This is a genomic window from Streptomyces sp. NPDC087215, assembly GCF_044744885.1.
In the GTDB taxonomy this organism is placed as follows: Bacteria; Actinomycetota; Actinomycetes; order Streptomycetales; family Streptomycetaceae; genus Streptomyces.
Genome location: NZ_JBIUZD010000004.1, coordinates 279,993 through 507,256, shown reverse-complemented (window position 1 = coordinate 507,256; position 227,264 = coordinate 279,993). Strand labels below are relative to the sequence as shown.

Below are 227,264 nucleotides of genomic sequence, written 5' to 3'. Positions count from 1 at the left end.
GGGACGGCCCCCGCCGCGGACCTCCCCGGCGGGCTCCAGGTCTCCGACGGCGGCTACACCCTCGCCCTGGAGACCCCCGTCACCCCCGCGGGCAAGAGCGTCCTGAAGTTCTCCGTCAAGGACGCGGGCGGCAAGAAGGTCACCGCCTTCACCACCGAGCACGGCAAGGAGCTCCACTTCATCGTCGCCTCCCGCGACCTGACGACCTTCCGCCACCTGCACCCCGTGAAGGCGGCGGACGGCACCTGGACGACCCCCGTCGACCTGCCCGCCGCGGGCGGCTACAAGGCCTTCGCCGACTTCAAGCCCGCCGCGCCCGGCGCCAAGGGCATCACGCTCGGCGCCGACCTGTCCGTGCCGGGCGGGTACGCCCCGAAGCCGCTGCCCGCCGTCGCCCCGACCGCCACCGTCGACGGCTACCAGGTCCGCCTCGGCGGCACCCTGGACCCCGGCAAGGCGGGTGAGCTGCGGCTCACCGTCACCAAGGGCGGCAAGCCCGTCACCGACCTGGAGCCCTACCTCGGCGCGTACGGGCACCTCGTCGCCCTCCGCGACGGAGACCTCGCCTACCTCCACGTGCACCCGAACGAGGGCGGCCCCGGCCCCGACGTCTCCTTCACCGCGACGCCGCCCAGCGCGGGGACGTACCGCCTGTTCCTCGACTTCCAGCACGAGGGCAAGGTCCGCACGGCAGCCTTCACGGTCACCGCGGGTGCCGCGGGCGCCCCCGCGAAGGCCCCCGCGCCCACCTCGGATGAGGCCACGGACAGTGCGGGAGAGCACGCGCACGGCTAGGCTGGTCATTGGACTAGACCTATAGCCGTCATTCATGGAGGAATGGGCTCGATGAGCAACCGTGCAGTCCTTGAGGTGATCGCCCTCGACGAGGAGGACGCGGTCGCCGCCCAGACCGGTGGGGCCGATCGGCTCGAACTCGTCACCGACATGGCGGCCGACGGACTCACCCCGTCCCGGACCGGTTTCGCCGCGATCCGCGCCGCCGTCGACATCCCGCTGCGCGTGATGCTCCGGCTCACCGACGGGTTCTCGGCGGGCGGACCCGGGGGCATCGACGCCCTCGTGGCCCGCGCGGCCGAACTCCGCGAGGCCGGTGCGGACGAGTTCGTCCTCGGCTTCCTCACTCCGGACGGCGAGCCCGACCTGGTGGCCGTCGAGCGGCTGATCGCCGTCCTCGACGGCTGCCGGTGGACCTTCCACCGGGCGATCGACCGCGCCGCCGACCGCGACGGGCTGCGCAAGGCCCTCGCCGACCTGCCCGGCCTCGACACCTACCTCACGGCGGGTGCGGCGGGCGGGGTCGACGACGGCCTCGCCACCCTCGAGGCCGAAGCCGCCCGCACGGGCGAGCCCGGCTACGGGCCCCAGATCCTCGTCGGCGGCGGTCTGCGCCTCGACCACCTCCCCGGACTCCGCGCGGCGGGCCTGAACGCCTTCCACATCGGCGGCGCGGCCCGCCCCCAGGGCTGGGCGGCCCCGCTCTCGGCGGACGCGGTCCGCACCTGGCGGGCGGCCGTGGACGCGTAACGGCGCCGGGGGCCCCGGGATCCCGGCAGGACCGGGGCCCCGGGGCCCGTCCGGCCCGTACGGGCGTTTCCGTACGGGGCTTCCCCTGCGGGTCGGGGTGGGGGCGTGGCCCTGCAGGGTCCACCGGGGTCCCCTACGGGAGGCTCCGTACGGGAGATCCCGTACGGCCCCGAAAATCCTTCGACCCCGGCGGCGCGCGGTCGTTAGCCTCGGCGCATGACGGACGACGGCGGCACCCCGGCCCGTCCCAGGCCCGACGCGGAGGCCGTCCGGCGGCTCGTCGCCGGGACGTTTCCCGAGTGGGCCGGACTGCCGGTACGGGCCGTACCGTCCGCCGGGACGGACAATCTGATGTTCCGGCTCGGCGACGACCTGGTCGTCCGCCTGCCCCGCGTCCCGTACGCCGCCCACCACGTGGCGAAGGAGCAGCGCTGGCTGCCCCTGCTCGCCCCGCACCTGCCGCTCGACGTCCCCGTCCCCGTCGGCAGGGCCGGACCGGGACCGGACTTCCCGATGCCCTGGTCGGTCTACCGCTGGCTCGACGGCGACGACACCCGCACCGTGCCGCTCACCGACCTCGCCCACGCGGCCGGGGAACTGGGCCGCTTCGGCACGGCCCTGCGCGCCGTCGACACGAGCGGCGGACCCGCCTCCTTCCGGGGCGGCCCCGTCACCGACTGGGAGGACGGGCAACTCCCGGGCGCGGTCCGGGGCCTGGCGGCCGAAGGCGCCGTCGACGCGGACCTCGCCACCGCCGCCTGGGCGGCGGCCCTGCGGGTCCCGCACTGGGACGGCCCGCCCGTCTGGCTCCACGGCGACCTGCTCCCCGGCAACCTCCTGGGCCGCGCGGGACGGCTCAGCGCCGTCATCGACTTCGGCGGCCTCGGCACCGGCGACCCGGCCTGTGACCTGCTGCCCGCCTGGTCGCTGCTCACCGCCGACAGCCGCCCCCTGTTCCGGGAGGCGGCCCGCACCGACGACGCCACCTGGGCGCGCGGCCGGGGCTGGGCCCTGGCCTGGGGCCTGGTCACCGAGCACCACTACCGCGAGACGAACCCGGTCCTCGCGTCCGTGGCCCGCCGCACCCGCGCCGAGGCCCTCACCGAGTACGCGGCGGACGTACCGCTCTGACCTGCGGCGACGGGCTCACCGTACGGCTCCGGACCGTGGCGGCGGGCTCACCGCACGACTCCGCCCCGTGCTGACGGGGGCTCACCGTACGACGTCGAAGACGTTCTTCTGGATGCCGTTGGCGTACGCCTCGTGCTCGACCAGCTTCAGCTTCTGGGCGTCCTTGTCGGCGGCGCTGAACAGGCGCTTGCCCGCGCCGAGGAGCAGCGGGAAGACCAGCAGGTGGTAGCGGTCGATCAGCCCGGCGTCGGACAGCGCCCGGTTCAGGCTCGCGCTGCCGTGCATGATGATCGGACCGCCCTCGGTCTCCTTCAGCGCGGCGACCTCGTCGAGCGACCGCAGGATCGTGGTGTCGCCCCAGTCGTCGACCAGACCGTCTTCGGTGAGCGTCGTCGACACCACGTACTTCGGCATCGCCTTGTAGCCCGCGAAGTCCGCCATGCCCGGCCACACACCGCTGAACGCCTCGTAGCTGGTCCGGCCGAGCAGCATCGCCGTGGCCTGCTCCTGCTCCGCGCCCTTGAGCGCGAACGCCTCGGGGACGAACTCGATGTCCTTGAAGGTCCAGCCCGCGTTCCGGTAGCCCTCCTCGCCACCGGGAGCCTCGACGACGCCGTCGAGCGAGACGAAGGCGGAGCTGATCAGGGTGCGCATCTGGGTTCTCCCGTTTCGGTTCGTTCCTGCCGCTCAGCATGGCCGCCGAACAGCACTTCACCCTGTCAGACCGGGCCGTGTCCGAAAACTCATCGGCCACCCCGAGGATCACCCCGAGGGTCGTTCCGAAGGTCATCCTGGAGGTCGTCGCCGAAGATCTTCGGCGACGAGCTCGACCTCGAAGCCGTCGGCGTTCTCCAGGTAGGCCGCGTAGACGCCCTCGCCGCCCGCGTACGGGTGCCGGTCGGCGAACATCAGGCTCCAGCCGTGCGCCGGTGCCGCCGCCACGAGCGCGTCGACGGCGGTCCGGTCCCCGGCGTGGAAGGCCAGGTGGTTCACGCCGGGCCGCAGCCGGTCGTGCCGGTCCGAGCTGAGCGCCGGGGACCGCTCGACCACCAGATAGGTCGGGCCGAGCGCCCAGCTCCGGCCGCCCTCCCAGCGCTGGAACGGCCGGTACCCGAGGGCGCCGAGCAGCCAGCCGAAGCTCTCCTCGGCGCGCTCCAGGTCCGCCACCCACACCTCGATGTGGTGCAGCGCCCCGACGCGGGCACTCACAGATCTCCCAACTGGTGCGGAACGGGAGCGGAGTGAACGATCGTCAGGCCGGACACCGCACGGGTCAGGGCCACGTAGAGCCGTCGCAGCCCGGTCCGCTCGTCCGGCTCGCCGCCGACGACGGCGGCGGGCTCGTCCAGGACCACGTAGTCGTACTCCAGGCCCTTCGCGAGCGAGGCGGGGACCAGGGTCAGCCGGGACTCGGCGGTCGTCTCCTCGCCGGGGGAGAGGTGCGCGAGCCCGGCGTCCGCCAGGGCCGCCGCGAGCGGCGCGATCCGGGCGTCCGCCGCGATCAGGCCGATCGACCCCTCGTGCGCCAGCGCCTCCCGGCAGGCCGCGACCACGTCCGTATCGAGCGCCTCGCTGGGGCGCACCTCCAGGGAGCCGGGGTTCTCCCGTACGGACTCGACGGGGGCGAGCCCGGGGGACATGTGCGGCAGGAGCCGGGAGGCGTACGCGATGACCTCGCGCGGCACCCGGAAACCGGCGGTCAGCTCCTCCACCAGCGCGTCCGGCTTGCCCAGGTGCGCGAGGGCCTGCGCCCAACTCTCCGTCGCCCACGGGGTGGTGCCCTGCGCGAGGTCGCCGAGGACGGTCGCCGAGCCGGTCGTGCAGCGGCGGCCCACCGCCCGGTACTGCATCGGGGACAGGTCCTGCGCCTCGTCGAGGACGACATGGCCGAGCGAGTGGGTGCGCTCCACCAGGTCCCGCGCCTCGTCGACGAGGACGGCGTCGGCCGCCGACCACTTCGCCGTCCTCACGCCACGGGCGGGCTTCGCCCACAGGAGCAGCTTCTGCTCGTCGCCGGTGAACAGCCCCTCGGCGTGCTCGGCGAGGAACTCCGGGTCGCCGAGGAGCCGCAGCACCAGCTTCGCGGGGTCGACGGCCGGCCAGCACGCGTTCACCAGGGCCTTGACGGCGGGGTTGCGGGCGACGGTGTTCTGCACCCGGTCGTCGGGGGCCTCGCCCGCCTGTTCCATCCGGACCAGGACGGCGTGCGCGACCCGCTGCGGAAGCGCCTCGCGGGCGGCCCCGTACCGGATGTCACGGCCCGTCAGTTCCCTGACGATCTCATCCAGTTCGTACGCGGGCACCCGCCAGCGGCGCGAGCCCCGGATCACCATCAGGGGCTCGGTGGGCAGCGACACGTGGGAGCGCAGGGCCCGCCGCAGCAGTTCCGCCATCCGGGCGTCGCCCTTGACGACGGCCGTCGGCGCCTCGTCGGTGCCCCGCACCTCGACGTGGGCGACGAGGTCGTCGACGGTCGCCTGCTTCACCTCCAGCTCGCCCAGGGCGGGCAGGACCTGCTCGATGTACTGGAGGAAGGACCGGTTCGGGCCGATGACGAGGGCGCCGGTGCGGGCCAGCCGCTCCCGGTGGGCGTACAGCAGGTAGGCGACGCGGTGCAGGCCCACGGCGGTCTTGCCGGTGCCGGGGCCGCCCTGCACGCAGACCGTCCCCGAAAGGCCGGAGCGGACGATCCCGTCCTGCTCGGGCTGGATGGTGGCGACGATGTCCCGCATGGGGCCGACGCGGGGCCGTTCGATCTCCGTCTGGAGCAGTCTGCTGGTGGTCTCCCGCTCCTCCGGGTCGGACAGGTGCTCGTCCTCGTACGCGGTCAGCTCGCCGCCCGTGTAGCCGAAGCGGCGGCGGAGCCCGACGTCCCGGGGGTCCTTCCGGGACGCCTGGTAGTACGGCTGGGAGACCGGCGCGCGCCAGTCGATCACCATCGGGTCGCCGCCCGCGTCGTGGACGTGCCGCCGTCCGATGTAGAAGCGCTGCCCCTCCTGCGTGGTGTGCAGGTAGTCGAGGCGCCCGAAGAACAGCGGGGTGTGCGAGAGGTCGGCCAGCGCCTTGACGCGCTCCTCGATCTGCCGCCCGAGGACGAGGGAGTTGACCCAGTTGGCGGTGACGTCCTTGATGTCGAGCGACTCCACGTCCTCGCGCATCGCGCGCAGGGCGGCGCGCGAGGACGCCAGGTGGGCGCGTTCGCGCGCGAGGGGATCGTCGGATACGGGCACGGTGGAGCCTCCGGGTCGGACACGCGGATGCGTGGATGCGCGGACACGTCGAGGTGGCCGCCGGTTTCCGACCGGGCGGCGGCGCTCCACGGAGGGAGGCGGGGAAGCTGGCGAGTGTAGCTCCGGCGGGACGCGAAGGCGAACGGATACGGGGCCGGGGCCCGGGACCCGTACGGGGCGCCGGGGGCCCGTACGGGGGTGGCCCGGGGGGTCCCTACGGGTGTGACCTGGGGACCCGTACGGGACGGGCCCGACCCCTACGGGTCCCGGGCCCCGGCCCCGGGTCATCCCCGTAGGGGAGGGGGTCCGTCTCACGTCGGACGGCGGTCGGGCCCCGGTTCAGCCCCCAGGCCGATGTGTTCGTAATGTCCGGATTCCATCATGGAGACATGACCGCGACGACGTTCACCCTCGTGACCACCGTGCCCCGCCTCCGGCGCACCGCCTCCGCCCTGCGCGCGATGCGCGCCTTCGGCGGTGCCGTCGCCGGAGTGGTCCTCCTGGGTGACTACGGCCCGCCGGGAGCGGCCGTCAGGAACCCGCACCTCACGCACGCGGGCCGGGTCCGGGCGGGCCACGGCCAGGACCCGGACTGACCCGGAACCCTCACGGGGAGCCCGGAGCCACGCGATCACGGCCACGGAGCTACACGGCCACGGAGCCACACGGCTACGGGGCGAGCAGCTCGTCCGCGTCGACGATCCGGTACGCGTACCCCTGCTCGGCCAGGAACCGCTGCCGGTGCGCGGCGAAGTCCTGGTCGATGGTGTCCCGGGCGACCACCGAGTAGAAGTGCGCCTTGTGCCCGTCCGCCTTCGGCCGCAGCACCCGGCCCAGCCGCTGCGCCTCCTCCTGCCGGGAGCCGAACGTCCCCGACACCTGGATGGCGACCGTGGCCTCGGGCAGGTCGATCGAGAAGTTGGCGACCTTCGACACCACGAGGACGCTGATCTCACCGTTGCGGAAGGCGTCGAAGAGCTTCTCCCGCTGCGCGTTCGGCGTCTCGCCCTTGATGACCGGGGCGTCCAGGTGCTCGCCCAGTTCGTCGAGCTGGTCGATGTACTGCCCGATGACGAGGGTCTGCTGGCCCTCGAACTTCTTCACCAGCGCTTCCGTCACCTTCCGCTTCGTCGCGGTCGTGGCGCAGAAGCGGTACTTCTCCTCGGCCTCGGCGGTCGCGTACGCGAGCCGCTCCGAGTCGGTCAGGTTGACCCGGACCTCGACGCAGTCGGCGGGCGCGATGTAGCCCTGCGCCTCGATCTCCTTCCACGGCGCGTCGAACCGCTTGGGCCCGATCAGCGAGAAGACGTCGGACTCCCGCCCGTCCTCCCGTACGAGGGTCGCCGTCAGACCGAGCCGCCGCCGGGCCTGGAGGTCGGCGGTGAACTTGAAGACGGGCGCGGGCAGCAGGTGCACCTCGTCGTACACGATCAGCCCCCAGTCCCGGGAGTCGAAGAGCTCCAGGTGCGGGTAGACGCCCTTCCGCCGGGTGGTGAGCACCTGGTAGGTGGCGATGGTGACCGGCCGGATCTCCTTGCGGGTCCCGCTGTACTCGCCGATCTCGTCCTCGGTGAGCGAGGTCCGCTTCACCAGCTCGTGCTTCCACTGCCGGGCCGAGACGGTGTTGGTGACGAGGATCAGGGTCGTCGCCTTCGCGCGGGCCATCGCACCGGCCCCGACCAGCGTCTTCCCCGCGCCGCAGGGCAGTACGACCACCCCGGAGCCGCCGTGCCAGAACCCCTCGACGGCCTGCTGCTGGTAGGGGCGCAGGCTCCAGCCGTCCTCCGCGAGGTCGATCCGGTGCGCCTCGCCGTCGACGTACCCGGCGAGGTCCTCGGCGGGCCAGCCCAGCTTCAGCAGGGTCTGCTTGATCTGCCCGCGCTCGGAGGGGTGCACGGCGACGGTGTCGGCGTCGATCCGCTCCCCGACGAGCGGCTGCACCTTCCGGGAGCGCAGCACCTCCTCCAGGACCGGCCGGTCGGTGCTGGTCAGGACGAGCCCGTGGGTGGGGTGCTTGGACAGGGTGAGCCGCCCGTACCGGTCCATGGTCTCGGCGATGTCCACGAGCAGCGCGTGCGGCACCGGATAGCGCGAGTACGCGACGAGCGCGTCGACGACCTGCTCGGCGTCGTGCCCGGCGGCCCGCGCGTTCCACAGCCCGAGCGGCGTCACCCGGTAGGTGTGGATGTGCTCCGGCGCCCGCTCCAGCTCGGCGAACGGCGCGATGGCCCGCCGACAGGCATCGGCCAGCTCGTGATCGACCTCCAGGAGCAGCGTCTTGTCACTCTGGACGATGAGCGGTCCACTCACGTGATCAGGTCCTTCCGGCACCGTGCCGTTCCGGTTAACGGCCAATCCTCCAGTGTGCCGCATACCCGGCACCCCCGGTCAGGACCCGGCCCCGGGTCGGCCCGATCGCGTACGAACGCTCCGGGAAGGGCCCGCCCGCACCGCTCCAGCAGGGCCGCGTCGGCACCAGCACCAGCACCGGTGCCGTGGCCGAGGGCGCGGGCACGAGCGGGGTCGGGACGCTCACACCTGGTCGTCCGCCAGTTCCGCCACGCCCGTGATGCGGTGCAGGGGGTACGTGCGGACCTCGTCGGCCGTGTGGTCGTAGCCCGTCACGAAGCCGCCCTCCACGCGGACCGGGGCGATGACCCGCTGGCTCGCCGCGCCCTCCGCGTTCACGTAGCCGATCCACACCGCCGAGCCCGTCATCGCCGCCGCCTGGACCGTCGCCAGGGTCTCCGCCGCCGAGGTGCGGGGCAGCGCGCCGGGGGCCGTGGGGGAGGCCGCGGGTTCCTTCCGCACCACCGTCGCCGCCCGGTCGCCCGCCCGGATCACCCGGACCGCCGCGCCGAGCAGCGTCGCGTCCGGGGACGGCGGTCCGTCCGGCACCGGCACCGGGGCCGTCCGCGGGCCCGTGCGGTACGTGTCCGCCCGGGTGACCAGGACATCGCCCGCGGCCGACTCCGCCGCGGGCGCGTACCCCATCGACCGCAGCCCGTCGAGCAGCGACGCCGGGTCCGTCTGCGCCGCGAGCACCGTCGGCGCCAGCCTCCGCAGGCCCAGCGCCGCCGACCGCCGGTCCGCCAGGATCTCCCCGAGGACCGCGTCGTCGTCACAGCGGACGTACGCCGAAGCCGCCCCCACCCGCAGGTGCCCGTGCCGCCGCGCCACATCGTCCACCAGGTACGACAGCGGCTGCGGCACCGGCGTACGGGAATGCGCCCGCAGGAACTCGTGCAGGTCGGACGCCGACCGGCCCGCGTCGAGCGCCCGCCGCACCGACCCCGGAGTGAACCGGTAGACCGTCGCGCCACCCTTCGACTCCACGTCCGCGAGCACCGCGAGCGCGTCCGCGAGCGGCCGTCGCAGCGGACCCGGCGCCACCGCCGTCAGGTCCGCCTGCAACAGCACCTCGTCCACCGTCTCGGGCAGCAGCGGCGCCAGGAGTGTCGCCGCCCGCCCCGCCGCCACCGACAGCTCCACCCCGCCGCCGTCCCCGTCCGCCGGAGCCGCCTCCGCCAGCGGCAGGTTCAGCAGCGCCCGCGCCGGGCCCGACAGCGCCCCCCGCCCCGTGAGCCCCAGCAGCTCCGCCTCCGCGAGCGTCCAGCGGGCCAGCCGCGACCGCAGGTCCATGGGCGCCCCGCCGGGCCACTGGGCCTCGTCCGGCCCGGCCACCGCCGCCGCACCCCGCAGCGGACGCTCCCAGCGCAGCCGGGCCAGCAGCGTCCCCTGATCGGCCGCCGCACCCGGCGGCAGCGTCGCCAGGAGGACGAGCACCCGGTGCCGGACCTCCGGCGCGGGCGCCCGGTCCAGGTCCGGGCCCAGCACCGACAGCGTCCGGCCCTTCGCGTCCTGCCCGCCGACCAGCCCCGCCGTACGGGTCGCCGTCAGCCACGGCGCGACGAGCCGCACCCACCGCTCGGCGGGCGGCAGGTCCAGCCACGCGTCGTACGCGGGCGTCGGCGCGTACCGCTCGTCCGCCTCCCCGTCCGACGCGAGCAGCCCGGCACCGAGACACAGTTCCAGCCAGAACGCCGCCGTCTCCTCCGGCACGTCGAGGGCCACCGCGAGCCGCCGCAGGTCCCGCACCGCCATGCCGCCCGCGCGCAGCACCGGCGGCCCGCCCCGGTCCCAGGACTTCAGCAGCTCCTCGGCCGTCGCCACCGCCAGCTGCGCCTGCCCGGCCGCCGCGGCGTCCACAGCCTGGGGACGGTAGTCGCGCTCCACCCCGATCTCCGGCGCGTACGGCTCCGGCGTCCGGTGCGCCCGCCCGCCCCGCAGGTGCAGCGCCACCTCGCGCGGCAGCACCATCGTCCGCGCCGACACCGGAAGCAGCAGTCCCCGGTCCCGCAGCCAGCGCACCGGCGGCGCCGGACTCGCCGTCACCTCCCCGTACGGCGGACCCCACACCAGCCGGTCGAGGACCGTCAGCGCCTCCGGCGGTGCCGTGTCGAGCAGCGCCTCCATCCGCGACCGGTCCGTGAACAGCCCCGTGAGCAGCGCCACCGCCGACACCGGGTCGTGCGTCGTGGGCAGTCCCGCCGCCGCGATGATCTCCTGCACCCGGCCCGGCGACATCCCCGACGTCGCCTCCGCCACCGTCGGCCCGAGACCGGTCGGCGACGGGTGCTGCGGCGAGGGCGCCAGCAGTTCGCGGGCCGTCCGCACCAGCCTCAGCCGGTCGTCGTCCCCCCATACGAGGGCCTGTTCGCGCAGCAGCCCCACCGTGTCCGGCAGCGCCGCCTCGATCCCCGGATCGCCCTCGTCACCGGTGAGCAGACCCAGGAGCAGGGGGTACGGTGCCGGGTCCGGGGCCACCGCCAGGGCTTCCGCCGCCTGGAGGGCGAACCGGTCGAGCCGTTCGAGGGCGCGGACCACCGAGCCCCGCGTCCCGGCGCGCGTCGCCAACTGCGTCAGGTCGTTCGGCACCGGGTTCAGCAGGTCCGGTCTGGTCCGCAGCAGCGCGGCGAGCCCCTCGTCACCGCGTGCGCGCAGCGCCTCCGCGAGCGTGCGCGGCGCGGCGGCGCCAGTTACCTCGGGCACGTGCGCCTCCCGGTCGAGCTCACCGATCCCCATCCGGACCACGTTAGCCGCTGTTCAGGCGCTAACGTCGGGCCGTACCGGGCGAACCGGCCGTGGAGGGGCAGCATGGGGATCGAGAGCGACCAGTTGGTCTACGACTATCTGAGCCGGGTCGGCGATCTGGCCCAGCAGCGGCAGTTCCCCGCGAGCGAGCGGATGCGGCTGGTGTCGGGACTCCGCGACGAGATCGACCGCCGCCGCGCCACGCGCGGCGAGGAGAGCCCGGCGGCGGTCCGGGGCATCCTCGGTTCCCTCGGAACCCCCGACGAGGTGGTGGACCGGGCGGGCGACCGGCCGCGACCCGGACCCGGGGTCCCGGCACCCCGTGAGGGAGAGCGGCGGGAACCCCGTGGCGGAGCGGGCCCGGACGCGGATTCCCCTACGGGACCCCGTACGGGAATCCGTCAGGGGCCGGGTCAGGGGTCCGGCCAGGGACCCGGTGAGGGACCTCCTCGGGAGACCCGTACGGGACCCCGTAAGGGAGGGGACTCGGGGCGGGGACGGGGAGAGGCCCCGGGGGCGCGGGCCGGGCGGGGCACCGGCTGGCTGCCGGGTCGCCGCCGTCCCCGTGACGGCTCCGGGGCCCTCGCGGACGGTGTCGGGACTTCGGTGGACGCCCGGCGGCCCGCCGGGCGTGTCGGCCCGCCCGCCGCACCCGTGTCCGGCGCACCCGGCGGCGGGTCCGCCGCCCCGTCCCCCGGGTCCGGCTCCGGCGGCGCCGGGTCCGACGCCGGAGCCGACTGGTGGCGGGACGCCGAGGCCGTGGACGCCGCCGCCGGGCTGCCCGGCTTCTTCGGCGGGGTCGAACGCCCCGACCTCTTCAAGGAACCCCTCCCCGAGGACGAGGACGGGGACGGGGACGAGGAGGACAGGGAGGACGGGGAGGACGGGGACGAAGAGGGCCGGGCGGGCGCGGGGCACGGCGGTCCCGGGGCCGCCGTGCCCGTGCGCCGCCGTCTCGTCCGCGTCCTGCGTCGCCGCAAGCCCGAGGCGCCCGCCGCACCGGAGCCCGAGGCGGAACCGGAGGTGCCCGCCGCCCGCTTCCGTCTCTCGAACCCGTTCGTGCTGCTCGCCGCGCTGCTGCTGCTCGGCGGCGCCCTCTTCGGCTCGCTCCTCGCCCTGGCGGCGGGCTGGCTCCTCGCGTACGCCTCCCGGCGACTCACCCCCGGCGAGGCGAAGACCGCCGTCCTGGTGATCCCGGGCCTGGCCGCCGCCTCCGGCGTCCTCTGGCTGTGGGGCAGGGTCGACGGCCGCTGGGGCGCCCCCGTCACGGCGGGCGGCGAGGCGATGGGCGCGGCGGTCTCGGAGACCTGGCCGTGGGTCCTGCGGGGCGCGGCGGTCGCCTCGGCGCTGTTCCTGCTGTGGCGGTCGCGCCGCCGCTGAGCCCCGCCGACCCGCCCCCGGGCCGCCGTCGCCGAGCCCGCCGCCCCGGGGCGTCAGCCCCTGGAGACCTCGGGATCCGGCTCGGGCTCGGGCTCGGGCTCGGACCGTGACCCGGCCCCGGCATCGTCACCGGACCGCGACCCGGGCACGGCCCCCGTACCCGTATCCACATCCACATCCACATCCGTACGAGCGCCAGCGCCCGCACCAGCGTCCGTATCCGAGTGGTCAGTGTGGTCAGTGTGATCGGAGTGCCACGGCGCTCCCGGGACGACCAGGGGTGAGCCCGTCACCGGGTCGGGGACGACGACCGAGACGAGGCCGAAGACGTCCCGGACGAGTTCCTCCGTCACGATCTCCGACGGCGGGCCCTCCGCGACGACCCGGCCCTCCTTCATGGCGATCAGATGGTCCGCGTACCGCGCCGCCTGGTTCAGGTCGTGCAGGACGAGCACGACGGTCCGGCCGCGCAGCCGGTTGAGGCGGCGGACCAGGTCGAGGACCTCCACCTGGTGGGAGATGTCCAGATAGGTGGTGGGCTCGTCGAGGAGCAGCAGCTCCGTCTCCTGCGCGAGGGCCATCGCGATCCACACCCGCTGCCGCTGGCCGCCGGAGAGCGCGTCGACGGACCGGTCGGCGAGCGCGGCGACGTCCGTGCGTTCCATGGCGTCGGTGACGGCCCGCTCGTCCTCCTCGGACCACTGCCTCCACCACGCCTGGTGCGGCTGCCGGCCGCGCGAGACGAGGTCGGCGACGGTGATGGCCTCCGGTGCGACCGGGGTCTGCGGGAGCAGTCCGACCGAGCGGGCGACGCTCTTCGTCGGGAGCTTCGCGAGGTCCTCGCCGTCGAGCAGGACGGCGCCGCCCCGGGGCTTGAGGAGCCGCCCGAGCGCCCGGAGGGTGGTGGACTTGCCGCAGGCGTTGGGGCCCACGATCACGGTCACCCGGCCGTCGGGAATCGCGAGGTCCAGTTCGTGGACGACGGTGCGGTCCTCGTAGGCGAGCGTCAGCCCGCGCGCGGTGAGCCTGCTGGTCATGCCTTCCCTCCGGTACGGCTGCGGACGATGAGCCAGATCAGGTACGGGGCGCCGACCGCCGCCGTCAGGACTCCCACCGGCAGTTCGACGGGGGAGAGGAGCCGCCTGCCGAGCAGGTCGGCGAGGACCACGACCAGGGCGCCCGCGAGCGCCGAGCAGAACAGCGGGATCTGCGCGGTCCTGGTCATCCGGCGGGCGATCTGCGGGGCGAGCAGCGCGACGAAGTCGACGGGCCCGGCGACGCCGGTCGCCACCGACGCCAGGACCACGCCGACGGCGACGAGCCCGAGCCGGACCCGCCCGAGCCGGACGCCGAGCCCGGTCGCCGTGTCGTCGTCGAGGGAGACGGTCCGCTGCGCGCGGGCCGCCCACAGCACGGCGGGCAGCAGGAGCAGCAGCGTCCAGCGGACCGGCGCGGACTCGTCCCAGCCGCGCCCGTTGAGGGAGCCCGTCATCCAGATCTGGGCCTGCTGGGCGACCAGGTAGTCGCCCTTGGTCATGAAGAGGGTGGTGAGGGACCGCAGCGCGATGGCGAAGCCGATGCCGATGAGGACGAAGCGGGTGGCGTGCAGTCCGCCGCGCCAGGCGAAGGCGTAGACGAGGGCGGCGGCGAGGACACCGCCCACGACCGACAGGTACGGCAGCACGGTGTACGAGGTGAGGCCGAAGGTCATCGCGGCGACGGTGACGGCCCCGGCACCCTGGCTGATGCCGATGATGTCGGGGCTGGCGAGCGGATTGCGGGCGACGGTCTGGATGAGCCCGCCCGCGATCCCGAAGGCGGCGCCGACGGCGAGGGCGACGACGAGCCGGGGCTCGCGCAGCTCCGCCACGACGAACGCGGACGGCGAGGAGTGCCCGAGCAGGATCCGCAGGACCTCGGAGGGGGCGACGAACTTCTCGCCGACACAGAGGTACGCGACCGAGGACACGGCCAGGAGCAGCAGCAGGGCCCCGGCGACCAGGGCCGAGCGGCGGTGCACGAGGAAGGAGGCGCCCCCGGCGCGGACCAGGCCGTACCCGGCGGGTCGCGGGCGGGTCGCGGTGGGGTGGGTCGCGGTGGGGCGGGGCGCGGTGCGGGTGCTCACGCGGCCACCGCCTTGCGGCGGACGAGGGTCACCAGGAACGGCACGCCGATCAGGGCGGTCATCACCCCGGCGGGGACTTCGCCCGGCGGGAACACGATCCGTCCGGCGACGTCCGCGACGAGCAGCATGACCGGGCCGATGAGCGCGGCCATCGGCAGCACCCAGCGGTGGTCGGAGCCGACGACGGCGCGGGCGATGTGCGGGACGGCGAGGCCGACGAAGGCGACCGGTCCGGCGGCGGCGACGGCCGCGCCGGTGAGGACGGTCGCTCCGGCCCCGCCCACGATCCGTACCGTCGCGACCCGCTGTCCGAGGCCCTTGGCGACGTCCTCGCCGAGCGCGAGCGCGTCGAGGCCGCGCGCCACGGAGACCACGAGGAGCGCGCCGACCAGCAGGAAGGGCCAGACCTGGGCGACGATCTGCGCGTCGCGCCCGTCGAGGGAGCCGGTCTGCCAGAACCGGAACTCGTCGAGCGCGGAGGCGCGGGTGGTGAGGACGCCGGTGGTGACGGAGAGCAGCAGGGCGTTGATCGCGGCGCCGCCGAGGGCCAGTTTCACGGGGGTCGCGCCACCGCGTCCGCCGGAGGCGACGGCGTGCACGGCGACCGCGGCGACGGCGGCTCCGGCGAAGGCGAACCACACGTAGCCGCTGAGTCCGTGCACCCCGAAGAAGGCGATGGCGACGACGACGGCGACGGCGGAGCCCTGGCTGATGCCGAGGATGCCGGGGTCGGCGATCGGGTTGCGGGTGATGCCCTGGAGCGCGGTGCCCGCGAGGGCGAGCGCGGCGCCGACCATGAGGCCGATGAGGGTACGGGGGACGCGGAGGCCCCGTACGACCTCGGCGTCGGCGCCCGTGCCGCCGTGCAGCAGGGCGTCGAACACCGTCGAGGGGGCGATGGCGCGGGCGCCGACCGCGAGGCTGAGGAGGACGGCGAGGAGGAGGGCGACGACAGCCGCCGAGGTCGCGAGGACCCGTCTGGTACGGAGAGCGGCTGGCATCGGGACCCATCGGGGGAGTGCAGGTTCGGTAAGGCTTGGCTCAGTGTAAGCACCACCCACCACCCGGACCCGGGCCGGAGGACCCTTACGGGAGGCCCCTGCGGGAGCTTCTGGGGGTCGGGGAGGCACGGGTGGGTGCCGTGTGGCCGGTCCTCTACGGGCCGGGGCCGCCCGTGGGGTCGCGCGCGGTGGGCGTGGGGCCACGGCCCGTCCCGGGCCGGGAGCCGCTCGCCCGGCAGGCCGGGGCTCGCCCCCGGACCGGCCGCTCCCCGTCCCGGCTCCGGGCCGGGCCGGGACGGGAGGTCCGGAGTCACCCCGGTCCGTCTCAGGGGCGACCCCGGAGAATGGGCCTATGACGACGACTTCCGCCACCCCGTCCCCTGCTCCGTCCCCTGCTCCGGCCACGCCCCCCGCCGGTGGGCCGCTCACCGTCGGGTTCGATCTCGACCTGACGCTGATCGACACCCGGCCCGGCATCAGGGCGACCTGGGAGGCCTTCTGCGCCGAGACCGGCGTCACGGCCGACATCGACCTGGTCGTCAACCGGCTCGGCCCGCCGCTGGAGCACGAGATGGCGCACTGGGTGCCCGAGGAGGAGGTGCCCGGGATGACCGCCCGCTACCGCGCGCTCTACCCGGCGTACGCGATCGGGCCCTCGCACCCCATGCCGGGCGCCCGGGACGCGATCCGGGCGGTCCGCGAGGCGGGCGGCCGGACGATCGTCGTCACCGCGAAGAACGGCCCGCACGCCGAGCTGCACCTGGCACACCTGGGCATCGAGCCGGACGCGGTCGTCGGCGGCCTGTGGGCGGAGGGCAAGGCGGAGGCCCTGCGCGCGCACGGCGCCCAGGTGTACGTCGGGGACCACGTCGGCGACGTCCGGGGCGCGGCGGCGGCCGGTGCCCTCTCGGTGGCGGTCGCCACCGGCCCCTGCGCCGCCGGGGAGCTGACGGCGGCCGGGGCGGACGTGGTCCTGACGGACCTGACGGATTTCCGGGAGTGGTGGGCGGGCTACCTGGCCTGAACCGGTACGGCCCCGCCGTCGCGAGCCTGCCGCCGCTGGGCGGCGATCGCACGGAGCACGCCCGCTCCCGCCACCATGAATCCGACGCCCATCAGCATGGACACGGTGTACGCCACGGTGGGGAACGGGTCGGTGCCCAGGAACAGCGGGGCCACGGTGACCAGCGTCGCCACCGCGCCCACCGCGAAGATGATCACACCGGCCTTGACGAGGCCGTCGCCGGGGGCGCTGTCGTCCGCCGGGGCGGCGGGGGTTTCACTACGCATCCGGCCAGGGTAGTTCCCAGGCCACAGGAACACACCGGCGACGTCTTGTCACCGGTGCCGGGAGCACTAGCCTGGTCCCGGCGGGCCGGTCGGCCCACTGTCCGCCATCCCCATCGACAAGGACGAGGACGAGGAAAGACGTGCCTACCGGCAAGGTCAAATGGTTCAACAGTGAGAAGGGCTTCGGCTTTCTCTCCCGTGACGACGGCGGCGACGTCTTCGTCCACTCGTCGGTGCTCCCTGCCGGAGTCGACGCACTGAAGCCCGGACAGCGGGTCGATTTCGGCGTCGTCGCCGGGCAGCGCGGCGACCAGGCCCTGTCCGTCACGATCCTCGACCCGACCCCGTCCGTCGCGGCGGCCCAGCGCCGCAAGCCCGACGAACTGGCGTCCATCGTCCAGGACCTGACGACGCTCCTGGAGAACATCACGCCGATGCTGGAGCGCGGCCGGTACCCGGAGAAGACCCAGGGCAAGAACATCGCGGGTCTGCTGCGCGCGGTCGCCGACCAACTGGACGTGTGACGGCCGTCCCTCGTGCGGCGCGCCCGGCCGTCCCCCTCGGGGGCACGCGCCGGGCCGCCCGGCGGAAGGCGAGCGGCCGTCCCCGTCAGGGGAAGGCGAGCGCGTCCGGGCCGAGGGGCGGTACGAGTCCCTCGGCCGCGGCGCGGGTGAGCAGCCCGCGGACCGCCGCGTAGCCGTCCTCGCCGAGGTCGGCGGTGAACTCGTTGACGTACAGACCGATGTGCTGGTCGGCCACGCCCGGGTCCATCTCCTGGGCGTGTTCGAGGACGTACGGGCGGGAGGCCGCCGGGTCGTCCCAGGCCATCCGCACCGAGGTGCGGGCCGCGTCGGCGAGCCGCCGCAGGGTCTCCGCGCCCAGCGAGCGGCGGGCCACGATCGCGCCGAGGGGGATCGGGAGCCCGGTCGTGGCCTCCCAGTGCTCTCCCATGTCGGCGAGGCGGCGCAGCCCGTACTCCTGGTAGGTGAAGCGGGCCTCGTGGATGACGAGCCCCGCGTCGACCTTCCCGTCGCGGACGGCGGGCATGATCTCGTGGAACGGCATCACGACGACCTTCCCGACCCCGCCGGGCACCTGGTCGGCCGCCCAGAGCCGGAACAGCAGGTACGCGGTCGAGCGCTCGCTCGGCACCGCGACCGTCCTCCCGGCCAGGTCCGCGCCGGTGGCCGCCTCCCGGGTCAGGACGAGCGGCCCGCAGCCCCGGCCGAGGGCGCCGCCGCAGGGCAGCAGCGCGTACTCGTCGAGGATCCAGGGCAGCACGGCGTACGACACCTTCAGCACGTCGTGGTCGTCGGTGTCGCCCTCCGCCCAGCCGTTGGTGACGTCGATGTCCGCGAACGTCACGTCGAGCCGGGGCGCGCCCGGGACGCGCCCGTGGGCCCAGGCGTCGAAGACGAAGGTGTCGTTCGGGCAGGGCGAGTAGGCGATCTTCAGCTCGGTCACGACGGCTCCACGAGGACGGTGCTGCTGAGCAGCTCGAATGCGCGCCGGAGGGATTCCAGGGCGTCGCCGATGCGCCAGGCGGCACGGTCGCGGGGGCCGACGGCGTTCGACACGGCCCGGATCTCGACGACGGGCAGGCCGTGCGCGGCGGCGGCCTCGGCGACCCCGAAGCCCTCCATGGCCTCGGCCCCGGCCCCGGGGTGGCGCCCGGCGAGCTCGGCGGCGCGGTCGGCGGTGCCGGTGACGGTGGAGACGGTGAGGACGGGTGCGACGGCGTGCGGGAGGTGGCCCGCCGTCAGGGCGGCGGAGATCCGGCCGGTCAGCGCGTCCGGCACCGGGTGGACGGACCGGCCGAAGCCCAGTTCCTCGACGGTCAGATAGGCGTCGGGGGTCCGCGCGCCGAGGTCGGCGGCGACGACGGACGCCGAGACGACGACCGAACCGAGCGGGGCGAGGGGGAGGAAGCCGCCCGCGATCCCGGCGGACACCACGAGCCCGTAGGGGGCGTCGGGGTCGGTGAGCGCGGCCGAGGTCAGGGCCGTACCCGTGGCGGCGGCGACCGCGGCGGGTCCCACCCCGCCGACGAGCACGTCGACCCGTACGGGACCGGCCGTGTGACGGCGCAGCACGAGGCCCCCCGGCAGCGGGAGGAGTACGGGGCCGCCGAGGTGGGGGCCGAGGCCGGCGGAGACGGAGTCCGCCTCAGCCGCCACGGCCGTCACGATCAGGCTCCGGTGGGCCACCGGAGGATCAGGATTCCTTCTTCAGCTGGAAGTGCCAGATGCCGGTCAGCTTCTTGCCGGTGTTCTCGACGATGGTCACCTGGGTGGAGTTGGTGGCCTCGCCGGACTGGGTCGAGAAGAAGGCGCTGGCCGGAATGGTCCGGTACGTCTTCTTGTACGGCTCGGGCTCGGCCTGCTGGCCGCCGAGGAAGATGGTCCAGCCGTTCTCCGCGATGTCGGGGTCGACCCCGAAGCGGATCTTGTCGTCCATCGCTACGGAGATGGACTTCTCGGCCTTCTTGTTGAGGCACTGCTGGATCTGCGACTCCTTGATGGCTTCGCCGTCGTTGTAGCAGGCGGCCTCGGAGTGGATCGAGTCGGTCCCGACCGTCAGGGTCGCGACAGGCGTCGGCTTGTCGCAGGCGGAGAGGACGAGGAGCCCGGCGGAGACGGCCCCGAGGGCGACGGCGGCCCGGCGGCCCGAGCCGGAGAAGAACGCAACGGTCATGAGCCGAAGGCTATCGGGCCGCCGCGTCCACGCCACGAGGGGGTACGGCGTGCCGCCCCGGGGTACCTCCGAGGCACCCGCGCGACGGAGGCCCCGACCGCACCCGGAGAGCCCCCGTCCCCTTCCGGTCGGCGCCCGGAGAGCCCCGGGCCCCCGGGGCGCGACGGCCGGAAGAACCGCGCCTGACGGGTCCGTGAGGGGGGCCGGTGGGCCTGCCGCGCCCGCGCCCGCGCCTGCCCGCGCCGCCCGGTGGCGGCCGGGTCCCGCGCTGCCCGGCCCAGCGCCCGCCGCGCCCGGTGGCCGCCCGGCCCAGCGCCCGCCCCGCCCGGTGGCGGCCCGGCCGCCGGGGGGGCTCGCCAGTCCCGCCCGGGTGGCCCCGTCAGGCCACCCGGGCCTTCGGACGGTTCTGCGGGTCCGGGCGGCGGCGGGCCTCGGCGAGCAGGCCGCGCACCGCGAGCGCCGCGCCCAGCGCGAGGATCGCGGCCGCCACGGACATGCCGAGGGTGCCGTTCAGCGGCAGCGCGATCCCGATGCCGCCGCCCACCACCCACGCCATCTGCAGCGCCGTCTCCGACCGGGCGAACGCCGACGTCCGCACGGACTCCGGCACGTCCCGCTGGATCAGCGCGTCCAGCGACAGCTTCGACAGGGCCTGGGTGAGCCCCGCGACCGCGCCCAGCACCGCGACCATCACCCCGCCGAAGAACACCGCCGTCAGGACCGCCGTACCGCACACCACACTGATCATCGTGGCGATGATCACCTCGGGCCCCTGCCCCCGGTCCCGGAGCAGCGAGCCCACGGCCGTCCCGCACGCGTTGCCCACACCGGCCGCCACGCCCACGATCCCCAGCGACACGGCGGCGCTCTGCCCCGACAGCGGATGCTCCCGCAGCAGGAACGCCAGGAAGAAGATCAGGAAACCCGACAGCATCCGCTGCGCCGCGTTCGCCTCCAGACCGTGGAGCACGGACGGCCCCACGGTCCGCAGGTTCGGCGGCTTCTCACCCTTCCCGCTCCTCCCGCCCTTCTCTCCCTTTCCGTCCTGCTCGCCCTTCTCGCCGTGCGCCAGCAGGTGGGCCCGCCGCTCGCCCTTCGCCGAGTCCACCTTCGGCGGCATCCGCAGCGCCCAGAACGTCCCGAGCAGGAACAGCGCGCACGCCCCGTACAGCGGGTACGGCGAGCCGAGGAGATGGAGCCCCGCCCCCACCGGCGCGGCGACCCCCGTCGCCAGCAGCCCCGCCAGGGTCACCCGTGAGTTCGCCTTCACCAGCGAGAAGCCCGGCGGCAGCAGCCGGGGCACCACCGCGCTGCGCACCACCCCGTACGCCTTCGACGCCACCAGGACCCCGAGCGCCGCCGGGTACAGCTCGATCCCGCCCGTCGCCACCAGACCCGAGAGCAGCACCGCGAGGACCGCCCGGGTCAGCATCGCGCCCGCCATCGCCGCCCGCCGCCCGTGCGGGACGCGGTCCAGGAGCGGACCGATCACCGGGGCGAGGAGCGTGAACGGCGCCATCGTGATGGCCAGATACAGCGCGACGCGCCCACGGGCCTCGTCGGTCGGCACGGAGAAGAACACCGTCGACGCGAGGGCGACGGTGATCATGACGTCCCCGGCGCCGTTCACGGCGTGCAGCTCGATCAGTTTCCCGAGCCCCGACTCGCCCGCGCCGTGCGCGTGCGTCGCCTTCCGGATGCCCCTCGCCGTCCCGGTGAAGGGCAGGTGCAGGACACGACCGACCTTCCGGCCCGCTCGGCGGAGCGGCCCGGCATGATCTTCGGATCGTGCGGGGGACCGTGCGGCTGCCACTCCGTCATAGTGCCCCACCGGCACGCCGGACGAACCGTGGCGCGGCGGTGGACACGCCTCCCACCCGTCCCGCCCGGCCGCTCCCGCCCGTCTCCCACCGCCCTTCCCGGCCGTCCCCCACTCCGCCACCCACCCCTTTTCGGCCGTCCTCCCCACCCTTTCCGTGAGGTGTGATCGGGGCCACTTGGGGCGGGCAGGTGGGCTCTGGCCCGCGAACGGGGTAGCGTGCGTAGCGCGTCACCGGCGGAAGCTTTCGGCCGCGCGCCTCTTCGGCATCCCGCAGAATGGATGGCGATAGGTGTGCCCGAGACACGCGAGACAAGTCGGGTGCGCGGACGTCGATGCGGCCCACAGGTCCGCTCCGCCCGCCGCCCGGGGTCCGCTCCCGCCGCTCGGCCGGCGCACCCGTGAGACGGCGTAGGAGAGAAGCGAGACCTGTGAGTGCTGCGACGACGCGAAGCGGTACCCCGCGTACCCCGCGAGCCACGCGTACCCCCGACCGCCTGTGCGCCGAGGCCGTAGACCTCGCGCGGGAGGCCGCCGAGGAGGCGGCCGCCCCGGGCGTCGTCGGCGCCCATGTCGACGTGGTCGCCGAGGGTGACCGCGTCGTCACCCACTACTTCGAGTCCAAGGAACCGGGCTACCGGGGCTGGCGCTGGGCGGTGACGGTCACCCGAGCCTCCCGCGCGAAGAACGTCACGCTCGACGAGACCGTCCTGCTGCCCGGGACCGACGCCCTCCTCGCCCCCGAGTGGGTGCCGTGGAGCGAGCGGCTGCGCCCCGGCGACATGGGCCCCGGCGACCTCCTGCCCACCGAGGAGGACGATCCGCGCCTGGAGCCCGGCTACACCGGCGAGGACGAGCCGCCGCCGAACTCCGTCGTCTCGGAGGAGCTCGCCGAGCACCTCGACGTCGAGGACGCCGAGATCGTCATCCGTGTGCCCTCGCGCGGTGCGATCGCCTCGGTCGCCGACGAACTGGGCACGCGCCGGGCCCGTGTCCTGTCCCGGTACGGGCTCCACATGGCAGCCGACCGCTGGGACGAGGCGTTCGGCCCCCGGACACCGATGGCCCTCGCCGCGCCCGCGTCCTGCGAATCCTGCGCCTTCCTGGTGCCGCTGGCGGGGTCGCTGAAGCAGGCGTTCGGGATCTGCGCCAACGAGTTCTCCCCGGCGGACGGCCGGGTCGTGTCCCTCGCGTACGGCTGCGGCGGGCACTCCGAGGCCGCCGTCATGCCGAACCCGCCGCGTCCGCCGGCCCCGGTCCTCGACTCGGTCGGCGTGGACGCCTTCCCGCTCCGCCCGGCCGAGGACTCCGGCTCGACGACGGAACCGGACGCGGCGTCGGAGGACCTGGGCCACTCGTAGCCCACCCGCGCCGGGGCGCACCCGGCCCGGCACCGGTGGGTCCACGCGCGACCCACCGGAACCGCCTGCCGTACGCCGGACCGCCGGGCGGCCGTACGCCGGACGGACCGGACGGCCGCACACCGGACCACCGGGCGCCCGGCAGGCCGTGAGCCGGACCCGCCCCGAGCCGTACGTGCTCCATGCCGGACCGGACCGCCGGGCATCCGGCCCCGCCCGGGGCCGGGGCCAGCCGACCGGCCGTTCACCCTTCACCGGATCCGCCGACCCGTCGGCACCCGCCTATCCCGTCCCGGACCGGGACCGGCGCCGTCGGACGCCCGCCCGCCCGCGCAGGGACCCGAGCCGCCCGCCCGCTCGCCGTACGCGGGCTCCGCCTGGCCTGTGGCCGTACGCCGGACGGGCCGGACCCGTCCGACACCGGTCCCGCGCCGAGCTGCGAGCCCCCGCCCGCTCGCCGTACGCGGGCCCCGCCGGACCCGTAGCCGTACGCCTGACTCACCCGCCCCCCGGACCGGCATCGGCCCGCCCGCAGGCCGCCTCCGCCCCACCCCGGCCGTGGCCCCGAGCGGGCCGGGCGGCCGGTCCCGTACCGGAGCCTGGCCGTCCGGCCGCCGGGCTCCCGGCCGTCCCCGCCGCGTGGTCACGCCGCCCGTCCGCCGTACGCCGGGGCCCTCCTCGTACGAGCCGCCCGCCCGTCGTGCGCCGGTCGTACGCCGGGACGTCGGGCGTGCGGTCGTGCACCAGGTCGTCGGGCCGCCGGTCCCGGACCGGACCGCCGCTCCGTCACGGGCGCGCACCGGACCACCCGGCGCCCGGCCCGGACCCGCCGGGGGTCCGGACGTACGGCGGCCTTTCCGGCCGCCCCGGTGCCCTCCGGGCGAGCCCCGTCGCCACGGCCCGGCCCCCGGGGCCGCACCCGCCCCGGCGGTCCGGGGGGCGCGGGGCGCGGTACCTTCGGGCCCCGGGACTTCGGGTCCCGGACGTGCCGCCCGTCCGGGCGGCCACCGCCCCGCAGAGTGGAGTCAGACGTGAACGTCAGCGTCCGGACGACGGCCGACGGAACCGATCCCTTCGGCACCGCACGGCTGCGCCGGGGAGTGCTCGACGCCTGGGGCGCCTCGCCCGCCCGCTTCCGGGAGGACGCCAACGCCGAGGAGGACCTCGCCCTCGGCGGCTACCGCGACCGGCTCGTCGTCGAACTCGCCCAGAACGCCGCCGACGCCGCCCACCGCGCGGGCGTCACCGGCCGTCTGCGGCTCACCCTGCACCCGGCGGACCACGAGGGCCCCGCCGTCCTCGCCGCCGCCAACACCGGCGCCCCGCTGGACGCCGTCGGGGCCGAGTCGCTGTCCACGCTCCGCGCCTCCGCCAAACGGGAACAGGGCGGCGAAGGCGGCCCCGGCGCCGTCGGCCGCTTCGGCGTGGGCTTCGCCGCCGTCCTCGCCGTCACCGACGAACCCGCCGTCCTCGGCCGCCACGGCGGCGTCCGCTGGTCCCTCGCCGAGGCCCGCGAACTCGCCGCCGAGACCGCCCGGAACAGCCCCGGCCTCGGCGACGAACTGCGCCGCCGCGACGGCCACGTCCCCCTGCTGCGGCTCCCGCTGCCCGCCGAGGGCACCGCGCCCGACGGCTACGACACCGTCGTCGTCCTCCCGCTCCGCGACCTCGCCGCCCTCGCCCTCGCCGAACGGCTCCTCGGCGCGATCGACGACGCCCTCCTGCTCACCCTCCCCGGGCTCGCCGAGATCGTCGTCGAGACCGCCGACGGGGTACGGACCCTGAGCCGCGCCGAGGACGACGGGCACGTGCGCGTGGACGACTCCGCCACCGGCAGCCGCCGCTGGCGGACCGTCAGCCACACCGGCCCCCTCGACCCCGGGCTCCTGAAGGACCGCCCGGTCGAGGAGCGGCTGCGCCCCCACTGGTCGGTCACCTGGGCCGTACCCGTGGACGACGCGGGAGCCCCGCGCCACCCGCGCACCACCCCGGTCGTCCACGCCCCCACCCCCACCGACGAACCCCTCGGCATCCCCGCGCTGCTCATCGCCTCGCTGCCGCTCGACACCGCCCGCAGGCACCCGGCGCCCGGCCCGCTCACCGACTTCCTCGTGCAGCGCGCCGCCGACGCCTACGCCGAACTCCTCGCGGACTGGCGGCCGGTGACCAGCGCCGCCCTGGACCTCGTCCCCGGACCGCTCGGCAAGGGCCCCCTCGACGGGGCGCTGCGCGAGGCGATCCTCGACCGGCTGCCGCGCGTCGCGTTCCTCGCGCCCGCCGTCCCCACCGAGGAACTCCCGGCGCTCCGCCCGATCGAGGCGGAGGTCGCCGAGGGCGCGGGCGCGGAGACCGTCGGCGTGCTCGCGGAGGTGTTCCCGACCCTGCTCCCGGCCGGTCTCGAACGGCGCCCCGAGCTGCGGACCCTGGGGGTCGGCCGGGTGCCGCTGACCGAGGCGGTCGACCGGCTCGCGGGCGTGGACCGCACCCCGGGATGGTGGTGGCGGCTCTACGACTCCCTCGCGGGCGTGGACCCCGACCGGCTCTCGGGCCTGCCGGTGCCGCTGGCGGCGCCGGAGGACGGCGGCCCGATCCGTACGACGACCGGCCCCCGCCAGGTGCTGCTGCCGCAGCACGGCACCCCGGTGGAGCTGACCCGGCTGGGCCTGAAGGTCGCCCACCCGGAGGCCGCCCACCCGATCCTGGAGAAGCTGGGCGCCCTGCCCGCCACGCCCCGCGCGGTCCTGACGACCCCGCAGGTGCGGGCGGCGGTCGCGGGCTCCCTCGACGCGGGCGAGATCTGGGACGAGGACGCGCTGGACGCGGAGGAACTCGCGGAGACCGTCCTCGGCCTGGTCAGGGACGCCGATCTGGAGCCGGGCGACGAGCCCTGGCTGGGCGCGCTCGCGCTCCCCGACGAGGACGGCGAGCTGTCGCCCGCGGGCGAGCTGGTGGTGCCGGGGTCGGCGTTCGCCGCCGTGATGCGGGAGGACGAGCTGGCGCTCGTCGACGCGGACCTGGCCGCCCGCTGGGGCGAGCGGCCGCTCGCCGCGTGCGGGGCCCTCACCACGTTCGCGCTGGTCCGGGCGACGGACCTGCTGCTCGACCCGGACGAGGTCGAGCCCCGCGAGGGCGACTATCCGGAGCCCGACGACGCGGGGCTGCTCGACGCGGTCGACGTGTGGTGCGAGGACGTCCTGGACCGGCTGCCGGAGTCCCCGGTGCCGCCGGTGGCGACGGAGATCGTGGCCGTACGGGACCTGGACCTGGTCGACGACGACGCCTGGCCCCGGGCCCTCGCGATGCTCGCCCTGCCGCCCCTGCGGGACGCCCTGACGCAGCCCGTACGGGTTCTGCTGCCCGACGGCACGACGGAGACCGTACGGTCGTACACGGCGTGGTGGCTGCGCGACCACCCCGTCCTGGACGGCCGCCGCCCGGCCGGACTGCGGGCCGAGGGCTCCGACCCGCTCCTGATCGGACTGTACGACTCCGCCGACGCGACCGGCTTCGAGGACGAGCAGGTCCTGCGGGCCCTGGGCGTCCGCACCTCGGTCGGCGCGCTCCTGGACGAGCCGGGCGGCGCGGCGGAGCTCCTCGCCCGGCTCGCGGACCCGTCCCGGGAGGTCACCGGCGCGCAGCTGCACGCCCTGTACTCGGCCCTCGCCGAACTGGACCCGGAGCAGGTGACGCTGCCGGACGAGCTGCGGGCGGTGGTGGACGGCGAGGTGGTCGTGGTCGACGCGGCGGACGCGGTGGTCGCGGACGCCCCGGACCTGCTGCCGCTCGCGGACGGGCTGCCGCTGCTCCCGGTGGCGCCGTCGCGCGCCGCCGACCTGGCGGACCTGCTCCAGGTGCGGCGGCTGAGCGGCACGGTGGACGCGGAGGTCACCACGAAGGGCGAGGAGCACGGGGTCCCGTCCCCGGTCCGCGCGCTCCTGGGGCCGACGACCCCGGCGACGTACGTCGAGCACGAGGAGCTCCTCGTGGCGGGCGCGGAGCTGGACTGGCGCCGCACCCCGGACGGCACGGTCCACGCCGCCACCCTGGAGGGCGTGGCGGCTGCCCTGGCCTGGGCCACCGGCCAGTGGCCCCGCCGCTTCGAGGTCGCCGCCCTCCTGGAGGACCCGACCCGGACGGCGGAACTGGCCAGGGACCGCTGGTTCGACTGAGACCGCCCGGCAGATGGGGGGTGGGAGAAGGCGCGTGCCCAGCCCCGCGACGCCGCCCCCCATTTCGCCGGTCGGTCTGAGCCGGTCCGGCCGAGGGGCGCGCCGGTCAGGCGCTCCAGAGCGCGCCGCGCCGGTGCCGGGCCTCCGGCACGTCGGCGGTCCCGGCGGCGTCGAGGTCGAGACGGCCGCCGGGTCCGTCGACCAGGCGCCGCAGCACGCCGACCCGGTGGCGCAGCCGCTGCCGGGCCCGGCGCTCCTCCACACCGGCCTCCCGGGTGACGGTGCGGTCGCCCTGGTACCGGGGGAACGCGTAAACCTCCACCGTGCGCCGCACCGCGCGGGGCCGCTGCCGGCGGCCCTCCCGTGCGGCCTCGCGGGCGCCGGAGGCGTCGTACCGGAGGCCGTGGAGGACCACGGCGCGCCAGGGCCGCCCCGGCGGCCGGTCTCCGGCGGGGCGGGGGCGGCCGGGTCGGGGGTGGTGGGCGGTGCGGGTCATGGGGCTCCCTGGGCGTCGGACCACCGGACGTCTCCTGGCGGGCTGCCCGGACCCCCGGGACCTCTCGGCCCGATGCTCCGCCTCGTCCGCACGCGGGCACCCTACGGTTCCGTACGCGGCCCCCGCGACCCGGTTGCCGAGGGGGCGGCCCCGTAGGCCCCGGGGCCTACGCCGGGAACCTGCGCCCCACCCAGCGCCAGACGAACTCCAGGACGACGCAGCCCGCCGCCGCGATGGCCACGGCCGTCCACGGCATGGTGACGCCGATCAGTTTCAGGGCGAAGAAGTTCTGGAGCCAGGGGACGGCGAGGACCAGGAGGAAGGCGCCGCCCATGGTGGCGACCAGGGTGAGGCGCCACCACGTGTAGGGGCGGGCGATGATCGCCAGGACCCACATGGAGACCAGGAAGAGGGTCAGGGTGGCGGCGCTGGTCTCGGCGGCCAGGGCGTCCGGGCCGGTGTAGTGGTGGCGGGCCAGCAGATACGTGACGAAGGTGGTCGTCGCCGCGATGACACCGCCGGGGATCGCGTACCGCATGACCCTGCGGACGAAGTGCGGCCTGGCCCGTTCCTTGTTGGGCGCGAGGGCCAGGAAGAAGGCCGGGACGCCGATGGTGAGGGTCGACAGCAGCGTCAGGTGACGGGGCAGGAACGGGTACTCGACCTGGAAGCAGACCACCAGGACGGCCAGGAGGACCGAGTACACCGTCTTGGTGAGGAAGAGCGTCGCGACCCGGGTGATGTTGCCGATGACCCGGCGGCCCTCCGCGACCACCGACGGCAGCGTGGCGAACGAGTTGTTCAGGAGGACGATCTGGGCGACCGCCCGGGTCGCCTCCGAGCCGGAGCCCATCGACACGCCGATGTCGGCGTCCTTCAGGGCAAGGACGTCGTTGACGCCGTCGCCGGTCATGGCGACGGTGTGGCCGCGCGACTGGAGCGCCGCCACCATGTCCCGCTTCTGCTGCGGGGTGACCCGGCCGAAGACCGCGTTCGCGTCGAGGACCTTCGCCATCTCCTCCCGGTCGGTGGGGAGGGTGCGGGCGTCCACGGTGTCCTCGGCGCCCGCCATGCCGAGCTTCCCGGCGACCGCGCCGACGGAGACCGCGTTGTCACCGGAGATGACCTTGGTGACGACGTTCTGCTCGGCGAAGTAGGCGAGGGTGTCGGCGGCGTCGGGCCGCAGCCGCTGTTCGAGGACGACGAGCGCGGTCGGCCGGGCGCCGACGGCCAGGCCGGGCTCGTCGAGGTCGCGGTCCGTACGGGCGAGGAGCAGCACCCGCAGGCCCTGCTCGTCGAGCCGGTCGATGTCGGCGAGCGTGGGGTCCCCGGCGGGCAGCAGGACGTCGGGGGCGCCGAGCAGCCACGTCGAGTTCTCCCCGTCGCCCTCGCTGAAGGACGCCCCACTGTACTTGCGCGCGGAGGAGAACGGCAGCGACGCGGTGCAGCGCCACTCCACGGGGGTCTCCGGGGAGGCGTCGATGACTGCCTGGAGGGAGGCGTTCGGGTGCGGGTCGGACTCGCCGAGGGCCGCGAGCACCTTCCGTACGTACGCCTCGTCGGCGTCGTGCAGCGGGCGCAGCTCGGTGAGGTTCATGCCGCCCTCGGTGAGCGTGCCCGTCTTGTCGAGGCACACGACGTCCACCCGGGCGAGGCCCTCGATGGCGGGCAGCTCCTGCACGAGGCACTGCTTGCGGCCCAGCCGGACGACCCCGATGGCGAAGGCGACGGAGGTCAGCAGGACGAGACCCTCGGGGATCATCGGGACGATGCCGCCGACCGTACGGGCGATGGCGTCCTTGACGTTGTCGCTCTTGGCGAAGAGCTGGCTGAGGATCAGCCCCAGCGCGGTCGGGACCATCATCCACGTCACGTACTTGAGGATCGTGGAGATGCCGGTGCGCAGCTCGGAGTGGACGAGGGTGAAGCGGGACGCCTCCTCGGCGAGCTGCGCCGCGTACGCCTCACGGCCGACCTTGGTGGCGGTGAAGGCGCCGCCGCCCGCGACGACGAAGGAGCCGGACATCATCCGGTCGCCGGGCTTCTTCACGACGGGGTCGGCCTCGCCGGTCAGCAGGGACTCGTCGACCTCCAGGCTGTCGGCCTCGGCGACCTCGCCGTCGACGACGACCTTGTCGCCGGGGCCCAGCTCGATGAGGTCGCCCAGGACGATGGCGGAGGTGGAGATCTCGGTGGGGGCGCCGTCGCGCCGGACGGTCGGTCTCGCCTCGCCGATGACGGCGAGCCCGTCGAGGGTCTTCTTGGCGCGGAGCTCCTGGATGATGCCGATGCCGGTGTTGGCGACGATCACGAAGCCGAAGAGGCTGTCCTGGATCGGCGCGACGAACAGCATGATCGCCCAGAGGACGCCGATGATGGCGTTGAAGCGGGTGAAGACGTTGGCGCGGACGATCTCGGTGGTCGAGCGGGAGCTGCGCACCGGGACGTCGTTGACCTCGCCGCGCGCGACGCGTTCGGCGACCTCGGCGGAGGTGAGTCCGCCGGGCCGGTGCACGACGGGCGGCCCGCTCCCCGCCGTCTCGCCGCCGCCCGTGTCGATCTTCGCCCGCTGAGTCATGTTTTCGACGGTACGGCCGGTTCGGGGCGTTCACCTGCCGAGGGGGGTGAAGATCAGACCGGGGGAGGAGGGGAATCGTCCGCTGGTTCCATGCGCGGGCCGCCGGTCCCGGTCTCGGGTGCGGGGTGCCTTCCGGCGCGGTGCCGGGGTCTCCGTGCGCGGGCCCGCCGGAGGCGTTACGTCTCCGGGTGGTCCTCGGCCGGTCCGGGCGCCGCCGCCACCGCCGCCGCGTGCCGCTTGATCGCCGCGTCCCGCTTCCGTACGTACCAGATGCCGATCAGGCCGAGTCCGCCGCCGGCCAGGCAGGTCCACACCCACCAGGTGAGGTCCCGGTCGTCGAACCAGCCGTAGAAGGGGACCTGGACGAGGAAGAGGACGAACCAGAGGATCGTTCCGCCGGTGATGGTGGCGACGACGGGCCCTTCCAGGGGCTCGGGTGCCTCGTGCTTCGGTGTCCACTTCGCCATGGGCACCAGTCTAGGTGGCGGGAATTCGTACCCACACGTGGTCTACGCGCGGAGATGGACTCCCGATCGTTCATGTGTTCATACTGAAACGGTTTGCCTATGGCGGGTTTCTTTCGTATGAACCGCCAAATGGACTTCTCCCCGATGAGGACCCCCATGAGCACCACGGCCCCCGCCAAGGCCACGCCCCCCGAGCCGTCCGCTCCGACCTCGGGCCTCGACCGCTACTTCAAGATCTCCGAGCGCGGTTCGACCGTCGCCCGCGAGATCCGGGGCGGTTTCGCCACCTTCTTCGCGATGGCCTACATCATCGTGCTGAACCCGATCATCCTCGGCAGCGCCAAGGACATGTACGGGAACCAGCTCGACAGCGGGCAGCTCGTCACCGCGACCGTCCTGACGGCCGCGTTCTCCACGCTCCTCATGGGGGTCATCGGCAACGTCCCGATCGCCCTCGCCGCCGGTCTCGGCGTCAACACGGTCGTCGCCCTCCAGCTCGCGCCCAAGATGTCCTGGCCCGACGCCATGGGCATGGTCGTCCTCGCGGGCGTCGTCGTCATGCTCCTGGTCGCCACCGGACTGCGCGAGCGCGTGATGAACGCGGTCCCGGTCGGCCTGCGCAAGGGCATCGCGATCGGCATCGGCCTGTTCATCATGCTGATCGGCCTCGTCGACTCCGGCTTCGTCTCCCGCATCCCCGACGCCGCCCACACCACCGTCCCGCTCCAGCTCGGCGGCTCCGGCCACCTCCTCGGCTGGCCGGTCCTGGTCTTCGTCCTGGGCACGCTGCTCACCCTCGCGCTGATCATCCGCAAGGTGCCGGGCGCGATCCTCATCTCGATCGTCGTCATGACGATCGTGGCGATGGTCATCAACGCCGTCGCGACCGTGCCCTCCTGGGGCCTCACCACTCCGGAGTGGCCGGGCAACCCGGTCGCCTCCCCGGACTTCGGTCTGGTCGGGCAGGTCAGCCTCTTCGGCGGCTTCTCGAAGGTCGGCGTCCTCACCGGCGTCCTCTTCGTCTTCACCGTGCTGCTGTCCTGCTTCTTCGACGCCATGGGCACGATCCTCGGCGTCGGCGACGAGGCCAAGCTGACGGACAAGGACGGCAACTTCCCCGGCATCAACAAGGTCCTGCTCGTGGACGGTCTGGCCGTCGCCTCCGGCGGCGCCACCTCGTCCTCGGCGACCACCTGCTTCGTGGAGTCCACGGCGGGCGTCGGCGAGGGCGCGCGGACCGGCCTCGCCTCGGTCGTGACCGGCGCGCTGTTCTCCGTGGCGCTGTTCCTCACGCCGCTGGCCACCATGGTGCCCTCGCAGGCGGCCACGCCCGCCCTGCTCGCGGTCGGCTTCCTGATCCTGGCCGGGTCGGTCAAGGACATCGACTGGGGCGACTACACCATCGCGGTGCCCGCGTTCCTGGCGATGGTCATGATGCCGTTCACCTACTCGATCACGAACGGCATCGGCATCGGCTTCATCTCGTTCAGCGTGCTGCGCCTCGCGGCGGGCCGGGGCCGCGAGGTCCCCGTCGCCATGTACGTCGTGTCGGCGGTCTTCGTCTTCTACTACGCGATGCCGGCGCTCGGCCTCACGTGATCCGGGCCCCGGGCCCCCGCGGGCCCGGGTGCCCCGCCCTCCCCGTAGAACTTCTCCGTCTCCTCGACGGCGGTCGTGAACCGCTCGTCGAAGTCCTCCCGAATGAGCGTCCGGACGACATAGTCCTGGACGCTCATTCCTCTTCTGGCGGCGTGACCTCTGAGCCGGTCGAGCAGCTCACTGTCGATGCGCAGGCTGAGCACTGTCGATCCCATGCCGCTCAGGGTCGGGCCACCCGGGACCCCTCCGTGTCACTTTCCGGATTCGACTCACTCGTTCGGGTGATACATCGAGTCCGGAGTGTTCCTTCCCGGCGCCCGGTTCACCTGCGGGGCGGGAGGGCGGGATGTGATCCGCGCTACGTCGGCGTGTTCCCGTTGGTATTTAGGAAGAGTAATGACTTAGGCTAACGAACATGCCTGACCTGTCCCACGGCACCGCCGACGACGTCGCGGCCGTGAACGCGCTGCGCTCCTCCGTCATGCGACTGGGCCGACGCCTCAAGCACCAGCGCGTCGACGAGTCGCTGAGCCCCACCGAGATGTCGGTGCTCGGCACCCTCGCGCTCTGCGGCTCCGCCACCCCCGGCGAACTGGCCCGCAAGGAGCACGTCCAGCCGCCGTCGATGACCCGCATCGTCGCACTGCTCGAAGCCAAGGGACTGGTCCGGCTGGAGCCGCACCCCGACGACCGTCGGCAGAAGGTGGTCAGCCCGACCGAGCAGGCCGAGACCATGCTCGAAGAGTCCCGCCGCAAGCGGAACGCCTGGCTGTCCTCCCTCGCCGAAGGACTGGACGAGGACGAATGGGCCAAGCTGCGCGCCGCCGCCCCGGTCCTGGAGAAGCTCGCCCACCTGTAATCCAGGCGCCAAGGAGGCGACGCACTTTGAGCACGGGACCCGGAGCAGACTCCGCACCCGTCCACCGACCCACCCTCAAGACCCGTCGGCGGGGGGAAACCTTCTCCTCGCTCGGCATACGCAACTACCGGCTGTTCTTCACCGGTGCCATCGTCTCCAACACCGGCACCTGGATGGCCCGCATCACCCAGGACTGGCTGGTCCTCAGCATCACCGGCTCCGCCGCCGCCGTCGGCATCACGACCGCCCTGCAGTTCCTGCCCATGCTGCTCTTCGGGCTCTACGGCGGAGTGATCGCCGACCGCTACCCCAAGCGGAACCTGCTGCTCGTCAGCCAGGCCGCCCTCGGACTCTGCGGCATCGCGCTCGCCGTCCTCACCCTCTCCGGCAACGTCCAGGTCTGGCACGTCTACCTCATCGCCTTCCTCCTCGGCATGGTCACCGTCGTCGACAACCCGGCCCGGCAGTCCTTCGTCTCCGAGATGGTCGGACCCGCCCAGCTCCGCAACGCCGTCTCCCTCAACTCGGCCAACTTCCAGTCCGCCCGCCTCATCGGCCCCGCCGTCGCGGGCGTCCTCATCGCCGGAGTCGGCAGCGGCTGGGCCTTCCTCCTCAACGGCCTCTCCTTCATCGCCCCGCTCATCAGCCTGCTGCTCATGCGGACCGGCGAACTCCACAAGGTCGAGCGCGCCCCGCGCGGCAAGGGCCAGCTCCGGGAAGGCCTGCGGTACGTCGCCGGACGGCCCGACCTCATCTGGCCTATCGTCCTCGTCGGCTTCATCGGCACCTTCGGATTCAACTTCCCCATCTGGCTCACCGCCTTCTCCAGCGACGTCTTCCACGTCGGAGCCGGTACCTACGGCTTCCTCAACACCCTCATGGCCGCCGGATCCCTCGTCGGCGCCCTCGCCGCCGCCCGGCGCGGCTCCACCCGGCTCCGGATGCTGGTGATCGCGGCGGCCGTCTTCGGCGTCCTGGAGATCGCGGCGGCCCTGTCACCCACGTTCTGGCTGTTCGCGCTGCTCCTCGTACCCATCGGCATGATCGGCCTCACGGTCAACATCGCCGCGAACTCCGCCGTCCAGATGGCGACCGATCCGGCCATGCGGGGGCGGGTCATGAGCCTCTACATGATGGTCTTCGCCGGCGGCACGCCGATCGGCGCGCCGCTCCTCGGCTGGGTCACCGACACGTACGGCGCCCGTGCCGGGTTCGCCGCCGGTGGCGCGATCTCGCTGCTGGCGGCCGTCGTCGTCGGGCTCGTCCTCGCCCGGGTCGGGGGGCTCAAGGTCGCCTGGGCCTGGCGGCACGGGCACCCTCGGGTGCGGGTGGTCTCCCGGGAGCGGCTGGTGGTGGTGGCGTAGCCCTCGGGCGGGCGGTGCCCTTGGGCGGGCGGTGCCCTTGGGCGGGCGGCGTGGTCGTCGGGGGGTGCTCGCCGGGGGTGCTCGTCGGCTGTCGGCCTGACCGGGGTGGGGTTCCGTCGGGCCTTGCCCTGACCTCGTCGGGTGGTTCCGGCCGGTGTCCTGACCTCGTCGGGTGGTTCCGGCCGGTCGGTGGGCCGGGGCCGGGACCTCCGCGCGGGAGGGGTGTCCGGACTGCGTCTCACCGCGCTTCGCGCGAGTTCAAGACGCTTTTACGTCCGGACACCCCTCCCGCGCTCCGGTCCCGGCCCCTCCCGCCGTTCTCCGCCGTCCCTTTGGGGGTGGCCGGTGCTGTTCGTCGTTCTCGGCCGTCCCTTTGGGGATGGCCGGTGCTCTTCGTCGTTCTCGGCCGTCCCTTCGGGGGTGGCTGGTGCTGTTCGTCGTTCTCAGGCGTCCCTTTGGGGGTGGCTGGTGCTCTTCGTCGTTCTCGGGTGTTCCTCGGCTTGGGTTCCGGTTGTTTCTGCCCTCTCGGGCGTTTCTCGGCTTCGCCTTCGGGTTGCTCTTCGGTGGGGGAGGGCGGTGTCTTCCGGTGTTCTCGTCCGGCCTCGTGGGTTGATCAGAGTTTTTTCTCCAGGACCTGGCCCGGCCAGTCGCCCACCTCGAAGGGGGTGGTGCGGGTGAAGCCCTGGGATTCGTAGTACTCGATCAGGCGGCCCCCGCTGCCCGCGAAGCAGTCCACGCGGAGGAGCGAGACGCCCTGGCGGCGGGTCTCCGCCACCGCGTGCGCCAGGAGCGCCGCGCCCACTCCCCGGCCGTGGAACCGCGTGTCCGTCGCCAGGAGCCGTACGTACACCTCCGGCTCCTCGGCGGGCGGGACGTACTGGCCCGGGAACGGGGTGAGGGTCATCGTCCCCGCCGGTACGCCGTCGATCTCGGCGATCCACGGGTCGCCCGCCGCCATGGTGTCCTCGACCTGCCGTACGGCCTTCGGGCGGGCGGAGAACGGTTCCGTGCCCCACTGGGCCGTGATGCCCCGGGCGTTGAGCCACGTCACGGCGCTGTCGAGCACACCGAGTATCGCGGGGAGGTCCGCCTCCCCGCCCTTCCTGATGGTGATCTCCATCCGGCCGAGGCTAGCGGGTGACAGACTCGCCCCATGAGGCTCTTCGCCGCCGTCCTCCCGCCCCCCGAGCGGCTGGCCGAGCTCGGACACGTCGTCGGCCTGCTGCACCGGCTGCCCGGGGCCGACGCGCTCCGCTGGACCTCGCCGCCCGGACGGCACCTCACCCTCGCCTTCCTGGGCGAGGTCGACGAGGAGCTGCTGCCCGAGCTGCGCGTCCGGCTGGCCCGCGCCGCGCACCGCACCCCGTCCTTCCCGCTGCGGCTGCGCGGCGGCGGACACTTCGGGCGCCGGGCCCTGTGGACCGGGGTCGCCGGGGACCTGGACGAACTGCGGCTCCTCGCGGAACGGGCCGACGCCGCCGCGCGCAGGTCCGGGATCCCCATGGACGAGCACCGCGGCTACCGGCCGCACCTCACACTGGCCCGCGCCCGTACGGACGCGGTCGACCTGCGGCCCTTCCTCGACGGGCTCGACGGCTTCGAGGGGACCCGCTGGGAGGCCGCCGAGCTGTCCCTGGTCCGTTCGAACCTGCCGGAGGGCGGGGTGCCGGGCGAGCGGCCCCGGTACGAACGGGTCGACGGCTGGCCGCTGGAAGGCGGGCCCGTACGGGCGGGGTGAGGGGCGCGTCCGGCGGCCGGGTAACCTCGAAGGGTGGATCCGAAGACCCGAAACCGAATCATGGCCGGTGTGCTCGTACTGATGTTCGCAATTATCGCGGTGGCCTCCGTGGCCGGTCTCTAGCCCCCGGGGCGCCTCCCACGGCGTGGGAAGCCGCTTGCTTCGAGCGCACTCCAGGCAGTTGGCTTGTCGTCCATGGAGTACACGCAGCTCGGACGCACCGGACTCAAGGTCAGCCGCCTCGTTCTCGGCACGATGAACTTCGGACCGCAGACGGACGAGACCACCAGCCACGCGATCATGGACACGGCTCTCGACGCCGGTCTCAACTACTTCGACACCGCCAATGTGTACGGCTGGGGTGAGAACAAGGGGCGTACGGAGTCGATCGTCGGCTCCTGGTTCGCCCTGGGCGACGGCCGCCGCGACCGTACCGTCCTCGCCACCAAGGTCTACGGCAACATGGGCCCCGACGGCGAGGCCTGGCCCAACCACGACAAGCTCTCGGCGCTGAACATCCGCCGCGCGGTCGAGGGCAGCCTCCGGCGGCTCGGCACCGACTACATCGACGTCTACCAGTTCCATCACGTCGACCGGGCCACCCCCTTCGAGGAGATCTGGCAGGCCGTCGACGTCCTGATCCAGCAGGGCAAGATCCTCTACGCCGGATCCTCCAACTTCCCCGGCTACAAGATCGCCCAGGCCAACGAGACCGCCGCCCGCCGGGGCTCCGTCGGGCTCGTCAGCGAGCAGTGCCTCTACAACCTCTTCGAGCGGCGCGCCGAGATGGAGGTCATCCCCGCCGCCCAGGAGTACGGCCTCGGGGTCATCCCCTGGTCGCCGCTGCACGGCGGTCTGCTCGGCGGCGTCCTCAAGAAGGAGGCCGAGGGCAAGCGCCGTACGGAGGGACGCGCGGCGGCCACCCTCGCCGACCCGGCCTCCCGGGCGAAGCTCCAGGCCTACGAGGACCTGCTCGACAAGCACGGCCTCCAGCCCGGGGAGACCGCCCTCGCCTGGCTCCTCACCCGGCCCGGCGTGACCGGCCCCATCGTCGGTCCCCGCACCCCCGAGCAGCTCTCCGGCGCCCTGCGCGCCCTGGAACTCGACCTGGGCGAGGAGCTCCTGGCCTCCCTCGACGAGATCTTCCCCGGCCCCGGCCCGTCCCCGGAGGCCTTCGCCTGGTGACGTGCCCGCCGGGCGGCGGGGGCGCGTGACGGCGCGCGTCCGGGCGTGTCCCGGGTGGCGGGGGCGTGTGCCCCCGCCGCTCGCGCCGCGCCCGCGCCGAACCCGCCCGCGCCCCGCCGGAGGATGCCCCGATCCGGGCCGTCCGGTCGGCGAAAGGCCCTTCTCCGCAAGGGGATCGAGCCCTAGCCTGGATGTCCGTCACGCGGGGATCCAGGGGGGAACCATGGAGGCCGAGCGCACGCTGCCACGTGAGTACCGGGTCAAACCCGGCCGGATGACCGGCGTCTACATCGCGGTGGGGGTCGCCGTGCCCGCCGGAATCCTGCCGCTCCTGAACGACCGCTCGATCCCCGGCGGGGTCAAGGCCCTCATCGGCGGGCTGCTCCTCGCCTTCGTCGTCTGGATCGTCGTCGCCGCCCGCAACTGCTCCACCACCGCCGACCGCACGGGCCTGCGGGTCCGGGGCATGGTGCGCACCCGGGGGCTCGCCTGGTCCGAGGTCCACGACATCCGCGCCGCGCCCAACCCGAGCACGGGTGGCGGACAGCCCCGGGTCCTCTCCTACGCCTACGGGCGCGACGGACGCAGGGTCCAGCTGATGTACCTGGACGACACCCATGTGGTCGTCGAGCAGGAGATCGCGGTGCTCCGCGCCGCCTGGGAGGAGCTGCGCGGCGCGGACTGGACGCCGGACGCGGCGGCCGAGCGGCTGATCGGCCGACGGCGGGCCCGGGAGGGTTCCCTGTTCAAGGCGATGTACTGGGCCTTCGGCTCGGTCTTCGTGGCCCTCGCCCTCTTCGTCGTCCTGCTGGTCGCGGACGGCGCGGCGATGGCCCCCGAGTGGATCCTCGTCGCCCCGGTCGTGACCTTCTTCGTGGTCTGGGCGGTCGCGGCCGTCCGTGCCCGGCGCCGGTAGGGGTCAGGGCAGCCGGTACGGGCCGCCCAGGCCCCATGCCTGGTGCATCGCGTCGGCGAACGCGGCGGCCAGCTTGTGCTCCCCGGTGGGGCCCGGGTGGGTGCCGTCGTAGGTGTCGGTCCCGAGGTCGTACGACTCCGGGACCGTGGCGAGGAGCAGGGGCGAGGCGGCCGTGTCCAGGTCGGCGACGGCCTTCGCGAGCAGCTCGTTGAACCGGGCGCACTCGGCGGCGAACGCGGGGTCGTACCCGGCGCGCACATTGGGGATGACCGGCAGGACGACGGCCCGGACGCGCGGGTTGGCGGCGCGGGCCGCCGCCGTGAACGCCCGGACGTTCTCCTCGGTCTGCCCGCTGTCGGTGTAGAAGCCGAGGTCGATCAGGCCCAGGGAGACGAGCAGCACGTCGGCGCCGGTCTCCGCCACGGTCCCGCCGATCACGGGCGCCATGTGCAGCCAGCCCTCGCCCCAGCCCGCCAGGTGCCGCCGGGCGGCGGCGGGGAAGGCGGGGTCGGCGTACGCCTGCGACACCGGGGCGTCGGCCGCCGGGTCGTACAGTCCGGTGCGCGGCCCGACGATCTCGTACCCGCCGGGCAGGGTGGACTCCAGGTGCCGCCACATGCGGTGACGCCAGGTCCAGTCGCCGGCGCTGCCGATGGTCATGCTGTCGCCGACGAACAGAAAACGCATGGTCATATCATCGCGGACGCCGTCCGGCGCGGGCGACGTGATGCGGGCCACGGGGCGGGGGCGCGGGGCGGGGCCGCGGTCCAGGTCCCCGTCCCCGTCCCGGCCGGATTCCGTCCGGGGCGTGGTCGGGTGGTGTGCGGCTGCGGGCCCGTGGCACGGGCGTGCCGGGCGGCCCGTCGCCTCCCCTGCGGACCGTGGCAGGCTGGGTCCATGCGATCTGCTCTGTGCGCCCTCGGCGCGGCGGCGGCCCTGGTGCTGCTTCCGGCCGGTCATGCCCGCGCCGAAGGCCAGGAGCCCGACCGGGACTTCACCGTCGAGGACCCCCGGATCACCGAGTCCAGCGGTCTCGCCGCGAGCCGCGCCCACCCCGGGATCTACTGGACCCACAACGACCAGGACGCGCCCCTGATCTACGGTGTCGACTCCCGTACGGGAAAGACCGTGGCGACCCTGACCATGAAGGGGGTCGGAACCCCCAGGGACATGGAGGCCATCGCGGTCGGTCCGGACGGTGACCTCTACGTCGGAGACATCGGCGACAACCTCGACGGCTCCTGGGACCACGTGTGGATCTACCGCTTCCCCGAGCCGGAGGTCCTGAAGGACCAGACGGTGGCGGCGAAGCAGTACGTCGTGAAGTACGCCGACGGGCCCCGCAACGCCGAGGCGCTCATGGTCCATCCGAAGACCGGCCGGGTCTACATCGCCAGCAAGAAGCAGAGCGGCGGCGGCCTGTACGCGGGCCCCGAGCGGCTCTCCTCCTCGGGCACGAACGTCTTCCGCCGGGTCGGAGAGGTGCCCTGGGTGACCGACGGCGCCTTCTCCCCGGACGGCGGCAGTCTCGTCCTGCGCGGCTACTTCAGCGCGAAGGAGTACGTCTGGAAGGCGGGCGGCGCGGGCGGCGGGAGCCTCGGTGACGAGGGCACGCCGGTCGCGGCGCCGTTCCAGGGCCAGGCGGAGTCGGTGACGTACACCAGGGACGGCTCGGCGTTCATGTTCGGCTCGGAGGGGAGCGGCAGCCGGGTCCTGAGGGTGGAGCGGTCCGGGGCTCCGGCCCCTTCGAAGAACCCGTCCGGCGGTCCTTCCGGCGGTTCTTCCGGCGGTCCGGGCGCGTCGGCCCCGTCCTCCGGGGGCTCGGCCGCCGAGGGCGACCGGGGGAGCGTCACGGTCGGCTTCCTGGTCCTCGCGGGCGCCACCGTCCTGGTGCTCGGCGGGAAGCGGCTCGTCAGGAAGAAGTGATCCCGGGGGCCGGACCCGGGCGGGTGCCCCCGGCGGTGCCGGGGTCCGCGCCGGGGTTCTTGTCCGGGGCGGTGTCGGGGTCTGCGCCGGGGCGGGTCCGGGGTGGCGCCGGGGTCTTGTCCAGGTGGGTCAGGGGGCGCTGTCCGGGGTGGGCCCGGCGGCGTCCGGGTGGCCCGCGTCGGTCACCAGGGTCTCGAAGCCGTCCATGAGCCGGGCGAGGCCGAAGGCGAAGTGGTCGGTCTCGCGGGCGAAGGTGTCGTCGGCGAGCGCCGCCATCAGCGGGTAGTCGCCGGAGAGCATCGCCCGTTCCAGGTAGGGCCGCTGGACGCGCCAGAACTCCTCGTCGTCGACGCCGGTCTCCCGCGCCGCCTCGGCCGCCTGGAGTTCCATCCGCGCGGAGCCCGCCGCGAAGCTCTGCACGGCGATGATCACCGAGATGGTGTCGGGGTCGCTCAGCCCCATGCCGTGCGGTCCCTTGAGGCCCGCCAGACAGAGTTCGAGACCGCGCAGCGCGCTGGGGCCGAGGAGGGAACGGGCCTGGTTGACCTTGAGCAGCCAGGGGTGGGACCGGTAGAGGCCGATCGTGGTGCGGGCCAGCGCGGTGACGGTGTCGCGCCAGTCGGCGGGGGCGGGCGGGCCGTCGGGGAGGGACTCGCCCTGGACGCGGTCGAGCATCAGGTCGAGGAGTTCGGTCTTGCCGGGGACGTACCGGTAGAGCGACATCGTGCCGACGCCGAGTTCGGCCGAGACCCGGCGCATCGAGACGGCGTCGAGGCCCTCGGTGTCCGCGAGGCCGATCGCCGTGGTGACGATCCGGTCGAGGGTGAGGCCCGGCTTGGGGCCCCGGCTGGGTCGGTCGCCCGTGCCCCAGAGGAGGTCGAGGCTGCTCTTCGTCATGCCGTCACTCTAAAACCCGGCGTACCGGACGCGGAATTAAAACTGGGTACACCGTACTCTCTTGGGTACGGTGTACCCAGTTGGGGTGCGGCAAGACCGCGCCCCCGACATCCGGAGGCACAGCCATGCCCGAATCCGCCGTGACGCCCGCCCACCGCCCCCTCCCGCCCGGCCGCCGTCCCGCGCCCCACGACCGTCCCGGCGCCCCCGCCGGACACGCCGTCCTCACCGAAGGGCTCCGCAAGCACTACCGGAGCAAGGACGGCGCCGCCCCTCCCGCGCTCGACGGCTTCGACCTCGCCGTCCGCCCCGGCACCGTCCACGGCCTCCTCGGCCCCAACGGCGCGGGCAAGACCACCGCCGTCCGTATCCTCGCCACCCTTCTCAAGGCCGACGGCGGGCGCGCCGAGGTCGCCGGGGCCGACGTCGCCCGGGACCCGGGCACCGTCCGCGCCCGCATCGGCCTCGCCGGGCAGTACGCCGCCGTCGACGAGGGCCTGACCGGCCGCCAGAACCTCGAACTCTTCGGCAGGCTCTTCCACCTCGGGGCCCGCCGCTCCCGCGACCGCGCCGCCGAACTCCTCGACCGCTTCGGGCTGACCGAGGCCGCCGACCGGGGCGCGCAGGAGTACAGCGGCGGGATGCGCCGCCGCCTCGACCTCGCCGCCTCGATGATCCTGGCCCCCGCCGTGCTCTTCCTCGACGAGCCCACCACCGGACTCGACCCCCGGGCCCGGGGCGAGGTCTGGGAAGCGGTCCGGGCACTCGTGGCGGGCGGCACGACCGTCCTGCTCACCACCCAGTACCTCGACGAGGCCGACCGGCTCGCCTCCCGGATCACCGTGATGGACCGGGGCCGGGCCATCGCCGACGACACCCCCGACCGCCTCAAGGACCGGGTCGGCGGCGACCGGGTGGAGGTCGTCGTCGCCGAGCCCGCCGACCTCCCGGCGGCCCGCGCGGTGCTCGCCCGGGTCGCGGGCACGGAGCCCCGTACCGACGAGGCGGGCCGCCGGGTCCACGTCCCCGTCACCGACCGGGTCGCCGCCCTCACCGAGATCGCCCGCTCCCTCCAGGAGGAGCGGATCGCCGTGGAGGACCTGGCCCTGCGCCGCCCCACCCTCGACGACGTCTTCCTCCGGCTGACGGGCCAGGAACCGGGGGGCGGCCGGGAACCGGGGGGCGGCCGGGATCCGGGAGGTGACCGGGAGGCCGGGAGCGGCCGGGACGCCGCCGTCCGCCGCGAGGCCGGAAGCGTCCGGGAGTCCGCCGCCGACGGCCGGGAGGCCGCCGCATGAGCGCCGTCACCCTCGACCGGGCCTACTGGGCGTTCGCCGACTGCCTCACCCTGGTCCGGCGGACCCTGCTCAACTACCGCCGCAAGCCGGTCGCCATCCTCTGGCAGCTCGGCTTCCCCATCCTCTCCGTGCTGCTGTACGGCTTCGTCTTCGGCAGCGCCATGCGGGTCCCCGGCGGCGGGGACTACCGCGAGTTCCTGATGCCCGGCATGTTCACGATGACGATGGCGTTCGGGCTGATGAACACCGCGACGGCCGTGGTCTCCGACAGCGGCAAGGGGGTCGTGGACCGGTTCCGTTCCATGCCGATGGCCCCGTCCGCCGTCACCACCGGCCGGGGGCTGTCCGACCTGCTGGTCGCCTCCGCCGAACTCGCCATCCTCGCCGCCACCGCCCTCGCCATCGGCTGGACCTCGGACAGCGGCCCCGCCGCCACCCTCCTCGGCTTCGGCCTGCTGCTGCTCCTGCGCTTCAGCCTCATCTGGGTGGGCGTGTGGTGCGGGCTCACCGTCCCGAACACGGAGACGGCGGGCGCCCTCTACGCGGTCGTCTTCCCGATCACGATGATCTCCAGCGTGTACGTGGCGCCGTCGCTGATGCCCTCCTGGCTCGGCCCGGTCGCCGCCTGGAACCCGATCTCCTCCACGGTGACCGCCACCCGCGAGCTCTTCGGCAACCCGGGCGCGGACGGCGGCACCTGGGTGGAACAGCACGCCGTCCTGATGGCGTTCGCCTGGCCGCTGGCGATCACGGCCGTCTTCCTGCCGCTGGCCGTACGGAAGTACCAGGCCCTCAGCAGGTGAGACGGGACGCGAAGGGCCCGGCACCGCGCGTGCGGTGCCGGGCCCTTCCGTACGACGGGGCGGGACGCGGTTACAGGTTCTCGATCACGTAGTCGACGCACGCCGTCAGGGCGCGCACGTCCGCCGGGTCGATCGCCGGGAACATCGCGACCCGCAGCTGGTTGCGGCCCAGCTTGCGGTAGGGCTCGGTGTCCACGATGCCGTTGGCGCGCAGCACCTTCGCGACCGCCGCCGCGTCGACCTCGTCCGCGAAGTCGATCGTGCCGATGACCTGCGAGCGCTTCGCCGGGTCCGTCACGAACGGCGTCGCGTGCTTGGACTCCTCGGCCCAGCCGTACAGCGCGTCCGACGACTCCTTCGTCCGGGCCACGGCCCAGTCCAGACCGCCCTGGCCGTTGATCCACTTCAGCTGCTCGTTGAGCAGGAAGAGGGTCGACAGCGCCGGGGTGTTGTACGTCTGGTTCTTCAGCGAGTTGTCGATCGCCGTCGGCAGCGAGAAGAACTCCGGGATGTGCCGGCCCGACTCGTGGATCTTCCGCGCCCGCTCCAGGGCGGCGGGGGAGAAGGCCGCCAGCCACAGACCGCCCTCGGCGGCGAACGACTTCTGCGGGGCGAAGTAGTAGACGTCCGTCTCGGCGATGTCGACCGGCAGACCGCCCGCGCCCGAGGTCGCGTCGACCAGGACGAGCGCGCCCTCGTCGGCGCCCGCGACCCGCTCGATCGGGGCGGCGACACCGGTGGAGGTCTCGTTGTGGGTGTACGCGTAGACGTCGGTGCCCGCCTCGGCCACCGGCTCCGGGTGGGTGCCCGGGTCGGCGGAGATCACGGTCGGCGCGTCCAGCCACGGGGCCAGCTTCGCGGCCTTCGCGAACTTGGAGGAGAACTCACCGAAGGTGAGGTGCTGCGACTTCTGCTCGATGAGCCCGTGCGTCGCCACGTCCCAGAAGGCGGTGGAGCCGCCGTTGCCCAGGATCACCTCGTAGCCCTCGGGCAGCGAGAAGAGGTCACGGATGCCGGTACGCACCTCGCCGACCAGGTTCTTGACCGGAGCCTGGCGGTGGGACGTGCCGAGGAGGGAGGTGCCGGTCGCGGCCAGGGCGTCCAGCGCCTCCCTACGCACCTTGGAGGGGCCCGCGCCGAAACGGCCGTCGGCGGGCTTGATGTCAGCGGGAATCTGGATATCAGCCACGAGGCGGAGGGTATCGGGTCGGGAAGGGGCCGGTCGCCGCATGTCCGCCCGATGAGACGAGGACTGAGACATCCTGGCCTTGTGGGAACACACGAGCAAGGGACCGGGGAAGCGACCGCACTCGCCGCCGCGCTGCGGGCGGCCGTCGCCGGGGACGTCGACTTCTCCGCCGCCGCACGCGCCCTGACCACCATGGACGCCTCCAACTACCGGCGGGTTCCGGTCGGCACGGTCGCGCCCCGGGACGCCGACGACCTGGCGGCCGTCCTGGAGGTGTGCCGGGCGCACGGGACACCGGTCGTCGCACGCGGCGGCGGCACCTCGATCGGCGGCCAGGCCACCGGAACCGGCGTCGTGCTCGACCTCACACGGCACCTGGACGGGCTGGTCTCCCTGGACCCGGAGGCGCGCACGGCGGTCGTACGGCCGGGGCTCGTCCTCGACCGGCTGCGGGAGGCGGCCCGCCCGTACGGGCTGACCTTCGGCCCCGACCCGTCCACCCACGGCCGCTGCACCCTCGGCGGCATGATCGGCAACAACGCCTGCGGGGCGCACTCGGTCGCCTGGGGCACGACGGCGGACAACGTGCGCTCGCTGGAAGTGATGACCTACCGGGGCGAGCGGTTGACGCTGGGGCGGGGCGGTCCGGCGGGACAGGACGGACAGGACGGGCCGGGTGGGCCGGGTGGGCCGGGTGGGCAGGACGGGCAGAGTGGGCCTGGTGGGCCGGTGCCGGGCGGACCGGTGGTCCCGGGGGCCGGTGGCTCCGTGTCGCGGGGCGCGCCCGCCGGGCTGCTCGACCTCGTCGGGCGGAACCTCGCGCCGCTGCGCACCGGCTACCCGCAGGGGCTCCCGCGCCGGATCTCCGGGTACGCCCTCGACGCGCTGCTTCCCGAGCGGGGCACGGACGTGGCCCGCTCCTTCTGCGGCAGCGAGGGCACCCTCGGGATCGTGACGGAGGCGACCCTCCGGCTGGTCCCGCTGCCCGCCGCGCCCGTGCTCGTCGTCCTCGGGTACGCCGACGAGAGCGCGGCGGCCGAGGCGGCGGCCGGGCTCCTCCCGTACGGGCCGCTGACCGTGGAGGGCATGGCCGCCGACCTCGTACGGGACGGCGGCGCGGGGCTGCCCCGGGGCGGGGCCTGGCTGTTCTGCGAGACCGACGGCGAGGGCGCGGCCCGCCGTCTGGTGCGGGCGGCGGACGCGCTCGACGCGGTGCTCGTGACCGACCCGGCCGGACAACGGGCGCTCTGGCGGATCAGGGAGGACGCGGCGGGCACCGCGACCCGGCTCCCGGACGGGACCATGGCCTGGCCGGGCTGGGAGGACTGCGCGGTGCCGCCCGCCCGGCTCGGCGCGTATCTGCGCGACTTCCGCGCCCTCCTCGCCGAGCACGGCCTCAGGGGCGTCCCCTACGGGCACTTCGGCGACGGCTGCGTCCACGTCCGGATCGACTTCGACCTGTGGACCGACCCGGGCGTACGGGACTTCCGGCGGTTCTCCGAGGCGACGGCCGACCTGGTGGTCGCCCACGGCGGCTCGCTCTCCGGGGAGCACGGCGACGGGCAGGCACGGGCCGAACTCCTGCCGAGGATGTACGGGGACGAACTCGTCGCCCTGTTCGGCGCCGTCAAGGACGTGTGGGACCCGGACGGCGGACTCAACCCGGGGATGCTGGTCCGGCCGCGCCCCCTCGACGAGGGCCTGCGGTTCGCCGGACTGCCCGCCACGGGCGCCGGGCGCGCCGCCGCCCGCTGCGTCGGGGTCGCGAAGTGCCGGGTGACGGGACCGGCTCCGGGACCGGACGTGATGTGTCCCTCGTACCGGGTGACCCGCGAGGAGAAGCACTCCACCCGGGGCCGGGCACGGCTGCTGCACGAGATGGCGCTGGGCGAGGTCGTCACCGGCGGATGGCGTTCGGAGGAGGTGCGGGAGGCCCTCGACCTCTGCCTGTCCTGCAAGGGCTGCCGCGCCGACTGCCCGGTGGGCGTCGACATGGCCGCGTACAAGGCCGAGTTCCTCGACCGGCACTACGCGGGCCCGCTCGGCTTCCTGCGCAGGCCCCGCTCCCACTGGACGATGGGACGGCTCCCGCACTGGCTCGACCTGTTCGGGCGGGCGCTGAACCCGGCGTCGCGGCTGCCGTTCGCGGCCCGCTGGGCGGGCGTCACCCCGGAGCGGGGCATCCCGCGCGTGGCCGCCCGGACCTTCACGTCCTGGTTCGCCGAGCGCGCCTCGGCCCGCCCTCCCGTCCTGACGCTCTGGCCCGACACCTTCACCGACCACCTGGCACCCGAGGTCGGTCTGGCGGCGCTCCGGGTCCTGGAGGCGGCCGGGCTCGGCGTGGCGCTGCCGCCGGGCCGGGTGTGCTGCGGTCTGACCTACGTCTCCACCGGTCAACTGGGCGCCGCGCGCAAGGTGATGCGCCGGACCCTGGACACCCTGGACACCCCGGACGGCGACGGGTCCGGACCGGTCGTCGTCCTCGAACCCTCCTGTGCGGCGGCGCTCCGCACCGACCTGCCCGAACTGCTCCCGGACGACCCGAGGGCGGCCCGGCTCGCGGCCTCGGTCCGCACCTTCGCCGAGGCCCTGGAGGAGCTGGCGCCGGGCTGGGAACCGCCCCGCCTGGACCGCCCGGTGACCGGCCAGACCCACTGCCACCAGCACGCGGTCCTCGGTGACGCGGCCGACCGGCGCCTCAGGGAGCGCGCGGGTCTGACCGGTGCACTGGAGGGCGGGTGCTGCGGTCTCGCCGGGAACTTCGGCTTCGAGCCGGGGCACTACGAGGTGTCGGTGGCGTGCGCCGAGGACCGGCTGCTCCCGGCGCTGCGGCGGGCCGCCCCGCACACGGAGGTCCTGGCGGACGGCTTCTCCTGCCGGACGCAGATCGCCGACCTGACCGGCGGCCGGGCCCGGCACCTGGCGGAACTCCTGTCGGAGGCGCTGGACCTGGGGGAGCCGTCGGGGCGGGCGGACGGTCCGGACGGTCCGGGTGATGCGGGTGATGCGGGTGATGCGGGTGGTCCGGGGGCCGGTGGTGGGGTCATTCCCCGCTGACGATCTCCCGGGCCATCGTCACGAGCGCCGCCGTCGCCGGGTGCGGGAAGGCGTCCCGCCAGGCCAGGACCACCGGGAGCGCCGGGGCGTCGGTCAGCGGGCGGTAGGCGACCCCCGGGTGCGGGTGCAGGGCGGCGGTGGAGGCGGAGGAGACGCCGACGCCCCGGCCCGCCGCGATGGCCGTCAGCCAGTCGTCGGTGTTGGCGACCGTGACGGTGGCGGCCGGGCGGGCGGCGGGGGGCCACAGGGCCAGGGTGGTCGTGCCCGAGACGGTGTTGAGGACGACGGTCCGGCCGGTCAGGTCGCCGAGGGCGAGCCGGGCCCGGTCGGCGAGCGGGCCGTCGGCGGGGACGGCGGCGAACCGCTCCTCCGTGGTGAGCTGGACGGTGATCAGGCCCGGCGCGTCGACCGGGCCCCGGAGCAGGGCCGCGTCGACCTCGCCCCGGGTGAGTCCGGCCGTGCGGTCGTCGACCCGGAGGAGTTCGAGGGGGGTCCCGGGGTGTTCGCGCTGCCAGCGCCGCAGCAGGGGAGTGGTGTACGGACCGAAGGCCGACCAGGCGTGCCCGAGGCGCAGGGGCCGGTGCCGGAGCCTGGCGGGGTCGACGGCGTCCTCGAAGGCGGCGAGCGCGGCGGCGGCCCGGTCCTGGAAGGCACGGCCGTCGGCGGTGAGGGCGAGGTGATGGGTGGAGCGGTCCACCAGCCGGGCGCCGAGGTGCTGTTCGAGGGCGGCGAGCGTACGGGAGACGGCGGGCTGGGTGAGATGGAGCCGGGCGGCCGCCCTGGTGAGGCTGGTCTCCTCGGCGATGGCGAGGAAGCAGCGGAGATGGCGTAGCTCGATGCTCATGCGTTCGGAGCATAACCGCAGAACAGTCGGCATTTCCGGTGCCGCGCGGGGGCTCGTAGCGTGAAGGTGGAAGTCGGTGGCGGTCCACCGGTAGTGCATTATTCTGGACTGGAAGTACAGTCTGGTGGACGTGTGAGGAGTCGGTCGGTGGACAGTCCGGTCAAGGGGGCGGCCCCGGCGGGAGCCGTCGTGGTCGGCGGCGGGCCGACGGGTGCCGCACCGGTCGGCGCGGCGGTGGCGGGTGTCGCCGTGGCCGCCGGGGACCCGACGGGAGCCGTCGTGGCGGGCGGCGGGGGTGCCGGGGCGGTGGGTGCCGGGGCGCCGGGCGTCGCCGCCCGGGGGATCGCGGGCCATCGGCTCGGGCCCGTCGCGCTGGTCGTCGCGGGCGGTCTCTCCGTGCAGTTCGGTTCCGCCGTCGCCGTCCTCCTCATGCCCCGCGCCGGTGCGCTCGGCGTGGTGACGCTGCGGCTGGTGCTCGCCGCCGCCGTCCTGCTGCTGATCTGCCGTCCCCGGGTCCGGGGGTACGGGCGGGCCGACTGGGGCACGGTCCTCGCCTTCGGCGCGGCGATGGCCGGGATGAACGTCCTGTTCTATCTCTCCGTCGCCCGGATCCCGCTGGGCGCGGCGGTGACCCTGGAGGTCCTGGGGCCGCTGATCCTGTCGGTGGTCGCCTCCCGGCGGCTGATGAACCTGCTGTGGGCGGGGCTCGCGCTCGGCGGTGTCGTCCTGCTCAGCGGCGGCGGTCTCGACCGGCTCGACCCGCTGGGGGCCGGGTTCGCGCTCGCGGCGGGCGCGATGTGGGCGGCGTACATCGTGTTCAGCGCGCGGACCGGCCGCCGCTTCCCGCAGGCGGACGGGCTGGCGCTCGCCATGGCGTTCGGCGCGGTCCTGACGCTGCCGCTGGGCGTCGTCGACGCGGGCGACAAGCTCCTCGTCCCCTCGACGATCGCCCTGGGCCTCGGGGTCGCCCTGATGTCCTCGGTCCTGCCGTACACCCTGGAACTGCTCGCGCTGCGCCGGCTGCCCGCGCCGACCTTCGCGATCCTGATGAGCCTGGAACCGGCCATCGCCGCGACGGCGGGCTTCCTCGTCCTCCAGCAGTCCCTCGCCGTGACGGACGCCCTGGCCATCGCCCTGGTGATCGGCGCCAGCATGGGCGCGGTCCGCAGCCAGATCGGGCGCGGGCGCCGGAAGTCCCCGGGGGGCGCGCGCCGGGATGCCTGAGGGGGACACCTGAGGGGGACGCCTGAGGGGGACGCCTGAGGGGGACGCCTGAGGGGGATGCCTGAGGGGGACGCACCCGCCCTCCCGGGCTTCGCCTCCCCCGGCTCCTCCGCCCGTGTCACCGGGCGGACCACCGTCCGCCGGACCGTCCCGGCGGACGGTGGTCCGCGTTCCGGGGCCGCGTGGCCTGGCACCCGGCACAACCCCATGTTTCACCGTGCGTGGAACACCGGTGCCTTCACGGACGGCACGGGGGCGGAACCCCCGTATGCCCCTTGGCCCGGCACTCGTCCCGGGAGGGCGCAGGTGTTCCTGGTGGCTGCTGCGTGGTGACGGGCGACGCGCACGAGTAAGGCGACAGCGAGGGCGGGTCCTCCCTCGGGAGGATGACCGATCCGCCGGGGCCTCCTCAGGGGCCAGCCTGGCGGCCATGCGCTGGTATCTGACAGGCGTCGTCGTGTCCGGCTTCGGTACGACGGCGATGTGGCTGGTCTCCGGGATCTGGGTGAAGTCCCTGACGGGGTCCGACGGTCTCGCGGCCCTCGCCGCCGTCGCCCTCTGGGCCCCCGTCCTCCTCGGGCCGCTCCTCGGCACGCTCGCCGACCGGGTGCGGCGGCGACCGCTCCTGGTCGCGCTCGACCTCGGCGCGGCGGCCGTGCTGCCGCTGCTCCTGTGGGTGGACTCGGCCGGGCGGGTGTGGCTGCTCTTCGCGGTGCTCGTGCTCTACGGGGCACAGGGCACCGTCCACGACGCGGCGGAACAGGCCCTCGTCGCCACCGTCCTGGACGAGAAGCGGCGCGGGGCCTTCAACGGGCTGCGGATGACCGCGAACGAGTCGGTGAAACTGCTCGCCCCGCTGGTGGCCGCCGGGCTCTTCGCCCGGTACGGCGGCGGTCCCGTCGTCCTCCTCGACGCGGCGAGCTTCGTCCTGGCGGCGGCCGTGTTCGCGCTGATGCCGGTACGGGAGGCCCGCCCCGCCCGGCCCCCGTCCCGGAACTGGTGGCGGGAGACCGCCGAGGGGACCCGGCTCCTGCGCGCCTCACCGGTGCTGCGGCCCCTGGTGGCGACCGGCGCGTTCACGATGCTGCTCGCCGGGGTGAACGGGGCTTCGGTGTACGCGGTCGTGGACCAGGGCCTCGGGCGACCGCCCGCGTACGCCGGTGTGCTCTACGCCGTCCAGGGCGCGGGCTCCGTCCTCGCGGGGCTGTTCACCGGGCCGCTCCTGCGCCGCCTGCCGGAACGGTCGCTCGCGGCCCTCGGACTGCTCCTGTTCGCGGTGGCGGCGGGCGTACGGGCGCTGCCGTACGAGGCGACGGCCCTCGCGGCGAGCGGGACGATCGGCGTGGGCCTGCCGTGGGTGCTGGTCGCGGTGATCACGGCGGTGCAGCGGGAGGCCCCGCCGGACGCGGTCGGCCGGACGGCGGCCACCACGAACACCCTGCTCTTCGCCCCGAACGCCCTGTCGACGGGCCTCGGTGCGGCCCTCGTCACCCTGACCGACGTCAGGCTCCTGCTCCCGCTGCTCACCCTGGCGGGAACGGCCTGGGCGGCCTGCCTCACCCTCCGGGGGCGCGCCGGGGCGGTCCGGGAGGAGGCGGGCTGACCCCGGGTCCCGCCCGGAGCGCCGGGAAGGCCGGAACTCAGAGGGCGGGCAAGCCGGAGAGCGGGAAGCCGGAACAAGGGGGAATCATCGCTGGAGAGCACGCCGAACAGCGTCATCACCGGGGGTGGCACGACGGCCCGCTTCGACGGGATGTCGCTGACGGTCGAGCGGAGGGACACCGTCTGGACCGTTCCGGCCGAGGCGCTGGCCGGGACGTCCCTCACGGGCGGTCGACCGTACGGGCCGAGATCAGCGGGGTGCCCCGGGAGGACGTCGGCGGGGCGCACGGTCTCGGGCCGGTCGTGGAGCTCCGGGCGCCCAACGCCACGGAGGCGGGGGCCTTCCACGATCTGCTGCGGGCCAGGATCTCGACGGCCCGCCCGGCTCCTCGTCGCGTCCGGACCGCCCGCCCGCCGCCCACCCCCGCCGCCCGGCCACGCCCACCCCCGCCCGCCGGGCCACGCCCGGTCCCGCACGGCTCGCCCGGCGGCCCCGTGCCCGGCGACCGGCCCCTACGATCCCCGCATGATCGCCACCCTGCAGTGCCTCGTCGTCGACTGTCCCGAGCCCGCCCGGCTGGCCGCGTTCTACCACGCCGTTCTCGGGGGTGAGGTGGACCGGCCCGACCCGCGCTGGGGAGTCGGGGAGGACTGGTCCACCCTGCACACGCCCGGTGGGCTCGTCCTCTGCTTCCAGGGCGTCGAGGATCACCGCCCGCCCGCGTGGCCGGACCCGGAGCGGCCCCAGCAGTTCCATCTGGACCTCGACGTCCCCGACGCGGAAACCGCCCGCGAACAGGTCCTCGCCCTCGGCGCGACCCTCCTGGACGAGGGCCCCGCCGACCGGGGCTGGCGCGTCTACGCCGACCCGGCGGGCCACCCGTTCTGCCTGCTCGGACGCTGAGTCCGTCGTCCGCGGAGGCGCCGGAGCCGTACCGCGATCCCTGCTGCTTCCTGAAGGCCGGGGGACGCGGCGACGGTCTTCCCCTCGGGAACCTGAGGGGCCCGGGGGCCCGGGGGCGCGGGAGCCCGGAAGCGCGGGGCGGGCGGACCGGGCCCGCCGCTCTCCACCCTTGCCTCCCTCGCCTCCCTCGCCTCCCTCGGCCCCTCTATACATCGCATGTATAGACGATGCGTATAGTCACGCCCATGGCACCGTCTTCGCCCACCCCGCGCGGCCCCCGTCTCTTCAAGGCGCTGATCGTCTCGACGATCGCCGTCGCCCTGTCGCACGTGATCATGTCGGACGGGCTCTATCTGTCCTTCAGCGGCCAGGCGGCGGCGACGCTGGGGTCCGGGGCGGGGTTCGGCTCGGACCAGGCGTTCACCGCGGCCATGATGAACACCGCCCTGCTCATGCCGATCGTCCTGTGGGCCGGGATGCTCGTCACCGGCGAACGCCGGGTCGGCCCGATGGTCCTCGTCGGCACGATCGGCTGGATCACGGCCGTCGGCAACGGCATCGACACCATCGACGACGCCCCCTACACCCTGCTCCCGTTCGGCTCCCTCGCCCTCGTCGTCGGCGTCACCGCCCTGTCCTCCGCGATCCGGAGGAAGTAGAGGGAGTAGAGGGAGTAGAGGAAGCGGGGGAAGCGGGGGAAGCGGGGGCGAGGGACGCGCGGACGCCCCGGTCCCTGGGGCCGGGGCGTCCGTCGAATCCGGAGGCCGGATCAGCCGCCCTGGCCGATGCCGCCCAGCGGGCCGACGCGCACCGGGGAGCCGCCGCCCTCCGTGACGGGCAGCGTGGCGGCGCCCGGCCAGGCGAGGGTGACCGGCGTGGTCTCGTTCGGCGGGGTCACGACCAGACCCGTGACACGGATGCCGGAGCCGCCGGACTCGTTGAGCGGGTAGTGGACGCCGAACGGGATCGACGCACCGCTCTTGAGGGTGACCGGACCGGCCTTCTCGCCGCTGCGCTTCGCGGACAGCGTGCCCGCGCTGGTCCTGAGGTCGACGCCCGCCCAGCCGGAGACCACACAGGTCCGGCCGCCCCGGTTCGTCAGCTCCACGGCGACGGTGCCTTCGCGGTCACCGTCGATGGTGCTGTCCGAGGCGGTGATCCTCAGGTCGCCGGTGGTGCACTTCGGGGCCGTGGCCTTCGCGTCGGACCCGGACCCCGCACCCGTACCGCCGGAGCTCTTCTTCCCGGAGGACGTGCCGCCGGAGGCCGTCCCCCCGGCGGTGGACCCGCCCGTGCCCGACCCGCCGTCCTGGTCGGTACCGGCCGAACCGGCGCCGTCCGCCTCCGCGCCACCGGCCGGGGCGGTGTCCCCGGACGAGGGCCGCGCGTCGGAGGAGGAAGAGGACGGCGCGGACGACGGGTCGCTCTTCCCCGCGGCGGCGTCGGTGCTCTGACAGGCCGTGAGCGAGAGGCTCGCGGCGACGGCCAGGACGGCGAAGGTGACCTTGTGGACGCGCATCGTTTCTTCCCCAGTTTCGGTCGGCGGTTCCGGGTGCTCCGTACGAGCGGGTGTTCCGTACGAGCGGGTGCTTCTGCTCACCAAGAGGCGCCCGGCCGGGAGAACCGTTCCGGGTGCCCGCCCGCCCATACATTCCTGTGACACGTAACGCCCGCCCGGAGGCCCGCCCGGCGCCGGTGGGGCGCCGCTGACCTGGCAGGACGACGGTTTCCTCGGTGGTTCCCCAACTCCTCGCGCCGCGTGCGCGACTGTCACCCGCAGGGACAGAGCCGTGACGCGGCGGATCTTGACCACGGCCGTCGGCCCCGCGACCGGCCCGTCACTCCGCCCGGACCGGCGCACCACGTCCGCCGTGCCGCCGTCCACGGCCGTCCGCCGCCGTCAGGCGCAGTCGGTCGTACGGTGCCGCCGACGCGGGCGCCGATCCGGTCCGCGCTCTTCCGGCCGAGGGCCGCCCCGCCGGGCCTCTCGGGCGGCCTCCCGCCGAGCGGCCCCGGCAAGCCGCCCGCCCCGCCACCGGCCCGCCCCGTTCCCTCGGTCCGTCCCGCCCATCAAGTAAAGCAAGCACGCTTGATTGTTTATGGTGGCGCTGCCATGCTCCTCGCGAAGGCCCGAGACCGCCCGTCCCCCGAGGGGAGCGCACCGTGTCCGACCCCGTCGTCGTCCTCGACGACCTGCGCGACGAGAGTGACGAACTCGACCGTCTCGTCGCGGACTTGAGCGAGGAACGGTGGGCCGCGCCCACCCCCGCGCCCGGCTGGACCCTCGCCCACCAGATCGCCCACCTCGCCTGGACCGACCGTGCCGCGCTCCTCGCCGCCACCGACGCCGAGGCCTTCGCCGCCGAGACCCGCAAGGCGCTCGCCGCACCCGAACGCTTCGTCGACGAGGGCGCCGAGGAAGGCGCGAAGCTGCCGCCCGCCGAACTGCTCACCCGGTGGCGCACGGGCCGCGAACTGCTCCAGGAAGCCCTGCGGGCGGTGCCGCCCGGCGTACGGTTCCCCTGGTACGGGCCGCCGATGAGCGCCCCCGCCATGGCCACCGCCCGGCTCATGGAGACCTGGGCGCACGGCCGGGACGTCGCCGACGCCCTCGGGGCCGTCCGCCCGCCCACCACCCGGCTCCGGCACGTCGCCTGGATCGGTCACCGCGCCCGTGACTACGCCTTCCTCGTCCGGGGCCTCCCCGTGCCCGCCGGACCGGTCCGGGTCGAGGTCACCGCCCCCGACGGCACCCTGTGGACGTACGGTCCCGAGGACGCCGCCGACCGGGTCACCGGCCCCGCCCTCGACTTCTGTCTCCTCGTCACCCAGCGCGTCCACCGCGCCGACACGGACCTCGTCGCGCACGGCGCCGACGCCGGACGGTGGCTGGACATCGCCCAGGCCTTCGCGGGCCCGGCGGGCCAGGGGCGCGCACGGAGCGGTGACGGTGCCCCGGAGGGGGCCGCGGACCAGAAAGGGACGGCCGCCCCGGAGGGGACCCCCGACCCTTACGGGACCAGCACCCCTTACGGCACCGCCGCCCCCTACGGGGCCCCCGACCCCTACGGGACCAGCACCCCTTACGGGACTCCCGACCCGGAAGGGCCCCCCGACCCGGAAGGGAACACCGGCCGACCCCGAGGGAGCACCGTCCCCCACAGGGCCACCGGCCGTCCCCGCGTGACCCCCCGTCCCGGGGAGGGCTGAGCCGTGGTGCTGCGTGTCGGCAATGCCTCCGGCTTCTACGGCGACCGTTTCGACGCCGTCCGCGAGATGCTCACCGGCGGGGAGCTCGACGTCCTCACCGGCGACTACCTCGCCGAGCTGACCATGCTCATCCTCGGCCGCGACCAGCTGAAGGACCCCTCCGGCGGGTACGCGAAGACGTTTCTGCGGCAGATGGAGGAGGGCCTCGGGCTCGCCCACGAGCGGGGCGTCCGGATCGTCACCAACGCGGGCGGCCTCAACCCCGCCGGGCTCGCCGACGCCCTCCGCGCGCTCGCCGCGAAGCTCGGCCTGCCGACCCGGATCGCCCATGTCGAGGGCGACCGGCTGCCCGCCGAAGGCGGCGCCCTCACCGCCCACGCCTACCTCGGCGGCGCCGGGATCGCCGCCTGCCTCGGCGCGGGCGCCGACGTCGTCGTCACCGGCCGCGTCACCGACGCCGCCCTCGTCACCGGACCGGCCCAGTGGCACTTCGGCTGGGGCCCCGAGGAGTACGACAGACTGGCGGGCGCGGTCGTCGCCGGGCACGTCCTGGAGTGCGGCACCCAGGCCACCGGCGGCAACTACGCCTTCTTCCGCGAACTCGACCCGGCCGTCCTGCGCCGCCCCGGCTTCCCCGTCGCCGAACTCCACGAGGACGGCAGCGCGGTCGTCACCAAACACCCCGGCACCGGCGGTCTCGTCGACCTCGGCACGGTCACCGCCCAGCTCCTCTACGAGACGGCCGGAGCCCGCTACCCGGGCCCCGACACGACCGCCCGCCTCGACACCGTGCGGCTCGTCGCCGAAGGGCCGGACCGGGTCAGGATCGAGGGCGTACGGGGCGAGGCCCCGCCCCCCGGCCTCAAGGTCGGCGTCAGCAGGCTCGGCGGCTTCCGCAACGAGGTCGTGTTCGTCCTCACCGGCCTCGACATCGAGGAGAAGGCCGCCCTGGTCCGCGCCCAGCTGGCCGACGCGCTGGCCGCCGCGCCCCCGGCCGACGTCCGCTGGGAACTGGCCCGTACCGACCACTCCGACGCCGCCACCGAGGAGACCGCGAGCGCCCTGCTGCGGCTGGTCGTCCGGGACCCCGACCCGGAGCGGACCGGCCGGGCCCTGACGGGGGCGGCGATCGAACTGGCCCTCGCCAGCTACCCCGGCTTCCATGTGACCGCCCCGCCCGGCAGGGGCGCCCCCTACGGGGTGTGCGAGAGCGCGTACGTGCCCGCCGCCGACGTCCCGCACACGGCCGTGCTCCCGGACGGGACCCGCCTGCCCGTCCCCGTACCGCCGTCGAACCGGGCGCTGGAGCCCGTACCGGAACCGGAGCTTCCAGAGCCGCTCCCGGCGGGGCCCGTCCGCCGTGTCCCGCTCGGCCGGATCGCCGGAGCCCGCAGCGGCGACAAGGGCGGCGACGCCAACATCGGGGTCTGGGTCCGCACCGAGGCCGAGTGGCGCTGGCTCGCCCACGCGCTCACCGTCGACCGGCTGCGGGAACTCCTGCCGGAGACGGCGGGTCTGGACGTCGTCCGGCACGTCCTGCCGAACCTGCGCGCGCTCAACTTCACCGTCGCGGGGATCCTCGGCGAGGGCGTCGCCTCACAGGCCCGTTTCGACCCCCAGGCCAAGGCGCTCGGCGAGTGGCTCCGCTCCCGCCACCTCGACGTCCCGGAGGACCTCCTGTGACCAACCCCCTACGGGCCCGCCCCAGGGGGAGCCCCGGCGCACCCGCCCGTCCCCGCCACCCCACCGACCTTCCCCACCCCACCGCCCCCACCGACCCCGTCCGCCGCCGCCGTCCCCGTACCCGTACCGGAGGCACTTCCGTGACCGTGCTCCGCACCTCCCTCGACACCGGCGGGGCCGACTACCGGGCCCATCGGGACGCCATGCTCGACAAGCTGGCCGCGCTCGACGCCGAGCACGCCAAGGCCCTCGCGGGCGGCGGCGAGAAGTACACCGAACGGCACCGCCGACGCGGCAAGATGCCGGCCCGCGAGCGCGTCGAACTGCTCGTGGACCCCGACTCCCCCTTCCTGGAGCTGTCGCCGCTCGCCGCCTGGGGCAGCGACTACGCCCTGGGGGCCTCCCTGATCACCGGCATCGGGGTGATCGAGGGCGTCGAGTGCCTGATCACCGCCAACGACCCGACCGTGCGCGGCGGCGCCTCCAACCCGTGGACGCTGAAGAAGGCCCTGCGGGCCAACGAGATCGCGTTCGCCAACCGGCTGCCGGTCGTCTCGCTCGTCGAGTCCGGCGGCGCCGACCTGCCGTCCCAGAAGGAGATCTTCATCCCGGGCGGGGCGCTCTTCCGGGACCTGACCCGGCTCTCGGCGGCGGGCATCCCCACGGTCGCGGTCGTCTTCGGCAACTCGACGGCCGGAGGGGCGTACGTCCCCGGCATGTCCGACCACACCGTGATGATCAAGGAGCGGTCGAAGGTGTTCCTCGGCGGTCCGCCGCTGGTGAGGATGGCGACCGGCGAGGAGAGCGACGACGAGTCCCTCGGCGGCGCCGAGATGCACGCCCGGGTCTCGGGGCTCGCCGACCACTACGCCGTGGACGAGGCGGACGCGCTGCGCCAGGCCCGCCGGATCGTCGCCCGCCTCAACCACCGGAAGCACCACGCCGGTCCGGGCCCGGCGGAGCCGCCGGAGTACGACGGGGAGGAACTCCTCGGGATCGTGCCCGGCGACCTGAAGACCCCGTTCGATCCGCGCGAGGTCGTCGCGCGGATCGTGGACGGTTCCGACTTCGACGAGTTCAAGCCGCTGTACGGGCCGAGCCTGGTGACGGGCTGGGCGCGGCTGCACGGCTATCCGGTCGGGGTGCTCGCCAACGCGCGGGGCGTGCTGTTCGGCCCGGAGTCGCAGAAGGCGGCGCAGTTCATCCAGTTGGCCAACCAGCGGGACGTGCCGTTGCTCTTCCTCCACAACACCACCGGGTACATGGTGGGCAAGGAGTACGAGCAGAGCGGCATCATCAAGCACGGCGCGATGATGATCAACGCGGTGTCGAACTCTAAGGTCCCGCACCTCTCCGTCCTCATGGGCGCGAGCTACGGCGCCGGGCACTACGGCATGTGCGGGCGGGCGTTCGAGCCCCGTTTCCTCTTCGCCTGGCCGAGCGCCAAGTCCGCCGTCATGGGCCCGCAGCAGCTCGCCGGGGTCCTGTCGATCGTGGCGCGGGCGAGCGCCACCGCGAAGGGACAGCCGTACGACGAGGAGGCGGACGCGGGACTGCGGGCGCTCGTCGAGGCGCAGATCGAGTCCGAGTCGCTGCCGATGTTCCTCTCCGGACGGCTCTACGACGACGGGGTCATCGACCCCCGCGACACCCGCACGGTCCTCGGGCTGTGCCTGTCCGCGATCCACACGGCACCGGTCGAGGGCGCGCGCGGCGGCTTCGGCGTCTTCCGGATGTGAGGCCCCAGATGAGTCTTCCCAAGGCGAGCCCCCAGACGGCGGGAAGCCAGCAAAACCCGTCCCGGGAAGGGAAGTTGCCCCCACCCCTGTCCCCGCCCCCGCCCCCGTCTCCCTCCCCGTCCCCGCTTCCCTCCCCGTCCCCCATCGGCTCCGTCCTGGTCGCGAACCGGGGGGAGATCGCCTGCCGGGTCTTCCGCACCTGTCGTGAACTGGGCGTCGCCACCGTCGCGGTGTACTCCGACGCGGACGCCGGAGCCCTGCACGTACGGGAGGCGGACACGGCGGTGCGGCTGCCGGGGGCGGCGCCCTCGGAGACGTATCTGCGCGGGGACCTGGTGGTCGCGGCGGCGCTCGCGGCGGGCGCCGACGCCGTCCACCCCGGCTACGGCTTCCTCTCCGAGAACGCGGACTTCGCGCGGGCGGTGCTCGCCGCCGGGCTGACGTGGATCGGGCCGCCGCCGGAGGCGATCGAGGCGATGGCCTCGAAGACCCGGGCGAAGGAACTCCTCGGGATCGCGCCCCTGGCGGACGTCACCGAGGAGGACCTGCCGGTCCTGGTGAAGGCGGCGGCGGGCGGCGGCGGACGCGGTATGCGGATCGTCCGTGAACTGGCGCTGTTGGAAAGCGAGTTGGTCTCGGCGTCGGCGGAGGCGGCGAGCGCCTTCGGGGACGGGGAGGTCTTCGTCGAGCCGTACGTCGAGGACGGGCGGCACGTCGAGGTGCAGCTCCTCGGCGACGCCCACGGCACGGTGTGGGCGCTCGGCACCCGTGACTGCTCGCTCCAGCGGCGCCACCAGAAGGTGATCGAGGAGGCCCCGGCGCCCGGTCTGCCCGCCGGCCTCGAAGCGTCCCTCCTGGACACGGCGGTCCGCGCGGCGAAGGCGGTCGGATACGTCGGCGCGGGCACGGTCGAGTTCCTGGTCGCCGACGGGCGGGCGCACTTCCTGGAGATGAACACCCGTCTCCAGGTGGAGCATCCGGTGACGGAGGAGGTGTACGGGGTCGATCTCGTCGCCCTCCAGATCGCCGTGGCCGAGGGCCGCGCCCTGCCGCCGGAACCGCCGTCGCCGCGCGGGCACGCGGTCGAGGCACGGCTGTACGCGGAGGACCCGGCCCGGGACTGGGCCCCGCAGACCGGAGTCCTGCACGCCTTCGACGTACCCCGTGAGGGTCGGGTCAGGGTGGACACGGGGTACGTCTCCGGGGACGGGATCGGGGTCCACTACGACCCGATGCTCGCCAAGGTGACCGTCCACGCCGCCACCCGCGCGGAGGCCGTCCGCAAGCTCGCCCACGTACTGGAACGGGCCCGGGTGCACGGCCCGGTCACCAACCGGGACCTCCTGGTGGCCTCGCTGCGGCACCCGGAGTACGCGACGGGGGAGGGGCTCGACACCGGTTTCTACGGCCGGAACCTGACGGCGCTGACCGCCCCCGCCCCCGCCTCAGCCTCCGCCCCCGCCCCCGCCCCCGCCCCCGCCCCCGGCGACGGCGACGGCGACGGCGAGGAGGGCCACGACGAGCGGCTCGCGGCGGTCGCCGCCGCGCTGGCCGCCGCGACCGCCCGGCGCGGCCGGTTCGGCGGGGGCTGGCGCAACCTGCGCTCGCAGGACGAGAGCCGGACGTACGGCGGCCACGAGGTCCGCTACCGGCCCACCAGGGACGGCGGCCACGAGGTCACCGCTCCCGCCGGGATCCGGGTCGCGGCGGCCTCCCCGGACCGGGTGAGCCTCGAAGTCGCCGGAGTCGTGAGGCACTTCGAGGTCGCGGAGTACGGGGACGGCGTCGTCCACGCCGGACGCCACCGGCTCACCGCCCGGCCCCGGTTCACCGACCCCCGCGAGCAGACCGCGCCCGGCTCGCTGCTCGCGCCCATGCCCGGCACCGTCGTCCGGGTCGCGGACGGCCTCGCCGTCGGCGACCGGGTCACCGCCGGGCAGCCGCTGCTCTGGCTGGAGGCGATGAAGATGGAGCACCGCGTCACCGCCCCCGCCTCCGGCACGCTCACCGCGCTCCACGCCGCCCCCGGCCGTCAGGTCGAGGTCGGCGCCCTGCTCGCCGTCGTCTCGGACGACCCCCCGACCGGGGCGACGCGGGACCACCCCCCGGCCGGAGCGGCACAGGACCGCGCGGCGACCGGGGCCGCACCGGAGCACACCCCGACCGAAGCAGCAGCACAGGAGGAGAAGACCGCATGAGCTCCATGATCGAAAGTGAAGAGCTGACCGCGCTCCGCGCCGCCGTCTCCGCGCTCGGCCACCGCCACGGCCCCGGCTTCGACCGGGCGGCGCTGTGGGCGGAGGCGGGCAAGCTCGGCTATCTCGGTGTGAACCTGCCCGAGGAGTACGGCGGCGGGGGCGGCGGCATGACCGAACTGTCGGTGGTCCTGGAGGAGACGGGGGCCGCCGGGGCGCCGCTCCTGATGATGGTGGTGTCGCCCGCGATCTGCGGCACGGTCATCGCCCGCTTCGGCACCGGGGAGCAGAAGCGGGCCTGGCTGCCGGGGCTCGCGGACGGCTCCCTGACGATGGCGTTCGGCATCACCGAGCCGGACGCCGGGTCCAACTCGCACCGCATCACCACCACCGCGACCCGCACCGGGGACGGCTGGGTCCTCAACGGCCGGAAGGTCTTCGTCTCGGGCGTGGACATCGCGGACGCGACCCTGATCGTGGGGCGCGCGTCGGACGCCCGCACGGGGAACCTGAAGCCGTGCCTGTTCATCGTGCCGAGGGACGCTCCGGGCTTCCAGCGGCGGCACATCGAGATGGAACTCGACGCGAACGAGAAGCAGTTCGAGCTGACCCTGGACGAAGTGCGCCTCCCGGCGGACGCGCTCGTCGGCGACGAGGACGCGGGCCTGCTCCAGCTCTTCGCGGGGCTCAACCCGGAGCGGATCATGACGGCCGCGTTCGCGATCGGCATGGGCCGGTTCGCGCTCGCGCGGGCCGTGACGTACGCGAAGGAACGCCAGGTGTGGAAGGCCCCGATCGGCGCCCACCAGGCGGTCGCCCACCCGCTGGCCCAGGCGCACATCGAGCTGGAACTGGCCCGGCTGATGATGGCGAAGGCGGCGCGGCTCTACGACGCCGGGGACGACCTGGGCGCGGGCGAGGCCGCGAACATGGCGAAGTACGCGGCGGCCGAGGCATGTGTGAGGGCGGTGGACCAGGCCGTCCACACCCTGGGCGGCAACGGCCTGACCCGCGAGTTCGGCCTGGCCCGCCTGGTCACGGCGGCCCGGGTGGCCCGGATAGCCCCGGTCAGCAGGGAGATGATCCTCAACTACGTCTCCCACCAGACGCTGGGGCTCCCGAAGTCGTACTAGTCGCACCAGGGGCGCCTTCGAATGATCTTGACTGGTGGATCACGGTGGCGTGGCATCCGACGACAGGGCCTGGGCCGTCCACCTCGCCCGAGAGGGCGAAGGCCTGACCGTCGATGCGGAAGCGCCCTCGCCCGAGCCGGGAAGCGGCGGTGCTGCTCCGGCCTTCCAGCCGCCGGAGGCTCTCCGGTCGCCGCGGAGGCCGGGCGGACGTCGTGACCACCGGTGGTCCGGACCGCCGCTCGCGGCCTCGGGGACCCATGCTGCGCCGATCGGCGGGGCGCACTGTTCGGGGTGTGCCCCGCTCCGGCCGTGGGGGGGTGGTGCGCCGAGCGCGCTCGCCGCCGGTCTCCCCGATGGGACCCCGTGCGGTTGTGGGGATCGTCTGTGCGGGGATGGCGCGACCCGGAGCGCGCTCGGCTCCGCTCACCTCCCCACCACACGTTGTGATGAACCGATTCCCAGGTGAAGCTGATTTGTGCTCGTACATGTGATTCATTCCTTGGCTGTCCATGCGGGGCAGATCATTCGAGTGCAAGGAGTCACCATGTCGCCGAAGAGGGTTTCACCCGACGATGCCAAGGCGCCGCAGCCCGCACCGGCCGCTCAGTCACCCCAGCCCACGAATCTGACGGTCGAGACGACGAAGGGCCACCTCCTGACCGGGCTGCACGCGACCGGCAAGTGCCGGCTGACGAGCAAGGGGAAGCCCGTGCCCTGGCAGGACATCGACTGGTACGCGGGCGCCGCGGGCGAGCACCTGGGCACATCGCAGACCGACGGAAGGGGAATCGCCACCATCGACGGAGGCAGCATCAGCGATATCGGCACCTCCATCACGGGTGAGATCGGTGGCTACTCCGCCAAGTACCTCGGCAGCGACGAGTACCTTCCCTCCGAGGGACACGGGCGTGTCGTCCCGGTGTTCGGCATCAGCTGACAACGAACCGACGTGCGGGTGCCGACCGGGAGGCACCCGTCACCCGTCACCTGCCTCTCGACCGCGCCGCGACCGCGCCTCCGACGGCTCCCACCGTCCCGGTGCCCTCGTCCACCTGATTCGCGAGCGCGCTCCGCACCGGCCCTGCCGGGCGTGAGAGATCGACGCGTCCCGCAAACGGCGGGCCGCCGCGGAGCGGCGCATCCGACCGCGGAGGGCGCCGCGACGCGATCGCCCATGGGCGTCCCGACGCCTCCGACGCCGTTCCCCCGGAAGCCGCCCGGGTGCGCCTGACGCGGCGTCGGCCCGTCCACCGCTCCCGGCCCGTCCACCGCTCCCGGCCCGCGCGGGCGCGTCCCGTGCCGACAGCCGCCCTCGCGCCGACCCGACGGCGGACCCGTCTCCCGGCACACGGCCGCCGCGACGGCGGACCCATCTCCCGACCCACGAAGGAAACGCATGAACAAGCGCACGTCCGTCGGCGCCCTGCTGGGCGCCGCCGTCCTGGCCACCACCGCAGCCCTCACCCCTGCGGCAGCGGCCGGGAACCTCATCGCGAACGGCACCTTCTCCGATCCGAACGCCCCGGCGGGAGGCTACGTCGAGTACGAGGACGGCGAGAACATCGGCGCGTGGCAGGTCGGTGCGTCCACCCCGCGTGGCGGGGTGACGCTGTACAGCCGCGCCCTCACCCAGTACACCTACCAGGCGGTCGACATCGGACCGGGAACCCTCTCCCAGGACTTCGAGGCGGACGGGGGTTCCGTGGTCAGCGTCACCTGGAAGCACGCCCGCAACACCGACCCCGCATGTGCCAAGGACATGGGCGACCAGTCCTACAGCGCCCAGGTGATCCCCCCTCCCACCTCGGACCCCGTCGGCGACTCCTACACGCCCGTCGGCCCCCGCTTCGCCTCGATCAGCAAGAGCCTTCAGTTCGTCGCCGGTGAAGACCACTTCACCCTGGAGTTCGCCGGGCGCGCACCCGGCGGATGCGGCCCGCTGATCACCGACGTCGTCGCCAAGGTGATCGGCCACGTCAACTCCTGACGCCGCCGACACCTCCCGGGCGTGCGCGCCGGGCGGCGGGACGTCTGCGCACGCCTCGGACGGACGGCACCGTACGTACCTGGTGCCGTCCGTCCGGTCCGGCCCCGGTGGGGATCAGCCGCCGTCCGTGTCGCCCGGCGCGGGCCGGGAAGGCGTGGCCGCCCCGGCCCGCGCCGATGCGGGACGCGCGCCCCGAAGGCGCTCCAGAGGCCTCGGTCCGCCGGATCCGGTCCGACGGGCCCCGGTCCGGCGGGCCGGAGGCCCTGTCATGGCCTCGGCCGGTCCCGATTTCCGCACGGAGGGTCCCCCGACATGAACAGCGTGTGTACGATCTCGTCACTTCGCACACAGCTCGTTCACATGTCGCGTTCATGCTTCCGGGAGATCCGTCCGTGTACCCGCCGCCGTCCAGCCATCCGTACCCGCCTCCGCCGCCGCCCCTGCCCCCGCGTCCGCCCGTACGGCGCTGGTGGCGGAATTCGGCACTGATCATCGTGCTGCTGGTGTTCTTCCCGCCGGCGGGCATCGCCCTGGTGTGGACGAGCCTCTGGAAGCAGCGGCAGAAGATCGTGGCGACGGTCCTCTCGGGCCTGTGGTTCCTGCTGGCCCTCCTCACGCCCTCCGAGGAGAAGCCGGAGGCGGACGCGAAGGCGGAGCGCCCGGCGGCCACCGCCGAGGCGACCCCGAGCGCCACGGCGACGCCGACCCCGACGCCGTCGAAGACCCCTGAAGTCCCGGTGATGCCTTCGCTCGTCGGCGGAGACCACGCGTCCGCCGCGAAGCTCCTCGCCGAGAACGAGGGTCGCGTCCACGCCGCCTACAAGGACGTCGAACTCCCCGCCGAGCACAGCACCTGGCTCGTCTGCTTCCAGCGCCCCGACGCCGGTGCGCCGGTCACTTCCATGGTGCCGGTGGTGTATCTGACGGAGCCGGGCGTCCCGTGCCCCGCGTCCCCGAACACGGTGCTCCACAAGCCGAAGCCCAAGCCCAAGCCGACCCCGCCCCCGAAGCCGCGCCCGACCACGGAGCCGCCGACGGTGGCCCCCGAGCCGGAGCCCACCCAGGAGAGCGTTTACTACCGCAACTGCTCGGCAGCCCGTGCCGCCGGAGCCGCTCCGGTACACCGCGGTGACCCCGGCTACGGCAGCCACCTCGACCGCGACGGCGACGGAGTGGCCTGCGAGAGGTGACGAACTACCGGCCCGCCCCGCAGGGAGCGGGCCGGTGACACCTGTCATCCGAACTCCGCCCAGACGACCTTCCCCATCGGCCGGTCGTCGACGCCCCACGCGGTGGCCAGGGCCTCCACGATGCGCAGCCCCCGCCCCCGGTCGCGTTCCTCCGACTCGGGCCGCGGCCGGGGGCGCCGCCGGACCGGGTCGTGCACCTCGACCCGTACGGTTCCGGGCCCGACGACGACCGTCACGAGGAAGGAGTCGCCGGGCTCCGTGCCGTACCGGACGGCGTTGGTGGCCAGCTCGCAGGCGACGAGCCGGATGTCGTTCACCTGGTCGGGGGTGAGGCCGTGAGTACCGGCGTTGACGATGTCGCGGACGTGGTCGCGTGCGGCTCTCACGGACTCCGGAGCCCCGGCGAACCGCTTCTGCGGGGACGGACCCTCCGGCATCGGGTGGTCAAGCGCGGGTAACCGTTCTGGCGGCATGGTGGTCACGCGAATCCCTCCGCTTCCTGCGCTCATCCGCACATGGCTCTGCCATGACCGCATAAGCGCAAACGCAGTTGATGCAGTCATGCTGCTCGCCCAACTCCCCATGCTGCAAGCAAAGTCACTCGATCGTAGAAATTTGCACGCTTCCGTGCGAACGGCGATGGCGAGAGCTTTGACGAATGACAGGGGGTGGCGCCGCACGGCAGACTGACCGAGCGACAGGTGGGCAGGGAGGGGACAGAGTGAGTGCGCCTACGGTGCGTCGACGCAGACTCGGTGCGACGCTGCGCGCTCTGCGCGGCAGCCGGACCATCGAAGAGGTCTCCACGGCTTCCGGCGGTGTCTTCACCGTGTCGAGGATCAGCCGGTTCGAGAACGCCAAGAACGCGGCGAAGGCGAAGGACGTCGAGGCGCTCCTCGACGTGCTCGCGGGACTGGGCGCCGAGGTCGGCGACGAGCTGCGCAAGGCGCTCATCACCCTGACCCGCGAGGGCGCGCAGCGCGGTTGGTGGCACTCGTACCGGGGTGTTCTCGCCCCCGTCTACGAGGACTTGATCAGTCTGGAGGCCGACGCGACCTCCGTGGCCACCTGGCAGATCGGCATCATCCCCGGACTGCTCCAGACCTCGGAGTACGCCCGGGAGATCATCCGGGCCACCGCCATGTCGGACGGGGTCGAGGCCAAGGTGGACGCGCTGGTGGAGGTCCGCCTCGCGCGGCAGTCCATCCTCACGCGGGAGCAGCCGTTGACGCTGTGGGCCATCGTCGCGGAAGGCGCGCTGCGCACCCGGACGGCCGATCCGGCGATCATGCGCGACCAGTTGGGACGCCTGCTGTTCCTCGGGGAGCGGCCGAACGTGAACATCCAGGTGCTCCGTTCCGACGCCCCGCCGAACGTCGGCCTGGTCGGCAGCTTCTCGGTCCTCGGCTTCGGGGACCATCCCGATCTCGACGTCGTCCACGCCGAGTCGCTGACGGCGGCGCTGTACGTGGAGGAGCGCGAGCACGTCGCCATGTACCGGGACGCGATACAGCGGCTCACCTCCGCCGCTGAGTCCGTCGAGCAGTCGGCGGAATTGATCACCGAGATAAGGAACTCCCTATGAATCACATCGCCGACGCCTCCACCCTGCCCACCACCTGGTGGAAGTCGACGTACTCGGACAGCGCCGCGCAGTGCGTCGAGTGCGGCATCGTCGACGGCGCCGGGCGGATCGTCGCCGTCCGCGACAGCAAGGCGCCGACCGGCCCCGCGCTGCTGATGGGCTTCGGCGCCCTCGGCGCCCTGGTCGACGCGGTCCGGGACGGCCGTCTGTAGTTCTCCGGCCGCCCTGGCCGATGAGGAGCGTGTTCCGTACGGCCCCGCACTTCGGTGCGGGGCCGTACCGGTCTGTGCGGGGGCCGCTCGCGGCGGGCGGGCGGGCCGGTGGGTGGGCGGAGACAGGAGAGGGGCCGCGCTGAATCATGCAGGCGTGCTTGATTGTTCTTCGGGGTACTGGAAAGGTCACCCCGCATCGCGGCGGTCACCGCGGTCCCGGTGCTCACCTTCCCCCTCCCAGGAGGCCAGCATGGTGTTCCACAGCGCGTACGGCCCCGTCCCCGCCGTCTCCCCGCCGATCCACGGCGCCGTGCTCGGCGGGGCCGCCGTCACCACCGTCCAACCGCCGACCGCGCCCCGGGAGTCCGCCGGGCGACCGCGGGACTCCGCCGCCCGCTGGACCGTCACCGTCTCCCCGTGCCAGAAGGTCCGCGCCGTGGAGTCCATCGACGGCGTACCCCGCGCCGCGCCGGGGAAGATCCTCCGGAGGGAGCTCCGGGACAGAGAAGCGAGGGACCGCACATGACCCTGGTCGCCATCACCGAGGAACGCGGGATCACCACGCTCGCCCTGGACTCCCCGGCCACGCGCAACGCGCTCTCCGCCGCGCTCGTCACCGAACTCGCCGACGCGCTCACCACCTGCGGCAAGGACCCGGCCGTCCGCGCCGTCGTCCTCACCCACACCGGCACCACCTTCAGCGCGGGCGCCGACCTCAAGGGCCCGCCGAGCCCGTACGCCTTCGTGGACCTGCTCCGGCAGCTCGTCGCCCTGCCCAAACCGGTCGTCGGCCACGTCACCGGGCACGCGCGCGCGGGCGGGCTCGGACTGCTCGGCGCCTGCGACCTCGTGGTGGCGGCGCCGACGGCGGACTTCGCGCTCACCGAGGTCCGGATCGGGGTCGCGCCCACCGTCATCTCCCTCACCCTGCTGCCCCGGCTCGAACCCCGCGCGGCGGCCCGCCTCTTCCTCACGGGCGAACGGTTCGGGCCCGCCGAGGCCCTCGCGGCGGGCCTCGTCACCGCCGGGGACGAGGAACTGCCCGGCATCCTGGACGCCCTGCGCGCCGCCTCCCCGCAGGGGCTGCGCGAGGCGAAGCGGCTGGTCACCGCTAGAGTCCTGGAAACCTTCGAACGTGACGCGGAGGACCTGGTGCGGAGGTCGGCCACGCTCTTCGCCTCCGCCGAGGCGCGCGAGGGGATGACGGCCTTCCTCGAACGACGGGACCCCGCATGGCGGCTGTGACCGCACCCAAGCAGGACCGGAGCCGCGCCACCCGGCAGCGGCTCCTGGAAGCGGCGGTGGCCTGCCTCGCGGAGCACGGCTGGGCGGGCTCCACGGTCGCCGTCGTCGCGGAACGGGCCGGGGTCTCCCGGGGCGCGGCCCAGCACCACTTCCCCACCCGCGAGGACCTGTTCACCGCCGCCGTCGAATACGTCGCGGAGGAACGCTCCCACGCGCTGCGGGCCCTGCCCTCCCGCGACCGGCACGAGGCCGTCGCCGCGCTCGTGGACCTCTTCACCGGGCCGCTCTTCCGGGCCGCGCTCCACCTGTGGGTGGCCGCCTCGGGGGAGGACCAGCTCCGGGCCCGGGTCACGGAACTGGAGGCCCGCGTCGGCCGCGAGTCGCACCGCGTCGCCGTCGACGTCCTCGGCGCGGACGAGTCCCGCCCCGGGGTCCGCGAGACCGTCCAGGGCCTCCTGGACATGGCCCGGGGCCTCGGCCTCGCCACCCTCCTCACCGACGACCGCGCCCGCCGCGAACGCGTGGTGTCCCAGTGGTCCCGGCTGCTGGACGAAGCGCTGCAGGACGGCGGGGGTACGGGCCGGGCCCCGTGAAGCCCTCCGTACGACCCCCGGCCGTGTACGGTCCCGACCCCGACCACGGCCCGCAGACCCCCGGCCGGGCCCAGCCCCGCCCGCCCCCGCCTCTGAGTGACCCGGGCCACAGTCACCCCGGGCGCACCGCAGTACGCTGGTCGCATGTCAACGCTCGTACGCCGTCGCCACGTGGACTTCGTCCGCGTCACGAGCATGAGCTGTCGCCGCTCCGCCTGACCCGCGGGCTCCACCGAGCCGCCCCGGGTCCCCCAGAGCCCCAGCCGACCGGCACCCGCGGCCCCCGCCCCACCCCTGGCGGCAGCCTCGGGCACCCGTACACCCCGCGGACACCGTCATGACGCACAGCCCGTACATCCCGCAGCTCCCGATCGTGGACCTCTCCGCCGCCGACCGCGGCCCCCAGGCCCGCGGACTGCTCCACGCGCAGCTCCACTCCGCCGCCCACGACGTCGGCTTCTTCCAACTGGTGGGACACGGCGTGACCGAGGCCGAGACCCGCGCCCTCACCTCCGCCACGCGCGCCTTCTTCGCGCTGCCCGAGGCGGACCGGCTCGCCCTCGACAACATCAACTCCCCGCACTTCCGCGGCTACACCCGCGTCGGCGACGAACGCACCGGCGGCTCCCGCGACTGGCGCGACCAGCTCGACATCGGCGCCGAACGCCCCGCCCGCGCCCCCGCCCCCCGGGAAGCCCCCTACTGGTGGCTCGAAGGCCCCAACCAGTGGCCCCGGGCCCTGCCCGAGCTGCGCACCGCAGCCCTGCACTGGATCGACCGTCTCGGCGGGGTCGCCGAGCGGCTGCTGCGCGAGCTGCTGACCTCGATCGGCGCGTCCCCCGACTTCTACGACGACGCCTTCGGACCGCGCGCCCACCCGCACCTCAAGCTGGTGCGCTACCCCGGCGGCAGCGGCGAGGGCGACGCCCAGGGCGTCGGCGCCCACAAGGACTACGGCTTCCTCACCCTGCTCCTCCAGGACGAGGTCGGCGGGCTCCAGGTCCAGCGGGAGGACGGGGAGTTCCACGACGTGCCGCCGCTGCCGGGCGCCTTCGTGGTCAACCTCGGCGAACTCCTCGAAGTGGCGACGAACGGCTATCTCCTCGCCACCAACCACCGGGTCGTGTCCCCGCCCGGCACCACGGAGCGCTACTCCGTGCCGTTCTTCTACAACCCGCGGCTCGACGCCCGCGTCGCCCCGCTCGACTTCCCGTACGCGGGGACCGCACCCGGTGCCACGGCCGACCCGGCGAACCCGCTGTTCGCCGAGTACGGCCGCAACGAACTGAAGGGCAAGATGCGGGCCCACCCGCTGGTGGCGGCCCGCCACCACGCGGACCTCATCCTGCACCCCGAGACGCACCCCGAGACGCACCCCGAGACGCACCTCGGGGCGCACCCCGAGGCCGACCCCGGTGCGCGCCCCGCGACGACCTCCCGGGCTCAGCCCGCGATGTCGGCGTAGCCCTCGATCTCGCGCGGGTCGCGCCGGCCGGGGCCCAGGTAGCGGGCCGACGGACGGACCAGGCGGCCGGTGCGCTTCTGCTCCAGGATGTGCGCCGACCAGCCGGCCGTCCGCGCGCACGTGAACATCGAGGTGAACATGTGCGCGGGGACCTGGGCGAAGTCGAGGACGATCGCCGCCCAGAACTCCACGTTCGTCGCCAGGACCCGGTCCGGGCGCCGGTTGTGCAGCTCCTCCAGGGCCGCCTTCTCCAGCGCCTCCGCGACCTCGAAGCGCGGCGCGGACAGCTCGCGGGCGGTGCGCCGCAGCACGCGCGCGCGGGGGTCCTCGGCGCGGTAGACCCGGTGGCCGAAGCCCATCAGCCGCTCGCCCTTGTCGAGGGCCTGCTTCACGTACGCGGTGGCGTCACCGGTCCGCTCGATCTCCTCGATCATGCCGAGGACGCGGGAGGGCGCGCCGCCGTGCAGCGGGCCGGACATCGCGCCGACCGCGCCGGACAGGGAGGCGGCCACGTCGGCGCCGGTGGAGGCGATCACGCGCGCGGTGAAGGTCGACGCGTTCATGCCGTGCTCGGCGGCGGAGGTCCAGTAGGCGTCGACGGCCTTGACGTGCTGGGGGTCGGGCTCGCCGCGCCAGCGGATCATGAACCGTTCGACGACCGACTCGGCCTTGTCGATCTGGCTCTGCGGGACCATCGGGAGGCCCTGGCCGCGCGCGGACTGGGCGACGTACGAGAGCGCCATCACGGCCGCGCGCGCGAGGTCGTCGCGCGCCTGCTCGGCGGAGATGTCGAGGAGCGGCCTGAGGCCCCAGACGGGCGCGAGCATCGCGAGCGCGGACTGCACGTCGACCCGGATGTCCCCGGAGTGCACCGGGATCGGGAACGGCTCGGCGGCGGGCAGCCCGGGGTTGAACGCGCCGTCGACGAGGAGCCCCCAGACGTTGCCGAAGGAGACGTGGCCGACGAGGTCCTCGATGTCGACCCCGCGGTAGCGGAGGGCGCCGCCCTCCTTGTCCGGTTCGGCGATCTCCGTCTCGAACGCGACGACTCCTTCGAGCCCGGGTACGAAGTCGGACATCAGGCGGCTCCTCTAATCGATGATCGATCAACCGAGTACTGGTCGATGGTCGGGTCTCAACAGTCGTCCAGCCCCAGATTCTGTACGGTTCCGATGATGCGGGGAAGCGTGACATCCGGCACACTGCGCCGATCCGGCGACCGAGGATTGACGCCGGGCGGTGCCGGGCAGAATGAGGCGCTGCCGCACAATGAGGCCGTGACCGACCCCGTGACCGATCCCGTGCCCGACGCCCCGGATCCCGCCGACATGCGCGAGCAGTACCGCACCACGGAGCTGTCCGCCGACGACCTGGCGCCCGAGCCGATCGGACAGTTCACCCGCTGGTTCAAGGAGACCGCCGAGAACCCGGCGATCCACGAGCCGAACGCGATGATCGTCTCCACCGCCACCCCCGACGGGCGGCCGTCCTCCCGCACGGTCCTGCTCAAGCACTACGACCGGTCCGGCTTCGTCTTCTTCACCAACTACGGCTCCCGCAAGGGCACCGAGATCGCCGCCAACCCGTACGTCTCGCTGCTCTTCCCCTGGCATCCGCTGGCCCGTCAGGTCGTCGTCACGGGCCGCGCCGAGCACATCGCGCGTGCCGAGACCGCCGCCTACTTCCGCACCCGGCCGTACGGCTCGCAGCTCGGCGCCTGGGCCAGCCGCCAGTCCTCGGTGATCGGCTCCCGCGAGGAACTCCTCACCCGGTACGCGGACCTCGCCGCCCGCCACCCCGAGGGCACCCCGGTGCCCGTCCCGCCGGAGTGGGGAGGCATCCGGGTCGTCCCCGAGGCCGTCGAGTTCTGGCAGGGCCACGAGAACCGCCTCCACGACCGTCTCCGCTACGTCCGCGAGGGCGGCCCCGGGGGCGAGACCTGGCGGGTGGAGCGACTGGCACCCTGAGGGCCCCCGCCCCTCGCTCCCACGGCCGGAGACGCCCCTACGGGTCCCCCTGCGTGTCCCACTCCACCCTTACGGGTTCCCCCGCGCCCTCACGGGCAGACGCACCCTCAGGGGACCGGACGGCCCGCGCGCGGCTCCGACCTGACAGACCCGTCCGGCGCGGGAGACCCGCCCTACCCTGATTCGTTTCTTCGATGCGACGATTTCCCGGAAGGTGATGTGCCCTGCGTCACGTTCCAGTTGAATGGCCGCAGCATGGGGGTGGGGGATGAGCGCATTCACGGGGTCCGCGAGCGACACCGCATCCGTTCCCGGAGCGGGGGCCGACCTGCTGGCGGCCCTGCTCGACGGAATGGACGCGGCACTCTGCGCCTTCGCCGCCGACGGAACGGTCACCCACTGGAACCGCGAGGCCGAACGCATCCTCGGCTGGACCGCCGCCGAGGCGGTCGGCCGCCGGGGCTTCGAGGGCTGGGCCGCGCGCAGCGCCGACGCCGAGGACATCCTCAGGGGACTCATGGGCGTCATGAACGGCCCCGGACGCCAGGTCCTCGAACTCGCGCTGCTCCGCAAGGACGGCGGCCGGGTCCTGGTCCGCAGCCAGGCGGCGGGCGTGCGCGGCGCGGACGGCGCCCCCGCGGGCGTGTACTGCGCGTTCAGCGAGGTCCACGTCCAGCTCGACCTGGAACGCTCGGTGGCCCTCAGCGAGGCCCTCTTCGACGGCGCGCCCTGGGGCGTCGTCCTCGTCGACGCCGACCTGCGCCCCGCCACGGTCAACGCGCACGCGGGCCGCGCCCTCGGCACCGGCCGCACGTCCCTCCTGGGCCGCCCCCTCGGCGATGTCGTCGTGCACGGCGCCGAGGAACTGGAGGCCGCCCTCCAGCACGTCCTCGCCGAGGGCACCCCGTCCGCGCCCGCCGAGGTGTGGGTGACGCTGCGGACCCCTTCGGGGGAGCGGCGCCGGTGCTGGCGCAGCGGCTTCCTGCGGCTGTCGTCGCCGATGGCGGAGGAGCCCGTGCCGCTCGGTGTGGCCTGGCTGTTCCAGGACGTCACCGAGGAGCGGCTGGCCGCCCGCGAGGCGGACCGGCTGCGCTTCCGGTGGAGCCAGCTGCACCGGGCGGGCGCGGCGGCGGCCGAGTGCGAGGACCCGGCGGAGGCGGCGGCGGTCCTGCTGGACTTCGCGCTGGCCGGGTTCGCGGACCACGCCCTCGTGGACCGGCCGGCGGGCGAGCGGCGGCTGACCCGGACCCTCACCACCCCGGTGTCGACCGCCCCCGGCCCGGCGTCCCCGGTGGTGGGCGGCGGCATCCCGCTGCGGTACGGGCCCCGGCACCCGGCGCTCCAGGCCTGGGACCGGGTGGGCACGGTCCGGGCCAGCGCGGGCCGTACCGCCGAGGTGTGGGCGGAGGCGCACCTGTGGCCGGGGGACGCGGCGCACGCGGTGTGCGCGGTGCTGCGCTCCCGGGGCCGGACGCTCGGTGTCGTGACCTTCCTGCGGGCCGCCTCACGCCCGGGGTTCGAGCGCGAGGACGTGGTCTTCGCGGAGGCGGTGGCGTCGCGGGTGGCGGCGGCCCTGGACCTCGGGACGGCCTGAGGGCCCGCGACGGCCTCGACGGCATGGAGGAGCCCGGTGCCGGGGACGGCACCGGGCGGTGGGGACGTACGCGTACGGGTGGCTCCGGGACGCCGGTGCCGCTCAGAAGGAGGCGGCTCCCGGCCCCGTACGGCTCCGATTCCGTACGGCTCCGGTCCCGTACGGCTCCCGGTCAGTGCCGGTAGAAGATCCGGTCGCCGTACTCCGTCATGACCCGGCCGTTCCACTCGTGTCCGCCGTCGACGTTCCCGGAGCGCAGCAGCGGGGGCTCGATGCCGCGCCGGACGAGCTCCTCGGCGGCGGCGGCCAGGGTGGCCTGCATGAGGGCGCTGGTGACGACGGTCGAGGCGGGGGCGAAGGGGGCCTCGATGCCCTCGTGGCTGAGCTCGGCGTCGCCGACGGCGATCTTCGAGTCCAGGACGATGTCGCAGTGGTCCTTGAGGTACGTGCCCGAGACGTGCCGGGACTTCGTCTCCGTCGCGTAGGCCACCGAGGTGACGCCGATGACGGTGAGGCCGAGCGCGCGGGCGTTCATCGCCATCTCCACGGGCAGGGCGTTGCGCCCGGAGAGGGAGATGACGATCAGGACGTCCCCGGACTTGGCGGGGGAGGAGTCCAGGACCGCGCCCGCGAGGCCGTCGACCCGTTCCAGGGCGGAGCCGAGGGTGGCGGGCATGACGTCGACGCCGAGGACGCCGGGGACGACGAGCAGGTTCATCAGGGCGAGGCCGCCGGCCCGGTAGACGACGTCCTGGGCGGCGAGGGAGGAGTGGCCCGCGCCGAAGGCGAAGAGGCGGTTGCCGTTCTCGACGGCCCCGGCGATCGCGGCGCCCGCTGCGGCGATCTCGGCCGAGTCGCCGTCCCTGACCTGCTGGAGCAGGCCGATCGCGGCGTCGAAGAACTGCCCGGCCAGCTTGCTCTCGCCCACGCTGTCGCCCATTCCAGAAGCTCCTTCTCGTCGCCGTGGTGTCGCCGTCGTGTCATGGTCGTGCCCTGGTCGCCGCTCACGGTGCGGTCTGGACCATTGCTCTGTCAATACCGCCGGAGGTCGGTACGGTCCGGTTGTCGGCGTGATGCGTCAGAATTGGTGCAGGGCCAGCGCACGACTCATTGAGGGGCACGTATGTCCGGACTGATCGACACAACGGAGATGTACCTCCGCACCATCCTCGAACTCGAGGAAGAAGGTGTGGTCCCCATGCGCGCCCGGATCGCCGAGCGGCTCGACCAGAGCGGCCCCACGGTGAGTCAGACGGTGGCCCGGATGGAGCGGGACGGCCTGGTGGCCGTGGCCAGCGACCGGCACCTGGAGCTGACCGAGGAGGGCCGCCGCCTCGCCACCCGCGTCATGCGCAAGCACCGCCTCGCGGAGTGCCTGCTGGTCGACGTGATCGGCCTGGAGTGGGAGCAGGTCCACGCGGAGGCGTGCCGCTGGGAGCACGTGATGAGCGAGGCCGTGGAGCGGCGCGTCCTGGAGCTGCTGCGGCACCCGACGGAGTCGCCGTACGGGAACCCGATCCCGGGTCTTGAGGAGCTGGGCGAGAAGGCGGAGGTCGAGGCCTTCCTCGACGACTCGATGGTGTCGCTCGCGGACCTGGACGCGAGCGAGGGCAAGACCGTGGTCGTGCGGCGGATCGGCGAGCCGATCCAGACGGACGCCCAGCTGATGTACACGCTGCGCAGGGCGGGCGTGCAGCCCGGCTCGGTGGTGTCGGTGACGGAGTCGGCCGGTGGTGTCCTGGTGGGCAGCAGCGGTGAGGCGGCGGAGCTGAACGCGGAGGTCGCGGCGCACGTGTTCGTCGCGAAGCGCTGAGGACGCCGTTCTCCCGGGGTGTCCCGCCGGTCGCCGGAAGGCCGACCCGGCGGGACACCCCTTTCGCCGTTCCGGGCCCTTTCGCCGTTCCGGCTGTTCCGGCCGCTCTGGTCGCTCTGGCCGTTCCGGGCCCTCCGGCGGGCATCGGCGGGTGCAGGTGTTCGAACGTTTGAGGTGGGGTGGCGGGTGTGCGCCCCGGTTTACGCCGGAATGGGCCACGCCCGACTCTTCGGCGTGCAACGCTGGGGCGAGAGGTGCGAGACCGGGAGGGGTGGGGCCGTGCGGCGAGCGCTTTCCGTGTGCCCGACCGGGCCCGCCCCGGAGACAGAAGGCCCCGGCGCCTCGCGGCGCCGGGGCCTGCCCTCCCCTTGCCCGACCTGGAGCCCCGAGCTCCCGAGGTCAGTCCCCGCGGACCGTCTTCCCCGAGCGGTCCGCCTCCCGTTCAAGATCTCCCCTCGGCGGTGGCGGCCAATCCCTGAGCCCTGTCACTCGAACGAGGGGTGTTGTGTGGCAGGAGCGCATTTTCGAATGCGAGTTCGATAGTCTGGCGTGGTTCGACGGAAAGAGGGGGTGCCAGGGATGGCGCGACGACTCGACGTCAGCGGAGCCGACGGCGTGCGGCTGGCGGCCTGGGACCTCACACCCGGGGACGGGGCTCCCCGGACCGGCCCCGGGGTCCTACTCCTCCACGGGCTCATGGGTCACGCGGCCCACTGGGCCCCGGCCGTCGCCCGTCTCGCGGCCGGACCCGGGCCCGGCGACGGTCCGCGCCCGTGCCTCCGGACCGTCGCTCTCGACCAGCGCGGCCACGGGCACAGCGACAAGCCCGCCACCGCCCCCTTCACCCGTGAGGCGTACGTGGCGGACGCGGCGGCGGCCGTCGAGCAGCTCGGGCTCGGCCCGGTGACCCTCATCGGGCACTCCATGGGAGCCCTCACCGCCTGGCAGCTCGCCGCCGAGCGCCCCGACCTCGTCCGCGCGCTCGTCATCTGCGACATGCGCGCCTCGGCGCTCGGGGCGGCCTCGCAGCGCGAGTGGCGGGACTGGTTCCCGCGCTGGCCCGTGCCGTTCGCGTCGCTCGACGCCGCCCGCCGCTGGTTCGGCGCGGAGGACCCGTGGGTCGAGCGGCCGAATCCGGCCCGGGGCGCCTTCTTCGCCGAAGTCCTCGTCGAGCACCCGGACGGCTGGCGCCCGGTCTTCGACCCGGAACAGATGCTGGCCTCCCGCGAGACCTGGGTGCACGACGCCCACTGGGACTCGCTCGCCCAGGTCCGCTGCCCCACCCTCGTCGTCCGTGGCCTCGACGGCGAACTGGGCCGTGCCGAGGCCCAGGAGATGGTCCGGGTGCTGCCCCACGGGGCGTACGCGGAGATCCCCGACGCGGGCCACCTCCTCCACTACGAGCACCCGGGGGCCTGGCACGAGGTCGTCGCCCCCTTCCTGCACGGCGTCCTGACCCCCTGACCCCGGACGGCCCACGGCCCGCACAGTGGCGCGATCCACCGCCCGGCAGTCCTGAACTCGCCTTGTGGGAAAGGTGGTTCGGGAGCGTAATGAGTGCCACGCCGCAACGGTTCCAGCTCGGGGGGAAAGATGGGGACGTCCGAAGAGCCGCCGCCGAGACCGACGCACGAGCCCCCGCCCGCGCACGAGCCCCCGCCCGCGCCGCCGCGGGCTCCCGCACCGCGCGCGTCCGGTCCGGCCTCCCCGTCCGGTCCGGCTCCTTCCCAGGATCAGGTCCCGGGGTCCGGTCAGGTCCCGGGGTCCGGTCAGGCCCCCGCCTCCGGTCCTGCCCCCACGCCACCGGCCCCCGCTTCCGCTCCGGCCCCGGCTCCCGAGCCGCCGAGGGCCGCTCCGGCCCCGCCGTCCGCCCGCGCGCAGTCGTCGGTCCCCCGGCCCGGGGTCCCGCCGCGCCAGGGCCTGGTCATCAGCAAGCGGCTGCTCTGGGTGCACGGGGCCGCGTACCCGCTGGAGAACATCGTCCGCGTCTACACCTTCAGGCTGAGACCGCGCAGGGGCGAGGCGTTCGCCCGGTTCCTGAAGCGCGGCGGGTTCACCCTGCTCCTGATCCTGCTCCTGACGTGGATCGGGGACTCCACGGGCGGCTACGGATCGTCCTCCGGGATCGAGGACTTCCTGGGGTTCGCCCTCCTCGTCGCCGGGTGTCTGTTCGTCTACTTCATCGGCGACATGCTCGCGGTGGTCTTCGCGGTGAGCCACCCCGTCCTCGCCGTGGAGACGAACGGCCGGTCCACGGCCCTGGTGACAGGGCGGCGCGACTACCTGAACGGCCTGGTGCTCACCATCGCCGAGGCGATCGACCGGCCGGACGCGGAGCTCCACGCCACGGTGGCGTCGCTGGCGATCACCAACTACGGCAACTACCACTTCGGCGACTCGGTCAACATCTACGGCGGCAACGGGCACACGGGAGTGGCCCGATGACGAGCGGCGACCAGCACTTCGGGGACGTGGTCAACATCCACGGCGGCCGGGGCCACCAGGGCGTCGTCCACCACCATCACGCCCCGGCGCCCACGCTCCAGGAGACGCTGAAGGCCGTCGCCGACCTGGCACGGGCGCTGCGCGGCGAGGTCCCCGAGGAGGACCGGGCCTCCATCGACGCGGCGCTGCCGGTCCTGGCGGCCGAACCGGCCGCCGGGCCGGGCGCCCAGCGCCGGTCTCTGATGGCCCTCGCGGCCGTCGCCGTGGCCGTCGGAACGGTCGGCCAGCCCCTCCTGGACACCGTCCGGGCCGCCCTCGACCTCCTCGGACGCTGAGCGGGCCCCACCCGGGGCCCACGGGCCCCGGACCCCGTCAGCGGTAGCGGGCCGCCCGGCGCAGCCGGGCCGGGGCGGTGACGTCCGGGAGCGTGCCCGCGCCCGCGCCCGGGGTCCCGTCCCAGGCGCGGATCGTGGCCGCGACCCGTTCGAGACGGCTGTCCCCGGGCCGTACGGCCAGGTGGAACAGGCCCTCGTAGGGGCGCCTGCCGTCGCCGCCCCAGCGGACCAGGCCCTGGGTGTCGGCGAGGACGTCCCGGAGGGTCCGTTCCTGCGCGGCGGTGAACGAGCCCCGGACGCCCGGCGGGTAGGAGCCGGGGCGGACGACGACGGCGGTGCCGGACGCCTGGTTCGACTCGGGCCGCCGCCCGTCCCGTACGGACGAGGGCGCGACCCAGCCCACGAGCGCCCCGGGCTCGTCGCGGCCGAGGGCGTCGATCTCGTAGTGGAAGCGCCGGACCACGTGCACCAGGAGGGTCCCGGCGTCACCGGAGCGCAGCGGGACGCTCAGGCCCGTGCCCGGCACGGAGGTGGTGACGATGTCGCCGTCCTCGTCGGTGACCTTCTGCATCTCCCAGCCGTTCGCGGAGGGCCGGTCGGTGTGGATGCGCCTCCGCCGGGCCTCGGCGAGGCGCAGCGCCTCCGCCAGCCGCTCGTCGTGGAGGCCCGGCGGGAGGGCCGGTGCGGCGGCGGCGGGGGAGGAGAGGAGCCCGGTGGCGCCGAGTCCTGCGGCGGCGGTGGCGCCTGCGGTGGCGAGCAGGGTCCGCCTGCGGGTGATGCCGGTGTGGGTCAACGGATCGGCCTTTCTTCCGGATGGACGCCGTGGGCGCCGTGGACGTGCCGGGTGGACGGGCGCTGCTCGCGGTGCAGGAGGACCGCCGGCAGGGCGCTGAGGACGGCGAGCAGCAGCAGGACGGCGAGGGTCGGATTGACGAAGCCGGGGACGACGACGTCGTAGTCGTGCCCGTCGGAGGCTTCGCAGACGAGCCGCAGGGGGAGGAAGTCGCCCCGGCGGCCCACGAGGGCGGGCAGCCCCGGGGGCCGGTGCCGTTCGCACCGCGCGGCCTGCTCCCCTTCCTCCAGGAAGAGGACGTGCAGACAGCCCCAGAGGTAGAGGGCGAGGCCCGCGGCCACCGCGAGGAGGGACGCGTCCCGCCACGCCCGCGCCGGGGTGTACCGGCGGCGGGTGCGCGGGGCGAGCCGGGAGCCCAGGAAGGCGGTGAGGCCCGCGAGGGCCGCCGCCCCGCAGAACAGGACGGTGAGCAGCACGCCGAAGTCGTGCCCCGCCCACGGATCGGACGGGACGGCGGCGGCCACGGCGGAGGCGGCCACGGCGGCTCAGGACTCCCGGATGACGCGGTTGTACTTCTCGAAGATCGCGTAGAGCGGCTGGCGCAGCACGTTGTCCGCGACCGCCTCGTCACCGGAGCCCTGGTAGCGGCGGAGGATCTCGGAGGTCTCCGCGGCGGTGTAGTCGAGCGCGGGACGCCGCATCGGGGTCTCCTCCTTGACGTCCCCGGCCTTTCCGTCGGCTCCCCAGATGTGCATGTACGGGACCATGCCCACGTTGAAGGCGTTGTCCTGGTTGGACTTCTGCCACATGGTCCAGCGGTGGCCCGGGTCGAGGTGCTGCATCAGCTCGCCCTCCAGGAGCCCGGCGTTGATCGCGTTGTTGCGCGCCAGGATGCAGGTGCGGCCCGAGATCTTCGCGACGCCGGTGCTGCTGTCCACGAACATGGAGACACCGGGCAGGTCCTTGGCCCAGTCGGGGACGACACCCGTGTGGTAGTAGTAGACGCCCGCGTCCTCCACCAGGTCCTTGGGACCGTAGTGGCAGAACTCCCAGAACGCCGAGGTCTGGACGAGCGCCTTGCGCATCCGGAACATGCGGGAGGTGGAGCTGATCGTGTTGTCCCGGGCGATCATGACTTCCCGCAGGCACTGCTCCACGGTGTAGATGCGGGGGCCGCCGGGCCGCCCGATCGACGCCATGTACGCCTGGATCTCGGACAGGAGCGCGTCCCAGTACGACAGGTTGAAGCCGATGTCCTGCTTGAGGGAGGGGCGGGGCAGGAAGTCGCCCTGGCCGGTGTCCCAGCCGGTGGCGATGTTGTTGTCGATCTCGATGGCGCCCGCGCCGGTGCCGATCGTCTTGGTGGCGATCTGGTCGAAGGCCCACTTGTCCGGCATCGGGTAGCCGAGGTTCCCGGAGAAGCCGGACGACATGTCGGACACGAAGCAGGAGTCCGCGTGGTTCTTCCCGGTCACCCGGGCGCAGACGTTGCGGGGCCCGTACACGCCGATCTTGTACGGGCTGCCGAGCCGGGTCATCGTGGCCCGGACGTTCTCGAAGTACGGCAGGATCTTCGAGGTCACCTCGTCGTCGACGGCGTCGTAGTCGACGGCGAAGTAGATCCGGGCGCCGTTCTTGAAACCGTGCTCCTGCGCCTTGTAGACGGCCGTCATGACATCGGTGAAGCCCTGGTCGGGGCTGTAGTAGTCGACCGACCGCGCCCACGTCTGGTAGATCGGGAAGCAGCGGAGCCCGTACGCCTTGATGGTGTCCAGCTCGCCCGGCTGGATCTCCTTCTCCGGCAGCGAGGTCCCGGGGTTGTAGAGGTAGCGGCCGATGTACAGGTAGCCCGCGTCCTTGAGGGTCTGCGCACGTGCCGGGGTGATCTTCGTGACGCCGTCGCAGGCCGTGCCGGGCCGGGTCTGGTCGCCGTACGAGACGAGCAGCGAGGCCCAGGTGCGGAAGTCGCCCCGGCCCGTCACGTCCAGCTGCATGAACTCCTGGAAGGCCCGGACGTCGGTGGCGACGGACGAGGTGAAGCCGTCGGTGAAGGACGTGGGGCGCTTGTTCAGCTCCATGGCCGCCGTGAACAGCCGCACCCACACTCCGGTGGAGCCGACGTCCAGGGTGCGGGTCTTCAGACCCGCCTGGGTGCCGGGCCCGAAGGCGCCGTTGGCGACGCCGTCGGCCATGCCCAGCTCGTACTGGATGGCGAACAGCATCGACTTGGCGACGTCCCGCGAGTGGTGGCCGTCGCACGGAATGACGTAGAAGTCCTTGCGCTGCACGTACTGGCCGTTCAGCCAGCGCTGGATCGCCCGGACGGTGTCGGAGCCGTTGCCGACGCTCACGTACGCGTCCATGTTGAACAGGCCCTTGATCACCTTCGGCTGGAGGCCGGTGCCGGGGAAGGCGTGGGCCACGCCCATGTGGTCCTTGAGCTGGGCGACCGCCGCCTTGACGCGCGCGTTGTACTGGCCGTCGATCTCGCCGCCGTCGTAGCCCTTGCAGTAGAGCGCGGACTGGATGATCCGGCAGAAGTTCCCCGACGGGACGGTGTTCTCGTCGACCTGCCCGTACTTGGTCTGGAGCGTGGACAGCGTGGTCGGGCCGAAGCTGTTCGACAGCGGCGAGATGTTCATCTCGTACTGGAGGGCCCGGGTGAGGGCGTACATCACGGTCCAGCCCGTGCGTCCGTTCTCCTCCAGCTTCGGTATCCCGAGCAGGGAGCCGTCCATATAGGTGAGGTTGATGAATCGCTGGGCGCGGAGCACCATTTCGTCAGCCATCGGGTTCCTTCCAAGTCGACGCCGGGCACCACCGACGCTGGAAGACCCTAGGTCCGCGGGCGGCGCGCCCGGCCGTCCCGGCCGTCCCCGGGACGGCCGGGACGCGCCCCGGGAAGGACCCGGCGCGCCCGGACGGTTCAGCCCTTGCTGACCGCCGCGAGGATCTCCGGGAGCCGCCGGGCCGCGCGCGGCGCCGCCGCCTTCAGACCCGCCCAGGCGATCAGCGCGCCGTACGCCGCGCCCACCGGGAACAGCAGCCACAGCAGCGACTCCTGGCCGGAGACGTGCAGGTACACCGTCGCCGCGATGACCGGCGCGCACAGCACCGCCGCCGTCACCATGCCGCCGAGGATCGAGATCCAGGCGAGCGCGCCCTGCCCCGGCGCCACGTTCTTGTAGCCGCTGTCCTGCGGGATCGAGTACGGGAAGCTCGCCGAGGCCACCGCGCCGGTCGCCAGCATCGCGCCGAGCAGCGCGAACGCCAGGCCGAGCGCCTCCGGCAGCTGCGACCAGTCACCGAGGACGCCCGCCGTCACCGCCGTCACGAACACCGTGTACGGCAGGGTGACCACCAGCAGCGCCAGCGCCCGCGCCCGGAGTTCGGCGTACGCGTCGGCCGCCGTCGAGATGGTCTGCGCCACCATCCAGAACGCCGAGGTGTCCTGCCCGAACTGGTTGTACATCTGGATGCCGAGCATCGCCGACGCGAAGCACGCGAAGTAGATGGAGCCCGTCCCCTGGAAGGCGTTGAACAGGGGCACGATCAGACCGACGGCCAGCGAGGTCACCCACGCCGCCTTCGTCTTAGGGTCGCGCCAGATGTACCGCAGGCTGCGCTCCATGACCGCGCCCGTCCGCCCGCCCGGCAGCAGCCGCCCGAGCCGCCCCGTACCGGCGGACCTCTCCCGCCCCGCGTCCGACGCGGCCCCGATGGTGGAACCGTCCGGCTCCACCATCAGCCGCACCAGGCTCCGCCGCCACCAGTGCACGAGCGCCGCCAGGGCACCCGCCGTGAGCAGCAGCCGGGCCGCCGCCACCGCGTACGAGCCCTGGCTCGCCGCGTCCACCGCGCCGATCGCGGCGGCCGGCGGCAGCCAGCCGACGACGGCCGTCGCGGGCTCCAGGGACTCCAGGCCACCGGCCTGACCGAGCCGCTGGGCGCCGAAGTTCACCAGCTGCATCCCGACCGCGATCACCAGACCGCTCAGCAGCGCCAGGTCCCGGCCCTTGCGGGAGGTCAGCAGCCGGATGTTCGCGGCGGCCACCGCCCGGGACAGCGCCACGCACGTCACGGTCACCAGCGGCACCGCGAGCACCGCGAACACCGTCCCCGCCGCCCCTCGGGCGACGGACAGCGCGGCACCGAACACCAGGAACAGGGTGAACAGCGGCCCGACCCCGACCAGCGAGGCCACGAGCAGCGCCCGGACCAGCGGCCGGGGCCGCAGCGGCAGCATCACGAGCCGCGAGGGGTCGAGGGTCTCGTCACCGCTCGGGATGAACAGCGGCATGACCGTCCAGGCCAGCGCGAGGACCCCGGCGAGGAGCACCGCGACGGTGTCGGCGTCGGTACGGCCCCGCAGCAGGACGAAGCCCAGCACGGTGCCCGCCGCGAAGAGCGCGCCGAAGACGATCGTGACGATGTACGCGGCGGTCCGCCCGCCCGACTGCCGCAGCCCGTTGCGCAGCAGCGCCAGCTTCAGCAGGACGAAGACCCGGGTGAGGGACTGCGCCGCGGGGGCGGCCGGGGTCGTGACGGCGCTCATCGCTCGGCCCCGCCGCCCAGCCAGTCCAGCGAGTCCCCGGCCGCGTCGCGCCCGTGCGCGCCGACCAGTTCGAGGAACGCCGCCTGGAGCGAGGGCGCGTCGCCCCGTACGTCGGCGAGCGTGCCCTGCGCCCGGATCCGGCCCGCGGCCATCACGGCGACCCAGTCGCAGAGCGACTCGACCAGCTCCATGACGTGGCTGGAGAAGACGACGGTGGCGCCGGAGGCGGTGTACCGCTCCAGGACACCGCGGATGGTCTGCGCCGAGACGGGGTCCACGCCCTCGAACGGCTCGTCGAGGAAGAGGACCTCCGGGTTGTGCAGGAGCGCCGCCGCGAGCCCGATCTTCTTCCGCATACCGGTCGAGTAGTCGACGACCAGCTTGTTCCGCGAGCCGGTCAGGTCGAGGACGTCCAGGAGCTGCTCGGCCCGCTTGTCGACCTCGACACCGGGCAGCCCCCGCAGCCGCCCGCTGTACGCGAGGAGTTCACGGCCCGAGAGCCGCTCGAAGAGCCGCAGGCCCTCCGGCAGGACGCCGATCCGCGCCTTGACCTGGGCGACGGACTCCGGGTCGGCCCACACGTCGTGCCCGGCGACCAGGATGCGGCCGTGGTCGGGCCGGAGCAGGCCCGTGATCATGGACAGGGTGGTGGTCTTGCCCGCGCCGTTCGGCCCGACGAGACCGATGAACTTGCCCGCGGGCAGCACGAGATCGATCCCGTTGACCGCGATCTGCTGGCCGAAACGCTTCCACAGCCCCTCGACGCGCACGGCGGGCGTCGCACCGTCCCCCGGTGCGGCGCCCGCCGCGTCGAACTTTCCGTCAGTTGCCTGGTCAGGCATGGTGCGTCACCCTTTCGGTGGTCCCCGTTCGTACGGGCACCACCCTACGGGTGAGGCATCACGGCTCCCAGGGTCAGGCCGTCCTGGCCCTGGCCTCCGCGGCTTCCCGGCCACAGGCGTACGCGAGGGCGCTGATCAGCTCCTCCGCGTCCGGCAGCCAGCGGTTCGCCTGGGTGGGGCGCCGGGCCCACTGCACGGCGCCGCTGCCGCCGACGCGGGTGGGCGGGGCGGCGACGTAGTGGCCCTCGCCGAGGGCGGTGAGGTCGAGGGACGCGGGGGTCCAGCCGAGCCTGCGGATCAGGTCCGGCACCTTCGTGGCGGCGCCGGGCAGGACGAAGAAGTACATGCGCCGGTCCGGAGAGCAGGTCACGGGGCCGAGCGTCAGCTCCATCCGCTCCATGCGGGCGAGCGCCAGGAACCCGGCGGACTCGGGCACCTCGATCGCGTCGAAGGTGCGGCCGGTCGGCAGCAGGATCGAGGACTTCGGCTGCTTCGACCACATCCGGCGGGCGCCGACGCCGCTGCCGGTCGCCTGCGTCGACCAGTCGGGCCGGACGGGGTGGGCGCCGGACGGGACGCACTCCTCCGCGCCGCAGGAGCAGCGCTCCCGGCCCTCGACGGCCTCCAGCCAGGTCCCGGGGAACACGTCCCAGTGCCGCTCTTCCGCGTACCGCACGGCGCTGTCCAGCAGCTGCTCGCCCCGCTGCTCGGGGATCTGGGCGGCGTCCGTGATTCCCATGGTCTCTTCCACGCTGAGCACAACTCCGCCCACCACCCGGGGTTACGGGCGGGGCGCGCGGCGGTCCGAGACATCGATCCTGCACGCGGGGCGCATCGGAGCACGTGCGGGGGCGCGTGGAGGGGCCGGGAGCGGGGGTGGGTACGGAGAGGAGGGGGGCGCCGGAGCGTGCGCGACCGGCGTGTCCGGTTTCGCGTGTTCACATCGGCATTGACCGGATATCCGTCGGGCATTGATCACTTCTCCGGTGATCTCCGCACGGCTCAGGGGGTACTCATGGCAGCCAGGCCACTCGTTCCGCGTCAGCTCAACGAACGGCTCCAGTCGCTCATCCAGGAGGCCGCGTGCTCCAACGCCGGTCTCGCCCGCAGGGTGAACATGGTCGGCGCGGAACGCGGCCTCGACCTGCGGTACGACAAGACCTCGGTGGCCCGCTGGCTCCGAGGGCAGCAACCGCGCGGCAGGGCACCCGGCGTCATCGCCGAGGCGCTGGGCCGCAAACTCGGCCGCACGGTCACGATCGACGAGGTCGGCATGGCCAACGGCCGCAACCTCGCGGCGGGCGTGGGGCTCCAGTTCGCGCCGACCGTGCCCGGGGCGATCGAGCAGGTCTGCGAGCTGTGGCGCAGCGACGTGGGGCGGCGCGACTTCCTCTCCGGTTCGGTGGTGGCCGCCTCGGCGCTCGTGGAGCCCAGCCGGGACTGGCTGATCACGGGCCCGGACGCGTACGTGGCCAGGACGGCGGGCGCCCGCGTGGGGGTCGCGGACGTCGCGGCCGTACGGGAGATGACGGACGCGCTCGTCGACCTCGACCGGCGGTTCGGCAGCGGGCACGTGCGTCCGGTGGTGGTGCACTACCTCAACAGCGTGGTGTCGGGGATGCTGTCCGGCTCCTACCGGGAGGCGGTCGGCAGGCAGTTGTTCGCGGCGGTCGCCCGGCTCACCGAACTGGCCGGGTACATGGCGGTGGACACCGGTGAACCGGGCCTGGCGCAGCGGTACTACATCCAGGCGCTGCGGATGGCGCAGGCGGCCGGTGACCGGGGCTACGGCGGATACGTGCTGGCCGCCTCGATGAGCCACCTCGCCGCCCAGCTGGGCAACCCCCGGGAGATCGCGCAGCTCGCGCGGGCGGCGCAGGAGGGCGCGCGGGGCAAGGTGCCGCCGCGCGCGGAGGCGATGTTCTTCGCGGCGGAGGCGCGCGGACACGCGCTGCTCGGTGACGTCCGCGCCTTCGAGACGGCGGCCGGGCGGGCGCTGGAGGCGCTGGAGCGGGCCGGATCCGCGGCGGGCGACGACCCGTCGTGGATCGCGCACTTCGACGGGGCGTACCTCGCGGACGAACTGGCGCACTGCCACCGGGACCTGGGGCAGGCGGAGGCGGCGGCGCGGGCCGCGGAGGAGTCGATCGCCGGTCATCCGCAGACCCGGGCCCGGCGCCGGGCGATCGGCCTGGCCCTGCTGGCCTCGGCGCGGGTGCAGCAGCGGGAGGTGGAGCAGGCGTGCCGGATCGGCACGGAGGCCCTGGAACTCCTGGGCACACTGCGGTCGTCACGGGGCGCGGAGTACCTGGACGACCTGCGCGAACGCCTGTCGCCTTACGCGGGGGAGCCGGTGGTGAGGGAGTTCGGCGCACGGATGGAGATGTACGCGGCGTAGCCCGCCGGAGGACGGGCGCCTCGGCGGGCCACGGCGGACGGGGACGGTCCTTGCCGGGGGCGCCGGGGGCGCCGGTGAGAGTCGGTGGGCGCCCGGCGGTCCCGGTGGGTGCCGGTGGAGCCCGCGTGGTGGCTCCGGGGGAGCGTCGGCCGGTCTCGGCCGGTGTCCGGCCGGTGCCGGAGGTTCAGGCGGGTCCCGGCGGGTCCCGGCGGGCCTCGGCGGGACCCGTCAGGACCGGCCCGTGGGACGGGAAGGAGCCTTTCGGGCGGGCCTGTTCGTGAAGGGGGTGTAACCGGGCTCACACGTGTGTGCGGAGCCCCGGGCCCACCCGGTAGCGTGAGCCGACGATTCCGTTGGTCCATCAGTAGGAGTCCCGGTGACGCAGAACGGACAGGGTCCGGAGCCGCAGTACCCGGCGGTGCCCCCGGCGTACGACGCCCACGGGGGAGCACCGTCGTGGGACGGCGGAGCCTGGGGCCCCGCCACCGGGCAGCAGGGCGGGCAGCCACTGCCGCCCGCGCAGCCGCTGCCTCCCGAGGCGGCCCCCGGCGGCGCCGACGCGCAGTCGACCCAGTACCTGCCGCCGGTCCCGTCGCAGCCGGGGTACGGCTATCCGCCGCCCTTCGCCGGGGACATGCAGGCCACCCAGCACATCGCCCCCGTGCCGGGCTCGATGCCCCCCGCGTACCCGCCGGGGCCGGAGCCGGGGTACGGCTATCCGCCGGCCGCCGGGGACATGGGGGCCACGCAGCACATACCGCCGGTCCCGGGGCGGGGCGCCGCGCCCGCCGGGGCGTCGGACGCCACCCAGTACATCGCTCCCGTACCGGCACGGGAGCCCGGGGAGCGGCAGCCGCCCCCCGAGTTCGACAGCCTCTTCCGCACGGAGGCGCCGAGGGCCCCGCAGCCGCCCCGGGCGCAGGCGTACCAGCAGCCGCACACCCCGCCCCCGTACCAGCAGCCGCACACCCCTCCTCCGTACCAGCAGCCCCCCGCCCCGTACCAGCAGCAGCATCAGGCGCCTCCGCCGCCGCCCCAGCAGTACGCCTACCAGGACGCGTACTACGACGAAGGTGCCGGTGAGCCCGAGCCGCCGCGCCGCAAGTCGCCGGTCGCGCTGATCGCGGCCGTCGTGGCGGGCTGCGCCGTCGTCGGGCTCGGCGCGGGTGCGCTGCTCAGCGGCGGCGAGAAGCCGTCCGACGAGCCCGGCCAGAACGTGGCCGCGAGCTCCGCCGCGCCCTCCGGGGAGGAGAAGCCCGCCGAGAAGCCCGCCGACCCGGCGGAACCGCAGGCGCGGGAGCTGAGCAAGCTCCTCGCGGACAGCAGCAACAGCCGTGACACGGTGATCAGTTCGGTCGAGCTGATCAAGCGGTGCGAGGACCTGGACAAGGCGGCGAACGACCTGCGGGGCGCCGCCGAGCAGCGCCGGGGCCTGGTGACCCGGCTCCAGTCCCTCGACGTCGACAAGATCCCGGACAGCCCCGCGCTGACCGAGGCCCTCACCGAGGCGTGGCGGGCGTCCGCCGAGGCGGACGACCACTACGCGGCCTGGGCCGACCAGATGAAGGCGAAGAAGGCGTGCAAGGGCGGCAAGGCCCGCTCCACGAACCGGACGGCGGCGGCGAACGCGAAGAGCGGCGAGGCCACCACCGCCAAGAAGGAGGCGGCCGGGCTGTGGAACCCGACCGCCGCCAAGTACGGCCTGGAGAAGCGGACGTTCACCCAGCTGTGAGGGCCGTTCCCGGCGGCGGGGACGGCCCGCCACCGGGACCCCTCACCCGCCGGGACCCCTCACCCGCCGGGGGCCCCGGCACCGCCGGGCCTCCGCCCGTTCAGGGCGCGCCGAGGACGGTCTCCCCGACGTCCACGAAGCCGGGGCGCTGTGCCACCAGCCGTCCCTCGCGGACGACTTGGAACGTCACCTCGTGGTTGACGATCCGGGGGAAGCCCGCCGCGCCGAGCAGGTCCTCGTACTTCCAGCGCAGGTCCGGGGTGAGGCCGCCGGTGTCGATCCGCTCGCCCCGGTCGAGGGCCTGGGTGATCCGGGCGGCCGTGACGCGGTCGGTGCCGAGGGACTCGACGACCGTCTTGAGGACCGTGTAGGCGATCCAGGTGGTCTGCACGCCCGCGTCGGTGGGATCGACCCGGTTGTCGACGAAGGCGTGTTCCCGGATGACCTCGCGCATCGGCGCCCAGCTCCGGTCGTCGGCCTCCGGGTACCAGCCGGTGACGAACGCGCCCTCGAAGGGGCTGTGCGCGCCGCCCGTACGGTCGATCAGGGGCTGGCCGACGCTGCCGAGGACCGAGGAGATCCGTACGGTGCTGCGCTCCCCGCCGGTGCCGTCCCGCCCGGTCTCCTCCTCGGGGAGGCGGCGGAAGGAGTCGAAGAAGGTTTGGGTGCGCTCGCCGAGGACGGCGGCGACGCAGCCCTTCTCGGCCCCGGCCCTCTCCCGGGCGCGGGACGCCTGCGCGGTGTACTCGGCGGCGTCCTCCACCGCCGGGATGTCCACGGCGCCGCGGTGGCTGGCCTTGCGGAGCCCGGAGTCGAGCAGCGCGGGCAGCCGGTCCCCCGCGAGGGTGTCGGGGCGGACCAGGGAGACCGTCCGGCAGGACTCGGCGAGCTGCACGCCGTGCCCCGCGATGAGGGAGGCCTGTCCGCCGTTCACGGGGTAGGACAGCGGGCTGCTGAACTCGTCCTCGGTCAGCCCGTAGCCGCCGATGTACGGGATCTCGGCCGCTTCGAGCGGGGCCATGAAGGCACGGCCGTGCTGGCTGTACGAGCCGACGACGGCGACGGCCCCCTCACGGACCGCGCGGCGGGCGCAGGCGGCGGCGCCGGAGGGGGTGTTGTGCTCGTTGCAGGTGAGGACGCGCAGTTCGTGCCCGTCGATGCCGCCCCGGGAGTTGACCCAGCGGGCGTACGCCTGCGCCATCGCGGGCATCCCGGGCATGTTGGTCGCACGGGTCCGGTCGGGGGCCCACGTCATCACCGTGACGGGCTCCCTGGAGCCCCCCGTGGCCCCGGGGAGCACGCCACACCCGGTGAGCAACGAGGCTCCGGTCGCCGCGGTCGTGACGTACGCGAGGAGTGAGGTCAGTCGCCTGCCGGTCATGGACCCGTACGTTTCCGCCCCCGGGGTAACGCGGGAGTGAGCGGGGTTCAACGGTGGGTGACGCGAGGGTGAATTGCGGGGGCGGTGAGGGGGTGCGTCCGGTGACCGGACGGGGGACCGTACGATCGGAAGGTGTCCAGTCCAGCCTCCCCGCCCGCCTCCGGTCCGGCCTCTCCTCCCGTCTCCGGTACGGAGAACCCTTCCCGTCGCGGCCGTCGCTCCTCCACCATGGGGGTCATGCCGCTCAACGACATGCCGTGGTGGCGCTGGCGCAGCAACGTGCGCTCGGCGCTGCACATGCTCTCCGACCCCGTGTTCCACGAGACGACCTGGCTGGCCGGCCACGAGGGGTACGGCGACGTCACCGACGCCGTCTACCGCCTGGTCGAGGACACCTGGCTCGACAACTGGTCCGCCGAGAAGTACGTCGGCTCGATCTTCCGCGACGGCGCGGAGGCGGCGCTCGTCGACGCCGCCGTCCACCGGGTGGTGCGCATCACGCACCAGGTGGGACCCGACGCCCCCGTCTCCGCCTACCTCGCCGACCCCGGCTGGCCCGAGGCCGTCCGGGCCGCCCGCGAGGCCCATGTCCGTCTCGCGCGGGCGGACGGCGACGACCCCGACACGCCCCCCTGCTCGCTCGACACGCTCCGCGTCATGACGCGGTCCGTCTGACGGACGGTGCGCCGCCCGGGACCCCCCGGTGTGGCAGGCTGACGGAATGACCGACCAGTACGTCCTCACGCTCTCGTGCCCGGACAAGCAGGGCATCGTGCACGCCGTGTCGAGCTATCTGTTCATCACCGGCTGCAACATCGAGGACAGCCAGCAGTTCGGGGACCGTGACACCGGGCTCTTCTTCATGCGGGTGCACTTCTCCGCCGAGGCGCCCGTGAACGTGGACAAGCTGCGCGCCAGCTTCACCGCCGTCGGCGACTCGTTCGCCATGGACTGGCGGATCAGCCGCGCGGACGACCGCATGAGGGTCGTCCTCATGGTGTCGAAGTTCGGCCACTGCCTGAACGACCTGCTGTTCCGCTCCCGGATCGGCGCGCTCCCGGTGGACATCGTCGCCGTCGTCTCCAACCACACCGACTTCGAGGAGCTCGTCGGCTCCTACGGGCTGCCGTTCCGGCACATCCCCGTCACCAAGGACACCAAGGCGGAGGCGGAGGCCGAACTGCTGGACCTCGTCCGGGAGGAGGACGTCGAGCTGGTCGTCCTCGCCCGCTACATGCAGGTCCTCTCCGACGACCTGTGCAAGCGGCTCTCCGGCCGGATCATCAACATCCACCACTCCTTCCTCCCCAGCTTCAAGGGCGCCAAGCCGTACCACCAGGCGCACGCGCGCGGGGTGAAGCTGATCGGCGCGACCGCCCACTACGTGACGGCCGACCTCGACGAGGGCCCGATCATCGAGCAGGAGGTCGAGCGGGTCGGCCACGAGGTGACCCCGGACCAGCTCGTCGCCATCGGCCGCGACGTGGAGTGCCAGGCACTGGCCCGCGCGGTCAAGTGGCACGCGGAGCACCGCATCCTCCTCAACGGGCGCCGGACGGTCGTCTTCGCGTAGGGGCACGGTCCCGGTCGGCCTCGCCCCGGCGTAGGGCCGGGGCCTCACCGCGCGGGGACCGGGGCCGTGCGGGGAGCCGAGCGGGCCGCCCAGCGGGCGGCCGGGCCGGTCGCCGTCCCCGCCGCCACGAAGACGCCGCCCAGCAGCAGCCAGCCCGCCGGACCGCCGCCGACCAGCAGGGTGGTGACGACGAGCGGGCCGAGCGTACGGGCCACCGGGACGCCCGCGCCGTAGAAGCCCTGGTACGCGCCGACCCGGTCGGCGGGCGCCAGCCCGAGGCCGAGCTGCCAGGACCCGGCCGAGTGCCGCATCTCGGCGGCCACCAGCAGCACCGAGCCGAGGACGAGGACCGAGGCGGCCGGACCCGCGCCCAGCCCGGGGAGGGCGGTGACCGCGAAGACGGCGCAGGCCGCGCCCATGACCGCGCCCGCTCCCCGCACCGCGCGGGCGGCCGTGTCCGTACCGGTGACGGAACGGGCGGCGCGGACCTGGAAGAGCGTCACGGCCACGGTGTTCAGGACGAACAGGGCGGAGACCGTCCAGCCGGGCGCGGCCGTCCGCTGGACGATCCACAGCGGCAGGGCGAGGCTCAGGACCGGCATCCGCAGCAGCATCACCGCGTTCAGCAGGGTGAGCAGCACGTAGGGCCGGTCGCGCGGCACGTCCGCGCCCCACCCGGACCGCCGCGACTCCGGTACGGGCCCGGCGGCGGGCGCGGGGGCCGGGAGCCGGGCGAGGAGCAGCGCGCAGAGCAGGAATCCGAGGGCGTCGAGCGCGAACACGGTGAGGTAGGCGCCGCGCGTCCCCGCGTGCAGGGCGATCCCGCCGAGCGCCGCGCCGACGGCGAGCCCGGCGTTCAGGACGGCCTGGAGCCGGGCGAGGACGGCGGTGCGGGCGGCGGGGGCGACGAGCCCGGCGAGCAGTGCCTGCCGGGCGGCGGCGAGGCCGGTCTGCGCGGAGGCGTACAGCGTGGCGGCGGCGAGGAAGGCGGGGAACGAGCCGACGAGGAGGAAGGCGCCGACGGCGAGGGCGGTCATGAGCGCGAGGAGCGCGGAGGTGCCGCGCGGGCCGCGCCGGTCGGCGAGGGCCCCCAACGGCACCCCGGCGACCGAGCCGACGGCCCAGGCGACCGCGAGACCGGCGCCGACCTGTGCGGCGGAGAGCCCGACGATCTCGGTGAAGTACAGCGCGGAGGTCACGTAGAAGGCGCCGTCGCCGACGGAGTTGCTCCCCTGGGCGAGGAGCAGCGCGCGGGGCGCGCGGGCGGTCCGGAGGCCGTCGCCGACGCGTTCCGCGGGGAGGGAAGTGTTCGCCATGGACACGACGGTATGGCGAAATGGCCCGCACCCTTTGGTCCATTGACGGGCCCTGGGAATGGGCCACTTGGACCCCTGGGGGAGTCCGGGGCCCCGCCCCCGGTCGGCTCGAAGAGGCCCCGCTCGCGGTCGGTTCGGGGAAGGCCCCGCCCGTAGTCTGCTCGGGAAGGCCCCGGCTTACAGCCTGCTCAGGGACGCCGCCGCCGACAGGACGTCCCGGATGGCCTCCCGGTCGCCGTCCTGGCCCGCCGCCGCGTCCTCCGGGGAGATGTGGCCCGCGACCAGCTGGCAGAACTCCGCCCCGTCCATCGCCACCTGGGCCACCGACAGGTCCGGGGAGCCGATCGCGGCGGGCGAGTCCAGGGCGATGTACCAGTGGCCGCCGCCCGCGCCCTCCACCTCCAGATGGAGCGAGCGGCCCGGTGCGCCCGCCGCGACCAGTTGGCGCGCCGGGGCCGCCCGGCCCGTACGCCGTCGGCCCGCGAGCGCCGCCGGGAGCAGCCGTGCCGCCAGGTCGATCATCCCGTGCAGGTGCGCGCTGCTCGGCGGGGCGTACGGGTACGCCACCGCGTTCGCGATGTCGTCCGCGTGCACCCAGCACTCGAAGGCCCGCTCCAGGAGCGAGTCCCGCAGCGGCAGCGCGAAGTCCTTGTAGGTGACCGTCAGGTCGGCCGTGTCCCGGCCCGCGAAGGAGACCGTGCGGATCAGGGTGTGGGTCTGGTCCCGCCAGGGCCCCCGCAGGGTCCGGCCCGCCGGGTGGTCGAGCCCGGACCAGAACGCCTCGGTGCGCTCGGTCGGCGACAGTTCGGGGGTGCCCGCGCCGAGCGGGTCGTCGAGTCCGAGCGCGGTCGTCACCAGACCGTCGACGGCCATGAGGTGGCCGATGACCCCGGCGACGGTCGCCTTGCGGCGCACCGGCCGGTCCTCCTCGTACCACTTGAGGCGCACCGGCGCGTGCCACTCCGACTCGTCGATGTCCCGGAGGAGGGCGTCGAGCCGCGCGGTCTCCGCGTCGTACGGGGTGACCCAGCCCGGTACGGGGATGCGGGCCGGGCGGCGGCCCAGGCAGTTCTCCAGGACCCGGGACCGCAGCAGCGGGTCGAGGTCCAGATCGCGGTCCTTGTGCAGCAGGGCCACGGCGTCCCGCAGCCGGAGGGCCTCGTCGGCGCAGGGCGCGCAGGTGGTCAGATGCTCCTCGACGGCTCTGGTCTCGCCCGCCGAACACGCCGAGAGCGCCCAGGCCCCCAGCAGGGACTTGAGCACTCCATGGGGCAGGACCGGCACCTCGGGCTCCGGTTCCGCCTCCGTGCCGGACGTCTCGTCGGGTGCCACCCCGGACTTCCCCTCCGTGTCGTCGCCGTGCGCCGGGGCCCGTACGGGGGCCGCCGGGTCTCCCGGCGGGTCTCCGTACGGGTCCGCCGCCGAGCCGGACACGAGGTCCGCGCCGTGCTCCGCGGTCCGGTGCGGACCCGGGGCCCAGGGGGCGCGTGCGACGTCCTCCGCGCCGCCGTTCGCCCCGGTCACCGTGTCCGCCCGAAGCCGGGCGGCGCCCCGCCCTCGAAGGGCCGGATGTCGGCCGAGGAGAGCAGTTGGAGACCGAGCCTGAGCCGCCGCCGGGCCTCGTCCTCGGTGATGCTGAGGTCGGCGGCGGTCTGACGGTAGTCGCGGCGCTGGAAGTACGCCAGTTCGAGGGCGGCTCTCAGCGGGGTCGGCATGGAGGTGACGATGTAGTCCGCGCGGGCGGCGACGGAGGCCCGGCGGACCTTCTGCTCCAGTTCCTCGGCGGAGCCCCGGCCGGTCTCCGCGTACGCCGTCGCCTCGGTCTGCCGGAGCCGCTGGACGGCCTGCCGCTGGGTCAGCCCGGCGACCCAGGAGCGCATGTTGCCCTGCTTGGGGTCGTAGGCGTCGGAGTTCTCCCAGATGTAGCCGAAGACCTCGCGGGTGACCTGGTCGGCCGCGTCGTCGTCGTCGAGGACGCGGTGGGCGAGGCTGTGCACCAGGCAGGCGAACCGGTCGTACAGCTCGCCGAGCGCGGCGGCCTCGCCGCGCGCCAGGCGCTGCTGCATCCTGCGGTCCCAGCGCGGTGGGGTGTCCATCGCCATCCGGTCCTCCAGCCCCTCCCGGCCTCCGTGCGGCTCCGCGGTCTCCCTTCCAAAGTAACGGCCGTGCGGTCGGCGCACGCCTGTTTGCCGCAAGTGCGCCCTTGACGCGGGCGCGGGTGATAAGGAGGGCGGCACGGCCGGTCCGGGGGTTTCGTCCGTTCTCGTCGGGGCAGGCGGGGGGCGTGACGACGATCGAGGTCGACGAGGACGAGTACGGCGCCTGGACGGTGTTCCGGGTGCGCGGGGAGCTGGACCTGATCACCTCCCCCCGGATACGCCGCCGGGTCCACGACGCCGTCGCGGGCGGCCGGCACGATCTGGTGGTCGATCTGTCCGGGGTGCGGTTCTGCGACTCCAGCGGCGTCGGCGTGCTGATCGCGGCCCGCAGACTGCTGCGGTCCTGCGGCGGGCGGCTCCGGCTGATCCTGCCGGAGGACCGCGAGGGACACGTCGGCAAGGTGCTGGCCACCCTGGGCGTCCGCCGCCTCTTCGAGGTGTACGGGAGCGTCGCCGAGGCGGTGGAGACGGGGCCCGGCACCGGGCCCGGCGCCCCCGCGGGCGCCGCCCGGGTGCCTCTCGCGCGCGGGCCCCTCGCCCGGCGCGTCAGCGTGGCGCGCCGAACCGCTCCCTGAGCCGGTACTTGAGGACCTTCCGCAGGGTCTCGTTGCGGGGGAGCGCGTCCACCACCTCCAGTTGTTCGGGCAGCTTGTGCGGGGCGAGACCCGCCCCGCGCAGGAAGGCGGTCACGGCCGGGAGGTCCAGCGGGGCCGCGCCGGGAGGCTGTTCGACGACGGCGCAGACGCGTTCCCCGCGCTCGGGGTCGGGCAGCCCTATGACGGCGGCGTCGCCGACGCCGGGGTGCTCGTGGAGGAGGTCCTCGATCTCCTTGGCGGAGATGTTCTCGCCCTTGCGGATGATGATGTCCTTGAGGCGCCCGGTGAGGACGAGGTGGCCGCTCGGGGTGAGGTGCCCGAGGTCCCCGGTGACGAGGAAGCCGTCCGCGTCGAAGGCGGCGGCCGTCTGCGCCGGGTCGAGATAGCCCGCGCAGACGGCCTCGCCGCGCAGCAGGACCTCGCCCGAGCCGGTGATCCGGATCTCCATCCCGGCGGGCGGGCGGCCCTCGGTGGTGGCGAGGTTCTCCGTGGTGTCGTCCGGGTCGCCCATGGTGATCATGGGGACCTCCGTCATGCCGTAGCCGTGGGTGAGCTGGCAGCCCAGCTCCTTGCGGACGGCGTGGTAGACCTCCGGGGGCTTCGGCGCGCCGCCGCCCGCGAGGAGCCGGAGGGTGGGGATGACCGGCTCGTCGGGCCGCTTGCGCTGCTCGGCGAGGAACATCGTGTAGAAGGCGGTGGAGCCGCCCGCCACGGTGACGCCGTGCCGCCGGTACTCGTCGAGGGCCCCGGGCAGCGCGAACTGCTCGAACATGACGGCGGGGAAGCCGTAGAGCAGCAGCATCACCGTGTAGTCGGGCCCGGCGATGTGCGCGTACGGGAACGCCATCGAGCCGACGTCGGCGTCGGTGAGCCGCAGCGCGTGGGCGAGGCAGGAGCCGCCCGCGAGGAGGGAGCGGTCGGTGTGCAGCACGCCCTTGGGGTCGGAGGTCGTGCCGGAGGTCCAGTAGATCCAGCGGACGTCGGTGCCGGAGGCGGGCGGCGGGGGCAGCACCGCCGGGTCGCCGTCGGGCAGGGTGCCGGGGCCGTACGCCTCGAAGATCCCGCGCGCGCCGAGCCGCCGGGCCATCTCCGTGTGGTCGAAGCCGCGCCAGACGCCGGGCACGGCGAAGAACTCGGCCCGTGAGGCGCGCAGCGCGAAGCCGGTCTCCTTGTCCCGGTAGAAGGGGATGACCGGGCTCTGTACGGCTCCGAGGCGGGCGAGCGCGAAGGACAGCACGGCGGTCTCGATCCGGGTGGGCAGCTGCCAGGCGACGACCGTGCCGGGCCGCACCCCCATGCCGTACAGACCGGCGGCGCACCGCTCGGCCCGGTCGCGCAGCCCGCCGAAGGTGAGGGTCCGGTCGTCCTGGAGGAGGACGGGCCGACCGGGGGTGAGGGCGGCGCGGCGTTCGACGAGTTCCCAGAGCGTGCGGCACCCGCTCAGGGCGTGTGCGGTGGCGTTCATGCCCGTACCCCCTCATGACTGACGGAGTGTCAGATCGTGCGGAGAGCGTAGAGGTCCGGTCCTTGTCGGTCCAGGGGTGCGGGGCTAGCCTGATGTCCAGCCGATATCTGACGGGTCATCAGAAAAGCCTTCGGGAAGAGGACGGGCCATGACGGAACTGCCCCGCATCATCAGCGTCGACGACCATGTGATCGAGCCCGCCCACCTCTTCGACACCTGGCTGCCGAAGAAGTACCGGGACCGGGGCCCCCGCCCGCTCACCGCCGGGATCGGCGAGCTGGCGTACGTCGGCGGGAAGTACCGGATCACCATGGACCCCGCCGGGCCGCCCGCCGACTGGTGGATCTACGAGGACCTCAAGTTCCCGTACAAGCGGAACATCGCCGCCGTCGGCTTCGACCGCGACGACATGACCCTGGAGGGCATCACCCGCGAGGAGATGCGCCGGGGCTGCTGGGACCCGGCCGCCCGGCTGAAGGACATGGACCTCAACCACGTCGAGGCCTCCCTCTGCTTCCCCACCTTCCCCCGCTTCTGCGGACAGACCTTCGCCGAGGCCCACGACAAGGAGGTCGCCCTCGCCTGCGTCCGCGCCTACAACGACTGGATGGTCGAGGAGTGGTGCGGGGACAGCGGCGGACGCCTCGTCCCGCTCTGCATCATCCCCCTCTGGGACATCGGCCTCGCCGTCGCCGAGATCCGGCGCAACGCCGCCCGGGGCGTCAAGGCCGTCACCTTCTCCGAGATCCCCACCCACCTCGGCCTGCCGTCGATCCACTCCGGGTACTGGGACCCCTTCTTCGCCGTCTGCCAGGAGACCGGCACCGTCGTCAACATGCACATCGGCTCCAGCAGCCAGATGCCCGCCGCCTCCCCCGACGCCCCGCCCGCCGTCCAGGCCTCCCTCAGCTTCAACAACGCCATGGCCTCGATGATGGACTTCCTCTTCAGCGGCGTCCTGGTGAAGTTCCCCCGCCTCAAGCTCGCCTACAGCGAGGGCCAGATGGGCTGGATCCCGTACGCCCTCGAACGCGCCGACGACGTGTGGGAGGAGCACCGCGCCTGGGGCGGGGTCCGCGACCTGGTCCCCGAACCCCCCTCCACGTACTACTACCGGCAGATCTTCTGCTGCTTCTTCCGCGACAAGCACGGCATCGCCTCGCTCGACGTCGTCGGCCGCGACAACGCCACCTTCGAGACCGACTACCCGCACGTCGACTCGACCTTCCCGCACACCAAGGAGGTCGCCCTCGACCACGTCCGGGGCCTCGACGACGAGACCGTCTACAAACTCATGCGCGGCAACGCCATCCGTATGCTCGACCTCGGCATCGTCTGATGGACCTCGGCAGCACCCCCGAGGAGGAGGAGTTCCGGGCCCGCCTCAGGGAATGGCTCGCCACCGCCCTGCCCGCCCTCCCCGCCCGCCCCGACCCGCTGGACTGGCCCGCCCGCCGCGCCTACGACTGCGGCTGGCAGCGCAGGCTGTACGACGCGGGCTGGGCCGACGTCCACTGGGACGCCCCGCCGACCCAGCGCCTGATCTTCCTGGAGGAGACCGAACGCGCCGGAGCCCCCTACGTCGGCGCCAACTTCGTCGGACTCCTCCACGCGGGCCCCACCGTCGCCGCCGAGGGCACCCCCGCGCAGCGCGCCCGCTGGCTCCCGCCGGTCCTGCGCGGCGACGAGGTCTGGTGCCAGGGCTTCAGCGAACCCGGCGCGGGCTCCGACCTCGCCGCCCTGCGCACCCGGGCCGTCCGCGACGGCGACGACTACGTCGTCACCGGCCAGAAGATCTGGACCTCCCACGCCGAGGTCGCCGACTGGTGCGAACTCCTCGTCCGCACCGACCCGGCGGCCGGGTCCAAGCACCGGGGCATCAGCTGGCTCGCGATGCCCATGGACGCCCCCGGCGTCACCGTGCGCCCCCTGCGCACCCTCGCGGGCTCCACCGAGTTCGCCGAGGTCTTCCTCGACGAGGTGCGCGTCCCCGTGGAGAACCGCGTCGGCGAGGAGAACGACGGCTGGCGCGTCACCATGGTCACCCTCTCCTTCGAACGCGGCACCGCCTTCGTCGGCGAGGTCGTCGCCTGCCGCCGCCTCCTCGGCGAACTCGCCCGTACGGCCAGGAAGAACGGAACCTGGGACGATCCCGCCCTGCGCCGCCGCCTCGGCAGGCTCTCCGCCGAGTTCCTGGCCCTCTGGCGGCTCACCCAGGCCAACGTCAGCGAGGCCCGTGCGACCGGCGGGGTGCCGGGCACGGGCGGCTCCGTCTTCAAACTGCACTACTCGCACGCCCGCCAGGAGCTGTACGACACCGCCGCCGACGTCCTCGGCCCCGACGCGCTCGACCTCGGCCGCGACTGGACCCTGGACCGGCTGTCCTCGCTCTCGTACACGATCGCCGCGGGCACCTCCCAGATCCAGCGCAACATCGTCGCCGAGCGCGTCCTCGGCCTGCCGAAGGGCCGGTGACCCGCCGTGGACTTCCGACTCACCGACGACCAGCGGGCCCTGTGCCGGGGCGTGCGGGACCTCCTCGAAGGCCGCTTCGGGCGGACCGGACTACGGGCCGCCGTCGACTCCGGCGGCGCCCTGGACCGCGCGCTCTGGCGGGAACTCGGCGAAGCCGGGTTCTTCGCGCTCCGGCTCCCCGAGGCGGACGGCGGCGTGGGCCTCGGCCTCCCCGAGGCGGTCCTCGTCTTCGAGGAGGCGGGCCGGGCCCTGCTGCCCGGCCCGCTGGCCGCCACCCACGCGGCGGCCGGGACCGTGCCGGGCGCGGCGGACGGCTCCGTCGTCGTCACCTCCGTCGGGGAGGGCCTGGTCGCCTGGCTGGACGAGGCCGACGTGGTCGTCGGCGACGCCTCGGGCGCCGTCCCGATCCGCTCCCTCGACCCGCTGACCCCGCTGCACCGGGTGCCCGGCGCGCAGGACGCGGGCGGGCCCGCCGAGATCCTGCTCACCGCCGCCGAACAGGTCGGCGGCGCGGCGGCCACCACCGACATGGCGGTGGCCCACGCCAGGCAACGGGAGCAGTTCGGACAGGTGATCGGCGGGTTCCAGGCCGTCAAGCACCTGTGCGCCGGGATGCTGGTCCGCGCCGAACTGGCCCGCGCCGCCGTCCGCGCCGCCTCGCTCACCGCCGACCCGGTCGAGATCGCCGGGGCGAAACTCCTCGCCGACACGGCCGCCGCCGCCAACGCCCGGGACTGCCTCCAGGTCTTCGGCGGCATGGGCTTCACCTGGGAGGCGGACGTCCATCTGCATCTGAAACGGGCCTGGGTACGGGCCGGGCTGCGGCTGCCCGCCGCACGGGCGGAGGAGGTGCTCGCCGCCGCCCTGTGACCGGGCGGGGCCGCCGTCCTGTGAGGGGCGGTGGCCGGTTCGGCAAGGTGGCCGGTTCCGCAGGGTGACCGGGGGAGTCGCGCTCCGCGTCCACCGGATCACGGAACGTCGATACCGTGTTGTGCCCTCGGACGGGGTCGTCACGGCCCGGAGTCGGCCCCCGCCTCCGGTAACCTCCGTGGGATGCGAGTGCTCGTCGGCCCGGATCGTCCCGGCGCCACCCCCGGGGTGGCCCCGCGGCGGGGGACGCCCGCTTCCCGCGCCCGGCGTTCGACTCCCCGCGACGTGCGTCGCACAGTATGGAGCACGCGTACTCCTTCGCGCTGGAATATGCCCGAAGCGCTTGTTGCGGTGACTGTACGTCAACCATGCTGTCCCACAAGGGAATCACGTTCCGTGAAGGTGTGTCCGCTGGTTCGGATGGTGTGAGCGGTGCAGGTGCTTCAGGTTCAGTTGGAGGTCGGGGCCGACCCGGCCGAGGTGGGGCGGGCCAGGAGGTGGGCCCGCTCGCGGCTCGCGGGCTCGGGCATGGGGGACGACGAGCCGCTGGCGGAGACGCTGGTGCTGCTCATCTCCGAACTCGTCACCAACGCCGTGGTGCACACCGGCTGCCCGGCCGTGCTCCGGATGCTGTTCGGGGCCGAGGGCGGGGTGCGGGTCGAGGTCGCCGACCGCAGCGACCGTCCGCCGAGACCCCGGCACGCGCAGGGCGAGGACACCAACGGGCGTGGCCTGGAGCTGGTGGACGGTCTCGCGGACCGGTGGGGCTGGGAGCCCGAGGGGCGCGGCAAGAACATCTGGTGCGAGGTGGACCGGGCGCCGGCGGCCCCCGGGCACGGGCCGGGCGCGTGGGCCCCCGGACGGGTGCGCTGTTGACGGTTCGTGGCATTTTGCCCACTCTGGGGTGAGCGATTCGTGGCGAGGGGAGCCGAGGGCCGTGCGGTCCGGCGCATGTCCGGACGGCCCTCGACAGGTGCGGGTCGTGACCGGGTGGCGGCGTCCGTGCCGTGCTCGGGGCGCGCGCGAGCGCGCCGCCACCCGCGAGGACCGTGGGGGGTCACAGGACCGCCACCGGCGCCACCGGAGCGCCGGTGCCACCGGTGAAGGGCTCCGGCGTCGCGGAGAGCAGGAAGGAGTGGCGCCGCTCCTGTGCACAGGCTGTGGACAGTTCCTCCAGATTCCAGTTCTGCCCCTGGAGCATCCCCATCTCGACCAGGTCGAGGGCGTGCACCGGCATCCACAGGTCCTCGATCTCCGGCGGGAAGATCTCGAAGGTGAGGGTGTCGTCGGCGACGGCGGCCACGTCCCGCGCGTGGAACCACTCCGGGGTGCGGATCGAGAGCCCGGGGGACGGGAAGGCGTACCCGTGCCGGTCCCCGGCCAGGTACAGCCGCATCTGACCCGTCCGTACGAGCACCACGTCACCGGCGCGTACGGTCACCCCGCCGAAGTCGGCCGCCTCGTCCAGGTCCTCCGGGGTGACGGCGTGGTCGCCGGGCAGCCGGTCCACGCCCTTGGCGGCGGCCACGTCCAGCAGGACCCCGCGCGAGACGAGGTGCCGGGCGGTGTGGATGCCGCTGTACGCGGACCGGCCGTGCGCGGTGACCGAGCCGGCGGGGCGCCCGTTGTAGAGGCGGCCCGAGTGCGAGGCGTGGGTCAGGGCGTCCCAGTGGGTGCCCGCCTGGAGGCCGAGGGTCGCGGTGTCGTCGCTGGTGGCGACCGTGCCGGGGCCGAAGAGCTCCTGGTTGATCTGGACCATGGAGTGGAGCGGGTTCACCCGCCCGGGGATCATCCCGGTCTGCACGCCGTCCTGTTTCAGTTCGACGGCGAGCGGGACCCGCAGTCCGCTCCTGACGGTGGCGGCGGCCTCCCGCACCACCTCGTCGGTGATCAGGTTGAGGGTGCCGATCTCGTCGTCCCGGCCCCAGCGCCCCCAGTTGTTGACGCGCGCGGCGATCTCGTGGAATGCGGCGGGCAGCGACATCGGAGGCCTCCGGGGTCTTGTTATCCGGTATCTGACGGGTCGTAGAATCCGGTTCGACGAATGAATCTAACGGACCGTCAGAAACTGCGGGAAGGGGCCGGGCATGGGGAACTTCTTGGCTGGCAAGGTCGTCGCCGTGACGGGCGCGGGGCGGGGCATCGGCCGTGCCGTCGCCCTCGCGTGCGCGGCGGAGGGCGCGAAGGTCGTCGTCAACGACTACGGGGTGTCCATCGAGGGCGGGGAGCCCGCCTCCGAGGTCGCCCTCGGGGTGGTGAAGGAGATCGAGGCGGCGGGCGGCACGGCCGTCGCGGTCGCCGACGACATCGCGACGATGGCGGGCGGGCAGCGGCTCGTGGACGTGGCCCTCGCCGAGTACGGGCGGGTCGACGGGGTCGTGTGCGTGGCGGGCATCCTGCGCGAGCGGATGCTGTTCAACATGTCCGAGGAGGAGTGGGACCCGGTCGTGGCGACCCACCTCAAGGGCACGTTCACCGTCTTCCGGGCGGCCTCGGCGGTGATGCGCAAGCAGGGCGGCGGCACCCTGATCGGCTTCACCAGCGGCAACCACCAGGGCTCCGTGGCCCAGGCGAACTACTCGGCGGCCAAGGGCGGGATCATCTCGCTCGTACGGTCGGCGGCGCTCGGCCTCCACAAGTACGGAGTCACCGCCAACGCGGTCGCGCCGGTCGCGCGGACCCGGATGTCGGCCAACGTGCCGATGGAGCTGAAGGAGATCGGGGAGCCGGAGGACGTGGCCGCGCTCGTCGTCTACCTCCTCTCCGACCGGGCCAGGGAGGAGAGGATCACCGGGCAGGTGTACACGATCGCGGGTCCCAAGATCGCGGTCTGGGCCCAGCCGCGCGAACTGCGCGCCGGGTACGCGGAGGGCGGCGGCTGGACCCCGGAGCGCATCGCCGACTTCCTGCCGGGCACGGTGGGCGTCGACCCGATGCCGATGCTGGCCCGGCTGGAGGAGATGGCCAGGGCGGCGGCGGAGGGGGCCCGTCCGAACGCGGGGGCCCGTCCGGACGCGGGGGCCCGTCCGGACGCGGGCGGGTCCGGCGCTGCCGGTGTGTCCGGTGCGTCCGGCCCCGCCGAGGGCTCCGGTGCGTCCGGTGAGGCGGGTGCGTCGTCATGAGGGGCGTGGTCTTCGACGGGAAGCGGATCGAGGTCGTCGACGATCTGGAGGTCCGGGACCCGGGGCCCGGTGAGGTGCTGGTCCGGGTGGCCGCCGCCGGACTGTGCCACAGCGACCTCGCGGTGGTCGACGGGACGATCCCGTTCCCGGTGCCGGTGGTGCTCGGGCACGAGGGCGCGGGGGTCGTCGAGGCGGTGGGGCCCGGGGTCGTCCATGTCGGGCCCGGTGACCACGTGGCCCTGTCCACGCTCGCGAACTGCGGTGCCTGCGCCGACTGCGACCGGGGACGGCCCACGATGTGCCGGAAGGCCATCGGGCGGCCGGGGCGCCCGTTCTCGCGGACCGGCGACGGCACCCCGCTGTACCAGTTCGCGTCGAACTCGTCGTTCGCCGAGCGGACCGTCGTCAAGGCGGTCCAGGCGGTGCGCATCCCGGAGGACATCCCGCTGACCTCGGCCGCGCTCATGGGCTGCGGGGTGCTGACCGGGGTCGGGGCGGTGCTGAACCGGGCGAGGGTCGGCCGGGGCGAGACCGTCGTCGTCATCGGCACCGGGGGCATCGGGCTGAACGTCCTCCAGGGGGCCCGGATCGCGGGCGCCCTGACGATCGTGGCCGTGGACACCAACCCGGCGAAGGAGGAGGTGGCGCGGCGGTTCGGCGCGACCCACTTCCTGTCCTCGGCGGACGGTGTGCGGGAGATCCTGCCGACCGGCGCCGACCACGTCTTCGAGTGCGTCGGGCACACCGGGCTGGTCCGCACGGCCGTGGACCTGCTCGACCGGCACGGGCAGGCGGTCCTCCTCGGCATGACCGGCCCGAAGGCGGAGGCGACGTTCCTGCCCGCCGCGATGTTCCTCGACAAGTCGATCCTGGGCTGCCGTTACGGTTCCTCCCGCCCCCAGCGGGACATCGCCCTGTACGCGGAGCTGTACCGCACGGGCACCCTCCTGCTCGACGAACTCGTCACCGCCACCTACCCGGTGGAGGACTTCGCCCGCGCGGTGGAGGACGCGGAGGCGGGGAAGGTGGCCCGGGGCGTCCTGACCTTCTGACCACGGCGGGCGGACCGAGCACCGACCGCTTGCCGGGCGACCGCTTGTCGGGCGGCCCGTCGCGGGCGGTCCGCCGCCGTCCGGCCCGGCCTCGGCCGACCTGCGGGCAGGGCCCGGACGCCCCCGGCCCGTCCTGCTTCCGGCGGGTTGGCCTCCGGGGCCCGCCCGGTCGCCGTCCGGCTCGCAGGGGGGCCGCGCGCTCCGGGCCTGCCGGCCCTGACCGTCGGCCCCGACCGTCCGCCCCGACCGTCCGCCCCGGCCCGTCCGCCCCGCCCCGCCCCGCCCCCAGGGCGAGTCCGGTGGGGGCGGGTCCTCCCGTACGGGCGGCCCGGCGCCCCTGGGCAACAGGGGCGTCAGCCCCTACGGTCCTGGTCATGTCCTACCGTTCGCTCGCCACCCGTCCCGTCCTCCTCTGGTCCGCCGTCACCGTCACCGGGCGGCTGCCCGTCGCCATGGCGCCGCTCGCGCTGGTGTTCCTGGTGCGGGAGCGGCCGGGCGGGTACGCGCTCGGGGCGGTGCTCGCCGCCGCGTACGTCCTCGGGGAGATCATCGCCGCCCCCGTCCTCGGGATGCGGATGAAGGCCGAACGGGCCCGGCCGCAGCTCGCCGCCGGGCTCGCGGCGGGCGCCGCCGGGTTCCTCGGCATCGGGTTCTGGCCCGGCGCCCACCCCGTCGTCCTCGCCGCCTTCGCGCTGCTCGCGGGTGCCGGGCCCGCCGCCGTGCCCGGCGGGATGCGGGCCCTGCTCACCCGCCTGGTCCCGGAGCGGGCCATCACCCAGGCGATGAGCATGGAATCGGTACTGACCTTCGGCATCTGGGCCGCCGCCCCCGCCCTCGCCACCGGGCTCGCGCTCGGCATCGACCCCGCCCTCCCGCTGCTGCTCGCCGGGACGTCCATGGCCCTCTCCACCGCCGGACTCTGGCTGCTCCCGCCCGGCTGGTCCAGCGGGCCGCAGGAGAAGGGCGCGTCCGTACGGCGGGCACTGCTCGCCGCCTGGCCCGTCTACCTCATGGGCGCGGGCGCCATGACCCTGCTCGCGCTCGCCGAGCTGACCCTGCCCGCCCTCCTCGAACAGCGCGGGATCGGGATCGGCTGGACGGGCCCGCTGCTCGCCGGGTTCTCGGTCGCCTCGGCCGTCGGCGCCTTCGTGTACGGCCTCCGGGGCGGCTGGCCCGGCAGACTGCCGGTGCAGTCGCTGGTCCTGATCCTGGGCGTGACCGCCGGGGTCGCGCTGGTCGCCGTCCTGCCCGGAACACCGGCCATCGGACTGGCCCTGGCCTGCGCCGGACTCCTCATGGCCCCCGCCAGCCTCGCCCGCAACCTGACGCTCCGGCAGCTCCTGCCGCCGTCCGCGCTCGCCGCCGGATACTCCGTGATGTACGCGGCCGTCGGCGCGGGCTACGCGGTGAGCGGCGCCCTCGCGGGCGGACTGCTCCACGTGGTGGCCCCCTCGACGGCCATCCTCTGCGGGGTCGGCCTGACCCTGCTGCTCACCCTCGCCGGTGCGCTGGGCGAGCACCGCGCGGACCGCCGGAGCCCCGCCCCCCTGCCGGAGGAGGCTCCGGCCCGGAAGGCGACCCGGTAGGACGGCGGACCCCGGGGCCAGGGGCCCTACGGGGATGCCCTCTGCCCCCGGGATCTCCCCGGCCCGTACGGGAAGGCGATCCCCATCCCCTACGGACTTTCCCGGCCCGTAGGGAGAGCCCCGGGCCGTACGGGATCTCCATGCCCCCTACGGGTGTCTCCCCAGGGCCCGGCCCGTAGGGGAGGACCGGCCGCCCCTCAGACCGTCTCCCTCTCCGCCCCGGCCCCCGCCCGGAACGTGCGCCGGTACGACGTCGGGGTCACCCCGATCGCGCCCATCAGGTGCACCCGCAGCGACTGGGCCGTGCCGAAGCCCGCGTCCCTGGCCACCCGGTCGACGGGCAGCCCGGTGGTCTCCAGGAGGTGCCGGGCCCGCTCCACGCGCTGCTGGGTGAGCCACTGGCCGGGGCTGATGCCGACCTCGTCGCGGAACCGGCGGGTGAACGTCCGTACGCTCATCGCCTCCTTCTCCGCGAGGTCCCGCAGCTGGATCGGCTCGTGCAGCCGGGCCAGGGCCCAGGCCCGCGCGGCGGTCGTGGTGTGGGTGCCCGCCTGCGGCAGCGGGCGCTCGATGTACTGGGCCTGCCCGCCGTCCCGGTGCGGCGGCACGACCGTCCTGCGGGCCACGTCGTTGGCGACCGCCGACCCGTGGTCGCGGCGCACGATGTGCAGGCACAGATCGATCCCGGCGGCCACGCCCGCCGAGGTGAGGACGTCGCCGTCGTCGACGAAGAGGACGTCGGCGTCGACCCGGACCCGGGGGAAGACCCGCTGGAAGTGCGCGGCGGTCGCCCAGTGCGTGGTGGCCGGGCGCCCGTCGAGGTATCCGGCGGCGGCGAGCACGTACCCGCCGGTGCAGATGGAGACCAGCCGGGTGCCGGGCCGGATGTGGGCGAGGGCGGCGGCCAGTTCCCCGGTGAGCCGCCCCTCGTCGAAGACCGGCCCCAGCTCGTAGGAGGCGGGGACCACGACGGTGTCGGCGGTGGCGAGGACCTCCGCACCGTGCTCGACGTGTATGGAGAAGTCGGCGTCGGTGGGGACCGGCCCGGCCGTCGGGGCGCAGGTGACGATCTCGTACAGGGGGTTCCCCGAGGCGTCCCGGGCGCGCCCGAAGATGCGGTGCGGGATGCCCAGTTCGAAGGGGAGGAGGCCGGGCAGGGCGAGGACGGCGACACGGTGCGGTGACGGCACGGGCGGTGCTCCCTCCGAAATTCAGTGGTGGTTCAGACCAGTCACTGATAGCTCTTCGTGTCCGTGACGGACAACACGTACAAGTCTGAGGCCGCCGAACGGATTCCCGTACCGGCCGAGCCGCCCGCACTGTGGAACCGCAACTTCCGGCTCTTCTTCGTCGCCCGCGCGGTCGCCGTCTTCGGCGAGGGCACCGTCCCGGTCGCCTTCGCCGCCGGGCTCCTCGGCGCCGGGCACTCCGGCGCCACCGTCGGTTACGCGCTCGGCGGCTGGACCGCCGCCTTCGCGCTCTTCGTCCTCTTCGGCGGGGTCCTCGCCGACCGGTTCACCGCCCGCCGGATGATGATCCTCGCCGATCTGCTGCGGCTCCCCGGCGCCGCGGTCCTCGCCGTCTCCTTCGCGCTCGGCAGCCCGCCCCTGTGGGCGGTCTACACCCTCTCGGTCCTCATGGGCGTCGGCGCCGCCCTCTTCCAGCCGGGCGTCGCCTCCACGATCCCGCGCATAGCCCCCGACGTGCAGCGCGCCAACGCGGTGCTGCGCGTCGCCGAAGCCCTCATGACCATGGCGGGACCGGCCGCCGCCGGTCTGCTCGTCGCCCTCTGGGGCGCGGGCTCCGCCTTCGCCGTCAACGGCGCCACGTTCGCGGCCAGCGCCCTCTGCCTCGTCCTGCTGCGGATGGCCCCGCTGCCCTCGGACTCGATCCGGCGCGCCTCCCTCGGGGTCGAACTCGTGGGTGGCTGGCGCGAGTTCACCGCCCGGAAGTGGCTCTGGGGGGTCATCTCGATCTGGACGGTGTACGGGCTGACCGTCGCGGGGCCCATGGTGCCGCTCACCGCGAGCCTGGTCACCGAGGACCACGGCGCGGCCACGTACGGCGTGCTCATGGCCGTCAACGGGGCGGGCAGTGCCGTCGGCGGTCTCCTCGCGCTCCGGGTCCGCCCGCGCAAGCCGCTCGCGGCGGGGGCGGTCGCCCTCCTCGGGCTCCCCGTGGGCCTCGTGCTGCTCGGACTCGGCGCGCCGGTGGCGCTGCTCGGCGCGGGCCAGTTCATCGGCGGCGCGGCCTTCGCGTTCTGGCTGGTGATGTGGTCGACGGCGGTGCAGACGCACGTACCGCAGGAGGCGCTGAACCGGATGCACGCGTACGACGTGGCCGGTTCGCTCCTGATGATGGGCGTCGGCCGCACCCTGTCGGGCCCGGTGGCGGGGCTGGTCGGCACGGAGACGGTCCTGCTCACGGGCGCGGGCATCGCGGTACTCGTGGTGTGCGCGCTGCTGGTGGTCCGTCCGATCAGGACGCTGCCACGGGTGTAGGGGCCGGGGGGGCGGGGAGGGCCCGGCGGGAGCCCGCCGTGTCCCCCCGGCGGCCCGGCGGGCTCCCGTCCCGTGTCCCGATCCGTTCGAAAGCTGTCGTTCGGGCCAATGGTCCGGTGCCGGGCGGGCCGCGATGCTCGTGGCATGGCCCAGACGACCGAGACGCCCGCCCGTACGCCTGACGGACGGGCACCCCGCACGCCCCGCACCCCCCGTGTCCACCGCGCCTGGTCCGTCGCGGCGGTCACCTTCGTCACGATCATCGGGGCGGCGGGCTTCGCCTCCCTGCCGGGCCTGCTGATCGAGCCCCTGCACGGCGAGTTCGACTGGTCGCGGGGCACGATCGGCTTCGCCGTCTCGGTGAACCTGGCCCTCTACGGCCTCACCGCCCCCTTCGCCGCCGCCCTCATGGACCGTTTCGGCATCCGCCGGGTGGTCGCCGTCGCCCTGACGGTCATCGCCGTCGGATCGCTGCTCACCGTGTGGATGACGGCCGCCTGGCAGCTCGTCCTCTTCTGGGGCGTCCTCGTCGGGCTCGGCAGCGGCTCCATGGCGCTGGCCTTCGCGGCGACCGTCACCAACCGCTGGTTCACCGCCCGCCGGGGTCTGGTGACCGGCATCCTCACCGCCGCCGGGGCCTCCGGGCAGCTCGTCTTCCTGCCGCTGCTGTCCTGGCTGGTCGAGCACCACGGCTGGCGTCCCGCCGCCGTGACGGTCGCGCTCGCCGCGCTCGCCGTGGTCCCGTTCGTGTGGCTGCTGCTGCGCGACCATCCGGCGGACGTCGGGCTCGCCCCGTACGGCGGGGAGTACGCGGAGAAGCCCGCGCCCGTGACCGGCGCCGCCCGGCGTGCGGTCGGCGTGCTCATCGAGGCGGCCCGCACCGGCCCCTTCTGGCTTCTCGCGGGCACCTTCGCGATCTGCGGGGCGTCCACGAACGGCCTGGTCAAGACGCATTTCGTGCCCGCCGCCCATGACCACGGGATGCCCGTCACCGCGGCGGCGGGACTGCTCGCGGTGATCGGGGTGTTCGATGTGGTCGGGACGATCGCCTCGGGCTGGTTCACCGACCGTTTCGAGGCGCGCAGGCTCCTCGCCGTCTACTACGCGCTGCGCGGGATCTCGCTGCTGTTCCTGCCGATGCTGCTCGCGCCGACGGTCCGGCCGCCGATGGTGTTCTTCATCGTCTTCTACGGTCTGGACTGGGTGGCGACGGTCCCGCCGACGATCGCGCTCTGCCGTGAGCACTACGGAGAGGACTCGGCGATCGTCTTCGGCTGGGTGCTCGCCTCCCACCAGATCGGCGCGGCGGTGGTCGCGTTCGCGGGCGGGCTCGCCCGGGACGTCTTCGGCGGTTACGACGTGGTCTGGTACGCCTCGGGCGCGCTGTGCGCGGCGGCGGCGCTGATGGCGCTGGTGATCAGGAGGCCCCGGACGCGGGCGCCCGTCATGGCGGGAGCATGACGATCCTCGGGGGGTGATCGCGATGAGCGGTCCGGCCGAAGGACGCACGCCCGCCCGCATGGTGAGGGTCTCGGTGCTGGCGCTGTTCCTGCGAGGCGCGCTGTTCATGGTCCTGAAGGTGGTGCTCGGCGATGCCGGGCAGCCGGCGGAGGACGGTTCGCTGCTCGGTCCGCTCCAGCTCTTCGGGCTTCCGTTCGTGACGCTGCTGGGGCTGCTGGCGGCGGTCGTGGTGTCGGCGGTGGTCGTCCTGCCCGCCGTGCCGGGCGGCGAGGGACTCGCGCGGAAGGTCGGCGGGTGCCCGATCGGCGGCGGCTGACACTCGCGGGCGCCCTCCTGGTCCCGTTCGCCGGATGGTGGGCCTGGCCGGTGGGCGCGGCGGTCCTGGTGGTGACGGTCGTGCTGACCCGCCCGGCCCGCCGGGGCTGGTTCGTGCGCCCGCTGTACTGGGGCACGCTCGCGGTCCTGGTCACGCCGGTCCTCGGGGGCGTCGGCCTGAGCACGGGCACGATCGCCACCTGAGCCCCGGATCCCGGCCCGGGGCCGGTGAACACGGAAGCGTCCGGCCCCCGGGACGGGGGCCGGACGCTCGTGGGATCAGGCCGGGACCGTGCGGACCGGGTTCGGCCCGGCGGGTCCGGCGGGCCCGGTCGTGGACCGGGACCGGTTCAGCGGACCGGGGCCGCGTGGGCCGTCTCGAAGGCGGCGAAGGAGGACTCCTGGCGCCATTCGAGGGCGGCCTTGGGGCTGCCCTCGACGAGACGGCGGCAGGCGGCGGAGCGCACCGGGGTGCCGGGCCGCTCGCCCCGGCAGGCGGGGACGGTGCGGTAGCCCTCGGTGGTCGGGTTGCCGCGCCACAGGCTGGCGCCGGGGAGGAACGCGTACTCCAGGGAGGCGCGCGCGAGGTCCTTCAGCTGCGGGTACGACAGGCCGTAGGTGCGGGCCGCGTACTGGTACTCGTGGGTGATGTCGATCCGGGAGACGCCCGGGTCGTCGGTGGCGAGGACGACCGGCACGCCGTAGGCGCGGTACGTCTCGAAGGGGTGCTCGGCGCCCCGGACGCCGAGGATCTGGGCGTTGCTGGTGAACGGCACCTCGACGGCGACCTCGCGGGCGGCCATCGCGCGGGCCGTGGCCTGCCAGTCGTTCTCGTGGACGAGGTCCACGCCGTGGCCGACGCGGTCGGTGCGGGCCGTGCCGACGGCCTCGGCGATGTGGAAGGTGAGGTCCTCGGGCTTGACCAGACCGGGCCACAGCTCGCCCGCGTGCAGGGTCACACGGGCCTGGGGGTAGACGCCGCGCAGATAGGCGATCATCCGCATCTGGAGGCGGTAGTTCTTCAGGGAGCTGTCCCAGTCCTCCGGCTGGACCAGGTTGACGGCGACGTACCGGCCGTCCCGCTCGGAGAGCCGCATCCCGAGGGCGAGCTGGGTGAAGACCCGCTCGGGCGAACTGCCGCGCGAGACCTGGGAGATCCAGCGCACGGTGAGGCCGCAGTCGGGCCGTTCGCGCGCGGTGCCGCACCCGGCGGCCTCCCGGAACTCGGCGTCGCCGTCGTCGGTCTCCTCGACCGCCTCCCTGACGACGGAGTCGAGGCGGCCCCCGGCCGTGAGCTTGCGGTGGAGGGCGGCGAGGTCCGGGTCCCAGCCGACCTCGGCGGCGAGCTTCTTGGCGCTGTCGGAAGCCGGGGTGATCATGGTTTCGAGGTACGACTGGTTCTGTGCGGCGACGCCGTCCGCGAACTCGGCGAGCATCTTGCCCCGGTTGCGCCAGGTCACCTCGCCGAACTTGTCGAACGTGTCGAAGAAGTGGTCGTGGCCGTTGCCGCCGGGCGGGAAGTCCTGCATGGACCAGGCGCGGATCAGGTCCTCGCGGAAGGCGCGGTCGGTGCGCGCGTCGGCGGCGGGCCGGGTGCCGGGGCCGCACGGCGGGACGACCGCCGCCAGGGTGTCGGTCCGCACGCACAGCCCGTCCTCGGCGGCGAGCTGGATCAGGTACTCGGTGGAGACGGCACCCGAGAGGTGGTTGTGCAGCTCGCCGCCCTTGGGCATCGACCGGAAGAACGCCCTGAGCCGGGCGGGCCGTTCGCGCACGGACGCGAGATAGGCGTCCGTACGGGCCTCGGCGGGGGTGGGCACCCGGGAGGCGGCGGGTCCGGCGGCCGGGACGGCGGTCCCGGGGAGGGCGGCGGCGGGGAGGGCGGCGCTCAGGGGCAGCAGGGTGAGCGCGGCCACGGCGGCCGGGAGGAACCGGCGGCGCGTGGAGGGTCGTGGGGGCGTATTCACCCGAGCATGATCGTGACCGGTGGGCGCCCCCCGGGCCGGTTGCGACGGATGGAGGGACACCTTCACCCGGCCGGGTGAAGGGAAGCGCCTCGAACGGGTGATCTTCGCTATCACGTTCGAGTGAATGCCGGGGCGGGTGCCGCGGTCGGACCGGGACCGCCACCGCTCCGGGGCCGGGCCCCCGGCCCGGCGCGCCTATTTCGGGTGCGTCGGCCGGAACGCCGGTGGTGGAATCGGGCGATGAGGACGAGCGAAGAGCCGGAGACGGTGGTGGACCGGGGGCAGTACCCGGACGCGGTGACGCCCTGGGACGACCGGGAGTGGCGGCGGGAGGTCCTCGGCTGGGCCGGGCGGGAACTCGCCGCGCACGGCAGGAGCGGGACCGGGCCGCGCGAGGTGCGGGTGCGCCCGTGGTCGGTCCTGATGCGCCTGCGCACGGGGGAGGGCGAGCGGGACGCGGTCTGGCTGAAGGCGGGCGCGCCGTCCAACTCCTTCGAGGCGGGGCTCTCCGGGGCGCTCGCGGAGTGGGCGCCGCAGGACGTGATGGCGCCGCTCGCGGTGGACGCGGAACGCGGCTGGACGCTGCTGCCGGACGGGGGGCCGCTGTTCCGGAGGGTGCTCGACGCGGGGGCGGCGGGCCCGGCGGAGTGGGCGTCGGCGGTCGGCCGGTACGCGCGGATGCAGCGGCGGCTGCTGCCGTACGCGGACCGGATGGTGGGGCTCGGGGTGCCGGGCGCCCGGACGCGGGACCTGCCGGAGGTCTTCGACGCGCTCGTCGAGGGCAATCCGCTGTTCGGCACGGCCGAGCGGGCCGCGCTGCGGGGGCGGCGGTCCCGGCTCGTCGACCTGTGCGCGGAGCTCGACGCGTACGGCGTGCCCGACTCGCTGGACCACTGCGATCTGCACGACGGCCAGATCCTCACCCCGGCACCGGGCCGGTTCACCTTCTTCGACTGGGGGGACGCCTGTGTGGCGCACCCCTTCGGCAGTCTCCTCGTCCCGGTGCGGGCGGTGGCGGAGCGGTACGGTCCCGGGGCCGTGGCCCCGCTGGTGGACGCGTATCTGGAGCCGTGGGCGGACCTGGGCCCCTCGGCCGGGGAACTGCGCGGGGCGGCGCTCCTCGCGGTGCGGCTGGCGGCGCTGGGCCGCGCGGGCTCCTGGTTCCGTCTCTTCCCCGGCACCCCGCTCGCCGACAGCCGTGAGGCGAGCGCCCATTGGGTGCGGGAACTGTTCGCGGCCGAGGACGCCTGGTGACGGGGCGGGAGGGCGAGGCGGAGGGGGCGGGCCGGTGACGGTGGCGGTGCGGGCCGCCGGACACCGGGGGATCGCCCGTACCGCCCCCGCCTCAGTCGTCGAGGCGGTCGAACCGGCCGAACCGGCCCCGGTGGAAGAGCAGGGGGTCCCCGGTCCCGGCCGCGTCGAGGGCCTCCACGCGGCCGACCACGATCAGATGGTCGCCGCCGGTGTGGACGGCGGTGATCGCGCAGTCGATCCAGGCGGGCGCGCCGGTCAGCCGGGGGGAGCCGGTCACCGGGGCGGGCGCCCAGTCGACGCCCGCGAACTTGTCGGTGCCGCTGACGGCGAAGGACCGGCACAGTCCGTCCTGCCCGGCGCCGAGCACATTGACGCAGAAGGCGCCCGCGGCGGCGATCCGGGGCCAGGTCGTGGACGTACGGGCGACCATGAAGGCGACGAGCGGCGGGTCGAGGGAGAGGGAGGCGAAGGACTGGCAGGCGAATCCGGCCGGTCCCTCCGGGGCGAGGGCGGTCACGACGGTGACGCCGCTCGCGAAGTGGCCCAGGACGCGGCGGAACTCGGCCGGGTCGAGGGGCGGTCGCTCGTCGTCCCGTACCGCGCGCAGCACGGGCCGGGGCAGTGGTTCCACGGCCGTCGGCGAACCGGCCGCTCTCAGGTGTCGGACGGCGCTGGCCGCCATCCCCGCGTGTCCCATCACACCGCCCATTGAAACTGACGACTCGTCAGATGGGAACCCCCCGGGGCGACGGACGGTTCCGTCGCCCCGGGGGCTTCGCGTACGAGGGGGAGCGGATCGGCCCGCGGGCCGCCCGGTCTCCCCGGGAGCGGATCGGCCCGGGGCCGCCCGGTCTCCCCGGTGCGGGATCAGCCCGCGACCGCCCCGGTCGCCCGGGTCCAGGCGACCCCCGAGAGGCCCCCGGTCCGGTGCGCGGTCACCCTGACGGTGATCTTCGTGCCGCGCTGGGCCTTGGTGAGGGTGAACGTGCCCCGGGTGGCCCCGGCGACGGCCCGCCCGTTCGCGTACCACTGGTAGGCGTACGAGGTGGGCGCGGGCGTCCACGTCCCCCGGTTCAGGGTGAGCGTCCGCCCGACCTTGACCGTCCCGGTCAGGACGGGCGCCTTGGTCGCCTTGGGGGCCGCGCCCTTGGCGACGGTCAGCCCGGCGGAGGTGGCCGTGCCGCTGAGGTGTCCCGTGCGGTGCGCGGTCACGGTGACCGTCAGCTTCTTGCCGAGGACGGACGCCGGGACGACGTACGAGGACGCGGTGGCCCCGGCGATCGCGGCCCCGTTCGCCCGCCACTGGTAGGCGTACGAGGTCGGGGCGGGCGACCAGGTCCCCGCGAGGGCCGTCACCCTGCCGCCCACCCGGACGGAACCCGAGAGGGCGGGGGCCTTCGTCGCCTTCGGTGCCGCGCCCTTCACCAGCACGGACCCGCTGACGGCGGTGACCGTCGGATGCCCGGCCCGGCCGGCGGTGACGGCCACGGACAACCGCTTGCCGAGCAGTGACGCGGGCGGCGTGTACGAGGACGCGGTGGCCCCGGCGATCGCGGCCCCGTTCGCCCGCCACTGGTAGGCGTACGTCTCACCCGCCGGACTCCAGACCCCGGCCGAGGCCGTCACCTTGCCGCCGACGACGCTGCTGCCGGAGACGACGGAGACGACGGAGACGACGGAGACGACGGAGACGACGGGGACGGCGGTGGCCCGGAGGGCGGCGACGACGGTGACGCCGGACCGCTGGTACTCCCAGCCGTAGTGCGTGATCACACTGGCGTGGAGGTTGCCGGGCGGGGCGCCCGTCAGGTCGAGCGCGACCCTCATGCTCCGCCGGTCGGGGGAGACGGAGACCGTCGTCGACTCGGCGCGGTAGTCCTGGGTGTACAGCCTGACCCGGTCCGTGTCGCGCAGCGCCGCGCCGGTGACCGTCATGATGACCTTGCCGCGCCCCAGAACGGCGGGACCGAGGGTGCCGACGGTCCGTTCTTCCGGGCCGCAGACCGTCGCCGCACAGGTGACCGTCGCCGACACCGCGGTGGAGGCCCCGGCCGGGTTCTCCGGCAGCCCGACGGTGGCCGACGCCGCGACCGGGGCCGTGACCGGAGCCGTGGCCGCGAACGCCGTCCCCGCCGGGAGCATCGGGCCGAGCAGGGCCGTCAGCAGGGCGGGGACCAGCAGCGCGGTTCTGGGCGAGTGTCTGGATCTTTCGCGCGAACGCGCGGAATGGAGCATGTTTCCGTTCCCCCCCCGGAGCGGTGTGTGTCATATCCGCGTCACACCCTAGGGGCAGCCCTGACACTCGGCGCGCGACTATTTCCCCTCGTAGCGGGCCTCCCGGCGTTCCACGAAGCTCGCCACGCCCTCCCGGGCGTCCCGCGTCGTCATGTTGAGTTCCTGCGCCGTCGCCTCCGCCGCGAAGGCGGTCGCCCGGTCGGTGTCCAGGGCCGCGTTCACCAGTTGCTTGGTGAGGGCCAGGGCCCGGGTCGGGCCCCGGGCGAGGCGTTCCGCCCACTCCGTGGCCGTCTTCTCCAGGTCCTCCGCCGGGACGACCCGGTTCACCAGGCCCCACTCCCGCGCGTCCGCCGCCGACAGCGCGTCCCCGAAGAACATCAGCTCCTTGGCCCGCTGCGGCCCGATCAGCCGGGGCAGCAGATACGCCCCGCCGCCGTCCGGGACCAGGCCCCGCCGGACGAACACCTCGATGAAGCGGGCGGATTCGGCGGCCAGGACCAGGTCGCAGGCGAACGCCAGGTGCGCCCCGATCCCCGCCGCCGTCCCGTTCACCGCCGCGATCACCGGCTTCTCGCAGTCCAGTACGGCTCCGATGAACCGCTGGGCCCCGCGCCGGATGGTCCGGGCGACGTCCCCGGCGGTCCGCTCGCCGGTCGCGGGTGCGCCCCGCAGATCGGCGCCCGCGCAGAAGCCGCGTCCGGTGGCGGTGATCACCACGGCCCGTACGGCGGGGTCGGCGGAGGCCGCTTCGAGCAGGGCGACGATCCGTTCCCGCTGGTCCCAGGTGACCGCGTTCATCGCCTCGGGACGGTTGAGGACGATCCGGGAGACGCCGTTCCCGACGGTGTGCAGCAGGTCCTCGGCGTGCGGCGGGTTCTCGGTGTGCGCCGGGTCCTCGGTCATGCCAGGGGCTCCTGTCGGCAGACGGCGAGCGCGTCCAGGGCCACCGCGCCCTGGCCGCGCGGCAGCACCATCAGCGGGTTGATGTCGAGTTCGGCGAGGTCGCCGTCGAGTTCGAGGGCCATGCGCTGGACGCGCAGGACGACTTCGACGAGGGCGTCGACGTCGGTGGGCGGGGCGCCCCGGACGCCGTCGAGGAGGGCCCGGCCGCGCAGTTCGCCGAGCATGGAGCGGGCTTCCCGCTCCCCGAACGGCGGGACGCGTACGGCGGCGTCGTCGAGGACCTCCACCAGGACCCCGCCGAAACCGACCGTGACGGTCGGGCCGAACAGGTCGTCGCGGGTGACGCCGACGACCATCTCGACCCCGCGTCCGACCATCTGGCAGACGAGGATGCCGTCGAGGTCGACGGACTCGAAGCGGGCGATGTCGGTGAGTTCGCGGTAGGCGTCCCGCACCTGGCTGGCGGAGGTCAGTCCGACCTTCACCAGGCCGAGTTCCGTCTTGTGGGCGAGCTGGGCGCCGGAGGCCTTCATCACGACGGGGTAGCCGACGAGCCCGGCGGCCCGGACGGCCGCCGCCGCGCTGGTGACGAGCTGTTCGCGGGGGACCCGTATGCCGTAGGCGCGCAGGAGCTGTTTCGCGCCGTGCTCGCTGAGCCGGTGGCCGGGCCGCATGAGGGCCTGGGCCTTGCGGAAGGAGGGGGAGGAGGTCCGGGGGGCCTCGTCGAAGGGGGAGCGGTAGGCGGCGGTGAAGCGGTGGTGGTCGAGGTAGGACTTCACGGCGCCGATGCAGTTGGCGAAGGTGCGGAAGGTGGCGACGCGGGAGGAGCCGAGGAGGGTGGTGCGGTAGGCGTCCTCGGTGCCGACCGGGGAGCCCCAGACCACGCAGACGAGCTTGTCGGTGGCCTCGGCGGCGTCCACGAGGTCCTGGGCGAGCTTGTCGCTCATGGGAGGGAAGGGGCCGGTGATCGGACAGATGAGGACGCCGACGGAGGGGTCGGCGAGGATCGCGTCGATGATCTTCCGGCCGCGCCAGTCGCCGACGGGGTGGCCGCCGTTGTCGACGGGGTTGGCGACGTTCAGGTACTCCGGGATCCAGGTGTGGAGTTCGTCCTGCTTGGCTTCCTGGAGGGTGGGCAGCTGAAGTCCGGCGGCGGTGGCGAGGTCCGCGAAGTGGGCGCCGGTGCCGCCGGAGATGGAGTAGACGACGACGCCCTCGGCCTGCGGGCGGCGGGCGCGGGCGAGCAGGGTGGCGGTGTCCTGGAGCTGGTCGAGCCCGTCGACGCGGATGACGCCGTACTGGCGCATGGCGGCGTCGACGACCCGGTCGGCGCCGGTGAGCTTGCCGGTGTGGGAGGCGGCGGTGCGGGCGCCGGTCTCGGTGCGGCCGACCTTGACGGCGACGACGGGGACGCCGTTGCGGGCGGCGCGGTCGGCGGCGAGGAGGAAGGAGCGGCCGTCCTTGAGCCCTTCGACGTAGCAGGCGATGGCGCCGACCTCGGGGCGTCCGGCGAAGTAGGAGAGGAAGTCGGCGGTCTCCAGGTCGGCCTCGTTGCCGGTGGGGGCCCAGTGGGAGAGGCGGACGCCGATGTCCTGGAGGGAGAAGACGGGCCGTCCCTGGTGACCGGACTGGGTGATGAGGGCGACGGCGGGGCCTTCGAGGTCCTCGCGGAAGTGTTCGAAGGCGTTGAGGTTGGTGTTGGGGCCGAGGAGGCGGAGCCCCGAGCGGCGTACGGCGGCGGCGAGCCGTTCCTGTGCGGCGGCGCCCGCCTCGCCGGTCTCGGCGAAGCCGGAGGCGAAGGCGACGGCGAACCTGACCTTGGTGTCGGCGAGCTGCTCGATGACGGGCAGCGGGTCGGCGACGAGGAGGACGGCGAGGTCGACGGGTTCGGTGAGGGCGGCGACGGACGGGACGCAGTCGATCCCGAAGACGCTGGTACGGGTGGGGTGGACGGGCACCAGACGGGCGCCGACGCGTTCGGCCCAGGAGAGGAGCTGCCGGGTGATGCCGGTGTTGGGGCGGCCCTCGGTGTCGGAGGCGCCGACGACGGCGACGGACTCGGGCCGGAAGAAGCGGTCGAGGTCGGGTACGGGGGCGTGCAGCGGGCGTCCGCTGACGTCCAGGTCGCCGGGGGCGGCGGTGGTGCCGTGCACGGCCTCGCGGTCCGGCTCCCCGCAGGCGACCACACGGGCGCGGAGTCCGGCCGTGAAGGTGCCGTGAGTCGATCCAAGCATGTGTTCCGCCCGCCCTTCACCCATCTCGTATACACCTGACGCTTAGTCAGATTACCGAACTGACAGTCAGTCAGGAATGGTTGTGCGCGGGGAAGCGTGAACGGGCGGTACGGGAGAGGCGCGGATCGTCCGGGGGGCGGGGCCTTTCGGCCCTTCCGGCCGCCTCCGGTCCCTTCCGGCCGGACCGGCCGGAAGGGACCCGGAAGGGGTCAGTACAGCCAGCGCTGGTTGTCGCCGCCGTTGCAGTCCCACTGGATCAGACCGGTGCCGTTGGCGGAGGAGGCGCCCGCCGCGTCGAGGCAGAGGCCGGAGTTCCGGTTGCGCAGCCGGAAGCTGCTGTTGGGGAGGTTCTCCACCTTCCACTGCTGGTTGGTGCCGTTGTTGCACGACCACTGGATGGCCTGGGTGCCGGGGGCCGTGGAGCCCTGCGGGATGTCGAGGCAGCCGTTCTGCTCGTTCGCGAGCCGCACGTAGCCGCCGCCTGCGGCGGCGAACGTCCACCGCTGGTCGGGGTTGCCGTTGCAGCTCCAGAGGATGGCGTAGCCGCTGCCGTCGATCCCGATGCAGGAGTTGTTGTCGGCCAGGTAGCTGGGGATGGAACTGCCCACCGCCGACGCGGTCGGCGCCCCGGCGAGCGCCGTGCCCAGGACGGCCGCGAGGCCGGTCGTCACGGCGGCGGCGCGGCCGAGGAGGCGGTTCGTTGCGCGGGTCATCGCGGGTTCCTCTCGATGGAGACGTACGGATATGGGTGCTGGTGCTGGTGCTGGTGCTGGTGCGCGTTCGCGGGGTGTGGTGTCCCGCCGTGATCCGAGTCTTGTCGTGGGGCTCCGGCCGGGTCTTGTACGAATGCGAAGGACGAGGTGCTGTCCTGGGCGACGGTCGGCCAGGCGCAGCCGGGGGCCAGGTGGTTCAGGAAGCGGCCGGGCGGCAGTCCGGTCAGGGTCCTGAACTCGCGGGACAGGTGCGGCTGGTCGCTGAATCCGGCGGTGTGCGCGGTGTCGGTCTGGCTGCGGCCGGTGGCGAGCAGGCCGATGGCCCGTTCCATGCGCAGGGCCCGCGCCAAACGCTTGGGGGAGAGCCCGATCTGTTCGCGGAAGCGGAGTTCCAGCAGTCGGCTGCTCCACCGGGTGCGGGCCGCGATGTCCCGGACGGTCAGGGTGCCCGCCGAGCGGGTGATGAGGTCCCAGGCGTGCAGGACGGTCGGGGAGGGCGCGCGGGCGGCGTCGGCGGAGGCGGTCCAGCGCAGCAGGTGCCGGTCGAGGACGTCGAAGCGGGCACGGGGGCCGGGGGCCGTGCGGAGGTCCTCGGCGAGGGAGGGGAGACAGCGGCCGAGGACGGCGTCGGCCTCCACGACGGCGTCGGCGAGTTCGCCCAGGGGGGCGTCGAACAGCAGCCGGGCGACCCAGGGCAGGACGCTGATCTCGACGCCCTCGGCGGTTCCCCGGTGGCCGAGGAGCTTGGGGTGGAGGTGGGGGCCGTAGAAGGCGGAGGCCCGGCGGAGCGACACGGGCGCGTCCGGTCCCGTGTGTCCGGCCGACATCTCCCCGTCGAGGCCGATGAAGAGGGAGACGGCGCCGCCGGGGGCGAAGATCCGTTGCCGGGGGCCGTCTCCGGTCAGACGGTAGGAGCAGTAGCCGACGACTCCGGGCCGAAGCCGTGGGTCGGGCCGGGTGAGGATCAGTTCGCAGTCTCCCCGGGCGCACGTGTGACGTCGCATTTCCGTCCCTCTTCGGGGGCCGCAGGACCCCCGCCAATAGGTCTAGACCACTAGGGCGGGAGGGAGGACGCGCGAGGGGCCCGGGAGGATGAGCGAAGAAGCCCGGAAAGCGTCCCGTGTGCCGTCCCGGGACGGGCGGCGGGGGTTCCGGGCCGTCGACGGGCGCCGGACGGAGGCCCGTTCGGAGCCTCGGCGGACCGTGCCGGGCGAGGCCGGGCCGTACGGGATCCTCGTCGCCCATGGGACGGCCGGTGTCGGCCCCCGCCCGCCCGCTCCGGCCGGGAGCCGGGAGCCGGGAGCACGGCTCACGCGCAACGGGCCACGGGCCACGGGCCACAGGCCATGGATCACGGGCCGCTTTCCCCCCTCGATGGCAAGGGGATCGTGGGGGGTCGGTGCGAGGGGGACTCCACCCTTCGGCGCCACTCGGCCGACCGGTCGGCAGGGAAGCGACAGGTGATCGTTTGCGGTCGCGGTCGCGGTCGCGGTCGTCGCTTCGGTGGCGAAGATCGACCAAGTTCACGCCGGACACGGAGTGCGGTAGGTCGGTGACCTACGGTTACCGGGCGGAGTCGGACGCCGGGGCTGAACGAGGGCCGGTCACGGTCGCGGAAGCCTCAGGACCGCGCTCCCTTCCCACTTGTTACTGATTCAGGAGGTACATCACATGGCCGAGAAGCGGCTGAAGTCCTGGGGCAACAACCGTTCGGGGCAGCTCGGCGACGGCACTTGGACCGACTTCCGTACCACCGCCACCACCGTGCTCGGGCTGACCAGCGCCGAGGTGGTGAAGATCGCCGCAGGCGGCTACGGTTCGACCACCGGTCACGGGCTGGCGCTGCTGACCGACCGTACGGTGCAGTCCTGGGGTGCCAACAATTCGGGGCAGCTCGGCGACGGCTCCGTGTTCAGCCACAACGCGCCCGGTCAGGTCGTCAACCTGTCCGATGCCACCGACATCGCCGCGGGCGGAAAGCACGGCCTGGCCCTGCTCGCCGACCGGACCGTCGTCGCCTGGGGGCAGAACAACCACGGCCAGCTCGGCAACGGCACCAACATGGACAGCAGCGTCCCCGTCCGGGTCGAGGGGCTGAACAAGGTGACCGCCATCGCCGCCGGGCTCGACCACAGCCTGGCCCTGCGCGAGGACGGCACCGTCTGGGCCTGGGGCCGCAACGTCAACGGCCAGCTCGGCGACGGCACCTCGGCCGGCAGGAACGTCCCCTCCGCCGTGGGCGGCCTGACCGGAGTCACCCGGATCGCCGCCGGGGCCAACCACAACCTCGCCCTGGTCGGCCCGGCCGACGGCGGTGGCGTGGTGATGGCCTGGGGCCACAACGCCACCGGTCAGCTCGGCGACGGCAGCACCGACAACCGCTACAGCCCGGTCAAGACCCAGGACACCTGGTCCGGCGAAGTCGTACGGATCGCGGCCGGCTGCAACCACAGCCTGGCAGTCACCGGCACCGACAACACCCTCCACGCCTGGGGTCAGAACACCTCGGGCCAGCTCGGCGACGGCACCACCGAGAGCCGGAGCACCCCGGTCCCGGTTCCGGACCTGACCGGCATCAAGCTGGTCACCGGCGGCCGCGAGCACACCGTCGCCCTCCTCGGCGACGGCACGGTCCGCTCCTGGGGTGCCAACGGCTCCGGCCAGCTGGGCAACGGCACCACCACCGACAGCCCCACCCCCGTGACCACCCTCACCGCGCTGACCGGCGTCGACAAGATCGCCGCGCCGATCGGCGGCGACTTCAGCCTCGCCAACTAGCACGCCCGACGGGCGGGGGCGGGGCTTCGGGCCCCCGCCCCCGCCTTCTGCTGTCGCCCGAGCACCGGAAGACCCGCCCGCCATGTGGGTCCGTGGAGCACGGCCCATGGATCACGGGTCACGGGTCACGGACGGGACCGGCGGACGCCCGTACGGCGTGCCCCGTGCCCCGTACCTCGTACGCTTCAGTCCTCGTCGACCGGCTCCCGGGGCCGTACGGCGGGGGCGGGGCGCCGGGAGCGTGTGAGGCAGGTCACCGGAACCGGGCGCGTCCGGTGGACAAGGCAGGTCGTGGACTATTCATTGCACGCCCGGATACGCGCGGGGGACCCCGAGGCGTTCAGGGAGATCTTCCGTGATCACGCCCCCCTGGTCCATCGGCACGGCGTCCGTGTGACCGGTGACCACGCCCTCGCCGAGGACGTCGTCTCGCTCACCTTCCTGGAGGCGTGGCGGCTGCGGGAGCGGCTCCTCGACCACGAGGCCGGACCGCGCCCCTGGCTCATGGGCATCGCCGTCAACGTGCTGCGCAACACCAGTCGCGCCGCACGCCGTCATCAGGCGGCCCTCGGACGGCTGCCCGCCCGCGACACCGTCCCGGACTTCTCCGACGAGATCGTCGGACGCATGGCCGACGCCGACCAACTGGCCGCTGCTCAACGTGCGTTGAAGAAGCTGCGCCGCACCGAACGCGAGGTGTTCACCCTGTGCGTGTGGTCCGGTCTCGGATACGCCGAGGCCGCCGCCGCACTGGGCGTCCCCGTCGGCACGGTCCGTTCGCGGCTCTCCCGCGCCCGCAAGCGGCTGCGCGGACTCGCCGAACAGGAACTCAGGAAATGCCGGGAACCGCTTCCCGGCCCCGGACAAGTACAGGGTGGCCGCACCTTCGCGGCCCGGTCGTACGAGGCGCACGAGGAGACGTACGGATGACCCGCAAGTTCTGGAAGCGGACCGAGCCCCTGGACCACCCGGAGCTGGACCACGCGGAGCTCGCCCGGCTGCTGCCGGCCCCGTCGGCCCCCCGGATGACGCCCGACCGTCAGCTGCTTTTCGAGGAGCACCTGTTGAACGAGATCCGCACCTCCGCACCCGGGGCCAAGGCCGGGGCCCCGGCCCGCCCGGTCCGCCGCGCCCTGCTGATCGGCGTCCCGGTCACCGCCGCCGCGCTCACCGCGGTCTTCGCCGTCGGCGCGCTGACCCAGGGCGGCGGACCCGCGAGGCCCGGCCTGGTGGAAGCGTCGGTCGTGAAGGTCGAGGCGGGCAGCACCGTCCAGCTCGTCTCCACCGTCCAGCAGATCGCGGACGCCGCGACCCGGCGGCCGACGCCTGAGCCGAAGCCGGGCCAGTACATCTACATCAACAGCAAGGTCTCCTTCATGTCGGCCTCGCACAACTTCGACACGGGCGAGGAGAAGACGTGGGTGCAGCCGCTGCACCAGCGTGAGGTCTGGAAGTCCCCCGACGGGCGCGAGGGCTGGCTCGACGAGCCCGGCTACCAGGACGAGGGCGGTATCACCCTCGACCACGACGGCCCCCACTCCAAGCCCGTGAACGGCAAGGACATCCCCGGCGAGGCCCCCGTCCACCTGTCGTACGACTGGCTCAAGGCCCAGCCCACCAACCCCGACGCGCTGCTGAAGTCGATCTACGCGACGGACAGCGGTTCGGCCAACCGTGACCAGCGGGCGTTCCGGGAGATCAGGTCGATCATCGGCGAGCAGCTCGTCCCGGCCCGGACCGCCGCCGCGCTCTACCGGGCCGCCGCGAAGATCCCCGGCGTGGTCGTCGTCGAGAACTCCCAGGACGCGGCGGGCCGCACCGGCCTCGCCCTCGCCCGTCTGGACCCGCAGTACGGCGAGCGCCTGGAGCTGGTCTTCGACCGGACGACCTTCGCCTACCTCGGCAGCCGGGGCGTCCAGGTCAAGGAGTTCGGCGGCGTGAAGCCCGGCACGGTCACCGAGCGCACCGCGATCCTGGACCGCGCGATCGTGGACGCCCAGAAGACCCGCCCCACCAAGGGCGGCACGGCCTGACCACCCCCTGACCCCAGCGGCGGCGGCCCCCACCGGGGGACCGCCGCCGTCGGCGTCCGGGGGAGTGCCGGACGGGAGCGGCCTCAGGGGGCCGTTCCGTCAGGAGGTCCCGGACGGGCGCGTCCGGGCCACCCGGCGGGCTATCCGTTCGGCGTCCAGGGACAGTTCGCGGAGCATTCCGCTGATCGGGTTGGTGAAGCCGGTGAAGTACAGGCCGGGGGCCTGGCGGGGGGTGCGGGCGCCGCGTACCAGCGGGTGGCCCCGGTCGTCCAGGACGTCCAGGTGGCCGAGGAGCGGTTCGAGGGCGCGCCGGTAACCGGTCGCGGCGACGACCGCGTCGGGGGTGATCCGGGTGCCGTCCGCCAGGACCACGTCGGGCCCGTCGAGGTCGTCCACGGCCGCCACGACCTCGACCTTCCCGGCCCGTACGGCGGCCACGAGGCCGACGTCCTGGACCGGGACGGCGCCCGCCCGCTGACGGCTGGCGAGACCGGTGTCCGGCCGGGGCAGGCCGTACGCGGAGAGGTCCGGCGCCGCGGCCCGCGCGAGCAGCTTCCCGAGCAGGTCCACGAGCGGGACCGGGAGCCGCCGGACGAGGATGCCGGAGCGCTGGGAGGGCCAGCCCGCGGTGGAGCGGCGCAGGATGTGCGGGACGGTCCGCACGGCGAGCCGGACGCGGGCGGCGCCGCCCTCGGCGAGGTCCGCGGCGATCTCGGCGCCCGTGTTGCCGATGCCGACGACCAGGACGTCCTTCCCGGCGTACGGCTCCGGGTTGCGGTACGCCCGCGCGTGGCTCAACTCGCCCTCGTACGTGGCGAGTCCGGGCCAGTCGGGGAGGCGCGGGGTGTGGTTGTAGCCGGTGGCGACGACGACCGCGCGGGCGGTGAGCCGTCGTCCGCCGGTGGCGTGCAGGAGCCACTCGCTCCCGGCGTGTTCCACCCGGTGCACCTCGACGCCGGTGACGATCTCCAGTTCGTGCCGCTCGGCGTACTTCTCCAGGTAGCGGACGACGTCCGCGCGGGCGACCCAGCGGCCGAAGGAGCGGGGCATCCGCAGCCCGGGGAGGCCGGAGAGGCGCCGGGTGGTGTGCAGCCGCAGCCGGTCGTAGTGGGTGCGCCAGGAGGCGCCGACGGCGTCGCTCTTCTCCAGGACGACGGCCCGGACGCCCCGCGCGCCCAGCGCGGCGGCGACCGCGAGTCCGCCGGGACCGCCGCCGATGACGTAGACGGGGTGGGCGGGCGGTCCGGGTCGGGTGCGCGGAGTGGTGGCCATGACTGCTGAGCGTAATGACGTGTACACGTAGTGGGTCTCGACGGGGAGGGGTTTCGGTTGCGAATCGATCACGCGGGGCCCCGCGCGGGGCGGCGTCGGCCGCGAACCGGGCGGGCCCACGGGAGAGTCGGCCCGTGAGCCGTGAGCCGTGAGCCGTGAGCCGTGAGCCGTGAGCCGCGCCCGTGCGGCCCTCGCTCACCCTCGGGTGGAGTCGAGCCCCCGGCGCATACGGAACCGCGCCCGCCCGCAAGGGAGTCCGCCCCGCCCATGCGGACGGAGGTCCGCCCCGCCCGTACGAGAGCCCATCGGCGCCCTGTCCGCCCCCGCCCCCGCCCCGCCCCCGCCGCGTCCCGCGCCCCCCGCCCCTTGCGCCCGCCGCGCTCCTGCGCTGAACTGACGTACCGTCAGATCCAGTTCCCCGAGGGAGCGCACATGCAGACCGTCTGGCTCACCGGCGCCGAGTGGCTCGCCGTCCTCCGTATCGGTCTCGGCCTGTGGTGGCTGGAGAGCTGGCGCCACAAGGACCGCAAGGGCTGGTTCGAGCGCGGTACGGGCATCGCCTGGGCCGCCGACGTCGCCGCGCGGCACCGGTGGCCCGTGGTCCGGAAGGGCTTCGACGCGGTCGTCGCGCCCCGCCCCAAGCTCATGGCGTACGTCGTCGTCCACGCCGAACTCGCCCTCGGGCTGGGCCTCGTCACCGGATTCCTCACCCCGGTCGCCCTCGTCGGCGGCCTGCTGCTCAACCTCCTCTACCTCGTCCTGATGATCCACGACTGGGCCGAGCAGGGGCAGAACGCGATGATGGCGCTGATCTCCCTCGTCGCCCTCCTCGCGATGTCCTGGCAGACCTGGTCCCTCGACCACGCGATCGGACTCTTCTGATGACGGCCACCCCCGACGTCGACGCCTTCACCCGCCCCTACTGGGACGCCGCCGCGGAGGAGCGGCTGCTGCTGCGCCGCTGCGCCGCCTGCGACCGGGTCCACCACTACCCGCGCGAGTTCTGCCCGTTCTGCTGGAGCGAGGACGTCCACTGGGTGACGGCGGAGGGCCGGGCCACGCTCTACACCTGGTCCGTCGTGCACCGCAACGACCTCCCGCCGTTCGGCGACCGCGTCCCCTACGTGGCGGCCGTCGTGGACCTGGCGGAGGGCCCCCGGATGATGACGGAGGTCGTGGACGTGCCGGAGGACGGCCTGCGGATCGGGATGGACCTGGTGGTGCGGTTCCGGACGGGGGAGGACGGCGTCACGGTCCCGGTCTTCACCGCCCCCGCCCGCCCGGCGTGACGGCCCGGTTCGTCGCGGGCGTCCTCCCCGCCCCCGGGGCGGCGGCTCACAGGGTGCCGTGGTGGGCCATGCCCTCCAGCGTCCGGGCCAGGGTGGCGACGAGGGCCGCCTCGGTGCGGCGGGCCCGGGAGTTGTCCACGTGGACGGTGTTCAGGTGGATGCCGTCGTGGGTGCGGTGCAGCCACAGGAACATGCCGTTCGTCGCGGGGACCGAGGTGTACACACCGGCCTCCCGGTCGGCGTGCCGGGCCGCGCCGGGGGCGTCCCTGAAGTCCATGTACGAGAAGAAGTTGACGGCGTGGGGCCAGGGGCGGGCGTAGTGCTCGGGGGCCAGCAGCCGCAGGACGACGACGAAGGGGACCCGGCCGCCCCGGATCATCCGCGTCGACGCGTCCCGCGCGGCGGCCACGGTCCGCGCGAATCCGGCCCCTTCGGACACCGGGAACTCGACCGGGAGGACGTTGACGAACCAGCCCACGCTGTGGGCGTGGCGACCGCGCCCGCGCGTACCGACCGGGACCAGGGCGCGGTGGACGTCGGGCCCGCCCAGCTTCCTCATGCTGACGCCCACGGCGGCGAGGACGCCGGTCGCCACGCTCGCACCGGCCTCCCGGCAGCGGACCTCCAGGGCCGCCGCCCCGGAGCCGTCCAGCAGCGTGTCGGTCGTGTTGCGCGCGGGACCGCCGGTGCCGGGCTCGATCCCGAGGTCCAGCGGGAACCGGGGGAACGGGCCGCCGTTGCGGGCGACGAAGCCCCTCCAGTGGTCCAGCCCGCTGTCGTCGGCGCGTACCGACTCGGTCCGCTGCCGCTCCGCACGGCTGTGGTCGGCGAAGTTCCCCGCCAGGGGAAGGTCAGGTTCCCGGCCGGACGCGAAGGCTTCGTAGGCGGCGGCGATGTCGTTCAGGACGATCATCACCGACGTGCCGTCGGTCACGAGGTGGTCGCAGGCGAAGTGGACCGTCGTGGACTCCTCGCGGACCATCGCGCCCATCACGAACCAGGGGCCGCCGTAGGTGTCGGTGGTCCGCAGGAACCTCTCCGCATGGGCGCGGGCCTCGGCGGGCGAGGCCACGGGCCCGTGGTCGACCGGTTCGAGCTTGACGTCCTCGGGCGCGGCGACCTCGATGACGAGACCGCCGGGCGACGGGCGGAAGACGCACCGCAGCGCCGCGTGGCGCCGCACGCAGTGGAGCAGGGCGGCTTCCAGCGCCGGGCGGTCGAGCCCGCCCCGGATCTCGAAGGTCCCGGCGTAGGAGTCGGTGCGGCGGCTCGCGCTCCGGCCCTGCTCCTCGGCCCCGCCGACCGGAGGCACGGACGCGCCGAAGTGGTACTCCTGGTTGTACGAGGGCAGGGGCCGGGACGGCACCGGGACGCCGGATCCGGCCGTGCCGCCCGGGGCGGTGGTACGGGCGGCGGAGGCGTGCACGCGCCACTCGACGGCGTGCCCGGGTGCGAGGACCAGCTCCGAGCTGGGGAGTTGAAGCACCGGTCGGCGCCCCTTTCGATGGTGGGCGTCCGCCCGTCGATGGTGGGTGTCCGCCCGTGACCTGGATGGAGCCGTCAGAACCGGCCGGTGCGCGCGACGCTCTCCAGCGACCGTACGAGCGTCCTGACGAGGGCGGTCTTGGTGCGGCGGGCCTGCGGGGTGTCCACGAAGATGGAGTTCAGGTGGAGCCCGGTGTGGTTGCGGTGGAACCAGAAGAAGATGCCGTTGCTGTGCGACGTGGAGACGTACTTGCGCGCCTTCCACTCCTCGTGCCGCTCGGCCCCCGGGGTCGTCCTGAAGTCCAGGTACGAGAAGAAGCTGACGGCGTACGGCCAGACCTGGGGTCCGTCCTGCTCGCAGGTCAGAAGGTCGAAGACACGGACGAACGGGGCTTCGGCGTACGGCCGCATCGCGTCCAGGGCGGACTGCGCACCCGCCATGACGCCCGCGAAGTCCGTCCCGGCGGCCACGCGGAACTCGACCGGGAGCGTGTTCACGAACCAGCCCATGCTCTGGGAGCCGGGACCACGGTCACGCGTACTGACCGGCAGCAGTGCCCGGTGGACGTCCGGCCCGCCTTCCCTCCGCAGGCTGACGCCGAGCGCGGCGAGGACACCGGTCGACACCCTGCCGCCCACCGCGCGACAGCGGGCCTCCATCGCGTCCAGGCGGTCGGCCGGGAGCAGCGCGTCCGCCTCGTTCACGGCGCGGTACACCACTCCCGGCTCGATCCCGAGGTCCAGCGGGAACCGGGGGAAGAGCTCTCCGCCGTTGCGTGCGACGAACCCCTTCCAGTGGTCCAGGAGCGCGTCTTCGGGGCCCATCGCCGCGCCCCGGTGCCGCTCGGCCGTGGCGTGCTCGACGAAGCCGCCGGTCTCGGGCAGCACCGGCTCCCGGCCCTGGGCGTACGCCTCGTACGCCACGGCGATGTCCCGCACGGCGACCGGAGTGGACACCCCGTCGGCCAGCAGGTGGTCACAGGCGAGGTAGACGGTGGCGGAGTCGTCCCGCACCGTCGCGCCCATGACGATCCAGGGCCCCCGGAGGGTGTCGGTGCCCTGGAGGAAGCGCTGGACGTAGGCGCGCGCCTCGGCCGGGGTGTCGAGCCGCCCGGCGTCGACGCGCTCCAGCTTCACGTCGTGCGGGGGGACGACCCTCAGCTCGGGCCCGTCCCCGCTCCCGCCGGTCTCCGGGCTCTCCCCGGCGGCCTCTCCGAAGTCGCAGCGCAGCACGTCGTGGCGGCGCACGAAGTGCAGCAGGGCGGCTTCCAGCGCGTCGAGGTCGACGCTTCCCCGGATCTCGAAGGAGCCGCCGATGTACGAGGAGTAGCCGATGTCCGCCGCGCGGAGGCTCTGGGCGACCGAGAAGTGGTCCTTCTGGTTGTACGAGGCGAGGGCGCCCGGACCGGGGCCTTCGGCGCGCCCGGCGGTACCCGCTGCGGACACCACCCATTCCACGGCATGTCCGGGGGCCGGCTCCATGTCCTCGACGGGCAGCTGCAGCACGGGGGCCTCCTGATCAGACATCACATCGCGCGGAGAGTTCGACGTGGTGACGCGAACGGCGGCTGATGGCACACCCGTTCACGCTCTCCGGGCCATCGCCGTGGGTCATAGGGCACTGACGAGCCGACCGACAGGCGGTGAGGGCCGCTTCCGGCCCGGCCGCGCGCCCCCTCGGGCCGCGACACGCCCCGCACGACCGTCAGCTCATCGGCGCACTGTCACTCCAACGAGCCAGAATCATGATCGTCACGCGAATGTGGTCGCGGCGCCGGGCGCCGGGCTCCGGGAGCGACGCGGTCGGGGCCGGTGCCGCGCGTCCTGCCGCCCGGCGAGCGCGGTGTCCGGACACGACGAAGGGCCCGGCTGTGTGCCGGGCCCTTCGGATAGTAGCGGGGACAGGATTTGAACCTGCGACCTCTGGGTTATGAGCCCAGCGAGCTACCGAGCTGCTCCACCCCGCGTCGGTAAGGCCACTCTACATGGTCCCTGCGGAGCGGTCTTACCGACGCGGAGCCCGCGGCTTCGCGGGGTGCCGTCTCGCGCGGTCCTCTAGGTGCCGGGCGCCTCGAACCATGCCCGCGCGTCCGGGTGGAGCCGGTCGCGCGCGCCGTCCTTGGGGTCGTGGAAGGCCGCGTACGCCTCCGCGAACCATTCGCCCGGCGTGGAGAACATGTAGTGGGACACGGCGTACTGTCGCCGCTGTTCCCGCAGGTAGCTGACCCAGTTCCCGTGCTGGTCGACGTGGTAGGTCCGGCCGTCGACGGTGAGGACGTCCCCGCCGCCGTCCGGCAGCGTCCACGGCTGCGCGAGGGCGAGCCGGCCGAACTCCACGACCTCGGCGAGCCCGTCGTGGAACGCCTGGTCCTGTCCTGTGAAGTTCGCGGCGAGGTCCCGCAGCAGGGCGGGGTCGGACCATGCCCTCTCCGAGTTCAGCTCCAGCGCCACGGCCTGGGGAAGGGTGAGGCGGTACTTGTCCTGGACCGCCAGGTGGCCTCCGAGCCCCGCCCTGAGCAGGACCGCGTCCACCATCGCCCCGATGTTCTCGTTCTCTGCCTCTCCGTAGGTCTCCCAGCCTCCGAAGTGGGGCAGGTGTTTCAGCTGGTCCAGCCAGTGCGTCCGCTGGTCGACGGAGTGACCGATCTCGTGCCGCAGCGTCCACTTCACCAGGTTGCCGTTGGCCAGGACGTTGCCGAAACCGCCCATGACCTCGCGCTTCCGCCCGTCGATGCCGAGGGCCTCGTCCCCGTCCTCGCTGATCCCCCTGTAGTCGGCCATCGCGCCCTGGTCCATCAGCTTCCGCTGCCAGGGCACCCCCCGGTTCAGCTCCGTGTAGAGCCAGGAGGGCATTCCGAAGGGGCTGACCATGGTGATGGTCCGGGTCTCCCCGTCGTACGTGCTGGCCGCGCTGTCCGAGTCGGCCGCGGCGGGTTCGATGACCTGCAACTCCTGGTTGTCGCGGATGTCCGCCTCCGGGAGGCTGCTCAGGATCGTCTCGATCCGGTAGAGCATGGAGTGGCTGAAGTGGTCGTCCGGTCGGCTCGGGGGCGGCCCGATGCGGATGCCGAACTTTTCGCTGAGCTTCCGCTCGCGCTCCGCGACCCCGCTGTTCGCCACGAGCCCGGCGGGGCCCTGTCCGCCGCTGCCCCGGCCCAGCAGGGTGTTCGGCATCGTCTGGACGACCGCCGCGTTGCCCGCCGTCCGCTGCAACGCCCTTATCCGATCGGCCTGTCGGCCAGGTCGTTCCGTTCCCGCCCGAGGGGCGGTGTTCGCCCTGTCCGTCTCCGCTTCCCGCCGTGCGTGCATGGTTCTCCTGCCTCCGGATGGCCTGCCGTACCCCCGCAGAGCCTCACGGCGCCCGGGCCGGACCGGAAGGGCCGGGAGGGCAGACCCGAGGGCAGAACGGGGGCGGGCAGGCGCGGGATCCCGGCCACCGCCCGCTTCCGCCCGTGCTACGGCTCTCCACTCCACGCCCCTGACCAGCGGCGTTCCAAATTTTTCTCGTCCGTGACCGATCAATCCGGCCAGAAGACTTCCAGAACAATGCGACATGTGAAATTTTACACGTCACATGACAGCGGCCCGTGTTTCCCATCACGCGGCACAACGGCCTCGGAGGCCCCCACCGATGCTTCCCCCCTTCCGGATATCGAAGACGCGAGCGCGAAGACTTCCCGTGCTCGGCGCCGCCGCCTTCCTCTCGCTCGGTCTGCTCGCGCCGCAGAGCCAGGCCGCCCCCGTCGGCGTCACCGCCCCGGGCGCCGGGAACCTCCGGGGAGCCTCGGCCCCCCGGGCGATCCCGGTCCCCAAGTCGCCCGACGCGATCAGCGCCAACCCCCGTTTCCGCCTGTCCTCGCAGGACGGCACCGAGGAGACGGGCCCGAGGCCCGCGCCCACGTCCGCGCCCGCCGCCGGGACCGCCAAGACGTCCAAGCTCGCCGCCGCCGCGAACGCCTGCGCCGACCTCTCCGGCGTCATCAACTCCACCGGTGCCGCGCTGGTCCAGCAGCTCAAGGCGCTGCCGCAGATCACCTGCACCTACCCGCTGTTCAACCTCACCGGCGAGAACGCCCGGAAGGCCTTCCGCGAAGACCAGATGGTCACCGTCGCCAACGCCCTGCGCGACAACTCCGCCACCTACGCGGGCGACAACAGCACCGCCACCGGCCAGCTCGTGCTGTTCCTGCGCGCCGGTTACTACGTGCAGGACAACAACGCCGCCACCGTCGGCGACTACGGCACCCCCCTCGCGACCGCCGCGCGCGGCGCCCTCGACGCCTACTTCGCCTCCCCGCGCAGCAAGGACGTCACCGACGCCAACGGCGAGATCCTCAACGAGGTCGTCACGCTGATCGACAGCACCCACGAGGCGGGCCGCTACGCCGGTGTCGTGAAGTGGATGCTGGGCAGCTACAACGGCACCTGGCCCGGCCAGATGAACCTGTCCATGCAGCACGTCGAGTGGGTCGTCGACAACGCCTTCAAGGCCAAGAACGACGCCCGGGGCTGGCGCGCCGCCCTCAAGGCCGACCCCACGATCGTCGACACCTGGGCCGGGTTCATCACCCGCAACGAGGACCAGCTCAACCGCCTCGACGTCGTCAGCAACGTCGGCCGCTACCTCGGCAACGTCCTGGACGTCCCCGAGCTGAAGGAGCGGGTCCGCCCCTTCCTCAAGGACCTGATCAACCGCTACCCGAACGTCGGCCCCACCGCGCCGATCACCATGAACCTCGGCTGGTACACCCGCCAGTACGACAAGAACAACTGCGCGGCCTACGCCATCTGCGACCTCGGCCAGCGCGTGCTCCCGGCGGTCCTGCCGATCCAGCACACCTGCACCCCGGGCCTCAAGATCCGCGCCCAGGACATGTCCCCCGGCCAGCTCGCGAGCACCTGTACGAGCCTGGTCGGCCAGGACGCCTACTTCCACCGGATCATCGGCGACAAGGGCGCGATCCCCGGTGACGTGAACACCGACCTGGAGGTCGTCGCCTTCGACGACTACACCCAGTACGCGCTGTACGCCTGGGCCATCTACAACATCGACGTCGACAACGGCGGCATGTACGAGGAGGGCAACCCGGCCGTCCCCGGCAACCAGGCCCGCTTCATCGCCCACGAGGCCAGCTGGCTGCGCCCGGAGTTCCAGATCTGGAACCTCAACCACGAGTACACCCACTACCTCGACGGCCGTTTCAACATGCACGGCGACTTCGACGCGGGCATGACCACGCCGACCATCTGGTGGGTCGAGGGCATCGCGGAGAACATCTCCTTCGGCTACCGGAACGAGCGCAACGCCGACGCCATCGCCGAGGCCGCCCGCAGGACGTACAAGCTCAGCGACCTCTTCGACACCGTGTACGGCCAGGAGGAGGACCCCGAGGTCAACTCCAACCGGGTCTACCGCTGGGGCTTCCTCGCGGTCCGCTACATGCTCCAGAAGCACCCCGCCGACATGGAGACCGTGCTCGGCAAGTACCGCACGGGTGACTGGGCCGGGGCCCGCACCTTCCTGAAGCAGACCATCGGCACCCGCTACGACGCCGACTTCGAGACCTGGCTGACGAACGACTGCGCCACGAACGACTGCGGCCCGCTGCCGGACGCCACGCCCCCGGCCACCACGATCCCGCTCTGCACGGGCGGCGACATCCGCCAGTTCGAACAGAACTGCCGCCGGGACGGCCTCGCCGCCACCACCGGCAACTACAGCTACCACTTCGTGTACCTGCCGGCCGGGGTCAAGCAGCTGAAGATCACCAGCGGCGGCGGCACCGGCAACGCCGACCTGTACTACGGCGGCGGCAGCTGGGCCACGCCCACCGGTTTCCTGGCGAAGTCCGCCAACGCGGGGAACGGCGAGACCCTGACGATCGACAACCCGCCGTCCGGCTGGGTGTACTTCACCCTCGCCGCCACGCAGGGCTTCAGCGGGGTGACGCTCTCCACGCAGTCCAAGTGACCGGTCGGCCGGGCCCCCGGAAAAAAGGGGGGCCCGGCCGGTGAGGAGCCCGGCGGCGCACTCCGCCGGGCTCCACCGCGTCACCGGGCGGGGGCGTTCCGCCAGAGCATCCTGCTGTTCCCCGCGTCGCAGTCCCACGACATGACGAACGGCGGCCCGGCCGCGAGGCACTGCCCGCTCCCCGCGTTCTGGAGCGCGCGGCCCGAGGACGTCGTCGCGAAGACCTTCCAGTTCTGCGCGCTGGAACCGTTGCAGGGGGTGGCTCCACCGCCGGGCGCGCCGCCGCTGGACGGCTGGAGGCAGTGCCCGGTCCTCCGGTTGACCAGCCGGAAGGTGCCGTTGCCGTTCCCCTTGTACGTCCAGGAGTACGAGATCGTCCCGGAGGCGGGCGCGGAGCCGCACGCGTAGTCGTTGACGGTGACGGCGAAGCCCTGGTCGTGCTCGGCCAGACAGGTGCCTTCGCTCGCGCTCTCCAGGGAGTACGTCCCCGAGGGAGTCGAGCCGCCGCCGGGCTGCGTGGGCCGGGGCGTCGTCGGCCGGGGGGTGGGCGTGGGCCGGGGCGCGGGCCGGGTCGTCGTGCCCCCACCGGCGGGCGCGGTCGTACGGGTCCCCCCGCCGCCCCCGTTCCCGCTCCCGGAGCCACTGCCCGAGCCACTGCCCGAGCCGCTTCCGGAGCCGTTCCCGGAGCCGTTCCCGGAGCCGCCGGGGAGCGTCCCCGTCCCTCCGGCGCCCCCGCCCGCCCCGCCCCCGGCCGCACCTCCGTCGGCGGGCGGCGGCGCACCGGGGGAGGTGGCGCCCGGCGGCTGCGACGAGGACGGCTTCCCGTCCGGGGTCTTCCCGGACGGTGAGCCCGGTCCGGTCGGGGACGGCACCCCGGCGGGCTGCGAGGCGACCGTGGACGGCGGCGCGGACGAGGGTCCGGGCGCCGCGCCCAGCCGGCCGATCTGGTACGGGCCGAGGGCCATGGTCAGGGTCGCCCCGGTCGTCACCACGACGGGCAGGGCGACCAGCAGCAGCCGCTTGCGCCGCTTCTCCCGGGAGCCGTGCCCCGGCGGCACGGCCACCGGCTCGGGAGGCACGGTCGCGGGCTCCTTCCCGTCCCGGGGGGTCAGGGGGAGGGTGGCGATGTCCTCGGCGGGATCGGCCGCCGCCAGCTCCGCCAGGTGCTCGGCGGTCGGCGTACCCGCGGCGAAGGCCGCCCGTTCCGCGATCCGCGCGGCGACGGCGGCGGGCCAGACGGCGCCCTCCGCCCGCCCGGCGGTCAGCCCGGCCAGCTCGGCCGCGGTGGGCCGGTCGGCCGGGTCCTTGGCGAGGCAGGTGCGCACCAGCGCGGCCAGCTCGGGGTCGGCCTCGGTGAGCCCGCCGAACTCGGGCTCTCCGTGGACGACCCGGTAGAGCAGGTCGGGCCCGGAGCCGTCGCCGAACGGAGGCCGTCCGTTCGCCGCGTAGAGGAGCAGGCTGCCCAGCCCGAAGACGTCGGCGGCGCCGGTCAGTTCCCGGTCGGCGACGGCCTGTTCGGGCGCCATGTAGGCGGGCGTCCCGATGACCATGCCGGTCCTGGTCAGTCTGCTCTGGTCGGCGGCGCGGGCCACCCCGAAGTCGATCAGGGACAGCCCGGCGGCGGTCAGCATGACGTTCGAGGGCTTCAGGTCCCGGTGCACCATTCTGGCGCCGTGGACGAGCGCGAGCCCGGCGGCGGCGTGGTGGAGCAGCCGCCACAGGGAGTCCGGGGGCAGCGGCCCGCGATGGAGGCGGACGGCCTCGTTGAGGGTGATCCCCGGGATGAACTCGGTGGCGAACCACGGGGGTTTCGCCGTCCGGTCGCTCGCCAGGAGCTTGGTGTCCGCCCCGGCGGGCAGCCGGGCCAGGTTGTCCAGCTCGTGTCCGAAGTGGCTCAGGAAGTCGGGGTCCTCGGCGAGCACCGGCAGGACCCGCTTGACCGCCGCGAAGGTGCCGGGCACGGCCCCGAGGTAGACACGTCCCATCCCGCCGGAGCCGAGGACCCCGAGCAGCCGGAACGCTCCGATCTGCCGGGGATCGCCCGGTTCCAGGGGCAGGGCCCCGCTCCCGTCGAGCCCGTCAGGACGTGAACTCCGTTCATTTTCCCCCGTCATGGGGGTCAGGGTAGCGGCACGGGATGACGAGCTGAACGCGAGTCGACGAGCCTTTGCGGGGGCCTGACCGGCCTGCCGCCCGACGAGGGGAGCGGCGCCCGCCGGGGCCGTGTCCCGGTCGCGGACGACGAGATCGGCGAGGCCCTGGAACTGCTGTGGGGCACCGCGGCGGTCAACACCTGGAACGCCCGCCGGGCGGCGGTGCTGTCCTGGCTGGGCTGGTGCGCGGAGTACGGCTACGACAGTCCTTCCGTCCCGGCCTGGACGAAACGGCTGGCCGTGCCGGACTCGGAGACCCCGGCCCGCTCGAAGATGGCCGTGGACCGGCTCATCGCCCGCCGCGAGGTCCATCTGCGGGAGAAGACGCTGTGGCGGATGCTCTACGAGACCTGCGCCCGCGCGGAGGAGATCCTCGGCGTGAACATCGAGGACCTGGACCTCGCCGCCCGCCGCTGCCCGGTCAAGGCCAAGGGCGCCCGGAGCAAGGCCCGCCGGCGCGGGCAGGCCCGGGAGGACTTCGTGCTGGAGACCGTCTACTGGGACGCGGGCACCGCCCGGCTCCTGCCCCGGCTGCTCAAGGGCCGCACCCGGGGCCCGGTCTTCGTCACCCACCGCCGCCCCGGCCCGGGGAAGGTCGTCAGCCCGCGCGACGTGTGCCCGGACACCGGCATGGCCCGCCTCTCCTACGGCCAGGCCCGCGCCCTCCTCGATGAGCACACCGCCGTACGCGGGCCGGGAACCGGCTGGGACCTGCACGAGTACCGCCACTCGGGACTGACCGAACTCGGTGTGCAAGGCGCCTCCCTGCTGATGCTGATGGCGAAGTCCCGGCACAAGAAGCCGGAGAACGTCCGCCGCTACTTCAAGCCCTCCCACGAGGCGATCTACGAGCTGACCAGCCTCCTCGCACCCGGCGCCGCACGCCGCTGACCGGACGGCCCCGCGTCCGGCTGTCCGGGCGAGGACGCGATACCCGCTGCCCCGCGCCTGCTCGTTGTCCGGTGGCGGGGGCCGCGCAGAAGGAGGACAGCGGTGGGACGGGACGCCAAGCAGGCCCGGCGGGACAAGCGCCGGCGCAAGGACGGCCTCGGCCTGGACGGGGTGCCGCCGATCTTCCGGGCGGAGTTCGTCCGGGTCGCGGCCGCCTGGGACCGGGCGATCGACGCGGGGCCGATGGCGGACGGCGCGGAGACGAAGTACCACTTCGCCCCCGACGGCGGGGTGCTGCCCATGCTGGAAGAGGAGGCCCTGCGCTCGCATAGGTGCGGCGAAGTGACAAGTAGCTCTCTGCGGCCGATGTGACGGCGTGTTGTCCCGGGTTTCGGTGTTCCCGTCCCGTCCCGGCCCGGTCGGTCGTCGGCATCTTGATCACGTCGGATTGGTCGATGCGGAAGGGAAGGGCCCTGGTCGTGCGGCAGGAGTGGGAGCCGGAGGAGCTGATCTCCGTCTGGACGCTGCTTGAAGAGGACATGGGGCGGCTGCGGAACAAGTCCGGGGCGAACCGCCTCGGGTTTCGCGCTGCTGCTGAAGTTCTCGCAGCGCGCTGCGCCCGGATCTCTCTGCGCTCGATGACGGGTCACGGCGCCCGGCCCGGCGGGTTGCGGCCGGTCGGTTGTGCGGTTCGGAAGGAGCGTCACGTGAGTGTTCCCGGGCAGGTCCGTGGTCTGTTGAGGAAGAACCGGTCCCGGTGCCCGCCTGCCACTTTGCTGGGCGGGCGGGCACCGGGACCGGTGTCGAAGGTCAGGTGGCTGTACCAGGAGAAGGCTTCTGGCCGGCCTTGTCGACGACGGCGCGTTCGGTCACGGCGGTGCTGACGAGGATGCGTCCGGCTTTGCCACCGGCGCTGTCGTCGTTGATGAGGACGGTCCGCTCGCCGAGGTAGGTGAGTTTGTCCTTGTCGAAGATCCATTCGGTGCGCTGGTTGCCGTGGTCCTGGCTGACGGCCACGCCGTGCCGGCCGGACGCGTCCACGGCGTCGTCCACGACGTTCACCCCGGGGATCTTGGCCGCGGCCTTGTAGAGTGCCGCCCCGATCTGCGGGGGCATCAGGGACTCGCGCAGCGCGTCGCCGATCGTCTGGAACGCTTCCTGGTCGGGGTTGAGGTTCTTGTCCACGCCGGTGTTCTGGGCGTAGACGGCTGTCAGCAGGGCGTCGGGGTCGGTGGGCAGGGAGGCCAGGTACGTGTAGGTGGGCAGCTGGAGGGAGGGCTTGGTGTTCTTGCCGAGGCTGATGTCTCCCTCACCGGCCCCGAAGTCCGAGTGGAGGAGACCGTCGCGGCTGCCGTTGACGGAGAACCATGCCTGTCGGGGGTGGGTGGTCCCGGTGCCGTCGTCGTTGTACTGGGCCTTGGCGCCGTCGCCGTCGGCGCCGATCTTCTTGCTCGCGCCGTAGACCTGGCTGGCGATGTAAATGTACTGGTCGTCACGGACCTGCGGGGCAGAGGTGCTGGCGGAGACGGCGGCGATGCGGGTCAGCAGCTGGACGGCCCGGGGTGACGCGCCGCCGGGCCCGCGCTCGCTGACCGAGCCGCCCGGACCACCGGCCTGAGGGACCGTGGTCGGGGCATGGGAACCGACGGCGGTCACCGCGATGACCGCGGCCATCGCCCCCGCGGCCAGCGACGCCCCAAGGACCAGTCGGCGCCGGGGACGGCCGGGGGCGGTCGCGTCGACCAAGCGCCGGCGCAGTCCGCCTGGCTGGTGGGAGGTGTGGGTGGTGTCCTGGTCGATCTGTCGCATGAGGAGTTCCTTGTGGTGGAGGTGGCGGCCCGGCGGCAGGTCCCGTTCGGCCGGGACCGGCAGCAGCCGGGCCGTCTCCTCGCGCTCGGCCTGTGCGGGCCGGTACGGGGTGGCGTTCATCGGGCTCCCTCTTGGACGGACAGGGCCGCAAACGCGGCCTCACTCTCTACCTCTCCGCGCCCCGGGCGCGGTTCCCGCTTTTCCTCGGCCAGTTGCCGGTCGGTCAGGTCCCGCAGCCTGACCCGGGCGCGCGACAGGCGTGAGCGCACAGTGCCCACCGGTATCCCCAGCGCGTCAGCGGTCTGCTGGTAGTCCAACCCCGACCACACGCACAGCGCCAGCACCTCCCTCTCCTGACGGCGCAGGCCCCGCACCGCCCGGTGAACCGCGTCCAGGCGACGGGCGTCGTCGATCCGCCCGGCCGCCTCGTCCGCGAAGTCCTCCACCGGCTCCTGGGCGGGCACCCGGGCCAGGAAGGCGAAACGCCGACGGACACCGCGTCTGGCGTTGTGCGCCTTGTTCGTCGCGATCCCCAGCAGCCACGGCCGCAGCGATCCCCCCTTCTCTCCGACCTTCTCCCTCGTCCGCCAGGCGTCCAGGAACGTCGCCGACATGACGTCCTCGGCCACCGACCAGTCGCCGGTCAGCCGGAAGGCATGGTTGTACACCGCCTTCGCATACTGCTCATAGAGCTCGCCGAACGCCTCGCGATCGCCCGCGCGTATCCGCTCCCGCATCCCATCTCCTCACTCACGCCCGCACCGGGCCGTATCACCTTCTCTCTCCGCACACCCAGCAAGGTTCCCAGAACGGCACCAAGAAGAATTCCGGGCATGAGCGTGCCACTTGAACCCGACCCGTTCGAACTCCTGACCGCCGAGCCCGCGATGCGGACCGAGATCCTCATCGGCTACGCCCGGGTCTCCACCGGCGGACAGAAGCTCGACCGCCAGATCGACGCCCTCACCGCCACCGGCTGCCGGCGCATCTTCGCCGACGAGAAGTCCGGCAAGGACGACCTGCGCCCCGAGCTCAAGGCCTGCCACGCCTTCCCACAGCGCGGCGACACCCTGGTGGTGCCCGCACTCGACCGCTACGGCCGCTCACTGAAGGACCTGGTCAACATGGTCGGCGAACTCCGCCAGCGCGAGATCGGCTTCTCCTCGCTCCACGAGCGCCTGGACACCACCACCCCGGGCGGCCGGCTCGTCTTCCACGTCTTCGCCGCCCTCGCCGAGTTCATCCGCGAGCTGATCGTCTCCGGCACCCGCGAAGGCCCGGACGCCGCCCTCGCCCGCGGTAACGTCGGCGGCCGGCCCACCGTCGCCACCCCCGAGATCGTCCGGGCCGCCATCCCCGCCCAGGCCGAGACGGGGAGCGAGCGGTGATCCCCTCCGACTGGCGGCGCAAGGGCGGCGCGCTGCTGCTCGGCGCCCAGCACGGCGAGCCGGGCCCCTTCGGCCCCTTCGGCCCCTTCGGCATCTTCGCCGAAGACGACGACCATGAGCACGGCGTCCATGAGGACGAGGACGGCGTCCCGTGTTGCCGACCGGCCGGCCGACCCGCGCACTCAGCAGGTTTGCAGAAGGTGACGTCGGCTACAGAGAGCTGCTTGTCACTTCGCCGTAGCTATTGCGAGCTCAGGGCCGAGGAGGCGATCGGCATGGGGAAGAGCAGCGGCAGGAGCAGCGGCACCGGCGCCCGGCGTACGTCCATGACGCCGCAGGCGGCCTCCCGGGTGCAGTCCGCCGACGCGAAGAACCCCGGCGGCCGGACCGCGCAGACCGGTTTCCCGGCCCGCGCGCAGTCCGCCGCGGCGAAGGGCTCGCGCGCCGCCGGGAAGTGACCCCCGCCCCACGCCCCCGGCGGCGGTGCGAGCACGGCTCCTTCGTCGTCGGGGGCGTGCTTGTCGCGCAGGGGCCGCAGCCCGCCGGGCAGGTCGGGGAGCTGGAAGGAGTACCGGCCCAGCACGTTGATGTGGTGGCGGACGAACGGCGAGAGGCGGGCGACGTCCTCGTCGCGGACGTCGAAGCCGTCCGCTCGGAGCTGGGTGACGGCGGCGTCCACGTACCGGGTGGTGAACAGGACCATCGCGTTGAGGACCGGGCCGAGGGCGCCGATCTGGTCCTCCATGCCGTCCTGGTAGCGCTGGTAGAGCTGCCCGGATCGCCCGTGGAAGATCTTCCGGGCGAGGGCGTGGCGGCCTTCCTGGAGGTTGGCCTGCACCTTGATCTGGCGGCGGTAGCCGGGCTCGTCGGCCAGGCGCAGGATGTGCAGGGTCTTCGCGATCCGCCCGTGGTGCGCGATCGCGTCCCCGAGCGGGGTGGGCCGCCCGTCGCGCGACAGCATCCGGATGACGTCGTAGGCGCGGACGGCTCCGGTGTGGATGGAGCCGATGATCCGCAGGATGTCCTCCCAGTGCCGCTCGATGCGGGCCCGGTCGACCCGGCCGCGGGCCGCGTCCTGGAAGGCCCCGTAGTCGGCGGTGCGGCCGATGCGCCACATCTTCTGGTCCGGCAGGTCGGCGAGCTGGGGGCGTAGGCGAACCCGGCCAGGGTCAGCAGCCCGAACACGATGTCGCTGTAGGGGGCGGTGTCGGTGACGATCATCTCCGGACGGCCGCCGTCGCGGTCGTAGAGGACGTCCAGCACGTACAGGGAGTCGCGTGGGGTGCCGGCCACGACCTTCCCGCCCAGCCCCGCCGCCTGGTCGTTGATCATGTTCAGCCACGTGGCGCCGCCCCGGCGGCCGAAGTGCTTCGGGTTCGGCCGCGCGTACACGCTGGGGACGGGGACGACGAACCTCATCCCGTCGACCGAGGCCACCAGGCCCCCGCCCCACGCCTGGGCGAGCGGGATGGACGCCTGGTGCTCGATGAGGGCCGCGTTCGCCGCCCGGTAGGCCGCCAGCCGCAGGTACGTCTGGTCCACGTGGGACAACCGGCTGTACTTCAGGGCGTCCGCGCCGCCCGTCACCGGGGTGTAGCCGACGTCGCAGCCGTGGGCGACCAGCAGCCCGGCGATCGTGACGTGCAGGTCCTTCAGCCTCGCCTCGCCGCCGGTGACCGAGGTGAACGCCTGGTCGGCGCCGGTCCAGGACATCACCTCCAGCAGCACCTCAGGCAGGTCCACCCGGGGCAGCATCGCGTTCACCGCCGCCCGCAGGTTGAGCAGGGAGGCCGGTTCGGGCTCCGGCTCCAGGGCGGCGAAGTGAAGGCGGCCGTCGTCGTCGAAGACGATCTGCGCGTTGTCCGGGACGCGGGCGGCGACCTCCCGGTAGGTGCCGTCCAGCAGTGCCGCCCGCGCCGCCAGGTGGGCGCCCGCCTCCCCGGGCAGGTTCAGGGAGGCGAGCACGGTCGGGCGGGCCTGCTGCCACGCCTCACCGGTCAGGAGCTTCGCCCGCGGGTCGCCCCTGCTCGCTGGTGGTGTCGAACACGACCTGGAACGCGGTCGCCAGCTTCGCCGACGCCCGCTCCACCCGCGGCAGCGTCTTCAGCTTCTCCTTCACGCTCTCCCGCTGCCCCACCCCGAGCATCCCGTACAGGGTGTCCCACAGCCGCTGGTTCGCCGCCTCCCGCACCGAGGCCACCAGCCGCGTCAGCGTCGTCACCCCGGCAGCAGCACCCGCCGCTCGCGCAGCCACCCCACCGCCGCGTCGGACAACGCCTTCGGCCCCTCGCCCGTCGTCCAGGCCCGCGGGTCCACCCACTCCCGCAGCTCGCCCTCCGCCTCGGCGAACTCCCGGTACTCCAGCACCTGCCGCAGCTCGCGTACGTGCTCCAGCCGGGTGTTCTCCCGCTCGCCGTACGCCTTGAGAACCGACGGGTCCCCGATGTCCAGCTGCTCGGCCAGGTAGTCCACGACCTCCGGCGGTACGTCGGCCGGGTCGTCCAGGAACACCCCGAGATACCGCGCGGTCGTGAGCTGGGCCGCGAACCCCAGGCGGTTGTGCGCCCGCCTCCTGGACTCGATCAGCTCCCGGTCCGCGTCGTCCAGGAAGAAGAACCTCTCCAGCTCCGTACGGGACGGCGCCCCGCGATACGCCGCGTACGCGGCAGCCTGCTCATCCGTCAGAGACTCGATCGGCACCCCGGACCTCCAGACAGTCGATCAACAACGACTGCCGAAGGTTCATCCCACACAGAACCCCAGGTCAAAGCCCTCTCAGAGGCCGGACCGGCTTAGCGCCGGTTTCCGTTCCGATGTTCCTCGACCCCCAACTCCCGGGACCGGTCGTCCGCGAGGGTCCGGTCCGGTGTACGAGCCGTCCCGTGGGATCACCCCGCCCCCTCCCCGGGGACGGGTACCTCGTTTCCGTGGCGGTCGAGCAGCCACACCGCCTGCCGGTGCGGCATGACGGTGAGGCCGAACCGGTTCCGTGGCGGTTCTCCCTGGTCGGTCCACCACCGGTGGGCGAGTTCCGCCGTGTCCCACAGCCTGTAGCGGCCGTACTGGTGGACGTCGTGGCGCGTGGCGCCGGGTTCGTGATCGACGGACGCCCAGGAACCCGTCTCCGGGTGGAAGAGCCACAGGGTGTACTCGCCGGACGCGTCGCCGGTGCCGTGTGCGATACGGCCACTGGTCCCGGGCGGCAGCATGAGGCCGACGGCGCATTGAGCGTGCCCGTAGTCGCGGACGAGTTCCGGCAGGAGGCCGGTGGTGGAGTGGGTGCCTTCCTCCCGTTCGAACGTCTCGGGCGCCGGTCTCTGTGGCAGTGACCACATGAACGAGGCCGTGCCGACGAAACGCCCGTGGCCGGTGCCGTCGCGGCGGACGGTGAGCTTCAGCAGCCCGCTGTTGCTGTAGGCGGTCCCCCACGGGGTGACGACGGTTCCGCCCGGAGCGGTCTGGCCGACCCACGGGTAGGGGACCTCGTGGACGGCACAGGTGGAGATCACACGGTCGAACGGGGCGTGGTCGGGGGCACCCTTCTCCCCGTCGCCGGTCAGCAGGGCCGGGGCGCGGCCGTCCCGGGCGAGCGCGGCACGTGCCCGTGCGGTGGTCTCCGGGTCGATCTCGACGGAGACCACCGCACGGGAGCCGAGCCGTGCGCACAGCAGCGCGGCGTTCCAGCCGGTGCCGGTTCCGATCTCCAGCACCCTGACGGGGTCGTCGTCGCTGATGTCGAGGTGCCGCAGCATCCTCGCCACGACGAGGGGCATCGAGGACGAGGACGAGGGATGGAGGGCGTCCCCGTCCGTGCGGGACCGGTCGATCCGCGTGACGATCGCCGTGTCCGTGTAGATCGTGTCCAGCCACCGGTCGGGCTGCTCGGAACGGACGATCCTCTCGTACCCCCGGGCTCCTTCGAGGGGCACCCAGTAGGTGGGGGTGATGTACCGGTGCCGCTGGACGGCCGTGAACGCCCGCTCCCAGCCCGGCCCCGGTTCACCCGTGGCCCGCACGGTGTCGGCCAGCCGCCGCGCGAGTCGTTCCACGCGCGGTTCCCGGCTCATGCTCCGGGCTTCTTGGGCGGGTGGGGCTCCTTCGGCGGGTTGGGGTCCTTCGGGGGCGGCGGGACGTTCGGGGGCGTTTCCCTGTGCCCGTCGTACGGCGCTGTGTCGGGCTTGCCGGAGTGCTTGCCCTGGACGATCGGCATACGGGTGTCCTCTCCTGGGGATGACCGGACTCGTCTCGCGAACGGCCACCCGCCGGAGATGCCGATGGGCGGCGGGCCGTTCGTCCATGAACGATGCTCGTCCGGGACCAGGGAGCTCTAGTCCGTTTCCCGTTCGCGCAAGAAGCCGTCACGGATGCCTCCGAGCATCGCGCGCATGGCGTCACCGGACAGCGCCTCCGCCGCGAACCCCTCGAACTTGCGCACGTACAGCGCGACGTCCCGGGGGTCGGTCACGACGATCTCCGCGTGAACGGTCTCCACCGTGACCGTCCGGTCGTCCCGGATCACGAAGGAGTGGTTCGCGATGTCCTGCTGACGTACGGACAACGGGACGACGCGCAGGTCCACGTGGGGCATCCGGGAGAGGAAGACGAGCCTGTCGATCTGCTCCGCCATCCTCGTCGGGGAGACGATGCGCCAGCGCAGGACTGGTTCGGTGATGACGAACTGGAGTCTCTTCTCCCGGTCGTGCAGGACCTGCTGCCGTTCGATCCTGGCGCTGATCGTCCGGGCCAGCGTCTCCTCTCCCAGTTCATGCCGGGCGAGGACCGCCCTGATGTACTCGGGGGTCTGGAGGAGCCCCGGGACCAGAGCGGGCTGGAAGAGGCGCAGCGACGCCATCCGGGCTTCCAGGGCCCTGGTCTGTTGCTGGGCCTTGGGCAGACCCGTGCGGCGGATGAGGCGCCAGGCGGTGGTCTCCGTCGCCACCGTCCTGGCGGCCTCCAGATACTCGGCCTTGGCCTCGTCCGAGGCGCCGAGGGCCGCCAGGATGCGTTCGACGTCGGCGGGTGAGGGGACCGTCCTGCCCGTCTCGATCTTGCTCAGTTTGCTGGCGGACATGACAGCGCTGCGGGCGACGGCCTTGGCCTCCTTGCCGGATGCCTGCCTGAGCGCCCGCAGCGCGGAGCCGAGCTGTGCTCTGTTCACCCGCCGTGCTTCGCCCACCGGTCGGCGAAGGGAACGGCGTTCGCCAGTGCCGTGTCCCGGTGGGTGCGGAACTCCCGGGACCGGTCGTCCGGGACGATGTCCGCCCCGGCGAACGAGCCGTCCCCGGTGTACCGCATCACCGCCGGGGTGACGCCGTCGAAGAGCCAGAAGTCCGGCACGCCGTGCAGCGGATCGCTCCGGTCCGTGGTGTCGAGGACGAAGAACTCCTCCCCACCGGTGGCGTTCTTCCGGTAGCCCCAGCCGAGTTCGAACCTCAGGTACGGGGTGAGGGGCCGGGAGAGGACGTGGACGCGGTAGACGCGTTTCCCGGCGCTCGTGTGGCGGCGGAGTTCCTCCACCCAGCCGTCGTTGTAGTCGGCGGGCTGGGGCTCTCCCGCGAGGAAGGCCCGGTACGCGTCCACGTTCCCGGACCCGCTGTAGTCGTCCAGGGTCTCCAGCCGGAAGGCTTCCTCCTCGAACGAGTCGAACAGGTCGAACAGGTCGGCCGGCTTCTCAGACGCCACGGAGACCCTTCCGGACGAGATCGAGGATCAGCTGCTCCGGGATCTCGGCGATGGTTTCGCGGGCCGGAATGTCCGGGCCGTGATCGGTCGCTTCCTCGCCCTGTACGAGCGGGGTTCCCCTGTCGGTGACGTAGATCGTCGGGCAGTCCTTGAGATCGCACGAGCTGACCGGCTCGGTGACCTTCACAGGGCTTCCTTCCTTGCCGTCCGTCTCCGCCGTGATCGATGCTCGCGCCCGATTCGGCGTGGGCGCAAGGCGATCGGCTTTCCGTTACGGGAAATCGGACCCGGTCAGACGGTCGTGGCCGAGCCGACGAAGGTGGTCCAGGAGGCCGGGGAGACGGCGAGCTGGGGGCCCTCGGGGTCCTTGGAGTCGCGGACGTGGACGGCGGCGGGGTGCGCGGCGACCTCGACGCACTCGCCGCCTTCAGCGTCGCTGTGGCTCGACTTGCGCCAGTCGTAGCCGACTTCGACGCAGTTCCCACCCTCGGAGTCGCTGTAGCTCGACTTGCGCCAGTCGTAGGCGACCTCGACGCACTCGCCGCCCGAGCCGCTGCTGTGGCTGCTCTTGAACCAGGTCAGATCTGCCGTACTCATGGGCTCTCCCGACGGGTTGCCTGAGGACTCTGGTCGTACGCGTCAGGGGCGCTGGTTCCCCCCGGGTGGGGACACGGTAGCCGAGCGGATTTCCCCGCCGTAAGGGCGCCGAGGGCACCCCGGGGGACGGGAAGGGGTCCTACGAGGCGCTGCCGCGCCCGCCGTTGTCCCGCATGGTCTGGCGGATCCAGTGCGCGTAGGCGGGGGCGCTGGAGTAGAGGCCCGGTCCCTGCGAGCACGGCACGTTCGGGGCGCCGGGGCCCGAGGTGACCCCGACCAGCTCCCAGTCACCGTTCCGGCCCTTCTGGAGCTGCGGCCCGCCGGAGTCCCCGAAGCACGCCATCGACCCGGGCACGGTGCTGATCGTGCACAGCCGGGTCCGGTGCGCGTAGCCCGGGGCGCACTCGGAGGCGGCGCCCAGCCGGGTGTTCAGCTCCTGGAGCCGGTCCGGGAACGCCAACGCGTCGTCCTCGGTGGTCCCGAAGCCCAGGAGCCGGGTCGGCGTGCCCGGCCTTCCCGCCCGGTCCGCGATCCTGATCGGCTTCCCCGGGACCGGCGCGTCGAGCCGCACCAGAGCGACGTCGTCCTTGTTGGCGACCTTGTTCGCGCCGTTCACGTACCCCGGGTGGACGAAGAACCGGTCGATCTTCCGGACCGCCCCGCCGGACTTCCGGTGGTCGGAGCCGACCCTGACGACGCCTTCCAGCTCCAGCCCGTCGCCCCGCACGCAGTGCGCGGCCGTCAGCACCCACCGGGGGCTGATCAGCGAGGCCCCGCAGTTGCCGTCGAGCAGGCCGTGTTTCGGCGCCGACATCGGGATCGTCGCCATGAACGGGTAGCTCTCGCTGGAGTCGTTCCCGTTCACGATCGCTCCCGCGCTCCCCGTCAGGAGGGTGGCGCAGGCGGCGGCGGCGAGGGCGCCCACGGCGAGGGCGCGGGCGGTACGACGGGACGGCGTGGCACTGAACACGAAGAGGTTCCTTTTGTTCGGGAATCCGTACGCGTTCAGCCTGCTCGGTGGCGCGTCACCGGCCCATCCGGCCAGCGGGCCGGGTGGGGGTGGGGCCACCCCCACCCGCCCGGACCGGTCACGCTCCGGCGGTCCCGCCGACGAAGGTGGTCCAGGTGGCCGACGAGACGGCGAGCTGGGGGCCTTCGGGGTTCTTGGAGTCGCGGATGTGGACGGTGGTGGGGTGGGCTGCCACCTCGACGCACTCGCCGCCTTCGGGGCCGCTGTGGCTGGACTTCCGCCAGTCGTACCCGACCTCCACGCAGTTCCCGCCTTCGGAGCTGCTGTAGCTCGACTTGCGCCAGTCGTAGGCGACTTCGAGGCACTCGCCGCCCTCGCCGTCGCTGTAACTGCTCTTGAACCAGGACAGTTCCGTGGTGCTCATGGGCTCTCCCCGCGTCTCGGAGTGTCCGCGACCTGAGCGTGCGGTCCGGTGCGGCGCCGCCCGCCGGGGCGGCGCCGATCCGGTCATACCGTCGTGGCCACGCCCACAAACGTCGCCCAGGACGCGGGCGAGACGGCGAGCTGGGGACCCTCGGGGTTCTTGGAGTCCCGGACGTGGATGGTGGTGGGGTGCGCGGCTACCTCGACGCATTCGCCGCCTTCACCGCTGCTGTAGCTGGACTTGCGCCAGTCGTAGGCGACCTCGACGCATTCGCCGCCCTCGCCGCCGCTGTAGCTGCTCTTGAACCAGGACAGATCTGCCGTACTCATAGCTCTCCCAGCATCTGCTTCAGGTACTCCAGGGACTCCAGTGGAGTGAGTGCTTCTGCGCGCATGATTCCATACCGCTCGCCGTAGACGCGTACCTCTTCAAGCCCGGTGAACAAGCGCGAGTTTCCGTAGCTCTCGGTGTACGCAACCTCTCGCTGTCCCTTCAACGTGATCAGGGTGAACTGGCCCTCCAACGCTGGATGCTCGGTCTGATCGTCCGGCATGATCTGGAGGTAGACGTTCCGAAATTGTGCGACCTCGATGAGGCGCTGAAGTTGGACGCGGAAGGCGTTTGGTCCACCCATCGGCCGTCGAAGAATCGCCTGCTCGATGACGAAACTGATCGTAGGCAGAGGTTGCTTTTCGAAGATCACCTGTCGAGATAGCCGATCGGCGAGCAGCTTCTCGATCTCCGTCTCGTGGTAGAGCGGACGGCGGTGCCCAAAGATGGCCTCGGCGTACGCGTGCGTCTGCAGAATGCCAGGGATGGCCTGCGGCGCGTAATAGTGCAGCGCCACCGCCTCCGCCTCCGCCTTGGCGAAGTCCCGGAACCAGTTCGGGTGCCGGACGCGGGCCCGGGAGACCGCCTCCCGTACGTCGTCGGACGCGGCGATCAGCGCGCCGCCCGCGTTCAGCAGCGGATCGACCATGACCAGGAAGTCCGGCTGGGCGACCCGTACGCCCCGCTCGATCGCGGAGATCAGGTCCTCGCTGCAGTGGGTCAGCGCTGCCAGCTCCGCCTGGCTCAGGCCCGCGTTCTTCCGCAGCACCTTGATGATTTTCCCGAGCGCACGGAAGAGGTGCGCCGTACCGTCCACTTGAGCAGGCCGTTCCGGCCTCGCCTCCACGTTTCCTGACATCCGTACCGCCCTCTTGGCGCGCTCGTACAGTTACCCGGCGTCATCGCGTCGTTGCTGGTGAGCGTAGGGCGAGGGCCCCAGTCTCGGGGGCATGAATTCCGAAACCTCCACCCCAATCGGTGAGTTCACCCTGCGGCTCTCCGGAACGCGCCGGGGCGCGCGCCTGGCGCGTTTGTTCGCGGTGCACCAGCTCCACGAGTGGAACGTGACCGGGCGGGCCGCCGAGGCCGTCGCGCTCGTCGTCGCGGAGCTGGCGAGCAACGCGGCCCGGCACGGCAAGGTCGCGGGCCGGGACTTCGAGGTGCGGATGTGGCACCACGGGGACCACGTACGGGTGGAGGTGTCCGACGCGCGGGGCGAGCGCCGCCCGCTGCCGTCCACGGAGCCCGACGAGGGAGGCTACGGCCTGGTCCTCGTCGGGGCGCTGAGCACCGCGTGGGGCACCAGGGACCGGGCCGTCGGCAAGACGGTCTGGGCGGTCGTCCCGGTATGAGGCCGGAAGACGAAGCCCCCGAGGGAGGGGCTCCTGTCGCGGTGGACCTGCTCGCGGGGCTCGAAGGGCGCGCGCCGGTCGCCGGTGTTCCGGTAGAGGTACGGGGTGCCCCACGCGTCGGCCACGAGGTCGGCGCGGCCGTCCCGGTCGTGGTCGCCGGAGGAGAAGATCCCGCTGTAGGCGTTCCAGCCGCCGCCGGTCCTCGTCCGGGGCGCGTAGGTGCCGTCGTCCTCGCCGGGGTACAGCCGGAGGACACCGGTCCTGGCGCGGGCGCCGAAGTCCCCGCCGGGGGCGCCGCCGACGTTCCCGGTGACGGCGAGCAGGTCGTGGACGCCCCAGCCGGTCCCGGCCTTCACACGGGGGGCGAAGGGCTTCGTGGCGTCCCCGGTGCCCTCGTGGAGCCGGAGGGCCCCGGCCTTGTCGGTGGCGAGGAGGTCGGGGCGGCCGTCGCCCGTCAGGTCGGGGCCGCCGCCGAGGTCGCCGGGGGTGAGGAGCCGGTCGTGGGCGTTCCATCCGGTGGCGAGGGCGTCGGGGGTTCCCGGGGAGCACGTCCCGAGAGGGCCGACGCCGTGGGCGCCCAGGGCGCCCTGCGGGTCCCGGACGAGCAGGCCGGGGGAGCCGTTGTCGTCGAAGTCGTGCGGGACGGCCTTGCGGGTGACGGTGAAGGCGCCGTCCGCCTCGACGGCCGGGCCGATGCCGTTCTGGGGCTCGGCGGTCATCCGCCAGGTGTGGGCGCCGTCGGGGGCGGGGAAGTGGCGGGGGCTGATGGAGCCGGGCGACCGGACCTCGCCGTCCCAGGTCACCGCCACGGTGGTGTCGTCGATCAGGCGGCCGGGGAGGGTCCGGGGCCTGCCCGTGGCCGTGTGGGTGAGTTCGAGGGTGACGGACACCGAGGTCCGGTCGAAGGCGAGGCTCAGGACGGTGGGGCCCGTCCGGCGGTCCGGACCGAGGTCCCCGGTGACGGTCAGGCCGACGGCCGGGAGCGCGGTCGGCTTCCCCGTGGTGGCCACGAGCCGGGCCGACGGCCTGCCGTCCGGTCCGGTGGCGATCCGGTGGAGCCCCTCACCGTCGGCGAGGGTCCCGCCGCGCAGCAGTGCGGCGCCGTCGGGCCCGGGGACGGAGGTGACGAAGTGGTCCAGGAGCGGGACCGTCTCGTCGGTCGTCGGGGACCGCGCGGCCAGGGTGTGCGAGGGGCGGTGCACCCCGGAGCCGAAGCCCCCGCGCGTCCCGTACGGCGGCCGGCCGCCGGAGAGGAGCTCGATGTCCAGGGCGCCCGCGCGGAGGACCGTGACGCGCTTGGTCTCCCCGGTGGCGCGGTGGACCACGACCACGGTCCGGTCGTACGAGGAGGGGTTCGACTCGACCCGGGCGACATGGGTCGAGTCCACGGCGACCTCGATGTCGTTCCCGCTGGGCGGCCCCGACTCGTACGTGCCGAGGACCTTGCGGGTCGTCACGTCGACCAGGGCGACGGAGGTGAAGGGCGGGCCGTCCGGGCCGGTCGTGTACCGGAGGGCGAGGGCGTCGGCGCTGCCCTGGGCGACCGGAGCGGCCCGCGCGCCCTCCGTCAGACCTGTCACCGTGCCGCCGGTGAGCGTGCCGTCCCCGGCCCTGGTGATGAGGCGGATCTGCCGGTGCCCGGCCGCGTCGGTCCGCAACGAGAACAGGGGGGCGGGGTCGACGGCCCGCCCCGGACCGTAGCCGCTGCCGAGGAGGGCGGTGTCGATGACGACGGGCTCCGCGCCCGTGTCCGGGTCGCTGAGGGCGTGGACGGTGCCTTCGCGCCGCGTCGTGACGCCGGTGCCGCCCGGCGGGGGGAGGGTTCCGGCGGGCAGCACGGTCGCCGTGCCGTCCGCGTACCGCGTCCAGGCGGTGGTCGTGGGGGTGTCGGCCGGGGGGTACTGGGTGAAGAACCCGGTCCGGCCCGCGCTCTTGAGCGTCTCGTGGCCGGGGAACGGCACGGTGACACCGCCGGGGTCGGCCGCGAGGGCGGCTCGCGGGGCGGCGGCCGTGGCCGGGGGCGCGGCACGGGCCGGGGAGACGGCGGGGCCGAGGCCCGCCGTCACGGCGAGGGCGACGGACACGGCCGCGGCTGCGGTGAGCCGGTGGTGGCTGCGTGCTCGGGACAAGGCGACCGTTCCTCCGGGGATCGTGCGGTCATGGCGACGCGCCACGACCGCACGGCCATCGAGAGACCGGGACGGTTGTGCGCCGAGAGCCGTCAACTCTCCGCGCACCCGGTCGAATTCGGTCGGATTCCCTCCGAACCGGATGGGCGGGGCGGGGGCGGCGCCGCGCCGGGCGGTCGCCGCGAAGCCCAGGCCGCCGGACCGGGCGGGGACGGCGGGGACGTACCCGGGGCGCCGCTGGTCACCGCCGCGCCGAGTGCGGAGCGGGGCGCGCGGGAGCGGACCGGCGGCGGGGCGGGCCGGACGCCGTTCCGGCGCCGGTTAGAACATGAGGCCAGAGACTCAGCCCCGCCGAACGGGTTTCGTGACGTAGGTCATCTACCAGATGCCGACGGGGTCTCCCTAGGCTGCGACGGCATGAGGACGGCGTGCGGGGACCGCCTCGCGGCGACAGGGTCAGGGAGAGTGCGGATGGACCGTCACAGCGCGCACGGCAAACTGGTTCGGGACCGGATCCCGCAGATCATCCGTGACGCCGGGGAGGACCCGGTCACCTACGAGGCGGGCACCGAGGAGTACCAGAGCCGACTGCGGGACAAACTCGGCGAGGAGGTCGCCGAGTTCCTCGCGGCGGACGAGGAGTCGGCGCCCGAGGAACTCGCGGACGTGCTGGAGGTCGTCCGCGCGCTCGCCGGGGAACTGGGCGTCGGACCCGACCAGTTGGAGAAGCTCCGCGAGGCCAAGGCGGAGGAGCGGGGCGGCTTCGCCGACCGGATCGTCTGGACGGGCAACCGCTGAGCGCGGACCGTCCCGGGGCCCGGCCGGGTGCCGGACCCCGGGCTCCGTCCCGTGACGGGCCGGGCGCGTAGGGCCGTCCGCGAGCGCCGGGCGCGTAAGCCGTCCGCGAGCGCGGGGGCGCGGCTCACGCCCCGGGCCGCGCCAGGACCGCGTGACACACCCCGGGCAGGGGCAGCGCGGGCGCGCCGGGCACGTGCACGAGCCCGGCCCGGCGGGCGAGGGCGACGATCTCGCCGGAGTCGATGCCGCGCTGGAAGGTCCCCTTGCTCCGGCTTGACCAGAAGCCGTCGTGGTGAGCGGTCCAGCCGCCGCCCACGGCGGCCCTGGCGATCTCCTCCGGCGAGCGGGTCACCACCACGACGTGCCCGCCCGGCCTGGCGAAGGAGGCCACGTCCCGCAGGGCCTCGATCCGCTGCCAGGGGTCGGGCAGCACGTTGAGGACGAACATCGAGGTGACCAGGTCGAAGCCGGTCCGCCCGGGACGCGGCCAGCCGAAACCCCCGTGCGGGTCGAAACCCTCCGCGTCCAGGCCCGCCGCCCGGTAGTGGGCGACGTCCGCGCCACGGCCGCAGCCGTGGTCCAGGACGCTCCGCACGCCGAGCGGGCCCGTCAGGTGCCCGGTCACCGCCCGGGAGGCCGGAGAGGGCCCCTGACGGCTCATCGCGGTCTTGTGGGGCCGGTACGCGGCGGGCGCCGCGGCGGTGGCGTCCTCGCCGCCGGGAAGCTCGCTCAGCGCGAAGAGCACGTCCTCCGGCTCCGCGCCCCGGCCGGTGACGGGCAGGTCCACCAGCAGCGCCGAGTGGTCCGTGAACGCCCGGGGACCGGTCCGCACCGCCGCGTCGGACCTGACGGCGGCCGTCGGGGCCAGATGGTCGCTGAGCAGGGCGAGATCACAGCGGAAGCGGCTGGGCCTGCCCGAGAAGACCCGCTCGAAGGTGAAGACCGGTGCCTTGCCCGCCGTGGTGTCGACCAGACCCGCCTCCCGCGTCAGCCGCTCCAGCGCCCGCCGCTCGGCGCTGGTGGTGAACGTGCTGAACTCCTCGCCGTACACGCCGTCCTCGGGACGCGGGGCGAGGTTGAAGTCCCCGCAGACCAGCAGCGGGCGTCCGTTCTCGGCGGCGGCCAGCCGGGCCAGCTCGTCCAGCTGGGCGGTCCGCGCGCCGCTCGTGTACGGATCGAGGTGCACCTGGAACGCCACCAGCCACTCCAGTTCCACCCGCTGCACCCAGGTGCCCGGTGAGGACACCACGGGCGGGGCCAGGTCCTCACGGACCCAGACGGCGAGGTGCCCGTCACCGCCCGCGAAGGAGAAGCCGCCGATCCCGGGCGGTGTCCGGTCGGCGGGCTTGAACGGCTCCTGCGCGAGCACGGCCTCCACACCGTGCTCCCGCAGCCAGGCGGCGAGGTCCGAGCGGGCGCCCGAGGCGCCGATGCGTTTGTTCAGATTGACGACGGCCAGCAGCACGATGAGTCCTCACGGTCACAGGGGCAGGGGCTTGCCGGATGCGGCCTCTTCGCGGAAGGCGTCCCACAGGACGTTCAGCGGATGGGAGGCGTCGTACGTCTCGCGCTCGCCCTTGCGGGCGAAGACCCCCGAGACCAGCTGCAGCATGGGGTCGAAGTCGTCGGCGAACTCGACGAGCCGGAAGTCCTCGCTGGTGGGCAGCCGCCCGTCCACGGCCGCCTCGCCGATGGACCGGGGGCACAGGATGCACCCGTAGGTCATCCGGGACCGCAGCAGCGCGAGCCCGTAGTAGATGTCGTCGATCTCGGCGGCGATCTGCAACTGGGAGCGGAAGTCCGGGCCGTACCAGCGCTCCACGAAGTCGGTGATCACCCCGCGGGAGGGGATGACCAGCGGCAGGGTCCTCAGCCGGTCGACGCCGACGGTCCTGGCGGCCAGCTCGCGCACCGGCAGGTTCGTCAGGAGGGCCAGCCCCTCCCGGTGCCATTCGAGGAAGTCGTATTCGGGAGCGACCCGGTCGGCGGCGACATCGGCGGCGAGACCGCCGCACAACAGGTCGACCTGGTTGGAATCCAGGCGTTTCCAGAAATCACGGGTCCGAACGTGCACGACCTTCAGTTCGATCTCGCGTTCCAGGAGCTGCGGGGCCACCCTCTCCCACACCCGGCCCAGAAAACCGAGAGTGAACTCGGTTGTACCCACGGTCAGTGTCGAACCCAGTCGGCGACGGGAGTCGGCAATGCCCTGCAACCAGTCCGCAAAGGTCGCCCGCGCCCGCTCCACGACCTCAAGGCCGGTCGGGGTGAACAGGAATTCCCGGCCCCGTCCCTGCTTGACGACCAGCAGCTCACCGGTGAGGTACTGGAAATTCCGGTTGAGTATGTCCAACTGCTTCTGGACGCTGGACTGCTCACGTCCGAGCACCTTCGCGGCGGCCAGCGCGTTCCCCGTCTCACGGACGACGATCAACGTCCGCAACTGGTCCCAGGTCAGATCCAGCAGGCTCGGAGAACAGGCCAGAAGATCGGCACGGAACCCCTCGGGGCCCGGCACCTTCAACGGCCCGGACGGTAATGACGGAACCATCGTGCTCCTCTCTCGGACGGCTCCGCGGAGAGGGCGCTGTTCGCTTGGCCAGCAGAACTGAACATCTCCGCATTTCGTCTAGAGCAAACTTCTAAATAATGCCACGGACATGCTGACTTATCGAGCCGTCCCGGAGAACATTTGGCATCGCGTTCGACTGAAAGGCATATCCGAAGCGCCATGTATCGGACGGGGGGATGACTCATGCTTTCTGCCGAACGGATCACCTGGTTGATCCGACAAGGCACGCTGAAATGGGCCGGGAGACTCCGGGGCGACGGACTCCTGCTGACGCTCGGTTCACCGCTCCAGCCGCTCGCGGCACCGGGCACCCGGGTGGTCGATCTCGCAGACCAGACCGACATCGACGGTCTCTACGGCGAGCCGGTCACCGACTGGAGGACGTACGAACTGAAGCCCGGTGAACTGCTGCTGGGGGCCGTCGAGGAACCCCTGGGGCTCGGCGCCGGACTGACCGGGACGATCGGCGGACTGAGCCACCTGGCGCGGGTCGGCCTCGCCGTCCACGTCACCAGTCCCTTCGTCCTGCCCGGCTGGAACGGGCACCTGACGCTGGAACTCGTGAACACCGGGCCCGCCGTCCTGCGGCTGCACCACGGGATGCCGCTGGCCCGGCTGCTCGTCCACGCGCTCGACGGAACGCCCTCCGACGGCGGGGCCCGTTCCGGCGGCGGGGCGCACGTCGGTCACGGACACGACGGCCGGGGGGACACCGCCGCCCCCCACCCCTTCTACGGCCGTGCGGCGGACCTGAAGAGCCGATACGCCGACGAGTTCCCCGTCGGCCCGAACCGGAGGTGACCCCGATGGACTGCCAGTTCTGCACCGAGTTCGACGCGTACGAGAACCCGTCCAGGATCATCACCAGGACCGCCGGAGGCTGGGCCCTGCTGCCCACCGTCGGCGCCCTCACCCCGGGCTACTGCCTCTTCATGCCGCTCCAGCACCTGGACGCCGCCGCCGACGTCGCCCCGGACCGCCTCGAACGGGTCGCCGCCGAGACCGAGCGGATGCGCGCCCTGGTCCAGGCCCGCTACGGGCCGGTCATCCTCGCCGAACACGGGCCCCGCGACTGCGAACCGGGCGCCTCCTGCTGCAGCCACTGCCATCTGCACCTGATCCCCGTACCCGACCCGGACGCCGTCACCGCCGCCTACGAGCGGACCGGCGGACCCGGCGGACGGCTCGCCTCGATGGCCGAACTCCCCGCCGTCGCCGACGGCTCCTACCTCTACCTCTCGCCCAGGCCCGGCGAACACCACTACTGGCCCTCCGCCGGATTCGCCCGCCAGTTCGTCCGCCGGGTCTGCGCGGAACAACTGGGCGTCGGAGCCCTCTACGACTGGCGCGACCACCCCTTCGCCGCCCACCGCGAGCGCACCTTCACCGAACTCTCCGCCGACCTGCGGCTCGCGGAAGCCGCCTGACAAGGAAAGGAGGGGACGGCGAGATGGCGACATCCCTGCCCCGCCCGTTACACGCGCTCACCCGCACCGAACTGGCCGCCGCCGCCAAGGACAGGCGCTGGCCGAAATGGCAGACCATGGCCCTGCTGCGCTCCCTGGGACTGCCCGTCCTCAACGGCTGTCTCATCGAGCCCGGACACGAGCCCGGACACGGCGCGGGCGCGGTCCGCACCGCCGCCCGCGCCCTCGCCGCCGCCACCGGCACGGCGGAGCTGATGATCCGGTCCGACGGCGGAGCGGAACGCAAGCAGTACTACCGGGGCGGCAACACCTTCCCCGTCGAGGACATCGCGCCCCGCGCGGCCGGACTCCTCGCCGCCGGACGGGCCGTGATCCTCGCCGAGCCCACCAACCGGTTCACCAACCGGCTCACCGTCCTCGTCCGCATGGACAGGACCGGACCCGGACGGCCCGGCTCCCTCACCCTGGAGGCCCTCGGCCCCGGCTACGACGTCGCGGACCTCACCCGGGGCCAGCTCCCGCCCCAGGTCACCGCCCACCTCGACGACATCGACTGGGACCGCTACCAGCCGCCCCGCTGGAACGAATGGAAGATCACCGGCGACCGCTGCCCCGGCGGAGAGACCGCCCGGCGCCGCCGCCGACTCGAACGGCTCGCCACCCAGACCCTCGCCGACGGCGGACACCTGGGCGCCTCCGCCGGAGCCGAACACGCGGAGGCATGGCTGCGCGCACGCGGCTTCCCGCACCTGTTCGCCCCCCAGCCGACCCGCGAGACCCTGGCCAGATACGCCCGCCGGCTGTTCGACGACGCCTTCCTCCTCGTCATGGCCCAGCCGAACCGGAACTGGCACTGCCTGGCCACCGCGTTCTCCGTCTTCGGCGGACCCCGAACCGTCTACTGGGACCTGGTCGACGGCGAACGCAAGTACGCCACGGCGCCACCGTCCGCCGCCCACCACGAGGAGCGGGCCGCATGAGCGCCGCACCGATCTACCTCGACCACCAGGCCACCACACCGCTGGACGAACGCGTCCTCCAGGAGATGCTGCCGTTCCTCACCAGCGAGTACGGCAACCCCTCCAGCCCGCACGCCTACGGCCGGACGGCGGCCCGCGCCGTCCGCACCGCCCGCCGCCGCGTCGCCGACCTCGTCGGCGCCAGGAACGAGCGGGAGATCGTCTTCACCTCCGGCGCCACCGAGGCCGACCACCTCGCGGTCGTCGGCGCCGCCCTGGCCGTCCGCCCCCGGGGCGGGCACCTCGTCACCACCACCATCGAGCACAAGGCGGTGCTCGCCGCCTGCCGACGGCTGGTCGACCACCACGGGTACACGCTCACCCGCGTCGGCGTCGACCGGTACGGCCGCGTCCACCCCGCCGACATCGCCGAGGCCCTCACCCCACGGACCGTGCTGGTCTCGGTGATGCACGCCAACAACGAGATCGGCACCCTCCAGCGGCTCGCCGCCGTCGCCGACCTCACCGCCCCGCGCGGCATCGTCCTGCACACCGACGCGGCCCAGAGCGCGGGCCACGGACTGCTGGACGTCACCGAACTCGGCGTCGACCTCGCCTCCCTGTCCGCGCACAAACTCCACGGACCCAAGGGCGTCGGCGCCCTCTACGTCCGGGGCGGCCTGCGCCTCACCGCCCAGCAGACCGGCGGCGGACAGGAACACGGACTGCGGGCGGGCACCCCCGACGTCCCCGGGATCGTCGGCTTCGGCGCCGCCGCCCACCTCATCACCACCGACGCCGTCCCGCCCCCGTCCCGCGTCCGGGCCCTGCGCGACCGGCTCCAGCGGCGCCTCCTGGCCGCGATCCCCGGCGCCACCGTCAACGGCCACCCGCACCTGCGCCTCCCCGGCAACCTCAGCCTCACCCTCCCCGGCACGGAGGCCGCCGACCTCCTCGACCGCCTCCCCGACATCGCCGCGTCCACCGGTTCCGCCTGCGCCACCGGGAGCGCCGAACCCTCCCACGTCCTCACCGCGATCGGACTCAGCCGGGAACGGGCCCGCGCGACCCTCCGGCTCGGCCTCGGCCGCACCACCACCGACGCCGATGTCCACCGGGCGGCCGAACTCATCGCCCGTACCGCCCGAGCCCTGGCCCCGACACCCGCCGGGGCGGCCTGAGAACCCGGCCCCGGCCATCCGGCCCGGCCGGACGTCGTAGGTGGTGTCCCTCTTCGTCAGGGTTCCCGGACGTGTCCCTGACGGAGAGGTCGGGCGTGCCGTTGTTGTCGTAGTCGTGGAGCTCGGGGGAGCGGAAGGCCTTGAAGTCGCCGCCGGTGTCCAGGTCCGGGCCGCTCCCGATGGCCCGTCAGAAGACCTTGTCCACGTTCTGCAGGGGGAGGTCCGCCAGGACCTCGGTGGTCTTCCGGGTCCGGAACGGAACACGCCAGTCGCCGGTGCCGGAGTAGGTGTAGACGGTGTCGTACGGCCCGATGGCGTAGAGGTCGGGGGTGCCGTCCATGGTGGCGTCGCCGGTGCCGACGATGTGGGTGTACTGGTTCCAGCCGCCGCCGATCTTGGTGCGGGCGGCGTAGGTGCCGTCGCCCTTGCCGAGGTAGAGCCAGAGGACGCCTGCCTTGTCGCGGGCGACGAGGTCTCCGGCGGGTCCTCCGGCGAGGTTCCCCACGGCGGTGATCTTGTTGTAGATGTTCCAGCCGAAGCCGGTCTTCTTGCGGGGCGCGAAGGGCTGGTTGACGTTGCCGGTGCCCTTGTAGAGCCAGAGGTCTCCGGCCTTGTCGACGGCGACGAGGTCGGCGCGGCCGTCGCCGGTGAGGTCGCTGCCTCCGGCGAGCTGGGTGTAGACCCCCCAGCCGCCCCCGATCCTCACGCGCGGGGCCAGGGGGGCGCCGCTGTCCGCGCCGGTGCCGGGGTGGAACCAGAGGGCACCGGCGCCGTCGATCCCGATCACGTCGGCCGCGTTCGTCCCGGCCACGTCACCGACGGACTCCACCTGCCGGTAGCCCTGCCAGCCACGGCCGATGTAGCCGCCGCTGTCCGCCCTGACCACCCTGCCCCGCCAGACGTCGTAGACGGTGTCCACCCGCCGCAGCTCGCCGACCTTGTCCCGCACGAGCAGATCGGGGGTCCCGTTGTTGTTGAAGTCGTGGACCTTGGGGGAGCGGACGAGCTCGAAGTCGCCGCCGGTCTCCAGGTCCGGACCGATGCCGTCGTGCGGCTTAGCCGTCAGCTTCCAGGAGTAGTCGCCGTTGGGCATCGGCTCCCCCGGGTGGCCCGAGCGCTCCCAGAAGTTCCCGCGCCAGAGGAAGCCGACGGAATCGTTGAACCTGATGTCCTTGAACTCCTGGACGTAGGTGCGCCCGGTCTTCTTGTGGGTCAGCTTCACGGTGGCGTCGAAATCGGAGTGGGACAGGGTCCAGGAGAAGGGGTACCGGCCGTTCGCGGGATCGAGGTTCACGACGGGGCCGACGTTCGTGCCGACCACCTTCAGGGCGGTCTCCTGGCCCGTGGTGGCGATCTTCACGACGATCGGGTAGCCGTTCCGCCCCGTGTCCAGCCGGTAGATGCCCTCGCCGTGCTCGATCGAGCCGCCCTGGACCAGCAGGACGTCCCCCGGTCCGGACACCGAGTGGGTGACCTTGTCGAGCAGCTTGACCGTGCTGCCGTCGAGGAGGGAGTACCCGAAGAGACCGGGCGAGTCGGTGACGGTGTAGGCGACGGATTCCCCGTAGAAGCCCACGGCTCTGCTGATCTTGGCGAGGGCGATCCGCTTCTCCGTGCCGGTGGCCCGGTCGGTCACGACGAAGCCCTGCGCGTCCTCGCGGAGCATCTTCTTGCCGGAGAGGCGCGGAGCGTCCGGAAGCGTGGCGGTCACCGTCGCCGAGGCCAGGTCCACCATCAGGGAGGCGGACGCGGCCGGGGAGCCGGTCGAGCGGTAGGAGATGACACCGGTGCCCTCGGTCCCGGACACCTCCGTCACCTCACGCACGTCCGCCGGGACGCCGGTGATCTTCCGTTCGGTGAGCGTGGAACCGTTCTTCGAGACGAGGTGGAACTCCTTCAGGCCGTTCCCGCCCTCCGACTGGACGAGGAGCGTGGAACCGTACAGGCCCACGAGCTTGTGGGTGGCGCCCAGGGTACGGAGGTCGAAGACGACCGGGGCCGTCACCGTCCCGGACATGTCCCGCAGCCGGACGACCCGGCGCTCCCAACTGTCGCTCACGGCGACGATGTCGGAGATCAGGGCGTTGGGCGTCGCCGCCTTCGCGGAATCCAGCTCGGTCACCACGGTCGAGCCGCCGTCCGACCGGAACCAGGTGTCCCCCACCATCCACCGGCCGTGCTCGTCGGCGTGGCCGGTGGTGCCGAGGAAGCCGCTCGGGCCCGCACCGACGATCGTGGTGTCCAGCGGGAACTTCGGCAGTGTCTCCGCAGCCGTAGCCGGAGCCGTTCGCGTCCCGGCGGCCTCCCCCGGCGCCGCCGTGGCGGCGGGGGCGGTCGCCAGCGCGGTGGCGGCGAGGACGGTGGTGATCGCGGCGGCGAGGGTCCGCCGGGCCGTACCAGGAGTCATGCTTCTTCTCCTCCGAAGGGGGGCGAACGGCACGCACACCCGTGCGTGCCGTTCTGTCGGACATGCGGTGAAAGACGAAGGTTGTACGTGTTCTCGCGCGGATCTCCGGGACCGCCGCCGTGTTCCGACGGACCGTCAGAACACCTTGTCCACGTCCCGCAGGGAGAGGTCCGCCAGGAGCTTGGTGGGCTTCCGCGTGCGGAAAGGGGTCCGCCACTCGCCCGTGCCGGAGTACGTGTAGACCGTGTTGTACGGCCCGATCGCGTAGAGGTCGGGGCGCCCGTTCAGGTCGGCGTCGCCGATGCCGACGAGGTGGGCGTACTGGCCCCAGCCCGCGCCGACCCGCACCCGGGGGGCGTACCTGCCGTCGCCCTTGCCGAGGTAGAGCCAGAGGACGCCCGCCTTGTCACGGGCCAGGAGGTCCCCGGCGTCGGCCCCGCCGATGTTCCCGGGGGCGATCAGCCCGTCGTAGGTCCCCCAGCCGAAGCCGATCTTCTCGCGCGGGGCGAAGGGAGCCCGGGTGACGCCGGTGCCCGCGTACAGGTAGAGGTCACCGGCCCCGTCGACGGCGACGAGGTCGGCGCGTCCGTCGCCGGTGAGGTCGCTGCCCCCGGCGAGCCGCGTGTAGACCTGCCAGCCCCTGCCGATCTTCACCCGGGGGGCGAGAGAGGCCCGTCCCTCCCAGCCGGTTCCCTCGTGGAGCCAGAGGGTGCCGACCCGGTCCACGCCGATCACGTCGGGCGCGCTCGCCCCGGACACGTCACCGACGGCCTCCAGCTGCGGGTAGTACTCCCAGTCGTTGCCGTGGTGCGTCGGGAGGCCCGCCTCGGCGACCTCTCCCAGCGCGCCGTTCCAGACGGTGTCCTGCGAGGCCAGGCTGCCATTGACGTACCGGTAGAGCAGGTCCGGCGAGCCGTTGTCGTTGACGTCGTGGGGCCCCTGCGGCCGGCCGAGCCGGAACTCGCCGCCGGTCTCCAGGTCCGGCCCGGCGGCGTCGCGCGGCTTCGCGGTCAGCCTCCACGTGTAGTCGCCGCCCGGTGCGCGCCCGCCCGGGGACTGCGGCGAGGCGCCGATGTAGCCGTCCCAGCGGAAGGAGACGAAGACGCCGTTCGTCCCGCCGCTCCACACCCGCTTCTGCCCGGTCCTCCGGTGGACCAGCTCCACGGTCCAGTCGAAGCCCGGGCGGGACAGCCGCCAGGCCAGAGAGGTGTCGTCGAGCGGGGGACGCAGGCCCACGATGTCGCCGAAGCCGGTCTCCAGCAGCTTCAGCGTGGTGTCCTCGCGGGCGGCGGCGGCCAGTTCGGCGGCCGGGACGCCGTCCGGGCCCGCCGCGATCCGGTAGACGCCTTCGCCCTGCCCGGCCGTCCCGCCGCTGACGAGCAGCCCGCCGCCCGGCGCGGGCATCGCGCTCGTCACCGTGTCGAGCAGCGCGACCGTGGTGCCGTCGGTGAGGGAGCGGGCGGAGAAGGCCGTGGACCCCGGCGGGGAGTAGGCGACGAAGTCCCCGAGGAACGCCAGCGGGACGGCACCCCCGGCGATCGCGATCCGGGTCTCGGCGCCGGTGGCCCGCTCGGTCACGGTGAGCCCGGTGTTGCCGCCGGTGGCCGTCCTCGTGGCGGAGAAGGCCGTGTTCCCGAAGTTCGCGCCCGGACGGGAGCCGGTGACCTTCGCCGACGCCAGGTCCACCGTCAGCGTGCCGTCGCCGGTCCCGGTGGTGAGCGCCCGGTAGGCGACGAAGGCGGTGCCAGGCGCCCCCTCCGCGCCGAGGACGGTGCGGATGCCCGTGGGGACACCGGTCACCTTCCGGTCGATGAGCCGGGTGCCGCTCCGGGAGACGAGACGCAGTTCCAGCGGGGTGTCCCAGGCGCCGACCTCGACCAGCAGCGTGGAGCCGAAGGCGGCCACGAACCGGTGGTGGGGGCCCAGCACACCGAGGTCGACGACGTCCGGCGCGGTCCCGGGTGGTGCGGACATGTCATGGAGTCGGACGATGCTCCCGTCGCTGCTGCCGATGACCGGCACGATGTCGGAGACCAGCCGGTTCGCCATCTTCTGGACGGGCGGGGAGTGGGGGCTGGCGATCCAGGTGGAGGTGCCGTCCGGGCGGTACCAGCGGTGCTCGGGGCCGTACGTGCCGGGGCGGGCGTTCTCGACCGTGCCGAGGAAGCCGCTCGGGCCGACACTGGTGACCCGGGTCCCGGGCAGTACCGTCGGGGCGCTCCGCGCCCTCGTCGCGGGGCCCGCTCCGGTGGCGGACGGCGCCCCGGCCGTCGGCGCCGGTGTCCGGGGCGTCGCCGTGGCGGCGGGGGCGACGGTCAGGGCGGTGGCGGTGAGGGCGGTGGTGATCGCGGCGGCGAGCGTTCGCCGGGCGGTGCCAGGGGTCACGTTCTTCTCCTCCGGAGCGGGGGGCGAACGGCGCGTACGCGCGCACGCGTCGTTCGCTCAGACATGCGATCGGAGGGAAAGGTTGTATGTGCCCCGGCGTCGGGTGGTGTGACCGGCCACCCGATGCTGACGAATCGTCAGAACACCTTGTTGATGAAGGATCCGTTGCCGTTGGTGAGGATGTCGGTGGGCTTGCGTGTCTGGAACGGGGCGCGCCAGTTGCCGCTGCCGGGGTGGATGTAGACGGTGTTGTGGGGTCCGTAGGCGTAGAGGTCGGGGGTGCCGTCCATGGTGGCGTCGCCGGTGCCGACGATGTGGGTGTACTGGTTCCAGCCGCCGCCGATCTTGGTGCGGGCGGCGTAGGTGCCGTCGCCCTTGCCGAGGTAGAGCCAGAGGACGCCTGCCTTGTCGCGGGCGACGAGGTCTCCGGCGGGTCCTCCGGCGAGGTTCCCCACGGCGGTGATCTTGTTGTAGATGTTCCAGCCGAAGCCGGTCTTCTTGCGGGGCGCGAAGGGCGCGTTGACGTTCCCGGTGCCCTTGTACAGGTAGAGGTCTCCGGCCTTGTCGACGGCGACGAGGTCGGCGCGTCCGTCGCCGGTGAGGTCGCTGCCTCCGGCGAGCTGGGTGTAGACCCCCCAGCCGCCCCCGATCCTCACGCGCGGGGCCAGAGTCGTCTGGTCGTCATGCCCGGTGCCGGGGTGGAACCAGAGGACACCGGCGCTGTCGATCCCGATCACGTCGGGCGCGTTCGTCCCGGCGACGTCGCCGACGGACTCCAGCTGCCGGTAGCCCTGCCAGCCACGGCCGATGTAGCCGCCGCTGTCCGCCTCGACGACCCTGCCCCGCCAGACGTCGTAGGTGGTGTCCACCCTCGTCAGGTTTCCGTCCGTGTCACGGACGAGCAGGTCGGGCGTGCCGTTGTTGTTGAAGTCGTGGACCTTGGGGGAGCGGACGAGCTCGAAGTCGCCGCCGGTCTCCAGGTCCGGACCGATGCCGTCGTGCGGCTTCGCCGTCAGCTTCCAGGTGTACGCGCCGTTGTACGCGGGCGTGCCCACGTTGCCCCGGTACGGGGCGAGGTCCCCGCGCCAGAGGAGGCTGATGGACCGCGAACCCTGGTTCTCGAACCGGTCGGTGAACTTTCGCCCGGTCGCCTTGTGGGTCAGCTCCACGGTGTAGTCGAAGTCCCCGTGGGACAGGGTCCAGGACAGGCGCTCCCTGCCGTTCATGGGGTCGAGGTCCACGACGTCGCCGATGGACGTCTCGACCAGCTTCAGCGCGGTGTCCTCGCCGGTGGAGGCGATCAGCGTGGCGGCCGGGACGCCGTCCGCGCCGGTCGTGATCCGGTAGACGCCCTCGCCCTGCTCGACCGTGCCGCCCCGGACCAGCAGCGTCCCGTTCGGACCGGCCCCCAGGCTGGTGGCCTTGTCGAGCAGCTTGACCGTGCGGCCGTCGGTCAGGGAGCGCACCGAGAACGCGGGCTCCGTGCCACGGGTCGTGTAGGCGACGAAGTCCCCGAAGAGGCCGAGGGGGCCGTTGAGCCCGGCGAGGGCGATCCGGGTGTCCGCGCCGGAGGCCCGGTCGGTCACGACGAGACCGGCCGCGTCCCGCCGGACGATCTTCGTCGCGGAGAAGGCCGTGCTCCAGTCGCCCGCGTACGGGTGGGGGGCGGACGCGGTGGACCTGGCCGCGGCCAGGTCCACCGTCACCGTGCCGTAGCTGTTCCCGGAGCCGGTCTTCTCGTAGGTGAGGAACGCGCTGCCGGGGGCGCCGTCCGCCTTGGTCACGTCACGGATGTCCCCGGGCACGCCGGTGACCTTGCGGTCGGTGAGCGCGTTCCCGTTCCTGGACACCAGGTGGAGTTCCTGCGGGTTCCCGCCGGATCCCACCTGGACGAGGAGCGTGGAGCCGTACAGGCCGACGAACTCGTGGGTGGGGCCCAGGGTGCGCAGGTCGAAGAGGACCGGGGCCGTACCGGCGGGCGCGGACAGGTCGTGCAGCCGGACGACCCGGTAGTCGTAGTCGGCGGCCACGGCCACGATGTCGGAGACGAGCGCGTTGCCCACCACAGGACCGCCGGAGAAGGCCTCGGAGAGCAGGGTCGAGGTGCCGTCCGGCCGGTACCAGCGGTACTCGTAGCCGTACTGTCCCTCGGAGTTGTAGTGCTGGGTCCCGCCGAGGTACCCGCTCGTACCGACCCCGGCGACCTGCGTCCTGGCCGGGATCTTCGGTACGGCCTGCGCCTGCGCCTTCGCGGCCGGTGCCGCCGCCCCGGCCGCTCTCGCCTGTGGCGCCGCGACGGCGGCGGGGGCGGTCGCCAGCGCGGTGGCGGCGAGGACGGTGGTGATCGCGGCGGCGAGGGTCCGCCGGGCCGTGCCAGAGGTCACGTTCTTCTCCTCCGAAGGGGGTCGAACGGCCTGCACGTACGCGCAAGCCGTTCGTTCAGACATGCGACCCACGGAAAAGGTTGCACGCCGAACCTTCCCCGGAGGTCAGGACACCGCGCTGAACTTCGTCCCCTCGCCCTGGTAGAGGGTCGTCGCCGTCCGCGAGAACGGAGCCGACACCGAGCCCGTGGACCGGTAGACGTACGTGCCGCCGGAGCCGTACGCCAGCAGGTCGGCCCGTCCGTCGTTGTCCGCGTCGCCCATGCCGACGAGCTGAGAGAAGGCGCCCCAGCCCGCGCCGACCCGCATGCGCGGCGCGAACGTGCCGTCCCCCTTGCCGAGGAACAGCCACAGCACGCCCGCCGTGTCCCGGGCGACCAGGTCCCCGGCCGCCCCGCCCGCCACGTTCCCGACCGCGGCGATCTGGTCGTAGGTGTTGTAGCCGCTCGCCGCGAGCTTCACCCGGCCCGCGAAGGGGGCCTTCCAGTCGCCGGTGGCCCGGTACGACCAGAGCGCGCCCGCCGTGTCCACCGCGACCAGGTCCGGCCGCCCGTCACCCGTCAGGTCCGAGCCCGCCGCGACCTTCGTGTAGACGCCCCAGCCCGCGCCGACCCTGGTCCGGGCCGCGAAGGTGCCGTCGCCCTTGCCGAGGAAGCTCCACAGCACCCCGGCGGTGTCCCGGGCGACGAAGTCCGCCGCCGGACCGCCCGCCAGGTTCCCGGCCGCCTCGATCAGGCCGTACGCCTGGAAGCCCGTACCGATCTTCGTCCGGCCCGCCGTCCGCAGCGTGCCGTCCGTGTACCCGTCCTGGGTGTCGTCCCGCCACAGCGTCCCGGAGGAGTCCCGGGCGAGCAGGTCGGCCGTCCCGTTGTCGGTGTGGTCGTGGGCGTTCGCCGGGCGGGCCAGCCGGAACGTCCCGGAGGCGGAGCCGCCGGAGCCGATGCCGCTCAGCGGGGCCGCCGAGGCGTCCCAGCGGTAGTCGCCGTTCGCGGCGGGCCTGCCGTTGTCCAGGACGCCGTTCCAGGCCAGTTCGGCCGTCGTCGACGCCGTGGTCACCGTCCGCCGGAACGACGTCCCGTTCCCGGTGTGCCGGAACACGACCTCCAGGGACACGTTCGGCCGGGACACCGACCACGACAGCCGCACCGGGGAGCGGTGGATGTCGCCGCTCACGACCGCCGGGACGCCGTGCCCGGTGAACCGCACGCCCGTCGTGGTGCCGGTCGCCACCTCCAGAGTGGCACCGAGGCCACCGCCGAAGTCGGAGATCCGGTACAGGCCCTCGCCCTCGTGGAGTCTCCCGCCCCGCACCAGGAGCGTCCCGTCGGGACCGGTGGCCGCGCTCGTCAGATGGTCCAGGAGCGTGGTCGTGGCCCCCGTCACCACATTGCGGGCGGTCAGCGCGTGCAGCGGGTCCGGCGCGGACGCGTCGGCGCCGCCGGGCCGCCCGTACAGCACCCAGTCGCCGATGATCCCGGCGATGACCGGGGGCGTCCCGCCCCGGCCCAGGGGGAAGCGCTGTTCCGGGGCGGGGTCGGGCGCGATCCGGTCGACGCCCAGGGTGTAGGTGCCGTCGGCCGCGTGCTCGGTCCACGCCGTGTACGTCTCCGACAGGAAGCCGCTGGAGGTGTCGTCCCAGCGCTCGGCGAACCGGACGTAGTCGTAGACCGGGGCGCCCTTGTGGACGGTCCGGAAGTAGGGAGGACCGCCACCGTTGCTGGTGTCCTGCGTGCCCAGCACGAAGGGGTTGCCCATCGCCGAACGGGTGCCGCCGAAGACCTTGAAGGAGGTGTTCCGGGAGCCGTACGAGATCTTGGCCTTCGACGTCACCCCGTTGATCCGCTGGAGCCGGTACAGGTCCTGGTAGCCGAAGCTCGGCACCGACACGTACAGCGCCGTACCGGCGACACCGACGACCGTGGCGCCGGGGCCCAGCTCCCGCTCGGGTTCGAGCGTCGCCTGCTGGCGGCTCACCATGTCGAGGACGGTGTACCGGCCCCTCCCGTCGGTCGTCACGACGACGTCGAGACCCGTGTCGTACCCCCGGACGCCCGGCACGACCTCGCTGCCGCTCCCGTCGAACCTCGTCCAGGTGAGCGCGGCCGAACCCGCGCCGTCCGGCCGGGAGGTGAGGAATCCGGTGCTGCCGGTACTGACGATCCGGGCGTCCTCGGGCAGCGCGACCGCCGAGGCGGTGGCGGGGACGGCGGCCGGGACGGCGGCGGGCGCGGCGGTCGCCGCCGGAGCGGTGACGAGGGTCGCCGTGACGGCCGTGACCGTGCCGAGGGCGAGGACGGCGGCGGTGAGCCCCCGGCCGGAGGGGCGGGTGCGGGTGCGGTTCACAGTTCTCTTCCTGAAGGCGGGAGGGCGAAGGAGGGGCTGTGCGGGGACCCCGTACGGGACGCGCGTCCCGTACGGGGTGTACGGGACGCGCGGTGCCCCGTGGGTCAGAAGACGGTGTCGAACCGGGCCGCGTCGGAGTTCACCGAGGAGTGGGCGGGCGGCTTGAACGGGGCGGCGGCGTTGCCGGTGCCCGCGTAGAGGCGCGAGCCGGAGGACCCGACGGCGTACAGGTCGTTGCGCCCGTCCCGGTCGGCGTCGCCGACCCCCACGAGGTGGGTGAAGGCCCCCCAGCCGGCGCCGATCCGCACCCGGGCGGCGAACTGGCCGGTGCCGGACCCCTGGAACAGCCAGAGGACACCGGCGGTGTCCCGGGCCACCAGATCGCCCCGGGACGTACCGGCGACGTCACCGAGCGCGGTGATCTGGTTGTACCCGCTCCACCCGGCACCGACCCGGACACGGCCCGCGAACGGGGCCCGCCAGTCGCCGGTGGCGCGGTAGTACCAGAGGACACCGGAGGTGTCGGTGGCGACGAGGTCGGACCGGCCGTCCCCGTCGAGGTCGCTGCCGCCGGTGATCTTGTCGTACGCCTTCCAGCCCGCGCCGACCCTCGTCCGGGCGGCGAAGGTGCCGTCGCCCTTGCCGAGGTAGCTCCAGAGCACACCGGCGGAGTCCCGGGCGACGAGGTCCGGCGCCGGACCGCCCGCGATGTCGCCGACGGCCTCCAGCCGGTCGTAGATCCCCCAGCCGGTGCCGATCTGGACCCGTCCGGCCGAGTACACCTCGGACGAACTCGGCACCTTCACCGTGTCGTCGCGGAAGAGCCGCCCCGAGGAGTCGCGCGCCAGCAGGTCCGGGCTGCCGTTGCCGGTGTAGTCGTGCGCCCCGGCCTTCCGGACGACCTCGAAGGTGCCGGTCCGCGAGAGCTCCGGCCCGATGCCGTTGAGCGGCACGGCCTTCAGTTCCCAGGTGTAGTCACCGGCGGACGCGAAGCCGCCCGGGTCACCGGTGTTCGCGGCGACCAGGCCGTCCCAGTCGAAGGTGAGCCTGCTCGCCGCGCCGAGCTGCTGGTACGAGAAGGACCGCACCGCCTTCCGGCCGGTCGCCGTGTGGCGCAGGGTCACCGTGCCGGAGGCGTTGGGCCGGGTCAGGTCCCAGGTGAAGGTGGCCCGGCCGCCGCTCGCGTCGAGGTCGGCCACGGCCGGGACCCCGGCGGAGAGCAGGTCGAGCCGGGTCGGCGTGCCCGTCCCGGCGACGAGCGTGGCGACCGGCTTGCCGTCGGCGCCGGGAGCGACCCGGAAGACGCCCTCGCCCCGCGCGAGCGAGCCGCCGCGCACCAGGAGCGAGCCGTCGGGAGCCGGGGCGGTCGAGTCGACGTGGTCGAGGAGCCGGACCGTGCCGTCGTCGCCGAAGGAGCGGGCGGTCAGCGGGTGGAACACGGACGAACGGTCGGAGACGCCACCGCCCTTCAGCGTGTACGTCGCCCAGCCGCCCAGCAGCGCCAGATCGAGCTGGGTGCCCGCGGGCGAGGCCCCCAGCGGCACCGAGGACGGCGACCCGCCGCCGCGCGGGACCGTGACGAGCTGGGGCGCGGTCCCGGCCGGGTTGGTGATCCAGGAGACCAGGGTGTCCGAGAGGAACACCCCGGTCCTGGGCTGGGTGGTGCCGGTGGACACGGTCTCGACGACCGCGCCCGTGGCCAGGTCCACGACCGCGAGGTGGTACGTGGTGGCGGAGCCGGTGCCCCGCGCGTACTGGAGGAGCGCGGTGTCCGTGGTGGTCGCCGCGACCCGCTGGAGCCGCGCGTCGGTCGGCAGGGCCACGCCACGGGTGGTGGGCGAGGTGCTCCCTGCGGAGGGAGCGCTCATCAGGAGCACGTCCAGGACGCCGTTGTGGTCGCGGTACGACATGACCAGCGACTTCCCGGCGACCCCCGCGAGGCCGTACCGGCTGTCGCCGTAGGTCAGGTTCACCGGGGCGGAGCCCGGGACGGACATGTCGTGGAGGGCGAAGCGGTTCTGGGTCTCCTTGCGCTCGACGACGACGTCGGACCGCCCGCCGAAGAACTGGGCCCCGGGGCCCAGGACCCGGGAGGTCCCGTCCAGGTGGCTCGTCCACCGGTACTCCGGCACGTCACCGACGGTCCGGTAGCCCAGGAAGCCCGTCGTGCCCGCGCTGACGAGATGGAGGTCGTTCGGGACGGTGATGCCCGCGGCGGGGGACTGCGGCGCGGCGGCGGGGGCGGTGACCGGCGCCGCACCGGCGGGCGGGGCCAGGAGACCCGCGCCGAGGGTGACGGCGAGGACGGCGGTGACGGAGGCGCCGAGACGGCGCCGGGCGGTGCGTGCTGCGGACAAGTTCTTCCCCCACGAGATCCGAACGGCGTGCGAACAGGCGTGCGCCACTCGGTGAGACCTCTGAACCGGCCGGGGGGTTGTAGGCGACTGGCCGAAAAGATCACAGAAATCGCCCCACGAGCCGCACGGCCAACCGGAGTTGACCCGAACGCGCAGCCCTGAGCGGCGAACGCGCAGGTCAGGCCGTGGCGCTCCCCGAGCGGGCCGGAGCGGTACGGGGCAGTCCCAGCCATCCAGGTCGGGCGCCACCCGCCAGCGGCTGCACGGGGGCGGGTGCGCGGCGGCGGGTGCGCGGGGCGGGCCCGCCGCGCTCCCGTGCGATCAGGCGCCGCCCCGGTCAGGTTCCGCCCCGGCGGGTCCCCGTTCCGGTCAGGCTTCGCCCCGTCGTTCCAGGACGCCCCGGACGTACTCCGCCTGGCCCGCGTGCTGGAGGGTGTCCGCGATCACCGACACCAGTCGCACCCCGAGGGTCACCGGCGGGTCCCAGGCCGTGTCCACGACCCGTTCCAGATCCGCGTTCGTCACCGTGCCCACCAGCTCCGCCGTCCGCGCGTGCACCGCGTCCTGGTAGCCGAGCAGCAGCTCGCCCGGCACCCGCACCGAGCCCGCCTGGGCGCTCGTCTGCCCGTAGCCGGTCGCCCTCGCGGGGAACGGCAGCCCGAACCGCTCCCGCCAGCCGTCCGGCACCCACAGCTGCTCCGTACCGAACGCCCCCGCGAGATGATCGTCCTGCACCCGGGTGAGGTGCCAGACGAGCCAGGCGATGGAGTTGGCGTCCGGATCGACCCGCGCGGCGAGCACGTCCTCGCCGAGGCCCTCCACGGCCTCGTGGACGGCCTCCCGCACCCGCCCGAACGCATCGACCAGCAGACCGGCGCTGTTCATGGGGACTCCCTGGGGTCGGAGGGAACGCTCGGCGGCCCGGCGGGGCGCGTACGGGGGCTCAGGACCGCCCCGCCCGCCACCGCCGGATCTCCGCCTCGACGTCGAACGGCTTCAGGTTCAGCGGGGGACCGGCCGGAGGCCGCCGCAGGGCCTCCGCGATCCGGGTGTTGATCTTCCCGAGGATCCGGCGCACCTGGCTCTCCGAGACGGCCGAGGCCACCTCCGCCCGCGCGTCCTCGGCGGCCTTGCGCAGGGCCAGGGCGGGCGGCAGCACGGCCGCACCCTCCCGGTGCATCTTGCCCTTGATCCACCACAGCGCGTCGTACGGCGCCGAGTCCTCGGGGAGGGGCTTCCCGAAACCGGGCAGGGCCCGGAACTCACCGCGCTCCGCCGCCTCGCGGATCTGCTTGTCCACGAACGACTCGAAGCCGACACCGGGCGGTTTGCGTTCGGTCATGTCTCCAGACTACGGAGACACCCTCCCGAGCGCCCGGAAAAGGGCAGGAGCCCCGCTCGTGCCCTTGCGGACACGGAGCGGGGCTCCTTGGGTACTGCTCTAGTCGTGCGGTTCGCCGACCCGGGCAACTAGGCCGGGGAGACGTTCTCCGCCTGCGGGCCCTTGGGGCCCTGCGTGACGTCGAACGTCACGGGCTGGTTCTCCTCGAGCGAACGGAAGCCGTTCGCGTTGATCGCGGAGTAGTGGACGAAGACATCCGGGCCGCCGCCGTCCTGGGCGATGAAGCCGAAGCCCTTTTCAGCGTTGAACCACTTGACGGTTCCGGTAGCCATAAGCCCTCCTTGGGCCAAAGGGTTGCCCTGCTCCAGAACCTGAAACAAGTCTGAAAACTACAAAAGCCTGCGGGTCACATGCTCCGCAGGCTCTGTACTGCAAGGGAAACCAAACTGCAACTTGCGTCGAGCCTAGCACGCAGGATCCTTGAGGGGGTAGAGGGGAAGATCACGTCACTCGCATGTTTGATCTCGCTCCGTGTGCTGACGCGCGTGCCCCGGCGATGCCCACGGGACGAGACGGGTCTAGCCTCACGATGTGGACAATGCAACCGACGAGCAGCAGCGCAGCCGGCCCCGCGTCGGGCACATCCAGTTCCTGAACTGTCTCCCCCTCTACTGGGGTCTGGCCAGAACCGGAACCCTCCTGGACCTGGAGCTCACCAAGGACACCCCGGAGAAGCTCAGCGAGCGGCTCGTCCGCGGCGACCTGGACATCGGACCCATCACCCTCGTCGAGTACCTCCGCAACGCGGACCGGCTGGTCGCCCTCCCCGACATCGCCGTCGGCTGCGACGGACCCGTCATGTCCTGCGTGATCGTCTCCCAGCGGCCCCTTGAGGAGCTGGACGGGGCGCGCGTGGCGCTCGGCTCCACCTCCCGCACGTCCGTACGCCTCGCGCAGCTCCTGCTCGCCGAGCAGTTCGGGGTGACGCCCCACTACTTCACCTGCCCGCCGGACCTCGGCCTGATGATGCAGGAGGCGGAGGCCGCCGTCCTCATCGGTGACGCCGCGCTCCGCGCCTCCCTGCACGACGCCCCCCGGCTCGGCCTCCAGGTCCACGACCTGGGGCAGATGTGGAAGGACTGGACGGGCCTGCCGTTCGTCTTCGCCGTCTGGGCGGCCCGCAAGGAGTATCTGGCCCGTGAGCCGGAGACCGTCCACGAGGTGCACCGGGCCTTCCTGGCCTCGCGCGACCTCTCCCTCGAAGAGGTCGCCAAGGTCGCCGAACAGGCCGCCCGCTGGGAGGCCTTCGACGCGGAACTCCTGGAGCGGTACTTCCGCACCCTCGACTTCCGCTTCGGCCCCGAGCAGCTCGCCGGGGTCCGCGAGTTCGCCCGCAGGACCGGCCCCACCACCGGCTTCCCCGCGGACGTCGCCGTCGAACTCCTGCCGCCCGAGCGGCACTGACGGGTCACGGGCGCGGGTCACGGGCGAGGGGTCGCGGCGAGGGGCGACGACCGGCCGCCGCACCCGCCGCTGACCGGCCGCCTGACCGGCCGCGACACCGGGTCACCGCTCCCTCGCCCCTCCGCTCCCGTCCCGTCCCGGCTCACGCCCGGTCGGGCACCGGGGGCTGGAGCTGCTCGCTGATCCACTCGATGCTGCTGTCCTCAAGACCCCGCAGATAGGTGTGGGCGTCGTGCCCGCCGTCCGGGACGACGAGCAGCCTGCTCTTCAGCGGCCCCTTCGTGTGCGTCCGGACGAACCGCCGCACCCCCGGCCCGATGCCGTTCTCCCGCGAGCCCAGCTGGAACGCCAGGTACAGCTCGTTCCCCGGCACGTCCGGCCGCCGCGCCAGGGCGTCCGCGAGCCGCCCGGGATCGTTCGCCAGCCGCTCCGCCTCGTGCCCCCGCCACAGCGGCGAGTCCGGCACCAGGTCGGGACCCGACGCGATCACCGCCTTGAACCGGTCCGGATGCTGGAGCACCGTCTTCAGCCCCACGAACCCTCCCGACGAGGACCCCATGACGGCCCAGCCGTCCCGCGAGGCGAACGTCCGGAAATTGGCCCGGACGAAATCCGGCACGTCCTCCGCGATCCAGCTGCCCATTTTCGGCTGCCCCGGAATGTCACTGCCGTCGTAGTACTGCCGGGCGTCCGGATTGAGGACCGGCATCACGACGATGAACGGAAGGCTCTTTCCCTCCCGGGACCACCGCGAGATGTCGGACTGGAGTCCGAGATCCGTACCCATCCAGTAATTCACCGGATACCCGTGGCCGCCCGGCAGCGCCATGAGGACCGGGAAGCCGCTGTGCGCGTACCGGGGGTCGTCGTACTGCGGCGGCGCCCACACCCACACCTGGCCCGTGAACCCGGACTTCCGGCCCGTGACCGTCGCCACCCCCACGCTCGTGCCGTCGCCGATCTCCCCGGTCGACGTGAACCGGGCGCGCGGCCCCTTCGGGTACACCGTCACCGGTTCCCCGGGAGCCGCCCGGGGCCCCGAGGACGGGGAGTCGAAGACCAGCGGCTCGGGACGACCGTCGTCACAGCCGCCGAGCAGGGACAGCGGGAGCGCCAGCGCCAGCACCGCCAGCAGGGAGCGGACGGCGGCGGACGGACGGGACCTCAGGGGCGGGCGTGCCGACGGACGTGTCATCGTGCGACTCCGTTTCCTTCGGGGCAGATCGGACGATTCCGAAGGAGGAGAGGGCATCCGGGGCGCGGAGGTTGCCCCGTTCCGTCCGGACTCGCACGACGGGCCCACCCCGGCCCCCGGGCCCGTCCGGACGGGACCCGCGCCCCGGCTCCGGGGCCGTACGGCGATGCCCGCGCCCCGGGCCCCGGCCCCGTACGACGGAATCCCCGCCCCGGGTCCCCGGACGCGCGCGGCGGAGCCCGCCGGAGCCCGCGCGGGGCGCTGGCGTACGCTGGTTCGGTCCGTCCAGAACCCCTCCGAAAGGGACGCACCCGGTGACCGAGAAGGCCGAACTGCAGTCCGTTCTCGACCGCGCCGCCGCCGGTGGCCGGATCACCCCCGAGGAGGCGCTCGACCTCTACCGCTCCGCGCCGCTGCACGCCCTCGGCGCCGCCGCCGACGCCGTGCGCCGCCGCCGGTACGCGGGGACCGAGCACATCGCGACGTACATCATCGAGCGGAACATCAACTACACGAACGTCTGCGTGACGGCGTGCAAGTTCTGCGCCTTCTACGCCGCCCCCAAGGACACCAAGAAGGGCTGGACCCGCGACCTCGACGACATCCTGCGCCGCTGCGCGGAGACCGTCGAGCTGGGCGGCACCCAGATCATGTTCCAGGGCGGCCACCACCCGGACTACGGCGTCGAGTACTACGAGCAGCACTTCGCCGCCATCAAGAAGGACTTCCCGCAGCTGGTCATCCACTCCCTCGGCGCGTCCGAGGTCGATCACATGGCCCGGATCAGCGGTGTCTCCGTCGAGGAGGCCATCACCCGCATCCACGCGGCGGGCCTCGACTCCTTCGCGGGCGCGGGCGCCGAGCTGCTGCCCGAGCGGCCCCGCAAGGCCATCGCCCCCCTCAAGGAGAGCGGCGAGCGCTGGCTGGAGATCATGGAGATCGCCCACGGCCTCGGCGTCGAGTCCACCTCCACCATGCTCATGGGCACCGGCGAGACCAACGCCGAGCGGATCGAGCACCTGCGCATGATCCGTGACGTCCAGGACCGGACGGGCGGCTTCCGCGCCTTCATCCCGTACACGTACCAGCCCGAGAACAACCACCTCAAGGGCCGTACGCAGGCCACCCTCTTCGAGTACCTGCGCATCATCGCCGTCGCCCGGCTGTTCTTCGACAACATCGCCCACATCCAGGGCTCCTGGCTGACCACCGGCAAGGAGGTCGGTCAGCTCTCCCTGCACTACGGCGCCGACGACCTCGGCTCGATCATGCTGGAGGAGAACGTCGTCTCCTCCGCCGGTGCCCGGCACCGCTCCAACCGCCTGGAGATCATCGACCTGATCCGCAAGGCGGGCCGCGTCCCGGCCCAGCGCGCCACCACGTACGAGCACCTCGTCGTCCACGACGACCCGGCGGACGACCCGGTCGACGAGCGCGTGGCCTCGCACATCTCGTCCGTGGCCATCGAGGGCGGCACCGCCCACCCCGAACTGAAGCTCCTCGACGCCCGCTGACGCCGACGTGCTGACGATCCACCGCGTCCGGGGCGTGCGCCCCGCAGAGGACGTGCCCGGCACCGCGTACGACGCCGGGCACGCCGTCGTCGTCGAGGGCGCCCTGCTCGCCGCGATCGGCCCGTACGAGGAACTCCTCGCCGGGTACGGGGACCGGGCCCGGGTCCGGGAGTGGGACGGCGTCCTCACCCCCGGGCGCCACGAACCCGACGCGGTCGCCCTCCTGGAGTCCGCCTACTGGCCGGACCCCCGCGAGGCGGAGGAGCTCGGCACCGACCCCCTCACCGGGGCGGCCCTCACCGCCCTCGGCATGACCGACACCCGCTGGGGCGCCAGCGCCCGGCGCGGCATCCAGCGGCTGCTCGCCACCGGGACCACCCTCCTCGCGGGACCCTTCACCCACCCCCAGGTCCGTACGGCCGTGGCCCGCTCGGGCCTGCGCGTCAGCGCCCCCGGCCCGGCACCCCGCCGCCTCCTCCCCGGCGCCCCCGCCGACTTCGCGGTCCTCGCCGGGGACGGCACCTGCCTGGCCACCGCCCTCGACGGCCGCCTGGTCCACCGACGACGCTGACCCCCTCGGGCCGATCCCCCCGGGCCGATCCCCTCCTTTCCTCGGACTGCCCCCCCCTCGGACCCCCGCTCGGCCGAGCCCCCCCCGGGCCCGGCCGAGCCCCCCGTCCCCCGGGCCGAGCCGCCCCCCGGCGGCTCAGCCGCCCCGGACCGGTGAGCCCTTCCGCTGCACCGGGTGCTCGTCCGCGTACTTCAGCAGCTCCGTGAAGCGCGGATCGCGCACCACGGCCAGCAACTGCCCCGGGGTCACCGGCGCCGACGCCGTGGCCGACGGGCCCACCGACAGCAGGGCCTGGCTCTGCCCGTACCGGGTGACGACCATCGCCCCCAGCGTCTCCACCCGGTTCACGGCCGTTCCGGACACGTGCGCGGTCCGGCCGCCCCCCAGCGCGGCCGTCTCACAGGTCGTCCGCTTCGCGGGGACGTCCACGCACGCCGGGAGCGACTCGCCCGGCGCGGGCCGTACGGACAGCTCCACCGGGAAGACCGTGCCGCCCGCCGTGATCCGGTAGTCCGACACCGCCCCCGCCACCGGTCTGACCTCCGTCACCGACGCCGGGAGCAGCTCGTCCAGCAGCGCCGACACCTGCTGCTGGAACTCGTCCCGCCGCTCGGCCTCCGCCCCCGAGACCTTCTCCGGCGCGGGCTGTCCCGGCGTCGGCCGGACCTCCACGGGCGGGTGGTACGCCGAGGGGAACGCGACGGGCGGCGCGGCGGGCACCGCCACTCCCGCGCTCCCCCCGGGGAACAGGGACACCCCGAGGACGGCGGCGGTCACCGTGCCGAAGACCCCGCCCGCGACGGCGAGCCGGGCGCGCGCCCGGCGTCTGCGGCCCAGCCGCACCGCGAGCGGCGCCAGATCGGGCAGGGGAGGAAGCTCGTCGGCCGTGCGGTCCATGGCACGGCGGAGCATCGTGACGTCGTCCACTAGGGCCTCAGCTTCCGATGGCGTGGTGGTGGAGGTGGGGATCGGCGGCGTACAGATGGGGCTCGCCGAGATGTTCACGGAGCCGGGCCAGTGAGCGCGAACACTGGCTTCTGACCGTCGCCTCGCTGCAGCGCAGGAGCGAGGCGACGGTCTCCACACTCAGGTCCTCCCAGTACCTCAGGACGACCATGGCGCGGGCTCTGGGCGGAAGCTCGGCGAGCGCGGCGAGCAGCGTGACCCTGAGGTCGGGCTGCTCCGTGGCCCGCGCCGGGCCGAGCCCGCCGGTCTTGGTGAAGGCGAGCAGATCGCGCAGCCGGCGCCGCCGCTCCGCCAGGAACGTGCGGGTGAGCACGGTCTTGGCGTACGCGTGCGGATGGTCCGCGTCCGCCGCCCGCCGCCAGTGCTGGAAGAGCTTGGCGAGGGTGGTCTGGGTCAGGTCGCGGGCGGTCTCCGCGTCCCCGCACAGGAGGTACGCGGTGCGGTACAGCCGCGTCTGCGCGGAACGGGCGAACTCCTCGAACCCGGCCTCCGTGCCAAGCGGTGACGGCATCTCGCTCCCTTCGTCAGCACTGTCACCCTTCCCTGAGCGCGCCCGCGCCGGAAACGTTGAAGCGCTCCGGCGGAAAATTCTCCGGGCACCGGGGCCGGTCCCCGCCCGCCCGGGGGGCGGCTGCCACAATGGCCCGGTGAGCCGAGCATCCCTGGAAAAGCAGCCGCACGAAGTCGCCTCGATGTTCGACGCCGTGGCGGCGAACTACGACCTCACCAACGACGTGCTCTCCCTCGGGCAGGACCGCCGCTGGCGCAGAGAGGTCGCCAAGGCGGTCGACGCGCGGCCCGCGCAGAAGGTCCTCGACCTGGCGGCCGGGACGGCGACCTCCTCGCAGCCCTTCGTGCGGGCGGGCGCGTACGTCGTCCCCTGCGACTTCTCCCTCGGGATGCTGCGGGTCGGCAAGCGGAACCACCCGTGGATGCCGTTCACCGCGGGCGACGGCACGGAGCTCCCGTTCCGCGACGACGTGTTCGACGCCGTCACCATCTCCTTCGGGCTGCGGAACATCCAGGACACCGGCGCCGCGCTGCGCGAGCTGCACCGGGTGACGAAGCCCGGCGGCCGGGTCGTCATCTGCGAGTTCTCGCACCCCACCTGGGCGCCCTTCCGGACCGTCTACGAGGAGTACCTGATGCGCGCGCTGCCGCCGGTGGCCCGTGCCGTCTCCTCCAACCCCGACGCGTACGTGTACCTCGCCGAGTCCATCCGGTCCTGGCCGGACCAGTCCGCGCTCGCGGGCCTGCTCGCCGAGGCGGGCTGGTCGAAGGTCGCCCACCGGAACCTCTCGGGCGGCATCGTCGCCCTGCACCGCGGCTTCAAGGCCTGAGCCCGGCCCGCCGGGCCCCCGCAATAGACTTCCAGCAGCCCCTTCCTCGACCCTCCGGGAGAACCGCCGTGACCGAGCAGCCCCTCTCCGAGCACAGCGCCGATGTGATCGTCGTCGGGGCGGGCCCGGCCGGTTCCACCACGGCGTACTACCTGGCCAAGGCGGGACTCGACGTCCTCCTCCTGGAGAAGACCGCGTTCCCCCGCGAGAAGGTCTGCGGCGACGGCCTCACCCCCCGCGCCACCAAGCAGCTCGTGGCCATGGGCATCGACATCTCCGAAGAGGCCGGCTGGCTGCGGAACAAGGGCCTGCGGATCATCGGCGGCGGGATGCGCCTGGAGCTCGACTGGCCGGAACTGGCCTCGTACCCGGACTACGGGCTCGTCCGCAAGCGCGACGACTTCGACGAGCAGCTCGCCCGGCAGGCGCAGAAGGCGGGCGCCCGGCTGTACGAGCGGTGCAACGTGGGCGCCCCGGTCATCGACGACCGCACCGGCCGGATCACCGGCGTCCACGCCAAGCTCGGCGAGGAGAAGCGCGAGGTCACCTTCCACGCGCCGCTCGTCGTCGCCGCCGACGGCAACTCCACCCGCCTCTCCGTCGCCATGGGCCTGCACCGGCGCGAGGACCGCCCGATGGGCGTCGCCGTCCGCACGTACTTCACCACCCCCCGGCACGAGGACGACTACCTGGAGTCCTGGCTGGAGCTGTGGGACCGGCGCGGCCCGCAGGACCGCCTCCTGCCCGGCTACGGCTGGGTCTTCGGGATGGGCGACGGCACCTCCAACGTGGGCCTCGGCATCCTCAACTCCTCCAACGCCTTCCGCGAGCTGGACTGGCGCGAGGTCCTCAAGGCGTGGTGCGCCTCCATGCCGGAGGACTGGGGCTTCACCCCGGAGAACATGACGACCCCGATCCGGGGCGCCGCCCTCCCGATGGCCTTCAACCGCCAGCCGCACTACACCCGGGGCCTCCTCCTCGTCGGTGACGCGGGCGGCCTGGTCAACCCCTTCAACGGCGAGGGCATCGCGTACGCCATGGAGTCCGGCCAGATCGCGGCCGAGGTCATCGTGCAGGCGCACGCCCGCACCACCCCCGCCCAGCGCGAGCTGGCCCTGCGGAACTACCCGCAGATCCTCAAGGACACCTACGGCGGGTACTACACGCTGGGCCGCGCCTTCGTGAAGCTCATCGGCAACCCGAAGGTCATGAAGATCGCGGCCCAGCGCGGTCTGACGCACCCGCTGCTGATGAGGTTCACGCTGAAGATGCTGGCGAACCTGACCGATCCGACGGGCGGTGACGCGATGGACCGCGTCATCAACGGCCTGTCGAAGGTGGCGCCGAAGGCGTGAGCGCCGTCAGGCGCAGCGCGCGGCGAGCCGGGGAGTCACCGGCGTGCGGGGCGCGAGGGCACGCGGCTCCGCCGTCCGTTCCCCGTGGAGGTCGTGCAGACAGAGACGGCACGGCCAGACCATCTCGGTGAAGAGGGCGAGCAGATGGAGCTGGGCGCGCGAGAGCCCGCCCAGTTTCTCCCGCATGTTGGTGACGTGGAACTTGACGGTGCGCTCGGTGATGCCGAGGTGTTCGGCGAGGTCCGTGTTGGACTCGCCGCCGGGCATCGCGGACAGGACCTCGATCTCCCGTTCGGTCAGGGAGTCGAGGTGGCGCAGGGCGGCGGTGACGGGGTTGATCCGGGCGGACCGGGAGTCGGCCCCCACGGTCTCGGGACCGCAGTACGGGCATCGACGAAGCATGTGTCTCCCCCCAGAGACGGCGTTCGCTGGACGGGAACCGACCGGCATGGTTCCTCACGGGAACGGTAACCGGATCGCGTCACGGAACATTGCCCATATGCGGGAGGCGGGACGTCCCTGGGACACCCCGGTGGCCGGAAAGGACCCGTACCGCCGGGCGGTCCGGGGGCGGGGGCGGCGCCCCGGACCGTGCCCCGCCGATCAGCCGGCGAGCGTGGCGGCGAGCTTCAGACGCTCGTCGAGCTCGGTCTTCGCCTGGTTCAGCGCTTCCGCGTTCTGCTCGATGCCCCGCTTCTGGTAGGCGCTCTCGACGGTGTACCAGACGCCGACGAGGTTGGCCCGTTCCTTGCAGGCGACATCCTGCCGCGCGGCGGCCACGGCCCGGGGGCTCCCGTAGCCGTTGGGGTCGAGGCCCAGATCGCTCTGCGGGCTGACGGGCTCGTCGACCTTGTAGCCCTTCTCCGCCATGCAGGCGGACCACGCCTTCACCGCGGCGACGACCCGGGAGTCCTCGCGGGAGCGGGAGTTGGCGTCCATCACCAGATTGGTGACGAACATGCTGTCCAGGGCGCCCTTCTTCGGCGCGTACACCGTCAGGTAGCCCTCGCGCAGGCAGCCGCCGACGGGGACCTTCCGTCCGTCGAGGGTCTTCCCGCTGTCCTCGGCCCGGGACTCCTCCAGGCTCATCGGCTGGGCGCCCTTGAACTCGGGGCCGTTCAGGGCGAGCCTGCCGGTGGCGCTGAGCGTCCGGGCGGCCGTCTTGGCGGGCGGCCGGGCGCCCCGGTTGGGGACGTAGCCGTAGCGGGCCGCCTGCGCCGCGTCGGTGAGACCGTAACGGCGGGAGTTCCCGGCGCTGCCGGTCGGGGAGGGCGTCACGGGCAGTTCGTACGTGAATCCGAAGCGGGTCATGCAGTCGCTCGTCACCCGGGACTGGGCCTGCTCCAGCTTGCGCCGCTGTTCGTCGGTGGTCGCGTAGCCGTCGAGCGGGAACGAGAGCCCGGTCGTGGAGAGCAGCCGGGGGACCGTGCCGATCGCGGGCTCCCGCGCGGAACCGCCGCCGCCGTCACCGGACCCGGACGAGCAGGCGGTGAGGAGTGCGGCGCTCAGCAGGAGAACGGTCGCGCGGGCGGCGAAGGGGCGCATGGGTGCTCCAGGGGCGGGTGCGTGTCTACCATGGGGGCAGCCGTTGCTCTGCCCGCCTCTTTCGGGCGGAGCAACGGCTGCCTGGGCGGTGCGTCCGCCGGGCCCGGAGGCCGTCGCGGCGGTTCAGCGGTGGTGCGGACCCTCAGGACCGACGGGTCTCGTGACGCCGGTGCCCCTCAGGGCCGACCGGTCGCGCGGTGCTGCGGACCGTCAGGGATCAACGGGCCTTGTAGTGGTACGCGGACGAGATCTTGTTCTTGAAGTTCGAGGACGCGTCGCCGATGTAACCGGGCGGCAGGCTTCCCTCGACACCGCCCGTGTAGGCGTCGGTGTAGACCCACCAGGTCAGGGAGTCGGCGTTCCAGTACGACGCGGTGTTGTCGTTCGCCTTCTGGCCGGCTCCGTTGCCGGGGCCCGGGAACCAGTCGTCGTCGAAGTTGTCGTCCGCGACGTAGAGGTCGAAGACGGCGCCGCCCTGGCCGGAGTTGTAGAACAGGCCGAACTCGCCGCTCTCCAGGTAGCCGTTCTTGCCGGTGGCGGCCGAGGCCGAGCCCGCGGTGGCGAGCGCGCCCGCGCCGAGGGCGGCGAGCGCGACGGCCGTGGCGGCCACGCGACGGAGTGCAGTGCGCTGCATGTCGATGCCTTTCACGTAGTTGCTGGTGTGATCGAAACGGCCCGGAGTGGGCCGGGTCCATACGAACACCAGCAACTACCCTCCGGCTACTGTCCGTTGAGACAGTTACCGGTGCGACGGCACCGGGATATCCTCAGCCGTGTCGAGGCATCCGCCGGGTGCCCGGCCCTCACCGCGCAGGGGCCTTGCACGTGGCGTAGCGCAGCGCCGCGTCGGCCCCCTCCCGCGCGTTCCCATGACATCCCGTGACGGGGAACCCCGTCGGAAGGACCGTTTCTGATGAGACGCCTCATGGCCGTTCCCGCGCTGATCCTCGCCCTCGGGCTCGGGGGGTGTTCGAGCGGAGGGGACAGCGCGACCCCGTCCACGCCGAGCACCGGTGCCTCCGCCGCCCCCACCTCAGGGGCCCCCTCGGCCGGTGCCTCCGGGGGCGCCGCCGACTGGGCCGCGTACTACGACTGCCTCGGCGCACAGGGGGTCGAGCTCCAGGAGAGCGAGGGCGGCGAGAAGCGCGTCGACAAGGACGCCAACACGGCCGAGGTCCTCGCCTCCGCCGAGAAGGCGTGCGCGGCGAAGCAGCCCGGCCGTCCGAAGCCCGGCGCCTCACGCCTCGAGGCCGCCGGGAAGACCGCCGCCTGTATGCGCGAGAAGGGCGTCACCGACTACCCGGACCCCGACCCCGCGACCGGCGAGATACCGCTGACGGGTGCCTTCGCCGACAGGATGAAGAGCGACCCGAAGGTGATCGCCGCCCTCAAGGCCTGCGCGCCCAGCGTGGGTTCGGGCGACGGCGGGACGGTCGTCGGTGGCTGACGGCACCCCGCCCGGCCCCGCGGAGGCGTCCGGCCCGGCGGAGACGTCCGGGACCCCCGGCAGCGACGCCGGGGCCCGGATGTCCCGGCGCCGCTTCTGGGTCGCCGCCCTCGTCGCCGGGGCGGTCGCCCTCACCGGTGCCGGAGTCGCGGCGACCTCGCTGATACGGTCGCCCGCCCAGGTCGCGGCCGAGGCCGAACCGCCGCCCGAGGACGTGCTGATCGCCCGGGTCGAGAACCGGGTGCTCGCCGAGACCGTCGTCCTGCGCGGCACCGTCGTCGCGGGCCAGACCGTCCAGGTCGCCCCCGTCGGGGCGGGCGGCGAGGGCGCCACCGCCGCCGTGATCACCAAGGTCTCCGTCAGGAGCGGGGACGCGGTGCGCTCGGGGAAGGTGCTCCTGGAGGTCTCCGGGCGTCCCGTCTTCGTCCTGCCCGGCAGCCTGCCCGTCTACCGGGACCTCAAGCCCGGCGCCACCGGCGACGACGTCGCACAGCTGCAGCGCGCGCTCGCCGCCCTCGGCCACGGCCGGGGCGGCGACGCCCGGGGCACCTTCGGCCCCGGCACCAAGAACGCGGTCGAGGCGTTCTACGCCTCCATCGGCTACGACCCCAGGCCCGCCGTCGACGACGACGGAGCCGCCGTCACCGGAGCCGAGGCCGCCGTCACCGGAGCCGAACGGGCCGTCGCCGACGCCCGGGACGCCCTCGCCGCCAACGAGGACGAGGCTCGGGCGAAGCCGCTGAAGAAGGCCCGCGACCGGGCCGTCGAGGACCTCGGCACCGCCCGCGAGGCCCTCGGAAAGGCCCGCGCCGCCGCCGGACCCATGGTCCCGGCGTCCGAGGTCGTCTTCGTACGGGCCTTCCCCGCCCGGGTCGCCACCGTGGCCGCCCGGCCCGGAGCACAGGTCTCCGGCACGGCGATGACCCTGTCCTCCGGGAAACTGATGGCCCAGGGCTATCTCCAGGACCACCAGAAGGGCATGGTCCGCGCCGGACAGAAGGTCCGCGTCCTCGCCGAGACCACCGGCGAGGAGACCGAGGGCCGGGTCGTCTCCGTCGCGGACACCCCGACCCGGCGGCAGGACCAGCAGGACGCCCCGCAGGGCTCCGGCGGGAACGGCGGCGGCACCGGCGGGGGAGGGGACGCGCCCCAGGACGACGGAGCCGTCGGCTACCTCTTCACCGTCGAACCCGGCCGCGAACTCCCCTCGGCCCTCGCGGGCCAGGAGGTGCGCCTCACCATCGAGGCCGCCGCCACCGACGGCAAGGCCCTGGTCGTGCCGGTCACCGCCGTCTCCGCGGGCGTCGACGGCAGAACGGTCGTCACCACCGTGGACGGCACCGGCAGGCAGGAGCGGATCGAGGTCCGCACCGGCACCACCGGAGACGGCTTCGTCGAGGTCGTCCCGCTGACCGCGGGGGCGCTCGAAGAGGGCGACGAGGTGGTCACCGGGGTGAACCCGGGCGCGGCCGCGGGCAGCCCCGGGGGATCGCCGTGAGCGGCCGGGACGTCCCGGTCATCGCCTTCCGGGGGGTCAGCCTGACCTATCCGGGCCCACCGCCCGTCACCGCCCTGAGGCCCTGCGAACTCACCGTACGCGCGGGCGAGTTCATCACCGTCGTCGGACCCTCCGGCTCGGGCAAGTCGACCTTCCTGAACATCGCGGGACTGCTCGACGCACCCACCGGCGGTACGTACCTCCTGGACGGCATCGACACCGCGGCCCTGCGCGACGGGGAGCGCACGGCCCTGCGCGGACGGCGGATCGGCTTCGTCTTCCAGTCCTTCCACCTGCTGCCGCACCGCAGCGCCACGGAGAACGTCATGCTCTCGATGGTCTACTCGGCGGTGCCCCGGGCCGAGCGCCGCACCCGGGCCCGTACCGCCCTCGAACGGGTGGGGCTCGCCCACCGGGCCGACGCGCTGCCCGGCCGTCTCTCCGGCGGCGAACGCCAGCGGGTCGCCATCGCCCGCGCCCTCGCGGGCCGTCCGTCACTGCTGCTGTGCGACGAACCGACCGGCAACCTGGACTCGGACAACGCCGGATCGGTCCTGGACCTCCTCGGCGAACTCCACGCCTCCGGCATGACGATCGTCGTGATCACCCATGACGCGGAGGTGGCCGAGCGCGGCCGGCGCACGGTGACCATCCGCGACGGGGTGCTGAGCGAGCCGACGGGGGTGGGAAACGGGTGACCCGACCACAGCGGGACGAAGACCCCACCCGGCGCGCCGGACCCCCGGCCCAGCGGCCGGACCTCGATCCGGCCCAGCGGCCGGACTTGAATCCGCCCCGGGAGCCGCAGCCGGACCTGGAGTCACAGCCGCACCAGCAGCCACAGGCGGACCCGATTCCGGACCCGATTCCGGACCCGCACCCGGCCCCGGACCAGAAGCCGGACCCGCCGTCCCACCCGCGCCCCGAGCGGAAGCGCCCCCGCCCCCGCCTCCCGAAGCGGACGCGGATCGTCGAGCCCTCCCGGCTGACCGCCCGTGACGTGCTCTCCGAGGCCCTCGCCGGAATGCTCCAGCGGCCCGGCCGCTCGGTCCTCACCGCGCTCGGAACCGTCCTCGGCGTCGGCACGTTCGTGGCGATCCTGGGCCTGACCGCGACCACGTCCTCGCAGATCGACGCGCGGTTCAACCTGCTGACCGCCACCGAGGTGACCGTCGAGGACGTCGCCCGCGACCAGGACGAGTTCGCCGACCCCGCCTTCCCCGCCGACGCGGACGCCCGTATCGAGCGGCTCGGCGGGGTCGAGGCCGCCGGGGTCTACTGGTCCGTCCGGCTCGCCCCCGGCACGGCCGTCCGCTCCGCCCCGGTCGGCGACGGCGGGGGCAGCGAGCGGATCGAGGTCGTCGCCGCGTCCCCCGGCGCGCTGCGGGCGGCCTCGCCGACCCTCGCCCAGGGGCGCCTGTACGACGAGTTCGCCTCCCGCTCCGGGCAGCCGGTCGCGGTCCTCGGCAAGTCCGTCGCCGCCCGGCTCGGCATCACGACCCTGGAGACCCGCCCGGCGGTGTTCATCGGGGACGAGCCCTTCACCGTCGCCGGGATCATCGACGACGTACGGCGCAGGGCCGACGTCCTGATGTCGGTCACCGTGCCGAGGACGACCGCCGAGAAGCTCTGGGGGCCGCCGCAGCAGGGCGACGCGAAGATGCTCATCACCACCGCGACGGGCGCCGCCGCCCAGATCGCCCGGGAGGCGCCGGTCGCGCTGCGCCCGGACCACCCGGAGTACCTGCGGGCGGTGCCCCCGCCGGACCCGAAGAGCCTGCGCGCGGGCGTGACCGGGGACCTCGACCAGCTGTTCCTGCTGCTCGCCTCGATCTGTCTGGTGATCGGCGCGGTCGGCATCGCCAACACCACGCTGGTCGCGGTCCTCGAACGGACCGGTGAGATCGGCCTGAGACGCGCGCTCGGCGCCCGGGGACGGCACATCACCGTCCAGTTCCTCACGGAGTCGGGCGCTCTGGGCGCGGTGGGCGGACTCGTCGGTACGGCCCTGGGGGTGTCCACGGTGATCGTGGTGGCGCTGGTGCGGGACTGGACGCCGGTCATGCACACCGGGACGGTGGTCGCCGCCCCGGTCGTCGGTCTCGTCACCGGGGTGGTCGCCGGGCTCTACCCGGCCTGGCGCGCCTCCCGGATCGAACCGGCCGAGGCCCTGCGCCGCTGAGCGGGCACGCCGAAGGGCCGTCGCTCCCCCGAGGAGTGACGGCCCTTCGGCGTACGGGGAGGGGTGGATCAGAGGATGCGGACGGCGCCCGAGGGGGTGTCCCAGTCCAGGGAGCGCTCGACGACCCCGGTGGAGGGGTTCTGCGCGCCGACGTACTTGCCGCCGCCGACGTAGACGGCGACGTGGTACGAGCCGCTGCGGCTGCCCCAGTACAGGATGTCGCCCGGCTGGAGGTTGCTCAGGGAGACGGAGGTGCCCATGCTCGACTGGTCGCCCGAGATGCGGGGCAGGTCGATGCCGGCCTGGCGGTAGGCGGCCTGGACGAGGCCGGAGCAGTCCCAGGAGTTGGGTCCGGTGCCGCCCATGACGTAGGAGTCGCCGATCTGCGCGCGGGCGAAGGCCACGATCGCGGCGGCGGAGCCCGTGGGCGCCTGGGTGGTGGTCTCGTCGGTGGACGAGGAGCCGCCGGTGGAGCCGGAACCGCCCTCGTCCGAAGAGTTGGTGGTGCTGGTGAGCTGGGTGCGGGTGGAGGTGCGGGAGGCGCGGGCCTCGGCCTCCAGCCGCTCCTGGCGCTCCCGCTCGGCCTTGAGGCGGGCCTTCTCGGCCTTCTCGGCGGCGGCCTTGCGGTCGGCCTCGGCCCTGGCCTTCTTGGCTTCCTTGGCGGCCGTCTGCAGGGCCGCGTTCTCCTGGGTGGCGAGGCTCTGGTCAAGGGCCTCCTGCTGGGAGGCCTCGGCGGAGGCGGCGACGGCGCTGGCGAGGCCCGCGCCGGTCTCCAGGGAGCCCAGGGTGGGCATTTCGATGGTCTCGGTCACCGGCTCGGCATTCGCCGGCCCGGCAGCACCGGCCACCGCGATGGTGCCGAGGACGCCACCGGCGACTCCGGCGCGCAGAGCGAGCTTCGAGGCGCTGCGGCGGGGCTTCCGGTGGCTGGGTATGTGAGCGGTGTGGGACATGGGAACAACCGCTATCAGGGCCGCGGGGTTCCCTTCAAGAAACGTGGGTTGCGCCACAGTTACGTTCGGAACCTCTGAATCCGCTTCTGTGGCGCTCTTATTGACGCCGTAACGGGCAAATCGGTCATGGCTCATCTGGGCCTTGATCACGGGTTTTCATTGAAACGTCCGAATTGCCCGACGCTTACCACCTCTTCAAGCCGTTGGCCAAGACCCGTTTCTTCGAGGCCTTCGGCGTGTGACGCAGGTCACGCGACCGTCTCATGAACGCTCGTGAACGCGCGCACACGTCCACCCCGGTACGCCCGGCCCCCCGACCGGGCGAAGGACGGTTCCTTTATCACCGGGATCGGTCCACCACCAATTTGCTTGTAATGGCCAACACTTGATAGTGCGACACCCCCTCCGAGCAGCGACGACAGGTCCGGTTGTCACATCTGGTGATCACCTGGGCGCTTCGCGCAACAAGATCACCGCTCATCCGACTTCATGATCCTTCGTCAGGTGGTGGAGATCACAAACTCGTTGGCGCACCCCGTGTCGCAGATCACAGAGGGGCGGGCATAAGATGCGGGGCAGCCGGGCTTGTGAACTGCCTCACATGGGGGCGATCTTTCACGGTCCGGCCGTGCGGTCCAACGGTCAAGGACGACTGGAAGGAGCGAGGAGCGTGAATGCGTACGCGCCCGTCCTCGTGCTCGGTGCCCTGGGTGCGGGGTTTGCGATCTTCTCCGTGGTCATGGCCACGCTTATCGGGCCAAAGCGGTACAACAGGGCAAAACTTGAAGCGTACGAGTGCGGCATCGAACCGACGCCCACTCCCGCCGGAGGCGGCCGCTTCCCGATCAAGTACTACCTGACGGCGATGCTCTTCATCGTCTTCGACATCGAGATCGTCTTCCTCTACCCCTGGGCCGTCACCTTCGACGCCCTGGGGCTGTTCGGGCTCGTGGAGATGCTGCTCTTCGTGCTCACCGTCTTCGTCGCCTACGCCTATGTCTGGCGTCGCGGCGGCCTGGAATGGGACTGAGGGGCTGAGGGGCACCTATGGGACTCGAAGAGAAACTCCCGAGCGGCTTTCTGCTGACGACGGTCGAACAGGCCGCGGGCTGGGTGCGCAAGGCGTCCGTGTTCCCCGCGACCTTCGGCCTCGCCTGCTGCGCCATCGAGATGATGACCACCGGAGCCGGCCGGTACGACCTGGCCCGCTTCGGCATGGAGGTCTTCCGCGGTTCGCCGCGCCAGGCCGACCTGATGATCGTGGCGGGCCGGGTCAGCCAGAAGATGGCGCCCGTCCTGCGGCAGGTCTACGACCAGATGCCCAACCCCAAGTGGGTCATCTCCATGGGCGTCTGCGCCTCCTCGGGCGGCATGTTCAACAACTACGCGATCGTCCAGGGCGTCGACCACATCGTGCCCGTCGACATCTACCTGCCCGGCTGTCCGCCGCGCCCGGAGATGCTGCTCGACGCGATCCTCAAGCTCCACCAGAAGATCCAGACCTCCAAGCTCGGCGTCAACGCCGAAGAAGCGGCCCGCGAGGCGGAGGAAGCGGCGCTCAAGGCGCTGCCCACCATCGAGCTGAAGGGCCTGCTCCGGTGAGCGACGAGACACCGAACCCCGAGAGGGACCTCAGCGCGGGGAACCTGCCCGGCCAGCGCGGCGACCACGGCGAGGAGGTCCGCGTACAGCGTGGCATGTTCGGCGCGAACGACGGCGGCGACACCACCGGCTACGGCGGTCTCGTCCGCTCCGTACGGCTCCCCGGCCCCGCGAACCGCCCCTACGGCGGCTGGTTCGACGAGGTCGCCGACGAACTGGAGGGCGCCCTGGAGGAACAGGGACTCCTCTCCGGCAACGCCATCGGGAAGACCGTCGTCGACCGGGGCGAACTGACCTTCCACATCGAGCGCGAGCACCTCGTCCGCGTCGCCCGCACCCTCCGCGACGACCCGGCGCTCCGCTTCGAACTGTGCACCGGCGTCTCCGGCGTCCACTACCCGGACGACAAGGGCCGCGAGCTGCACGCCGTCTACCACCTGCGCTCGCTCACCCACGGACGGCTGCTCCGCCTGGAGGTCTCGGCCCCCGACACCGACCCGCACATCCCGTCCCTGGTCGCCGTCTACCCGACGAACGACTGGCACGAGCGCGAGACGTACGACTTCTTCGGCATCGTCTTCGACGGCCACCCCGCCCTCACCCGGATCATGATGCCGGACGACTGGCAGGGCCACCCGCAGCGCAAGGACTACCCCCTCGGCGGCATCGCCGTCGAGTACAAGGGCGCCCAGATCCCGGCTCCGGACCAGCGGAGGTCGTACAGCTGATGTCCACGTCCCACGCGTCTCCCCGAGAGACGACAGAAGGCACCGTCTACACGGTGACCGGCGGCGACTGGGAAGAGGTCGTCCAGTCCGCGGCCAAGGCCGACGACGAACGCATCATCGTCAACATGGGCCCCCAGCACCCGTCCACCCACGGCGTGCTCCGGCTCATCCTGGAGATCGACGGCGAGACCGTCACCGAGGCCCGCTGCGGCATCGGCTACCTCCACACCGGCATCGAGAAGAACCTCGAATACCGGACCTGGACGCAGGGCACCACCTTCGTCACGCGCATGGACTACCTCACCTCGTTCTACAACGAGACGGCGTACTGCCTCGGCGTGGAGAAGCTGCTCGGCATCACCGACCAGATCCCGGACCGCGCCAGCGTCATCCGCGTCCTCCTCATGGAGCTCAACCGGCTCTCCTCCCACCTGGTGTGCATCGCCACCGGCGGCATGGAACTGGGCGCCACCACGATCATGATCTACGGCTTCCGGGACCGCGAGATGATCCTGGACCTCTACGAGCTGATCACCGGACTGCGCATGAACCACGCGTTCATCCGCCCCGGCGGACTCGCCCAGGACCTCCCGCCCGGCGCCGCCGACGCCGTCCGCGAGTTCGTGAAGACCATGAAGAAGAACCTGCCGGAGTACGACAAGCTCGCCACCGGCAACCCCATCTTCAAGGCCCGTATGCAGGACGTCGGCTACCTCGACCTCACCGGCTGCATGGCCCTCGGCGCCACCGGACCGATCCTGCGCTCCGCGGGCCTCCCGCACGACCTGCGCAAGACCGACCCGTACTGCGGCTACGAGGACTACGACTTCGAGATCCCGACCACCGACACCTGCGACTCCTACGGACGCTTCCTCGTCCGCCTGGACGAGATGCGCCAGTCCCTCCGGATCGTCGAGCAGTGCCTCGACCGGCTGGAACCCGGCCCGGTCATGGTCGGCGACAAGAAGATCGCCTGGCCCGCGCAGCTCGCCCTCGGCCCCGACGGCCTCGGCAACTCCCTCGACCACATCAAGAAGATCATGGGCACCTCCATGGAAGCCCTGATCCACCACTTCAAGCTGGTCACCGAGGGCTTCCGGGTCCCCCCCGGCCAGACCTACGCGGCCGTCGAGTCCCCCAAGGGCGAACTCGGCGTGCACGTCGTCTCCGACGGCGGCACCCGCCCCTTCCGGGTCCACTTCCGCGACCCCTCGTTCACCAACCTCCAGGCCATGGCCGCGATGTGCGAAGGCGGCCAGGTCGCCGACGTCATCGTCGCCGTCGCCTCCATCGACCCCGTGATGGGAGGCGTCGACCGATGACCGACCAGATCAGCCTGGGAATGCCCCGGCTCCCCGCACCCGCCTACCCGGAGGACGTGCGCGCCCGCCTGACGGAGGACGCGCGGGCGATCGTCGACCGCTACCCGGACTCCCGCTCGGCGCTCCTGCCGCTGCTGCACCTGGTGCAGTCCGAGGAGGGCCACGTCACCCGTACCGGCATGGCGTTCTGCGCCGAGACCCTCGGCCTCACCACCGCCGAGGTCACCGCCGTCGCCACCTTCTACACGATGTACCGCCGCCGCCCCTCCGGCGACTACCAGGTCGGCGTCTGCACCAACACCCTCTGCGCCGTCATGGGCGGCGACGCCATCTTCGAGGAACTCAAGGAACACCTCGGCGTCGGCAACGAGGGCACCACCGACGACGGCAAGGTCACCCTCGAACACATCGAGTGCAACGCGGCCTGCGACTTCGCCCCCGTGGTGATGGTCAACTGGGAGTTCTTCGACAACCAGACCCCCGAGTCCGCCAAGAAGATGGTCGACGACCTGCGGGCCGGCCGCACCGTCGAACCCACCCGGGGCGCCCCGCTCTGCACCTTCAAGGAGACCGCCCGCATCCTCGCGGGCTTCCCCGACGAGCGCCCCGGCGCCGTCGAGGCCACCGGCGGCGCGGGCGCCGCCTCGCTCGTCGGCCTCCGGCTCGCCAAGGGCGACCGGACAGCCCACCGAATCGTCCACCCGCGAGCGGAGACCTCCGGACAGGAGGGGGAGTGATGACCTTGGCCGCCGAGATCAACAACAGCAGCCCCGAGAAGCTCCTCTCCCCGGTCCTCTCGGCCTTCTGGGACCAGCCCAACTCCTGGACGCTGGACACCTACGAACGGCACGAGGGCTACCAGGGACTCAAGCGCGCCCTCGCGATGAGCCCCGACGACCTCATCGCGTACGTCAAGGAGTCCGGCCTCCGAGGCAGGGGCGGCGCGGGCTTCCCCACCGGCATGAAGTGGCAGTTCATCCCGCAGGGCGACGGCAAGCCCCACTACCTCGTCGTCAACGCCGACGAGTCCGAGCCCGGCACCTGCAAGGACATCCCCCTCCTCTTCGCCAACCCGCACTCCCTCATCGAGGGAATGATCATCGCCTGCTACGCGATCCGCTCCCAGCACGCGTTCATCTACCTGCGCGGCGAGGTCGTCCCCGTCCTGCGCCGCCTCCACGAAGCCGTCCGCGAGGCCTACGCCGCCGGATACCTCGGCCGGAACATCCTCGGCAGCGGCCTCGACCTCGAACTCACCGTGCACGCGGGCGCGGGCGCCTACATCTGCGGCGAGGAGACCGCCCTCCTCGACTCCCTCGAAGGACGCCGGGGCCAGCCCCGGCTGCGGCCCCCCTTCCCGGCCGTCGCCGGTCTGTACGCCTGCCCCACCGTGGTGAACAACGTCGAGTCCATCGCGTCCGTTCCCGCGATCCTCCACCGGGGCAAGGAATGGTTCACGTCGATGGGCACCGAGAAGTCCCCCGGCTTCACGCTCTACTCGCTCTCCGGGCACGTCACCTCGCCCGGCCAGTACGAGGCCCCCCTCGGCATCACCCTGCGCCAGCTCCTCGACATGAGCGGCGGGATGCGCCCCGGACACCGGCTCAAGTTCTGGACCCCCGGCGGCTCCTCCACCCCCATGTTCACCGACGAACACCTCGACGTGCCCCTCGACTACGAGGGCGTCGGCGCCGCCGGATCGATGCTCGGCACCAAGGCGCTCCAGTGCTTCGACGAGACCACCTGCGTCGTCCGCGCCGTCACCCGCTGGACCGAGTTCTACGCCCACGAGTCCTGCGGCAAGTGCACCCCCTGCCGCGAAGGCACCTACTGGCTCGTCCAGCTGCTCCGCGACATCGAGGCGGGCAAGGGCGAACTGTCCGACCTCGACAAGCTCAACGACATCGCCGACAACATCAACGGCAAGTCGTTCTGCGCCCTCGGCGACGGCGCCGCCTCCCCGATCTTCTCCTCCCTGAAGTACTTCCGCGAGGAGTACGAGCAGCACATCACGGGCAAGGGCTGCCCCTTCGACCCGGCCAAGTCGACCGCCTGGGCGGACAACCACAAGGAGGTGACCGCATGACCGTCACCGCGTCCTCCCCGGCGGGAGGCGGCTCCCCGGCCGTACCGCCGGAAGACCTGGTCACGCTGACCATCGACGGCATCGAGACCTCCGTCCCCAAGGGGACCCTGGTCATCCGCGCCGCCGAACAGCTCGGCATCGAGATCCCGCGCTTCTGCGACCACCCCCTCCTCGACCCCGCGGGCGCCTGCCGCCAGTGCATCGTCGAGGTCGAGGGCCAGCGCAAGCCCATGGCCTCCTGCACCATCACCTGCACCGACGGCATGGTGGTGAAGTCACAGCTCACCAGCCCCGTCGCCGAGAAGGCCCAGCACGGTGTGATGGAGCTGCTGCTCGTCAACCACCCGCTGGACTGCCCCGTCTGCGACAAGGGCGGCGAATGCCCCCTGCAGAACCAGGCGATGTCCCACGGACAGTCCGAGTCCCGCTTCGACGGCGTCAAGCGGACCTACGAGAAGCCCGTCGCCATCTCCACCCAGGTCCTCCTGGACCGCGAGCGCTGCGTGCTCTGCGCCCGCTGCACCCGCTTCTCCCACCAGGTCGCGGGCGACCCCATGATCGAACTGATCGAGCGCGGCGCCCTCCAGCAGGTCGGCACCGGCGAGGGCGACCCCTTCGAGTCGTACTTCTCCGGCAACACCATCCAGATCTGCCCGGTCGGCGCCCTCACCTCCGCCGCCTACCGCTTCCGCTCCCGCCCCTTCGACCTGGTCTCCACGCCCTCCGTGTGCGAACAGTGCGCGGGCGGCTGCGCCACCCGCACCGACCACCGGCGCGGCAAGGTCATGCGACGGCTCGCCGCCGACGACCCCGAGGTCAACGAGGAGTGGATCTGCGACAAGGGCCGCTTCGGCTTCCGGTACGCACAGCAGCGCGACCGGCTCACCACCCCGCTCGTCCGCAGCGCCGAGACCGGTGAACTGGAGCCCGCCTCCTGGCCCGAGGCCCTGGAAGCCGCCGCCCGCGGCCTCGCCCGGGGCCGCACCGGCGTCCTCACCGGCGGCAGGCTGACCGTCGAGGACTCCTACGCGTACGCCAAGTTCGCCCGGGTCGCCCTCGGCACCCACGACATCGACTTCCGGGCGCGCGTCCACTCCGGCGAGGAGGCCGACTTCCTGGCCTCCGCCGTCGCCGGACAGGGCCGCGACCTCAGTGGGAACGGCGTCACGTACACCTCCCTCGAAGCCGCCCCGGCCGTCCTCCTCGTCGGCCTGGAGTCCGAGGAGGAGGCCCCCGGCGTCTTCCTCCGGCTCCGCAAGGCCTGGCGCAAGCACGGCCAGAAGACCTACGCGGTCGCCGCCTTCGCCACCCCGGGCCTGGAGAAGGCGGGCGGCACCCTGCTGCCCGCCGCCCCCGGCACCGAGACCGAATGGCTCGACGCCCTCACCTCCCGGGTCGGCCTCGAAGGCGAAGGACCCGCCGCCGCCGAGGCCCTCCGGCGGGAAGGCGCCGTCATCGCCGTCGGCGAGCGGCTCGCCGGAGTCCCCGGCGCGCTGACCGCCGCCCTGCGCACCGCCGCCGCCACCGGCGCCCGGCTCGTGTGGATCCCGCGCCGCTCCGGCGAACGCGGCGCCGTCGAGGCCGGGGCGCTCCCCGCGCTGCTGCCCGGCGGGCGCCCCGCGACCGACCCCCGCGCGCGTGAGGAGGTCGCCGCCGTCTGGGGCGTCCGCGAACTCCCGCACGGCTACGGCCGCGACACCGGACAGATCGTCGAGGCCGCCGCGGGCGGCGCGCTCTCCGCCCTGCTCGTCGGCGCCGTCGAGGTCGCCGACCTGCCGGACCCGGCCCGCGCGCGGACCGCCCTCGACGCGGCCTTCGTGGTCTCCCTGGAGCTGCGGCCCAGCGAGGTCACCCGACGGGCCGACGTCGTCCTCCCGGTCGCCGCCGTCGCCGAGAAGCCCGGCACCTTCCTCAACTGGGAGGGCAGGGCCCGGATGTTCGAGGCCGCGCTCAAGCCCGAGCAGATGACCCGCCCGTCGGCCCCCACCGACGCCCGCGTGCTCCACATGCTCGCCGACGCCCTCGACGCCCACCTGGGCCTGCCCGACCTCAAGTCCGTGCGCCGGGAGCTCGACCGGCTCGGCCGCTGGACCGGGGAGCGGGCCTCCGAGCCCTCCGAGCCCGGCCGGGCCGCGCCCCGGGTCGGGGACGGCGAGGCCGTCCTCGCCGGACACCGTCTGCTGCTCGACCTCGGACGCCTCCAGGAGGGCGACACCGCCCTCGCCGGAACCCGGCACGCGGCCGTCGCCCGGCTCTCCGCCGCCACCGCCGCCGACACCGGAGTCAAGGACGGCGACACCCTCGAAGTGACCGGCCCCGCGGGCTCCGTGGCCTTCCCGCTCCGGGTCACCGAGATGCCCGACCGGGTCGTCTGGCTGCCGCTGAACTCGGCCGGCCGGGGAGTCCTCTCCGACACCGGCGCCCGCCCCGGCGACCTGGTCCGCATCGGCCCGGCCGGTCCCGCGTCCGGCCAGGACACGGAGGCGGGCTCATGACCACGACCCCCGTCCGGCCGGGCCGGGCCCCCGCCGCCGCAGGCCGCGGCCCCGCCGGGCCGCGCCCCCGCATCCCCCTCGTCCGGCCGGGCGCAGCCCGGACCGCAGTTGCTCCGGAGGCGCGCGCATGACCGCCCTCGCTCCACTCGCGGACGCCCCGCTCGGCGTTCTCGCCGCCGAGGACCTGTCCATGTTCGGCACGGACCCCTGGTGGCTCGTCCTGATCAAGGCCGTCTTCTGCTTCGCCTTCCTGATGGTGACCGTGCTCTTCTCCATCGTGTGGGAGCGCAAGGTCGTCGCCTGGATGCAGTTGCGCGTCGGCCCCAACCGGCACGGCCCCTGGGGCCTCCTCCAGTCCCTCGCGGACGGCATCAAGCTGATGCTCAAGGAGGACGTGATCGTCAAGAACGCCGACAAGGTCGTCTACGTCCTCGCCCCGGTCATCGCGGCGATCCCCGCGTTCATGGCCATCGCCGTGATCCCCTTCGGACCGGCGGGCAACGAGGTCTCGATCTTCGGCCACCGCACCGCGATGCAGCTCACCGACCTGCCGATCGCGATGCTGTACGTCCTCGCGGTCGCCTCCGTCGGCATCTACGGCATCGTCCTCGCGGGCTGGTCCTCCGGCTCCACGTACCCGCTGCTCGGCGGTCTCCGCTCGTGCGCGCAGATGATCTCCTACGAGATCGCCATGGGCGCCGCCTTCGCCTCCGTCTTCCTCTACTCCGGGTCGATGTCGACCTCGGCGATCGTCGAGGCGCAGGCGGACCGCTGGTTCGTGATCCTGCTGCCGGTCTCCTTCATCATCTACATCGTCACCATGGTGGGCGAGACCAACCGCGCCCCCTTCGACATGCCGGAGTCCGAGGGCGACCTGGTCGGCGGCTTCAACACCGAGTACTCCTCCATCAAGTTCGCGATGTTCATGCTCGCCGAGTACGTGAACATGGTGACGGTCTCGGCCGTGTCGGTGACCCTCTTCCTGGGCGGCTGGCGGGCCCCGTACCCGATCTCCACCTTCTGGGAGGGCGCGAACCACGGCTGGTGGCCGATGCTCTGGTTCGTCCTCAAGGTGCAGCTGCTGCTCTTCTTCTTCATCTGGCTGCGCGGCACCCTGCCCCGGGTCCGCTACGACCAGCTGATGAAGCTCGGCTGGAAGGTCCTCATCCCGGTCTCCGTGGTCTGGCTGATGCTGGTCGCCACCGTCCGGGCCCTGCGCAACGAGAACATCGCCTTCGGCAACATCGTCCTGTACGTCGCCGGAGCCGTCCTCGCACTGCTGCTGCTCTCCTTCGTCGTCGACGTGTTCCGCGACCGCAGGGCCAAGGCCGCCGAGGACCCCGGTGACCGCGCCGAGCCCGCCTTCGACCCGATGGCCGGCGGCTTCCCCGTACCGCCCAAGCCCGGACAGTCCCTGCCGGCCGTCCCCCGGCGCAGACCCCGGCACGACCGGGACCTCGTTGTCAGTGGCGCATCCGATACTGCTACTGCGAGTGATGGAAAGGAGACGGACGGTGTCTGACTTCCAGAATCCGGTGGCCGGGTTCGGCGTGACCTTCAAGGCCATGTTCAAGAAGCGGCTGACCGAGCAGTACCCGGAGCAGCAGAAGACGACGGCGCCCCGCTTCCACGGCCGCCACCAGCTCAACCGCCACCCCGACGGCCTGGAGAAGTGCGTCGGCTGCGAGCTGTGCGCCTGGGCCTGTCCCGCCGACGCCATCTACGTGGAGGGCGCGGACAACACGGAGGAGGAGCGCTACTCGCCGGGCGAGCGGTACGGCCGGGTCTACCAGATCAACTACGCCCGCTGCATCCTCTGCGGGCTGTGCATCGAGGCGTGCCCCACCCGGGCGCTCACGATGACCAACGAGTTCGAGCTGGCCGACTCCTCCCGCGCGAACCTGATCTACACCAAGGAGCAGCTCCTCGCGGGACTCGAGGACACCATGGTCGACACCCCGCACGCGATCTTCCCCGGCATGACCGAGCAGGACTACTACCGGGGTCTGGTCGAGGAGGCCGCACCCGGCACCGTCCGCCAGGCCGCCGTGTCCAAGGGGGAGCAGGGCGACCAGGAAGAGGTGGACGCATGAGCGCCCAGCTCGCGGCGTACGCCACGTCGACCGGTGAGGCCGCCCAGTTCTGGGTGCTCGGCACCGTCGCCGTCATCGGCGCGCTCTGCACGATCCTGATGCGGCGGGCCGTCCACTCGGCGCTCTGCCTCGCCGGAACCATGATCATCCTGGCGGTCTTCTACCTGGCCAACGGGGCGTACTTCCTCGGTGTCGTCCAGATCGTCGTCTACACCGGCGCGATCATGATGCTCTTCCTCTTCGTCGTCATGCTGGTCGGCGTCACCGCGGCGGACTCGCTGACGGAGACCATCAAGGGCCAGCGCTGGCTCGCCGTCCTGTGCGGCCTCGGCTTCGGCGTCCTGCTGATCGCGGGCATCGGGAACGCGTCACTGACCGAGTTCACCGGCCTCGGCGCCGCCAACAGCGCCCGCGGGGGGAACGTGGAGGGCCTCGCCGCCCTCATCTTCACCAAGTACGTCTTCGCCTTCGAGATCACCGGCGCGCTCCTCATCACCGCCTCCGTCGGCGCGATGGTGCTGACCCACCGCGAGCGCATCGAGCGGGCCCGCACCCAGCGCGAGCTGTCCGAGCAGCGCGTCCGCGAGGGCAAGCACCTGCCGCCGCTGCCCGCCCCCGGCGTCTACGCCCGGCACAACGCCGTGGACATCGCCGGTCTGCTGCCCGACGGCACCCCGGCGGAGCTCACCGTCATGCAGACCCTGCGCAAGCGGGGCCAGGTCAGGGACGTCTCCGCCGAGGCGCTGGCCGACCTCAAGGCCCTGGAACAGCGCTCCGAGGAGCGGCTCGGCCGGGACGAAGAGGAGGCCAGCCGGTGAATCCCGTCAACTACCTGTACCTCGCCGCCCTGCTGTTCACCATCGGTGCGGCCGGGGTCCTGATCCGGCGCAACGCGATCGTGGTCTTCATGTGCGTCGAGCTGATGCTCAACGCCTGCAACCTCGCGTTCGTCACCTTCTCCCGTATGCACGGAAACCTCGACGGCCAGATCATCGCCTTCTTCACGATGGTCGTCGCCGCCGCGGAGGTCGTCGTCGGGCTCGCGATCATCGTGTCCGTCTTCCGTGCCCGCCACTCGGCCTCGGTCGACGACGCCAGCCTGATGAAGCTGTGAGGGGCTGACCGTGGAAAATCTCATCGCGCTGCTCGTCGGCGCGCCCCTGCTCGGCGCGGCCGTCCTGCTCTGCGGCGGACGACGTCTCGACCGGACCGGGCACTGGATCGGCACGCTGCTCGCGGCCGTCTCCTTCGGCATCGGTCTGGTCCTCTTCGCCGACATGCTCGGCAAGGGTGCCGAGGACCGGGCCCTGCACCAGCGGCTCTTCTCCTGGATCCCCGTCGAGGGCTTCCAGGCGGACATCGCCTTCCAGCTCGACCAGCTCTCGATGACCTTCGTCCTGCTGATCAGCGGGGTCGGCACGCTCATCCACGTCTACTCCATCGGCTACATGGAGCACGACGAGCGCCGCCGCCGCTTCTTCGGCTATCTCAACCTGTTCGTCGCGGCGATGCTGCTGCTCGTCCTCGCCGACAACTACCTGCTGCTGTACTTCGGCTGGGAGGGCGTCGGCCTCGCCTCGTACCTCCTGATCGGCTTCTGGCAGCACAAGCCCAGCGCGGCCACCGCCGCGAAGAAGGCCTTCCTGGTCAACCGGGTCGGTGACATCGGCCTCTCGATCGCCATCATGCTGATGTTCACCACCTTCGGGACCTTCGCCTTCGGGCCGGTCCTGGAGGCGACCGGGGAGACCGGCGAGGGCAAGCTGACCGCGATCGGCCTGATGCTGCTCCTCGCGGCCTGCGGCAAGTCGGCCCAGGTGCCGCTGCAGTCCTGGCTCGGGGACGCGATGGAGGGCCCGACCCCGGTCTCGGCCCTCATCCACGCGGCCACGATGGTGACCGCCGGTGTCTATCTGATCGTCCGCTCCGCCGACATCTTCAACGCGGCGCCGGACGCGCAGCTCGTCGTCACCGTGGTCGGCGCGGTCACGCTCCTCTTCGGTGCGATCGTCGGTTGCGCCAAGGACGACATCAAGAAGGCGCTGGCCGGCTCGACCATGTCGCAGATCGGCTACATGATCCTGGCGGCCGGTCTCGGCCCGATCGGCTACGTCTTCGCGATCATGCACCTGGTGACGCACGGCTTCTTCAAGGCCGGGCTCTTCCTCGGCGCCGGTTCGGTCATGCACGGCATGAACGACGAGGTGGACATGCGGAAGTACGGCGGCCTGCGGAAGTACATGCCGGTCACCTTCGTCACCTTCGGCCTGGGGTACCTCGCGATCATCGGCTTCCCCGGTCTGTCCGGCTTCTTCTCCAAGGACAAGATCATCGAGGCGGCCTTCGCCAAGGGCGGCACCGAGGGCTGGATCCTCGGCGCGGTCACCCTGCTGGGCGCCGCCATCACCGCGTACTACATGACCCGCGTGATGCTGATGACCTTCTTCGGCGAGAAGCGCTGGCAGCCCGACGAGCACGGCCACGAGCCGCACCCGCACGAGTCGCCGAAGTCCATGACGATCCCGATGGTGCTGCTGGCCTTCGGCTCGGTCTTCGCCGGAGGCATCTTCGGCGTCGGCGACCGGTTCGTGAAGTGGCTGGAGCCCGTCACCGCGTTCGAGCACGGCCACCCGCCGATCAGCGCCGGGACGATCACCGCCGCCACCGTCGCCGTCATGGTGATCGGCGTCGGCCTCGCCTACCTCCAGTACGGCCGCGGGCCCGTTCCCGTCGTCGCCCCGCGCGGCTCGCTGCTCACCCGGGCCGCCCGCCGCGATCTCCTCCAGGACGACTTCAACCACGCCGTCTTCGTCCGCGGCGGCACCCATCTGACCCGCTCGCTGGTCTACGTCGACCACTCCCTCGTCGACGGCGTGGTCAACGGCACCGCGGCGGGCGTCGGCGGGCTCTCCGGCCGTCTGCGCAAGCTCCAGAACGGCTACGTCCGCACGTACGCGGTCTCCATGTTCGGAGGTACGGCGGTGCTGATCGCCGCGACCCTGCTGATGAGGGCGGTGTAACGCTCATGTCATTTCCGCTCCTCACCCTGACGGCGGCGGTTCCGGCGGTCGGTGCGATCCTCACCGCCGCCGTCCCCGCCGCCCGCCGCACCGCGGCCAAGTGGCTGGCGCTGCTGTTCTCGCTCGCCACCCTGGTGCTCGCCGCCCTCGTCTTCGCACGGTTCGAGCCCGGCGGCGAGCGGTACCAGCTGACCGAGTCGCACGCCTGGATCAAGGACTTCGGCGTCCGCTACGAACTGGGCGTCGACGGCATCGGGGTGGCGCTCATCGCGCTCACCGCGCTGCTGATCCCCTTCGTCATCCTGGCCGGCTGGAACGACGCCGACCCTTCCCCGAGCTCTTCGGGCGGCGGATACCCCAAGGACCGCGCCGACTCCCGGTGGCGTCCCACCCAGGGCTTCTTCGCCCTGATCCTGATGGTCGAGGCGATGGTGATCCTCTCCTTCGAGGCCACCGACGTCTTCCTCTTCTACATCCTGTTCGAAGCCATGCTCATCCCGATGTACTTCCTCATCGGCGGCTTCGGCGACCGCGCCCACGCGGGCACCGACGAGAACGCGGCGGCCCAGCGCTCCTACGCGGCCGTCAAGTTCCTCCTCTACAACCTGGTCGGCGGCCTGATCATGCTGGCCGCCGTCATCGGGCTCTACGTGGTCGCGGGGAACTTCTCGCTCACCGAGATCGCCGAGGCGCGGGCCAACGGATCGCTCGACATGGCGACCAACACCGAGCGGTGGCTGTTCCTCGGCTTCTTCTTCGCCTTCGCGGTGAAGGCGCCGCTGTGGCCGCTGCACACCTGGCTGCCGAACGCGATGGGGGAGGCGACCGCCCCGGTCGCCGTCCTCATCACCGCCGTCGTCGACAAGGTCGGCACCTTCGCGATGCTCCGCTTCTGCCTCGGGCTCTTCCCCGAGGCGTCGAAGTGGGCGACACCCGTGATCATCGTCCTCGCGCTGATCAGCATCGTCTACGGGGCGCTCGTCGCCGTCGGCCAGCGGGACATCAAGCGCCTGGTCGCCTACGCGTCGATCTCCCACTTCGGCTTCATCGTCCTGGGCATCTTCGCGATGACCAGCCAGGGCCAGTCGGGCGCCACGCTCTACATGGTCAACCACGGCATCTCGACGGCCGCCCTGATGCTCGTCGCCGGATTCCTGATCTCCCGGCGCGGCTCGCGGCTCATCGCCGACTACGGCGGGGTCCAGAAGGTCGCCCCGGTGCTCGCGGGCACCTTCCTGATCGGCGGTCTCGCGACCCTGTCACTGCCCGGACTCGCCCCGTTCGTCAGCGAGTTCCTGGTCCTGGTCGGCACGTTCGCCCGGTACCCGGTGGCCGGGATCATCGCCACCACCGGCATCGTCCTCGCCGCGCTCTACGTCCTCGTCCTGTACCAGCGGACGATGACCGGGCCGGTCAAGGAGGAGGTGCGGTCGCTGCCCGACCTGCGCCCGCGTGAACTCGCGGTGGTCGTCCCGCTGATCGCCGTCCTGATCTTCCTCGGGGTCTTCCCGAAGCCGCTGACGGACGTCGTCAACCCGGCGGTCCGGCACACCATGTCCGACGTCCAGCAGAAGGACCCCCAGCCAGAAGTGGAGGCGGCCAAGTGAGCGCATCCGCCGTGACGTCCTCCGTCCACAGCCTGTGGACGACCGCCGCCGAGCCGCTGCCGAAGATCCCGACACCCCACATCGAGTACACCCAGCTCGCGCCGGTGCTCATCGTGGTCGGCGCGGCGATCCTCGGCATCCTCGTCGAGGCCTTCGTGCCGCGCCGGGCCCGGTACCACACCCAGCTCTTCCTCAGCGTCGTGGCGCTCGTCGCCTCGTTCGCCGCGATCGTCGGCCTCGCCGCCGGAGGCTACGGCACCACCAAGGCCCACATCGCGGCCATGGGAGCCATCGCCGTCGACGGGCCCGCCCTGTTCCTCCAGGGCGTCATCCTCCTCGCCTCCGTCGTGGCGGTCTTCACCTTCGCCGAGCGCAGGCTCGACCCGGCCGACCACGGCCACAAGGTCGACTCCTTCGCCGCCGAGGCGGCGGCCGTCCCCGGCAGCGACCACGAACGGGCCGCCGTCAAGGCCGGGTTCACCACCACCGAGGTGTTCCCGCTGGCGCTCTTCGCCGTCGCGGGCATGTTGGTCTTCCCGGCGGCCAACGACCTCCTGACGCTCTTCATCGCCCTGGAGGTCTTCTCCCTCCCGCTGTACCTGCTCTGCGCCGTCGCCCGCCGCAAGCGGCTGATGTCGCAGGAGGCGGCCGTCAAGTACTTCCTGCTCGGCGCGTTCTCCTCGGCCTTCCTGCTCTTCGGGATCGCCCTGCTCTACGGCTACGCGGGCTCCGTCTCGTACGCCACCATCGCCCAGGTCGTCGACGGCACGGTCACCTCGGTGAACCCGGCGCTCGCCGACACCATGGGCAACGACGCGCTGCTGCTCATCGGCTTCGCCCTGGTCCTCATGGGGCTGCTCTTCAAGGTCGGCGCCGTCCCGTTCCACATGTGGACCCCGGACGTCTACCAGGGCGCCCCGACCCCGGTCACCGGCTTCATGGCCGCCGCGACCAAGGTCGCCGCCTTCGGCGCGCTGCTCCGTCTCCTCTACGTGGTGCTGCCGGGCCTCACCTGGGACTGGCGGCCCGTCATGTGGGGCGTCGCCGCCGTCACCATGCTGGGCGGTGCGATCATCGCCATCACCCAGACCGACATCAAGCGCCTCCTCGCGTACTCGTCGGTCGCGCACGCGGGCTTCCTGCTCGCGGGTGTCATCGCGGCCACCCCGAGCGGCATCTCGTCCGTCCTGTTCTACCTGGGCGCCTACTCCTTCGTGACGATCGGCGCCTTCGCCGTCGTCACGCTGGTCAGGGACGCGGGCGGCGAGGCCACCCATCTGTCCAAGTGGGCCGGGCTCGGACGGCGTTCGCCGCTCGTCGCGGCGGTCTTCGCGGTCTTCCTGCTCGCCTTCGCGGGCATTCCGCTGACCTCCGGCTTCTCCGGCAAGTTCGCCGTCTTCAAGGCGGCGGCGGAGGGCGGCGCGGGCGCGCTGGTCGTGGTCGGTGTGCTCTCCTCGGCCATCGCCGCGTTCTTCTACATCCGGGTGATCGTGCTCATGTTCTTCAGCGAGCCGAAGGCGGACGGCCCCACGGTCGCCGTGCCGTCGGCGCTGACGGGCGTCGCCATCGCGGCGGGCGTGGCGGTCACGCTGGTGCTGGGCGTCGCCCCGCAGTACTTCCTGGACCTGGCGAACCAGGCGAGCGTGTTCGTCCGTTAGGACGCACCGCGTGTGAGGGGCCCGGCTCGGGGGCGAGCCGGGCCCCTCGGCGCGTCCGGGCCCCGCCGCGAGCACCCGGGGCCTTCGGGGTGTCCCGGGGTCAGGGGCAGGTCACCCTGGGGTTGTAGCGGGCGAAGAGGCCCGCCGGGTTCCGCTCGTACAGCCAGACGTGCCGGTCGTAGACCCGGCCGAACCGGGCGTGCGGGAAGGGGCCGTCGAAGGGCCGCCCGAACATCACGGGGGCGGGCTGCCCGGTGCTGCGGACGATCCACTCGACGGCGACCAGGTGGCGCCGCCCGTCCGCGCCGGTCCCGTAGATGACGTTGGTGGGCCGGGCCGGGTCGGTGGAGCCGAGGTCGGCCGCGTTCGTGTAGTGGTAGCCCATGCCGCCGGTGCCGGGCATGGCGACGCAGTCGTCGGTGCGGACGTACCCCGCGGCGACCGCCTGCCGCTCGTCCGCGTACCGGGCGGTGGCCGCGTACGCCGCCGCCAGCTCACGGGTGACGGAGCCGCGGGAGCCGGGGCCGGTGTCCTCGGCCCGTGCGGGGCCCGCCACGAGGACGGTGGCGGCGAGGGCCGCGAGACCGAGCGCCGCCGTCGCCGGACGGGCCCGCCGGGGGCGACGGGCGGGCTCGGCGGGATCGGCGGGATCGGCGGGGTCTGCGGGGCGGGGGAGTGCGGGCATGGCGTGCTCCTCGGGAGGGACGGCGTCCCGGTGGGCGGGGGCGCCGGTGTCGGGCGGCTCCTCCCCCGCGCCCACGTGAGGAGCATGGTCCGCCCGGCGGGACACCGCACGCGGGGGTGACCCGTTGGAGGTGTCCGTGCCATCGTGTGAGCCGCCCCAATGGTCTGTACCACCAGGAGGGAGAAGCCGCGCGATGCGCACCGCCTTACCGAGGACCCCGGCCGCCGCCCCGAGGGACTGCGACCCGCCCATGCACCGACTTGAGATGCGGATGCCCGAAGGACTGCCGTTCGCCGCGGGCACCTTCGACAGCATCGGCCCGATGTCCCGGGCCGCCTTCCCGCACCGGCACACCTTCTACGAGATCGTCCACGTCACCCGGGGCACCGGCACCCATGTGGTGGACCTCGCCCGCTGGGAGCTGCGCCCGCCCCACCTCGGCCTGATCCTGCCGGGCCAGCTCCACCACTGGGAGGACGCCCGGGGCCTCGACGGGCACGTCGTCCTGTTCACCGGGGACTTCCTGCTCGACCACCCCGGCGACCGCGACCTCCTGAGCCGCCTCGGCGAGAACCCCTGGCTCACCCTCGACGGGCCCACCCACGCCCGCACCGGCCTCCTGATGGCCGAACTCGTCGAGGAGTACGGGCACGGCGCCGACGGCTTCGCCACCGTCCTGCGCTCCCTGCTGCACGTCCTCCTGGTCCGCACCGCCCGCCTCCGGGGCCCCGGCCCGGACGGTCCCGGCGCGAGCGGCCCGCCGCCCGGCAGGCCCGCCGCCGTCGCGGAGTCCTTCGCCCGGCTCCTCGCCCGTACCGGCACCGACGGCAGGCCCGTCCGCGCGTACGCCGAACTCCTCGGCGTCACCCCCGGCTACCTCACCGAGGCCGTCCGCGCCGCCACCGGCCGCACGCCGGGCACCCTGCTCCGGGAGGCCCGCACCCGTGAGGCCCAACGGCTCCTGGCACGGACCGAACTGTCGGTACGTCAGATCGCGGCCAGGACCGGCTTCAGCGACCCCGCCTACTTCTGCCGCTTCTTCCGGCGCGAGACCGGCACCAGCCCCGGGGACTTCCGGAAACACCACGACCGCCGTGCTCCGTCCATCGAAGGCGGCCCCCCGCCCGCCTAGGTTCGATGCCGATCCCCTCCCCCCCACCAGGAGCAGGCATGGACAACGAGACCAGTACCGGACACGTCTCCCGCAAGGCGGTGCTGCGCGCCGCCCTCGCGGCGGGCATCGCGGCACCCGCCGTGCTCATGGGCGTCCCGGCGCTCGCCCGCACCCTCACCGACGGCACGGCGGCACCCGCGCTCACCCCCGAGTGCGACGACGGCGACGACCCCACCGTGCCGCAGATCGAGGGCCCCTACTTCAAGCCCAACTCGCCGCTGCGCACCGGCCTGCTGGAAGCCAACACGCCCGGCGTCCGGCTGACGCTCAGCGGATACGTCTTCGGGCTCGCCTGCCGGCCGATATCCGGGGCGCTGCTCGACTTCTGGCAGGCCGACACCAACGGGGCCTACGACAACACCGGGTTCAAGTTCCGCGGCCACCAGTTCACCGACGCGCAGGGCGCCTTCAAGCTCACCACGATCGTGCCCGGCCTCTACCCGGGCCGCACCCGGCACATCCACGTCAAGGTCCAGGCCCCCGGCCGCCCGATCCTCACCACCCAGCTGTACTTCCCGGGCGAGCCCCGCAACAACACCGACAGCATCTTCGACGCCCGGCTCCTGATGAGCGTGCGGGACGGCGGCGGCGGCAAGGAGGCGGCCTTCGACTTCGTCCTCAACGTGCCGCAGAACCCCAGCCCCTCGCCGACGCCCACGGCGACCACGACCACCCAGCCGCCCGGCGGCACCTGGGCCGCCGGGACCGCGTACCGGGCGGGGGACAGGGTCACCTACGGCGGGGTGGCGTACGTCTGCCTCCAAGGGCACACCGCCACCGTCGGCTGGGAGCCGCCGAAGGTCCCCGCGCTCTGGCGGGTCGGCTGAGGCCGGGCCCGGGGGCTCTCCGCGCCACCCCGGGCCCTCCGCGCCGGGCCCGCCCCTCGTCCCGGGGGCGGGCCCTCCCGCTGTCCGGGCGGGCCCCTGCCGACGTCAGGCCGAAGGGGCGATCCGCCCCCGGACCTCGCCCAGGGCCACCCGCGTGCCGTCCGGGCCCGGCGCCCAGGCCGTCAGGACGACCTCGTCGCCGTCCTCCAGGAACGTCCGCTTCCCACCGGCCAGTTCGATCGCGTCCCGGCCGTTCCAGGTCAGCTCCAGGAGCGAACCGCGCTGGCCCGCTTCCGGCCCGGAGACCGTCCCGGAGCCGTAGAGGTCGCCCGTGCGCAGCGAGGCGCCGTTGACCGTCATGTGCGCGAGCTGCTGCGCCGCCGTCCAGTACATGGTGGCGAACGGCGGCTCCGCGACCACCTCGCCGTTGATCTCCACCGTGATCCGCAGGTCGAAGCCGCCCCGCTCCTCCTCGGCCGAGTCGTCCAGGTAGGGCAGGAGCGGGAAGTCCCGGGCGGGCGGGGCGGTCCTGGCCGCGTCCAGCGCCTCCAGGGGCGTCACCCACGCCGACACCGAGGTCTGGAAGGACTTCCCGAGGAACGGGCCGAGCGGCACGTACTCCCAGGCCTGCACGTCCCGCGCCGACCAGTCGTTGAGCAGGGTCAGGCCGAACACGTGCTCCCGGAAGTCCCCGAGCGCGACCGGGGTGCCCAGCTCCGAGGGGGTGCCGACGAGGAAGCCGACCTCCGCCTCGATGTCCAGCTTCACCGAGGGCCCGAAGACCGGGGCCGGGTCCGTGGGCGCCTTGCGCTGCCCGGAGGGGCGGACGACATCGGTGCCGGAGACCACGACCGTGCCCGCCCGGCCGTGGTAACCGATGGGCAGGTGCTTCCAGTTGGGGGTGAGCGCCTCGCCGTCGGGGCGGAAGATCCGGCCCACGTTCGTGGCGTGGTGCTCGCTCGCGTAGAAGTCGACGTAGTCCGCGACCTCGTACGGCAGGTGCAGGGTCACGGTGTCGAGCGGGTGCAGCAGCGGCTCGATCGCGGGGCGGTGCGCGGGGACCGTCACCCAGGCGGTGAGGGCCCGGCGGACATCGCGCCAGGCGGTGCGCCCGGCCGCCAGCAGCGGGTTCAGGTCCGTCCGGTCGAGGAGGGCCGCGTACGGCGAACCGAGCGCGTGCGCGGCGGCGCCCGCGTCGAGCACGTACCCGCCGATCCGGACGCCGAGGCGGCGGCGACCGGGCTCGTCGGCGGTGGAGAAGACGCCGTACGGGAGGTTGTGCGGGCCGAAGGGATCGCCCTCGGCCAGGTCGAGCGGGCTGTGCTCGGACATCGGTGCTTGCCTCGCTTTCCACGGGTGTGGGGGACACGTTACGGGGCGGCCCGCCGGGCGCGGATGACATGGATCACACAGAAAGTGCGACCTCCGTGAGCAACTGTCCGGATTCTTGCGGTTTACCGAAGCTTTGCTCGCCGTACCCGCTCCGAGCTGCGAGAACAGTGCTCCCGGGCGATCGTTCCCGGCCATACGATCGCAGTGGCGTCGCGCCGCGTGAAGTTGCCGCTGGCACGCGCCCCGCATTTTCTTCCCCTTCCCTGACCAGGAAAAAGGTCCACACTGTGAAGATCCGTCGCATTCTCGCGACCGCCGTGGCCGCCGCCGTGACCACCCCGGTCGTGTTCCTCTCCGCCGCGCCCGCGTTCGCGGACACCAAGCCGTCGCCCGCGTCGACGCAGAAGTCCACCTCCGGTGAGGACGACTCCAAGCACGCCGAGCTGGTGGCCGCCGTCGAGAAGGCCCAGGCCGAGGTCGACGAACTGAAGAAGCAGCGCAAGGCGCTGGTCGACGAGCTCCGGAACATGAAGTTCGACGAGGCCCTGCGGACCGAGCTCACCGAGGCCGAGAAGGCCGTCGGGGCGGCCGAGGCCGCCAAGAAGGAAGCCGACGCGAAGCTCGCCGCCGCCGAGGAGGCCGTCAAGACGGCCACCCCGGAGCAGCTCGAAGCGGCCGAGAAGGCCGTCGCCGACGCGAAGAAGGCCGTCGAGGAGGCCGTCGCGGCCAAGACCGCCGCCGACGCCCGGTACGCCAAGGCGAAGGTGCCCTCCGACGCCTTCGACGACGCGTGTGTCGCCCTCTCCCGCAAGATCCACCTCCTCGACGCGGACCTGGTGACCGCCCGCGACGACCTGGAGGCCGCCGAGCTGGCCCTGGAGGACTTCGAGACCGGCCGGAACTGCGTCGAGAACCCCTCCCTCAAGGTCACCCTGAGCGGTCCGAAGAAGATCACCGCCGGGACCAGCGCCGTCTTCTCGATGCGCGTCGCGAACACCGGTGTGCGCACCCTGGAGGCCGTCGAGGCCTACGCCGCCGCCCTGAAGCTCCCCGACATGGGCGAGGACATCGACGAGGACGAGGACATGGAGGACTTCCTCGGTCTCGAATGGTCCTCCGCCGCCCAGCCCGGCTGGCAGAAGATCTCCCCCGAGGACGAGCAGGGCATCCAGCTCGGCGAACTGGTCAAGGGCGGCAAGGCCGACGTGAAGCTGCGCCTCACCGTCGACGCCGGGACCCCGGCGGGCAAGGGCGTCGCCTTCGCCGTCGGCGCGTACGAGAACAACGACGGCAGCTGCGGCACCAGCGAGGAGTACGCGAACGCGCACTTCGACATCCTCGCGGCCAAGACCGACAAGCCGGAGCCGAAGCCCGAGCCGACCCCGTCCGAGACCGCCACGCCCACCCCGGCGCCCACCACCGGCGGCGACAGCGGCACCACCCCGCAGGGCGGTTCGTCGGTCACCCCGGTGGACGGCGCCCTCGCCGCCACCGGCGCGAACGACACCCTGCCGCTCGGTCTGGCCGCCGCCGGGGCCGTCGTCCTCGGCGCGGGCGCGCTGGTCCTCACCCGCCGCCGCAAGGCCGCCGCGGGCGCGTAAGGCCCCCGCCCGGACGGGCCCGCACCCCGGCAGGACCGGGGTGCGGGCCCGTCCGCGTACGACCGGGGTTCACCCCGCCGTGCGGGGGATCCGCTTCTCCCAGGTCCGGTGGAAGACGACCTCGCCGCCCTCCTTGCACACCACCTCGTCGGTGGTGAGGAAGGAGTCCGCGTCGCAGGTGATCTCCGAGCGCGTGTCGATCGTCACGTCCCAGGCCAGTTCGGGCCGGTGCAGCCGGATCGACCACTCCGAGCGGGTCCGCGCGGACAGCGGGCCGCTCTCGTCGATCGTGTACGTCTCCCGGGCCTCCTCGGTGAACTCCAGACCGTCCGGATACACCCGCGTCCCGCCGTACCGGGGATCGACCTCCAGGGTCCACTCGTCCTTCGCCACGTCCCGCACCACGAGCCGCTCCGGCGGGGGCTCCTCCAGGGTGCGCGGGAGGACCACGCCGAGCGGCTCGGACTGCTCCGGCTCCTCCCAGTGCACGGCGTCCTCGGTGCGGGCGCGCACCGGCAGGGTGAGGGCGGAGCCCGCCGGGTCGAGCGTGAAGCCCGCCGCGTCCGGCTGCGGCCAGATCCACGGCCAGTACGCCGAGGAGACCGCGATCCGCACCCGGTGGCCGGGCGCGAAGGCGTGCCCGATGCCGTTCAGCTCGAAGACGTACTCCTCCGTCTCCCCGATCTGCGCCTCCACGGCCCGGTCGCGGCCGTAGCGGGCGGAGAAGTTCAGGGCGCCCCGGGTGACGAGCGTGGAGGAGCCGTCCGGGGCGACGTCGCAGAGCCGGGCGACGACCTGCCCGGTGGGGGCGGCGGCGCGCAGGGCCAGGCGTACGGAGGGCCTGCCGAGGATCTCCAGGGGCTCGCCGTCCTCCGGCACGGGGAAGTCGAAGCAGGCCGAGCGGGCGTCCTCGTCGCGCTGGTCCGGCGGGAGGTCGGCGTCGTTGCCGAAGGGGAAGAAGCGGCCCGCGTCGAGACCGGTCCGCTGGGGGGAGTCGACCACGACCGGCGCGCCCTGGAGGGCGTAGACGGTGGGGGTGACGTGCGGGGAGGGCCAGGCGGGGTCGGTGACCCAGCGGCCGGGGAGTTCGCGGTAGACGGTGGCCGGGGGGTGCGAGTCGCTGATCCAGGAGCGGAGCAGCGGCTGCGCCGGGGCGTCGTTGTCGTCGTCCTTGAGGTGGTGGTCCCACCAGCGCAGGGTCTCCTGGAGGAAGCCGATGGCGGGGCCCGGCGGCAGGCCCCGGTCCGGGTACTGGTGGGACCAGGGGCCGATGATGCCCCGCACCCGGTCCTGGGGGAGGTGCCGGACGAGCCGCAGGACGGTGTCCCGGTAGGGGTCGTGCCAGCCGCCGACGGCGAGGACGGCGGCCCGGATCGCGCCGTAGTCCTCGCAGACGCTGCCGTGCCGCCAGTAGGCGTCGCGGGTCTGGTGGGCGAGCCAGGTGTGGACGAAGGGTTTGACGGAAGCCAGCCGTTCCCGCCACATCGGGCGCCATTCCTCGCCCACGTGCAGGGGGTCGGGCGGGCGGCAGACGAAGGCGAGCATGGTGGCGGCCCAGGCGTGCATGTCGACGGCGAGGACGGAGCCGCCCATGTAGTGCACGTCGTTGTCGTAGCGGTCGTCGGTGGAGCAGACGGTGACGATCGCCTTGAGGGGTTCGGGGGCGAGGGCGGCGATCTGGAGCGAGTTGAAGCCGCCCCAGGAGATGCCGAACATGCCGACCTTGCCGGTGCACCACTCCTGCTCGGCGAGCCAGTGCACGACGGCGACCCCGTCGGCGAGTTCGACCGGGTCGTACTCGTCGCCGGGCAGGCCCTCGCTGTTGCCGTGGCCGCGCACGTCGACGCGTACGGAGGCGTAGCCGTGGCCCGCGTACCAGGGGTGGCGCTGCCAGTCGCGCGGCGCGGTCCAGTCGGTGAGCCGGTAGGGCAGGTACTCCAGGAGGGCGGGGACGGGTTCGTCGGTGACCGGCCGCCACACGCGCGCGTAGAGCCGGGTGCCGTCCGGCAGCGGGATGCGGACGTCCTCGCGCCGGGTCTCGTACGGGAAGTCGGTACGGATCTTCATCTCTCGGCTCCCTGGGGGATTCTCGGCTTCCCGGTGGACGGGGTGAGGGGTGTCCCTGGTGGACGGGCTGGGGCCGTCCCCTAGTGGACGGGGTGCATGGTGCGGCGCAGCCAGGGCGCCAGGGCGACGACGACCAGGCCGACGGCGACGGCCACGGCGCCGTTGACGCCGAAGTAGAGGGGCTTGGAGACGTCGTCGTAGAGCTTCACGGTCTGGGCCTGGATGCCGTTGGCGAGCGCGAGGGAGAGGAACCAGAGGGACATGGTCTGGCTGGCGAAGGCCTTGGGGGCGAGCTTGCTGGTCGCGGACATCCCGGAGGTCTCCAGGAGGACGTCGCCGAGGCCGAGGAGCAGATAGGAGCCGACGATCCACCAGGCGGCCATCCGGTAGGTGTCGTCGGCGTGCCCGGAGGTCGGCAGGACCATGAGGAGGAACGACAGGCCGCCCAGGATCACCCCGAGGGCGATCTTGTTGGAGGCGTGCGGCTGGCGGGGGCCCATCCTGGACCAGACGGCGGCGACGACGGGGGCCAGCAGCACCTCGAAGGCGCCGAGCGCGGAGGCGTACCAGCTTGCCGGGAAGTCGAAGCCGAGGATGGTCGTACGGGCGTTGGTCGAGGCCAGCAGGATCATCGTGGAGTAGGCCTGGAAGAGGATGAAGTTGAACGCCACCGAGGCCAGGAAGAGCACGACGTACGGCCTGAGGCGGCCGCGTTCCCCGGCGGTGACCCGGGGGCTGGTGAACATCACCCAGAAGTAGACGACCGGGGCGATCACCGAGACCAGGGTCAGCACGTCGACGAAGCGGTCCATGGTGAGCCAGCCGGCGAGCGCCAGGGCGGTGGCGAGGGCGGCCGTGACGAGGGCTCCGGCGGTCATCAGCCGGACCGCCCGGCGCATGGCGTCGGGGGCGAGCGCGAATTCGGCGGCGTGCTTGCGCCCGGCCAGGTGACGCCGTCCGGCGACGTACTGGATCAGGCCGAGGGTCATGCCGAGCGCGGCGGCGGAGAAGCCCCAGTGGTAGCCCTCGTGGTCGGCGAGCCAGCCGGTGATCAGGGGTCCGGCGAAGGCGCCGATGTTGATCGCCATGTAGTAGAGGGCGAATCCGGCGTCCCGGCGCTCGTCGTCCGTGCGGTACAGCTTGCCGACCATGGTCGCCACGTTCGGCTTGAGCAGGCCGGTGCCCGCGCTGATCAGGCCGAGGCCCACCCAGGTCATGGCGGCGGTCGGCACGGCCATCGCGTAGTGGCCGCAGGCGATCAGGACGCCGCCCCACAGGACGGCCCGGTAGGAGCCGAGGACGCGGTCGGCGAGCCAGCCGCCCGCCACCGACACCAGATAGACGAGGGTGCCGTAGGCGGCGGAGACGGACGCGGCGGTGCCGGACGCCATGCCGAGTCCGCCGTCGGAGACGGAGGCGGCGAAGTAGAGGACGAGGATGGCCTGCATCCCGAGGAACGAGAAGCGTTCCCAGACCTCCAGGCCGGACAGGGTCAGCAGGCCCCGGGGGTGCCCGAGGAAGGCGTGGTCGTCCTCGGGGGGAGGCTGCTCGCCTTCCGTGCCGGTGTCGATCGTCGTTCTGGACAAAGGGCCCACTCCTGCTCGTATCAGCTGATCACGAACATACCGGGGGCGACGGGAAGGCGCCCACGGTGATCGAAAGGTGACCGGATACGCTGGCGTGAGTGAATCGAGCGACACATCGACAATCCGTGTGATCGTCAACAGTCCGTACGAACCAACCGTGATCGTCAGCAGGCGTCAGCAGACAGGAGACCCCCTCGTGACCGTCGTCGGGCCGTTCGGTCTTAGCGTGCGGGACCAGGCTCTTGAGGCCGATGTCCAGACCGGCCTGGCGGCCGTGGAGGCGGGCCTCCTGGACGCCACCAAGAGCGATGTCCCCTTCATCACGGAGGCCGCCCAGCACCTCGTGCTCGCCGGCGGCAAGCGTTTCCGCCCGCTGCTCGTGATGCTCGCGGCCCAGTTCGGCGACCCCTACGCGCCGGGTGTCGTGCCCTCCGCCGTCGTCGTCGAGCTGACCCACCTGGCCACGCTGTACCACGACGACGTCATGGACGAGGCCGACGTCCGGCGCGGTGTCGACAGCGCCAACACGCGCTGGGGCAACTCCCTCGCCGTCCTCACGGGCGACTTCCTCTTCGCCCGCGCCTCGCACACCCTCGCGGACCTCGGCCCCGAGGCCGTGCGCATCCAGTCCGAGTCCTTCGAGCGCCTGGTCACCGGGCAGATCCTGGAGACCGCGGGCCCCACCGACGGCCGCGACCCCGTCGCCCACTACCTCGACGTCCTCGGCGGCAAGACCGGCTCCCTCGTCGCCGTCTCCTGTCGCTTCGGGGCCATGATGGCCGGTGCCGACGAGAGCGTCGTCGACACCCTCACCCAGTACGGGGAGCGGCTCGGCGTCGCCTTCCAGCTCGCCGACGACGTCCTCGACATCGCGTCCGACTCCCACGAGTCCGGCAAGACCCCCGGCACCGATCTGCGCGAGGGCATCCCCACGCTGCCCGTCCTGCACCTGCGGGCCGCCGCGGCGGCCCACGGGCGCCCCGAGGACCTCGCGCTCGTCGCGCTCGTCGACGGCGACCTCAGCGACGACGCCCGGCACGCCGAGGCGCTGCGCGGACTGCGCGCCCACCCGGCCCTGGAGCAGGCCCGCCGGGACACCGTGCGGTACGCGGAGGAGGCCCGCGCGATGCTGGCGCCGCTGCCCGAGGGGTACGCGAAGGCCGCCCTGGCCGAGATGTGCGACGCGGTCGTCCACCGCGCGGGCTGAACGGATCCGCCGGGGGCGGGTGACCGTCTCCGGAGCCGGACCGGGAACGGGGTTCCCCGGACCGGACCCTTACGGGGCCGGGCGGCCTCCTCCGGGTCCCCGCCGCCTTCTCCGGGTCCCTTACGGGGTGCCCCGGTGAGCGTCCCCGCGCGCCGGGGCCGCCAGAGGCCGACCGCCGGTCTCCGGGCCCGGGGCCCGGGGTCCGGCCTCCGGGGTCCGGGTCCGCCGGTCCCGTGGCGCTCGGCGTTCAGGGGGTGCCGTCCCCGGCCGGGCTCTCAGGGGCCCGGCGCGGCCCGTGGGGGGCCCGGACGGTCGGGTCCCCGGCCTCGGGACCCGTAAGGGCCCCTGAACGCCCGCCCCCGGCCCCGTGGGTAGCCCTCGCGGCGGGTCCGTCTCGGGGTCGGGTCATACCGGAGCAGTACGCCAGGTTGATCCCCGGGGCTGACGCTTCCGCGCCGCCGTCCTGGTGGGATGGGGACATCGACCACGGAGGAAGCGGAGACCATGGCACAGACCCGTAAGGCGAGCCGGTTCATCGTCCCGGTCGCGGTGGCAGGAGTTGCCGCGGCGACCATCGGCCTCGTCCCGGCGCTGGCGGCGTCCGGAGACCCCGACCTGCCGGAGATCACGGCCGCACAGCTCATCGAGAAGATCGCAGCCTCGGACACCCAGACCCTGTCCGGCACGTTCCGGATCTCCACCGACCTGGGGCTGCCCGCCCTCAGCGGCCTGGCGTCCGGCCTGGGCGGGGGCGGCGGCACCTCGTCGGCCGACCCCACGGAGAAGCTCACCCAGCTCTTCTCCGGCAGCCACACCCTGCGCGTCGCGGCCGACGGCCCCGACCGCCAGAAGCTCACCCTGCTCGACGGCTCCGACGAGTACAGCCTCGTCCACAACGGCGCCGACGTCTGGGCGTACGACAGCAAGTCCCGCGAGGCCTTCCACGAGAAGCTCTCCGGCGACCGGGGCGAGGAGGGGCCCGAGGGCCTCACCGGCACCCCCAAGCAGCTCGCCGACGAGGTCCTGAAGGCCGCGGGCGACACCACGTCCGTCACGGTCGGCGGTACCGCGAAGGTGGCCGGCCGGGACGCCTACCAGCTGGTGATCAAGCCGAAGCAGAACGGTTCCACGGTCGAGTCCGTGAAGATCGCGGTGGACGCGGCGACCGGCACCCCGCTGAAGTTCACCCTCGCGTCGGTCGAGGGCGGCAAGCCCGTCCTCGACGCGGGCTTCACCAAGGTCGACTTCGGCCGCCCGGCCGCCTCCGAGTTCGACTTCAAGGCGCCGAAGGGCGCCAAGGTCACCGAGGGCGCGGCGGAGAAGGCGGGCGAGGGCGCCGGGGCGGAGTCCGGCGGGCACGGCGGCCCCTTCGGCGACGGACTGCCCGGTGGCCTCGGCGGGAGCCTCGCGGACCTCGGCGGCGACGGAGTGAACGTCATCGGCGAGGGCTGGACGACCATCGCGAAGCTCGACACCGGCGCCCCGGCGCCGAAGACCGAGGACGCTCCGAAGGAGTTCCAGGGCTTCCTGGACTCCTTCGGGGACAAGGTCAGCGGCAAGTTCGGCTCGGGCACCCTCTTCAAGACGAAGCTGGTGAACGCGCTGCTCACCGACGACGGCAAGGTCTACGTCGGCGCGGTCACGAAGGACACCCTGGTGAACGCGGCGAACGCCGCCAAGTAGGCGGCGTCCACGGGGGATTGGGGCCCCGGGGGGGTCGGGGGCGATGGTCACCGACCCACCCGGGCGTTTCTGTGTGGTGCGGGAGCCGCCGTGGGGGAACTCCCCGGGGCGGCTCCCTCATGGGGAACTCCCGTAAGGGATCTCCCCTACGGGAACTCCCTTACGGGAAAGTCAGCTTGAAGCCGTTGATGTATCCCGTGTCGGAGGACGCCTTGTCCTGGGCGCGGAGCTTCCAGACGCCGTTGGCGACCTCCGTGGAGGCGTTCACGGTGAAGGTCTCCTGGATGTTGTCGGCGCTGCCGCCGGTCCGGTTGGCCAGGTTGTAGACCGAGCCGTCGGGGGCGATGAGGTCGACGATCAGGTCACCGCGCCAGGTGTGCACGATGTCCACGCCGACCTTGAGGGCCGAGGGCGCGTTGCCCGCGATGCCGGTCACGGTCACGGAGGAGGTCACCGCGACGCCGTTGTCCGGGACGGACACGTCGGCGGTGTTCTCGAAGACCGTGCCGGTCGGCGGGGTCGTCGCGCCGGACAGGTTCCAGATCGCGTACGCGACGGCGTCCGCGTTGCGGTCGAGGGCGGTGTCGTTGATGTTCGCCGTCGTGTCGCAGGACGCGTGGTAGCAGCGGTCGAAGGACTGCCCGGAGGTGCCGCCCCACTTCTGCGCCTGCGCCGCCGTCTTGACGTAGTCCGCGCCGGAGAACAGCCCGCCGACCGGGATGCCCACGTTCTTGAAGGGGGCGTGGTCGGAGCGCCCGTCGCCCTCGGTCTCGATCTCGGTGGGGACGCCGAGCCCGGCGTAGTAGTCCTTGAAGGTCTGCTCGATCGTGGGGTCGTCGTCGTAGACGAAGTAGCCCGGGTTGGGCGAGCCGATCATGTCGAAGTTCAGATAGCCCTTGACCTTCGTGCGCTCGGCGGCCGGAAGGTTGTTGACGTAGTACTTCGAGCCGATCAGGCCCAGCTCCTCGGCGCCCCACCAGGCGAACCGCAGGTGCTTGGTGGGCTGGTACCCGGCGCGGGAGACGGCGAGCGCGGTCTCCAGGATGGCCGCGGAGCCGGAGCCGTTGTCGTTGATGCCGGGGCCCGCGGTCACCGAGTCCAGATGCGAACCGGCCATGATCACCTGGTTCGGGTCGCCGCCCGGCCAGTCGGCTATCAGGTTGTAGCCGGTGGCGCCGCCGGAGGTGAAGGTCTGGAGGGCGGTGGTGTATCCGGCCGCGTCCAGTTTCGCCTTCACGAAGTCGATCGACGCCTTGTAGCCGGTACGGCCGTGGGCGCGGTTGCCGCCGTTGGCGGTGGCGATCGCCTGGAGGTCCGTCAGGTGCTGCCTGACGTTGGCCAGCGGGATGTCGGGCGCGGCGACGGCGGTGCCACCGGTGGGACTGGCGGAAGCGGTGGTGCCGGTGAGCCCGCCGAGGGCGAGCGCGGCGAGGGCCGCCGCGGCGGTGACGCGTCTGGGCACGGTGAGGGTCATGTGGGGGCTCCGGATTCCGAACGGGGATGGGACGGAACGTGCGAGACGCCTCGGGCGCGGGGGCCACGAGGCGTTGGAGCTGTGCGAGTGCGCGTGCGGTGTTCAGTTGTTCTGCCGTGCTGGTGTTCGTTGCGCGTGCTGAATGTTGAACGAGAGCGTGACTGTGCGTCAAGAGCGGAAACCGGTCAGACATGTTCGCTCATCGGACGGACGGAGGGACCCCTGTCCAGCTCCAAGATCATCCGACGTGCAGAATGACCGTATGGCTCTCTCGAACATACCGACGACGGCGACGGTCGAGGACGCTCCGGCGATCAGCCGGGCGCTGGCCCGCGCCTTCCACGACGACCCCATGATGTGCTGGTTCTTCCCCGACGCCGCCACGCGCGAGGACGGTCTCGCGCGCTACTTCTCCACCCTCTTCACCCGGCAGTACGGGCTCCACGGCGTGTGCGAACGCACCGAGGCCGCCGCCGCGTTCTGGGTGTCGCCCGAAGGCCAGGAGAAGGCGGTTCCCGACGCCGGGACCGTCCAGGAACTGGCCGGCATCCTCGGCGACCGGGCCGGTCTGTTCCGCGAGGCGGTCGAGGCCGCCGCCGCGCACACCCCGCCGGAACCGCACTGGTACCTCGCGGTGGTCGGCGCCGACCCCGGGGCGCGGGGCCAGGGGCACGGCTCCGCGCTGCTGCGCTCCGGTCTGGCCAAGGCCGACGCGGCGGGCCTCCCCGTCTATCTGGAGTCCTCCAAGCCGGAGAACCTCCCGGTGTACGAGCACTTCGGCTTCGTCGTCCTCGGTGAGGCGTCCCTGCCCGGCGGCGGTCCCGCCCTGTGGGCGATGCGCCGCCCGCCCCGGGACGCCTCAGGGGCCTGATCTCCTACGGGGCACCCGTCGTCGCGTCCCCGTCCACGGCCCGGACGGGGGCGCGCAGGTGGTCCAGGAGGCCCGGGACCTCCGGGTAGGGCTCCTCGCGGGGGAGCAGCGGGCGGGCCGCCTCCGGCCCGTCCGTCCGGAGCAGGTCGTGGACGCGGTGGGCGAGCGGGGTCACATCGGTGACGGAGACCGTCCACTCGTCCGCGTACCGCCGGGACGCCTCGCCCGTGAGGCCGAGCTGGAGCGAGCGGTGCGGGAGCGGACGCAGGTGGAGGTCGCGCTCGGGGTCCCACTGGACCCGCGCCGGGGCCCGGCGCAGCCGGCGCCGCCAGTCGGCCCGGTCGGGGTGGAAGCCGCGCTCGTAGTGGGAGAGGCAGGCGTTCCGCAGGGCCCACTCGAATCCCTCGCGGGTGATCTCCACGGCGAGGACGGTCTCCTGGCCCTCCTTCGTCCCCCAGCCCGAGCGGTACATCATCCACAGGAACGAGGGCTTGATCCACGTCATCCGGTCCCGCTTCCAGGCGTCCGGGAAGCGGCCCTCGCGGGCGGCGGGCAGCCCGATCCCGGGCCGGTAGGCCTGGTAGACGGTGACCGTCCGCTCGGTGTGCAGCGCGCGGACGCGGTACTTCGGTTCTTCCATGACCCCAGGGTGTGCCGGACGGGCCGCACGCGGCCACGGGTTTTCCTGGGCCCCGCCAGCCCCGCCAGCCCCGCCAGCCCCGCCAGCCCCGCCAGCCCCGCCAGCCCCGCCAGCCCCGCCAGCCCCGCCAGCCCCGCCAGCCCCGGTCACCGGCTTCGGACAGCCCCGGTCACCGGCTTCCGGCAGCCCCGGTGACAGGCTTCCGTCAGAGGCCCGTCCGGGCCGAAGGGCGAGAGGGCGTGGCGGGCGTGGCGGGCACGGTGGGTGCGGTGGGTGCGGCGGACGCGGACGCCTCAGGTGCCGCGGGCGTCCCGGCGGAAGCCCCGGCGGCCTCCGCCCGCGCCGTCTCCACGGCCGCGCGGCTGCGCCGGGCCGCCCGCAGGGCGTCCCAGGTGAGGATCGTCAGGGCCAGCCACACCAGGGAGAAGCCCGCCCAGCGCTCCGGTGGCATCTCCTCGTGGAAGTACAGGACGCCCAGCAGGAACTGGAAGGTCGGCGCCAGGTACTGGAGGAGGCCGAGGGTCGAGAGCGGGACGCGGATCGCGGCGGCGCCGAAGCAGACGAGCGGGACGGCGGTGACGACGCCGGTGGCCACGAGCAGGGCCGTGTGGCCCGCGCCGTGGGAGCCGAACGCCAGGTCGTCCTGGGTGCCGAGCCAGACCAGGTAGCCGAGCGCGGGCAGGAACTGGACGGCGGTCTCGGCGGCGAGCGACTCCAGGCCGCCCAGGTTGACCTTCTTCTTCACCAGGCCGTAGACGGCGAAGGAGAAGGCCAGGGTGAGGGAGATCCAGGGGAGCTGCCCGTAGCCGACGGCCAGGACGAGGACGGCGGCGAAGCCGACGGAGACGGCGGCCCACTGCGCGGGCCGCAGCCGTTCCTGGAGGACGAGGACGCCCAGGGCGATGGTGACCAGCGGGTTGATGAAGTAACCGAGTGAGGCCTCGACGACATGACCGGTGTTCACGGACCATATGTAGAGGCCCCAGTTCACGGTGATGACGGTCGCGGCGACGGTGATCAGGGCCAGCTTGCGCGGGCTGCGGAGCAGCTCGCCGACCCAGGCCCACTGGCGCACGGCGAGCAGCGCGAGGCCCACGAAGGCCAGGGACCAGACCATGCGGTGGGCGAGGATCTCGACCGCCCCGGCGGGCTTGAGGAGCGGCCAGAAGAGCGGGACGAGTCCCCACATGGCGTAGGCGCCCACCCCGTAGAGCAGCCCTGTTCTTTCCTCGTTCTCCGTCTTCACCGGACCTCCCCGCCCCTGTGCCGCGCTGTCGGGTCGAAGGTAGCGCCGCACCGGGCGGATTGTCATGCCCGTACCGCAATACGGTCATGACCATGGGAGGGCGGTCAGACGGCGGCGAGGGCCTCGCCGACCGTCACGCCGAGCGGGGTGGACGGGCGGCCGATCAGCCGGGCCAGGTCACCGGTCCGCAGGGCGAGCGCGCCGCGCTCCACGGCCCGGTCCACGTCGACGAGGATCTCCGCGAAGAAGGGCGGCACCCCGGCGCCGGTCAGGACCGCGAGGTGCTCCTCGGCGGAGACGGGGGTGTAGGTGATCTCCCGGCCGGACCGGGCGGTGATCTCGGCGGCGTACTCGGCGAGGGACCAGGCGGTGTCGCCGCTCAGCTCGTACGCCCGGTTCAGGTGCTCCCCGGCCGGGCCGGTCAGCACGGCGGCGGCCGCGGCGGCGTAGTCGGCGCGGCCGGCGGAGGCGATCCGGCCCTCGCCCGCGTTGGCGACGACGGCGCCGTGGGCCAGGACGGGGGCGAGGTTCTCGGTGTAGTTCTCGGTGTACCAGCCGTTGCGCAGGAAGGTGTACGGGAGTCCCGAGGCGAGGATCAGCCGCTCGGTCTCCTTGTGCTCGGCGGCCAGCTCGAAGTCGGCGTCCGGGCCGCCGAGGACGCCGGTGTACGCGAGCTGGGCGACGCCCGCGGCGACGGCCGCGGCGATCACGGCGGTGTGCTGGGGGACCCGCTGCCCGACCTCGCTGCCGGAGATCAGCAGGACCCGGTCGCCCGCCCGGAAGGCGTCCGTCAGGGTCTCGGGGCGGCCGTAGTCGCCGATCCGCACCTCGACACCGCGCTCGGCGAGGTCGGCGGCCTTCTTCTCGTCCCGTACGACGACGGCGACGGAGGCGGCGGGGACGGTGGCGAGGAGGGAGTCGACGACGTGGCGGCCGAGGCGGCCGGTGGCTCCGGTGACGACGATGCTCATGGTGCTGCTTCCTTTTCCCGTGGGTGGTGGGCGAGGCGCCCACTGGTGCTCACCGTACGACTGGCGCTATCTTTTCGTAAGTACCCACTTTGAAGTAAGGTACTGGTATGGGAGTAAGTGAGGAACCGAGGGCTCTGCTCGCCGATGTCGACGGCGCCATGTGCCCCGCCCGGCTCGTCCTGGAGCACCTCACCAGCCGCTGGGGCGTCCTGGTCCTGATCGCGCTGGGAGAGCGCTCGTACCGTTTCGGCGAACTCCGCAGGCACATCGGCCGGGTCAGCGAGAAGATGCTCACCCAGACCCTCCAGACCCTGGAGCGCGACGGCTTCGTCCACCGGGACGCCCGGCCCGTCATCCCGCCCCGCGTCGACTACCGCCTCACCCCGCTCGGCGAGGAGGCCGCCCGCAGGGTCCGGGAGCTGGCCGGCTGGACCGGTCTCCGGGTCCCGGAGGTCGAGGAGGCCCGTGCGCGCTACGACGCGGCCCGCCGCGAGAGCGCCGCCGCCGGGGAAGCCGGGACATGACGAGGGGGCACGGCCCGCACCGGGCCGTGCCCCCTCCGCCGGGGCCGGGGCTTGTCAGCCCACGACCGTCCAGTTGTCGTTCCCGGCGAGCAGACGGCCCAGATCGCCCTCGCCCTGCCGCTCCACCGCCGTCTCCACCTGGTCCGCCATGAGCGTGTCGTACACCGGCCGGTCCACCGCCCGGAACACCCCGATGGGGGTCTGGTGGAGGGTGTCGGGGTCGGCGAGGCGGGAGAGCGCGAACGCGGTGGTGGGCGTCGTCGCGCGGGCGTCGTGGACGAGGATCCGCGACTCGTTCTCCGGGGTGGCCGTGACGACCTGGAGGTCACCGGTCGCCTGGTCGCGGACGACGCCCTTCTCGTTCTCGGCGCCGAACCGGATCGGCTGTCCGTGTTCGAGCCGGATGACCGCCTCCTTCGCCCGGTCCTTGTCCTTGAGGACCTCGAAGGCGCCGTCGTTGAAGATGTTGCAGTTCTGGTAGATCTCCACGAGCGCCGTGCCGTTGTGGTCGGCCGCCTGCCGCAGCACCTCGGTGAGGTGCTTGCGGTCGGAGTCGACCGTCCTGGCCACGAAGGACGCCTCCGCGCCCAGCGCCAGCGACACCGGGTTGAAGGGCGCGTCGAGCGAGCCCATCGGCGTCGACTTGGTGATCTTGCCGACCTCGGAGGTCGGCGAGTACTGGCCCTTGGTCAGCCCGTAGATCCGGTTGTTGAACAGCAGGATCTTCAGGTTCACGTTGCGGCGCAGCGCGTGGATCAGGTGGTTGCCGCCGATGGACAGCGCGTCGCCGTCACCGGTCACGACCCAGACGGACAGGTCGCGGCGGGAGGTGGCGAGCCCGGTGGCGATGGCCGGGGCGCGCCCGTGGATGGAGTGCATCCCGTAGGTGTTCAGGTAGTACGGGAAGCGGGAGGAGCAGCCGATGCCGGAGACGAAGACGATGTTCTCCTTCGCCAGGCCCAGTTCGGGCATGAAGCCCTGGACGGCGGCGAGGACGGCGTAGTCACCGCAGCCCGGACACCAGCGGACCTCCTGGTCGGACTTGAAGTCCTTCATCGTCTGCCGGGCCTCGGCCCTGGGCACCAGGTGGAGGAGGGACTCAGGCATCGATGGCCTCCTTGAGGGCGGCGGCGAGCTGCTCGGCCTTGAACGGCATCCCGTTGACCTGGGTGTGGCTGCGGGCGTCGACGAGGTACTTCGCGCGGACGAGGGTGGCGAGCTGGCCGAGGTTCATCTCGGGGACGACGACCTTCTCGTACCGCGCCAGGACCTCCCCGAGGTTCTTCGGGAAGGGGTTGAGGTGGCGCAGATGGGCCTGGGCGATGGGCTGCCCGGCGGCCCGGAGGCGGCGGACGGCCGCCGTGATGGGCCCGTAGGTGGAACCCCAGCCGAGGACCAGGGTCCGGGCGCCGTCCGGATCGTCCACCTCGGTGTCGGGGACGTCGATCCCGTCGGTCTTCGCCTGCCGGGTGCGGACCATGAACTCGTGGTTGGCGGGGTCGTACGAGATGTTGCCGGTGCCGTCCTGCTTCTCGATGCCGCCGATGCGGTGTTCGAGGCCGGGGGTGCCGGGCACCGCCCACGGGCGGGCCAGGGTCTCCGGGTCCCGCTTGTACGGCCAGAAGACCTCGGTGCCGTCGTCCAGGGTGTGGTTGGGGCCGGTGGCGAACCGGGTCCGCAGGTCGGGCAGCTCCTCGACCTCGGGGATGCGCCAGGGCTCGGAGCCGTTGGCCAGGTAGCCGTCGGAGAGCAGGAAGACGGGGGTGCGGTAGGTCAGGGCGATCCTGGCCGCCTCGATCGCCGCGTCGAAGCAGTCGGCGGGCGTCCTCGGGGCGACGACCGGCACCGGCGCCTCGCCGTTGCGGCCGTACATGGCCTGGAGGAGGTCGGCCTGCTCGGTCTTGGTGGGCAGACCGGTCGACGGGCCGCCGCGCTGGATGTCGACGATCAGCAGCGGCAGCTCCAGGGAGACCGCCAGACCGATCGTCTCCGACTTGAGCGCCACCCCGGGACCGCTGGTCGTGGTCACGGCGAGGGAGCCGCCGAAGGCGGCGCCGAGCGCGGCGCCGATCCCGGCGATCTCGTCCTCCGCCTGGAAGGTGCGCACACCGAAGTTCTTGTGCCGGGACAGCTCGTGGAGGATGTCCGAGGCCGGGGTGATCGGGTACGAGCCGAGGTAGAGCGGCAGCTCCGCCTGGCGGGCGGCGGCGATCAGGCCGTACGAGAGGGCCAGGTTCCCCGAGATGTTGCGGTAGGTGCCGGAGGGGAAGGCGCGGGTGGCGGGCGCGACCTCGTAGGAGACGGCGAAGTCCTCGGTGGTCTCGCCGAAGTTCCACCCGGCCCGGAAGGCGACGATGTTCGCCTCGGCGATGGCGGGCTTCTTGGCGAACTTCTGCCGCAGGAAGGCCTCGGTGCCCTCGGTCGGCCGGTGGTACATCCAGGACAGCAGCCCGAGCGCGAACATGTTCTTGGAGCGCTCGGCCTCCTTCCGGGAGAGCCCGAAGTCCTTGAGCGCCTCGACGGTCAGCGTGGTCAGCGGCACCGGGTGGACCCGGTAGCCGTCCAGCGAGCCGTCCTCCAGGGGCGAGACCGCGTAGCCGACCTTGGCCATGGCGCGCTTGGCGAACTCGTCGGTGTTGACGATGATCTCGCCACCGCGCGGCACGTCCTCGATGTTGGCCTTGAGCGCGGCGGGGTTCATCGCGACCAGCACGTTCGGGGCGTCGCCCGGCGTCAGGATGTCGTGGTCGGCGAAGTGCAGCTGGAAGGAGGAGACGCCCGGCAGGGTCCCGGCGGGCGCCCGGATCTCGGCCGGGAAGTTCGGCAGCGTGGAGAGGTCGTTCCCGAAGGACGCCGTCTCCGAGGTGAACCGGTCACCCGTGAGCTGCATACCGTCCCCGGAGTCACCCGCGAAGCGGATGATCACCCGGTCTAGCCGGCGCACTTCCTTCTCTGTGCCGTGGTGGGGCTTCTCGGGGGCGCTGCGCTGCTCCCCGAGCAGGGCCTCACCGGCCTCGCTGCTGACCTGGCTGGTCACTGAACTGGACCTCCCTCGCGGCAAGGGGACTCCCCGCCGGAGGCGGGAGAGGCTCGGGATGCGGTCGGCCGGTCACCGTCCGTCCCGAGGCCCACCCTACGACGGTGAGAAGGGCCCTCCGGGGACTTCTCACATCGCGGACCTCTTTTTGAGACACCCTCTTGTCCTGAATCATCACCATCTGTCACCCCGGGAGGCGCCCCGGACCCTCGGTTCCCGTCTCGTCCTTCGGTCCTAGGCCCTCGGGACGCCGACGGGCGACCGCCCGGCCCCGGGATTTCTGACAGGGTGTCAGATCCTCAGGATTTCAGATACGTCAACACCGCCAGTACCCGTCGGTGATCCCCTTCACTCGGCGAGAGCCCCAGCTTCAGGAAGATGTTGCTGATGTGCTTCTCCACCGCGCCGTCGCTCACCACCAGCGCTTTCGCGATCGCCGAGTTCGTCCGGCCCTCCGCCATCAGACCGAGGACCTCCCGCTCGCGCGGTGTCAGGTTCGCCAGGACGTCCTGCTGACGGCTCCGGCCCAGCAACTGCTGTACGACCTCCGGATCGAGCGCCGTACCGCCCCGGGCGACCCGGACCACCGCGTCCACGAACTCCCGGACCTCCGCGACCCGGTCCTTCAGGAGGTAGCCGACGCCCCGCGAGGAACCGGCCAGCAGTTCGGTGGCGTACTGCTCCTCCACGTACTGCGACAGCACCAGCACCCCGAGCCCCGGATGCTCCTTGCGCAGCCGCACCGCCGCCCGCACCCCCTCGTCGGTGTGCGTCGGCGGCATCCGCACGTCCGCCACCACCACGTCCGGCAGCGCCCCCTCGGCCGCCAGGTCGGCGACGGTCTTGACGAGCGCCTCCCCGTCCCCGACCCCGGCGACCACCTCGTGCCCCAGATCGGTCAGCAGCCTCGTCAGCCCCTCCCGAAGGAGTACGGAATCCTCGGCGATGACCACTCGTACCCGCCCCGCCACGTCCTGCACGCCCACGCCCCGCAGCCCCCATGCCCTGTCGATCGACTCGTCCGCGCCCTCCGGACCACGGGGGACGCCCCGGCCAGCATCGCAGGGTTCCCGCCGGGACGGGCACGGCACCCGCCGGGGCGGGCGGGAGCCGGTCCGGCCGGGGTGACGCCCCGCTGGGGTGACGGGGTGTCACGACGGCCCGGACGGGCGGGGTGTCACGCCCGCCAGGGCAGTTCCACCGTCACCGTCGTCGGGCCGCCCGCCGGGGAGTCCACCGCCAGCACCCCGTCGACCGCGCCGACCCGCTCCGCCAGACCCGCCAGGCTCCGGCCCGCCGTCGTCTCCGCGCCACCC

General features: G+C 73.3%; 196 protein-coding genes, 1 tRNA gene and 3 pseudogenes (2 of these 200 cut by a window edge). 105 read left to right on the top strand and 95 right to left on the bottom strand.

From position 1 onward, the window contains the following. The 3 genes from ACIO92_RS15125 to ACIO92_RS15115 all read left to right on the top strand — a co-directional run. Nucleotides 1–795: the 3' portion of a hypothetical protein gene (locus ACIO92_RS15125; RefSeq protein WP_366439874.1), read on the top strand. It extends 216 nt beyond the left edge of the window; only the last 795 of its 1,011 coding nucleotides appear in the window; its start codon lies beyond the left edge, outside the window; the stop codon is at nucleotides 793–795. A gap of 51 nt (nucleotides 796–846) precedes the next feature. Beyond that, entirely contained in the window at nucleotides 847–1,545 is a 699-nt protein-coding gene (locus tag ACIO92_RS15120; protein ID WP_401236405.1) for a copper homeostasis protein CutC, read from the top strand. Nucleotides 1,546–1,761: 216 nt separating this feature from the next. Continuing rightward, nucleotides 1,762–2,676 carry an aminoglycoside phosphotransferase family protein gene (locus ACIO92_RS15115; RefSeq protein ID WP_401236407.1) on the top strand — a complete coding sequence of 305 codons (915 nt, stop codon included), beginning with the start codon at nucleotides 1,762–1,764 and terminating at the stop codon, nucleotides 2,674–2,676. An 81-nt stretch (nucleotides 2,677–2,757) separates the two neighbouring features. On the opposite strand, the gene ACIO92_RS15110 is transcribed toward ACIO92_RS15115, so the two are convergent. The 3 genes from ACIO92_RS15110 to ACIO92_RS15100 all read right to left on the bottom strand — a co-directional run bounded on the left by ACIO92_RS15110 (nucleotide 2,758) and on the right by ACIO92_RS15100 (nucleotide 5,906). Beyond that, nucleotides 2,758–3,330, bottom strand: a complete 573-nt coding sequence (locus ACIO92_RS15110) for a dihydrofolate reductase family protein (protein WP_401236409.1) — start codon at nucleotides 3,328–3,330, stop codon at nucleotides 2,758–2,760. 132 nt (nucleotides 3,331–3,462) lie between these two features. Further along, the gene (locus tag ACIO92_RS15105; protein WP_402281508.1) at nucleotides 3,463–3,885 is read right to left on the bottom strand and encodes a VOC family protein; all 423 of its coding nucleotides are present in this window, start codon (nucleotides 3,883–3,885) and stop codon (nucleotides 3,463–3,465) included. Beyond that, nucleotides 3,882–5,906 carry a HelD family protein gene (locus ACIO92_RS15100; protein ID WP_402281506.1) on the bottom strand — a complete coding sequence of 675 codons (2,025 nt, stop codon included), beginning with the start codon at nucleotides 5,904–5,906 and terminating at the stop codon, nucleotides 3,882–3,884. The genes ACIO92_RS15105 and ACIO92_RS15100 overlap by 4 nt, the downstream gene beginning before the upstream one ends. Nucleotides 5,907–6,295: 389 nt before the next feature. On the opposite strand from ACIO92_RS15100, the gene ACIO92_RS15095 reads away from it, so the two are divergent. Next, entirely contained in the window at nucleotides 6,296–6,502 is a 207-nt protein-coding gene (locus ACIO92_RS15095; protein ID WP_366439868.1) for a hypothetical protein, read from the top strand. A 73-nt stretch (nucleotides 6,503–6,575) separates the two neighbouring features. On the opposite strand, the gene ACIO92_RS15090 is transcribed toward ACIO92_RS15095, so the two are convergent. Together ACIO92_RS15090 and ACIO92_RS15085 are read right to left on the bottom strand one after the other, a co-directional pair. Then, entirely contained in the window at nucleotides 6,576–8,216 is a 1,641-nt protein-coding gene (locus ACIO92_RS15090; RefSeq protein ID WP_366439867.1) for a DNA repair helicase XPB, read from the bottom strand. 222 nt (nucleotides 8,217–8,438) lie between these two features. Then, nucleotides 8,439–10,991 (bottom strand): helicase C-terminal domain-containing protein, encoded by a 2,553-nt coding sequence (locus ACIO92_RS15085; protein WP_402281503.1) that lies wholly within the window; start codon nucleotides 10,989–10,991, stop codon nucleotides 8,439–8,441. Between the two features lie 72 nt (nucleotides 10,992–11,063). Here ACIO92_RS15085 and ACIO92_RS15080 point away from each other — a divergent pair, with 72 nt between their 5' ends. Next, nucleotides 11,064–12,380: a hypothetical protein gene (locus ACIO92_RS15080; RefSeq protein ID WP_402281501.1), complete on the top strand. Its 1,317-nt coding sequence runs from the start codon at nucleotides 11,064–11,066 to the stop codon at nucleotides 12,378–12,380. Between the two features lie 53 nt (nucleotides 12,381–12,433). On the opposite strand, the gene ACIO92_RS15075 is transcribed toward ACIO92_RS15080, so the two are convergent. Genes ACIO92_RS15075 through ACIO92_RS15065 form a run of 3 tightly spaced genes read right to left on the bottom strand, consistent with a single transcriptional unit; the run spans nucleotide 12,434 to nucleotide 15,506 of the window. After that, nucleotides 12,434–13,417, bottom strand: a complete 984-nt coding sequence (locus tag ACIO92_RS15075) for an ABC transporter ATP-binding protein (RefSeq protein WP_402281498.1) — start codon at nucleotides 13,415–13,417, stop codon at nucleotides 12,434–12,436. Then, entirely contained in the window at nucleotides 13,414–14,505 is a 1,092-nt protein-coding gene (locus tag ACIO92_RS15070) for a FecCD family ABC transporter permease (RefSeq protein ID WP_401236418.1), read from the bottom strand. Before ACIO92_RS15070 ends, ACIO92_RS15075 begins: the two co-directional genes overlap by 4 nt. After that, on the bottom strand, nucleotides 14,502–15,506 hold the full coding sequence (locus ACIO92_RS15065) for an iron chelate uptake ABC transporter family permease subunit (RefSeq protein WP_366439862.1): 1,005 nt from the start codon (nucleotides 15,504–15,506) through the stop codon (nucleotides 14,502–14,504). Before ACIO92_RS15065 ends, ACIO92_RS15070 begins: the two co-directional genes overlap by 4 nt. A 352-nt stretch (nucleotides 15,507–15,858) precedes the next feature. Between ACIO92_RS15065 and ACIO92_RS15060 the strand changes: the two genes are divergently transcribed. Beyond that, nucleotides 15,859–16,530: a haloacid dehalogenase-like hydrolase gene (locus ACIO92_RS15060; RefSeq protein WP_366439861.1), complete on the top strand. Its 672-nt coding sequence runs from the start codon at nucleotides 15,859–15,861 to the stop codon at nucleotides 16,528–16,530. On the opposite strand, the gene ACIO92_RS15055 is transcribed toward ACIO92_RS15060, so the two are convergent. Next, nucleotides 16,518–16,796 carry a hypothetical protein gene (locus tag ACIO92_RS15055; RefSeq protein WP_351780785.1) on the bottom strand — a complete coding sequence of 93 codons (279 nt, stop codon included), beginning with the start codon at nucleotides 16,794–16,796 and terminating at the stop codon, nucleotides 16,518–16,520. The two genes, ACIO92_RS15060 and ACIO92_RS15055, sit on opposite strands and share 13 nt — an antisense overlap. A 140-nt stretch (nucleotides 16,797–16,936) precedes the next feature. Between ACIO92_RS15055 and ACIO92_RS15050 the strand changes: the two genes are divergently transcribed. After that, complete coding sequence (locus ACIO92_RS15050; RefSeq protein WP_366439860.1) at nucleotides 16,937–17,320, top strand: cold-shock protein; 384 nt, start codon at nucleotides 16,937–16,939, stop codon at nucleotides 17,318–17,320. Nucleotides 17,321–17,405: 85 nt separating this feature from the next. On the opposite strand, the gene ACIO92_RS15045 is transcribed toward ACIO92_RS15050, so the two are convergent. The 4 genes from ACIO92_RS15045 to ACIO92_RS15030 form a co-directional block, all read right to left on the bottom strand. Beyond that, nucleotides 17,406–18,260, bottom strand: a complete 855-nt coding sequence (locus ACIO92_RS15045) for a 1,4-dihydroxy-6-naphthoate synthase (RefSeq protein WP_402056872.1) — start codon at nucleotides 18,258–18,260, stop codon at nucleotides 17,406–17,408. Further along, a complete protein-coding gene (locus ACIO92_RS15040) occupies nucleotides 18,257–19,003 on the bottom strand; it encodes a futalosine hydrolase (protein ID WP_366439858.1) in 747 nt (248 codons plus the stop codon). The genes ACIO92_RS15045 and ACIO92_RS15040 overlap by 4 nt, the downstream gene beginning before the upstream one ends. A gap of 7 nt (nucleotides 19,004–19,010) precedes the next feature. Further along, complete coding sequence (locus tag ACIO92_RS15035; RefSeq protein ID WP_351780792.1) at nucleotides 19,011–19,490, bottom strand: DUF2771 domain-containing protein; 480 nt, start codon at nucleotides 19,488–19,490, stop codon at nucleotides 19,011–19,013. A gap of 379 nt (nucleotides 19,491–19,869) precedes the next feature. Further along, entirely contained in the window at nucleotides 19,870–21,303 is a 1,434-nt protein-coding gene (locus ACIO92_RS15030; protein WP_366439857.1) for an MFS transporter, read from the bottom strand. Between the two features lie 437 nt (nucleotides 21,304–21,740). On the opposite strand from ACIO92_RS15030, the gene ACIO92_RS15025 reads away from it, so the two are divergent. Together ACIO92_RS15025 and ACIO92_RS15020 are read left to right on the top strand one after the other, a co-directional pair. Next, nucleotides 21,741–22,670 (top strand): DUF3027 domain-containing protein, encoded by a 930-nt coding sequence (locus tag ACIO92_RS15025; protein WP_401236430.1) that lies wholly within the window; start codon nucleotides 21,741–21,743, stop codon nucleotides 22,668–22,670. A gap of 1,019 nt (nucleotides 22,671–23,689) precedes the next feature. Further along, on the top strand, nucleotides 23,690–26,839 hold the full coding sequence (locus ACIO92_RS15020) for a sacsin N-terminal ATP-binding-like domain-containing protein (RefSeq protein ID WP_402281493.1): 3,150 nt from the start codon (nucleotides 23,690–23,692) through the stop codon (nucleotides 26,837–26,839). A 106-nt stretch (nucleotides 26,840–26,945) separates the two neighbouring features. Here the strand turns inward: ACIO92_RS15020 and ACIO92_RS15015 are convergent, their stop codons facing one another. The 3 genes from ACIO92_RS15015 to ACIO92_RS15005 form a co-directional block, all read right to left on the bottom strand. Then, nucleotides 26,946–27,335 carry a hypothetical protein gene (locus ACIO92_RS15015; RefSeq protein WP_402281491.1) on the bottom strand — a complete coding sequence of 130 codons (390 nt, stop codon included), beginning with the start codon at nucleotides 27,333–27,335 and terminating at the stop codon, nucleotides 26,946–26,948. 166 nt (nucleotides 27,336–27,501) lie between these two features. Continuing rightward, nucleotides 27,502–29,913 carry an HAD-IC family P-type ATPase gene (locus ACIO92_RS15010; protein ID WP_402056863.1) on the bottom strand — a complete coding sequence of 804 codons (2,412 nt, stop codon included), beginning with the start codon at nucleotides 29,911–29,913 and terminating at the stop codon, nucleotides 27,502–27,504. Nucleotides 29,914–30,089: 176 nt separating this feature from the next. Continuing rightward, nucleotides 30,090–30,380: a DUF2530 domain-containing protein gene (locus ACIO92_RS15005; protein ID WP_366439853.1), complete on the bottom strand. Its 291-nt coding sequence runs from the start codon at nucleotides 30,378–30,380 to the stop codon at nucleotides 30,090–30,092. 156 nt (nucleotides 30,381–30,536) lie between these two features. Between ACIO92_RS15005 and ACIO92_RS15000 the strand changes: the two genes are divergently transcribed. Continuing rightward, on the top strand, nucleotides 30,537–31,979 hold the full coding sequence (locus ACIO92_RS15000; protein ID WP_366439852.1) for an NCS2 family permease: 1,443 nt from the start codon (nucleotides 30,537–30,539) through the stop codon (nucleotides 31,977–31,979). Here the strand turns inward: ACIO92_RS15000 and ACIO92_RS14995 are convergent. Next, entirely contained in the window at nucleotides 31,949–32,194 is a 246-nt protein-coding gene (locus ACIO92_RS14995) for a hypothetical protein (protein WP_366439851.1), read from the bottom strand. The genes ACIO92_RS15000 and ACIO92_RS14995 overlap by 31 nt on opposite strands. Before the next feature lie 200 nt (nucleotides 32,195–32,394). Here ACIO92_RS14995 and ACIO92_RS14990 point away from each other — a divergent pair, with 200 nt between their 5' ends. Both ACIO92_RS14990 and ACIO92_RS14985 read left to right on the top strand, forming a co-directional pair. Further along, entirely contained in the window at nucleotides 32,395–32,838 is a 444-nt protein-coding gene (locus tag ACIO92_RS14990; RefSeq protein ID WP_366439850.1) for a MarR family transcriptional regulator, read from the top strand. A 26-nt stretch (nucleotides 32,839–32,864) separates the two neighbouring features. Next, the gene (locus tag ACIO92_RS14985) at nucleotides 32,865–34,202 is read left to right on the top strand and encodes an MFS transporter (RefSeq protein ID WP_366439849.1); all 1,338 of its coding nucleotides are present in this window, start codon (nucleotides 32,865–32,867) and stop codon (nucleotides 34,200–34,202) included. 613 nt (nucleotides 34,203–34,815) lie between these two features. Here the strand turns inward: ACIO92_RS14985 and ACIO92_RS14980 are convergent. Continuing rightward, nucleotides 34,816–35,322: a GNAT family N-acetyltransferase gene (locus ACIO92_RS14980; protein WP_366439848.1), complete on the bottom strand. Its 507-nt coding sequence runs from the start codon at nucleotides 35,320–35,322 to the stop codon at nucleotides 34,816–34,818. A gap of 33 nt (nucleotides 35,323–35,355) precedes the next feature. Here ACIO92_RS14980 and thpR point away from each other — a divergent pair, with 33 nt between their 5' ends. The 3 genes from thpR to ACIO92_RS14965 all read left to right on the top strand — a co-directional run bounded on the left by thpR (nucleotide 35,356) and on the right by ACIO92_RS14965 (nucleotide 38,041). After that, nucleotides 35,356–35,940, top strand: a complete 585-nt coding sequence (gene thpR / locus ACIO92_RS14975) for an RNA 2',3'-cyclic phosphodiesterase (RefSeq protein WP_366439847.1) — start codon at nucleotides 35,356–35,358, stop codon at nucleotides 35,938–35,940. A 195-nt stretch (nucleotides 35,941–36,135) separates the two neighbouring features. Continuing rightward, a complete protein-coding gene (locus ACIO92_RS14970; RefSeq protein WP_366439846.1) occupies nucleotides 36,136–37,125 on the top strand; it encodes an aldo/keto reductase in 990 nt (329 codons plus the stop codon). A gap of 223 nt (nucleotides 37,126–37,348) precedes the next feature. Further along, nucleotides 37,349–38,041 carry a PH domain-containing protein gene (locus ACIO92_RS14965; RefSeq protein WP_366439845.1) on the top strand — a complete coding sequence of 231 codons (693 nt, stop codon included), beginning with the start codon at nucleotides 37,349–37,351 and terminating at the stop codon, nucleotides 38,039–38,041. A gap of 3 nt (nucleotides 38,042–38,044) precedes the next feature. Here the strand turns inward: ACIO92_RS14965 and ACIO92_RS14960 are convergent, their stop codons facing one another. Continuing rightward, nucleotides 38,045–38,728, bottom strand: coding sequence for a GDSL-type esterase/lipase family protein (locus ACIO92_RS14960; RefSeq protein WP_366439844.1), 684 nt, complete (start codon nucleotides 38,726–38,728; stop codon nucleotides 38,045–38,047). 210 nt (nucleotides 38,729–38,938) lie between these two features. Between ACIO92_RS14960 and ACIO92_RS14955 the strand changes: the two genes are divergently transcribed. After that, nucleotides 38,939–39,967 carry a WD40 repeat domain-containing protein gene (locus ACIO92_RS14955; protein ID WP_366439843.1) on the top strand — a complete coding sequence of 343 codons (1,029 nt, stop codon included), beginning with the start codon at nucleotides 38,939–38,941 and terminating at the stop codon, nucleotides 39,965–39,967. 129 nt (nucleotides 39,968–40,096) lie between these two features. Here the strand turns inward: ACIO92_RS14955 and ACIO92_RS14950 are convergent, their stop codons facing one another. After that, the gene (locus ACIO92_RS14950; RefSeq protein WP_402281485.1) at nucleotides 40,097–40,864 is read right to left on the bottom strand and encodes a TetR/AcrR family transcriptional regulator; all 768 of its coding nucleotides are present in this window, start codon (nucleotides 40,862–40,864) and stop codon (nucleotides 40,097–40,099) included. A gap of 125 nt (nucleotides 40,865–40,989) precedes the next feature. Here ACIO92_RS14950 and ACIO92_RS14945 point away from each other — a divergent pair, with 125 nt between their 5' ends. Together ACIO92_RS14945 and ACIO92_RS14940 are read left to right on the top strand one after the other, a co-directional pair. Continuing rightward, nucleotides 40,990–42,162, top strand: a complete 1,173-nt coding sequence (locus ACIO92_RS14945) for an ATP-binding cassette domain-containing protein (RefSeq protein ID WP_402281483.1) — start codon at nucleotides 40,990–40,992, stop codon at nucleotides 42,160–42,162. Next, nucleotides 42,159–42,965, top strand: coding sequence for an ABC transporter permease (locus tag ACIO92_RS14940; protein ID WP_366439840.1), 807 nt, complete (start codon nucleotides 42,159–42,161; stop codon nucleotides 42,963–42,965). The genes ACIO92_RS14945 and ACIO92_RS14940 overlap by 4 nt, the downstream gene beginning before the upstream one ends. A gap of 70 nt (nucleotides 42,966–43,035) precedes the next feature. Here the strand turns inward: ACIO92_RS14940 and serC are convergent, their stop codons facing one another. Next, nucleotides 43,036–44,154 (bottom strand): phosphoserine transaminase, encoded by a 1,119-nt coding sequence (serC, locus tag ACIO92_RS14935; protein WP_366439839.1) that lies wholly within the window; start codon nucleotides 44,152–44,154, stop codon nucleotides 43,036–43,038. A 51-nt stretch (nucleotides 44,155–44,205) separates the two neighbouring features. Here serC and ACIO92_RS14930 point away from each other — a divergent pair, with 51 nt between their 5' ends. Further along, the gene (locus ACIO92_RS14930; protein ID WP_402281480.1) at nucleotides 44,206–47,211 is read left to right on the top strand and encodes an FAD-binding and (Fe-S)-binding domain-containing protein; all 3,006 of its coding nucleotides are present in this window, start codon (nucleotides 44,206–44,208) and stop codon (nucleotides 47,209–47,211) included. On the opposite strand, the gene ACIO92_RS14925 is transcribed toward ACIO92_RS14930, so the two are convergent. Then, nucleotides 47,198–48,055, bottom strand: coding sequence for a LysR family transcriptional regulator (locus ACIO92_RS14925; RefSeq protein WP_402056846.1), 858 nt, complete (start codon nucleotides 48,053–48,055; stop codon nucleotides 47,198–47,200). The two genes, ACIO92_RS14930 and ACIO92_RS14925, sit on opposite strands and share 14 nt — an antisense overlap. 306 nt (nucleotides 48,056–48,361) lie before the next feature. On the opposite strand from ACIO92_RS14925, the gene ACIO92_RS14920 reads away from it, so the two are divergent. From ACIO92_RS14920 to ACIO92_RS14905, 4 genes are all read left to right on the top strand, one after another. Next, on the top strand, nucleotides 48,362–49,279 hold the full coding sequence (locus tag ACIO92_RS14920; RefSeq protein ID WP_402056999.1) for an EamA family transporter: 918 nt from the start codon (nucleotides 48,362–48,364) through the stop codon (nucleotides 49,277–49,279). Nucleotides 49,280–49,709: 430 nt separating this feature from the next. Further along, a complete protein-coding gene (locus ACIO92_RS14915) occupies nucleotides 49,710–50,882 on the top strand; it encodes an MFS transporter (protein ID WP_402281478.1) in 1,173 nt (390 codons plus the stop codon). A gap of 525 nt (nucleotides 50,883–51,407) precedes the next feature. Further along, nucleotides 51,408–51,785 (top strand): VOC family protein, encoded by a 378-nt coding sequence (locus ACIO92_RS14910; RefSeq protein ID WP_402281476.1) that lies wholly within the window; start codon nucleotides 51,408–51,410, stop codon nucleotides 51,783–51,785. A 245-nt stretch (nucleotides 51,786–52,030) separates the two neighbouring features. Next, a complete protein-coding gene (locus tag ACIO92_RS14905) occupies nucleotides 52,031–52,444 on the top strand; it encodes a hypothetical protein (RefSeq protein ID WP_401236466.1) in 414 nt (137 codons plus the stop codon). Nucleotides 52,445–52,554: 110 nt separating this feature from the next. On the opposite strand, the gene ACIO92_RS14900 is transcribed toward ACIO92_RS14905, so the two are convergent. Further along, the gene (locus ACIO92_RS14900; protein ID WP_366439829.1) at nucleotides 52,555–53,304 is read right to left on the bottom strand and encodes a DUF4232 domain-containing protein; all 750 of its coding nucleotides are present in this window, start codon (nucleotides 53,302–53,304) and stop codon (nucleotides 52,555–52,557) included. Between the two features lie 644 nt (nucleotides 53,305–53,948). Between ACIO92_RS14900 and ACIO92_RS14895 the strand changes: the two are divergent. The 8 genes and pseudogenes from ACIO92_RS14895 to ACIO92_RS14860 all read left to right on the top strand — a co-directional run. Continuing rightward, nucleotides 53,949–54,755 (top strand): annotated as a pseudogene (locus tag ACIO92_RS14895) (TIGR03084 family metal-binding protein); the annotation flags it as partial. A 243-nt stretch (nucleotides 54,756–54,998) separates the two neighbouring features. Further along, nucleotides 54,999–56,678, top strand: coding sequence for an acyclic terpene utilization AtuA family protein (locus ACIO92_RS14890; RefSeq protein ID WP_402281474.1), 1,680 nt, complete (start codon nucleotides 54,999–55,001; stop codon nucleotides 56,676–56,678). A gap of 140 nt (nucleotides 56,679–56,818) precedes the next feature. Then, complete coding sequence (locus ACIO92_RS14885; protein WP_366439827.1) at nucleotides 56,819–58,417, top strand: carboxyl transferase domain-containing protein; 1,599 nt, start codon at nucleotides 56,819–56,821, stop codon at nucleotides 58,415–58,417. 143 nt (nucleotides 58,418–58,560) lie between these two features. Further along, nucleotides 58,561–60,615, top strand: a complete 2,055-nt coding sequence (locus tag ACIO92_RS14880; protein WP_402281578.1) for a biotin carboxylase N-terminal domain-containing protein — start codon at nucleotides 58,561–58,563, stop codon at nucleotides 60,613–60,615. After that, the gene (locus ACIO92_RS14875) at nucleotides 60,612–61,745 is read left to right on the top strand and encodes an acyl-CoA dehydrogenase family protein (RefSeq protein WP_402281472.1); all 1,134 of its coding nucleotides are present in this window, start codon (nucleotides 60,612–60,614) and stop codon (nucleotides 61,743–61,745) included. The genes ACIO92_RS14880 and ACIO92_RS14875 overlap by 4 nt, the downstream gene beginning before the upstream one ends. A gap of 544 nt (nucleotides 61,746–62,289) precedes the next feature. Next, nucleotides 62,290–62,682 carry a hypothetical protein gene (locus tag ACIO92_RS14870; RefSeq protein WP_366439825.1) on the top strand — a complete coding sequence of 131 codons (393 nt, stop codon included), beginning with the start codon at nucleotides 62,290–62,292 and terminating at the stop codon, nucleotides 62,680–62,682. A gap of 459 nt (nucleotides 62,683–63,141) precedes the next feature. Further along, a complete protein-coding gene (locus ACIO92_RS14865) occupies nucleotides 63,142–63,732 on the top strand; it encodes a hypothetical protein (RefSeq protein ID WP_366439824.1) in 591 nt (196 codons plus the stop codon). Nucleotides 63,733–64,124: 392 nt separating this feature from the next. Further along, nucleotides 64,125–64,922, top strand: coding sequence for an excalibur calcium-binding domain-containing protein (locus ACIO92_RS14860; protein ID WP_402281469.1), 798 nt, complete (start codon nucleotides 64,125–64,127; stop codon nucleotides 64,920–64,922). 44 nt (nucleotides 64,923–64,966) lie between these two features. Here ACIO92_RS14860 and ACIO92_RS14855 read toward each other — a convergent pair whose 3' ends face one another. After that, nucleotides 64,967–65,359: an ATP-binding protein gene (locus ACIO92_RS14855; protein WP_401768645.1), complete on the bottom strand. Its 393-nt coding sequence runs from the start codon at nucleotides 65,357–65,359 to the stop codon at nucleotides 64,967–64,969. Between the two features lie 299 nt (nucleotides 65,360–65,658). Between ACIO92_RS14855 and ACIO92_RS14850 the strand changes: the two genes are divergently transcribed. From ACIO92_RS14850 to ACIO92_RS14825, 6 genes are all read left to right on the top strand, one after another. After that, nucleotides 65,659–66,507: a DUF5753 domain-containing protein gene (locus ACIO92_RS14850; protein ID WP_366439822.1), complete on the top strand. Its 849-nt coding sequence runs from the start codon at nucleotides 65,659–65,661 to the stop codon at nucleotides 66,505–66,507. Further along, a complete protein-coding gene (locus ACIO92_RS14845; RefSeq protein ID WP_401236479.1) occupies nucleotides 66,504–66,719 on the top strand; it encodes a DUF397 domain-containing protein in 216 nt (71 codons plus the stop codon). Before ACIO92_RS14850 ends, ACIO92_RS14845 begins: the two co-directional genes overlap by 4 nt. 250 nt (nucleotides 66,720–66,969) lie before the next feature. Continuing rightward, nucleotides 66,970–67,245 (top strand): hypothetical protein, encoded by a 276-nt coding sequence (locus ACIO92_RS14840; protein ID WP_401236821.1) that lies wholly within the window; start codon nucleotides 66,970–66,972, stop codon nucleotides 67,243–67,245. After that, nucleotides 67,242–67,964, top strand: coding sequence for an enoyl-CoA hydratase family protein (locus tag ACIO92_RS14835; RefSeq protein ID WP_366439820.1), 723 nt, complete (start codon nucleotides 67,242–67,244; stop codon nucleotides 67,962–67,964). Before ACIO92_RS14840 ends, ACIO92_RS14835 begins: the two co-directional genes overlap by 4 nt. Beyond that, a complete protein-coding gene (locus ACIO92_RS14830; RefSeq protein WP_366439819.1) occupies nucleotides 67,952–68,557 on the top strand; it encodes a TetR/AcrR family transcriptional regulator in 606 nt (201 codons plus the stop codon). Before ACIO92_RS14835 ends, ACIO92_RS14830 begins: the two co-directional genes overlap by 13 nt. A gap of 337 nt (nucleotides 68,558–68,894) precedes the next feature. Beyond that, nucleotides 68,895–70,022, top strand: coding sequence for an isopenicillin N synthase family dioxygenase (locus tag ACIO92_RS14825; protein WP_402281466.1), 1,128 nt, complete (start codon nucleotides 68,895–68,897; stop codon nucleotides 70,020–70,022). Here the strand turns inward: ACIO92_RS14825 and ACIO92_RS14820 are convergent. Next, entirely contained in the window at nucleotides 70,001–71,101 is a 1,101-nt protein-coding gene (locus tag ACIO92_RS14820) for a citrate synthase 2 (RefSeq protein WP_366439817.1), read from the bottom strand. The genes ACIO92_RS14825 and ACIO92_RS14820 overlap by 22 nt on opposite strands. Nucleotides 71,102–71,350: 249 nt before the next feature. Here ACIO92_RS14820 and pdxH point away from each other — a divergent pair, with 249 nt between their 5' ends. Both pdxH and ACIO92_RS14810 read left to right on the top strand, forming a co-directional pair. Continuing rightward, nucleotides 71,351–71,989, top strand: coding sequence for a pyridoxamine 5'-phosphate oxidase (pdxH, locus tag ACIO92_RS14815; protein WP_366439918.1), 639 nt, complete (start codon nucleotides 71,351–71,353; stop codon nucleotides 71,987–71,989). A 268-nt stretch (nucleotides 71,990–72,257) separates the two neighbouring features. Then, complete coding sequence (locus tag ACIO92_RS14810) at nucleotides 72,258–73,583, top strand: PAS domain-containing protein (RefSeq protein ID WP_366439816.1); 1,326 nt, start codon at nucleotides 72,258–72,260, stop codon at nucleotides 73,581–73,583. Between the two features lie 172 nt (nucleotides 73,584–73,755). Here ACIO92_RS14810 and ACIO92_RS14805 read toward each other — a convergent pair whose 3' ends face one another. Further along, nucleotides 73,756–74,511: an SIS domain-containing protein gene (locus ACIO92_RS14805; protein WP_351781154.1), complete on the bottom strand. Its 756-nt coding sequence runs from the start codon at nucleotides 74,509–74,511 to the stop codon at nucleotides 73,756–73,758. Between the two features lie 195 nt (nucleotides 74,512–74,706). On the opposite strand from ACIO92_RS14805, the gene ACIO92_RS14800 reads away from it, so the two are divergent. The 4 genes from ACIO92_RS14800 (at nucleotide 74,707) to ACIO92_RS14785 (ending at nucleotide 78,176) form a co-directional block, all read left to right on the top strand. Continuing rightward, on the top strand, nucleotides 74,707–75,396 hold the full coding sequence (locus tag ACIO92_RS14800) for a metal-dependent transcriptional regulator (protein WP_366439815.1): 690 nt from the start codon (nucleotides 74,707–74,709) through the stop codon (nucleotides 75,394–75,396). Between the two features lie 579 nt (nucleotides 75,397–75,975). Further along, a complete protein-coding gene (locus tag ACIO92_RS14795; RefSeq protein ID WP_401236484.1) occupies nucleotides 75,976–76,860 on the top strand; it encodes an alpha/beta fold hydrolase in 885 nt (294 codons plus the stop codon). A gap of 456 nt (nucleotides 76,861–77,316) precedes the next feature. Next, complete coding sequence (locus ACIO92_RS14790; RefSeq protein WP_366439917.1) at nucleotides 77,317–77,841, top strand: DUF6232 family protein; 525 nt, start codon at nucleotides 77,317–77,319, stop codon at nucleotides 77,839–77,841. Beyond that, complete coding sequence (locus tag ACIO92_RS14785; protein WP_401236486.1) at nucleotides 77,838–78,176, top strand: hypothetical protein; 339 nt, start codon at nucleotides 77,838–77,840, stop codon at nucleotides 78,174–78,176. Before ACIO92_RS14790 ends, ACIO92_RS14785 begins: the two co-directional genes overlap by 4 nt. A gap of 37 nt (nucleotides 78,177–78,213) precedes the next feature. On the opposite strand, the gene ACIO92_RS14780 is transcribed toward ACIO92_RS14785, so the two are convergent. The 6 genes from ACIO92_RS14780 to ACIO92_RS14755 form a co-directional block, all read right to left on the bottom strand. Beyond that, entirely contained in the window at nucleotides 78,214–78,969 is a 756-nt protein-coding gene (locus ACIO92_RS14780) for a hypothetical protein (protein ID WP_402281462.1), read from the bottom strand. Further along, nucleotides 78,966–79,508 (bottom strand): hypothetical protein, encoded by a 543-nt coding sequence (locus ACIO92_RS14775; RefSeq protein WP_402281460.1) that lies wholly within the window; start codon nucleotides 79,506–79,508, stop codon nucleotides 78,966–78,968. The genes ACIO92_RS14780 and ACIO92_RS14775 overlap by 4 nt, the downstream gene beginning before the upstream one ends. Nucleotides 79,509–79,514: 6 nt before the next feature. Beyond that, nucleotides 79,515–81,758 carry a glycoside hydrolase domain-containing protein gene (locus ACIO92_RS14770; RefSeq protein ID WP_402281458.1) on the bottom strand — a complete coding sequence of 748 codons (2,244 nt, stop codon included), beginning with the start codon at nucleotides 81,756–81,758 and terminating at the stop codon, nucleotides 79,515–79,517. A gap of 137 nt (nucleotides 81,759–81,895) precedes the next feature. Beyond that, nucleotides 81,896–83,524 (bottom strand): transporter, encoded by a 1,629-nt coding sequence (locus ACIO92_RS14765; protein ID WP_402056821.1) that lies wholly within the window; start codon nucleotides 83,522–83,524, stop codon nucleotides 81,896–81,898. Beyond that, nucleotides 83,521–84,366, bottom strand: coding sequence for an ABC transporter ATP-binding protein (locus ACIO92_RS14760; protein ID WP_366439808.1), 846 nt, complete (start codon nucleotides 84,364–84,366; stop codon nucleotides 83,521–83,523). Before ACIO92_RS14760 ends, ACIO92_RS14765 begins: the two co-directional genes overlap by 4 nt. A 73-nt stretch (nucleotides 84,367–84,439) precedes the next feature. Continuing rightward, on the bottom strand, nucleotides 84,440–85,105 hold the full coding sequence (locus tag ACIO92_RS14755; RefSeq protein ID WP_366439807.1) for a bifunctional DNA primase/polymerase: 666 nt from the start codon (nucleotides 85,103–85,105) through the stop codon (nucleotides 84,440–84,442). Between the two features lie 276 nt (nucleotides 85,106–85,381). On the opposite strand from ACIO92_RS14755, the gene ACIO92_RS14750 reads away from it, so the two are divergent. Together ACIO92_RS14750 and ACIO92_RS14745 are read left to right on the top strand one after the other, a co-directional pair. Beyond that, nucleotides 85,382–86,764, top strand: a complete 1,383-nt coding sequence (locus ACIO92_RS14750) for a transcriptional regulator (RefSeq protein WP_366439806.1) — start codon at nucleotides 85,382–85,384, stop codon at nucleotides 86,762–86,764. A 376-nt stretch (nucleotides 86,765–87,140) separates the two neighbouring features. Then, nucleotides 87,141–88,496, top strand: coding sequence for a hypothetical protein (locus ACIO92_RS14745; RefSeq protein ID WP_402056817.1), 1,356 nt, complete (start codon nucleotides 87,141–87,143; stop codon nucleotides 88,494–88,496). A 100-nt stretch (nucleotides 88,497–88,596) separates the two neighbouring features. Here ACIO92_RS14745 and ACIO92_RS14740 read toward each other — a convergent pair whose 3' ends face one another. Then, the gene (locus tag ACIO92_RS14740; protein WP_366439804.1) at nucleotides 88,597–89,877 is read right to left on the bottom strand and encodes an ABC transporter substrate-binding protein; all 1,281 of its coding nucleotides are present in this window, start codon (nucleotides 89,875–89,877) and stop codon (nucleotides 88,597–88,599) included. A 228-nt stretch (nucleotides 89,878–90,105) separates the two neighbouring features. Between ACIO92_RS14740 and ACIO92_RS14735 the strand changes: the two genes are divergently transcribed. Together ACIO92_RS14735 and purU are read left to right on the top strand one after the other, a co-directional pair. Next, a complete protein-coding gene (locus ACIO92_RS14735) occupies nucleotides 90,106–90,552 on the top strand; it encodes a hypothetical protein (protein ID WP_366439916.1) in 447 nt (148 codons plus the stop codon). A 46-nt stretch (nucleotides 90,553–90,598) separates the two neighbouring features. Beyond that, complete coding sequence (gene purU, locus ACIO92_RS14730) at nucleotides 90,599–91,450, top strand: formyltetrahydrofolate deformylase (protein ID WP_366439803.1); 852 nt, start codon at nucleotides 90,599–90,601, stop codon at nucleotides 91,448–91,450. A 44-nt stretch (nucleotides 91,451–91,494) separates the two neighbouring features. Here the strand turns inward: purU and ACIO92_RS14725 are convergent, their stop codons facing one another. The 3 genes from ACIO92_RS14725 to ACIO92_RS14715 all read right to left on the bottom strand — a co-directional run bounded on the left by ACIO92_RS14725 (nucleotide 91,495) and on the right by ACIO92_RS14715 (nucleotide 94,868). Then, a complete protein-coding gene (locus tag ACIO92_RS14725; protein ID WP_401236500.1) occupies nucleotides 91,495–92,766 on the bottom strand; it encodes an MFS transporter in 1,272 nt (423 codons plus the stop codon). A gap of 177 nt (nucleotides 92,767–92,943) precedes the next feature. Beyond that, the gene (locus tag ACIO92_RS14720) at nucleotides 92,944–94,290 is read right to left on the bottom strand and encodes a zf-HC2 domain-containing protein (RefSeq protein ID WP_366439801.1); all 1,347 of its coding nucleotides are present in this window, start codon (nucleotides 94,288–94,290) and stop codon (nucleotides 92,944–92,946) included. Further along, entirely contained in the window at nucleotides 94,287–94,868 is a 582-nt protein-coding gene (locus ACIO92_RS14715; protein WP_366439800.1) for a sigma factor, read from the bottom strand. Before ACIO92_RS14715 ends, ACIO92_RS14720 begins: the two co-directional genes overlap by 4 nt. 182 nt (nucleotides 94,869–95,050) lie before the next feature. Between ACIO92_RS14715 and ACIO92_RS14710 the strand changes: the two genes are divergently transcribed. Continuing rightward, nucleotides 95,051–95,500: an STAS domain-containing protein gene (locus ACIO92_RS14710; RefSeq protein ID WP_366439799.1), complete on the top strand. Its 450-nt coding sequence runs from the start codon at nucleotides 95,051–95,053 to the stop codon at nucleotides 95,498–95,500. On the opposite strand, the gene ACIO92_RS14705 is transcribed toward ACIO92_RS14710, so the two are convergent. Next, complete coding sequence (locus tag ACIO92_RS14705) at nucleotides 95,472–96,986, bottom strand: AMP-binding protein (RefSeq protein WP_366439798.1); 1,515 nt, start codon at nucleotides 96,984–96,986, stop codon at nucleotides 95,472–95,474. The genes ACIO92_RS14710 and ACIO92_RS14705 overlap by 29 nt on opposite strands. Nucleotides 96,987–97,134: 148 nt before the next feature. Here ACIO92_RS14705 and ACIO92_RS14700 point away from each other — a divergent pair, with 148 nt between their 5' ends. The 4 genes from ACIO92_RS14700 to ACIO92_RS14685 all read left to right on the top strand — a co-directional run bounded on the left by ACIO92_RS14700 (nucleotide 97,135) and on the right by ACIO92_RS14685 (nucleotide 101,207). After that, nucleotides 97,135–98,325, top strand: a complete 1,191-nt coding sequence (locus ACIO92_RS14700; protein WP_366439797.1) for an amidohydrolase family protein — start codon at nucleotides 97,135–97,137, stop codon at nucleotides 98,323–98,325. Next, nucleotides 98,325–99,461 carry an acyl-CoA dehydrogenase gene (locus ACIO92_RS14695; protein WP_366439796.1) on the top strand — a complete coding sequence of 379 codons (1,137 nt, stop codon included), beginning with the start codon at nucleotides 98,325–98,327 and terminating at the stop codon, nucleotides 99,459–99,461. The genes ACIO92_RS14700 and ACIO92_RS14695 overlap by 1 nt, the downstream gene beginning before the upstream one ends. Nucleotides 99,462–99,467: 6 nt before the next feature. Continuing rightward, nucleotides 99,468–100,331, top strand: coding sequence for an acyl-CoA dehydrogenase family protein (locus tag ACIO92_RS14690; protein ID WP_366439795.1), 864 nt, complete (start codon nucleotides 99,468–99,470; stop codon nucleotides 100,329–100,331). A 432-nt stretch (nucleotides 100,332–100,763) separates the two neighbouring features. Next, the gene (locus ACIO92_RS14685) at nucleotides 100,764–101,207 is read left to right on the top strand and encodes an ATP-binding protein (RefSeq protein WP_366439794.1); all 444 of its coding nucleotides are present in this window, start codon (nucleotides 100,764–100,766) and stop codon (nucleotides 101,205–101,207) included. Nucleotides 101,208–101,388: 181 nt separating this feature from the next. On the opposite strand, the gene ACIO92_RS14680 is transcribed toward ACIO92_RS14685, so the two are convergent. Further along, on the bottom strand, nucleotides 101,389–102,315 hold the full coding sequence (locus ACIO92_RS14680; RefSeq protein ID WP_402281450.1) for a cyclase family protein: 927 nt from the start codon (nucleotides 102,313–102,315) through the stop codon (nucleotides 101,389–101,391). A 103-nt stretch (nucleotides 102,316–102,418) separates the two neighbouring features. On the opposite strand from ACIO92_RS14680, the gene ACIO92_RS14675 reads away from it, so the two are divergent. The 3 genes from ACIO92_RS14675 (at nucleotide 102,419) to ACIO92_RS14665 (ending at nucleotide 106,091) form a co-directional block, all read left to right on the top strand. Beyond that, on the top strand, nucleotides 102,419–103,453 hold the full coding sequence (locus ACIO92_RS14675; RefSeq protein ID WP_366439792.1) for an SDR family NAD(P)-dependent oxidoreductase: 1,035 nt from the start codon (nucleotides 102,419–102,421) through the stop codon (nucleotides 103,451–103,453). Next, entirely contained in the window at nucleotides 103,450–104,505 is a 1,056-nt protein-coding gene (locus tag ACIO92_RS14670) for a Zn-dependent alcohol dehydrogenase (protein ID WP_401236506.1), read from the top strand. Before ACIO92_RS14675 ends, ACIO92_RS14670 begins: the two co-directional genes overlap by 4 nt. A gap of 374 nt (nucleotides 104,506–104,879) precedes the next feature. Beyond that, nucleotides 104,880–106,091, top strand: coding sequence for an MFS transporter (locus ACIO92_RS14665; RefSeq protein WP_402281448.1), 1,212 nt, complete (start codon nucleotides 104,880–104,882; stop codon nucleotides 106,089–106,091). 197 nt (nucleotides 106,092–106,288) lie between these two features. Here the strand turns inward: ACIO92_RS14665 and ACIO92_RS14660 are convergent, their stop codons facing one another. After that, the gene (locus tag ACIO92_RS14660; protein ID WP_366439789.1) at nucleotides 106,289–107,281 is read right to left on the bottom strand and encodes a helix-turn-helix domain-containing protein; all 993 of its coding nucleotides are present in this window, start codon (nucleotides 107,279–107,281) and stop codon (nucleotides 106,289–106,291) included. A 57-nt stretch (nucleotides 107,282–107,338) separates the two neighbouring features. Here ACIO92_RS14660 and ACIO92_RS14655 point away from each other — a divergent pair, with 57 nt between their 5' ends. From ACIO92_RS14655 to ACIO92_RS14640, 4 genes are all read left to right on the top strand, one after another. Further along, nucleotides 107,339–108,592 (top strand): MFS transporter, encoded by a 1,254-nt coding sequence (locus ACIO92_RS14655; protein WP_366439788.1) that lies wholly within the window; start codon nucleotides 107,339–107,341, stop codon nucleotides 108,590–108,592. A gap of 144 nt (nucleotides 108,593–108,736) precedes the next feature. Further along, entirely contained in the window at nucleotides 108,737–110,053 is a 1,317-nt protein-coding gene (locus ACIO92_RS14650) for an MFS transporter (protein ID WP_402056794.1), read from the top strand. 13 nt (nucleotides 110,054–110,066) lie between these two features. Continuing rightward, nucleotides 110,067–110,369, top strand: a complete 303-nt coding sequence (locus tag ACIO92_RS14645) for a hypothetical protein (protein WP_366439786.1) — start codon at nucleotides 110,067–110,069, stop codon at nucleotides 110,367–110,369. Further along, nucleotides 110,348–110,572: a hypothetical protein gene (locus ACIO92_RS14640; protein ID WP_366439785.1), complete on the top strand. Its 225-nt coding sequence runs from the start codon at nucleotides 110,348–110,350 to the stop codon at nucleotides 110,570–110,572. The genes ACIO92_RS14645 and ACIO92_RS14640 overlap by 22 nt, the downstream gene beginning before the upstream one ends. Before the next feature lie 146 nt (nucleotides 110,573–110,718). Here ACIO92_RS14640 and ACIO92_RS14635 read toward each other — a convergent pair whose 3' ends face one another. Next, entirely contained in the window at nucleotides 110,719–112,335 is a 1,617-nt protein-coding gene (locus tag ACIO92_RS14635; protein WP_402281444.1) for an adenosine deaminase, read from the bottom strand. A gap of 240 nt (nucleotides 112,336–112,575) precedes the next feature. Here ACIO92_RS14635 and ACIO92_RS14630 point away from each other — a divergent pair, with 240 nt between their 5' ends. Further along, on the top strand, nucleotides 112,576–113,589 hold the full coding sequence (locus ACIO92_RS14630; protein ID WP_366439783.1) for an aminoglycoside phosphotransferase family protein: 1,014 nt from the start codon (nucleotides 112,576–112,578) through the stop codon (nucleotides 113,587–113,589). Nucleotides 113,590–113,680: 91 nt separating this feature from the next. Here the strand turns inward: ACIO92_RS14630 and ACIO92_RS14625 are convergent, their stop codons facing one another. The 6 genes from ACIO92_RS14625 to ACIO92_RS14600 form a co-directional block, all read right to left on the bottom strand. Beyond that, nucleotides 113,681–114,298, bottom strand: a complete 618-nt coding sequence (locus tag ACIO92_RS14625; RefSeq protein ID WP_366439782.1) for a flavin reductase family protein — start codon at nucleotides 114,296–114,298, stop codon at nucleotides 113,681–113,683. A gap of 158 nt (nucleotides 114,299–114,456) precedes the next feature. Next, the gene (locus ACIO92_RS14620) at nucleotides 114,457–115,824 is read right to left on the bottom strand and encodes a hypothetical protein (RefSeq protein ID WP_402281442.1); all 1,368 of its coding nucleotides are present in this window, start codon (nucleotides 115,822–115,824) and stop codon (nucleotides 114,457–114,459) included. A gap of 78 nt (nucleotides 115,825–115,902) precedes the next feature. Further along, on the bottom strand, nucleotides 115,903–116,727 hold the full coding sequence (locus tag ACIO92_RS14615) for an enoyl-CoA hydratase/isomerase family protein (RefSeq protein WP_401236525.1): 825 nt from the start codon (nucleotides 116,725–116,727) through the stop codon (nucleotides 115,903–115,905). Then, complete coding sequence (locus ACIO92_RS14610; RefSeq protein ID WP_402281439.1) at nucleotides 116,724–118,961, bottom strand: acetate--CoA ligase family protein; 2,238 nt, start codon at nucleotides 118,959–118,961, stop codon at nucleotides 116,724–116,726. Before ACIO92_RS14610 ends, ACIO92_RS14615 begins: the two co-directional genes overlap by 4 nt. A gap of 209 nt (nucleotides 118,962–119,170) precedes the next feature. After that, on the bottom strand, nucleotides 119,171–119,674 hold the full coding sequence (locus ACIO92_RS14605) for an RICIN domain-containing protein (RefSeq protein WP_366439777.1): 504 nt from the start codon (nucleotides 119,672–119,674) through the stop codon (nucleotides 119,171–119,173). Beyond that, complete coding sequence (locus tag ACIO92_RS14600; RefSeq protein ID WP_402281436.1) at nucleotides 119,671–120,678, bottom strand: helix-turn-helix domain-containing protein; 1,008 nt, start codon at nucleotides 120,676–120,678, stop codon at nucleotides 119,671–119,673. Before ACIO92_RS14600 ends, ACIO92_RS14605 begins: the two co-directional genes overlap by 4 nt. Before the next feature lie 667 nt (nucleotides 120,679–121,345). Here ACIO92_RS14600 and ACIO92_RS14595 point away from each other — a divergent pair. From ACIO92_RS14595 to ACIO92_RS14585, 3 genes are all read left to right on the top strand, one after another. Further along, the gene (locus tag ACIO92_RS14595) at nucleotides 121,346–122,452 is read left to right on the top strand and encodes a hypothetical protein (protein ID WP_366439775.1); all 1,107 of its coding nucleotides are present in this window, start codon (nucleotides 121,346–121,348) and stop codon (nucleotides 122,450–122,452) included. 291 nt (nucleotides 122,453–122,743) lie between these two features. Then, nucleotides 122,744–123,382: an RNA polymerase sigma factor gene (locus ACIO92_RS14590; protein ID WP_401236533.1), complete on the top strand. Its 639-nt coding sequence runs from the start codon at nucleotides 122,744–122,746 to the stop codon at nucleotides 123,380–123,382. Further along, nucleotides 123,379–124,485 (top strand): CU044_5270 family protein, encoded by a 1,107-nt coding sequence (locus tag ACIO92_RS14585; RefSeq protein WP_402281433.1) that lies wholly within the window; start codon nucleotides 123,379–123,381, stop codon nucleotides 124,483–124,485. The genes ACIO92_RS14590 and ACIO92_RS14585 overlap by 4 nt, the downstream gene beginning before the upstream one ends. Nucleotides 124,486–124,584: 99 nt before the next feature. On the opposite strand, the gene ACIO92_RS14580 is transcribed toward ACIO92_RS14585, so the two are convergent. Continuing rightward, entirely contained in the window at nucleotides 124,585–125,757 is a 1,173-nt protein-coding gene (locus ACIO92_RS14580; protein ID WP_402281431.1) for a flavin-containing monooxygenase, read from the bottom strand. 432 nt (nucleotides 125,758–126,189) lie between these two features. On the opposite strand from ACIO92_RS14580, the gene ACIO92_RS14575 reads away from it, so the two are divergent. Together ACIO92_RS14575 and ACIO92_RS14570 are read left to right on the top strand one after the other, a co-directional pair. After that, nucleotides 126,190–126,639, top strand: coding sequence for a DoxX family protein (locus tag ACIO92_RS14575; protein ID WP_366439771.1), 450 nt, complete (start codon nucleotides 126,190–126,192; stop codon nucleotides 126,637–126,639). Further along, a complete protein-coding gene (locus ACIO92_RS14570) occupies nucleotides 126,639–127,046 on the top strand; it encodes an OB-fold domain-containing protein (RefSeq protein ID WP_366439770.1) in 408 nt (135 codons plus the stop codon). The genes ACIO92_RS14575 and ACIO92_RS14570 overlap by 1 nt, the downstream gene beginning before the upstream one ends. Before the next feature lie 46 nt (nucleotides 127,047–127,092). Here ACIO92_RS14570 and ACIO92_RS14565 read toward each other — a convergent pair whose 3' ends face one another. From ACIO92_RS14565 to ACIO92_RS14550, 4 genes are all read right to left on the bottom strand, one after another. Then, nucleotides 127,093–128,532: a condensation domain-containing protein gene (locus ACIO92_RS14565; protein WP_402281429.1), complete on the bottom strand. Its 1,440-nt coding sequence runs from the start codon at nucleotides 128,530–128,532 to the stop codon at nucleotides 127,093–127,095. 74 nt (nucleotides 128,533–128,606) lie between these two features. After that, entirely contained in the window at nucleotides 128,607–130,037 is a 1,431-nt protein-coding gene (locus tag ACIO92_RS14560; RefSeq protein ID WP_401236543.1) for a condensation domain-containing protein, read from the bottom strand. 387 nt (nucleotides 130,038–130,424) lie between these two features. Next, nucleotides 130,425–130,498 (bottom strand) — tRNA-Met (locus ACIO92_RS14555). An 88-nt stretch (nucleotides 130,499–130,586) separates the two neighbouring features. Further along, nucleotides 130,587–131,744 carry a hypothetical protein gene (locus tag ACIO92_RS14550; protein ID WP_402281426.1) on the bottom strand — a complete coding sequence of 386 codons (1,158 nt, stop codon included), beginning with the start codon at nucleotides 131,742–131,744 and terminating at the stop codon, nucleotides 130,587–130,589. A gap of 466 nt (nucleotides 131,745–132,210) precedes the next feature. On the opposite strand from ACIO92_RS14550, the gene ACIO92_RS14545 reads away from it, so the two are divergent. Then, the gene (locus ACIO92_RS14545) at nucleotides 132,211–134,502 is read left to right on the top strand and encodes a collagenase (RefSeq protein WP_366439766.1); all 2,292 of its coding nucleotides are present in this window, start codon (nucleotides 132,211–132,213) and stop codon (nucleotides 134,500–134,502) included. Nucleotides 134,503–134,582: 80 nt separating this feature from the next. Here ACIO92_RS14545 and ACIO92_RS14540 read toward each other — a convergent pair whose 3' ends face one another. Continuing rightward, nucleotides 134,583–136,616, bottom strand: coding sequence for a protein kinase (locus tag ACIO92_RS14540; protein ID WP_402281424.1), 2,034 nt, complete (start codon nucleotides 136,614–136,616; stop codon nucleotides 134,583–134,585). 111 nt (nucleotides 136,617–136,727) lie between these two features. On the opposite strand from ACIO92_RS14540, the pseudogene ACIO92_RS14535 reads away from it, so the two are divergent. Continuing rightward, nucleotides 136,728–137,546, top strand: a pseudogene (locus tag ACIO92_RS14535) (tyrosine-type recombinase/integrase); the annotation flags it as partial. A 102-nt stretch (nucleotides 137,547–137,648) separates the two neighbouring features. Beyond that, nucleotides 137,649–137,918 carry a hypothetical protein gene (locus tag ACIO92_RS14530; protein WP_366439764.1) on the top strand — a complete coding sequence of 90 codons (270 nt, stop codon included), beginning with the start codon at nucleotides 137,649–137,651 and terminating at the stop codon, nucleotides 137,916–137,918. Between the two features lie 438 nt (nucleotides 137,919–138,356). Here the strand turns inward: ACIO92_RS14530 and ACIO92_RS14525 are convergent, their stop codons facing one another. Together ACIO92_RS14525 and ACIO92_RS14520 are read right to left on the bottom strand one after the other, a co-directional pair. After that, a complete protein-coding gene (locus ACIO92_RS14525) occupies nucleotides 138,357–139,475 on the bottom strand; it encodes a CU044_5270 family protein (RefSeq protein ID WP_402281422.1) in 1,119 nt (372 codons plus the stop codon). Continuing rightward, nucleotides 139,472–140,092, bottom strand: a complete 621-nt coding sequence (locus ACIO92_RS14520) for an RNA polymerase sigma factor (RefSeq protein WP_402281420.1) — start codon at nucleotides 140,090–140,092, stop codon at nucleotides 139,472–139,474. The genes ACIO92_RS14525 and ACIO92_RS14520 overlap by 4 nt, the downstream gene beginning before the upstream one ends. Before the next feature lie 96 nt (nucleotides 140,093–140,188). On the opposite strand from ACIO92_RS14520, the gene ACIO92_RS14515 reads away from it, so the two are divergent. Beyond that, a complete protein-coding gene (locus tag ACIO92_RS14515; RefSeq protein ID WP_402281418.1) occupies nucleotides 140,189–140,743 on the top strand; it encodes a recombinase family protein in 555 nt (184 codons plus the stop codon). Between the two features lie 499 nt (nucleotides 140,744–141,242). Here ACIO92_RS14515 and ACIO92_RS14510 read toward each other — a convergent pair. From ACIO92_RS14510 to ACIO92_RS14460, 11 genes and pseudogenes are all read right to left on the bottom strand, one after another. Next, nucleotides 141,243–143,443: pseudogene (locus ACIO92_RS14510) on the bottom strand (Tn3 family transposase); the annotation flags it as partial. Between the two features lie 188 nt (nucleotides 143,444–143,631). Further along, the gene (locus ACIO92_RS14505) at nucleotides 143,632–144,810 is read right to left on the bottom strand and encodes a methyltransferase domain-containing protein (RefSeq protein ID WP_402281416.1); all 1,179 of its coding nucleotides are present in this window, start codon (nucleotides 144,808–144,810) and stop codon (nucleotides 143,632–143,634) included. Continuing rightward, a complete protein-coding gene (locus tag ACIO92_RS14500; RefSeq protein WP_366439759.1) occupies nucleotides 144,807–144,953 on the bottom strand; it encodes a hypothetical protein in 147 nt (48 codons plus the stop codon). The genes ACIO92_RS14505 and ACIO92_RS14500 overlap by 4 nt, the downstream gene beginning before the upstream one ends. A 117-nt stretch (nucleotides 144,954–145,070) precedes the next feature. Then, nucleotides 145,071–145,901 carry a helix-turn-helix transcriptional regulator gene (locus ACIO92_RS14495; RefSeq protein WP_366439758.1) on the bottom strand — a complete coding sequence of 277 codons (831 nt, stop codon included), beginning with the start codon at nucleotides 145,899–145,901 and terminating at the stop codon, nucleotides 145,071–145,073. After that, nucleotides 145,898–146,425 carry a DUF6879 family protein gene (locus ACIO92_RS14490; protein WP_402281413.1) on the bottom strand — a complete coding sequence of 176 codons (528 nt, stop codon included), beginning with the start codon at nucleotides 146,423–146,425 and terminating at the stop codon, nucleotides 145,898–145,900. Before ACIO92_RS14490 ends, ACIO92_RS14495 begins: the two co-directional genes overlap by 4 nt. Next, complete coding sequence (locus ACIO92_RS14485; protein WP_402056746.1) at nucleotides 146,415–146,612, bottom strand: hypothetical protein; 198 nt, start codon at nucleotides 146,610–146,612, stop codon at nucleotides 146,415–146,417. The genes ACIO92_RS14490 and ACIO92_RS14485 overlap by 11 nt, the downstream gene beginning before the upstream one ends. A 104-nt stretch (nucleotides 146,613–146,716) precedes the next feature. Then, entirely contained in the window at nucleotides 146,717–147,022 is a 306-nt protein-coding gene (locus ACIO92_RS14480; RefSeq protein ID WP_366439755.1) for a DUF397 domain-containing protein, read from the bottom strand. Nucleotides 147,023–147,161: 139 nt separating this feature from the next. Further along, nucleotides 147,162–147,992, bottom strand: coding sequence for a serine protease (locus ACIO92_RS14475; protein ID WP_366439754.1), 831 nt, complete (start codon nucleotides 147,990–147,992; stop codon nucleotides 147,162–147,164). Between the two features lie 118 nt (nucleotides 147,993–148,110). After that, on the bottom strand, nucleotides 148,111–148,416 hold the full coding sequence (locus ACIO92_RS14470; protein ID WP_402281410.1) for a DUF397 domain-containing protein: 306 nt from the start codon (nucleotides 148,414–148,416) through the stop codon (nucleotides 148,111–148,113). 83 nt (nucleotides 148,417–148,499) lie between these two features. Continuing rightward, nucleotides 148,500–148,745, bottom strand: coding sequence for a DUF397 domain-containing protein (locus ACIO92_RS14465; protein WP_402281408.1), 246 nt, complete (start codon nucleotides 148,743–148,745; stop codon nucleotides 148,500–148,502). Further along, nucleotides 148,742–149,605 (bottom strand): Scr1 family TA system antitoxin-like transcriptional regulator, encoded by an 864-nt coding sequence (locus tag ACIO92_RS14460; protein ID WP_402281406.1) that lies wholly within the window; start codon nucleotides 149,603–149,605, stop codon nucleotides 148,742–148,744. Before ACIO92_RS14460 ends, ACIO92_RS14465 begins: the two co-directional genes overlap by 4 nt. A 91-nt stretch (nucleotides 149,606–149,696) precedes the next feature. Here ACIO92_RS14460 and ACIO92_RS14455 point away from each other — a divergent pair, with 91 nt between their 5' ends. Next, nucleotides 149,697–150,098 (top strand): ATP-binding protein, encoded by a 402-nt coding sequence (locus ACIO92_RS14455; RefSeq protein WP_402281404.1) that lies wholly within the window; start codon nucleotides 149,697–149,699, stop codon nucleotides 150,096–150,098. Here the strand turns inward: ACIO92_RS14455 and ACIO92_RS14450 are convergent. After that, nucleotides 150,005–152,227 (bottom strand): hypothetical protein, encoded by a 2,223-nt coding sequence (locus tag ACIO92_RS14450; RefSeq protein WP_402281402.1) that lies wholly within the window; start codon nucleotides 152,225–152,227, stop codon nucleotides 150,005–150,007. The genes ACIO92_RS14455 and ACIO92_RS14450 overlap by 94 nt on opposite strands. 471 nt (nucleotides 152,228–152,698) lie before the next feature. Between ACIO92_RS14450 and ACIO92_RS14445 the strand changes: the two genes are divergently transcribed. Further along, complete coding sequence (locus tag ACIO92_RS14445; RefSeq protein ID WP_366439748.1) at nucleotides 152,699–153,025, top strand: nucleoside triphosphate pyrophosphohydrolase; 327 nt, start codon at nucleotides 152,699–152,701, stop codon at nucleotides 153,023–153,025. 124 nt (nucleotides 153,026–153,149) lie between these two features. Here the strand turns inward: ACIO92_RS14445 and ACIO92_RS14440 are convergent, their stop codons facing one another. Both ACIO92_RS14440 and ACIO92_RS14435 read right to left on the bottom strand, forming a co-directional pair. Further along, nucleotides 153,150–154,490 (bottom strand): methyltransferase domain-containing protein, encoded by a 1,341-nt coding sequence (locus ACIO92_RS14440; RefSeq protein ID WP_366439747.1) that lies wholly within the window; start codon nucleotides 154,488–154,490, stop codon nucleotides 153,150–153,152. A gap of 15 nt (nucleotides 154,491–154,505) precedes the next feature. Then, nucleotides 154,506–155,543: a LysR family transcriptional regulator gene (locus tag ACIO92_RS14435; protein WP_366439915.1), complete on the bottom strand. Its 1,038-nt coding sequence runs from the start codon at nucleotides 155,541–155,543 to the stop codon at nucleotides 154,506–154,508. 237 nt (nucleotides 155,544–155,780) lie between these two features. On the opposite strand from ACIO92_RS14435, the gene ACIO92_RS14430 reads away from it, so the two are divergent. The 4 genes from ACIO92_RS14430 to ACIO92_RS14415 are packed head-to-tail and all read left to right on the top strand — an operon-like array spanning nucleotide 155,781 to nucleotide 159,164. Next, nucleotides 155,781–156,398, top strand: a complete 618-nt coding sequence (locus ACIO92_RS14430) for a dCTP deaminase domain-containing protein (protein WP_366439746.1) — start codon at nucleotides 155,781–155,783, stop codon at nucleotides 156,396–156,398. A gap of 5 nt (nucleotides 156,399–156,403) precedes the next feature. Further along, nucleotides 156,404–157,024, top strand: a complete 621-nt coding sequence (locus tag ACIO92_RS14425) for a hypothetical protein (protein WP_366439745.1) — start codon at nucleotides 156,404–156,406, stop codon at nucleotides 157,022–157,024. 23 nt (nucleotides 157,025–157,047) lie between these two features. Beyond that, nucleotides 157,048–158,004, top strand: coding sequence for a hypothetical protein (locus tag ACIO92_RS14420; protein ID WP_366439744.1), 957 nt, complete (start codon nucleotides 157,048–157,050; stop codon nucleotides 158,002–158,004). Next, nucleotides 158,001–159,164 (top strand): cysteine desulfurase family protein, encoded by a 1,164-nt coding sequence (locus ACIO92_RS14415; RefSeq protein ID WP_366439743.1) that lies wholly within the window; start codon nucleotides 158,001–158,003, stop codon nucleotides 159,162–159,164. Before ACIO92_RS14420 ends, ACIO92_RS14415 begins: the two co-directional genes overlap by 4 nt. A gap of 187 nt (nucleotides 159,165–159,351) precedes the next feature. Here the strand turns inward: ACIO92_RS14415 and ACIO92_RS14410 are convergent, their stop codons facing one another. From ACIO92_RS14410 to ACIO92_RS14375, 8 genes are all read right to left on the bottom strand, one after another. After that, on the bottom strand, nucleotides 159,352–161,571 hold the full coding sequence (locus ACIO92_RS14410; RefSeq protein ID WP_402281398.1) for a hypothetical protein: 2,220 nt from the start codon (nucleotides 161,569–161,571) through the stop codon (nucleotides 159,352–159,354). A 135-nt stretch (nucleotides 161,572–161,706) separates the two neighbouring features. Continuing rightward, nucleotides 161,707–163,956 carry a VCBS repeat-containing protein gene (locus ACIO92_RS14405; protein ID WP_402281396.1) on the bottom strand — a complete coding sequence of 750 codons (2,250 nt, stop codon included), beginning with the start codon at nucleotides 163,954–163,956 and terminating at the stop codon, nucleotides 161,707–161,709. 137 nt (nucleotides 163,957–164,093) lie between these two features. Next, complete coding sequence (locus ACIO92_RS14400; protein WP_402281394.1) at nucleotides 164,094–166,340, bottom strand: VCBS repeat-containing protein; 2,247 nt, start codon at nucleotides 166,338–166,340, stop codon at nucleotides 164,094–164,096. Between the two features lie 105 nt (nucleotides 166,341–166,445). Then, a complete protein-coding gene (locus ACIO92_RS14395; RefSeq protein WP_402281392.1) occupies nucleotides 166,446–168,683 on the bottom strand; it encodes an FG-GAP repeat domain-containing protein in 2,238 nt (745 codons plus the stop codon). Nucleotides 168,684–168,787: 104 nt separating this feature from the next. Then, nucleotides 168,788–171,040: an FG-GAP repeat domain-containing protein gene (locus tag ACIO92_RS14390; protein ID WP_402281390.1), complete on the bottom strand. Its 2,253-nt coding sequence runs from the start codon at nucleotides 171,038–171,040 to the stop codon at nucleotides 168,788–168,790. A gap of 369 nt (nucleotides 171,041–171,409) precedes the next feature. Further along, a complete protein-coding gene (locus ACIO92_RS14385; protein ID WP_366439737.1) occupies nucleotides 171,410–171,925 on the bottom strand; it encodes a DUF664 domain-containing protein in 516 nt (171 codons plus the stop codon). A gap of 58 nt (nucleotides 171,926–171,983) precedes the next feature. Beyond that, nucleotides 171,984–172,382: a DUF1992 domain-containing protein gene (locus ACIO92_RS14380; protein WP_366439736.1), complete on the bottom strand. Its 399-nt coding sequence runs from the start codon at nucleotides 172,380–172,382 to the stop codon at nucleotides 171,984–171,986. Between the two features lie 128 nt (nucleotides 172,383–172,510). Next, complete coding sequence (locus ACIO92_RS14375) at nucleotides 172,511–172,714, bottom strand: cold-shock protein (protein ID WP_351781037.1); 204 nt, start codon at nucleotides 172,712–172,714, stop codon at nucleotides 172,511–172,513. A gap of 259 nt (nucleotides 172,715–172,973) precedes the next feature. Between ACIO92_RS14375 and ACIO92_RS14370 the strand changes: the two genes are divergently transcribed. Continuing rightward, nucleotides 172,974–173,846 carry a menaquinone biosynthesis protein gene (locus ACIO92_RS14370; protein ID WP_366439735.1) on the top strand — a complete coding sequence of 291 codons (873 nt, stop codon included), beginning with the start codon at nucleotides 172,974–172,976 and terminating at the stop codon, nucleotides 173,844–173,846. Nucleotides 173,847–173,988: 142 nt separating this feature from the next. Here the strand turns inward: ACIO92_RS14370 and ACIO92_RS14365 are convergent, their stop codons facing one another. After that, on the bottom strand, nucleotides 173,989–175,041 hold the full coding sequence (locus ACIO92_RS14365) for an alpha/beta fold hydrolase (protein WP_366439734.1): 1,053 nt from the start codon (nucleotides 175,039–175,041) through the stop codon (nucleotides 173,989–173,991). A 314-nt stretch (nucleotides 175,042–175,355) separates the two neighbouring features. Here ACIO92_RS14365 and mqnC point away from each other — a divergent pair, with 314 nt between their 5' ends. After that, nucleotides 175,356–176,555: a cyclic dehypoxanthinyl futalosine synthase gene (gene mqnC / locus ACIO92_RS14360; protein ID WP_366439733.1), complete on the top strand. Its 1,200-nt coding sequence runs from the start codon at nucleotides 175,356–175,358 to the stop codon at nucleotides 176,553–176,555. Between the two features lie 7 nt (nucleotides 176,556–176,562). After that, on the top strand, nucleotides 176,563–177,126 hold the full coding sequence (locus ACIO92_RS14355) for a hypothetical protein (RefSeq protein WP_401236601.1): 564 nt from the start codon (nucleotides 176,563–176,565) through the stop codon (nucleotides 177,124–177,126). A gap of 135 nt (nucleotides 177,127–177,261) precedes the next feature. Here the strand turns inward: ACIO92_RS14355 and ACIO92_RS14350 are convergent, their stop codons facing one another. Together ACIO92_RS14350 and ACIO92_RS14345 are read right to left on the bottom strand one after the other, a co-directional pair. Continuing rightward, nucleotides 177,262–178,053, bottom strand: a complete 792-nt coding sequence (locus tag ACIO92_RS14350; RefSeq protein WP_401236603.1) for a hypothetical protein — start codon at nucleotides 178,051–178,053, stop codon at nucleotides 177,262–177,264. Nucleotides 178,054–178,060: 7 nt separating this feature from the next. Next, nucleotides 178,061–178,603, bottom strand: a complete 543-nt coding sequence (locus ACIO92_RS14345; RefSeq protein ID WP_366439730.1) for a SigE family RNA polymerase sigma factor — start codon at nucleotides 178,601–178,603, stop codon at nucleotides 178,061–178,063. Between the two features lie 136 nt (nucleotides 178,604–178,739). Between ACIO92_RS14345 and ACIO92_RS14340 the strand changes: the two genes are divergently transcribed. Then, a complete protein-coding gene (locus tag ACIO92_RS14340; protein WP_366439729.1) occupies nucleotides 178,740–179,432 on the top strand; it encodes a demethylmenaquinone methyltransferase in 693 nt (230 codons plus the stop codon). A 68-nt stretch (nucleotides 179,433–179,500) separates the two neighbouring features. After that, a complete protein-coding gene (locus ACIO92_RS14335) occupies nucleotides 179,501–180,787 on the top strand; it encodes a geranylgeranyl reductase family protein (protein WP_366439728.1) in 1,287 nt (428 codons plus the stop codon). 6 nt (nucleotides 180,788–180,793) lie between these two features. On the opposite strand, the gene ACIO92_RS14330 is transcribed toward ACIO92_RS14335, so the two are convergent. From ACIO92_RS14330 to ACIO92_RS14320, 3 genes are all read right to left on the bottom strand, one after another. Beyond that, nucleotides 180,794–181,189, bottom strand: a complete 396-nt coding sequence (locus ACIO92_RS14330) for a helix-turn-helix transcriptional regulator (RefSeq protein WP_366439727.1) — start codon at nucleotides 181,187–181,189, stop codon at nucleotides 180,794–180,796. 201 nt (nucleotides 181,190–181,390) lie between these two features. Further along, complete coding sequence (locus ACIO92_RS14325) at nucleotides 181,391–182,332, bottom strand: hypothetical protein (protein WP_402281385.1); 942 nt, start codon at nucleotides 182,330–182,332, stop codon at nucleotides 181,391–181,393. A gap of 217 nt (nucleotides 182,333–182,549) precedes the next feature. After that, nucleotides 182,550–182,966: a peptidase inhibitor family I36 protein gene (locus ACIO92_RS14320; RefSeq protein WP_366439725.1), complete on the bottom strand. Its 417-nt coding sequence runs from the start codon at nucleotides 182,964–182,966 to the stop codon at nucleotides 182,550–182,552. Nucleotides 182,967–183,245: 279 nt separating this feature from the next. On the opposite strand from ACIO92_RS14320, the gene ACIO92_RS14315 reads away from it, so the two are divergent. The 4 genes from ACIO92_RS14315 to ACIO92_RS14300 all read left to right on the top strand — a co-directional run bounded on the left by ACIO92_RS14315 (nucleotide 183,246) and on the right by ACIO92_RS14300 (nucleotide 187,459). Next, a complete protein-coding gene (locus ACIO92_RS14315; RefSeq protein ID WP_402056711.1) occupies nucleotides 183,246–183,779 on the top strand; it encodes a hypothetical protein in 534 nt (177 codons plus the stop codon). After that, complete coding sequence (locus ACIO92_RS14310) at nucleotides 183,772–185,277, top strand: peptidoglycan-binding protein (protein WP_402281382.1); 1,506 nt, start codon at nucleotides 183,772–183,774, stop codon at nucleotides 185,275–185,277. The genes ACIO92_RS14315 and ACIO92_RS14310 overlap by 8 nt, the downstream gene beginning before the upstream one ends. Continuing rightward, a complete protein-coding gene (locus ACIO92_RS14305) occupies nucleotides 185,274–185,975 on the top strand; it encodes an ABC transporter ATP-binding protein (protein WP_401236607.1) in 702 nt (233 codons plus the stop codon). The genes ACIO92_RS14310 and ACIO92_RS14305 overlap by 4 nt, the downstream gene beginning before the upstream one ends. A 269-nt stretch (nucleotides 185,976–186,244) precedes the next feature. Further along, nucleotides 186,245–187,459 carry an ABC transporter permease gene (locus tag ACIO92_RS14300; protein ID WP_366439914.1) on the top strand — a complete coding sequence of 405 codons (1,215 nt, stop codon included), beginning with the start codon at nucleotides 186,245–186,247 and terminating at the stop codon, nucleotides 187,457–187,459. A gap of 68 nt (nucleotides 187,460–187,527) precedes the next feature. Here ACIO92_RS14300 and ACIO92_RS14295 read toward each other — a convergent pair whose 3' ends face one another. Next, on the bottom strand, nucleotides 187,528–188,412 hold the full coding sequence (locus tag ACIO92_RS14295) for a C40 family peptidase (RefSeq protein WP_366439721.1): 885 nt from the start codon (nucleotides 188,410–188,412) through the stop codon (nucleotides 187,528–187,530). A gap of 670 nt (nucleotides 188,413–189,082) precedes the next feature. Between ACIO92_RS14295 and ACIO92_RS14290 the strand changes: the two genes are divergently transcribed. The 14 genes from ACIO92_RS14290 to nuoN all read left to right on the top strand — a co-directional run bounded on the left by ACIO92_RS14290 (nucleotide 189,083) and on the right by nuoN (nucleotide 205,023). Next, complete coding sequence (locus ACIO92_RS14290; RefSeq protein WP_019888619.1) at nucleotides 189,083–189,442, top strand: NADH-quinone oxidoreductase subunit A; 360 nt, start codon at nucleotides 189,083–189,085, stop codon at nucleotides 189,440–189,442. A gap of 17 nt (nucleotides 189,443–189,459) precedes the next feature. Beyond that, nucleotides 189,460–190,014: an NADH-quinone oxidoreductase subunit B family protein gene (locus ACIO92_RS14285; protein ID WP_024756031.1), complete on the top strand. Its 555-nt coding sequence runs from the start codon at nucleotides 189,460–189,462 to the stop codon at nucleotides 190,012–190,014. Then, a complete protein-coding gene (locus ACIO92_RS14280) occupies nucleotides 190,011–190,742 on the top strand; it encodes an NADH-quinone oxidoreductase subunit C (protein WP_366439720.1) in 732 nt (243 codons plus the stop codon). The genes ACIO92_RS14285 and ACIO92_RS14280 overlap by 4 nt, the downstream gene beginning before the upstream one ends. Then, nucleotides 190,742–192,064, top strand: a complete 1,323-nt coding sequence (locus tag ACIO92_RS14275; protein WP_366439719.1) for an NADH-quinone oxidoreductase subunit D — start codon at nucleotides 190,742–190,744, stop codon at nucleotides 192,062–192,064. Before ACIO92_RS14280 ends, ACIO92_RS14275 begins: the two co-directional genes overlap by 1 nt. After that, nucleotides 192,061–192,801, top strand: coding sequence for an NADH-quinone oxidoreductase subunit NuoE (nuoE, locus tag ACIO92_RS14270; RefSeq protein WP_366439718.1), 741 nt, complete (start codon nucleotides 192,061–192,063; stop codon nucleotides 192,799–192,801). Before ACIO92_RS14275 ends, nuoE begins: the two co-directional genes overlap by 4 nt. Then, nucleotides 192,801–194,150 (top strand): NADH-quinone oxidoreductase subunit NuoF, encoded by a 1,350-nt coding sequence (gene nuoF, locus ACIO92_RS14265; RefSeq protein WP_401236613.1) that lies wholly within the window; start codon nucleotides 192,801–192,803, stop codon nucleotides 194,148–194,150. The genes nuoE and nuoF overlap by 1 nt, the downstream gene beginning before the upstream one ends. Continuing rightward, nucleotides 194,147–196,645 carry an NADH-quinone oxidoreductase subunit G gene (locus ACIO92_RS14260; protein ID WP_366439716.1) on the top strand — a complete coding sequence of 833 codons (2,499 nt, stop codon included), beginning with the start codon at nucleotides 194,147–194,149 and terminating at the stop codon, nucleotides 196,643–196,645. Before nuoF ends, ACIO92_RS14260 begins: the two co-directional genes overlap by 4 nt. Before the next feature lie 127 nt (nucleotides 196,646–196,772). Continuing rightward, nucleotides 196,773–198,167, top strand: coding sequence for an NADH-quinone oxidoreductase subunit NuoH (nuoH, locus tag ACIO92_RS14255; protein ID WP_366439715.1), 1,395 nt, complete (start codon nucleotides 196,773–196,775; stop codon nucleotides 198,165–198,167). Beyond that, nucleotides 198,142–198,738 (top strand): NADH-quinone oxidoreductase subunit NuoI, encoded by a 597-nt coding sequence (gene nuoI, locus ACIO92_RS14250; RefSeq protein ID WP_401236616.1) that lies wholly within the window; start codon nucleotides 198,142–198,144, stop codon nucleotides 198,736–198,738. Before nuoH ends, nuoI begins: the two co-directional genes overlap by 26 nt. Then, on the top strand, nucleotides 198,735–199,556 hold the full coding sequence (locus tag ACIO92_RS14245) for an NADH-quinone oxidoreductase subunit J (RefSeq protein ID WP_402281377.1): 822 nt from the start codon (nucleotides 198,735–198,737) through the stop codon (nucleotides 199,554–199,556). Before nuoI ends, ACIO92_RS14245 begins: the two co-directional genes overlap by 4 nt. Next, entirely contained in the window at nucleotides 199,553–199,852 is a 300-nt protein-coding gene (nuoK, locus tag ACIO92_RS14240) for an NADH-quinone oxidoreductase subunit NuoK (protein WP_017239464.1), read from the top strand. Before ACIO92_RS14245 ends, nuoK begins: the two co-directional genes overlap by 4 nt. 10 nt (nucleotides 199,853–199,862) lie before the next feature. Next, the gene (gene nuoL, locus ACIO92_RS14235) at nucleotides 199,863–201,758 is read left to right on the top strand and encodes an NADH-quinone oxidoreductase subunit L (protein WP_401236619.1); all 1,896 of its coding nucleotides are present in this window, start codon (nucleotides 199,863–199,865) and stop codon (nucleotides 201,756–201,758) included. 5 nt (nucleotides 201,759–201,763) lie between these two features. Continuing rightward, complete coding sequence (locus ACIO92_RS14230) at nucleotides 201,764–203,365, top strand: NADH-quinone oxidoreductase subunit M (protein WP_366439712.1); 1,602 nt, start codon at nucleotides 201,764–201,766, stop codon at nucleotides 203,363–203,365. Further along, nucleotides 203,362–205,023, top strand: a complete 1,662-nt coding sequence (gene nuoN / locus ACIO92_RS14225) for an NADH-quinone oxidoreductase subunit NuoN (RefSeq protein WP_401236622.1) — start codon at nucleotides 203,362–203,364, stop codon at nucleotides 205,021–205,023. The genes ACIO92_RS14230 and nuoN overlap by 4 nt, the downstream gene beginning before the upstream one ends. A 100-nt stretch (nucleotides 205,024–205,123) precedes the next feature. Here the strand turns inward: nuoN and ACIO92_RS14220 are convergent, their stop codons facing one another. Further along, the gene (locus ACIO92_RS14220; RefSeq protein ID WP_402281374.1) at nucleotides 205,124–205,708 is read right to left on the bottom strand and encodes a hypothetical protein; all 585 of its coding nucleotides are present in this window, start codon (nucleotides 205,706–205,708) and stop codon (nucleotides 205,124–205,126) included. Nucleotides 205,709–205,901: 193 nt separating this feature from the next. Here ACIO92_RS14220 and ACIO92_RS14215 point away from each other — a divergent pair, with 193 nt between their 5' ends. Further along, nucleotides 205,902–206,840 (top strand): AraC family transcriptional regulator, encoded by a 939-nt coding sequence (locus ACIO92_RS14215; protein WP_366439709.1) that lies wholly within the window; start codon nucleotides 205,902–205,904, stop codon nucleotides 206,838–206,840. 38 nt (nucleotides 206,841–206,878) lie between these two features. Then, on the top strand, nucleotides 206,879–207,709 hold the full coding sequence (locus ACIO92_RS14210; RefSeq protein WP_402281372.1) for a carbohydrate-binding protein: 831 nt from the start codon (nucleotides 206,879–206,881) through the stop codon (nucleotides 207,707–207,709). Nucleotides 207,710–207,814: 105 nt separating this feature from the next. Here the strand turns inward: ACIO92_RS14210 and fahA are convergent, their stop codons facing one another. Next, nucleotides 207,815–209,041 (bottom strand): fumarylacetoacetase, encoded by a 1,227-nt coding sequence (gene fahA, locus ACIO92_RS14205; RefSeq protein ID WP_402281370.1) that lies wholly within the window; start codon nucleotides 209,039–209,041, stop codon nucleotides 207,815–207,817. 287 nt (nucleotides 209,042–209,328) lie between these two features. Between fahA and ACIO92_RS14200 the strand changes: the two genes are divergently transcribed. Then, on the top strand, nucleotides 209,329–210,642 hold the full coding sequence (locus ACIO92_RS14200; RefSeq protein ID WP_402281368.1) for an LPXTG cell wall anchor domain-containing protein: 1,314 nt from the start codon (nucleotides 209,329–209,331) through the stop codon (nucleotides 210,640–210,642). A 69-nt stretch (nucleotides 210,643–210,711) separates the two neighbouring features. On the opposite strand, the gene ACIO92_RS14195 is transcribed toward ACIO92_RS14200, so the two are convergent. Continuing rightward, entirely contained in the window at nucleotides 210,712–212,709 is a 1,998-nt protein-coding gene (locus tag ACIO92_RS14195; RefSeq protein WP_366439705.1) for a CocE/NonD family hydrolase, read from the bottom strand. Nucleotides 212,710–212,789: 80 nt separating this feature from the next. Further along, nucleotides 212,790–214,295, bottom strand: coding sequence for a peptide MFS transporter (locus ACIO92_RS14190; RefSeq protein ID WP_366439704.1), 1,506 nt, complete (start codon nucleotides 214,293–214,295; stop codon nucleotides 212,790–212,792). Between the two features lie 196 nt (nucleotides 214,296–214,491). Between ACIO92_RS14190 and ACIO92_RS14185 the strand changes: the two genes are divergently transcribed. Next, entirely contained in the window at nucleotides 214,492–215,502 is a 1,011-nt protein-coding gene (locus tag ACIO92_RS14185; protein WP_366439912.1) for a polyprenyl synthetase family protein, read from the top strand. A 504-nt stretch (nucleotides 215,503–216,006) separates the two neighbouring features. After that, complete coding sequence (locus ACIO92_RS14180) at nucleotides 216,007–217,185, top strand: outer membrane lipoprotein carrier protein LolA (protein ID WP_402281366.1); 1,179 nt, start codon at nucleotides 216,007–216,009, stop codon at nucleotides 217,183–217,185. A gap of 160 nt (nucleotides 217,186–217,345) precedes the next feature. Here ACIO92_RS14180 and ACIO92_RS14175 read toward each other — a convergent pair whose 3' ends face one another. Beyond that, nucleotides 217,346–218,659 (bottom strand): M28 family metallopeptidase, encoded by a 1,314-nt coding sequence (locus ACIO92_RS14175; RefSeq protein ID WP_402281364.1) that lies wholly within the window; start codon nucleotides 218,657–218,659, stop codon nucleotides 217,346–217,348. Nucleotides 218,660–218,921: 262 nt separating this feature from the next. Between ACIO92_RS14175 and ACIO92_RS14170 the strand changes: the two genes are divergently transcribed. Continuing rightward, nucleotides 218,922–219,530 (top strand): GNAT family N-acetyltransferase, encoded by a 609-nt coding sequence (locus tag ACIO92_RS14170; RefSeq protein ID WP_366439701.1) that lies wholly within the window; start codon nucleotides 218,922–218,924, stop codon nucleotides 219,528–219,530. Nucleotides 219,531–219,534: 4 nt separating this feature from the next. Here ACIO92_RS14170 and ACIO92_RS14165 read toward each other — a convergent pair whose 3' ends face one another. The 3 genes from ACIO92_RS14165 to ACIO92_RS14155 form a co-directional block, all read right to left on the bottom strand. Beyond that, on the bottom strand, nucleotides 219,535–220,170 hold the full coding sequence (locus ACIO92_RS14165; protein WP_402281362.1) for a DUF4291 domain-containing protein: 636 nt from the start codon (nucleotides 220,168–220,170) through the stop codon (nucleotides 219,535–219,537). Between the two features lie 205 nt (nucleotides 220,171–220,375). Beyond that, complete coding sequence (rarD, locus tag ACIO92_RS14160; RefSeq protein ID WP_401236634.1) at nucleotides 220,376–221,416, bottom strand: EamA family transporter RarD; 1,041 nt, start codon at nucleotides 221,414–221,416, stop codon at nucleotides 220,376–220,378. A 104-nt stretch (nucleotides 221,417–221,520) separates the two neighbouring features. Next, nucleotides 221,521–222,387: an NmrA family NAD(P)-binding protein gene (locus ACIO92_RS14155; RefSeq protein WP_366439698.1), complete on the bottom strand. Its 867-nt coding sequence runs from the start codon at nucleotides 222,385–222,387 to the stop codon at nucleotides 221,521–221,523. A 107-nt stretch (nucleotides 222,388–222,494) separates the two neighbouring features. Here ACIO92_RS14155 and ACIO92_RS14150 point away from each other — a divergent pair, with 107 nt between their 5' ends. After that, nucleotides 222,495–222,911, top strand: coding sequence for a helix-turn-helix domain-containing protein (locus tag ACIO92_RS14150; RefSeq protein WP_366439697.1), 417 nt, complete (start codon nucleotides 222,495–222,497; stop codon nucleotides 222,909–222,911). Between the two features lie 54 nt (nucleotides 222,912–222,965). Here the strand turns inward: ACIO92_RS14150 and ACIO92_RS14145 are convergent, their stop codons facing one another. The 4 genes from ACIO92_RS14145 to ACIO92_RS14130 form a co-directional block, all read right to left on the bottom strand. Next, entirely contained in the window at nucleotides 222,966–224,018 is a 1,053-nt protein-coding gene (locus ACIO92_RS14145; protein ID WP_366439696.1) for a 2-oxoacid:ferredoxin oxidoreductase subunit beta, read from the bottom strand. Then, nucleotides 224,011–225,948: a 2-oxoacid:acceptor oxidoreductase subunit alpha gene (locus ACIO92_RS14140; protein WP_366439695.1), complete on the bottom strand. Its 1,938-nt coding sequence runs from the start codon at nucleotides 225,946–225,948 to the stop codon at nucleotides 224,011–224,013. Before ACIO92_RS14140 ends, ACIO92_RS14145 begins: the two co-directional genes overlap by 8 nt. 299 nt (nucleotides 225,949–226,247) lie before the next feature. Continuing rightward, nucleotides 226,248–226,919 (bottom strand): response regulator transcription factor, encoded by a 672-nt coding sequence (locus ACIO92_RS14135; protein ID WP_366439911.1) that lies wholly within the window; start codon nucleotides 226,917–226,919, stop codon nucleotides 226,248–226,250. Nucleotides 226,920–227,125: 206 nt separating this feature from the next. Further along, nucleotides 227,126–227,264, bottom strand: partial view of a sensor domain-containing protein gene (locus ACIO92_RS14130; RefSeq protein WP_366439694.1) — the 3' end only. The gene runs 1,148 nt beyond the window's last position; only the last 139 of its 1,287 coding nucleotides appear in the window; its start codon lies off the right edge, out of view — the gene reads right to left on this strand; it ends in the stop codon at nucleotides 227,126–227,128.

Bases quoted from the DNA above. Each gene is read 5' to 3' on its own strand.
- ACIO92_RS14765 (WP_402056821.1), bottom strand. From the start codon at position 83,524: ATGAGCGCCGTCACGACCCCGGCCGCCCCCGCGGCGCAGTCCCTCACC.
- ACIO92_RS14680 (WP_402281450.1), bottom strand. From the start codon at position 102,315: ATGTCGCTGCCCGCCGCATTCCACGAGATCGCCGCGCGCGTCAACAAC.
- ACIO92_RS14795 (WP_401236484.1), top strand. From the start codon at position 75,976: ATGGCGCGACGACTCGACGTCAGCGGAGCCGACGGCGTGCGGCTGGCG.
- ACIO92_RS14520 (WP_402281420.1), bottom strand. From the start codon at position 140,092: ATGCGGGAGCGGATACGCGCGGGCGATCGCGAGGCGTTCGGCGAGCTC.
- ACIO92_RS14725 (WP_401236500.1), bottom strand. From the start codon at position 92,766: ATGGCGAACACTTCCCTCCCCGCGGAACGCGTCGGCGACGGCCTCCGG.
- ACIO92_RS14580 (WP_402281431.1), bottom strand. From the start codon at position 125,757: ATGGCCACCACTCCGCGCACCCGACCCGGACCGCCCGCCCACCCCGTC.
- nuoF (WP_401236613.1), top strand. From the start codon at position 192,801: ATGACCTTGGCCGCCGAGATCAACAACAGCAGCCCCGAGAAGCTCCTC.
- ACIO92_RS14675 (WP_366439792.1), top strand. From the start codon at position 102,419: ATGGGGAACTTCTTGGCTGGCAAGGTCGTCGCCGTGACGGGCGCGGGG.
- ACIO92_RS14260 (WP_366439716.1), top strand. From the start codon at position 194,147: ATGACCGTCACCGCGTCCTCCCCGGCGGGAGGCGGCTCCCCGGCCGTA.
- ACIO92_RS14705 (WP_366439798.1), bottom strand. From the start codon at position 96,986: ATGAACGCCACCGCACACGCCCTGAGCGGGTGCCGCACGCTCTGGGAA.
- ACIO92_RS14915 (WP_402281478.1), top strand. From the start codon at position 49,710: ATGCGCTGGTATCTGACAGGCGTCGTCGTGTCCGGCTTCGGTACGACG.
- purU (WP_366439803.1), top strand. From the start codon at position 90,599: ATGACCGACCAGTACGTCCTCACGCTCTCGTGCCCGGACAAGCAGGGC.
- nuoE (WP_366439718.1), top strand. From the start codon at position 192,061: ATGACCGACCAGATCAGCCTGGGAATGCCCCGGCTCCCCGCACCCGCC.
- ACIO92_RS14320 (WP_366439725.1), bottom strand. From the start codon at position 182,966: ATGCAGCGCACTGCACTCCGTCGCGTGGCCGCCACGGCCGTCGCGCTC.
- ACIO92_RS15110 (WP_401236409.1), bottom strand. From the start codon at position 3,330: ATGCGCACCCTGATCAGCTCCGCCTTCGTCTCGCTCGACGGCGTCGTC.
- ACIO92_RS14825 (WP_402281466.1), top strand. From the start codon at position 68,895: ATGACGCACAGCCCGTACATCCCGCAGCTCCCGATCGTGGACCTCTCC.
- ACIO92_RS14415 (WP_366439743.1), top strand. From the start codon at position 158,001: ATGAGCGCCGCACCGATCTACCTCGACCACCAGGCCACCACACCGCTG.
- ACIO92_RS14875 (WP_402281472.1), top strand. From the start codon at position 60,612: ATGAGCTCCATGATCGAAAGTGAAGAGCTGACCGCGCTCCGCGCCGCC.
- ACIO92_RS14840 (WP_401236821.1), top strand. From the start codon at position 66,970: ATGGTGTTCCACAGCGCGTACGGCCCCGTCCCCGCCGTCTCCCCGCCG.
- ACIO92_RS14425 (WP_366439745.1), top strand. From the start codon at position 156,404: ATGGACTGCCAGTTCTGCACCGAGTTCGACGCGTACGAGAACCCGTCC.
- ACIO92_RS15060 (WP_366439861.1), top strand. From the start codon at position 15,859: ATGACGACGACTTCCGCCACCCCGTCCCCTGCTCCGTCCCCTGCTCCG.
- ACIO92_RS14630 (WP_366439783.1), top strand. From the start codon at position 112,576: ATGAGGACGAGCGAAGAGCCGGAGACGGTGGTGGACCGGGGGCAGTAC.
- ACIO92_RS14180 (WP_402281366.1), top strand. From the start codon at position 216,007: ATGGCACAGACCCGTAAGGCGAGCCGGTTCATCGTCCCGGTCGCGGTG.
- ACIO92_RS14195 (WP_366439705.1), bottom strand. From the start codon at position 212,709: ATGAAGATCCGTACCGACTTCCCGTACGAGACCCGGCGCGAGGACGTC.
- nuoI (WP_401236616.1), top strand. From the start codon at position 198,142: ATGGAAAGGAGACGGACGGTGTCTGACTTCCAGAATCCGGTGGCCGGG.
- ACIO92_RS15035 (WP_351780792.1), bottom strand. From the start codon at position 19,490: ATGACCGTTGCGTTCTTCTCCGGCTCGGGCCGCCGGGCCGCCGTCGCC.
- ACIO92_RS14715 (WP_366439800.1), bottom strand. From the start codon at position 94,868: ATGGCGATGGACACCCCACCGCGCTGGGACCGCAGGATGCAGCAGCGC.
- ACIO92_RS14700 (WP_366439797.1), top strand. From the start codon at position 97,135: ATGACGGAACTGCCCCGCATCATCAGCGTCGACGACCATGTGATCGAG.
- ACIO92_RS14970 (WP_366439846.1), top strand. From the start codon at position 36,136: ATGGAGTACACGCAGCTCGGACGCACCGGACTCAAGGTCAGCCGCCTC.
- pdxH (WP_366439918.1), top strand. From the start codon at position 71,351: ATGCGCGAGCAGTACCGCACCACGGAGCTGTCCGCCGACGACCTGGCG.
- ACIO92_RS14295 (WP_366439721.1), bottom strand. From the start codon at position 188,412: ATGTCCCACACCGCTCACATACCCAGCCACCGGAAGCCCCGCCGCAGC.
- ACIO92_RS14650 (WP_402056794.1), top strand. From the start codon at position 108,737: ATGGCCCAGACGACCGAGACGCCCGCCCGTACGCCTGACGGACGGGCA.
- ACIO92_RS14170 (WP_366439701.1), top strand. From the start codon at position 218,922: ATGGCTCTCTCGAACATACCGACGACGGCGACGGTCGAGGACGCTCCG.
- ACIO92_RS14925 (WP_402056846.1), bottom strand. From the start codon at position 48,055: ATGAGCATCGAGCTACGCCATCTCCGCTGCTTCCTCGCCATCGCCGAG.
- ACIO92_RS14455 (WP_402281404.1), top strand. From the start codon at position 149,697: ATGAATTCCGAAACCTCCACCCCAATCGGTGAGTTCACCCTGCGGCTC.
- ACIO92_RS14210 (WP_402281372.1), top strand. From the start codon at position 206,879: ATGGACAACGAGACCAGTACCGGACACGTCTCCCGCAAGGCGGTGCTG.
- ACIO92_RS14570 (WP_366439770.1), top strand. From the start codon at position 126,639: ATGACGGCCACCCCCGACGTCGACGCCTTCACCCGCCCCTACTGGGAC.
- ACIO92_RS14770 (WP_402281458.1), bottom strand. From the start codon at position 81,758: ATGGCTGACGAAATGGTGCTCCGCGCCCAGCGATTCATCAACCTCACC.
- ACIO92_RS15000 (WP_366439852.1), top strand. From the start codon at position 30,537: ATGAGCACCACGGCCCCCGCCAAGGCCACGCCCCCCGAGCCGTCCGCT.
- ACIO92_RS14500 (WP_366439759.1), bottom strand. From the start codon at position 144,953: ATGCCGATCGTCCAGGGCAAGCACTCCGGCAAGCCCGACACAGCGCCG.
- ACIO92_RS14330 (WP_366439727.1), bottom strand. From the start codon at position 181,189: ATGCTTCGTCGATGCCCGTACTGCGGTCCCGAGACCGTGGGGGCCGAC.
- ACIO92_RS14625 (WP_366439782.1), bottom strand. From the start codon at position 114,298: ATGGGCGGTGTGATGGGACACGCGGGGATGGCGGCCAGCGCCGTCCGA.
- ACIO92_RS14870 (WP_366439825.1), top strand. From the start codon at position 62,290: ATGTCGCCGAAGAGGGTTTCACCCGACGATGCCAAGGCGCCGCAGCCC.
- fahA (WP_402281370.1), bottom strand. From the start codon at position 209,041: ATGTCCGAGCACAGCCCGCTCGACCTGGCCGAGGGCGATCCCTTCGGC.
- ACIO92_RS14385 (WP_366439737.1), bottom strand. From the start codon at position 171,925: ATGAACAGCGCCGGTCTGCTGGTCGATGCGTTCGGGCGGGTGCGGGAG.
- ACIO92_RS14410 (WP_402281398.1), bottom strand. From the start codon at position 161,571: ATGACTCCTGGTACGGCCCGGCGGACCCTCGCCGCCGCGATCACCACC.
- ACIO92_RS14230 (WP_366439712.1), top strand. From the start codon at position 201,764: ATGTCATTTCCGCTCCTCACCCTGACGGCGGCGGTTCCGGCGGTCGGT.
- ACIO92_RS14910 (WP_402281476.1), top strand. From the start codon at position 51,408: ATGATCGCCACCCTGCAGTGCCTCGTCGTCGACTGTCCCGAGCCCGCC.
- ACIO92_RS14760 (WP_366439808.1), bottom strand. From the start codon at position 84,366: ATGCCTGACCAGGCAACTGACGGAAAGTTCGACGCGGCGGGCGCCGCA.
- ACIO92_RS14420 (WP_366439744.1), top strand. From the start codon at position 157,048: ATGGCGACATCCCTGCCCCGCCCGTTACACGCGCTCACCCGCACCGAA.
- ACIO92_RS14325 (WP_402281385.1), bottom strand. From the start codon at position 182,332: ATGCGCCCCTTCGCCGCCCGCGCGACCGTTCTCCTGCTGAGCGCCGCA.
- ACIO92_RS14525 (WP_402281422.1), bottom strand. From the start codon at position 139,475: ATGAACGCCACCCCGTACCGGCCCGCACAGGCCGAGCGCGAGGAGACG.
- ACIO92_RS15085 (WP_402281503.1), bottom strand. From the start codon at position 10,991: ATGGGGATCGGTGAGCTCGACCGGGAGGCGCACGTGCCCGAGGTAACT.
- ACIO92_RS14540 (WP_402281424.1), bottom strand. From the start codon at position 136,616: ATGACGGGGGAAAATGAACGGAGTTCACGTCCTGACGGGCTCGACGGG.
- ACIO92_RS15010 (WP_402056863.1), bottom strand. From the start codon at position 29,913: ATGACTCAGCGGGCGAAGATCGACACGGGCGGCGGCGAGACGGCGGGG.
- ACIO92_RS14465 (WP_402281408.1), bottom strand. From the start codon at position 148,745: ATGAGTACGGCAGATCTGTCCTGGTTCAAGAGCAGCTACAGCGGCGGC.
- ACIO92_RS14245 (WP_402281377.1), top strand. From the start codon at position 198,735: ATGAGCGCCCAGCTCGCGGCGTACGCCACGTCGACCGGTGAGGCCGCC.
- nuoH (WP_366439715.1), top strand. From the start codon at position 196,773: ATGACCGCCCTCGCTCCACTCGCGGACGCCCCGCTCGGCGTTCTCGCC.
- ACIO92_RS14845 (WP_401236479.1), top strand. From the start codon at position 66,504: ATGAATCACATCGCCGACGCCTCCACCCTGCCCACCACCTGGTGGAAG.
- ACIO92_RS14950 (WP_402281485.1), bottom strand. From the start codon at position 40,864: ATGACGAAGAGCAGCCTCGACCTCCTCTGGGGCACGGGCGACCGACCC.
- ACIO92_RS14755 (WP_366439807.1), bottom strand. From the start codon at position 85,105: ATGGGAATCACGGACGCCGCCCAGATCCCCGAGCAGCGGGGCGAGCAG.
- ACIO92_RS14995 (WP_366439851.1), bottom strand. From the start codon at position 32,194: ATGGGATCGACAGTGCTCAGCCTGCGCATCGACAGTGAGCTGCTCGAC.
- ACIO92_RS14445 (WP_366439748.1), top strand. From the start codon at position 152,699: ATGGACCGTCACAGCGCGCACGGCAAACTGGTTCGGGACCGGATCCCG.
- ACIO92_RS14865 (WP_366439824.1), top strand. From the start codon at position 63,142: ATGAACAAGCGCACGTCCGTCGGCGCCCTGCTGGGCGCCGCCGTCCTG.
- ACIO92_RS15005 (WP_366439853.1), bottom strand. From the start codon at position 30,380: ATGGCGAAGTGGACACCGAAGCACGAGGCACCCGAGCCCCTGGAAGGG.
- ACIO92_RS15065 (WP_366439862.1), bottom strand. From the start codon at position 15,506: ATGCCAGCCGCTCTCCGTACCAGACGGGTCCTCGCGACCTCGGCGGCT.
- ACIO92_RS14215 (WP_366439709.1), top strand. From the start codon at position 205,902: ATGCGCACCGCCTTACCGAGGACCCCGGCCGCCGCCCCGAGGGACTGC.
- ACIO92_RS14175 (WP_402281364.1), bottom strand. From the start codon at position 218,659: ATGACCCTCACCGTGCCCAGACGCGTCACCGCCGCGGCGGCCCTCGCC.
- ACIO92_RS14940 (WP_366439840.1), top strand. From the start codon at position 42,159: ATGAGCGCCGTCACCCTCGACCGGGCCTACTGGGCGTTCGCCGACTGC.
- ACIO92_RS14470 (WP_402281410.1), bottom strand. From the start codon at position 148,416: ATGAGCACCACGGAACTGTCCTGGTTCAAGAGCAGTTACAGCGACGGC.
- ACIO92_RS14610 (WP_402281439.1), bottom strand. From the start codon at position 118,961: ATGCTTGGATCGACTCACGGCACCTTCACGGCCGGACTCCGCGCCCGT.
- ACIO92_RS15120 (WP_401236405.1), top strand. From the start codon at position 847: ATGAGCAACCGTGCAGTCCTTGAGGTGATCGCCCTCGACGAGGAGGAC.
- ACIO92_RS14735 (WP_366439916.1), top strand. From the start codon at position 90,106: ATGGGGGTCATGCCGCTCAACGACATGCCGTGGTGGCGCTGGCGCAGC.
- ACIO92_RS14980 (WP_366439848.1), bottom strand. From the start codon at position 35,322: ATGGAGATCACCATCAGGAAGGGCGGGGAGGCGGACCTCCCCGCGATA.
- ACIO92_RS15015 (WP_402281491.1), bottom strand. From the start codon at position 27,335: ATGACCCGCACCGCCCACCACCCCCGACCCGGCCGCCCCCGCCCCGCC.
- ACIO92_RS14220 (WP_402281374.1), bottom strand. From the start codon at position 205,708: ATGCCCGCACTCCCCCGCCCCGCAGACCCCGCCGATCCCGCCGATCCC.
- ACIO92_RS14515 (WP_402281418.1), top strand. From the start codon at position 140,189: ATGAGCGTGCCACTTGAACCCGACCCGTTCGAACTCCTGACCGCCGAG.
- ACIO92_RS14275 (WP_366439719.1), top strand. From the start codon at position 190,742: ATGTCCACGTCCCACGCGTCTCCCCGAGAGACGACAGAAGGCACCGTC.
- ACIO92_RS14285 (WP_024756031.1), top strand. From the start codon at position 189,460: ATGGGACTCGAAGAGAAACTCCCGAGCGGCTTTCTGCTGACGACGGTC.
- ACIO92_RS14830 (WP_366439819.1), top strand. From the start codon at position 67,952: ATGGCGGCTGTGACCGCACCCAAGCAGGACCGGAGCCGCGCCACCCGG.
- ACIO92_RS14620 (WP_402281442.1), bottom strand. From the start codon at position 115,824: ATGCTCCATTCCGCGCGTTCGCGCGAAAGATCCAGACACTCGCCCAGA.
- ACIO92_RS14575 (WP_366439771.1), top strand. From the start codon at position 126,190: ATGCAGACCGTCTGGCTCACCGGCGCCGAGTGGCTCGCCGTCCTCCGT.
- ACIO92_RS14315 (WP_402056711.1), top strand. From the start codon at position 183,246: ATGAGACGCCTCATGGCCGTTCCCGCGCTGATCCTCGCCCTCGGGCTC.
- thpR (WP_366439847.1), top strand. From the start codon at position 35,356: ATGAGGCTCTTCGCCGCCGTCCTCCCGCCCCCCGAGCGGCTGGCCGAG.
- ACIO92_RS14165 (WP_402281362.1), bottom strand. From the start codon at position 220,170: ATGGAAGAACCGAAGTACCGCGTCCGCGCGCTGCACACCGAGCGGACG.
- ACIO92_RS14345 (WP_366439730.1), bottom strand. From the start codon at position 178,603: ATGCCGTCACCGCTTGGCACGGAGGCCGGGTTCGAGGAGTTCGCCCGT.
- ACIO92_RS14375 (WP_351781037.1), bottom strand. From the start codon at position 172,714: ATGGCTACCGGAACCGTCAAGTGGTTCAACGCTGAAAAGGGCTTCGGC.
- ACIO92_RS14900 (WP_366439829.1), bottom strand. From the start codon at position 53,304: ATGCGCGTCCACAAGGTCACCTTCGCCGTCCTGGCCGTCGCCGCGAGC.
- ACIO92_RS14380 (WP_366439736.1), bottom strand. From the start codon at position 172,382: ATGACCGAACGCAAACCGCCCGGTGTCGGCTTCGAGTCGTTCGTGGAC.
- ACIO92_RS14665 (WP_402281448.1), top strand. From the start codon at position 104,880: ATGTCCTACCGTTCGCTCGCCACCCGTCCCGTCCTCCTCTGGTCCGCC.
- ACIO92_RS15075 (WP_402281498.1), bottom strand. From the start codon at position 13,417: ATGACCAGCAGGCTCACCGCGCGCGGGCTGACGCTCGCCTACGAGGAC.
- ACIO92_RS14460 (WP_402281406.1), bottom strand. From the start codon at position 149,605: ATGTCAGGAAACGTGGAGGCGAGGCCGGAACGGCCTGCTCAAGTGGAC.
- ACIO92_RS14835 (WP_366439820.1), top strand. From the start codon at position 67,242: ATGACCCTGGTCGCCATCACCGAGGAACGCGGGATCACCACGCTCGCC.
- ACIO92_RS14600 (WP_402281436.1), bottom strand. From the start codon at position 120,678: ATGCGACGTCACACGTGCGCCCGGGGAGACTGCGAACTGATCCTCACC.
- ACIO92_RS14990 (WP_366439850.1), top strand. From the start codon at position 32,395: ATGCCTGACCTGTCCCACGGCACCGCCGACGACGTCGCGGCCGTGAAC.
- ACIO92_RS14150 (WP_366439697.1), top strand. From the start codon at position 222,495: ATGGGAGTAAGTGAGGAACCGAGGGCTCTGCTCGCCGATGTCGACGGC.
- ACIO92_RS14960 (WP_366439844.1), bottom strand. From the start codon at position 38,728: ATGCGTTTTCTGTTCGTCGGCGACAGCATGACCATCGGCAGCGCCGGC.
- ACIO92_RS14505 (WP_402281416.1), bottom strand. From the start codon at position 144,810: ATGAGCCGGGAACCGCGCGTGGAACGACTCGCGCGGCGGCTGGCCGAC.
- ACIO92_RS15080 (WP_402281501.1), top strand. From the start codon at position 11,064: ATGGGGATCGAGAGCGACCAGTTGGTCTACGACTATCTGAGCCGGGTC.
- ACIO92_RS14605 (WP_366439777.1), bottom strand. From the start codon at position 119,674: ATGACCCGCGCAACGAACCGCCTCCTCGGCCGCGCCGCCGCCGTGACG.
- ACIO92_RS14430 (WP_366439746.1), top strand. From the start codon at position 155,781: ATGCTTTCTGCCGAACGGATCACCTGGTTGATCCGACAAGGCACGCTG.
- ACIO92_RS14820 (WP_366439817.1), bottom strand. From the start codon at position 71,101: ATGTCCGACTTCGTACCCGGGCTCGAAGGAGTCGTCGCGTTCGAGACG.
- ACIO92_RS14945 (WP_402281483.1), top strand. From the start codon at position 40,990: ATGCCCGAATCCGCCGTGACGCCCGCCCACCGCCCCCTCCCGCCCGGC.
- ACIO92_RS14750 (WP_366439806.1), top strand. From the start codon at position 85,382: ATGGCAGCCAGGCCACTCGTTCCGCGTCAGCTCAACGAACGGCTCCAG.
- ACIO92_RS14585 (WP_402281433.1), top strand. From the start codon at position 123,379: ATGACCCGCAAGTTCTGGAAGCGGACCGAGCCCCTGGACCACCCGGAG.
- ACIO92_RS14930 (WP_402281480.1), top strand. From the start codon at position 44,206: ATGAGACGAGGACTGAGACATCCTGGCCTTGTGGGAACACACGAGCAA.
- ACIO92_RS14145 (WP_366439696.1), bottom strand. From the start codon at position 224,018: ATGCCTGAGTCCCTCCTCCACCTGGTGCCCAGGGCCGAGGCCCGGCAG.
- ACIO92_RS14695 (WP_366439796.1), top strand. From the start codon at position 98,325: ATGGACCTCGGCAGCACCCCCGAGGAGGAGGAGTTCCGGGCCCGCCTC.
- ACIO92_RS14615 (WP_401236525.1), bottom strand. From the start codon at position 116,727: ATGACCGAGGACCCGGCGCACACCGAGAACCCGCCGCACGCCGAGGAC.
- ACIO92_RS14785 (WP_401236486.1), top strand. From the start codon at position 77,838: ATGACGAGCGGCGACCAGCACTTCGGGGACGTGGTCAACATCCACGGC.
- ACIO92_RS15055 (WP_351780785.1), bottom strand. From the start codon at position 16,796: ATGCGTAGTGAAACCCCCGCCGCCCCGGCGGACGACAGCGCCCCCGGC.
- ACIO92_RS14155 (WP_366439698.1), bottom strand. From the start codon at position 222,387: ATGAGCATCGTCGTCACCGGAGCCACCGGCCGCCTCGGCCGCCACGTC.
- ACIO92_RS14800 (WP_366439815.1), top strand. From the start codon at position 74,707: ATGTCCGGACTGATCGACACAACGGAGATGTACCTCCGCACCATCCTC.
- ACIO92_RS14740 (WP_366439804.1), bottom strand. From the start codon at position 89,877: ATGACCGGCAGGCGACTGACCTCACTCCTCGCGTACGTCACGACCGCG.
- ACIO92_RS14480 (WP_366439755.1), bottom strand. From the start codon at position 147,022: ATGAGTACGGCAGATCTGACCTGGTTCAAGAGCAGCCACAGCAGCGGC.
- ACIO92_RS14810 (WP_366439816.1), top strand. From the start codon at position 72,258: ATGAGCGCATTCACGGGGTCCGCGAGCGACACCGCATCCGTTCCCGGA.
- ACIO92_RS14965 (WP_366439845.1), top strand. From the start codon at position 37,349: ATGGAGGCCGAGCGCACGCTGCCACGTGAGTACCGGGTCAAACCCGGC.
- ACIO92_RS14670 (WP_401236506.1), top strand. From the start codon at position 103,450: ATGAGGGGCGTGGTCTTCGACGGGAAGCGGATCGAGGTCGTCGACGAT.
- ACIO92_RS15095 (WP_366439868.1), top strand. From the start codon at position 6,296: ATGACCGCGACGACGTTCACCCTCGTGACCACCGTGCCCCGCCTCCGG.
- ACIO92_RS14595 (WP_366439775.1), top strand. From the start codon at position 121,346: ATGGCCGAGAAGCGGCTGAAGTCCTGGGGCAACAACCGTTCGGGGCAG.
- ACIO92_RS14365 (WP_366439734.1), bottom strand. From the start codon at position 175,041: ATGACACGTCCGTCGGCACGCCCGCCCCTGAGGTCCCGTCCGTCCGCC.
- ACIO92_RS14855 (WP_401768645.1), bottom strand. From the start codon at position 65,359: ATGCCGGAGGGTCCGTCCCCGCAGAAGCGGTTCGCCGGGGCTCCGGAG.
- ACIO92_RS15115 (WP_401236407.1), top strand. From the start codon at position 1,762: ATGACGGACGACGGCGGCACCCCGGCCCGTCCCAGGCCCGACGCGGAG.
- ACIO92_RS14905 (WP_401236466.1), top strand. From the start codon at position 52,031: ATGGCACCGTCTTCGCCCACCCCGCGCGGCCCCCGTCTCTTCAAGGCG.
- ACIO92_RS14955 (WP_366439843.1), top strand. From the start codon at position 38,939: ATGCGATCTGCTCTGTGCGCCCTCGGCGCGGCGGCGGCCCTGGTGCTG.